This is a genomic window from Prochlorococcus marinus str. MIT 9401, from assembly GCF_000760095.1.
Classification (GTDB): Bacteria; Cyanobacteriota; Cyanobacteriia; order PCC-6307; family Cyanobiaceae; genus Prochlorococcus_A; species Prochlorococcus_A marinus_I.
Genome location: NZ_JNAR01000016.1, coordinates 229466 through 460151 on the forward strand (window position 1 = coordinate 229466; position 230686 = coordinate 460151).

Consider the following 230686-nt stretch of genomic DNA (forward strand, 5'->3'; position numbering starts at 1 on the left):
CACAAGTATTGTTAAAAAATATAAGTTAGATTTAAGACTCACTCCTAATCAAGATATTTTACTTTGTAATATCGCCAATAAAAATAAAGGTGAGATTCAAAAATCTCTATCAAAAATTGGATACGAAAATTTAGAAAATATTAATGAAATACAAAGACATGCATTAGCTTGTCCTGCTTTACCACTTTGTGGTCTTGCGATGACTGAAGCTGAAAGAATATTACCTGATGTATTAAAAAGGATTGAAAATTTACTATTAGATTTAAAAATACAAAAGACAATATTATTCAGAATGACAGGATGTCCGAACGGATGTACCAGGCCTTATATGGCCGAATTAGCACTTGTTGGAAGTGGGCAAAACAAATACCAATTATGGTTGGGGGGAAGTAAAAATCTTCAAAGGCTGGCTAAACCATTCTTACAAAGAATGGAACTTAACGATTTAGAAAAAACTCTTCAACCATTATTTGTTAATTGGAAGAGTAATTTGGATTTGGATTTCGGAGATTTTATAGATTCTCAAGATGAAAATTACGTACTTGATTTGCTAAATAAAATCAATAGAATTTAAATTTTTCCATAAAGGGCATTTGCTTTTTTATTTTTCCAAGCCCATAATTGATCACCATAACTAAAATGCCACCATTCATTAGGATGTTGAGCGAATCCGAATTTTGTCATAATTTCTTTTAATAAATTTCTTCTATTATTCCAAATAATTGATTCTTCATTCTTTTTATTTGCATAAAAATAAGGATTTGAGGTCTCATCCATTTGATCAACCAAGCTTCCCATTTCAACAAGATTTCCGTCTTTATCTGATAAACAAACATCTAATGCACCCCCAGTTGAATGAGGGGGAGGACACCTAGTGTCATAAGAAGGATATGCCCAAAATTTTTCAACTTTTTTTAAAATGGATGGATAAGATTTTATGTTTTCAAAAGAAATATTAATATCGGATTTTTCACACTCTAATAAAAATGCTCTTTTAAACATAAATTCCTGGACTTCTAACGGTCGCCAACTGTCATAAATTAAAAGGTTAAAGCTACTGTTTAAAATCAAATAATCATTTACTTTTACTAATCTATTTACGACCTCCTCTCTTAATTTCCAAATAGAAGTTTTATCTTTGTAAGGTGCTCCTAAATGAGAGTAAGGGTGGGGATCTAAAAACTTTAGGCAGCTAGGTATAGCTATTAATTTATCTCCATTATCTTTAATTGGTATTTTATTCCAAATTTTCAATTGAAATTTGCTATTGATTTATAGTGGCATATATATCAAAAATTACAATGATAGTTTTCAATTTAAGAAATCATGAATGAATTTATTATCAGAGTTATCAATAAGTATCTTCCTTAAAACAATATTTTCTTTTAAATCAGGATCATCGCTAACAATCTTAATAGCCTCTTCACGAGCCTTATCAATAAGAAATTTATTATTAGGTAAATTGTCCAGTACAAAATCAGGCAATCCGGATTGTCTATATCCTAAAATCTGACCTGGTCCTCTAAGCTCCAAGTCTTTTTCAGCGATATAAAAGCCATCATTAGATTTTTGCAAAACACAAAGTCGTTTATTTTCTAATCCATTTTTATCAGGGGTTACAAGATAACAAAAAGATTTTGTTGATCCTCTACCAACTCTTCCCCTTAATTGATGTAGCTGGGACAATCCAAATCTGTCTGAATTATAAATAATCATAATTGTGGCGTTAGGTACATCAATGCCAACCTCAATTACTGTGGTTGAAACCAATATATTAATTTCATTCTTTAAAAAAGAATTAATCACTTCATTCTTTTCTTGTGAACTTAATTTGCCATGTAATAATCCAACTTTTTTGTTAAAAAAGACCTCTTCTGATAAATGTTTGAATGTTTTCTTTGCGGAGCTTAAATTCATTTTTTCTGAATCTTCTATAAGTGGCAAAATAACATAAGCTTGCTTTCCCTTATTGATCTCATCTTCAACAATCTTGAACAAATTAGTTAAATCGTCTTCTGAAATTATTTTTGTTGTTATGGGAACTCTCCCAGGAGGGAGTTCTGTAATTTGACTCACATCTAAATCACCATAAATAGAAAGCGCAAGAGTTCTTGGAATTGGCGTTGCTGTCATTGATAACAAGTTAGTATTTTCTCCTTTATTTAGTAATCTATTTCTTTGAGTAACTCCAAATCTATGTTGTTCATCAATTACGACCATGCCTAATGCATTAAAGATGACTTTATCCTCAAATAATGCATGAGTACCTACGAGGATATCAACTAATCCATTGTTCAAATTAGAGAAAATTTCTTTTCTCTTTTTTTGAGGAGTATTCCCAGTAAGTAGTTCAACAGAAACAAAAAGGGGGTTCAAATATTTTAATAAATTTTTATAATGCTGTTCTGCCAATACCTCAGTTGGGACCATAAATGCACCTTGCAGGTTTTTTTCAATGACAAGCAAAAGAGACGCTATTGCAATTATTGTTTTACCGCTTCCCACATCGCCCTGAAGCAATCTAGACATTGGTACGGGATTAGATAAATCTTTCTTAATTTCAGTCAAAACATTTTCTTGAGATTTTGTTAATTCAAAAGGAAAAGTATTTAAAAATTCTTTTAACAAAGATTTCTTTTGAGGTAATTGTTGGGAAGTTACATTTTTATTCGTCTTTCTTTTTCTAAGTAGGAACTTTATTTGAAGTAGGAATAACTCATCAAAAACCAAACGTTTTTTTGACTCAATAAGTGCCTGTTGAGTTGGTGGAAAATGAATATTAATCAACGACTCGCCTTTTGATAATAAAGATAATGAATCAAGTTGCTTTTTATTTAAAATTTCTGGATATTGCTTTGCATAAATTAGTACCTTTTTCATAAGTTTTATAAAACTCATATTTGATAATGCTTCACCTAATGAATATAAGGGTAATATTTTGCCTGAGAAATTAAAATTATCATTGTTGTCCTTTAGAATTTCAATCTGCGGATCTACAAAAGTTTTGCCATACTCTGTCAATTTAACTTTACCGGAAATTGCTAATTTAGTTCCAGGAGTATACAAAGATTTTTGAGATGTGAAGAAGGAGTAAGATCTAAATCTTCTTCCTAAAAAAAATTTTGTAACCTTTATTGAAGACGTTTCATCAAAAACCACAATATTCATTATTGATAAATTACTATTTTTTTTACTCTTATGAATATAAAATCTTTTAACGTTTGCAATGCACGTGTATAAATTATCTGGTTTTAAATTTATTATCTTAACTCTATTCGTATAGTCTAGATATGTTCTTGGGAAATAATTAATTAGATCTTTTATATGAAATATCCCTAATTCATTTAGCTTATTTTTATAAACTTTTCCTACATTTTTTATTAATGAAATATCTGAATCAAAAGACAAACTTGAATCAGCTTTATTCAGAAAAATATTATTAGAAATATTACTAGAACTTTCTATTTCTAGAGTTTTTCCTAGTTTATAAAGATTTTTTCTTGTATCTATAACTAACCTTTTTCTTTGATTCTCATCTAATTTATTATACTCATTATATTTTTTTGAAAATTCACAAAATATTCTTAAATATTCGTCTGAGAGATTTAGGTTATCTAGTTGTTTTAGTGATTCATGCAAATAATCATTAAAATATTTTTCTCTTCCTAAAGTATTAATAAATTTGTTTTCAGTCTCAATAGTAAGAGATTTTTGAAGAGGTCTTATCCAATCTTTAATTAATTTATTATCATTATTTCCGCTAATAGTCACATTTGAAAAAAGAGTTATTTTTTCAACGTATCTTATTCAAAGTTATTTCTTTTTGCCTCCAATATGTCTCTTTTTTAATCAAACCCTGAAATTGATTTTTTAGCTCATTTATTTTCTGCCTTTGAATAGAAAGATTTAAGTTTTTAAACTCTAACTCAACAGTAGATATATTGAAGAAAATAATGCTTGGAAAATTATTGCCGGTTAATGATGTACGATTTAATTCTAATTCGAAATTAATAACAAAAGGATATGGATGTTTTATCATAAAATTTTTGCCTACTAAGTAATCAAAGGAATCTTTGGATATCATCTTTTTTATTAGATTTGCTTTGAATAATTGTTGGTTAATACTATATGAAAGATTTAATAGTAAATTTTCCAATGACTTGTCTATTAAATCAAAATTATTAAGAATCTGATTTTTTGGTAAATTATCTAATTGATTGATATTTTCTTTTTCTTGATATATTTGTTTTTCCACCTTTTCTTCTCCTGTTAATTCAATTAAGGAAGAAATAAATTGTTTTTCAACTCCTAAATTTTCAAAAATAATGTTTTTAGATAAATAATTATTATGGTGGTTATTATCTAAGTCAAGTGATATGAATTTCCCATCATTATCAGTTTGATAATATTCAGAAGCATTTGAAATGTCTTTACTAATCTTGAACTGAATGGGTTCTTCTAGTTGAAAATCATCTTCATGTTGAATTTTTTCTTTTTGATTATCCTTTGTTTTTGTAAAACTATCTAAGCTATGAAAATTAATTTGTTTTTTTATATTTTTTTTAATTTCATTTATTTTTAATTGTTCTACTGTTAATAAGGGCAAATTCGAATAAATAAGCCTTCTTATTTTTTTTTCAAAAAGACTATAGAATTCATTTTCATATAAGAAATTATCATTAATTTTTGGATAACTATATATATGGTTAAGCCCCTTTTCTGCAGAGATATAAAGTACATCTCTTACATGATTAAGATAAAGTTCATATTCCCTATAGATATTTCTAATTAATATTCTTTTTTGTATCTCTGCTCTCTTTAATTGAGAATTAATTTTATCTATATCTAAGTAACTATTAAAATTATTCAAATCATTCAAGTGACTAGTTTGATTGCATTGATGCAACCTCTTCAGCGAAGTCCATCTGATTTTTTTCTATACCTTCACCTAGTGTATATCTTGTAAAGCGTCTTACTTTGATATTTTCCCCAATTTTTGCAGCTGCTTGTTTAACGAGATCCTCAACTGTAAGAGAACTATCTTTAATATAAGGTTGTGAAAGTAAAACCAGCTCATTAAGTCTTTTCGTTATTCTCCCTTCAACTATTTTTTCTTTAATCTGTTCTGGTTTTCCAGATAAATCATCTCGCCCCATTTCAATCTGCTTTTCTTTTTCCACTACATCTTCTGGTATTTGATCAATTGAGACATATTCAACATTTGGGCAGGCTGCTACTTGCATTGAGACATCCTTCAAAAGAGATTGGAAAATATCACCTCTAGCGACAAAATCAGTTTCACAATTTAACTCAAGTAAAACGCCCACTCTTGATCCAGTATGTATGTAACTACCAATTGAGCCTTCAGCCGCAACTCTTCCTGATTTCTTTTCAGCACTAGCTATGCCTTTCTTTCTTAACCATTCCAAAGCTTTATCAACATTTCCATCAGTTTCTTTAAGTGCTTTTTTGCAATCCATCATTCCTGCGCCAGTCTTGTCTCTAAGATCTTTAACAAGTTTTGCTGTAATGTTTCCCATTTGAAGTAATAAAGTAATTAGTAAATTTTAAAGTGTAATTTAATTTTTTCTTTCAGCATTAGAACCCTTTCTGCCCTCATTAATAGCATCTGCAAGCCTTCCTAAAATAAGTTGAACAGATCTAACGGCATCATCGTTACATGGAATGGGAACCTCACACAAATCCGGATCGCAGTTTGTATCCAACATTGATACCAATGAGATATCTAATTTTCTGGCTTCTAGTACTGCATTAGATTCTCTTCTCTGATCAACTAAAACAACTACATCAGGTAATCTTCTCATACCCTTAAGTCCGCCTAAATATTTTTGTAATCTTTCAAGTTCTCTCCTTAAAACTGCAGCTTCTTTTTTAGGCCTCATTGCTATTGAACCACTACTTTCCATTCTTTCTAGATCTTTTAATCTTTCAATCCTAGCTTTCATTGTTGTCCAATTAGTCAACATCCCTCCAAGCCATCTTTGATTTACATATGCAGCTCCACATCGAGTAGCTTCCTGAGCTACTACATCTGATGCTTGTTTTTTTGTACCGACGAATAAGAAACGTTTACCACTTTTTGCTGCGTTTCTTGTCCATTTATACGCATTGTTCATACACAATGCTGTTTTCACAAGATCAATAATATGAACTCCGTTTCTTGCGCAATAAATATACTTAGACATCTTGGGATTCCAACGTCTAGTTTGATGCCCAAAATGAGCACCAGCTTCCATCATTTCCGATAGTGATACAACAGCCATAATTTAAAAGGGTTTCGGGTTAGCCTCCATCTGACGGGGAATTTATATTACTAAATCACCCGAAACTGTCAGATGTGTGAATTTGGATTTCATTGATTCTAGCAAGTGATGCGTATTTATAAAAGCTTTTACCTTGATTTACTTAATTGTTTAATGTAAATCATATTTAGAGGGATCCTAAGTATTTCAAGTGCAAGTCTATTTCTTCTTATATTTACTAGTAATTTTAATAAAGGTAGAATTCTATCAATACTGATTAATCCCCCCAAACAAAGAATTTTCCAAAACAAATTATGAAGAGGAGTTAATTGAATCATAAATCTAACCCTTAAATTTGGATGTTTATTATAAAAAACCAAAGCCATTTTTGCCCTTTCTTTTTCTTGAGCTATTAATGAATCTATTTGTTCGCAATTAAATGGTGGATGCCAATGAAAACCAACTGCATTAGGACATTTAATTAATTTTGTCCCAATTTTTTTTAATCTTTCTCCAAGTTCTAAATCCTCCCAGCCATAAAGACTAAAAGAGGTATCAAATAAACCTGCCCTTAAAATCAATTCTTTTGATATCGCAACATTCCCAGTAGCGAAGTAAGCAAAAGAAGTGTCCATTATTTTATGTTTTTCACTCTGGGGATTTAGAAAATTAGATGTATTGACCACAGAGCCATAGGTAAAACATTTCTTATCATTTTTTTTCCAATAGGAAAGTAATTTATCAACGTGGCAATTTATAAAATTATCTAAAACAATAAGATCACTATCAATAAATATAATGATTTCATATTTTGATTTAATTACACCAAGATTTCTTCCCAGCGCAGGTCCTCCATGTTCTTGCTGAAAGAGAATCACGTGTGGGAGATTAGCTTTATTTTTATTTATCCATGAGCTTGTTCCATCAGTAGATCCATCATCAACTACTAAAACTTCATAATTACTTAAATTTGGATTTAATTTTTGATTCTCAAGCGCAGCGAGACATTTCTTTAATATAGGTAATCGATTGTAAGTCGGTATAATAATACTTACATTCATGATCAGGACTTAAATATGCATAGTATATTGAACTCAAAAAAGATAAAAATAAAAAATATCCCCTAATCAGCTGCACCGCCATTATTAAGTGTACCTGTAACGTTTCCACCCTCAGGTCTTCCATCAGTTCTTAATTTCCTTTTTTTGAATTTTCTAGCATACGCTCTATTACGATCCTGCTTTTCTTTTTTTAGATTCCTTCTCTTAGACATGAAATTTTTAACTTTAGATTATATTAGCTCACTATGAGCACTAATATATTTTACCATCCTCCATATTTAATATCCTATCCGCCATATCAGAAATTCTCGGATCGTGGGTCACCATAAGTACAGAACAATTTTGCTCTTTTGCTAGTTTTCTTAAAAGGGTTACTATTTCTCTTCCTGTGACGCTATCTAAAGCAGAAGTGGGCTCATCAGCCAATAAAAGTTTTGGGTTAGCAGATAAAGCTCGAGCAATTGCTACTCTTTGTTTCTGCCCACCAGATAAGTCATTTGGCAACTTTTTATGATGTTCTTCTAGTCCTACTGCTGACAACCAATTACGAGCTATTTCACGTCTCTGCAAATATGTTAAACCTTTTATTAAATCGGCACCCATTTGAACATTTTGTTCTGCTGTTAAACATCTCAGAAGATTGTGCCCTTGAAAGATCATTCCAATACTTCTTCTAAGAATCTGACGCGTTTTCCTTGATGCACCATTTAATTGATTACTTAATACAGTTAAATCTCCACTTTGACAAGTTCTCAAGGCCCCAATTAAGGTTAAGAGAGTTGTTTTACCGCATCCAGAAGGTCCTTTTAAGAGAACCAACTCTCCTTTATCAATATTTAAATTAACGTCATTAAGAACTTGTTTTTTATTCTCATTTTTTCCATAAAAATGACTCAAATTATTTATTGAAACTGTTTTAAAGTTTTTAACATTGGTTTTTAATTTATTAGCTTTAACCATTTATGTTTAATTATTAGAAAATTTCAGCAGGATCAGCGTCAACTAGTTTACGCATCGCAACAGCAGCAGATCCCATACACATTACTAAAACTAATACGAAAATTAAAATCGTTTTGTCTGCATCCATTATTATTGGGAGTTTGGTAGATTTCCTTATTACTGAGTAAAGAACTTGACCAGAGAAATAAGCAGGTAAATAACCAAATAATGCCAACAAAAAACCCTCTCTAGCTACTACAAAGAAAAGCGATTTAAGTCTATACCCCATTGCCAACAAGGTGGCGTACTCTGGGAGATGGTCTGTAACGTCACTATAAAGTATTTGATAAACGACAACACACCCTACAACGAAACCCATCAATGCTCCCAAACTAAATATAAAACCTATTGCAGTACTATTTTTCCAATAATCCTTCTCAAAATCTATAAATTGATTTTTTGTAAGAACTCGAACATCATTTGGAAGTGAGTTATTTAATATTCTTGAAATCAATTCAGGATCAGATCCTTTTTTTAGCTTTACCAAACCAATCTCTATACTTCCAGGAGGATTAGCAGGAAAAAGTCTTAAGAAGGTTTCTCGGCTAGTTATCAAATTACCATCTGCTCCAAAAGATGGTCCCAACTCTACAAGGTCTTCAACAATTACTCTTTTCCCAGCGACCTCAGTCTCAACTTTTTTTTCTGATAAAAACCATTCTTCAATTGGTCCAAATTCAGGTCTAGATAGTTTGTCAAAAAGAACTCTTGATGGATTTCTCAATTTATAAGCTTTCCTTGCGAATCCATCATCCAAAAGAAGTGAATCGGAGGGATTAAAACCTAATGCAAGTATCGATCTAGTCTTAAGACTTTCGGGATTCCTCCAAAGTAAATAATTTAGATTAACGGGAGCAGTTTTTTCAACATCTTCTAATGCCAAAGTTTGTATCAACCTTCTTTTTGGGAATCCACTCATACTTATAGAACTTTTTGATCTAGGACTTATTAAAACAAGATCAGCATCTAAAAGTTTATGGATAGTTACGCTCGTGTCAAATAAACCATCTCTAAAACCTAATTGCATAAACATCAAAATCCCTGCAAAACTTATTCCTGCTATGGCAACTGCAAGCCTCAATGGTTGCCTAGTTAATAACAACCAAGCTAAAGGTATTTTTCTGAATTTTAAAAAAGAAAAACTCATTAGGGAATAAATTTTGCAATCACTTTCATTCCTGCATAATTTTGCACGATATCTATTGAATCTTGATCTAGTTTTACTAGTACCTCAATAATTCTCGAATCAGCATCCCCTGTTGGGTCAGTCGACAAGACTTTTCTTTGTTTTACTTGAGGACTAATCCTAATTACCTTTCCTTTAAGACTTTTTTGGAAACCACCATTCTCACTGATCAATTCAACATTCTGAGAAATAAAGACTCTGTCGATATCAGATTCATAAACCTCTATCAAGGCTTCCATTTTTTGACTAGAACCAATTTCCAAGATCCCTTCATTTTTTGGCCTCTCGCCAACTCTCGTGTTTATTCCAAGGATAAAACCATCAATTGGACTCCTTAGTTTTGAATTAAATAAATCTATCTTGATATTTTTTTGATCTCCCATGAGGTTTATTTTTTGTTTTTGTAATTTTAGTAATTCATCTTTTCTCTGCGAAAACTGTACAAAAGAATATGCATCCTTGCTCAAAGCTGACTCATACCTTTGAATTTGATCTTTCTTTAGGGTAATTTCATCGTTAATGTTATTAATTAAATTTTCATTTCTTTCAAGATCAGAAATTAACTTTTCTCTATTTTCAAAAATTGCGAGAATATCTCCTTTTTTCACAAAATCACCCTCATTTACCAAAATCTGTACAACTCGAGGGGATGAGCCAAACTGAGTTATTGGAGCAGCCAATTGCCTTACCTCTCCCGAAGGGGAAAGTTGACCGAGTGCGGCGACAGCTGCAATAGTAGGAATAATATCTGAATTTATTTCCTCTTTAAATGTTGAATCTGAATTTTTGCTAGTACAGGAAATGATCCCAAGAGTTAATGGTGAAAATAATAATAAATAAATAAATAAATTTTTAAATGTTTTTAATTTCATTAAAAATCGAAGAGCACTGTTTTTATATATTTCTTGACCCATTTTTCATCAAAATATTTTAAAAGAACCATGCTTGTCTTTTCATTTTTCATCTGTTGCACACAATAATTTTTTTGATAATCCATTCTCTCTTTAATAATATCCTCCTTAAAATCAGGTTTAGTTTCTTTACTTAATTTGATCAAAATAGTAAGGTATTCTTTAACAACTCTGCAAAAATCATTTTTTTCAGATGTGCTTTTTAAAGAAGCAAAAAATACATTTTTAGAAAAAATTTCCCCCCAGTTAGGAATTTCTCTCAATGAAGTGAAAGAACTTTTATCAACTTCAGAAAGAGATTTTTCATATTTAACACCTTGATTTCGAGATGCTGGTGACAAATCAACAATAGCAGCAGAGACAATATCATTTATTTTTACTAAATCCATCCCAAAAATCGGAATATCAAATTTTGGATCAGGGAAAAAAACGCAGTGTAAAATCTTAAGGTTCTTTGAAAATTCTGCTACTTCGATATGTAACTTTCTAAATCCTTTTGCTTTATGAAATTCATTTTCAATATAAAGTTCTCTACCTATTTCGTTAGATATTATATTAGTAAAATTTGGATCGATTTTTATACTCTCAAGCTCCTCAAGCATGGATCTATGATCTCTGATATTTTGTAACAAGTCCAAAATAAGAGGGTCTTTTAATTTTGTTTTAGTAAAAGATTCAGACAACAAGGCTAAAAAGTACCAAAATAGAGTTTAAAGAGAGGTTTTAAATGAATGTAGGAGTCGTTAACTACTATACCCATTCAAGCAAAACTAAATGTGTGTTTGTGGATAATAAAGAATTACCGCTTATAAGCATTGATATTTGGTGCAAAGCAGGTTCATCATTTGAGGAAGTTGATAAAAACGGCACTGCTCATTTTCTAGAGCATATGATTTTTAAAGGATCTAACAAAATAATGCCAGGCGAATTTGATTATAAAATTGAATCACTTGGCGGATTAAGCAACGCTTCAACAGGTTATGATGATGTACATTACCACGTCCTAGTTCCACCATGTAACTTTAGAGAATCACTTGCTCTTTTGACAAATATTGTCGTTTCTCCAAATTTTAATCCTGATGAATTTATAAAAGAAAAAGGGGTTGTTATTGATGAAATAAAACAACAAAATGATCAGCCTGAGGAAAGATTATTTAATTATTTTTTGAAAAGGGTTTGGCTAATTCCAAATTATGCAAATTCGATTCTGGGAAGTGAAAATAGTATTAAAAACTTAGAGATAAGTGACCTTGAGAAATTTCATAGAAAACATTACACTACCGATAAAATTTGTATTGCAATAGCTGGTTGTCTTTCAAAGGAAATTTATAAAACTTTTGAAAAAAGTGACCTATCTGACATATATAAAAATTTCAATTATCAAGATTCAAATCCAATAAATCTAAAAAAAAATAATCCTATTTCAAAAATCAGGAATGGTAGAGAGTTAATTAAGTTTGACAATTTAGAATTTTCAAGAATTTTTATGGCATGGTTAATCCCAAACCTAAATGATCAAAAAAATATTATTGGACTTGAGATATTAGCATCAATACTCTCTGTAGGAAGAAACAGCAGGTTAGTAAAATCTTTAAAAGAAGATAGTAATCTTGTTGAGTCAGTATATGTTGATGTGAACGCTGGGGAATTAGCTGGATTATTTATAGTGGAAGCAAGTTGTGAATCCAAAGATATTTTCTTAGTAGAAAAACAAATCAATAGAATATTAGATGAAGTTTCAAATTTTAATGACTTAACTTTGGATGAAATAAATAAAGCAATAAATATTGTAAAAAGTAATTATATTTTTAATTTAGAGACATCCACACAGCTTTCTTCATTCTTTGGTAATGAATTGCTTTGGGGTAGAGAATCTTCAATCGATAATTTAGAAAATAATTTAAAATATTGGAATGAATTGGATAATTTCAAAGAGATAACAAAATATATAGATGGAGACAAATTCACCTTACTTGCCTCTCCTAGTTAATGTTAAAAAAATATTTTATAGATAACAAAAAGAGAAATTTTTCAATAGCTTCTATTTGGATTAAAGGGGGCAGTGACATGGATAGCACCAACAAAAAAGGGGTAAATAAGATTCTTTGTTCATTACTTACCAGAGGATGCGAAGGTTTTAATAATTTCACTTTCGCCGATTATATTGAATCCTATGGAGCAGAATTAAATCAAGAAGTATTTGAAGATGGTATATCAATTAGCATTAAATGCCTAAATGAATATTTCTGCAAATTATCTCCCTTATTAGATTTAGTGATTAATAAGCCAATTCTTTCAGAAACTGAATTTAAAAAAGTAAAAAAATCTTCTATTGATAACATTAAAAGAAATAAAGAGAATCCGTTCAATATCTGTTTTGAAAAATGGAGAAAAATTGTTTACTCAAATCATCCCTATGCTTTCAACACAATTGGCGTTGAAAATGATGTCTTAAAGATTACATATGAAGATGTCCTACTTGAGTTTAAAAATTTCAAAAATAGAGAAAAGTATTTAATTTCAAATAATCACGAAATAAATGGAGAAGATATTGGAACATTAGGAAAAATAATCCTAAAAGAGAAATCAGTACGTGTAAATAATAATTTAAGTCCTATAAATAGATTTGATTACATCAATAATAATTCAAATCAAACAATAATAATGATGGGGGACCAAACTTGCTCTCGAAGAAGTAATGAGTATTTGCCTCTTAAAGTTTTGGAGTCATATTTATCTTATGGAATGAGCGCTGCTTTATTTAAACTTTTTAGAGAAAAACATGGTATTACTTACGATTTAGGTGTTTATTATCCTATCAGGAGTGGAAATGCCCCATTTTTAATTTATTTATCAGTATCCAATAAACAAGCCCTTTTTGCTTTTGAACTTTTAACAAATCTATGGAAAAATTTAATCTCTAATCCATTGACTGATGCTGAAATATTTTTAGCAAAAGAAAAACTAAAAGGTTCTTTTCTCTTGGGAAATCAATCACTAGATGAAATTTTACAGAGAGATATACAATTAATTAGTTATGGAATATTACCTAATTCCGAAGTTGATTTACATACAAAAATAGAGGAAATATCATCGCTAGATATTTTTAAAATAGTAAATAAGTATTTTTCAAAACCATTTTTAAGCATTTCTGGCAATGAAGAAATATGTTTAGAAATTTCTAAAAGGTGGAAAAAAAACTTTTGAGTTAATTTTTTTCAATCTTATTAATGTCGATTAAAAACGAACCTCTTCTAAACTTTACTTCAACAGTATCTGGGGATTTGATTGATAGGATTTCTCCAACTTCATCGATTGCAACAAGATCAGGTGGTCTTAACATAGGCATATTATCTGAAGTCTTTAAGTAAGAGACTGGAGCAATCAACTTAACCTTATCGTTGATCTCAAATTTCATTTATAATTTTGGATACATTCAACAGTAGTATAAGCATAAAGTTAGAGAAAATATCAACGAAATGCACTGATTCATTCTAGAATCTCTGCATTGATTATCGACAAATTAATGAATCAAAAATTTAAAACATTAATATTATGGGCTTTACCTATACTTTTAGTAATAGCACTTTCCTACCAATTTTTATCTTCAAGCAATGTTGATTCACTAAAATCTAATGGGACTACTGTCGCACCAAGAAACTCTGCGGTAGCAAGAGTTAGTTACGGCAGATTTTTAGATTACATTAATTCCGGTAGAGTTACCTCTGTTGATATTTTTGAAGGTGGTAGAAATGCGGTTATAGAGACAGTAGATTCAGATTTAGATAATAAAGTTCAAAGGTTGCGTGTAGACCTTCCCGGCTTAACCCCAGAACTTATAAATACATTAAAAAATGAGGGAATTAGTTTTGATGTTCATCCTGTTAAAACAGCCCCTCCTGCCTTGGGAATTTTGGGTAATTTACTTTTCCCAGCTATTTTGATTGGAGGTTTAATTTTATTAGCTCGTAGATCGAATGGTATGCCTGGAGGTCCTGGTCAAGCAATGCAATTTGGTAAAACAAAGGCCAGATTTGCAATGGAAGCTGAAACAGGAGTTGTTTTCGATGATGTTGCAGGGGTTAATGAAGCCAAACAGGATCTACAAGAGGTTGTTACTTTTTTAAAAAAGCCAGAAAAATTTACTTCTGTAGGAGCAAGGATTCCAAAAGGCGTTTTATTGGTTGGTCCTCCTGGTACTGGTAAAACTCTTCTAGCAAAAGCAATTGCAGGTGAAGCGGGTGTACCATTTTTCTCATTATCAGGTTCTGAATTTGTTGAAATGTTTGTTGGTGTTGGTGCAAGTAGAGTAAGAGATCTTTTCAAAAGAGCTAAAGAAAATAGTCCTTGCTTAATTTTTATTGATGAAATCGATGCTGTCGGAAGACAAAGAGGAGCTGGTATTGGTGGAGGTAATGATGAGAGAGAACAAACTCTCAACCAATTACTTACTGAAATGGATGGCTTTGAAGGTAATAGTGGGATAATTATAATAGCAGCCACAAATAGACCCGATGTTCTAGACTCAGCTTTAATGAGACCTGGGAGATTTGATAGACAGGTAACAGTAGATGCACCTGATATTAAGGGCAGACTATCAATATTAGAGGTTCATGCTAGGAATAAGAAACTTCAAGAAGATTTAACACTTGAAAGCATTGCGAGACGAACACCAGGTTTTACTGGAGCAGATTTAGCAAATTTATTAAATGAGGCTGCTATATTAACCGCCAGGAGAAGAAAAGATTCTATCAGCATCTCAGAAATAGACGATTCTGTAGATAGGATTGTTGCAGGAATGGAAGGTTCTCCACTAACAGATGGTAGAAGCAAGAGATTAATTGCTTATCATGAAGTCGGTCATGCCCTAATAGGTTCACTAGTAAAAGCACATGATCCTGTTCAAAAAGTGACCGTCATTCCAAGGGGTCAGGCTAAAGGATTAACTTGGTTTACTCCAGACGATGAACAAACCCTTATTAGCAGGGCTCAGCTAAAAGCCAGAATAATGGGCGCTTTAGGAGGAAGAGCTGCTGAGGATGTAGTTTTTGGAAAAGGTGAGATTACAACAGGAGCGGGAGGTGATTTCCAACAAGTTGCTTCTATGGCTCGTCAAATGGTAACTAGATTTGGAATGAGTAATTTAGGTCCGATAGCTTTAGAAAGTGGTAACCAAGAAGTTTTTGTTGGTAGAGATTTAATGACTAGAAGTGAAGTTTCCGACTCAATTTCTAAACAAATAGATGAAAGTGTAAGAGTAATGGTCAAGGAATGTTATAAAGAAACCTACGCTATAGTCAGCAACAATAGAGAAGCAATGGATAAAATAGTAGATTTATTAATAGAAAAGGAAACTTTAGACGGCGAAGAATTTGTGAGTATTCTTTCCAAGTTCACCAAAATTCCCAATAAAGAAAGAACTCCTCAATTATTAAGCTAGACTTTAACAGGTTTCTTATCTAATACCGAATCAATTAATCCATACTCAACTGCTTCGTTTGGAGACATGTAAAAATCTCTATCAGTATCTTGTTTAATTGTGTCATAATCCTTTCCAGTTCTTTCAGACAATTCAGTATTAAGTCTCTCTTTTAAGAACAAAATTTCATCTGCTTGAATTCTTATGTCACTAGCTTGACCTCTAGCACCTCCAAGAGGCTGATGAATCATAATTCTTGAATGTCTTAGACTGCTTCTTTTACCTTTAGTGCCTGCAGCGAGCAAAAATGCACCCATACTTGCTGCCAATCCTACACAAACTGTATGGATGTCAGGCTTAACATGCTGCATTGTGTCAAAGATGCCCAACCCATCATAGACAGATCCTCCTGGAGAATTTATATACATATATATATCTTTGTCTGGGTCCTCTGCTTCAAGGAATAATAATTGAGCAACAATTCTATTAGCAGTTTCACTAGTAACTTGTTCTCCTAAGAAGATTATTCTTTCTCTTAATAATCTCGAATAAATATCAAAGACTCTTTCACTGCCGCCAGATTCTTCTAAAACTAAAGGGATCATAATAATATTTATCTGTTTATTAGATACTAACGATATTGAGTCAACATACGCTAACCTTATTAAGGTTTACATATAAAAAAATTGAAAGAAAATTTGACTGTTTCCGATAGCAAAAAGTTATTTCATGAACAATTCCCATACGTTATTCCTGGTTTATATAAAAGGATAATTGATGAAATGCTTGTCGAACTTAATCTTTTAAATCATCAAAATGAATTTACACAAGATTATCTTTTTTGTGTTGGTCTCGAAGAAACATTCAAAGAATTAACAAAAGGATATAAACCTGAAAAACATTTGGATCTCCTTTTTGAATCCCTATGTAGTTCTACAAATTTTGAAGCGAAGGAAATTAAGGAAATATCTCAAAAAACTCAAAAGGAATTTAAGGATAAATCATCTAAAGATATATTGAAATTAATTAAAGAAAAAGGTAATTCCAAACTTTATCCTTCCAGGATATTGAATCTAGGAATTTATTTAATAATAATTAACTCGCAAGATATTAAAGAGAAAAAAGAATCAGATACAAATAAGATCGTTTCAGATTTTTTTCAAAAGTTAAACTTATCTACCATTAAAGCTGAAAAAGATATAGGGATCTACAAAAGTACCATATCAAGAATGGAACAAGCAAAAGAATTAATTGAAGAACTAAAAATAAAAGATAAGAAAAAAGATTAAAAAGAATATTATTTATTTCTTCAATCTTCTTTTATCTTTCCAAGAGACATAAGATATATAAATTACAGCTAATGTTATAAATATCAGTAAAACGAAAGAGATTAATATTAGAAAGTTACTTAAATAGATTTCATCAGTTAAAAATGAGATCATATATCAATCGAACCGTCACCATTTCTCCCCCAAACAACCATTGCAATTGAAAAAGTAAAAATTGCGGCTAACGCAGCCCATCCTATCTGAAAGATCATTTGATATAAATCACTTATTTAAATATAACAGAACTTCAAAAATATTTAATCATTCCTAAGCAAAAGTTAACTTCTCGGAAACAAAAAAATTTAAATATAATAAAAAAAAAATTTAAATTGGGTAGGTTAGTTTTAAACCACAGTTCAAATATCGAGGGTTTAATTCCTATTCTTCAGAAGTTAGCTTTAAACATAAATATCAAGACAATAACCCCCGCTGTGATCTCAAGGGTAAAAGGAAGATCTTCTAAATTAATAATAAGGATATCAGTTAAAACTATAAACGGATACAAAGCTATAGCGAGAAAGGGTAAAACAGCACAAGAAGTTTTTATTTCAACAGACTTAAGTAAAGATCAATTAAAACAAATAATAGATATTTACAATAGAAATTAATTTCAAAATAGGTTATTAAAATTCATATAAAAATAAACAAATGAAATTAGCAATAAATATCTCTTTATTTATATTTACTTTATTATTAATTGATAATAAATCATTCTCACTCACTGATAACAAAATAAAAAAAATCTGCGAAACACAAAAGAGGAAAACAATTTGTATAAAAATTCTAAAAGAGAAAAGGTACAATCTACAAAAAGGTAATTTAATTGAGATCCCAGTAATACCATATAAAAGGTAATTTCAATTTAAATTTCAAATTCTGATTCAAAAAGTTTAAAGGCACTATCATAATCTTTCAGAAGTTGTTCTGAATCATCCTTAAATCCTTGCTGTTCGTAATCTTCTTTTAAATGCTCGTATATGCAAACCACCCCGTTGAATGCGCTAAAATATTCTTTTTGTATATCTTCATCATCAATATCATAGATTTTTGCTAAAACTAATTCGACATTTTTTTTTGATGAATGTAATTTTTTCTCAAAATCTTTATTTAACTTCCTTCTTTTTTTTGGCATTAACAACAACTTTTATTTTCAGTACAAATTTACAATACTCAAATTCATAGATAAATTAAATTAAAACTTATAAAATAAAAATATAGTTTCCATATCAAAATAAAACTTCTAGATTCCAAATAAATTATTCGATGATATGAATAAAAAAGGAAAAAGTAATCTCAAAGAGGTTAAAAACCAAAACTATGAATTTAATAAAATGAGTACTTCAGAAAGCTCAAAGAGAAAAAAAAGAAAAGACCTTCCATGGTGGGTAGAGTTATTATTTGTTCAAATAGGATTGCCAGACAAGTTATTAATAAAAATCCTAAAAACCAGAAAGGAAACCAAAGAGTTAATTAAAACTGAAAAAAAATCATTAATGATCATCTTTTTTGCATTTATTATTTTGGCATATTTTTATCCAGTTATTAAACATACAAAAAACAAATTGGATTGCGAAGCTATAGCTAAGAGCTATATTATTAAAAATAAAAATATAATGGAAATTAACAAACGAGAATTAAAAATGTTAGCTACAAATTTTTGTTATGGCGGCGAAGAGATTTATGAAATTGAAAATTTAAAAATTTAATTTTTAATACTATGACTGATAAAAGAGAAAAGAAAGAATATGTAAAAATGCATTTAAAGGATTTGAGGCAAAACTTAAAGAAAATGCATTTAGAAGTTACTAAAGAATTGATATTACCTCAGCCAAATGATATAAAAAAATTGATTAATAAAATGGATCAACTATTAATATTAATAGAATCAAAATAAACTATACTTTAAATAATTTATAATTATCAAAAGATAAAAGAATGAAAAGAATTAAGCAATTATCACAAATAATTTTAATTTCAATTTTCCTAAGTTCATGTAAAACATCCATCAATAAAGAATCTCAAATAATTAATTCTGGAGAAAATATTAACGATAATAATTATTCTGAAAAGAAAAGAATGGAAATAAAGTTTTCTTGTGGAAATGATGGGATTTCAGATTATTTAGATGATGGATGGATAATCTTAAAAGAAGATTCTCAAGAAAAAATTTGCACTTGGAAATCTGTTCCTGCTTCAAAAGATTGTGATATGGAAAAAGATAAAGGATGTAAAATAACGCAGCCAGATAAAATTGGTGAAGAGAAAATTTATTTATTAGAAAAGTAATTAAGTATAATGAATACAAAAGCAGTATATTTAGTTGATTCAATTTTTGAGAAACTAAAGGAATATAAGACTAAAGAAATCTATTTAGAAAAAGAAGATTTAAAGAAATTTGTTTTGTCACTTTTTAAAGAAATTTAATCAATAGTAAATATCAATTGAAATGTTATAGTTGAAATGATCAAGTAGGGATAATTATGTATAATTTCTCTTCTATAACAATTATTTTGATAATTATTTTTATCTTAAGCCTTTATTTTTTATTTAGGGTTACTTCTAATGCTAAAGATTAAAAATAGTTCTTAGATCAACATTAGATAATTGGGTCCTCTCTAAGCAATAAAACTGTATGCATTGTTAAACCGTCATTGATCCATTCCCTATATTCTTCTAAAACACATTTTTTATCAGAGTTATCTAAGAGAGTAATTCTTTTTTTTGCATTATCTAAAGCTAAATTAATACAGAATTCATAATCTTTGGAATCTTTTTGCATTAGTTTTTTTAAAATTTTAGTAAAAAAAATTATTTATTATGTATTGTTAATTACAAAAAAATGCTTTTATTTGATAAGAGTATCAAGCAATACTGAACATTTTTTTTTATATTTGTGATAATAAATTCAATTATAGAAATCTATGTCATACGAAGCAGGTAGTAAAGAATGTAGACATTTAATAGAAGCTAAGGAAAGTCTTCTATCAGCAATGGATGCTTTAAGCAACATTAGCTCAACTGATCTAATACAAATACAAATTAAAGAAATTTACGTAAAATTAGAACAAATGCATGATAATCGCAAAAAGATTGAATCTGCATCTAATTATCTATAGTTAATTCGTATAATTTAAAATTTATTAAATTAAGTTTCTATCTTCTTTACTCTTTTATCAGTCAATAAATCCAACAAAGCATCAAGTTGAGCTAGTACTTCCTTTGCATGATTTAGATCTGGTAATAAATCTTCTTTTATAAGCATTTGATGCATCTCCCTAAGCTCTAACCTTATATATCTAAGATGAGAACTTACTTCCTCTCTTTTAGTTGCACTCATATTTGCTTTTCGTTACTTATATTATACAATATCGATATTTTGTGATTACGAGAAAAATTTATTTATATCAAAGAAATATATGAGTTTTAAAAATTATGAAAGTTTTGATGTAGTAATATAACTTACATGAAAAAGAAAAAATCTAAAAAAATTCAACCCAAATCAAATAAAAACAATCAAGAATTAGGTCAAACAAAAAATTCTGCAAAATTAGTTCTTTTTATATTTGGATTAGGGCCAATAATTGGTATAACGATATTTTTGTACAGCAAGGGTTTTTTTAATTCGCCAAATATGTAAATCTCAAATAATGATGATTAAATGTTAATAATCAATTCCAAAAAAATAAAATAATTATTGAAATTTTTTTAATGAAAATATTCTAAATTCTGCCATTCTTCTTGCATTTTCTGGATTAGAAACTAGAAAAGGATGATTAGATAAATGTTCAAATACTCTATCTATTTTTAATTTCAAATCCTCACAATCAATTTTCTTCCATTCCTCATCAAATGACATCGCAAAGCTGTCAGCATTGTCATAAAGTTTATCTTTCATAAGTTTTGCAATTTAGAATAAAAAGATTTTAAAATCTTGAAATAACTACAAAAAAAGTAATGGGAGAAAGCATGTAAAACTATCCCAATATCTTTTAAAGAAATAACTTTCTTTAAAGATTCCTTAAAATTATACTTTTATTCATACCAAATTTTAAAACTTTTTTAAATAAAAGAGAATCTAAAGCTATTTGACAGAAATGTTACAATAATGACATATGTAAAATCTTATGGAAAATAAAGTTAAAAGAATAGGATATCTTCCCAGAAAAAGGGTACTAGAAATTATTGATGAAATATCTACAAGCGAATCAATTAGCAGATCTAAAGTTGTTGGAATATTGGTCGAGGAAGCATTAGATGCCAGAGGAATTGCAAATTTTGGATATAGTAATACAAATAAATCAAATTTATACAAACCTGATATTTATAGAGAAACTCAAAATGAGAATATTCATTTAAAAGATGGAGAAGATGAATTTGTTGATGATAGTGGTTACACTATTTCTTCCAACAAAAAATTAGATCGCTCGATATCATCTGCAGATATTGAATTAGCTAACAAGATTAATATTCTTAAAAAATCTGGATTAATATAACCTCCATTAAGTATTTATTTTATTTTTTAATGCATAAAACTGAATCATTGTTTATTCTTAGTCAAGAATAATATTCCTTTTAAATAATTAGAATATTAAATCATTTCAAATATTAATTTTGTAATTAAAAAATGAAAGATATTAAATGTCCTTCATGTGGCAAAACTTTCCGAATTGATCCCAGCAGCTTTGAAGAAATACTTCTTCAGATAAAAGACGAAGAATTTAACAAACAAATAAAAGAAAGACTTACCTTGGCTGAAGAAGATAATAAAAAAGCTTTGGAAATTTTAAAACGTGAGTTAAAAATACAATTAATAGAGCAAAATCGCATTAAAGAGTCTGAGATCCAAACTCTTGAATCTAAATTAAAAATAGCTGATGAAAAGAAAACAAATGCCCTCAATGATTTAAAAAATCAAGCAACAAATAAAATCAATTCATTGAATAATGAATTAGTCAAGCTGAAGGATGAAATCAAAACCCAGTCAATGATTTCAGAATTATCATTAAAAAACAAAGTAAGTGAAGCTGTTAATAATTTAGAAAAAGAAAACTCTTCATTAACAAATTGCATTGAAAAGATGAAACTTGAACATTCAATTAATGAAAAATTAATTGAAGAAAAGTTTAAAAGCAAAATTAGTGAAAGGGACCTGACTATTCAGGAATTAAGAGAGATGAAGTCTAGATTATCTACAAAGATGGTAGGGGAAACCTTAGAAATCCATTGCGAAACTCAATTTAATCTTAATCGTGCGTCTGCGTTTAAAAACTCATATTTCGAAAAGGATAATGATGCCTCTACTGGAAGTAAAGGGGACTATATATTTAGAGAATTTGATGATAATAAAACAGAAGTAGTATCAATAATGTTTGAAATGAAGAATGAAAGTTTAAATGGAACTAATAAAAGAAAAAACGAAGATTTTTTAAAAGAATTAGATAAAGATAGAAGGCAAAAATCTTGTGAATACGCAGTGCTCGTATCGCTTCTAGAACCAGATAGTGAACTTTATAATGCAGGAATAGTAGACGTGTCTTATAGATTTCCAAAGATGTATGTCATAAGACCGCAATTTTTCTTACCCATCATTTCTCTGCTAAGAAATGCATCTATGGAAACCTTAAAATACAAATCGCAAATTGATTTAATGAGACGAGAGAATTACGACATAACTAATTTTGAAAGTACTCTTGAGCAATTCAAAAATGCAGTTGGTAAAAATGTTTCACTTGCCCAGGATAGATTTAATGATGCAATTTCAGAAATTGATAAATCAATAACCCATTTACAAAAAACCAAAGAAGCTTTAATTCTTTCGAAAAAACATCTTTTGTCTGCTGACAGCAAATCTCAAGATTTGACAGTAAAAAAATTAACTAGAAATAATCCAACCATGAAGAAGAAGTTTAATGATTTAAATAATTTCGAAGATGAAGTAGCCTAATTTAAAAAAAATTTTGAAATTAATAATAGTTAAAAATATATTTAATTTCTAACTTATAAATATAGTATAAATAATAAATTACATGGTAAAAAAATAATGTCTATCAACACTCCTATTTTTAGTATTGCCAAAGATCTCAATGTCGGAAGTAATAGAATATTATTAGCCTGCAAGAAACTTGGAATCAACGCAAAAGGGGCGACAAAAAGATTAAATGAAGAAGAATTAAAAAAAATTAAAAGTTATTTTGAAACGGGCAAAAATGTGTCCGATGAAGTGATCAACTTAAATAAAGTTAAAACCAAAAGCAGTTCTAAAAAAATTTTAGAAGAGGTGAAGATAAAATATTTTGCAAACAGACTTATTCGCAAATCTTAAATAATAATAATTTTTTCTAATTACTTAAAGAAGTAAGCCACAGAAGAAAAAAATAATAATTTATTATAAGTAAAAATACTTAAAATGAGTATAATCAAAATTTTAAATTCTCTTGAAAAATCCTGGGAAAGAGATGATATTCTTTTAAATTTAAAGAAAGGATTAGGAACAGATGAGATCGTTAATGAATTTCTTGTGAAAAACGAAAAGCAAATTAAAGAATTAAATTCTTTATTAAGACCTGAAGATATTGATTTATTAAATCAAGTAGAACAACTCTCAACTTGCGAATCTAAATTAATAAATGAGATTAAAAATTTAAATTACTTAAAAAACAATGAGAATCGTCACATTCTGAATCAGCAAAATATTGTGCCATCTAATAGAGTTTCTTTAAAAAAAATCAGTTCATTCATGATTAATTGGAGTAATAAATTTGTAGTTATTGCTTTACTAACAATTTCAGCCATAGCTTTATCAAAACAAGCCTGGGCATAATTAGCTAAATTAACTTCATTGTAAGAGATCTAGTTTTGAGAACTCAACAAGAATATTTAATTAGATATAAAGATGGAAATCTTTATTGTGAACTTGCTGATATTTGGATTGATCCAAGCAAGCCAGTAAAAAAGGCGTTAATAACTCATGCTCATTTTGATCACTTTACATTTGGCTGTGAAGAATACATTTCTACAAAAGAAACCGCGATACTTCTTAAAGAAAGAGTTGGAGATAATATCAAAATTAAGTCTTATGAATATGGAGAAGAATTTAAGATAAATGGCATTAATATTTCTTTTCATCCATCTGGTCACATCCTTGGATCTAGTCAAATAAGATTTATTTTTGCTGAAGAAAAATGGCTAATTTCAGGTGACTATAAGCTGCAAAAAGATGAGACTTGCAAACAATGTGAAATAGTAAAAACTGATTATTTAATAAGTGAATGTACTTTTGGTTTACCTATATTTAAGTGGGATGAAACAAATAAAATAGCAAATGATATTTCAAAATGGATAACTAATTCACCAGAAAAAACTTCTTTACTTTTCTGCTATTCACTAGGAAAAGCTCAGAGATTGTTAAACGAAATAAGTCAAACAAATTTTAAAGGCAATATTTATTCCCATGACAGTATTCATAAAATGAACAATATTTATAAAAAACTTGGAATTAATATTAAAGATACTATAAAAATCGAAAATAAAAAAAAGATTGATGAACTCAAAGGAAGTTTAATATTATTACCGCCATCTCTGAGTAAGGGCTCTTATCTGAAAAATTTCAAAAATATTCAAACAGCTTTCGCGAGTGGATGGATGTCAATAAGGGCTCTAAGAAAAAGATCAGGATATGACAAAGGGTTCGCAATATCTGATCATGCAGATTGGGATGGAATTCTGGAAGTAGTAAAAAAGTCCGGAGCAAAAAATGTATTTTTTCATCATGGAGATAGTGAAGCCATAAGTAAATATTTAGTTGAAAAGGAATCAATAAATGTTCTTTTCTTCGGTAAATAAATATGAGCTTAAAAAAGTTTTCAGAATTATTTGTAGATTTAGATTCAAGTAACAGTACAAATAATAAAATTGAAGTTTTAAAGAATTATTTTTTTTCTAATGATCCAATAGATAATTCATGGGCAATATATTTACTTACTGGCAAAAGTAATAAGAGATTTATTAGTGGAAGATATTTAAAAAATCTTTTTTCACAAATATATGAATATCCTGTATGGCTAATTGATACATGCTATTTAAAAGTTGGTGATTCTGCTGAGGTAATAACGTTATTACTTAAAAATAAAAATACTTCCAGAAAAAAGGAATTATCAAATATAAGTCTCAATGAATTACTAAGCAAAACAATACCTGATTTATCAAAACTTAATGAGGAGGAAAAAAATTTACAAATTAAAAATATTTGGGAAAGATTACCTGAAGATTACCATTTAATTTTCAACAAAATTCTTACAGGCACTTTTAGAGTAGGAGTCTCTACAGGATTAATTACAAAATCAATATCAAAACTAATTAATATTGATGAGGAAATTATTTCTCATAGATTGATGGGTAATTTCAAGCCTTCAATTGATTCATATGAATTTTTAATTAATAGGAAAATCAATCTTGAAGAATTAAATTCCAAACCATTTCCATTTCTTCTAGCGAATACTATTGAAGATAAAATCTTCAAAAATTCAATAAATGATTTTCAATTTGAATGGAAATACGACGGTATAAGGCTGCAATTAATTAAAAGGTCAGGCAATGTTTCGTTATGGACAAGAGGACAAGAATTAGTCAATGAATCTTTTCCAGAATTAGTAGAGAAAATGTCCCATATAAAAGATGATTTTGTTCTTGATGGGGAATTATTAGTTTGGAATTTTAAAGAACAAATTGCCTCTGATTTTTCTTTACTTCAAAAAAGAATAAATAGAAAATCTCCTACTAGATCAATCCAAATTAAATATCCAATTATTTTTATTGCTTATGATCTTTTAGAGATCAATGGAAGGGATATAAGAGAAATTAAACTAGAAAACAGAAGAATTGAGTTAGAAAAATATTTTTCAAAATGGCAAAATAAAATTGAGAATAATATCTCTGATATTTTTAAAATATGTGATTTAATCTTTCCTAATGATTGGCCTGATGCTTTAACTTATAAAGAAAAATCTAGAGAAAATAATACTGAAGGATTAATAATTAAAAAAAAGACTTCTATATACTCCTCTGGTAGAAAAAAAGGTATTTGGTGGAAATATAAAGTTGATCCTATGCAACTGGATGCTGTTCTAATTTACGCTAAGGGCGGTAGCGGTAGAAGAGCTGGTCTCTACACAGATTACAGTTTTGCGTTATGGAAAGACGAAGAATTAATTAAATTTGCAAGTGCATATTCTGGTTTAACGAATATTGAGATTAAAGAGCTAGATAAATGGATAAGGAAAAATACAATAGAAAAATTTGGTCCTGTTCGATCATTAAAACCAGAAATGGTTTTCGAAATATCTTTTGAGAAAATACAAATTTCAAAACGTCATAAGTCTGGCATAGCAGTGAGATTTCCAAGAATAACAAAATGGAGAAAAGATAAAAAAATCAATGATGCAGATAGTCTAGAGAATGCTTATGAACTGATGAAAAAAATATCATGAAAAATATTACGCAAAATAGTAAACAAAATAGTAAGCAAAATAATTTAATTTCTAAAATTAAACGGTTTTTCTACTCAAATGGATGGGAGCCATTACCCTACCAGATCGAATCTTGGGAAGCATTTTTAAATGGAGAGAATGGAATAATACAAGTTCCTACTGGATGCGGCAAAACTTATGCTGCATTAATGGGACCTTTATCACAAATAGAAGATCCCAAAAATAATAAAAGTGTGAATATATTATTAATAACACCTTTAAAAGCTCTAACTAGAGATTTAAAAAATTCCATTCAATTAGCAGCTTTACATTTTAATAAAGAAATCACTGTTGAAATTAGGAATGGGGATACAACCCCATATGAAAAGAAAAAGCAACTAGCTAAACCACCTAATATTCTTATTACCACACCAGAGTCTTTATCTCTTTTACTTTCTAGTAAGGAATCTAATAATTTGTTCAAAGAGTTGTCATCAATAATTATTGACGAATGGCATGAATTAATGGGTAGTAAAAGAGGAAACCAGTGCGAGTTATCTTTAAGTTGGCTAAGAGGTAATATAAAAAATTTACAAATTTGGGCAATGTCAGCAACTATTGGAAATATTGAAGAAGCAGCAAGAGCAATAGTTGGGATGGGCTCTATTAAACCCAAAATTATAAGTACAAATATTCAAAAAGAGATAGAAATTATAAGTGTTTTGCCAGAGGAGGAAACGACCTTTCCATGGAGTGGTCATCTTGGTATTAGAAGTCATTCTTCACTTTTAAAAATCCTAGATAAGAATAAAAGCACCTTATTATTCACCAATACAAGAAATCAATCTGAAAGATGGTATCAATGTCTTAAATTTTTTCTCCCAGAGATGGAAGACAAAATAGCACTTCATCACGGCTCACTAGATAAAGATGATAGAAAAAGAGTTGAAGAAGGGGTTAAAGACGGATTAATAAAATTGGTGGTTTGCACCAGCTCATTAGATTTAGGGGTTGACTTCCAACCTGTAGATCAAATTGTTCAAATTGGTAGTGCAAAAAATTTAGCTAGACTTATCCAAAGAGCGGGAAGAAGTGCTCATAGACCAGGCGGAAAATCAAAAATAATTTTTATGCCTACTAATTCTTTGGAGTTATTAGAAATTAGTGCAATGAGAAGAATAATAAAAAGTGGTATATCTGAAGAAATTAGACTTCCTGAATTATCTTATGATGTTCTTCTACAACATCTAATAAGTTTGGCATGCGGAAATGGCTTTGATCCAAAAATTGAGAAAGAAAGAATTAAAAATTGCTGGAGTTATAGAAACCTAAAAGATCAAGATTGGAATTGGTGTCTTGACTTTTTAGAATATGGAGGAAAATGTCTTAAAGCATACCCAAAATATAAAAAGATAGTTAAAGAAGAATCACCAAATAATAATGAAAACTTTAAATATTATGTAAAAGACAAATCTTTAATAAGAATGCATAAGTTTAATATTGGGACAATTACAAGTGACAAATTTGTAAATGTTAAATATATGAAAGGTAAATCCTTAGGTAATTTAGAGGAGAATTTTGCTTCAAAATTAAATCCTGGCGATACATTTTACTTTGCCGGTAAAATGCTCCAATTTGTAAGAATTAGAGATATGATTTTATACGTTAAAAAATCAACAAAAAAAAGTTCTCTTATTCCTGCATGGGTTGGGGGTCAAATGGCAATTTCTGATCTACTTTGTGAGAGTTTGAGAAAAGAAATAGATATATGCAATGAATTAGAAAATTCTGATTACTTAAATCCTGAACTAAATTCATTACGCCCAATATTGAAGAAACAAAAAGTTCTTTCAAATATTCCAAAGAAAGATGAATTTCTTATAGAAATATATAAAACCAAAGATTTATCAAATCTTTTTGTTTTTACACTTGATGGAAAATTTGTAAATGAAGGAATTGCATTTCTATGGGCATTAAGATTTGCAAAATTAAAACAATCTACATTTAGTATTACTACTAATGATTTTGGATTCGGCTTAACTACATCAGAAGATTATGATTTTTCAATACTAAAAAAAGAAGCTGACTACTTTTTGGATAACAAAAAATTAGAAGAGGATCTAGAAAATGCAATTAATTTTTCAGAATTAACAAAACGTAGATTTAAAAATATTGCCCAAATAAGTGGACTTGTAAATCAAAATAATCCAACCAAAACAAAAAACTCCTCTCAACTTCAAATAAGTTCAAGTCTTTTCTACGATGTCTTTACTAAATATGAAGAAGACCATCTTTTGATAAAACAATCACATCAAGAAGTTAAAGAATATCAATTAGAAAATAAAAGAATATCTAGATCATTAGAACGATTAAAAAATTTAAAAATGCTAATTAACGAGATACAAGCTCCAACGCCTTTCGCTTTCCCTTTGTTAGTTGAAAGACTTAAAAATACTTTAAGCAATGAACCAATAGAAAAAAGAGTAGAAAAACTTATAAAAAAATATAGTGATTAAATGATAAAAAGTTCTTTTAAATTTTGTTGGGAAGATACATTGTTAGAGATGCTTCCTTCTAGAGCATTATTTCTACCGGAAACAAAAGAGTTGTTAATATGCGATATTCATCTTGGAAAAGCTGAGTATTTTCAGAAAAATGGTCTACCTCTTACTAATAATTCAGATGAAAACAATTTCGCAAGAATAAAAAAAATAGTAAAAAAATATACTCCTGAAAAGTTAGTAATATTGGGAGATTTATTCCACAGCAAATATTCAATAGATACAACTCTTCAAAAAAAAGTTGAGGATCTTCCTGAACTTCTAAAAACTAATGTTGAACTCGTCCTCGGTAATCACGATATAGGTTGTGATATTAAAAATATAAAAAAATTTGATACAAGAAAAACTAAAAATATTACTTTTAGCCATGAACCAGTTAATTTAGAAAATGATAAAACCTTGAATATTTGTGGACATTATCATCCAAAAATCTATTTAAAAAGCAAAGGAGATAAATTATCTTTTAGGTGTTTTGCAATGGATATAAAAAAAAAAGTTTTATATCTTCCTGCATTTGGAGACTTAACAGGGGGATATCCCTGTAAAAAGTCATTTAAAAAATGGGCAATTGTTTCTGAAGAAGAAATTATTGAAATAAAATCTCAATAAAAAACCTATTGAATTGACTTAAATTTTTCATTTAAATATACCAATTTATACTTAACTGTCTCGTTTAGTTTTTTTATCAATTATTTTGTAATCATTAGTCTATTTTTTTGTAAAAGAAATAGAAACTTAAAAAATTTATAAAGCTAATGACCCTTCCTTTAGCAAGCAATCTACGTTATAAAAAAAATAAACACATTTTATAGAAATGAAGAAATTAATACCCTTGATTTTATTTCCATTTCTTGTAATTCCATTTGGGGCTAAAGCAAATGATAATTTCTCTGTTGAGATAGAGGCACTCACACTAGTAATGGAGCAATATAAGGAAGATACTGAATCAAGTGTTGAACCAAATATAGAAGATAAAAAGCCAAGTTATATGGCTCTTAAACAGGATGAATGTAATGCAACTGTTGAAGTTACAGAAAAAACAGGATTAGAGGTTATCAATACTGAATTTTTCGATGTAAATGTCTGCTTGAAAGAAATCTATAAAGTAATCAACTAAATAAGCAGGTTATAAAAATATAATAAAAACAAATTAAAGAGGTCTTTTACTTAAAGAAGGTAAGACCTCGAGACCTAACAGAAAACTTTGGAACGGGTTCTGCATACCCAATTAATAACCAAAACGAAATTGTAGAGGTGTAATTAAAAGTACAAAACCTAAAATTTTTCTTTTAAATAATTATTTTTTCTTTGATAAAGTTTGTGATTCTTCTCTAGACATTAATGCTTCAATTTGAGCAAGAACTTTTTGAAGTTCATCCGTTTTTGTAAGAGATGCTTCGGCAACTTCTCTTAATTTTTCTAACTGTTCTTTAGTTTTATCCATGATAAATAAATTAGAAATTAACCACTTTTAAAAATGGTTTTAATACAGATTTTTACTCCCACACAGATTCATATTCTCTCTTTTTTTTATAAAGTCAAATAAATTTGCCCTTATTAGAGTTTTATGAGGACTTCCAATTAATTCTTTATTTATAATAGAAATCATAAGATAAGCTGAAATACAAAAACTTTTAAATTATGAGGTAAATACAGGTAAACCTATTGTTGCAGTAGTTATAAGAGCCCCTGCAAAAATTAAAAAAGGTAGAAAAGGATAGTTTTTCAAAGATAAACTCACTGATTCGAGATAACTATATAGGTATTTATACTGTTTGTCTACCCTTTGCCTGTCTTAAAAGTAAAAATTTTTCTTTTAAAGGTAAAAATTTAACATCAACCAAATTTACCAGATATATATTCTTGAGTGGTTTTTTCTTTGGGAGAGTTGAAAATTTTCTTAGTAGAATTAAATTCTGCAAGATAACCGACCTTCCCCCCATCCCCATCTTCATATTCAATTGCATTAAAAAACGCAGTCATATCACTAACTCTTAATGCCTGTTGCATATTATGAGTAACGATTATTATTGTGTAATTCTTCTTAAGTTCATGCATGGTCTCCTCTATTTTCAAAGTAGAGATTGGGTCTAAAGCTGAGCATGGCTCATCCATTAGAATTATTTCAGGCTCAATTGCGATGGTTCTTGCTATACATAGTCTTTGTTGTTGTCCGCCAGATAAAGAGTAGCCACTATCATTTAATTTATCCTTACATTCGTCCCACAAGGCAGCTTTTCTAAGTGAACTTTCCACTAATTCATCCATATCTCCATTAAAGCCATTGATTCTTGCCCCAAATGCAATATTTTCATAGATAGATTTTGGGAAAGGATTTGGCTGTTGAAAAACCATCCCAATTCTTCTTCTTACTTCAACTGGATCTACTCTTTTATCGTAAATATTAGTTCCATCAAAAAGGACAGTACCCTTTAGTGAGCAATTAGGAATTAAATCGTTCATCCTATTTAATGATCTAAGAACAGTTGATTTACCACAACCAGAAGGTCCAATTAGTGAGGTTATATTTCCTTTTTTAAAATTACAAAAAACATTTCTTACTGCTTCAAAAGTTCCATAACTAATAGAAACATTCTCAAGAGATAGAATTATATTCTTTGGTGTTTTTTTATTAGTTTTAATCATTTATACTCTCTTAGTTTTCTCAGTAAAAGCGGCTAATACCCTTGAAAATATATTTACTGATAGTATCGATAAAACAAGAATAAAGGAAGCTGCCCAGGCAAGTTTATTCTGTGCATCGTATGGTTCTAGAGCAAAGTTATATATCAATACGGCCAATGAACCCATCTCATAAAACAAGTCTCCAAAGCCTGTTATGTAGTAATAAGAGAATAAAGCCGTAAATATCAATGGTGCTGTTTCCCCTGCAGCTCTTGCAATTCCAAGTACAACGCCAGTAGCAATAGACCTAAAGGCAGAGGGCAAAGTAACTTTCAATATAGTTGTATACATACTTGCGCCAACACCAAGAGAGGCATATCTCAATTCATTTGGCACTAACTTTAAACCTTCATCAGTCGTCTTTATCACAGTAGGCAACATCAATATTGAGAGCGCCATTCCACCAGCCAAACCACTGTACATACTTCCAAATAAGATCTTTGTAGAAACAACTAAGGCATAAATAAAGACACCGGCAATTATTGAGGGGACTCCCGCCAGAACATTAACTCCGAATCTAATAAACCTTGAAAAAACACCACCTTTAGAGTATTCCGCCAGATATATTCCTCCGCCAACACCTACCGGTATTGCAATAATTGAAGCAATGGTAGTTATTATTAATGTGCCTATTAAGGCAGGGTTAATACCTCCTGCATCTAAATCATCTCCAGGAGGATTTGGCTCTAGAGTAAATAATTCTGGTGTGATTTGAGATCCACCTTTAATAAGGATATAAGTCACTAGAAAAATCAAAGGAAGTATTGCTATCAACGCACAAATTACTGATAAAGAAGTAAAGAATTTATCTCCTATATTTCTTGATAATCTTTTCTGGTAATAAAGAGAATTCATAATTATCTAATATTTGAGACTAAATTTCTTAACTAGCCATTGCGCAAAGATATTAACCACTAAAGAAAGGATCATCAGGACAAAAGCTGCATAAAAAAGTGATGAAACCTGACTTCCATCAGCTTCACCAAACTGGTTTGCAAGCATGGATGAAATGGTATATCCAGGAGATAATAGAGACCAACTAAATGCATTGGAATTACCAATAATCATTGTGACAGCCATTGTTTCTCCCATTGCTCTTCCTAAAGCAAGAAGAACACCTGCCATAATTCCTGATAACGCTGCTGGCAAGATTACTGAAAATATTGTTTTCCATCTACTTGCCCCAATTCCATATGCTGCATTTCTTAGCTTTTTAGGAACCTGATTAAGTGAATCCCTTGAAATGGAGGTCACTATTGGCAAAAGCATTACTACTAAAATCAATATTGCTAAAAAAGAATTCCTACCTGTTGGTTCTGTACTGAATAAAGGTATCCAACCAAAGAAATTATGTAAAAAGACAAAAAAGGCTCTAAAAGAAGGTTCCATAACAAATATTGCCCAAAGTCCCAGTACAACTGATGGAATTGCTGCTAATAATTCAACAAAAGAACCTATTATTTCTCTAAAAACTTTCGGGACAAAGTCCTCTGTAATAAATATTGCAGTTCCAACGCCCAAAGGGATAGTTATTAATAAAGAAAGAAATGAGGTTACTAATGTGCCATATATTGCGGTAAAAGCTCCGTATTCATCTTTTACAGGATTCCATTCAGAGGTTACTAGAAACTTCAATCCATACCTTGAAAAGGATTCAAATGACTGAAAAAAGACTACTAAAATTATTCCTAAAAGTATTATTGCTACGAAACTAGACAAAACTAGAGCAGTATTCTTGAAGATAATATCTATATTTTTTTCGATACCGAATCTTTTACGATTCTTGAAAAGAGTTAATTTCTCTTCCATTAAAAAAACAATATCTCTATAAATCTACTACTAAATGAGCAAAAAGACTTTCAGAAAATTCAAAAAATTTTGATATTTGATTATTTACAATTCCTCTTATTCTTGGATGACTGAATTAAGTTACCCATCCAATTTTGAATATCTGATAATACTTCTAAATTTAATTTGTAGTAGACCCACCTTCCTTCTTGTCTGTCACTGATTAGGCCTGAATCTTTAAGAATTTTTATATGATAAGAAATTTTCGATTGGGACAATCCAGTAACTTTTACTATGTCGCAAACACATATCTCTCCATTCATCATTAATTCAAGAATATTTATTCTAATTGGATCAGAAAGAGATTCCATTATCCCAACAAACTGCGCACTATTAATCTTTTTAAGTTGCTCTAACAAGGCCTAGAGATAATTTATTTTTAATATTAACCTAAAAAATAGAATTCCACATATCAAGTGTTATTGATATATCAAATATTTTTGATATATAATTAGTCAGGTTTAAGATGTTTCATGAAAATTGGAATTAACGGATTTGGGCGAATTGGGAGGCTGGCTTTAAGAATCTTGTGGCAAAGGAAAGATATAGAAATAACTCATATAAATGAAACAGGAGGAGACTCCTTAGCCGCATCTCACTTATTAGAATTTGATTCTGTTCATGGCAGATGGAACAAAAATATTATTTCGAAAAAAGACGAAATAATAATTGAAGGAAAAAAAATTTCATTTACATCAAAGAAGGGCTATCAACGATGGTTGTAAATTCAAATTTATTAAAGATTTATGCTTGGTATGACAATGAGTGGGGATATAGTTACAGACTTGCAGATTTGACTTCTTTTGTAATTGAAAAAGAAAAAAAATTTTAGTTTTTATGAAAATATCTAGTCTTCAACAATATAGTGTCGTCACAGCAAACTATTGGGCATTTACGCTTACTGATGGAGCATTAAGAATATTAGTTGTTGGCCACTTTCATGCACTAGGTTATTCAACCCTGCAAATTGCTTTACTGTTTCTTTTCTACGAGTTTTTTGGAATAATTACAAACCTTTATGGTGGCTGGATAGGAGCAAGATATGGTTTAAGGCTTACTTTATGGATAGGAACAATTCTCCAAATTATTGCTCTTTTCATGTTGATTCCTGTCAAAGATAATTGGCCAGTAATCCTTAGCGTCGCATACGTTATGTTGGCTCAAGCGCTCAGCGGAGTAGCAAAAGATCTAAATAAAATGAGTGCAAAATGTGCAGTTAAATCAATAGTTACAAGTTCAGAAGAAAAAAATCAAAATAGTCAAAAACAATTATTTAAGTGGGTTTCAATTTTAACAGGATCTAAAAATGCGCTCAAGGGGGTTGGTTTCTTCTTAGGTGGACTTTTATATAAGATATTAGGCTTTAATAATGCTTTAAAAATAATGGGTTTGGGTCTTTGTGTCGCATTCTTTTTAACTTTGTGTCTTCCTAAAGATTCAGGGAAAATGAAAAGAAAACCTGTTTTTAAAGACCTTTTTTCCAAGTCTGAAGGTATAAATATTCTCTCAAGTGCTAGATTTTTCTTGTTTGGAGCAAGAGATGTCTGGTTTGTAGTTGCACTTCCTGTGTTTTTAGATATTTCTTTTGGATGGGATTATTTAAAAATAGGTCTTTTCTTGGGTGGATGGATAATAATCTACGGTTTCTTTCAAGTATTAGCTCCATTACTAAGAAAAGTATGGAGAAAAAAAACTAGTCCAACAAAAACAACCGTTCAATTTTGGGGACTTATCTTGACAGTCATTCCATTATTTATTGCTTTAGCTTTAAACGGTGATAAATCATTAGGGCCTGTAATTGTAATTGGATTAATAATATTTGGCTTTATTTTTGCAATGAATTCTTCTACTCATTCGTACTTAATTTTGGCTTATTCAGATAATGAAAAAGTAAGTTTAAATGTTGGTTATTACTATATGGCTAATGCAGCTGGAAGATTATTAGGAACCTTACTATCTGGCTTATTATTTATGCTAGGCAGAAATGCCACTCTTGGTCTTCAATATTGTTTATATGCTTCAACTGCCTTGATTTTTATTGCATGGCTTACCAGTTCTAAATTACCTTCCTATTCTTCCAACAGCATCGATTGATTTTTTTAGAATTTCCCCTTTTAAAGGAACGAAGCCTAAAGCAGGAGCTTTTGATTGGTATTCATCACTTAGCAATTTATAGAACGTATCTTGAATTGCCTTAGTATTCCTGCCGTTACCTTTTTCATAAGCGAGTATCCAAGTCAAGGTTGCTATTGGATAAGCTCCTTTAGCAGTAGGATTCGGATTTTTACCAGCCAAGTTTTCATCAAGATTTATTCCATTTAAAGCTATTGCTCCTGACTCAGTATTGGGAGTAACGAATTCACCAGAAAGATTTTGAAGTGCAGCAGCTTTAACATTACCTTTAATATATGACTGGTTTACATAACCAATTGCACCTGGAGTATTTTGTATAACACCGGCCACACCAGAATTGCCTTTAGCTCCTACTCCTGCAGGCCATTTAACAGATTTACCAGTACCAAGATTCCAAGTTTTAGAAAAAGCCTCCATAGAATTTGTAAAAGCTTTAGTAGTTCCTGAACCATCAGAACGATGAGCCCAAGTTAATTTACCTGACTTGCATCCTAATTCCTTCCAATTTTTTATCATTCCCAACGCAACTTGAACAGCTTGTTCTTGTGTTAGTTTCAGGTCGCAGTCATAGTTATATCCGAATGCAATTGTGCCTCCTACCATAGGTATTTGAACAAGCCCTCTTGTAACTTTCTCTATATCAGAATCTTTCATAGGATCATCTGATGCACCAAAATTTACAGTTTCATCTATAAAGGCTTTTCTGCCAGACCCAGAACCTACTGCCTGATAATTAACTCTTGGTCCTCCAGATTTAGCTAAGTCAAAAAACCACCTAGTATAAATTTTTGATGGAAATGAAGCACCAGCTCCGCTCAATCTTTTTGAAGCAATCGCTGCTGGAGAGAAAACTAATGAGATAGCAGAAGAAATAATGAGAGCTTTCTTAAAAATGCTCATAACATCGTTATGGTTGAAGATAATTCATTTATAACATCAAACATAAAGCCAAAAGCAAAGATTAAGAAATACATCAAAATATTTTGATATAATCAATAATTCTTGATATATCTATTTTATTAGCTCAGCTAGCAATTTAAATTTCAATTAAATATCGACTCTTTATTTAAAATTTAATTTTTGTTGTTACTCTATTTTTATTTTGAGATTTGAATTCAAAAATTCCCGTATCAGTAAATATGGTCAACTCATCTCCAGATGTTTCTTCAATTGCAATTCCCTCAGACTCTAAATTTTTTACATATACATTACCAATAAGTTTTAGGGATTTATCGTCCTTATCATAAGAAAGCTTGTCCGAATAAGCCTCAAAATTACCATTACTACTCTTAATAACTACATTTCCCTTGGCCTCTAAATTACCTTCTAAAGTATTTGTTTGAGAATCAGATGTAATTGTGTAATTAATTAATTCCTCAGCAAAAGAATATTCAGCTAATAGAAATAAAAACAATGCAAGAAGTATGCTTTTCATCTAATCCCAACCTTTTTCTGCATTTTGAATGATCCATTGGGCAAGAACCTTATCCTCACCAACCTTTAATTTATTTTTATAACCTTTCATAAAACCAATCCCATCATTAGCAATTTTTGTTAGTGAATTTACATCTGCTATTCCTCTTTTTTCAAGGTCGTAAAGTCTTAATGATTTGGATCCTTTAAGAACGACTGATCCACCCCTTACATGGCAGCCTGCACAAACATTTCTAAAAATTGTTTCTCCATCTTTAATATCAGAAGCCATTAGATATCCGTTTTGCGAAGAGGCTTGAAAAATAATTATTAAAGTTATTACAGGAATAACGAATAGAAATTTAAATATTTTCATTTGATTTGTTCCACCAAGAATCAATTTAGCAATTAATTCTGAATCTTGATCTATCTACTTTAATAGCTCTACTGCTACAACAAGATTTCCTAATAATCCGTTCAAAATATTTAGTTGTTCTTTACTACCAAATGCTATTAATACCTGACCTGGTTGAAGTATGAAATTACCTCCAGGATTAGTAAACAACTTTTCATTTTCTTTAATGGCTAATATTTTTGCACCACTCTTTTTGCCTATTCCAAGTTCAGAAAGTGATCTTTTCTCTGCTGTTTCAAAAAGACTAATATCATTACTTAATTCAAATTCCTCAATCTCACATTCACTTCCTGCAAGTAGATCAAGAAAATCAATAGCAATAGGTCTTAAAGCCATAGATGCCATTGCTCTTCCTGCAGCTATATAAGGACTCACAACTATACTTGCTCCAGCTAATCTCAACTTACTTGCAGCTTCTTCAGTTCCAGCTCTTGCAATTACTCTCATAGAACTTCTTATCCCTTTAGCACTTAAAACAACATATAAATTAGCAGCATCATTAGGTAAGGTAACGACCAAACTTTTGCATTTTTCTAATCCTGCCAGTTTTAAGGTCTCATCAAGAGTTGCATCAGCACAAAGAACTTCTAAACCATTTTCTTCAGCAATCTTTTTTCTATCTTCGTCGCTCTCAACCACAATAATTGGAATATTTTGTGTTTTTATTTGGTTAGATATTTCCTGACCAACCCTCCCATATCCGCACAAAATTACATGATTTTCCATTTTTCTAAGAAGTCTTTTAAAACGTAATTCGTTTACTCTTTGAAAATAGCCGGATTCGAATAATCTAACAGCTTTTTGAAAAGTAAATTGAATAAAGATCAATCCGCCAACGATTACCAAAACAGTTACGATCCTGCCCTCAGGGCTTAAAGGTTGAACTTCTCCAAAACCAATAGTGGTTATTGTGATTAGAACCATCCATAAGCAATCACTCCATTCCCATCCTTCTGTTATTCGATAGCCAATTGCACCTAAAAAAAACAGAAAGAATAAAGAATAAATAAGACCAAACCAAGGCCTTAAATAGTCTTTAATAAAATAGAACTCAAATAATCTAAGCTTCATATCCCTTATTATCGTTAACTATTCAAAAATTTCAAAAAAATTTTCTATTATGTTTCTAAAACTATTTATTTGTTTAAGTGAAATATATACAAAGCAGAATAATAATATTTATTTTCGTAGCTCTATGCATTAAACAAATGATTACTGTCTCAGGTCTTATTTAATGCTTCATTAAAAGTTAGTTTAGGGTTTTACTTGTACTGATTCAATAAGAAAATCAGAAGCTACTTTTAACCAATCCGCGACTGTAAGACGGAGATCAGGTTGAGAATATACAAGCGCGACAATGATTCCAACTAAGATTATCTTTACCATGACAATTCAAATATTATTATGAATTAAAGCACAACTACTTAGTAAAAAGAACCTTAAATTTATAAAAAATAGATTAATTAAAATTTCTCTAATTGATTAAACAAGTATTCCACTCTTCTTAGGTTTACGCCTAAATCAGATTGCCCTAATCTTGCTGCAGATCTTATCTGAATAATTCCTTTTGATCTATCTACATAACTTCTTACATCAAGCTTTAAAATTTCGAGGTCATCTGGAAATCTAAAAATTAAGCTTCTACAAACACCTCTCCAATAATTTCTACCACTTTCAATAACTTCTGTACGAGGTAACCCTTCTGCCAGAGAAACAAGTTGAATAAACTTTTGATCTACATTTATTAGTTTCTTTTCAACTAAGACACTATTTAATGGATTAGTTATTGGAGCAAGACCTTGAATAGAGGAAACCATATTTTTTAAGAAATATATAGACGTTCTAACCGATTTCACATACAAAGTGAGAGAAAAAAAGTAAATAAATTCCTCATAAATTTAATCTCTTTATAAAGATTTCTTATTTTTTGATCAAAATTCTAAAATTTGAGATTTTTAATTGTTCTTTTTGATAGAGATGGTTGTCTACCTTTATTAATAGTTAGTTTCCTAACCCATAAAAAAACTCCAAGAAGCAAAAAAATTTCAACAATAATTCCAACCTTTATTAGACTCAACTTCTATCCTCTTTCTTCTTGTTGGTGCCTTCAATGTATGGCACAAGAATATTTAATAACCACTTTTTAAATGTATTTAACACTTTCATAATCTTTTTACTTGCCTTTTCTCCACAAACTCCTCCCTTTAATGAGATCCTCTATATTTGGCCAAGCTGCTATTAATTCTTTAAGTGCCTTTCTGTTAGGAGTATAGAAAACACATGACAATGCACTTAATACATAAAGTATGAACCATAACTTACTTTCTGAATAAGCTAAAACCAAAGAGAAAATAAAACTTCCAATAAAGAAAAAGAAAAATGACCTATTTAGTATTTCTAATGGAGTTCTTTTAAGTCTGTAAAATTTAATCTTTTTACCATCTTCTTTAGTACCTTTCTGAAATTTACTTTCGTACGAATTAATTATTTCTTCTTCGAGAACTTTTTCATACTCTAAATTATCAATTGGATCGCTTTGATCCTTTTTATTTATCATTGGTTTCTATACAGTACAAATATGGTAACTAATTTAAGGTATTTTAAAAAGTATCAAATTTTATCTGTTAACTGGAGCTATACGAACAGATCATGGTTTTGAAAATACTTCAAGATTGCCCTATTTATGAAAGATAAATTAGTCAAAATATTCTTTTTGATTTTCCCAAATCTTTCAGACATTTAAAACAATCACTTCTATAAACTTGATAGCATTGATTAAATTAGGAAGCAATATCTAAATCTAGAGTTAAAATAGTTTAAAGATTTTAATAATAATCTATATGCAAAGGTATTTGATTTCCTACGAATTTACAGATGGCGAAGATCAAGAAGAAGGAGCAGAAATGCTAATTAATTGGTACGAATCAGGTGGTCCTCAAAACAGACCTGAAAACTATGAGGTTCATTCTTGGATTTTTATGGTTCAAAATGGGATTGGACATTCTGTAGTAAGTGCAGATTCTCTTGAGACAATTTGGAAGCAATGGCATCCCTGGAGAAGGTTAATGGATATAAGTATTCAGCCGTGTATGGATCTTGATGAGACAGTCGGATTATTCAAAAAACAAAAAATGAATACACGAATAGTCTAAAAGTATTTGACTTACAAATATAAATTTCTTTTTAGTAGCACCTAATACTACATACACATAACACTGCGTTAAAAAGGATAAGATTAGTTTTCTATGATGAATGATTCTTATCACATTTACTTCAAAGGAGAAATTCTTTTCAAGAATTTAAGTAAAGATGAATTTGAATTTGTTTGGGGAAAACTCTATACATCCTATATAAATGCCCTAAATAAAGAGCTGACCTATGAATTAATTAGCGAAAACAATGTTATAGAGCCGGCCTTTAACCTTGAGCCATCTTACTAAATCAAGAACTAATTCCTAGATTATGAATAAAACAAGAAAAGCTGTCTCTCTTTTATTTTGAGGTACTCTTTCTCTTCTTTAGTTATATCTAAAGCAATTTTATTTGCCTCCAATTCTACATTCGAACTATAAGTTTCAAAGTTTTCCTCTCTTTTAAATAGGGCAACAATACCAATATCTGTTATGAACCAAATAAAATGATCAGTTTCTCCAATTGGCTCCTCTTTTAAGGAATCCAAAATCAAATCACAAGTTGAATCCATTTAATTAATCTTAGAGGGATTTTAATTGCCCCCATTGCAATACCTTACGGCCTCAGAATTGGTGCCACCATCTTCAATAATTTCTGCAACACATTTATTAAAAAGTTTAGATTCCTTTTTTACTGAACAGAATCCAAAAGCAATTGCAGTTAATGCTATTGCCGATACGAAACTAGAACTCAGTTGTATAAAACCATAAGCAAACATAATATTTTTCTTTCCAGAACATTTTTTTGAATCCTTTTTTTCTTCTGTCATTTTGAGTGATTAACTTATTCAAATTTATTTGATTAATTTTAGGTTTAAGAAATATTTGCATAGAGAAAACCGTATTAAACAACTTTTAATCATCTATGACAAAAATTAAAAATTTCAAGTTTAGATTGATTTTTCTTCACTTTAATTTTCAATTTGACACATGATAAAGAAAAAACTTTTTAAATTTTTTATCAACATAAGCTTCAAGTATAGATATTTTAACTTATTTAAAAAATAATGATCCCACAGTTATAACAAGAGATTATGCTATTTTTTAAAGTATATTTTATTTTTTTTGATAAAGCATTAATACTTAAAAATTTTTCCAGAAAAGCTTGTTTTGATAATGCTCCCGAAGAGTTATCCACTTTTTAAGCGTTTTTCAACAGGTTTTTCCACAATATGTTGATTAAATTTGAATTTCTATGTGCAAAATAAAATATTATCTTCTTTTAAGAAAAAAATATCCACAATTTTTTTTTGGGATCACTATCATTTTTTTGTCTTTAAATAATTTCAAGTAATAATCTTATGAATCTAAAAGAGACAAAAAAGGATTTAAATTCCGAAATCAAAAAAGAGTTAGGAAAATCTAGGCTTAAAGTTCTTACTAATGAAAATGATTTTTTAGTTAAAAACCTCAAGAAGGCTGGATGAACTACTAGAACTTAAAAAATTATTTTTTAAACAATAAATTTATAAACTTACTTCCTGAGACAAATAATATTCTTGAATGATCACCCCAAAAAATTTAATTTTAAGAAATATAAAATTTCTATTAAATATACAATTTAATACTCTTTATACCAAACATATAAAATAAATCCTAGTTATATTATTCAAATCTCAGTAAGAGATCAGATTAGAAATATAAACGGGAAACTCAAATTTTTAATTCATTAAAAAATTCCCTTTTCAAGTATTCGCATCATAGTTTCAATAAAAAATGAATATTCAAGAACTTAAATTCAACTACAAAAAGCTTTTAAACAAAGCTGCAAAAGCAAACGGCCGTAAAGAAACTGTTTCTTACTTAAAAGGTGCTGCTAAAATTAAATCAAAAATCTATTCGAAGACTAAAGTAAATTGCTTTAGATGTAATGGAGCAGGTTTTCTAAGAATTTCATTAGATGAGACTAAAACATGTCTATCTTGCTACGGAAAGGGTTTTTTAATTAAAGAAATTCAGCAAGTTTAAAAATTGTTTATGAAAGATCTCATTCAAGCGCACAAAAAATTAATTAAAACAGTAAAAGAACAAATGGGATTTTCTGATTATGGGATGTATTGGTTAGCTTTCCTGGAAGGGGGTCTAACTATATGGCTGCTGGATAGAATATTTTTCCACTGGTTAAAGTTTTAATTTTTATTGAGGTAAAAAACATCTCTCTGCAGGTATTAAATAAATTAGTTTATCGAAACCATAAGAAAAGTTGTAGGATGGTAAAAAACTAATATGCAATTACTCGGATTAATTCTTCTTCTAGCTAGTAGCTGGTATCTATGGAAATTAACATCAAACTTTCTTGATGAACCAACAAAAAAAGAACTGGCTAATAGTTTAAATAACCTCAAAAATAAATTCTCTGAGGGGAAACAAAATTTCTCTAAAGCAAAAATAAGCGATGCTTGGGAAAAATACAAAGAAGAAGGTGGTGCCTTATCTAATAAAGAAAAAAGCTAGTGGACTTTTTTATTATTACAAGTCTCACTAAAGATATTTCTAGAATTGATCTAATTGGTATTTTGTTTGGTCATTTAATTTTTGGTGTTGCATTGACACAACTTTTAGATTGGACGTGGTTAAAGAACCTTATGAGTGAAGAAGATAAAAGAAGGATGCTTAAAAGCTATACATGGAAAGACTTATTAGTAGATGGAGCAATTGTTACGGTAGTTCTAGGAATAATCTTTTTGATAATTAGCATTTTTCTATAATGAACGTAACTTACATCCTTTTAGTTTTTTTAATGATATCAATTGTGATTTTCACTCAAATAATCAATTCCTCCTATAAATCAAAATAAATGACCGAAGTGACTAGTAACTCCTCAACTGGATGGTACTTAATCGCTTTGGTAAGCACTTTATCTTTTTTAGCCTTAATTTACTTTGGCCAAAAAAAATAGAATAAATTTTGAAAGACTCTTTAAATTCATAAAAAAAGCTCTACAACTTCATGAGATGCAGAGCTTTTAATTATTAAGTAACTGATTTATATAAATCTGTTGAGTATAAAACCTTTTTTCTTAATCAAAGAAAAAGAGACCGATGAATGTGATGAAGATACTGAATTCACGGCCCCTTTGATAACCGCATTTTTCGGTAGATACGACAATGAATCACCTCCTTTACTAATGTTTTTTTAAAGATAACTAAAAATAATGAAACAAGGAATGAAATTCGTTAAAAATTTAAAAGTTTTTTAACAAATTAACAATATACATCTCTTAAAAATAAAAAAATAGATATCACCAAGGCAATACTTCTCCGTTGGCATGCCAAAAAGTACCCGAGTTATTTTTATTTAAAGAATCAATTCGTTTTAAAAGGCCATTTGCTGATTCTTCAGGACTAATTCCATTTCTTGTAAAGCCAGTCATTCTTGTACTCACTAACCCAGGATGTAAAATAGCTACATAAATATCATCCCTTGATAAATCTATAGAAAGTGATTTTGCTGCCATAGACAAGGCTACCTTAGACATCCTGTAACCATAAGAACTTCCAGATGAATTATCTTCAATAGATCCCATCCTACTTGTGATAAAAGCAACTTTAGAAGATCTTTTTAAAAGGTGTTTAAGTGATTGGGTCATACATATTGGGCTCAATGCATTAACTTCAAATTGCCGTAAAATACTTTTTTTATCAAAGTTTTCTAAAGAATTAAATTCATAAATTCCTGCATTATGAATTAAGCAATCTAAATTAACTCCAGATAGTTTTTTACACAAATTTGTTATCGACTCATCAGAAGATATTTCTATATTCTCTTCAATTCTCACTCCTAAATCTTTAAGTTCTTTTGAAGCTTTCCTACATGTTGCAATTACGTTATCTCCCCTCTTATGAATTTGCCTGCATAGTTCTAATCCAATACCCCTATTTGATCCTGTAATTAGATAAGTCGACATCTCTAAGCTAAAAAATAAAAATCAATCTAAATCAAATATAAAAGAAAACGAACTAGAAAAAGAAAAAATTCCTTATTAGATTTTTTAAGGTTATGATGGGTTATGAAATTTAAATGATTTTATAAAAGAAAGCAAAGATATTTTTATCATCAAAATTTAATGTATGGAAATTTACAATCAAGAATTTATTCAAGAGATTATTAGGATAACGTGGAGAAATCCTGCTTTCATGGCTATAGCTATTGCATTAGTTTGGCTTATCCCACAATTATTTATCAGAAAAATAATGGCAAAAAAATATGAAAGAAGAAAAATAGAAATTCAGAAAAATAAAATTCAGAAGCTTTACCCAACTAATACTCCTAAATAAAAATTTTTATTTATAAAATGATCTATCGTATAAAAAAAATACTTCTTGCATCTAATTAATATATGACTTACAAAATAATCAGAATTGATGGGAAAGATGACGAAATAACAGCTCAAAGTTTTGATAAGTATTCAGATGCGTTCGATTTGTTAGAGAAGCTTTATGGAGATTCATGTTGTTCAGATGCTGATTATGGAGAGATGACCTATTACGATATTGTTGAAAATAATTTAAAAAATATTAATGGAAAATAAAAAATGGGCTCCCTCCCAAGAAGAAAATTTAGGGGTAATAACGAGTGTATATGAATTCATTAAAGAAGAACTTTCAGACCTTCAAAAAAAAACTGGATGTCCCGATTCATTTATTTATGATTTTATTGGCAAGATTCAGAATGAATGGCATCCTGAATCTTGCCACACGATAGTTAGAAATCAAAAAAAGAAAAATTAGAAAATATTAAATCTTCAACGCAAATTTATAAAATTTCTCTAATATAATTTGAATTTAAAAATAATAAATCATGATTATTAGAATACTAGGAATCGTACTTATCCTTGGAACGATTGCATATTATGGTTTAGTTTTAACTGGTCAGAGCAACCTTTAGTTTTTTTAACTTTTAAAATTTCTCATGAAATGGCCTCCTACTTTGTGTTGGACAGCACCAAAAACTATTAATGGTAATAGACATTTTCAAGTTAAAGCTTTTGGTGGGAAAAGTGAAAATAGATGGGTTGATATTTTTCCTACCAAAAATAAAAAAGATATTAAAAGGATCTCATGGGCAAAACTAAAATCAGAATGGACTACTGGATGGTTAAGGCTTCCAAAAGATAAAGATTAATTTTCTATGTAAACAAATATTATTAACCAGAAAACTGTAAAAAATAATACCTAACTCAAAAAAAATAACTTCTAAAATTTTTTAAACTGCTGTTTAATATGAAGTCAGAACCGAAGAAAAAACTTCCTAATAAAAAAGTTATAAGTTCAGCAAAATTTGAGGCTAAAGAACAATTCACTAAATCTGCATTAGAAAATTTAAAAACAGAAAATGAAAGACTTGTTAATTCACTAAAAAAATCTGGGGAGATTAAAGAATCAAAAGGAAAATAGAATTACAGTATTTAAAATTTTTTATTATTATATATTTTTACAGATTGAGAAATGATTGAAAAAATCTCTCTAGCAAATTCTCATTTACCTCAACTTATTGGGTTTGTATTGATGTCAATTGGTTACACATTAGGCAATAAATTCTACCTTCCGGAAATCAAACAAAAATAATAATTTTTAGTTATTAAAAAATTTTTTAAAAATTAATAACATTGAAAATATTTCTTATAAAAATTTTCAGCATTTTATCTGATTTAAAATAAAACTTTGAAGCTAATTCTGAAATTCAATTAAGACTAGTCTTAGGATGTTCGTGTCACATAAATGTAACATAAAAGTCCTTAAAAAATGTGAAATCAAAAGAAAAAGTAAGGATTCATACTAATTTTATTTAAATATGTTACATTCTTTAATAATTGAATCTCTCCTGTAAACAAAGAAGAAATGAGGAAATGTTTGATATTTACAAATGTCAATTACTCTTTGGCTTACTTATTGATCACATATGAAATCTAAAAATGGATGCACTTACTAGTTTTATAGTTGTTATCATCGCAATTACGATTCAATTCTCTTTATACGCAATCAAAAGGTTGCAGGAACCCTTAGAACCAAATTATTTGATAGATAAAAATTCGAAAAAGAATAAAAACTACATGGGTAAATATTGGAAAAATGCTGAAATAACAAACGGGAGATTAGCTATGATTGGTTTTTTAGCTTTGATAATAAACTACGGCTTTTTTGGGTGGATAATACCTGGTTTTATTTAAACTATCAATACATTAAGGTCTTAAAGAAAAAAAAATCTCACCCTCAAAACAAACTCTCCTTTTAAAAAAAAAATTTTTATTATAAGAAAAAAAAAACAATTGAATAATTCTGATTTTGATAAAAATGGATTGGACAGCTATGGAATACATTGGCTTCAATATGCTGCCTTTGCTGTCTCTAGTTTTGCTATATTTACAACCTGGGCATTTTTTTATGATGAAAGATTCCACAACGTTGTAATGAATATTTTCAGGATTATTAACTGCAGTGGGTTTAACTGTAATGGAGCATTTTAAAATTCTATGGCTAATCCAGATCAAAAAATAATATTAATTGATAACGCTTTTGAGGAAATAAAAAACATTTGTTTAAATCTTCAACAAGATACTGATGTTTCGAATTCAGAAATTAAAAGTTTACTAAAACTAATTATTAATGAATGGGAAGAAAAAGAAGAACAAAAAACTGGTTTTGGATTCAGGTAAATTTACCCACTATCTATAAAGAGACTTAGGCCTCAAATCATATTAATATGAATAAATTTTTTACTTTTAAAAATTAATATTTAGAATTTACATTTTTTAGAAAGAAATCAAAAAGGAATGAATCTCAAATAGAAGATTCATTCCAGATTTAGCATTAGTTTTATCTAGATTTAAATTTTATAATTTAACTTCTTTGGTGGACTGTCAATCATTAGATCCCTCCTATTCAACAAGTTAAACCTAAGCCTTACTTATTAAGAAAGTAAATCAGTAAAAATGCTGATTTATTATTTTCAAAATGTTTGAATTAAAGATGCCAATTCTGGTGCATCTAATAAAAGTGCAAAAAATGTAAGCACAACTAATAAAAATAAGGAAAAGTAGAATTGAATCATTCTTCAAAATTACTTAAAAAGAATTTTTTAAGTTGTATAAAATAATGCTTTATTTACATAATTAAATATCTATACCAAGAGAAGTTTAATTAGAGAATAATTAAGATACTTCAGGGGTAAATATCGTCCTATTTTTTTGCCAATACTCACAGCCTTTAAGTAAATGATCACCCTGTGGTATGCGTTTTTCGTATCTTGGACATATCAAGACAGTAGCAAAAGTTTCTGTAGTGCTGTAGCGAAAATGATTGCAAGTAATACAAATCTTTGTACGTTTTCGTTTTAGGATAGATTCTTTTAGATATTCCCATTTTGAAGGATTTACCTTAGACATGATTAGTGGAATTTACTAGTAACATTTTGCCAACCTCCTGCAACTAATTCATTCCATGTTTCGCAAGCACAATCAACAGAATGTAGTCTCGAGTTTTTAAGTTGGGCTGGTTCACCTAATTCATTTGCATAGAAAAGGTGAGTATAAACTTTTAAATTATTAGATAGAGATTTCTTATAACTCTCAAAAAGAATTAATAAACCACTTTTTTTGTTAAACAACCAGCCAGTTGGGGTGTCAATAAGGCTGCCAATATGAAAATTAGTCCGAACATTCGCCACTCCTGATGTCATCGAGATAATACAGTTGTACTATTAATATAAATGTACTACTCTTGAACGTCAAGTATTAATCTAAAAAATTATTTAAATATGAAAATTACTTCTCAGAAATAATCAGCCTTATACTTCTTATTTGGTAATAGTGTATACAAGTAATACCTTGAAAAAGAAAATAACATTAAAGAGTATATTCGGAAGAATGCAATGTATCGAAATCCCTTCTATTTAGGATGGAATAAAGGTTGGTCTTTTTTATTTTTTTTAGAGGGTGGCATTGCAAAAATTGAAGCAAAAGGTTTTGGTATATCTATTACCACGAAAGTTGAGAAAGGAGAATCACCTCTAGAATCTGCGGATAGATTAGTTTCGAAAGAGCAAAGGATTCGAAAATCAAGATATTATTCTTGGGTTAAATCTATTAATGAAAAATCAATAAATTAAGCAATCCTTCAATTACTAAAGTAATTTGTTGACAATCAATTTAAAATAGAAATTAATTATTTTTTTCTCGTGTCCAACAAATTTTATGAATGGTGGAAAAACCACAGAAAAGTTGTAACCTATGGAGCTTTTATCATCTTGTTTGGTTTTTATTTATCTCCTGTTGTAAAAGAAGCAAAATACAAAAACCAATGTATTAAGAATTCTACTAAAGGAGCCTTAACTAAATTTAATAAGGACGATATAGGACAACCTTTACTAGAGGAAACAGGTTTGAGCATTGATGAACTAGCAAAAATTGAAGGTTATAAGAATTGCATTAATTAAAAAGTTTGAAAATTCGCTTAATTTTTAAATGATTAAAGATCTGTTTAAACTTTTTTTCTTAATATTATTACTTGGATTTATATCAATAAGTCCAAAAACAAGATATTTGGTTGGCATAACTCTAAAAGAAATTTCTTCATTTCTTTTATGGACTGTTAAATATGAAGATAGAGAGAAATGGATCATAGATAAACCAAGTTGGATACCTAGCCAAAAACTTAAGCCATCGTATTAAATGAAGACTTATTTAGAAGAACGCATTGAATGGTATGACGATAATTATAGAAATGGTAATGCTTTAATCTCTGATAAGCAATTTGACCAACTTGAAAAAAATTTATTAAGAACAAACCCTGATTGTGATTACTTTAAAAAGAAAAATAAACTAGTTTTACCTTCATTAGAAAAGGATTCAATAGATGAATTTTTGAAAGGATTATTAGCAGATACCAGATTATTAGTTGAACCAAAAATTGATGGTTGTGCTGTTGCCTTGCAATATAGGGATGGAACCTTGGAGAAAGCAATTTCAAGAAAAGGGACAGACGTTACTAGTAAACTTATTAAAGTCCAAGACATTCCAAATAATCTCCCTTTAAGAGGAGTTCTTCAAGTTAGAGGTGAATTATATGCACCCAACCAAAGTCCAAATATCTCCCAGAGAATCGCTTCTGGATTTCTAAGAGCTAAAGAAGGATTTTCTGAAAGTCTTAGCTTCTGCGCATTTCAAATACTTAATTCAACACTTAACCAATATGAGGCCAAAAAGAGTCTTTCAAAGCTTGGCTTCACGATCCCTCAGGATATTTCATGCAACTTTACGAGCCAAGTTGAAGTATTTAGAAAACAATGGCTAGAAGGGAAGCTTTTTAGTAAATATCCAACAGATGGAATAGTAGTAAAAATAAATTCTAGAAAATTACAATTGATTAGAGAAAAATCAAATTTAGATTATCCTTATTGGCAAGTGGCAATAAAACGTTAATGGAATTAATACACCAAATTTTTCCTACTTGGCATATTTATTTGGATATGTTTTTGGTTGGCTTTGCAACTTACGGTTTTATGAGAATTAAGAAAAAAATAAAAACTAAATAAAGTTTTTAAATCATCCCTGGTCCTTAAGCATGGATTTAAGTTGTTCCGTATCTAGTTGTTCAAGATAATTTCTCATTGCCAACCAAGATCTTCTGCTTTCTAACTTTCCACTTTGTTTAAATAAATTTGCGGAAACTTGATCTATCAATTCTTTATGAGTCATATTTATATTCTTCATCAAGTTCAATGACAACACCATTAAAAAATTCTGCTAATAATTTTGATGGGTCTTGCATAGATATCTTTCTATCTACTTTTGATAATTTTTTTTTGATTGGATTTAAGTTAGTCATACAGATTCAGGTAATTCAAGTTCTTCAAAAGTCCAACCTTCTAATTGAAGGTCATGCCATTTATCCCAAGCATTATCCAAATACATTTGTGTGGATGATTTAATTGCCATTGGCTCACCAAGATCATTTGCATAATATGTATGAGCAAAAATTCTCATACTATTTCTTGGAGATTTTTTATTCCTTACAAATAAAATTAATCTGCTGCGGTCTGGGCTAAGCAACCAACCACTTGGGGACTCATTACGATAACCGTAAGAAAAATTAGTCCAAACATTAGCTCCTCCTAAAGTCATTACTTAGTAATACATGTGTACTACTAATATAAATACATTAGAAATGGATCGTCAAGTATTTTGGTAAATAATTTTTTACACTGATAAAGAAAAAAACAGCTCAGTTATTCCAAAAAAATAAAATACCCACCAAAAACCTGCTTTAGCAAGCATTTTGATAGGTAACACCGGATCCCCGTCAGTTCTCTGCTGCATCGACCTGGAAATGCCAGAAGAGGATTCAAAGTGGGCTTTCGTTTCCGATTACAAGATCGGTTTACTACCGCATCACGACAGTCTCCTCATGTCGAAAGAGAGTCAGATCAGAGCACATAAAGAAGAACTTAACCAAAGATCCAGTAATTTAACTCTAACTTATTTTTTTATGCATTTGGAGATGGCCAAATGTCTCTTACCATAGTTAATAAAATTTGAGCTTCATCATATCTTTCTGAATGCGTTTTACCATTTAATAAAAATGTGATGTGAGCCATTTTTCTTCCCAGAATTTCGCGAGATTTGCCATAACAATGAATATTAGAACCCTCAATTTCAGATAACATTTTAATTCTGGTTTCCATTGAGATTGGGAAATTCTTTTTTAACCCCAGTAGATTTACCATAATTGCACCTTCACAGTTCATTTTAATTTCAGGTGGCATTATCCCAGAAGAAATGCAAACATATTGATCAAACTGACTTGAAGTGCAAGCTTCAATAGAGAAATGAGCTGAGTTATGTGTTCTAGGAGCTATTTCATTAATTAAAAGACCGTTATCTCCATAGAAGAATTCAATAGCTAAAACTCCAACGTAATTAAGTTCATTGACTATTGAAGAGAAGATATTTATTGCAAATAAGTTCAAATCATATTCATTTGTTCCAGGTGCAAGAACCCAATCACAAACATGGTTTGATTGGAACGTCTCAACTATTGGAAAGAATCTTATCTTACCGGTCCTATCTCTCGAACCAACAAGAGCCAATTCTTTTTCATACTCTATCCATTCTTCTATTAACCATTCATTAGAATTATTCTCTGTTAAAAAGGAATCTAAATCTTCTTTTGTCTTTATTTTTCTGTTCCCTTTGCCGTCATATCCCCCTTTATTTGATTTTGCCATTAGAGGAAAAGTCCAATTATTGATTTCCTCATCCGAGAGATTTTTAAAATCTTCAATACTTATCCATTTTGGGCAGGGAATATTCATTCTTTCTATCAATTTTTTTTGAGAAAACCTATCAACTAAGGGCTTTATTGCATTAAGGCTTGGAACAAAAATATCTTTATTGTCAATTAAATTTAATTTATCAATTTTTATCCATTCGTTTTCAAAAATTATTTTTTTACACTCATTAATTAATGATTTATTACCTCTTATCTTTAAAGGATCAGCTTCTATCACATGATCTGCTTTTAACCCAGCAGGATCATCACAAGATTTTGTTTGCACACATACGTCTAAATCTCTTTTTTTTGCTGCCTCAGTTAACATCAAAGCAAGTTGACCACCTCCAATTATTCCTAGGGAATAATTTTTCTTAATATCGTTTATATTTTTTTTAAAACTCATAGCATGATTTTATTACCATTTCTAATTCTTAACAACTGAATTTTTAAGTATCTAGAGCTTAGATTTTGCTAATATATAAAGTATTTAATACCAAATATTTATAAATTTTAACTAGGTAATCAATTGTGAATAAGAGAAAAATATTAGTCCCATTAGGTGATAAGTCATACGAAGTAACTCTAGAAGCAGGAATACTGAATAATATCAGCGAAGAACTTTTAAAAATTGGAATAAAAAATAATAGAAAGATACTTGTGATTTCAAATGAAGAAATATCAAATTTGTATGGAGAAAAATTCTTAAATAATTTAAAAGAGAATCAATTTCAGGCCAAAATGTTCCTTATTAAGGCTGGAGAATCATATAAAAACTTAAAAACCTTAAGTGAAATATATGATATCGCATTTGAATTTGGCTTAGATAGAAATTCAATAATTATTGCCCTTGGAGGAGGAATTGTCGGAGACGTAAGTGGTTTTGCAGCTGCTACTTGGCTGAGAGGTATCGAATATATTCAGATTCCAACAACATTATTATCAATGGTTGATTCATCTGTGGGAGGAAAAACAGGAGTAAATCATCCAAAAGGTAAAAATTTAATTGGAGCTTTCAATCAACCTAAAGCAGTTTTTATTGATCCAGAAACTTTAAAAAGTTTGCCCAAAAGAGAATTTAATGCAGGCATGGCCGAAGTAATAAAATACGGAGTAATAAGAGATAAAGAACTTTTCGAATACTTAGAAATTGAAAAAAACAAGAATGAACTTATAAATCTCAAGAATGATTATCTAATTAAAATAATTGATAGTTCAATAAAAACAAAGTCTCAAATTGTTTCTCAAGACGAACATGAAAATGGTGTTAGAGCAATATTGAATTATGGTCATTCTTTTGGTCACGTTATTGAAAATTTATGTGGATACGGCAAATTTCTTCATGGTGAGGCGATATCAATTGGCATGAATATTGCGGGGAAAATAGCAATTGAGAAAGGGTTATGGTCTAAAGAAGAATTAGAAAGACAGAATAATCTTTTGAAGAGTTACGATCTCCCTACCAAGATCCCCGCAATAAATAAAGAAGACATTCTTACAATACTTAGAGGTGATAAAAAAGTTCGTAATGGCAAAATTAGATTTATATTACCTCAAGAAATAGGTGCAGTAGGTATTTATGATGACGTAGAGGATTCATTATTTTTAAAGTTTTTTTCTTAACGCAAACAGGTTGAATTTATATTCATTTCCTTCTCCTTAAACTTATTAAAAACAAACCACTTAAAATCACCTAGGCATACAGGATCTACGAGTCTAAGTAATGCCTCTCTTCTTAAAAGAGCATTTGACAAATTCTCTTTAAATTCCTTCTGAATTCCATAAAGTCTCTCTGCCAATCCAAGTGCCAACAAAGCCTCTCCTTGTTTAGTTATTCCAACAGTATTAAATCCAAGAGTCTCAGCATCATTAATTAAAGTTTCTATGCACACATGAGATGTTAAATCGCAATTTCCGGGAGAATCTAGGACATTATTCATCATTTTTTGATTTTCATAAGAAACTATCATCCCATCGGAATTCTTAAAGTCATAGTATTTTTTAGCTTCTTTAGCGTAATCAATTATCAATAAAATACCATTATTGATTTTCCCATAAATAGCTTCTAACCATTTTGAATTATCTACATGCCATTCGGTTGCCCATCCTTCAAGAGCATCTTTAGGCGGAATAGTTATTCCCAACTCACTTTTGGCAAATTCAATACTTTTTCCCAATTCTCTTGTAATTGGCATTTCATCAAAAAATAATTTATGAGATTTTTTGTCTATAGAAACTGCTTGTCGAAGTAATTTCCCTTTTGAAAAGATTATTCTCTCTACTGGCAGAGCATCCAATACCTCATTTGCTAGAACTATACCATTTATATTATTTTCCTCTACTTCTCTCAAATCTTTCCATAAAATATCAATACCTAAGTTCAAAAATTCCTCCAATTTATTTTTTTGTTTTTCTACCATTCCTTCATTAGGTTCAATAATCACAAAAGAAACTCCTTCTAAAGAATTTTTGCTGTTTTCTAAAAAGTATTTAATTAATCCCCTCATAAAGCTTCCATCTCCAGCTCCAAATTCAATTACAGCTAATTTCTGATTAGATAAAAAACTACTTTTGAACTGAATCAACCAATCTTCAATTTGTTTACCAACCAAAAAAGCAAAATCATCAGATAAAGAAGGGGATGTGACAAAATCTCCATGAGCACCTAACTGAGCTTTACCGCTGCCGTAATAACCATTTATAGGATCATTTAAAGCAAAATTCATAAAGTCATAAAAACTTATAGTCCCACCCATTTTTATTATTTTTTTTGCTAACCAATCTGGATTGTTCGCGGGTAAGCTATTCATCGGCGAAAATATAAAGAGACAAAACTTATTTATGCCTTCAAAGATTAACTATTTATTAGGAATATTTCTATCTATATTAGTTTTAATTTCACATAAACCCGTTTTAGCTATAAATAATCCAAATCTATTACCAGAAGAAAAAACACCAGTAATTGATTTAGCTAAAACATTAAGCCCTAATCAGAAAAAATCTTTAGAGGAAAAGCTCAACAATCTTGAGATTGAAAGTGGGTGGAAAATTAAATATTTATCTCAGTTTGAGAGTTCTCCTGGCAGCGCAATAAAGGACTATTGGGATTTAGATGAGACCAGTTTGTTAATAGTTGCAGATCCTAGAGGGGGAAATTTGCTGAACTTTAACGTTGGAGAAGCTTATTTTAATTTTATGCCAAGGTTATTTTGGGTTGAACTTCAAACAAGATTTGGTAACCAATATTATGTTAAAGATCACGGTGAGGATGGTGCAGTATTAGATGCAATTGATTCAGTAAAGATTTGCCTTGAAAGAGGAGGATGTCAAGTTGTCCCTGGCCTACCCAAAGAGCAATATATATGGACTTTATGTACATCTATTCTGGGAGGTTTAGTAGCAGGTTTCTCATCTGCTCCAAGAAAAGAAGGTCAAGTCATATCAATTGGATTTTTAGCTCTTCTTTCTCCTTTATGGGGAATGTTATTTGGAATCTTTGGTTTGGCACCGATAATATCCAGAACAAATGATTTATTACCTTTATTTAAAAATAGTTTAGCTTTTACAGCTGCAGGAATTGCGGGTTATATCTTATCTCAAACATTATTTTCAAGGTATGAAAAGCCCAACAATACTTAAAATATGATCAGAAATATTTAATCTTAAAAAAATTTATCTTCTTCACGAATTTCACCAGACTCTGAATACCATCGATGAGAAACATGTTTTAATTCCTTTTTTTCAAACTCAATCCATGAAAAGTTAATTAACAATTTCCCATTTTCATCAGATTTATATCTTGGCACAACAGCAGTGTTGAAATAAATTGTTCCTTTGCTATCCATTTTAAACATCTCTCTTAAACCAAGATTTCTTTTGAGACGATTGTGCATATGACCAAAAATCACAAGATCAACTTTTCTACTCTTTTGTATTTGAGAAATAGCCACAGACAAATCTCTATCTCCCCAATCTAAAGAGGGCAATTTCCAGTCTTTTCCACAAATACTTTTAGGTTCTGAGCCTAAACCCGAAGGGCCAGCATGAGACATAATTATTAAAGGTATATCTTCAACCGTCTCTTCTGAACATTTGATGATTTTATTTATTGAATCTTGTTCGGTGATAGGTCCATAAACGCCTTTAACTTCTTTTGAAAGATAATAACCGCCGCCAGAACTACATGGTCTTGCAGACAGTAAATTTATTTGATTGTTAAAAACTTTCAAATCCCATGCACAATATTTCCCACCAAGAACACGTATCTGCTTTAGAAGAGTTTCGCCTGTAGAATCCTTCCCTCTATCATGATTTCCTAAAATCACAAAAGTAGGAATTTTGATCTGATTGATTTTTCTAATTATTTTGATACTCCCATCAGAAATATCACCAACAAATAAAACAATATTTGGTTTAATAATCGATAAAACTTTCAAGTCTAATTCAGACCATTGACCATGACAGTCACCAACAATAGCAATTTTTAAATTTGTCAGAATTTTTTCTGTTTAAAGGCATATAATCTATTTAGAGATATTCTAAATCCTGACCAGTATAACTTCTACTGCAAAACAGAAATCCGTTCAAAACGAAGAGGTTTTGATTTCTGAAATAAAGGAGCGTTGCAAAAAAGCTAATGCAATTATTCTTGCGCACTATTATCAAGCTCCAGAAATTCAAGAAATTGCAGATTTTATTGGAGATTCATTAGATCTATCTAGGAAAGCTGCAAATAATGATGCAGATATAATAATTTTTTGCGGTGTACACTTTATGGCCGAAACTGCAAAAATACTTAGCCCAAATAAAACAGTCCTATTACCAGATATTGACGCAGGATGCTCATTAGCAGATGATTGCCCCTCAGATAAATTTCAAAAATTTAGAGAAGAAAATCCAGATCACTATGTCGTAAGTTATATAAATTGTACTGCAGAAGTAAAAGCGCAAAGCGATCTGATATGTACAAGCAGTAATGCAGTTTCATTAGTTAGAAAGATACCTGAAGATAAAAAGATAATATTTGCGCCAGATCAGAACCTTGGGAGATGGGTACAGAAAAATTCAGGAAGAGATCTTAAATTATGGCCTGGCAGCTGCATTGTTCATGAATCATTTAGTGAAGAAGCGCTTCTAAAATTAAAATATCAAAATCCTGGATCAAAAGTCATTGCTCATCCTGAATGTAGTCAAAATTTGTTAACTCTATCAGACTTTATTGGTTCAACAAGTAAACTGCTTGATTTCGTAAGTAAAGATTCATCTAAGACTTATATGGTATTAACTGAACCTGGAATAATCCACCAAATGAAGAAGAAAGAACCTAACAAAATTTTTATTGAAGTCCCCGACATCGAAGGTTGTAAATGTAACGAGTGTCCATATATGAAATTAAATACTTTAGAAAAAATTCTTGAATGTTTAAAAAATAATTCCCCCTCTATCGAACTTGACCCAGAAATAATAAGAAGGGCCTATTCACCAATAAAGAGAATGTTAGATATGAGTAATTAATTTAATAAAAATACTATATTTTCCTTATAAATATTTTGGAGTGCATTAAGGTTTGTAGTGTTTGGATTAAATTCACTTATCTGATTATTTCTTTTAATTATATTAACTAGCTCTTTTTCACCCGCTCTATATTGTTTATCTTTTCTAGTTCCAATTTCTTTTTGAAGAATAGGGTTTATATTCATTTTTACTTCTATGTCTGGAATAATTCCAGATTTATTTATATCAGTGCCGTTCGGAGTTAAATACTTAGCTACTGTAACAGTTAAACCCGAACCATCAACTAATGTTCTCATAGATTGAACTAGACCTTTTCCAAACGTTTTCTTCCCAACTAATTTTCCTCTTTTGTTATCTTTTATTGCTCCAGAGACTATTTCACTAGCACTAGCAGAACCCTCATTAACTAAAACAACTAAAGGTTTTTTTGTTAGGGCTTGACCGTTTCCTCTTTTTGTTTCTTTTAATCCATCTTTACTTACTGTACTTACTATTACTCCTTTATTAATGAAGTGCCTTGAGATATCAATGCTTGATTCTAATAAACCTCCTGGATTACTTCTCAAGTCAAGAACATATCCTTCGACTTTTTTTGTTTCTAAATCCTTAATAGCATCTCTAGTTTCTTTTGAGGCATTTGCGTTAAATTGTTTAATTCTTATGTAGCCAATTAATAAGCCGTTTTTGGTTTGATTGACTTTACTTGATACAGATTTTATTTCAATTTTTTCTCTTGATAAAATCTTAAAAAAGGATTTAGAACCTCTAAGAATTTCAAGCTTAACTTTAGTACCCTTTTGTCCTCTTATTAATTTCACGGCATCCTCAATGTTCATGCCTTCAGTAGAAATATCATCTATAGAAAGTATTTTATCTCTAGCTTTTATTCCAGCATCAAATGCAGGGGTGCCCTCTATAGGAGAAATAATTATTAAATCATCAGATTCTTTATCTTTAACTATTTGAATACCAACTCCAGTTAATTCACCAGAGGTATCGATTCTCATTTGATTAAATTCCTTAGGTTCTAAAAATCTTGTATAAGAATCATCTAAGTTAGAAAGCATATCTCTAATCGCATCATATGCTTCATTGCTGTCTGAATATGTTTTTGATAAAACTTCTTTTCTTAAATTAATCCAGTTAGACTTCTGAAATTTACCACTTGAATCAAGAAAATCCCTATAAACAATTTGCCAAACATGATCAATTACTTCTTTGTAACTATTATTTAAAACTGTTGCTTCTGCAAAATTATTTAAAAATAGCCCAGAAAAGGTTGTCGCAAACAGTATTATAAATTTTTTTTTGAACAATTTTCTTATCTTCAAGGGGATTCGATATTTTTAATTATAAAAAGATTTTATTTATAATTTCAAAAATTTGACAAATCCTTAAGGATCAATCCACTTTCCATCATCCTTAATGAGTTGGATTAAAGCATTAACTCCCTCATCTTCGGGTACTCTTTTTATCTCTTCTTTCCTTCTATATAAAGCAATAGTTCCTTTGCCTTTACCAACATAACCATAATCAGCATCTGCCATTTCTCCTGGCCCATTAACAATACATCCCATTATTGCTATATCTAGACCTGTCAAATGTGAAGTGGCGTTTCTAACTTTGTCTACAACTTCTTCTAGATTGAAAAGTGTTCTTCCACAACTAGGGCAACTAATGTATTCAACCATTGTTTTTCTTAATCCTAAAGATTGCAAAATTGAATAGCAAACTGGTATTTCTTTCTCCGGTGCTTCTGTTAAAGAAACCCTGATGGTATCTCCTAATCCCTCTGCTAAAAGCGTTCCAATTCCAGCAGTGCTTTTAATCCTTCCATAATCACCATCTCCAGCTTCGGTCACTCCTAAATGTAAGGGATAGTTATATCCTTCAGAGTCAAGCCTATCTGCGATCATTCTGTAAGCTGCCATCATTACAGGGGCCCTGGAAGCTTTCATAGAAATAATTATGTTATGAAAATCAAGCTCATCACAAATTTTTACGAACTCCATTGCAGATTCTGTCATTCCCAATGGAGTATCTCCATAAGTAAAAAGCATCCTTTCAGATAAAGACCCATGATTAACTCCAATCCTTAGAGCTTTGTTTTCAGCCTTTAAAACTTCAACTAAAGGGGTAAATCTTTTAAGTATTGTTTGTTTAATAGTTTCAAATTCCTCATCTGTATATTCAGTTCTTGTAGGGTCTGATTTTTCAAACACAAACAATCCGGGATTAATTCTTACTTTATCAACATGTTTTGCAACCTCCATTGCAATTTTCATACCATTATGGTGAACATCAGCTACCAAGGGGGTGTTGATATTATTTTCTAATAATTTTGCTTTAATATCTCCTACTGCTTTTGCGTGCGCTAAGGAAGGGACAGTTAATCTTACTATTTCACAACCTACATCATGAAGTCTTTTTATAGCTAAGTAAGCATTTTCGACATCCATAGTATCTTCATTTATCATCGATTGAACTCTTACTGGATAATCACTTCCAATAGCTACATCACCAACCATTACTGTTCTAGTTATCCTTCTCTCAATATGAGTTGAATATCTTTTGGAGAGACTATTAACCTCTTTTGATTGAGTTAATGACATTAAAATTCTTGATATTCAAAAAGGGTTCATTAAATTATACGGCATATAGTTTACCACTTACATTCTCTAAGTCTTTCAAAGTTAGATGGTAAGGTTTATTGATTTCTTTTGAAGAAAATCTCAACAAGTAAGATGGATGAAAAATTACCATAATTTCTCTGCCATCTTTTTTAATCCATTGACCTCTCAAATTACTTATAGGATCTTTAACTTCTAAAATAGCTCTCATAGCAGTCGAACCAGTAAGTAGTATAAATTTTGGATCAACTAGCTTTATTTGCTGTAATAACCATGGTTTATGAGTATTAATTTCTCTAGTAGTGGGTTTTCTATTATTTGGTGGACGACATTTAATTACATTGCAGAAATAAACATCCTTTACATAGTCAATCCCCGCTTTTGTCAATAATTCGTTTAATAATTTACCGGATTTACCTACATATGGTTTTCCTTCTAAGTCTTCCTGTGCTCCAGGCGCCTCACCAATTATTAACAAATCTGCAAATACACTTCCTCTCCCAATAACTAACCTTTTCACCGAAAATAAATTTTAAATAATTTTATCTTAAGAACTCAAAACATGAAAATAAAATAGATTAAGAAAATGAACTAAATTAAACCATTATGTGATACTTTTACTTATTCTTAACTTATGCAATTGTCATTATTAAAAGTCATATTTGAAAAGTTATAAGTCAATGAGTCAAGTTAATTTATCTGAACGGGCACTTTCAATTGAGCCTTCTCTTACACTACAGATAAGTGCTAAAGCTAATCAATTAGCTGCAGAAGGAGTAGATATTTGCAATTTAAGTGCAGGAGAACCCGATTTTGATGCTCCAAAAGAAGTTATAGAGGCTACAAGTAAAGCTATATTTGATGGATTTACAAAGTATGGGCCCGCAGCAGGCAATTTAGATCTCCGAAAAGCAATTGCGAATAAACTTCAAATTCAAAACAATTTAAATTATGAATTTGAAAATGTAATGGTCACAAATGGTGCTAAGCAAGCAATATATAATCTTTTCCAAGTTTTATTAAATGCTGGAGATGAAGTTATTATTCCTTCTCCATACTGGTTAAGTTATCCCCAGATGGTTAGGTTAGCGGGAGGGAGGCCAATCTTTACAAATTCTTCTGCAGAAGAGGGATTTAAAATAAATATAAAAGATTTGAAGTCTAAAATCTCTTCAAAAACTAAATTTATAATTATCAATTCTCCAAATAACCCTACTGGAAGAGTTATGTCAAAGGAAGAATTATTACAAATTGCTGAATTAGTCAGAGAAAATCCAAATATCAATATTCTATCTGATGAAATTTACGAACTAATCCTTAAAAAAGAATTTAAACACTACAGTTTATCTTCATTAGCAAATGACTTAAAAGATAGGATTTTTATAATAAATGGATTTGCGAAAGGATGGGCTATGACTGGCTGGAGGATAGGTTATTTAGTAGGTCCCAAAGATGTAATCAAAGCATCCTCAGCATTACAAAGTCAAAGTACAAGTAATGTTTGCTCTTTTGTTCAAAAAGGTGCTTTAGAGGCTTTAAAAATTAATAATGAATTTTTCTCAATAATAAATAGCCATTATGATCAAAGAAGAAGTCTTCTTTATGAGGGCCTTAAGAATATAAAAGGTATTTATATTGAAGAACCAAATGGAGCATTTTACGCATTTCCAAAATTAACTAACTCTTCAATTCATTCCGTTGATTTCTGCAACAAAGCTCTTCAAGATTATGGATTAGTTGTTGTACCTGGAAAAGCTTTTGGGGCTGACGAATGTATAAGAATCTCTTGTGCCGCTTCCGAGATTAAAATAAAAGATGGACTAGAAAGGCTTGAAAAAGCAATTTCGAAATTTTTTTAATTAAAGTCACTTATGATTAATTTAAAATCTTTCCTAATAAGTTTATCTCTGTTATTTTCTATTTTTTCATCTCCTGTATTTTCAAATCCCAAAGTTTTAAAAGTTGGAGCAATACCTGATCAAAACCAAGATGTTTTAGACAAAAGATTTAATTTATTTTCAAAAGAATTATCCAAACAACTTGATCTAGAAGTTAAGTACATTCCTGTTATTAATTATGTCGCAGCAGTAACTGGATTTAGAACTAAAGATTTAGATTTGGTTTGGTTTGGCGGTTTATCAGGAGTTCAAGCAAGATTACAAACTCCTAATTCAATTGTCATAGCTCAAAGAGATATCGATAAGGTATTTAAAAGTGTTTTTATAGTAAACAAAAATTTAGAACTTAACTCAATTTCAAACATTAAAGGACTTAAAAAACTAAAAAATTTAAGATTTACTTTTGGCTCTGAAAACTCAACTTCTGGAAGATTAATGCCAGAATATTTTTTAAATCGAGCAGGGATAGAAATTAAACACTTTAAAGGGAAAAAAGCAGGTTTTAGTGGGAGTCATGATGCCACTATAGCTCTAGTTAATAGTGGGGCATTTGATGCTGGAGCTTTAAATAAACAAGTTTGGGAAAACAATCTTAAAAATAATCCCAAAAGAACCAGTAATTTAGAATTATTCTGGATCACCCCAGAATATGTTGACTATCATTGGCTAGCTCAAGGGGATCTTGAAAATAGATTCGGGGAAGGGTTTACAAAAAAACTTAAATCAGTAATTCTAAATTTAGATATAAATCAAAAATCACATAAAAAGATTTTAGATATGTTCAATGCAAAAAGATTTATAAATGCAGAAGCAAAACAGTACAAAAACATAGAAGAAATCGGGAGGAAATTAAATAAAATAAGATGAATAATACTCTCTTAGAATTAAAAAATATATCTTATAAGTACAAAAATAATCTGATTCTAAATCAAGTAAATTTAAAAATAAATTCAGGGGAGAAAATTGCACTTTTAGGTAAAAGCGGTTCAGGAAAAACTACACTTATATCAGTTCTTAATGGCACTATCAAGCCAACTCATGGTGAGGTTAAATTATTCAATAAAAGTTTCGAGGAATTAGATAGAAAACAGAAAAGTAAGATAACAACTATTTGGCAAGATTTAAGATTAATAGAAGATCTCTCTGCAGAACAAAATGTTAATTGTGGACTATTAGCGGAAAACAATTTTTATTTCGCTTTTAAAAATTTACTAAATATAAGTTCTTTTAAGAAGGCGCATAAATATATGAAACTATGTAGACTTCATAACTCTGTTTACGCAAAAAAAATAAGAAAACTATCTGGCGGACAAAAACAAAGAGTGGCTATAGCTAGATCATTAATTCAAGGATCAGATATATTACTTGCAGATGAGCCTTTTAATAATTTAGATCCCAAATTAATAACAACAATTAAAAACCTACTGCTAGAAAATGTAGATAAAAATAATACAAAAAAATCCCCAAAGACCTCATTAGTTGCATTACATAGATTAGATTTGCTGAACGATTTCGATAAAGTTATTGGAATAAGGGATGGTAAAATTTTTTTCAATATAAAAAGAAATAACTTAAAGAAGTTTCATTTAGACAAAATATATTAATTAGTTGAATAAATTAAAATTAAACTATACCTCATTATCTTTTCTTCCAATTTTGGTATGCATACCTCTAGGGTATCAATTAATAAACAATATTCATTTTGGAGGATTTAAATTATTCCAAGAATTCTTAATTTCTGCATTTAATCCCAAGATCGATAATGAAATTATTATTACCGTAATTAATCGAATAAATGAAACTATCTTAATTGGTTTTTTTAGTTGGTTATTAAGTATTATTTTTGGAGTAATTTTTGGAATAATATCCTCAAATATTTTTTATGAAATCTTTAATATTCCAAATTTTTTCTACCGCATAATAAGGTTTTTTCTAACAATAATTAGATCTATTCATGAAGTGGTTTGGGGAATAATATTAATGCAAATATATGGAATAAATTTTTCAATAGGAATAATAGCTATTTGTATACCTTATATTGCTGTAAATTCAAAAGTTTTTGCTGAACAATTAGAAACTATTGACTACAAAAGTTTTGAATCTATAAATCAAATAAATGCACCTAAATTTTCTTCTTTATTAACTTTAATATGGAAACCAATAATAAATACATTTAAAAACTTTGGTTTATATCGATTAGAGTGTTCAATAAGAAGTACTGTTATTTTAGGACTTTTTGGGATTGGAGGAATAGGTACTAGTATTTTTTTATCTTTCCAAACTTTGAATTTTAGAGAGTTATGGACTTATTTATGGTCCTTAGCAATTTTGATAATTCTTTCTGGATTAATATTCAAAAAAATAAAATTTAATACTACAAATAAAATCCTATCTATTTTTTTTATTGCAGTTTTTTTCATAGTAATTCTATTTTCTTTTTCATATTTTCTTTATTTTATTTTTAATTATAATTTTGAAAATTTTAATTCCGTTAGTCCTTTATTTAAATCAATCTCAAATTTAGGATTATTTAATTTCTTGAAACTTATATTAGAAACAATAATTTTAAGTCTTTTATCAGCAGGAATCGCAATTAGTTTACCTCCATTATTAATGGTAATTTTTAACAATAATACTTCTAAAATTTTTATAAAAACTTTTGCCTTTTTATTACGTTTAATACCTACACCTGTAATACTTCTAATTCTTTTAACTTTTAATAATCCTTCTTTATCTTTAGCAGCTTTAACATTAGGTCTTCACAACGCTGGCATTACAAGCAAATTACTTTTTACAAATCTTGATAACCAAGACAGGAGAAATTACATTGCAATGAAATCTCTAGGAATCTCAAAAAAGACTAGTTGGCTTTTAGGTTTATTTTCTCAACAAGCAAAAAGTTACTTAGCATATTGCGCTTATAGATCAGACATCATTATTAGAGAAACTGCAATTGTTGGGGTCATTGGAAGTGTTGGTCTAGGTTGGCAATTGCAAGAATCACTAAGTTCCTTCGCATGGCAAGAAGTTACCATAGTTTTGATAGCTTATAGCTCCATCGCAATAGTTGGCGAATTAATAAATGGTAAAATCAAAGATAGTTTAACTTGATTTGTAAGAATAATTTGTTGAATCAAGTAATTATTTTTTTCCGGTTATAGTGATTAGTTTACCAAAACAGCTAGTTGTAATTGGAGATAGTTCAGTTTATGGATGGGGAGATAATGAAGGTGGTGGATGGTGTGAGAGGCTTAGAAAAGATTGGTGCAAAAACCAAAATGGTCCAATAATTTATCAACTTGGAGTAAGGGGAGATGGGATAGAAAAAGTTTCATCTAGATGGGAAAAAGAATGGTCATCTAGAGGAGAAACGCGGAGAAATAAACCTAAAGCAATTCTGCTTAATGTTGGTTTTAACGACACCGCAGCAATTGGTCAGAAAAACGGAAGACATCAATTAGATATAGATGGATTTGAATATGGATTAGGGAGACTTATTAATGAAATGAACTCTCAAACTAATGTCTTTGTTATTGGTCTGACACCTGTTGACGAAAGCAAAATGCCATTCGCAGGTTGTTTATGGTACTCAAATAGTTTTTGTAATTCTTATGAAAGGAGGATGGAGGAAGTATGCCTCAATCAGAATGTTCCATTTCTACCTACTTTTAGGGAAATGTACTCTGATAAAAGGAGTAAAAATTGGATTACTCATGATGGAATTCATCTAAATTCAGAAGGTCATTTCTGGCTTTTCCAAAGACTTAAGAGCTGGGAGGTTCTTACAAAATGGAAGGAATCCTAAGTCTTTTCAAGTATTTTTAATTTAAAAAATATGAATATAAAAAAAGAGCAAATATAGCAAAAACAGAAGCAATACTTGTCTGAATAGCATTTACTAATTCATTACTTAATTTATATTTGTTTTGAAATTTAGCACCAATAATACTCTCAGAAAGTGTGGCTAAAAAACCCGAAACTGCAACAACTATGAAATGGTATTTTGAAAAAATAATTGATAGACGAAACATTACAAAGGTCATTAATATTGATCCCAAAAAACTAGCTAATGTCCCTTCTAAACTGACTCCTCCTTCAGTTCCTCTATCAACCTTTTTAAGTGAAGTAATTAAATATGTATCCTTTCCAAACCTTTTCCCAATTTCGCTGCCAAAAGTATCCGCCAACTTTGCAGCAAAACTTGCAGCAAATCCTATTTTAAACATCACTACATTGGCAGGATTAAATTTAGTCATAATTGCAAGAAATAATCCTGTAGCTGCCGAGCCCCATACATTTTCAGGCCCCCTTCTCCCACCTCTTTTTTCAGCTATTCCTTGTTCTTTTTTAAATTTAAAACCTATTTTGGTAACTAGAGATCCAAATATTAAATAAATTACAACTGACATCCATCCCTGCCAAGATAAACATCCCCACAAAATTGTTCCTAAAATACCTGCACTAATCCAACCACCTTTTGTCATCAAAGGAATCTTGCAAAATATATAAATCAAAATGAAATTTATTAAAAAACCCATAAAAAATTGATTTCTAATTAAATCCATATTTATCTAATTCCTTAATTTCAAATCAATTCTCCACTGATTTAGGATTGATGATGCATTAATACTAGCCGTCGAAGTTCTTAAGATAGTGTCGGAAAGTTTCACAAAGGTAATATTACTTTTATTAAAAAAATCAATTTCTTTAGAGGACCAACCCCCTTCAGGACCAATTACATTCCAAAATATACCTCCTTTTTTATTTGCAAATTCTTGATGTTTTCTTAACCATTTATTTAAGTCATATCGCGTTTCCTCTCTCGTTATAGAGATTGAAACTCTTTCTTGATTATCTCTACTTTTTAGCCATTCAATAATATCCATACCATTTAAAATAGATGGTTTCCATAATCTCTCACTTTGCTCAACTGCTTCTTTGATAATTGAATTCCATCTAAAAAGCTTTCTCGAAAAATTTAAATTTTTGTTTACCTGTCTTTCTGAAAATAATGGCTGTATATAATCAATTCCTATTTCAGTACACATTTTTAAAATATCCTCAAAACCACTTTTTGGTATAACAACAGCTATTCCTAATAAGTAAATTTCTTGTTCTTGAAATAAGTAAGGTTTTTTTAATTTAATTATTTCTAAACAATCATTTTTAACTTTTATAGCTTTCCATAATGAACCCTCTCCATTAGTTATAAATATTTCTTTACCATTTTTTATCCTCATTACTTTATTTAAATAATGAGCCTCTTCTTTAGAAAGTTCTAAATTATTGTTCTTAATATTTTCAATTCTTTCATGGGAAATAATTAATCTTGTTAAGTCTTCCATTTAAAACACTTAATCTTTGAAAACCAAATCTTCATGTTCTTCAATTGCCCAATCATTATTTTCACCCCCAATAATTAACTCTTCAATTTTTACATAATTATTTGATATCTCATTCAAAGAATTAATTAATATATCTATTGAAATGGAGTCTGAAGTTCCAAAATCAACCCAACATCTTCCCCAAAGATTTTGATATTCCATAATTCCTAAATTATGCATTAAGGCTGGAAGAGATGCATTTTTTTGATCGTTATCGTAGGACATCCAACTTAGATCGGAACCCTCTTCATGAGTTTGCAAATTTTCAGAATTAAATCCACCTAACCTTCCTAAAACGTACCAACTATCAAAAACACCATCTAAATAATTTTTTTCGTCTTGAGTTGGTGATTCTGAAAACCTGATCCATATCCAACAATTAAAAGGATCAACTTCCCTAAAAATAATATTCATATTGACTAATAACTTTTTAGATCTACAGCTATTATAAGTAAGTTATTACTAGATTAAAATTCATACCTATAACTTAATTAATAATGCTTGACTTAAAAGAAATATCTTATCAACCCCAAACTGGTGAAAGAAAAATAATAAACAATTTAAATTTAAAAGTTCATGAAAATGAAATCATTTTAATTTGCGGCAATAGTGGTTCTGGGAAAACAACACTACTCGAACTAATAAGCGGATTAACAAATCCACAGAAAGGAAAAATTACTTGGAAGAATAAAATTTTATCTTCCAGGCAAAGAAGATGGTTTTGTGGAGTAGTATTCCAATTTCCTGAAAGATACTTTATAGGTACAACCATTGGGAAAGAATTAAAAATAGGACATAAATCTTTAAGAGAAAAAAATATAGAAATAGTTTTAAATAAAGTTGGTTTGAAAAAAATTAATCTGGCCCAACCACCAGAACAACTAAGTGGAGGACAACAAAGGCGATTAGCTGTAGCAGTTCAACTACTTAGAAACCCCTCAATTCTTTTACTTGATGAACCAACTGCTGGATTAGACTATTCAATGAGAAATGATGTAAAGAATTTAATTCTTGATTTAAAAAATAAAAATACAATTATTATTGTTACTCATGAACCTGCCTTATTTGAGGGAATTCCTTCTAGGATATTATTCTTGGAAAAAGGGAAAATCAAAAATTTTATAAAAGAAAATCATGCAGGATAGGATAGTTCGAGCTACTGCAGCTAATGGAGGAATAAGATTAGTTGCGGTCTTAACAACAGAATCTTCTTTAGAAGCAAAAAAAAGACACGGTCTTTCTTATTTAACAACCTCTATCTTAGGAAGAGCATTTAGTGCTTCACTACTTTTAGCAAGCTCGATGAAGATAATGCACGGGAGAGTTACTTTAAGAGTTAGATCTGACGGACCTTTAAAAGGATTACTAGTTGATGCAGGTAGAGACGGAAAAGTTAGGGGTTATGTAGGGAATCCTAATTTAGAATTAGACCTAGTCAAAAAAGGCAATAATAAATATTCTTTTGATTTTACAAAAGCATTAGGTAGAGGATATTTAAATGTAATTAGAGATAGTGGATTTGGAGAACCATTTACAAGCACTGTTGAATTAGTAAATGGAAATATTGCTGAAGACTTAGCTTCATATTTATATCATTCAGAGCAAACTCCCTCTGCTGTATTTATTGGAGAAAAAATTCAAAATAAAAGTGTTATTTGTAGTGGTGGCTTATTAGCTCAAGTTCTACCTAAAAAAGATACTGACCCACTACTAATCTCACTACTTGAAGAAAGATGTAAAGAAATTAATTCTTTCAGCGAAGACTTATTTAAGTCAAAAGACAATCTTCTTTCGTTAATTAGAAATATATTTCCCGATATTGACGATAAATCAATCTCTGAAAAAGCCCGTTCCCAAGAAGTGAGTTTTAAATGCAAGTGTTCCAAGCAAAGAAGTTTAAATGCGATGAAAATGCTAGATAAGAACGAGCTAGAGGACATCATCAAGAAAGATGGCAAAGCAGAGTTGGTTTGTGAATTTTGTAAAAATAAATATCTTATAAATTATGAAGAAATCAAATCGATGATAGAAAATCAATCATAAAAAAATTACGCCTAGCCATAAAATAACCATGGCCGGAATACTTTGAATTTTTTGTATTGATAAAGAGTTGTTTGATACTTCCTGAATGAAAGAATTATTTTCAAGTAGTCCACCAAATATTAATCCTATCGAAAGAAAGGTAACACTCCATCCTAGAGAACCTATAAATCTTTTCCCCGATTTAATTTGAGTATAGGTAAGTATTAATGTTGAGACAGAAAGCAAAAGTCTATTATTAGAGTCTGGACTGATAAATAACAAAATTAAAAATAATAACCCAACAGAAATTTTTATTGAAAGATTATCAAATGAGGGGGGCGTTATTTTTGGCAAACTATACTGACTTGAATTTTTAGAGTTATTATTTAAATTTTTTATTTTAGAAAGCAGTGGAAAATTATTATTAGTAAATTGATTAATTTGTTTTTCTTTTTTTGAAGCACTTACAGCTTCGTAGCTTACATTTCCTGATTGTCTTGCTTTCAAACTACCCATAAGTAATTGATCGAAGGAGGATTCAATTTTCGCTTTTAAAATCAAATCTTCACCAGCCTCTTTAACTTTAAGATCCCTAGCCTTCTGAATATCCTCAAAAGCAGCACCTTCTTTTACACCTAAAATTTCATAAGGTGATTTTTCATTATCGTTTTTACTACTGTTTGAATCCAAAATTTTTAACCAATACTAATAGATTAACCAATTTTATTATCCATTAAGGCTTTATAAAACAATTGGTTCGACTCCACTAACAACGGGAGCAACTTTGTTTAAATTTAATTGATTATTGTCTTCAACAAATTGATTTAAGTTCCACTCATTTTTAAAGAGAATAACTGGCCTATTCCAACAATCTTTAACTATTTTGCAGTTGAATATTCTGCCAAGTTTTTCAATAGCTGGCCATCCATCAGAAACCCATCTAGCCATTTGATATGGCATTGATTCAAGGTTTGCATCTACACCATATTCGCTTTTTAACCTGTGGGTTACTACTTCCAACTGCAATTGACCAACAGCTGCGAGTATAGGGTCTCTTTTACTCTCGTCAAAGTCATAAAGAATCTGAACAGCACCTTCCTCGCGAAGTTCATTCACACCCTTTCTAAAGTTCTTGAATGCTGAGGGATTTGGATTTCTCAGCCAGCTGAATATTTCAGGACTAAAGGATGGTATACCTTCGTACTCCAGATGAGTACCAGTATAAAGAGTATCTCCAATAGAAAACATACCTGGATTATTCAAGCCAATAACATCTCCAGGATAAGCATCATCAACTACTTCTCTATCTTGCCCAAATATTTTTTGTGGTCTTGATAATCTGATTGTTTTCCCTGTTCTGGAATGTTTTACTGACATATCCTTTTCAAATTTTCCACTACAAACTCTTATAAAAGCAACTCTATCTCTGTGCTTTGGATCCATATTTGCCTGAAGCTTAAAAACAAACCCACTAAAATCATCCCTTGCAGGTTCAATATCCCCTTGATTACTATTTCTAGAAGTTGGCTTTTGAGCCATTTTTAAAAAACTATCTAAAAATGGTCTTACACCAAAATTCGTCATTGCAGATCCAAAGAAAACTGGGGTTAAAGAGCCATTAAAAACTTTTTCTTTTTCAAATTTTGATCCCGCCTCATCAAGAACCTCCAATTCTTCAAGTGAGATTTCAAGTAAATCTCTCTCTACATATTTTGATAGTTCTTTATCTTCAAGACTTAATCTTTTCTCATTCGATTGTTTCCCTCTAACTGCTTTATCAAATAAAATCACCTCTTTCGAAAATCTATCAATAACTCCTCTAAATTCCTCGCCACTACCAATTGGCCAGTTAATAGGTAAAGTATTTAATCCAAGTTCTGATTCAATTTCATCAAGTAAAGAAAATGGCTCTCTTCCTGGTCTATCCATTTTATTTATAAAAGTAAATATTGGTATTTTTCGCATCTTGCAAACTTCAAACAATTTTCTAGTTTGAGGTTCTAGTCCTTTAGCAGCATCTTCCAACATAACTGCATTATCAGCAGCAGCTAATGTTCTATAAGTATCTTCGGAGAAATCTTGATGTCCTGGTGTATCTAATAGATTGATTACTGATCTTTCATATTCAAATTGCAATACAGTTGATGTAATAGAAATTCCTCTTTGTTTCTCAAGTTCCATCCAGTCAGACGTAGCTTTTCTCTGATTACCCCTGGCCTTTACTGCTCCTGCTTGTTGAATGGCACCTCCATACAAAAGAAGCTTCTCAGTAAGAGTCGTTTTCCCAGCGTCTGGATGTGAAATAATGGCAAAATTTCTTCTTTTATTTACCGCATCCAGTATGTCTTTATTGTTTTGAATTTTAGTACCCAAGCTCATCTATATAATACAAAGGCCTCTCACTTAGTTCTTAAACATTACCATAGACTATTAAATATTTATCACCGTCCTCAAACACATCTAAAGAAAGTAGATCGTTCTCTAAAGTGAAATTTTTTAACTCTTTAAAAGTATAAGAAGCCCTTAAAGAAGCATAATAATCATTAGTCAAAATCTCATTATATTCCTTTGAACACTGTGTTTTGAGTTGTAGAGCAGACTTTTCATCTAATGGTCTTTTTAAGTCCTTGTGAAAATTTACGGTAATTTTACTGGACAAACTTCTTATCGTGTTGAAGAAATCTTCAAGATTGGTAATGTGATGAATCAAACTGTTACTTACAAGTAAGCTTACATCTCTATTAATTAAAAGATTAATTGATTTAATATCTCTGATATCAGAACAAATGTAACGTAAATTTTTTAATTTTTTTTGATTATTAGAAATATTTTTATTATATTCTGCTCTCAAAATCATCTCTTTAGAACCATCTATTCCAACTACTTCAGTATTAGGCCATTTTATTGCTAACTTCTCAGAAATATTTCCTGGACCGCATCCTAAATCAACTATTAAATCTTTTTCACCTAAAGAAATATTTTTTCTCGAAAGATAATGATTTATTTGATTAATTAGATTAACTTCCCCTTCTGAAAAATCAGCTTCATCATAAGAAATGACTTGCTCTTTTTCTTCCATTAATTCAGGTTCAGGGATCCTTTCCATTTCCTTCCTTGAAATAAAGATTTCATAATAAACATAATTCTACACAAACCGTTAAATAGTGGTAAGAATAGTTGCAGACGCCACAGGTAGAGTTATTCTTCCAGTACGGGTTATTTTCATACATTTTTTATCGTGACTGTTGCACCAAATAAAGCTTCTTCAGAGAGCAATTCCAATAATCTTAAAAAAGATGATTTTCCAAAGACTGCGCCAGCTGCTTATCCTGTTTTCTTCAGATCTTACAGTAGGAAAACTACCTCAGGTAAAAGGGAGAACTGGAGTGAAGTAGGCGAAAGAAATTTATCAGGCTTAAGAGAATTAGGAAAACTTTCTGATGAAGAATTGATCCTAATGAGAGAGATGCAAAGCAATCAAAAAGCTCAACCTTCAGGGAGATGGTTATGGATTGGAGGAACTCCTTGGATTAATAAAAACCAAAATTTCTCTGGGGCATACAACTGTACTTCAACAAACTTAATTGATTGGGAAGCCTTTGCTTTGATGATGGACTTAGCAATGATGGGATGTGGGACAGGTGCAATAATTGAGCCTCATTTTATAAATAATCTACCTACGGTAATAAACAAAATAAATATTAAATCAGTTAGTGAAGTTGGAATCACTCCTAAAGATCAAAGGGAAGAAAAATCATCATTAGAAATCAAAGGGAAAGACCTTCATATCAAAGTTGGAGATAGCAGAAGAGGATGGGTAGATAGCTATAAATATCTTCTTGAGGCATCAAGTAACGAGAGTCTGGAAAGAGAAATTGATGTTTATATTGATTTGGAAGATATTAGGCCTGCTGGAGAATCATTAAAAGGTTTTGGTGGTATGGCAAATCCTATCAAGTTGAAAGATCTTTACTCTAGAGTCGCATCACTTCTTGGAAAGGCAATTGGCAGGAAATTAAGTACAGTAGAGTGTTGTTTGTTAATTGATGAGGCTGCAGTAACCATAGTTGCTGGGAATATAAGAAGAAGTGCTGGGATGAGACAATTTGCTTCAGATGATAAGGAAGCAGCATCAGCAAAAGAAAATTTATGGAGTCAAGACGAGAATGGTAATTGGAGAATAGATCCTGAAAAAGATGCCCTCAGGATGGCTAATCATACTAGGGTTTACCATACAAAACCTACTTACCAAACTGTTTTGGATGCAGTAACAAAACAATTCCATTCGGGTGAGGGAGCCATTCAATTTGCACCAGAAGCAATCGCAAGGTCAAATGCAGATATTCTCAAAGATGATGAATTGAGAAAGGAATTCATTGAAATCTACTCAGAACAAGGCAAGGATGAAGCGAGAAATTGGATAAATAGTAGTTATGGTCCTTTTTCAGTAGAAGAGTTAGACCACAGGATGAGCCGATATGGACTTAACCCTTGTGGGGAGATCTTGGGAAACGATTTCCACTGCAATTTGGCTGAAGTTCATTTAAATCAGATTGATCCAGGAAATTTTGAAGAGCAAAAAAAAGCTTTTAAAGCAGCCGCTCTTTCTGTAGCGTGCTTGCTTAATCATGAATTTGAAGTTGAGCGTTACAGAAAAAGTAGAGAATATGACCCTATTGTAGGAGTAAGTTTCACTGGATTATTTGATTTTTGTGTACATGCCTTTGGGACACCATGGCTGAAGTGGTGGGAAGCAGGAAGACCAAATAACAAAGAAGGAAAGGCTTTCAAGGAGAAGGAAGCTAAATTCCTAGATTCCTGGAGAAAAATAGTAAAAGAAACTGTTTGGGAATATTGTGATAAACATAATCTAAGAAGACCAAATCGATGTACAACTGTCCAGCCAGCTGGGACTAAAAGTCTTCTAACTGGAGCAGCTCCAGGATGGCATCCTCCAAAAGCTCAAAGATTCATTAGAAGAATAACTTTCAGGAAAAATGATCCAATTGCTTTAGCATGCATGGATTATGGTTACTCAGTTGTTCCATCTCAATCTGATAAAGATGAGAATGGCTGCTTACTTGATAATCCATTTGATCCAAGATGTACAGAATGGTTAGTTGAAATCCCTACAGAAGTTAGCTGGGCAAATATAGAGGGCGCAGACCAAATAGACATCAATAACTTCTCAGCATTAGCTCAATTTGATTTTTATATGCAGGTTCAGAAATTTTATACAGAGCATAATACCTCTGCGACAGTAGAATTCAGAGAAAATGAAATAGAGGGCCTTGCGAAAGCCATTCATAATGCAATACAAAATAATGAAGGATATATTTCGGCAGCATTACTAGCTCGATTTAGTGCCAACGCAACTTTCCCGAGATTGCCTTTTGAACCAATAAGTAAAGACGAATATATATCATTGCAAAATAAAGTAATAGAGAGGAAAGTTAATAACGATTTCTTTGACGCTCTCAATAAATATGATGTTGGAGAACTATCTGAAGCTGGGCCAGCTGGGTGTGATTCAGATAAGTGCCTGCTTCCTCTGGCCAAACCAAAAGACTAAATTTAAATAATTTGTAAATAAAAAATATAAATTAGTTTTTAAAAATTTAATTTATGGCTACCTCTTAAATAGGGACATAAATTATTTATGACATTAAGCTTAAATATTGGGAACTTATTTAATGATTCTTCTAGTCATGCCTTGGTTGATGAGCTAAGAAAAAGGACCTCAGAAGAAGAAATACTAGAGTTTGAGGAAAAATTTAACTCCAAAAATGAAAAAAATCTACACATTTATATATGTAGATTTCTAAAAAATAGATCAATATCCAGGGGACTTGCCTCTAAATGGTTAGTAACAATAATCAAAAACAAAGAATCAAAAATTAATGCTTTGCAAAAATTAAATAATTAAGTAAGTGCTGAAAGTCTCCACAGAGCAATTCCAAAAATTGAGAATCCCATAATAAAAGTAAAAGCTAATGCATTTACCAATTGAACCTTATCATTCATTCTGTTTGCAAATGGTAGTAATTGAGCAAATAATGGAGTCTCTTCAACTATTGCAGATTTTTTTACTGTAGGTTTTTTGCTTCTAGAAAACATAAAACAAATTTTATAATCTTAAGAATTTTACATTTAAAAGTTCATTAAATAAAAAATACTTCTCAAAAACGTACAAAATGTAACCTGTAAGAAAATACATAAAGATAAACATAATTATTTTTGGTAGAAGCCTAATTTAATAATTGAAATATTAAGTTAATTTATTAAAAGCTAGACAAATAATTTTTTAAGATGTTAATATAAATTTGTAGCAACCGCTACCAAAACGTTCAACTTGTGTTCAGCAAGCCGCAAATCGACTTAAGCCAGGGAACGGGGACTTAAGCGAAACCGGAGCTTAAAAAATGACTCTAACTTACAGAGGACAAAAGTACGTCCAGAACAAAGAAACAGCTAAGAAGCAACATCTCGAACTTACTTACAGAGGTAAATCCTATACAAGTTAGTTAATTAATTTGTCCAACAAATAAAAAAAGGCCCCTAAAAGTGGCCTTTTTTTATTATCTAATCTTAAACTTAAAAATTTACTTAATACTTCACACAACCATTTAACTAATATGATTTAATTGCATTTATAAATTAGATAACTATGGCAGACCAGAAACCTTTATTTAAATCGCCTTATGACATAAAAGATGTAAGTGCTCTTTTCGCCATAGTAGCCTTTGTTTTAATTATAGCTGCCATAGTTGGCAACAACTTATTTGGTTTATTTCAACAAAATGTCAATTTTGGATAAATTAATTATTATCTAAATTTATGAAAGCATTATCAATGAAAGGATCTCCAAAAAATTATTTTTAAAGATGCTGATATGCAATTAATCTTGGTAAATTATTTTAATTTAAGAATAAAACGAAATCTACCTACACCCCTTAATTCTTAAAAGCCCTTTTTGTTTTAGTTTTATTATTTGTTTAGGAGATAACTTATATTACAATTCAAAATTAGTTTCTAAAAAGTTAATTTTGAAAAACTTTTTAGCTTAAGATTAAACATGTTTGTGATTATATGTTTTGAAGGGCTATTAAATAAACTTGTCCCTATTTAAAAGAGAGAATAAAATAATTAAATTGATAAAAAATTACCTAAGTGCTATCCCTTCTTAAAAAACTCTATCTAATTTTTGGTATTTTACTTTTTTGCCATTTAAAATTTCCTGAAAAGTTGTCTGCGAACATAAAAAGTTTTGAATGGCATCCAGTTGGCGTTGATAATTATAGGAATATTACACAATGGATAAATCTATTAAGTTATGAGCCTCTAAACAACAATTCGTTCAGAATGCAAATGAAGTTAATAGAGGGGAATAAACAAATACTTGGTCGGTTAGATATAAATTGTCGAAATAAGGATTACTATCTAAGAAAAAAAAGAGAAATGTCTCAAAGAGGTACTTGGAATACTATCGAGAAGGGATCAAGCTATGAAGAAATAGCACAAATTTATTGTAAAAGAACTAGTGCAGCCTCCAGTTGGGGATATACTGCAGGAACGAAATATTTATGGGATATAGAAAAGCCTCAGTATAGTGCTTCTAAACATGAAGGTGATTGGATTACTTTATATAAAAATAATTCTCGAGAATTTAAATATAATTCAAATACACAAAAGATATATGACTATATATTAGCTGCATATTTCTATCAAAAAAAGGAATCCTATCAATATGATCCATACATTTCACGAAAATCAGATTACGGATGGATTGCTGTAAGTTGTAAAGATAATCTTTATTCCGTCTTTAGGAAATTAAGCAATTCTTCAAAAGGAGAATGGATGGCTCCAAAACCTGGGCCAATCGGTGGTGGAGCAAGCTTGATTAGAAAAGCAAAATGTTATGAATAATAGATTTTTATTAATTACATTTCTAAACAGAGTAACTAATCAAAAATTATTTTTATCAGAAAGAATTAAACTGCATCTAATACTATGATGCAAAATTCTCAGTTTCATCACCTTTTATTTCTTCTGGTGCTAGTAATTCAGCAGGAATAGGATCTGTAATTCCACAATATAATGTCTCTCGCAAATCAGAAACTTGTTCTATGAGATCTGTGGCATTGATTGCTAAAACAATCTTTTGTGCTTTTGATAGTTTATCGCATGCCCATTTTTGTTTTGATGCAACAATTTTGCCACCTCTGAAAGCAATTTTGCCAACATCCTTCAAAATAGTCTTAGCAGCTTTTGTTTTCGCTTTGGTAGTAATAGCATTAGTACCTCCGCCTCCACCTCCAAGTCCAGGGACTTTAGGAACGCCAAAAGCATAAACATCTGCTACACCTAATGTACTTGCAAGAAATAAGGCTGATGTAGCTGTAAACAATGAACGTGTCATAAACCTTATATATATTATTGAAGTATAATTGCCTATTTTATGGCTCTCGGTCAAGTTAATTTAAAAGATCCCTAAACAAAAAGTAATTTATCCAAGATCAAATATATTCAAAGTATTATTCTCAACAACCTAAAGCGTCTGTAAAGGGTTTCATTCGCTTCTTTTGCTGTTTGTAATCCTTTGCAAATGAGCCTTGACTTCCTTGTCTAGTAATTCCTTCATTTATAAGATTTTTAGCCCTCTTAAAATCTTCGCATGCTTTTATATATTCTTTATTTTCTACTAGAATAAATCCCATATCTATAAATATACTTGGGTCTTTAGGCGCTAACTTTGAAGCCTTGATAAGAGATGCGTATGCATTTCCTAATTCTTTTGCATAAAAATGATAATTAGCTTTATCTTTCCATGACTCTACATCATTCGGTTTTAAAGATAATCTTGCATCGATATTTTTTATTGCATAACGATATGAAAGGATAGAATCTTGATTATTTATATGTTGGCCATATAAAAAATGTACATAAGCTCTTATCGCCTCGAAACTGCCATCATATGAAGCCTTTGGACCCAACCAATTAGGCTTTTGAAGTAAAATCGCCTTATTAATATTCTTAAGAGCATTTGTTAAATATACTTTTTGTTTAGATCCATCTTCATATCTACGGATATAAATCTGAGCCAAAAGTGCTGGAACTAAAGGTTGTTTACTATCTATTTTCTCAGCTCTTTTTAAATCTTCTAATATGGAAGTAGAAGCTTCCTCAATAATAAAATTTGGATTATTGTTAATTTTCTCTGACCTAGCTACATTTATAAACGCCTTGGCTTTGCTTATTATTCCATATACATCATCTTTACCATCTTTTTTTTCAAAATCTTCTGTAAATCCTTTAGAAGGATTTAATGGATCAATCATTTCTTTCCAATATGGAACATGGATTCCACTCCCATAGCTTCCTCGGTTTAATGCGATGTCATCTTCTCTACTTACTTCACGGTAACCATGAATGCCCACTAATCTTCCATTCTTTGACCAGACACCTCCACCATCCATCCCAACTTCAGTTTGAGCAATATATCTCAAGCCATATCCTTTACAAGTTTGATTAATGGAAGATGGAGGGACATCAACAGTTCCCTGACTTTCCCTGATCACAAGTTTTCCATCCTTAGATATGGGATAGCCAGAAATATAAACATCTTTACCAAGTTTTTTAATTGAACTAGACTTTTTTGCGACCTCATACTCTTTATTTGATTTAAATTCTAAAATAGCAATATCTATTGGCCAAGGATAAGCCTTACTTACTGCTGCACTACAAAATTTACTGCTCATCTTTTCCTGCCCCGTCAAAATGGGAGGACACTTAACATTCAAATTTGAATTATCGTATGAATCATGCCAAACACCGTCAAAAGTTTTAACAGCATATTCTTCAGTATCAACAGATTGATTACGCCTACTACAAACAACATGAGCAGATGTCAAAATACTATATAAATTATTTTCTTTATTAATAATTACACCGGATCCAGGGTTCCCATTACCTTCTATTAAAACAGTTACTTTTTCAATTAATTCTTTGGGATTAATTATAGGTTCAACATTTGATTTGCTTCTACATATTGCTTTATTTTTGTGAACTGGCGATCCACAATTTATAGCATATGTCTTTAAAGAATACAAATTAAGGATACTAAAAAATAATATAAAAAAATTTTTAATTAAACAATTTATGTTCATACTCGTTTTATTTTTAAATTTAAAAGATTTGTAATTAAGAATTTTTAACTGCAGGCTAATGTTTCATACATAGTATTAACCTGAAATTAATCCAAATTTCATACTACTATTTTATTTATATTTTGATTTTAAATATATCTGAAACTTCAATTATTTTGAAATATATTCCCGAAAAATCTTTTTACTCTTTGAAAATTATTTAAACTCTCTAAATTTTCTACTCTTTGAGCATAAGAAATCTTATATGTACCATTATTATTAAAGCAAGAATAAATTCTATAAACTCCAATCTTTTCTTCATAGTAATTTGGGGAATTTAGTTTGATATGTTTATGCAAGGACGCCATTGCAAATAAATCATTTTTTCTTTTGTTAAAAACTATTTTTCTATTATTTTTACTTTTGATAAATGCAGATTGTGTATAAATATATTGTTTTTGATTGTTGGATTTAATTTTATAATAAATACCTTCCGGATATGGGTAATTCGAGCAATTTCTCTCTTTCCCAAAAACAGAAGTATTAAATGAATTAATTATCAAAAAAACAAAAATATATTTTTTACAGAGTAGAAATTTATTCATTTATGATATCTTTGACTTCAACACTTGAAATATTCCTTGCTTGATATTGATTAATATCAATTAATAAATAATAATTTCTACTTAAAAAAATCTTTTGAAAACTAACATAATCTTTTATTAGTGAATGAGGAGGTGATAATTCTTCGGTTATATAGCCCCATTTCGTATCTTTTACAATGTTAGGAGAATGGATTTTATGATGAAATTCCAGTAAGTGAATATTATTTAAAAGGCAGTTTTTTGAATGATTAAAACAGTGTTTTTTATTCTCTCCAAATGAAACTCCACCAAATACTTGACCTTTTCTGTCAATCAAATTAATTACAAGATCATAAGAACTATTTTTTGCGGATAATTTACTGAAATTAGTATTTTGTTTTATTCCCAAGTCATTAATTTCATATAACAACATCAATTTTTTGGTGTGATCTACAATTCCAAATAATTGATCTTGACCAAACTTAAAATCTGGTCCTGCAAGTTTCATTGGATTATGTTCATGGCCTTTTATAACTCCTATATAATCTGCTTCAAGACCATCCAACAATGTATCTATTAGATTTTTTTTAAACCCTGATTTTAATTCAATTGTTAAAGGAAGTATAAATGCACTTTCAGGGTTAGTAATAAGACTAAAAGGACCACTATCTTCGTGGCACCATGAAACATATGGCACTGTTCCAATAATTGAATATTTCCCAATCTCTTTACAATAATCTTCTCTGAAAAACCTTTTTCCAATAATATATCTACCTATTTTATATTCATTCGACCTACCTTCTTTTACTTTATCGATAATTCCTTTCTCGTAAATATTTTTTCGATCTTTTAAATTTTTGATATTCTGATCTATCCCAAACGACTCTCCAAAGTTAATTTCAACTTTAGTTCCTTCGGAAGCTAAAATTTGAAAAAAAGAATTATTATTTTTAATAATCCCTAAGGATGAACTTGCAAAAATTAAAATAAATAAATTCTTAATAAAATTCTTCATATCTATTTTTTAACTTTATTATTTGCCATGAATTATTTTTATCCTTGAGGGCATTAATTTTTCATCTATATAAGAAGAAAAAGTTTTATTTCTAACTAATATATCTGCCTCTACCTTAAACAAACCATCTTCTTCATAAGAATTTAATTTCTTAAATGATTCAATATAACCCTCACTATATCCACTAGTTAGATCACCTAATGTTTCTTTTGTGTATAAATCATTTTCTTCAAGTTCTTTATCTACAAGAGAGGTTAGCTGTGCCAAAACATCTAAGTTAGTCTCGACATTAATTTTTTCTCCTGCAATAAATATTAACGCCTGCTCTATAGCATCATTTATGGCATCCTCTTCTGTAAAACCAACGCCTATTTTAAAAATTTTTTGAATACCTAATTCTTTGGTGCTTACTTTTGATGGTTTAAACAAGGGATGAAATTCTTGCTCATTCAATCCATAACTTACTTTTGCTTTAGCAACTACCGAGTATAAATTATCTCTCATAGAACTTTTGATTATCTTAAACGCTAAAATTGAACCTTGATTAAATCCGTAACTACTTTCTCTATAGCTATCCTGGCTCTCCTCTTTAATCAAATTGTCATTAATTACAGTCTCTTTATAAAGACTTACTCTTCTTTTTTTTATATATCTTGGTGATGCCATTAATAATGCATTTTTAGCTGCATTCATTGCGGCTTGTTCCTCTGATTTACCTCTCCCAGAAATGGTAATTTCTTTAATATTTTCATCACTCTGGACTAGTAATGTCCTGTTCAGAGAATAGTTGGTTTTATGTATTAAATCGTAAATATTTTTTTTATGATCAGATGATGCAAGACAAACTTTACTACCTAAAATCAAAAATAAAATAAAATATAATAATCTAAAAATATTCATCTATCAAACCTTTTTTTCTAATATCAAATTTATATTTGAAAATAACTTCATTTTATTCTAAATTTATCATATTAAAAATTAATAAATAAAATATGAGAAATCTTATAATTGCTGCTTTAGTTCTTTTTCTACTTTATACAAACTCCACATTTAGGTCATATACAATAGAAGGACTTCAATCAATTACAAATTTCATAAAAGAACTTCCTAAAGAAAAAGTTGAAGAAAAAAATAAAGAAATTGAGGAAAATATTGAAGACGAATCAGGATATTCTACTTATTAAATAAGTAATTATTCTTTTTAAAAATCATCAAGATTATTGCCATATCCTGAATAACCTTTTGTATCTTTTCTATAAGCTTTTATAGAATTATTGTCATTGTCAATAGTGTTAGATTTGGTATTAGATATCATTTTTTGAGTTTCTGAATTAATACCTCTTGTTAGGATAACCATCTCTCCAGGTTCGTGACATCGACCTAATTCTTGCGATCCACGAAGAAGTTCTTCTGCTGAAGCACTAATTCCACTAATTATTTCTTCGGCCTCTATTAACATTTCTTCTGTTGTATCTTCTCCATTGGCACCAGTGATAATTTCTGCTTTAGCAGATTTATCAAGGTCATCATATGATTTTACTTTAGATTCTACAAATTCAGCTAGTTTTTTTTGGGCTTCAAGTTCTAACTTTTTAAAAGCAAATGCAACTTTCCTTTCATTATTTGAAGTGAGAGGCAAATAAACTGTTGATCTAATTCTATATTCACCGAGACCCATTGGAATAAATTCATCACCTGCTCGAGGGGCATTATCACATGCGCCTGCCTTAACAGGGGGTACTAGATTAGATGTTGCTAATAGAGAAGTCCCTGCAAATAAACCTATTAGGAATCCTTTAAGTTTCACGTTATTAATAAGAATAGATACAATTCTCTGATTTTTAATCTATTTTGTCAAATCCTTTGGTGATCGTTAATACATCAGTTGATAAAATTATCTAGATAATTAAATAAAATATTGGTGAAACTAACCAGTTACTTAACTAAATATGAAAAATAAATTATTCCTAAAGTTTTTTACCCTAATCAATTGCTTTAATCTCACCAGCTCTTTTGCGCATAAATTACCTTCCCATTTTGCTGATCATAATCATGAAAGTGACCCAAAGTTTGAGAGGCCTTATATCAGAGTAAAAAATAAAAATTAAAGTTAGATTTCAATAAAATTTCCAAATCTTATTTTTTATATGCAAGCAATATTGAAATCTATTTTCTATATGCCTGGGGTAATTATCCATGAATTATCTCATCATTTTTTTTGCATTATTTTTAATGCAAAGGTAATAAATTATTGCTATTACAATTTCAGAGATTCATCAGGATATGTACTACATGAACAACCTAAGAATCTATATCAAAATATACTTATTTCAACTGCTCCTTTTTTTATCAATTCATTAATAGGAGGGATAATTTCTTACACAACAATAGTAAATAAATTATCCACATTAGGCTTAGTGAGTTTAAATTGGCAGGACATTTTTAGAATAATTATTTCTGTTTCAATTGGAATGAATGCAATACCTAGTAAAGGTGATGGATTAAGTATTTGGACATCTATAAGTGACAGTAATATAAATTTTTTATTTAAGCTATTAGCTCATTTAATAATAAGTCCACTAGTTTTAATAATATTATTAATTAATTTTGGGTCTTCTTATCTAAAAATTGATTTAATCTACGGTATTTGTGTTTGTTTTATTGGACCTAAATTAATTGAAAATGTTTTAAATTTCGATATCAGTCAAAATTTATTAAATAGTTTAGGATATATCAACTTCTAAAAATATTGAATTAAAAAAGTAATATGCCTAATTAAAAATTCTTTTATTTTTCTTTTATGATAATTATTTAATAAAACCATTTTTTTTATAGTATTTATTTAAAAAGATCTATCTTTTTAAAAAGTCGTTAAATTTTCCAGACCAGATATTTCAAAAATACTAAATACTAAGTTCATTTTTTTTTCAACTAGATAAATACATAAATTGATTTTGAAAAATATTTAAATACTTATATTAATAACTATTATTGACAATAGATATTTTATCTAGCCAAAAAATCAATAACTTAATATGCTTTAGGATGGATGGTCGAGTGGTTTAAGGCTACAGTCTTGAAATCTAGATTGCATTTTTGTTATACCAATAATTTGGAAGAAAGCTTGACTTGCAGTTCCAGATCAGTTCCTAAAAATTTAACCATCTTTTGATATAATTAAAAAGCTTAAAATTAAATATTTTTTGCCTGGAGGGGTGGTCGAGTGGTTTAAGGCTCTAGTCTTGAAAACTAGCGTATCTGCAAGGGTACCGTGGGTTCGAATCCCACCCCCTCCGTTTTATAAACAAGTAGGAAAATCAATTTCGGATCATTCATTATGAGACCACTCTTTATGGCATATAAACTAATAAAATTACCTAATCACTCAGGTTCATTTTATATATTTGGTGTTAATGATGCATTGATGTTTTGTATATAATTCGTTAATTTTCTCTTTTCACTTAGGATCACATCAGATCATTCTGAACCGACACTAATGTTACCTCCTCCATCCTAAAGATTAATTTCATAAATGTTAAATTGAATTTAAGAACTTTTTATAATATATGTCTCAATTTAAATTCTTTAATAATTACTAAGTTAAAAAAATGTCAAATAAAGGTGAGATTATTACAGAAGATAGAATTGGCTTCGAAAAGTCAAATAAAGCATTAGGTTTTCTTTATAACGAGTGGTATGAAATTATTTCAAAGTCTCTCTCTGAAATAGATGGAATAGATATTGAACTGGGATGCGGTGCAAGTTTTATAGATCAGATAATTAAGAGCATTAAAAAAACAGATGTTTTCTTGAATTCAAATACTGATTTCAAACTTGATGCAATGGATATAGGAAAAAAATTTGAACAAAAAATATCAAATTTAATCTTAGTTAATGTTTTTCATCACATAAGTGATCCAGAATTATTTTTGAAATCAGCAGAAAAATCTCTTTTGGCTGGAGGTAGAATAATAATGATTGAACCAAGCAATAATTTCTGGAGTAGATTTATCTATAAACTTATAGGACACGAACCATTTAATACAAGACAACTTGAGTGGAAATTTGAATCTAAAGATCCACTATTAGACTCAAATCAAGCGCTCTCATGGATAATTTTTGAGAGGGATTATGTAAAATTCAAAAATTTATTCCCTAATTTTTATTTAATTCACAAAAGGAATATTATGCCGTTTTCTTATTTATTAAGTGGAGGCCACTCTTTCAACACAAGAATTGGTAGGTTGATTAAAATAGCAAGAATTTTTGAGAGATTGTTCTTCGATAAATATTTTGGAATGTTTAATTTAATATGTCTAGAAAAAATTTAAATTTCAAATCAACAATATTTAAAATCTTTATTTTTTATATTGTCATTTATTTATTTGCTCTCTTTCTACGATATAGCAATGGCTTTGATAATTTAATAATTGAGATTGAATATAAATATTTGGCATCTATAAATATTTTTTCTATATTACTTGGCCTACCATTATCCATAGTATTTGACTTGATATTGATAAAGTTTTTCGGTTTAAAATATATTATTTTTTTTGCACCAATCTTAACTATTTTAGGGATGGCCCAAATCATATTTCTTAGAAAAACAAATTTAAGATTTTCAAAAAACATCTCTCTCATAAAAAATATAAGAAATCATCGACTAAAGTATATATTTGAAAATATTACTTTCAAACCAATTTTCATATTGATAATACGAACATTCCCAATAATACCTTTCTCTTTAGGAAGCTATTTCATTGCATCATCTACAATTAAAAAGAGATTGATTATGATTTATTCACTTTTTGGATCGTACTTTTACTACTTTTCGCTCTTCTTAATTATCAGAAGTGCATAGTTAAAAGATATTTTTTTATTAATTAATTTTTGCATTTAGAAAAATATTTATTATTTTCACCTTTCAAGTTTGTTATAGAATATCCTAAGAAGTATTAATTAAATTTTGAAATCAATTAAAACCCCCTGGGGTGAGATCTCTCCGGAAGTTAATCTATTTCCCATTTATTACATCCTTTTTATTTATGGTTTTGTTTATATTCTTCCATATGGGGAAAATATTTTTGGTTTAACATGGTTTAATTTATTAAAAATTGAAGATGGTCCTTTAGAGTGGCTTCAGTTTTCTGAATACTTAATTTCATCAATACTTGGTATTTTTATCTATTTCAAAAGTAAAAATAAAAATACAATAAATTCATTTATATGGTTATTTCTGAGCGCTTTTTGCTTCTTCGTTGCAGCTGAGGAAATAAGTTGGGGAGAGAGGATAACAGGTTTTTCTCTTAATTCTCTAACGGAAATAAGTATTCAAAGTGAAACTAATTTACATAATCTGCCATTTTTTCATGATTTCTTTCTTGATCCTATTTTGATAACAATTTGCATTTTATTTGGTTGGATAGGTTGGAAAAAATGGCCATATTTGAATTCAATCCCAAATAAAAAACTAAGTTTATTTTTCTTGATAACAGCTTTATACATTTTCTATTATGAAATTTCATGGGCCTCCACAGTTGAACATATAAGAAATGATTTAGAAATTTATGAATTTTTACTTTCCACCGGGATATTTTTACATTTTTGGAATAACTTCAAATTATTTATTAAAGGAAATTCCTGATACTTTAAATAAAGTAACTTAGATTAATTCAAAAACACTTCTAAAAGAACCAAGTGTTGCCGTATTTATTTTTGTTAATTAAATTTTTTCATTTTTTAAAATCCTAATAAAAAATTAATTCGCATTTTTACGCTCTTCTTTTTTCTTCTTGTTATTATTAGTTTTTATTCAGTAAATAATGAACAAGGGATTCGCTGATAATAATTATAAATCATTAAAAACAAAAAAAATTTCATCTAATGAGCCCCAAGGGAGATTAATATCTTGGTCTCCATGGCCTCCTGCTAATTTTCAAACAAGATATCCTGCATTCCCATTTGTTCTTACAGTATTAATTATAGTAATTGGGCAATGGTATTTCTCTCTTCTAAAATAATTTGGGAATAGCTTTTGTTTAAATTTAAGAGGAATACTAATTAAAAGATTATTTTGTTTTTTTCAATATTATTAATAGCCCATTTTCAAGCAGCAATCATTCCAATATTGATGGGAATTAAATCTAACAATAAATTCAAACACATAAAATATCACAAGTTCATACCATACGGTTTTATTTTTTTAGGATTAGCCTCAGTTTCTGAAATCTTAGATCATACTCAAACCGACTGGATTTACGTTGATCATTCTTCTTTATTTAATTGGTTATTTTATTCTTTCCTTTCTTTAGGTCTCACATTTTTATCAATTTCAGTTATAAAAAATAAATTTATTCAAATAACTAACTTATGCATTTCTTTATGTTCCATAATCTCATATGTTTCATTTAGTAAAACTATTGCTCTTCTTTTTCAAGTAATTTTAAGTATTTTTCTAATAATTAATTGGCAAAGGACTTTTAAAGATTGGCTTCTTATCCTTTACCCAATATTTGGGATTTTTTTTACAACTTTCTTTGGAACAAATCTCTCTACAAGTGGAGATCAATTTTGGCATCTTTTAATAGGCCCATCTGGAACAATAAGCGTTCTTAGCTTTTATTTAGTATTAAAGAGATCGAAAAAAAAATTCACCTAAGATTCTTATGAAAATATTTATATTAACAAGTTTTATAGTGTGCTTAGTTACAATCATCTCTCCAATTCAAATCCTTGCTGATACTGCACTTGATGTTTATATGAATGACTTTTATTCTAAATCTAATCAAGCAAGCCAGATACTTAAAGAAATTGAAAATAGCTTAAAAGATGGATCAAGAAAAAAAGTATGCTCAAGGCAAAGAGAGGCGGCAAGATTAGGCTTATTAGCTAATAAATCTTTGATTAAAGCCTTTGAAATAGAAGGAGCTAATCCACCAATGCAAGCAATAAAAGCAAGTCAACAAAGATGGGAATCTATTCTGAATGAGTGCTGAAAAAGTTAACAACTATATAAATCTTTTTTAAATTTGCATTCTTACAGATCTACTAATTAAGGGTATTTCAGGTTCTACTCCGTAAAGACATTGAGAAATAGAATAAATAAAAATAGATAATGTAAAAATAAAAATAATTGACCCTAATTCAAGAATGGGAGCTATTCTCAAAAGATATGAAACTATTATCAAAGCAACATTAATAAGTAAGGCCTGGCATGCGTTATATCTAACGAAATAAGGTACTTTTGGATTTTTTGCTAATCCAGCAAACAAAATTATAAATAATAATAATCCACCAAAAGGCAATGATTTTTCAATTGTTGCTATTGGAAAAGTTATTAAAAATAATATTTTTAAAAAAGAATATTTATAGAACAAAAAATATCCAAAAGGTATTGAAGCCTTCAGGGGTATTGTATACAGAAATATTGATGAGAGTCTCTGGAATATCTGATTCAATATATTGGAAATTCAATATCTATATATTAACCTAATTTTCTCAACTTAATTAAATACTTAGCCTTTAAAAATTCAACTTTGGCAGATGTTTATTAAATATTAGATAATTAATTTAGATTAATAATTAAAAATGCGTATACTTCATACAATGTTGAGAGTGGGAGATTTAGATAAATCTATTGATTTCTACGTTAATAGATTAGGAATGAATTTATTAAGAAAAAAGGATTATCCTCATGGGAAATTCACTTTGGCATTTGTTGGCTATGGTTCAGAAAAAGAAAATACAGTAATTGAATTAACTCATAACTGGCACAAAAAGTCGGACGACTATGAGCTTGGAGACAAATATGGTCACATAGCAATTGGAGTGAAAGATATTCACGTTATTTGCCAAGGATTAGAAAATAATGGATGTAAAGTAACAACCAAACCTAAAACAATGAAAAACAGTTCAACTGTCTTGGCTTTTGTTGAGGATCCTGATGGATATAAAATTGAACTTATTGAAAGAGATTAAAAACTCAGAAACTTTTTTAATTTAATTAACCAATAACTAATAAAAAAGAAGAACAAATTATTTAATAAATCGGCAAAAGCACTGGAATAATAAGAAAAAGTTTCCACAACAAATGACCTATTCATTCATAATTCATAGATTTTTTAAAGTCTTAATTGTTCAATAACATCATTTCTATTTCTAATAATAGAGACTCTAAGAAAATCGGCTCAATTTTAAGATTTATACATTCAATATTAATTCTATTTAGAATATATAGACAATCTATTCAGATTGAACTATTCTATAGTTATTGCATAAAGTTTATGCCTAATAATTGGTCAAAAATAAGAGATGAATGGCTTGATAGCACAGCTATTGCAAAAGATGATGCTAAATGGGCATTAGAAGCTTTAATTAATTCTGAAGAAGATTTTTTTGAAATAGAAAAAAAATTCAAGAATAAAGAGGACGCAACAAGACAAGTTAAATTTTTGAAGAAAAAAGTAAAAGAAACTATTTCCTCTAAAGAAATTAGTCTCGATGATATTGCATTAAATACTTCAAATTCAAACAAAGTGCAAATCTCAGTACCATCAAATCTCACTTATCTTTTAAAGGTTTGGGCCGCCGCAGAGGGTCGGGATCTATCGAGTGTTGCTTTTCAGTGTTTAGAAACTGGTTTAAGGGAAATGAAAAGCAAAGGTTCAATACCTTCAATAGCAGTAAATAGATATGATTCGGCCTGTCAAAAAAGAATTGCACTTGCAGAAGTAAACAATCTATTGGAGAAATACGAAATAGCTCAGAACGAAATCAAATAATAATGAATAACAGAAAAATCATAAAAGGACACAAAGCATTAATATCATCAAGTTTTAATGTCCATAATTCTTCAGATAAATTCAAGGATGGAATAATTTATACTTTTTATTCTGATGAATTTAATTTACTTAAAGTTGGTTTTGCTGAAAATGATAAGGCTCTTGAAAATAAATTATCCGTTAAGGGATTTATTTTATTAGATAAAAAAAAAGGCACTAAAAAAGAATTATTTTTATTAACAAATACTCTCAAAGAGCTTGGTATTACAAATTCAGACAGACTTTATTTCAAGCACTCAATTTCTTTAATGAGACATTTATCAACTTTAGGTTGGCCTGTTGGAAGATCACTTTATAAACAAAGAATGATTAAAAAAGAACTTATATGTGCATAAATTTAAATGTAATCGCATTCTAAAGTTTCTCTGGTTTCCCTATTTGTAATTGGATTGATGCCAGAGGCACTTTCACAAAATTTCCTAACAATATCTTTTGGCAAAAAAACATTTGTGAAGTCTGCGCCTTGGATTTTTACATTTTCAAACTGTGTACTATAAGCAAAAGAATCCTCCAAGTTAGTGTTTGATAAATCTGTTCCATCTAAGACAGCTGAGTCTAAAGTTACTTCTCTTAAATTGGAGTTACTTAAATTAGTATCTTTCAATTTTGCTCCATAAAGAGTTGCATTCTGGAGCTCACAACCTGATAAATTTGCGTCTTGTAAATCAGTCAAGTAGAAAGTTGCTCCTTTTAAATCAGATCCAGAAAAATCAGCCCCTATCAAGGATTGTTTACCATAGTCCAACGCAGCAAAGCTTCTAAAAGGTAAGGTTAAAACAATTATTAAAACAAATAAAATTATAAATCTCATTTTTTTGAGTATTATTTTAATAAATTCTAACTTCTTAAGCTGAAATCTAAAAATTAATTATTTACTGAATGCTATATTTATTGAAATAACAAATCACGTGCTAGGTTTTGGATATAAGTCCGTATGATGCAATTGTTGTTGGTTCTGGAGCTACAGGAGGAGTAGCAGCACTTACATTGGCAGAACAGGGGATAAAAGTTTTAGTAATAGAAGCAGGGCCTCAAATTAAAAGGTCTGAAGCAAGTAATAATGAGCCAAAAAGTACATTTAAAAGATTATCAGGAGTAATAACAAAAAAACATGCTAATCAATGCCAACATCCCGGTTATTGGAAAAATAATCCTGATTTATATACAAATGAATTAAAGCATCCTTATGACTCCCCAAAAAAAAAGCCCTTCCTTTGGACTCAAGGTAAACAATATGGTGGGAGATCATTAACGTGGGGAGGAATAACATTAAGACTCTCTTCAGAAGATTTTCAACCAGCTAACAAAGACGGATTTGGACCAAACTGGCCTATTTCATACGATGAACTCTCCCCTCACTATGATTTCATTGAAAGTTTCTGTGGAATCTATGGACGAAAAGATGATATTAAAGAAGTCCCAAACGGTAAATATATTAGTGAAATCCCTCTTACAGAAAACGAGAAAGTTTTTGGCAGAAAAGTTAAATCAAAATTAAACTATCCATTTATCCAATCAAGAGGATTTGACCGAAATTCATCAGTAAAAGATAAAAAATGGCCTCAGTCCTCCAGTGTAGGAAGTACTTTAAAAAAGGCTCTAGATACTGGAAATGTACAAATAATCTCAAATCACCTAGTGGAGTCTTTTGAGGTTAACAAGATGACAGAAATTGCATCAAAACTTACGATCGTAAACCTAGAAAATGGATGTAAAAAAGAATTAAATTGTGATTTAATCCTCCTTTGCGCATCTACAATTTCAACTCTAAGAATACTACTGAACTCAGAATATAAATCAAATTCCTCAGGTTTCAAAGATACTTCTGGGAAATTAGGTAAATACCTTATGGACCATATCTCTATCTGCAGATTTTTTTCAGTGCCAAAAACAAAAAACTCAGTAAAACTACTAGATAATCTTCCCTATCTTTCTGGAGCAGGCAGCTTCTTTATTCCATTTGGTTCAAATTTACCAAAAATTGACGACATAAATTTCAATAGAGGTTATGGAATCTGGGGGGCAATTGATAGATTAGGGATACCTAAATTTTTGCAAAAAGATAAAAGTACATCTATTGGCTTTCTCATCGCCCATGGTGAAGTACTTCCCAGAGAAAAAAACTCAGTTTCTCTCTCAAGAAAAACAGATAAATGGGGTATCCCAATTCCCTACATCGAATTCGAATGGAGCGATAATGAGTTAAGAATGGCTAAACATATGGAAAAGACAATACAAAAATCAATAGAAGCTGCAGATGGAGAAATAAAAAATATTGATGAACTAATTAATATACCTTTTGGTAGTTTACTAACAAAAAACTTAATCCCGCTTTCAGATAATCCTCCTCCGCCAGGATATTACATACATGAAGTAGGAGGTGCACCAATGGGAACAAACGAAGAAAATAGCGTAGTTGATAAATTTAATAGACTTTGGAGATGCAAGAATGTACTTGTGCTAGATGGAGCATGCTGGCCAACTTCATCTTGGCAAAGCCCCACACTTACAATGATGGCTTTGAGTAGGAGGGCCTGCCTAAATATTAAAAAGATTTAGAGGGAGTAAATAATTGATTTAGATAAATTTCAGAAACAGAATTATCAGTACATCCGTTTTGAACCAGAAAAGTGGCTAATGCTGAATTTATAAGCTTATATTGATCCCAAGTTGGGTTACTTAAAACAAAATCTTTCATAGTGTTATAGAGAGATTCTGAAAGTTCTGTTTCTAAAGAGACTTTATTTGAAGAGAGTTCCTTGTTGTTCACGTCGGACAAATTTGATTGGCTGAATTGATCCATAAATAATATTTTCTACACAACTATAATTATGTTTTTTTTTCTAAATGTCAAAAAGAGTTAGCCAGATAATTTTTCAATTATCATATAAGACTCATGTTATAAGTTAGTTTTTAAAAAACTTACTTTTTAAAAAAGGAAATTGAATAAATCTTAAAGAAAAGTCAATAATAATGTTGATGTCCTGTTTTTTTTGAAAAATACTGGCATTTCTAATCCAATGTGGATTTGGACGTGGAAAACAACCTTTAAATTGTGGAAAATCTAGTCCAAAATACTTTCAAGAATTTATATTAAGAATACTTATATATACTGAGTCTATTAAGACTAAGTCGAGAAAGAGACAGGTGATTAATTGGTTTTCAACGGATTTTCTTAAGATTTAGTCTTTATTAGGCAAGCGAAGCGTGACAGGTCCTAAAGGATGTTTTGAGTTTGGATAAATACTATGGTGATGGTGATGGTGATTATGTTCATGCTGATGAGCCTCCACATGTTCATTTTCCAAGTAATCTCCTCCTCCTGAGTTTGATTTTTCTTGGTTATGAGTTGGTATTTGATTTTGTATTTCACAAGCACCATTACATTCAGGATCACATAAATCACAACTGATGCCCAAGCCCTCTACATGGTCATGATGACTTTCTTGTACCATTCCAACTTCTTTTTCAAAGCCAAATAAATTTGACCTATATTTACAGGTTGAGCAATTCATAAAATTATTACCTTCGTTATTAAGAATCTCTTCAATCCTTTCTACAAAAGTGTCGACCACATAAGACTGTGACGAAAGATATTTTGCATGTATAAATGAAATATTTGGATTATTAATAGCAACTAAATCACTTTGCCTTTTTATTCTTGTGACAAGGACACCTGAGAAAAGGAAATAAGGGAAAATAATTATATTTTTATAACCAAGTCTCGCAACATTTTTCAAGCCAGGTTCAACTAGAGGGAAAGTTACCCCAGAAAAAACTGTTTCCCCCCACCCTAAACCAATACCTTCTACGATCATTCTCGTAATTTTTGAAACATTGGAATTAGCATCTGGGTCAGAAGAGCCTCTACCAACAACAACTAATAATGATTCTTCAGGTTTGAGTGTATTATTTTGTTTAAATACATCTTTAACTCTTTCACAAGCTGCACTAATCATTAAATTATTAATACCTAATTCTCTTCCGTAAATTATTTCAATACCTGTTTTACTTGAATAATTCATAAGCAAGCTAGGTATATCATTTTTCACATGGCCAGCAGCGAAAAGCATTGCGGGTATTGCAATTACTTTTTTTATAGAAAGATCTCTTAATTTGTCTAGAGCATCAACAAGTGAAGGTTTGGCGAATTCCAAGAAACCATATTCAACCAAAAAGTTTGGGTATCTTTTTTGGATAAACTGAGTTAATTCTTGAAATTCAGTAATGGCTAGTTTATTTCTACTGCCGTGTCCACAGATAAGTATCGCGACTTGATTATTTAACTTCGAATCTAAATTATCCAAAATCAAGTTATTACTTATACCATAATAGTAAAGAACAATATCATGTAGTGAAAAATAATAGTTTGCTTGAAGTTCCAAATATCAACTCAAGAGATGCAAAATTAAAGAAATTAATTTATGACGTTGATGAGTCCTTATTTTATGAGGATAACTATTCTAATGAAGAATTCGAGCACCTTTGCGTATGCAGTGGAGGTACAACCTCTAGCTGTGCAAAAAATGGTTTTACAACTCTTGATCTAAGAAAAAATTACAACAAAATTCACCTAGATAGAAAAACCAATTTAGTGACAATTGGAGGTGGAGTAATAATGGGGGATCTAGTAAATCATTTACAAAAACATAATCGAAGTTTTCCAATCGGACTTTCTAAACTTCCTGGAGCAGGCTATATACTCACTGGTGGAGTAAGCCCGCTCAGTAGAGCCTACGGATTAGCTATTGATAATATTGAATCAATAAAAGGTTTCTTGGGAAATGGCACATTTATCTCTTTAAAAAAAAATCAAATAAATCCAGAAGAACAATTGATTTGGGAAGCAATTAAAGGCGCAGCACCCTTCTTTTCAATTATTACTGAAATAGAACTTAAGACTATCCAATCTAATCCAATAAAGGTTATTGAAGGATTTGTAAATCTAAATGAACTTTCAGAAATAATAAAACTATCAGAGGAATTTCCAGAAAATATTAGTCTTCAATGGATTTATGCCCAAAAAATTTATATATATATTTTTGCTGAGCTTAATAATTTAAAAGATAAAAGAACAGAAGAAAACTTAATGCTTCTAGACAAATTTCCTGCTCTAGAAAAAAAATTTTATGAAAACTTTAACAAAATTAATTTTTTCCCAAAGGAATTGAATTTATATGAGCTAAATGCAAATAACCATTCTGAGGTAATTAGTCTTCTTGGAGAAGATTTAAAAAATGATATCCCAATTTTTATAAAATGTTTGAGTGAAATAATGGAAAATAAACCTAATAATTCCTGTTATATTGCTTCTCAACAATTAGGTGGCAAAACTAAAAAGTTAAATCATGGAGCAAGCTTTTTTGTTCATAGAAAAAGTACTTGGAAACCATGGATATATGCATCATGGAAAAAAAATGATCTTCAAGAAAAAGAAGTCGCTCTGGAATGGATTTATAAATCATGGAGCAAGCTAAAAAGGTTTTATCCAAATATTCACTTAGCCCAATTGCACAATCATTTGAATTCTCATGAAGAAGAAATTACTTTAGCCTTTGGAAATAGAATGAACGAATTAAAAACTTTAAAGAATATTTTTGACCCACAAGGTATTTTGCCTCCTCTATGAGGTAACTTCTTAATTATAAAGAAACTTAAAATGTCAAATTTCTCAAGATATTTATCTAAAAATTGGTTAGATGATCCAAAGTCAAATATTCTCTCTGGCTTAGTTGTAGCTTTTGCAATGATCCCAGAAGCAATTGCTTTTTCAGGAATAGCTGGTGTAGATCCTAAAGTTGGCCTTTTTGGTGCATTTTGCCTATCTATAACGATTGCCATTGTTGGAGGTAGAAGGGGGATGATCACTTCAGCCACAGGTTCAACAGCTCTTTTAATGACTGGACTTGTTGCTTATGGAGAATCACAAGCTCCTGGATTAGGAGTCCCATATCTCATTGCAGCTGGAATATTAACTGGAATTTTCCAAATTCTTTGGGGATACTTAAGGCTTGCCTACCAAATGCGATTCGTTCCAACAGGAGTATTAAGTGGATTTGTAAATGCATTGGCACTTTTAATATTTCAAGCACAACTACCTCAGTTAGGAATAGGGATTAAAGAATCAAAAGAATTAGTTGAACAAACTATCAGTCAATATCCAATTAACTCTCAGATTCCAGTAGTTTGGATTCTTGTAATCCTAGGATTAGTAATTATCTATGGACTTCCAAAAATCACAAAAGTAGTCCCATCTCAACTTATCGCAATAGTAGTGATTACTCTTATAAGCATATTTTTTAATCTAGATGTCCCAACAGTTAGCGATTTGGGAAAATTACCTGATGGATTGCCAAGTATTTCTCTTCCTTTTGGATCAATAGAAAATGGGAAAGTACCTTTTAGTCTTGAAACATTAGGGATAATTTTACCGACTTCACTTGCAATATCTCTCGTAGGTTTAATGGAAACCTTTTTAACTCAAGACATTTTAGACGATGTAACTGATACAAGTTCTAATAAAAATAAAGAAGCAAGAGGACAGGGAATCGCAAATATTGTGGCATCCTTATTTGGTGGAATGGCAGGATGTGCCTTAGTTGGGCAATCTGTTATGAATACTGAGAATGGTGGTAAATCTAGATTATCAACCCTCTCCTCAGGTATATCTCTACTAATTATGATTATCCTATTGAAGTCTTGGATTGGAGCAATCCCAATGGCTGCTTTAGTAGCAATCATGATAACGATCGCAATAAGTACAGCGGATATAAATGGATTAAAAAATATTAGAAAGATACCTAAAAGCGATACTGCAGTCATGCTTATGACTTTCTCAGTTACTATGCTTACAAAGCCTCATAATCTTGCGCTTGGAGTTATTGCAGGAGTTGCATTAGCTGCAATTCTTTTCAGCAGAAAAGTTGCAAAAGTTATAACTGTCTCAAGAGCAAAAGAAAATAATTTAACTACCTATAAAGTAAAAGGACAATTATTTTTTGTAAGTAAAATTTATTTTTTACAAGGATTTGATATTCATGAACATCCAGAAAATATTGTAATTGACATGTCTTTAGCCCATATTTGGGATCAAAGTGGCGTTGTTGCTCTTGAGCAAATTATTAGAAAATTCCAGAATGGTGGATCTAAAGTTGAAATTGTAGGATTAAATAAAGAAAGTCTTAACCTATTTGAAAGACTAGGTGGTATTGAAAGCGCTCATTGAAAAAAGTTAATTAAGACTAACTTGTTGATAACAAAACCAAAGCCATTGCTGAAAAAGTAAATTCCTATGAGATCTCCAAGCGGTTTTTGAACTATTTAGATCAAAATTTTCAGGAGGAGGAACATCTCCCTTTTCTTTGTCTCTTTCAATTTCACTAATAATTCTATGCACCGTATACTCAGGATGACCTAAATGCATAAGTTGTTTTTGATCATTAGATTCAAATATCGTATATCCAACGTTTTCTCCATATGCCAACAAATTCAATTTCCCTTCTTTTTGGGCCTTCTCCATTTCCAAATCTGGTAATCCAGCAAATCTACTTTGAGGACAAATAAATTCATCATCTTGTGTACCCATCAAAGGGTGTCCAGGAACAAGACTTTTTAAAGGGAATACCCCAAATAATTTCCTATCAAAAACTTGCTTATCAACCCCTGCCAAATAAGCCAGAGCAAAGCCAGCCCAACATAATCCAAGAGTACTCGCACAAGAATTTCTGGCTTCATTTACAATTTTCACAAATTCATCCCAATACTTAACCTCCTCAAAGGCTAGGTGCTCAATAGGTGCTCCAGTAATAATGATTCCATCTAACGGTTCTGGATTATTTGCTTCTTCCCAAGTTATGTATAGATTATTTAGATGATTAAGATCCCATGTTTTATAAGAGTGAGTTTTAAGCTTTATCCAAACTGGCTCAATTTGAAGAGGAGATAAACCAAGTGGATGTAGTAGGTTAAATTCATACTGCTTACCAAGAGGCATGATATTCAAAATACCAATCCTTAGAGGACGTATATCCTGTCTTTTTGCCAATTCTGGTTCGATCCAAGATATGTGATTTTTCTCAACATCACTAATCTTGTGATAGTTACTAGGAATTATTAAAGCCAATAAATCTCCTTTCCTATGTGATTTGTGAAAGTGCTTGTTCGAAATCTGCTTTTATGTCATCAATATGCTCAATCCCGACAGAAACTCTTACCATCGTGGGAGTAACACCTGCAGATAATTGTTCTTCTTCAGATAATTGCTGATGAGTTGTTGAAGCAGGATGAATTACTAAAGTTTTTGAATCACCAACATTAGCAAGGTGACTGGCTAATTTTAAGGAATCAATAAATTTTACTGCATTTTCATAACCTCCATTAAGAGAGAACATAAGCATGCAACCCATTCCCCTTCCGGTAGTATATTTTTTGGCACTTGAATAATATGGATCAGATTCCAGGCCAGGATAATTAACACTACTTACATTAGAATTAGAATCTAACCATTTTGCTAATTCAAGAGCATTAGAAGTTTGTCTTTCTATCCTTAAACTTAAAGTTTCCAAACCCTGCAATAACAAAAACGAATTAAAAGGACTTTGAGCTGATCCCCAGTCTCTTAGGCATTCTAGTCTTGCTCTTAATGCAAAAGCTATATTTCTATTATCAGGTACTCCCAAAGATTTGCAGATATCGCTACCGAAACCAAAAGCATCCCAATGAACGAGCCCATGATAAGCATCGCTTGGCTCACTCATTAGTGGGAATTTACCATTTCCCCAATCAAAGGTTCCGGCATCAACAATAACCCCTCCGATACTTGTTCCATGTCCACCAATCCATTTTGTCGCACTTTCCACAACAACATCGGCTCCAAAATCAATTGGTCTTATTAAGGCACCACCAGCACCAAGAGTATTATCCACTATTAAGGGAATTCCATTTTCCTTCGCCAATGCAGAGAGTCCCTCAAAATCAGGAATATTGAACCTAGGATTTCCCATTGATTCGACATATATTGCTTTGGTTTTATCATCAATTTTATTTCTAAAACTATCGATACTATCACCATCAGCAAATTTAACCTCTATTCCTAATCTTGGAAATTGTACTTTAAATTGATTGTAGGTCCCACCATAAAGAAAAGATGTAGAGACAAAATTATCTCCTGCTGTCATACAGTTCACGATTGACAAGAATTGAGCAGCTTGACCTGAAGATGTTGCAAGAGCTGCCACACCTCCCTCCAAAGCTGCCATCCTTTTTTCGAAGACATCAGTGGTCGGGTTCATAAGTCGAGTATAAATATTTCCAAATTCTTTTAATCCAAAAAGATTAGCTCCATGCTCTGCATTATCAAAAACATAAGAACTAGTTTGATAAATAGGTACTGCTCTTGAATTAGTAGTTGGGTCAGGCACTTGGCCTGCATGTAACTGAAGAGTCTCGAACTTTTGGTTGCTCAAAATTTTTAAATAATCCTATTATCTATTTAACTTAAAAAAGTCCAAAAAAAAAACAAAAAAAAGATAAATATTTATAAATCCTTTTTTAATGAAGGGTAATTATTTTTCATATAAAAACTCAAATCCTCTTTTATAGCAGATCTGAGTTTCTCAATATTTGCAGAATCAATTATTGGAAAAGTTTTATTGGCCTCAGGATCTTTTTCAGTAATTGATTTCCAATTCTTACCAACATCTTTTTCAGAGTTGTTTAGAACCTCATCAAAATTGAAACTCTTATTATTATTTTCAGCGTCAAATTCTCTGAAAGCTTTATTTATAAGTTCTTTTCTAATTTCGAATATATTCTTGGCTTTTAAAGTATCTGGGAGACCCATTACTGGTTGTAATTCCTTAAGAAGTCTAATTTCCTCTTCAATTAATAGTGTCCAAACACCATATTTATTTTTTGGAATATTAGAGTTACTAAAAATTTTAATTTCATCGATGTAAAAATTTAACCATAAATAATATGATTTTTCTTCAATAGTTTTTTTAATGGATATCTTTTTATTTTGAATTTTTGGTAGTAACTTTTCTGCTTTCTTCAAAAACTGTCTGTCTTCTCTTTCTAAATTTATTAATCCCCATCTTTGGCTGTAGTCCCATAAATCTTCGTATCTTATTAAGTCTTCTTGATTCCATCCAAGAGCTTTCAGTTCATGAGAACGATGTGATAATTCCTTTTTCAAAAAAAACCTTTTAAAACCATAATAATTCTAACCCTGCAATCAAAATTAGTAAATAAATGTACAACTTAGCTTTTTAGTTAAATAAATAAATAATCAATTATAAAAATAATGATTAATAATTTTCAATACATTGATATAACTAGGATTTTTTTTTGAAATTAGATTACTAGATTCTTTTTCTTTAAGATCATTTTCCTCTTTGTCAGAAAACAATTTCTTGTGAAGGATTTCAATATCATTAAAAAGATATTCTCCTTTTAATTTTTCAATTAGTTCTAAAGATAATTCAGATTTCACAGATTCTTGACAAAAATTAGTTATTTCTTCTGAACTAATTAAAACCTTATAAATTTCTTTTTTTTCTTCTGGATTAGCATTAAAGCATAAATAAATCAGATTAATCATTGAACATGTATTATTTTTGATTTTGAATTCTTTATAAATATCCGGCCAAAATTTTAAGGATTTTAGACCTTCTAAACCTCCTTGACTGAGAGAATATTTATTACACCAATTTACAAATTCTGAGATATCTTTTGGACATCTGTTGAGTTGCAACAGCATATCTGATAAAACCTGTCCTGCCTGAAAATTCCTTGTTGGTTTTCCTTCAGTTGGTAAAGTCATGCTCCCCAAGACATCAGCCTTAACAGCATTTAATTGAGAAAAAGTATAATCTCCTTTTTCACAAAATTTATCATTAATTATTTCCCTTGCACTAATTTTTTCTTCACCATAACCAAGTTCTTTTAATGAAAGATATTTATTCTCTAATTTATTTTCTTTTCTAACTTGTAATGATACTGATGCAGCCTGATCTAAACATTGAGTTAACAAAATCGTATTAATGCTTGGTAGCATTCCTGGCTTATCGGAATGAAAGTTATTTACAAAACCTGCGAATATGGATGAGATATTTTTTATTGATTTTATATATTGACATTCAATATTATGTACTCCAGGAGAAACTTGTATTTTCGGTGACAATTGATTCAAAATACGAGCTCCTATTAAAGCAGTTAGAGCATCAGGATGGCAGAAATTTGCAGTAAAGCTATCATTAGGATTTCGTAAAGCTCCGTGACGGTGAAATCCTGTAAAAAAAGCTAAATTTGGATATTTATTACAGAGAATAAAAGGTTTTTTATTTTTATTATCAATACAAAAAGAACCGACTAAACAGCCAAGAACCACATTTTCTCTTTTTAAATTTTTTCTGAGTTCTAAAGCATATTTAACATCATCTTGAATGTGATTACTGTTTGAAGCAAGAATAACTATCTCACATTCCAAAAGAAGATCTTTTAGGTCAAAAGAGTTTCTTTTCCCCTCTAAACAATATTGTCCCATTATCTTAATCTTTTCAATAGTCTCATTATCCATATCAGAAATAACATCATTTGAGAAAGCGCCCAATAAATCTCTATCTTTCCTAGGAGCTAAGAGAATATTATTTGATTTTCCATGCATAGCACAGTTGTATGCTAATGATGCAGGATATAAGCCAACACTGTAAAATCCAACTTTGCTATTCTCTATATCTTCAATCAATGAATAAAAATATTTTTTATCATTTATGTTTTCTATGAAATTATTCTTCATTTTTGGAAATTCTTGATAATTTTTTTAATTACTTACCCATACCAATATTTTTCTACATTAAAGCAATTCTTGACCATAGCAAATTATTTATTGTAAATATTGAATTTTTTAATTTATAATTTTTATGAAAAATGAAAAACTAAATCAAACGATAAATAATTATAAATATGGAATATATGGCAAGTAATTTAAAGGCACAAGAACAATTAATTTCTTCTAAAAATATCTTAATTATTCAAGACATTGATGGGGTTTGTATCCCTTTAGTTAAAGATCCAATGACTAGAAAGTTAGAATCAGAATATATCTATGCAGTAAAAGAATTTGCCGAGGAATTCTTTGTATTAACTTGCGGGGAACATGAAGGTCCAAGAGGGGTTAACAGAATAATAGAAAGGAGTTTAAAGAGCACTACGGAGCCTAAAAACAAAGAACTATATTTAAGAGGTCTTGCAGCCTGTGGAGTAGAGTATCAAGACAACAACGGTGAAATAAGTTTTGAAGGAATCTCAGAAAAAGAACTAAATTTTTTATCTAAAGTACCTAGTTTAATAAGACCAAAATTTAATTTAATTGTTAAGAATATTTTTCCTGAACTTAGCCAAGAAGAAATCAATTTTCACGCAGTAAAATCAATATGTGAAACACGCTTCTCGCCAACGATTAATTTCAATAGTCTATTTGATTTAGTTCACAAAGATTCTGATAAAAGAAAGCTTATTCAAATTAGTTTTGAAAAAATGATGAATGAAATCATCTTAAAATCTGAATCAGAAGGTCTCAGAAACTCATTTTTCCTTCATATTTCGCCAAATTTAGGTAATAAAAATGGTAGAGAAATAATTAAACTTTCTTCTCAAGATGATATAGGATCAACAGACATACAATTACTTATTAAAGGAGCAGTTAAAGATTCTGGAGTTTTATTTCTTTTAAATAAATTTATTGCGGATAAAACTGGTAAAGCTCCTTTTGGAAGAAATTTTAATTTTAGAAACTCTCCAAATTCTGTTACGGAAAAAATTGATTTATGCAAAAGAACTATTCAAAAAGTAGATATGCCTTTGATTGTAGGAGTTGGTGACACAGTTACATCAAAAAAAAATAATGATGAAAAAAGTTATTTAAGAGGAGGAAGTGACAGGTCTTTTCTAGAATTAATACAAATATTAGGTAATGAATTTGGGATTAAAAATAAAATAATTTTTGTTGATAGTAGTGCTGGTGAAGTTGAAAGACCCTCTATAAAAAAAACTGGTTTATTAGGCATCAGTGATCTTAATGACAACTTAAAGTTTGACATGGTTTTTAAAAATGGTCCCCAAGAATACATAAGTTGGTTTATTGAACTTGCAAGTAAGAGATCAAACTTTAAAAAAAATAGTTGACTTTTTAATTTTCTAATGACAGTTTATAAATAGTAGATTTATGAAAGAAAAATTTCCCTCAATACATAAAGAACCTATAGAAACTTTGCAAATTAACATAGGTTATAAATGCAATCAGGCTTGTAAGCATTGTCATGTCAATTCGAGTCCCCTAAGGACTGAAAAGATGTCCAATGAAATGATATCTCTTATTCCAAAGATAATTGAAAAATACAAAATCAAGACTTTAGATATTACAGGTGGTGCCCCAGAACTTCACCCACAATTTAAAAACCTTATAACGAGTTTAAGTACAAAACAAGTTGATATTATTGATAGGTGCAATTTGACAATTTTCTTTGAAGATGGTTATCAAGATCTTCCTCAATTTCTTGCAAAGAATAAAGTAATAATTACTGCTTCGCTTCCGTGTTATGAAAAAAATAATGTTGATTTTCAAAGGGGTTTTGGGGTTTTTGAAAAAAGTATTAATGCCATAAAAATTCTTAATGATTTAGGTTATGGAAAGAAAGAAAATGGATTGCAATTAAATCTTGTTTACAATCCTGTAAGCCCAATTCTTCCTCCTTCTCAGGAAATATTGGAGAAGGATTATAAAAAAATACTATTTGAAAAATACAATATCGTTTTTAATAACTTATACACAATAACTAATATGCCAATAAATAGATATGAAGAATCTCTAAGAAGAGAAGGGAAACTAAATACTTATTACAAATTACTAAAGGAAAATTTTAATGAAAAAAATTTAGAAAATCTTATGTGCAAAAAAACAATTAGCGTAAATTGGCTAGGAGAAATTTATGATTGCGACTTTAACCAACAGATAAATTTCCGAGAGAATAAAGGACCAAAGACACTTTTTGATCTATTGGATGAATCATTTGCTTTTAACTATGGGGTGGCTGTAAAAGAACATTGTTTTGCTTGCACTGCAGGTGCAGGGTCAAGTTGTACAGGAACTTTAAGTTAAAACTGCTAAATGCAATTAGGACAAATAGCTCTTACATTTAAAGAGGATTCAATTAGTTTAAAACCATTAATTTTTGCTGCAACTTTGCCTGCCTCTAAAACTTCGTCATTTTCGAATTCTTCTGTTCTTCCACACCTAATACAAATTAAATGATGATGGTCCGGTGTGTCGTTACTAAGCAATTCATATCTGTGTCCACCCTCACTGAGTTCTAATTCATGAAGCAAACCCATTTGTACTAAAAGTCTTAAAGTTCTATAAATGGTTGCTAGTGAAACTTTAGAGCTTGATTTAACTAACTTTTCATGAACTTCTTCAGCACTAAGATGCTTTCCAGAGCCAATATTTTCAAATAAATTAAGAACCTTTAGCCTCTGAGGAGTTAACCTCTTGCCATCTTTATGTAAACCATCACCAAGAGGAGATGTAATGACATTGTATTGCGAGGATAATGACAAAATTAACCCATGGCTATTCTCAATAATAACTCTTGATGAGAGTAAAACAACTTATTGATTTAAAATGTTTACTAAAGTTCTTCAAAATATTATGTTAAGTGTATCTTTATTTATAAATAATGAATGATCAAGAAATCTCTTCTGATAAATTATCATCGAGAGTAAACTCCCTTATAATTATTGATATTCAGGAAAAAATAATAAGACCAATTTTTAATAAGGATTTAATAATCAAAAACATCAAAAAGCTTATAAATGCTTACCAAATTTTAGAAGAAAACATATTTATATCTGAACAGAACCCACTCAAATTAGGGGTAACGATACGTGAATTAACACCCAAAGCAGGATTTAGAAAATTTGAAAAAATGGAATTTAGCCTAGCTAAATTAGAAGAATTTTCAAAAGAACTTAAAGATAAGAAAATAAGTAATTTGATAGTTTGTGGAATCGAAACGCATATTTGTATTCAACAAACAGTCTTGGATTGTTTACAAAAAGGATTTGAAGTTATTCTCATATCAGATGCCATGGGGAGTCGAAATAAGGTAGATCATGAAATAGCATTACAAAGAATGACTCAGAGTGGGGCAATTTTAACAACAACTGAATCAATAATTTTTGAATTATGCAAAACTGCTGATAGAGAAGAATTTAAAGAAATTAGAAATATAATAATGAGTTAAAGAAAAATAAAGACTGGATTGTTGTTTAGAGATAATTTAAGATTTTATTAGAGATAAATTTTTAGGGTTTATTTGAATATGAAATTAGTTACTGAAAACTTCCTTCTGGCAATATCTATTTTTTTTATTGGAACTTTTTTGTCGATAATAATTTCTAAACTTTCAAAAATATTTTTTAAAAAAATTTCCAAAAGAACAAAAACAAATTTCGATGATTTTATTTTTGAGGTGATCTCTGGAATTATAAAACCTATAGGTTTCCTCCTTTCATTTTATTTTTCAATTGACTATTTTTTTGATGATGAAATAACTTTCATCTCTGTATTATTGAATATTTTGAAATTATTTATATTAATAATCATCATAAAAGCTCTCAACAAAGTTTTAATAAGATCTTTAACAGAATCGACCTCGAAAATTAATGATTCCTCAATTAGTTCAATGGTATCTTCACTAACTCCATTGATAAAAGCATTAACATGGACTATTGGCTCAATATTTTTCTTACAAAATATAGGTGTTCAAATGACTGCTATTTGGGCTTTACTAAGTGCAGGAGGTATTGGAGCAGGATTAGCTTTGAAAGATCCAGTTCAGGAGTTTTTTGAATATGTAACAATTTTGCTTGATAAACCTTTTCAAAAAGGTGAGTTTATAAAATCTGATGGGGTTCTCGGAATGGTTGAGAGAGTGGGAGTAAGATCCTCAAGGATAAGAAGCATTAATGGAGAAGTAATAGTAATGAGTAACAGCGCCTTAACAAATGGAATAATTTCAAATTACGCACAAATGGAAAAAAGGAGGTTAGTTCATAAATTAGGAGTTGTTTATGAAACCTCTCCAAAACTTATGAAATTGATTCCAATAATAATTAAAAAAATAGTTGAAGAGACAAAAGATGCGTCTTTTGATAGATGTCATTTCACAGATTTCGGCGACTTCAGTCTTAATTTTGAACTTGTTTATTACATCCCAACAAATAATTATCTCGCTGCAATGGAAGCTCAACAATCTATAAATTTAAGAATTATTGAGGAATTTGCGGTTAATAATATAGAGTTTGCATTCCCAACACAAACCTTAAATATTGAAAGTAACAAAGCCAAATGAACTACAAATCTCTTCACTTAAAATCCAGAGTTTTGAAGCTAACTCAGAATTATTTGCCTCATCACTAACCTTACTTTCAACTAATTTATGTTTTTTAAAAGATATAAGTTTATTACTTAAATGAATGTAACCAATATTATTTAAATTTGAATCAAAAACAATTTCAGAAAGTAACTTACCAGCATTTTCTATACTTTCAGAGATTCCTAAAATGTTTTTTGCAGCTTTAGAAAAAATTAAATATCCAATGAGATTAAAACGTTTACTATATCTAAAAAAGCCGGAATCATCATTTGGTATTACTAGACCAGGAGCCCAAGTAATTACAGATATTTTACTAGAGGACATTTTTAATTTTTTTTCAAGTTCTTTAGCAAACAAAATATTACATAACTTACTATTCTTATAAGCTTCATCAGCATTAAAATTTAAAAATTGCCCAGTAACTTTTTTTCTAAAATCAACTAGGTTATTAAGTCCTGCTTTCTTTCCTATATTGCCACCTGAACTTTTGGGGTCGTGAACATCTGATGATGTGACAATGATTCTAGATTCGTCTTTATCTTTAACAAAATCTATTATGCTATTTACTAAGTAAAAATGTGCAAGATGATTTACCGCAAAAGTTAATTCTATGCATTGTTTTGATACTTTAGGGTAAAAAGAGCCTGTATATTGCAATCCTGCATTTAAAACAACTACATCTAAAAATATCTTTTTACTAATAAAGTAATCTTTAATTTTTTTTATATTCTCTAGATCTGAAAGATCACAATTTTCAATAATATTTAAATATTTACTGAGGTAATTTTTATCAAAATATTTCTCAATTTTTTTGAGAAATTCATTCTTTCTTAATTCAGATTTTATTACAACGTATAAATTATTTTTCGACTTTAGTAAATTAATGATGGCAAAAAGACCTATACCCGAATTACCTCCAGTAATTAAAATATTTTTATTTTTAATCATTTAACTTGCTATATTTTTTTCATAATAAAAAATTTTATTATAAGTATTTTTTATTTTGTAATCTTATAAATTATTGTTAAAACACTGAAAACTTAGTCACTAGTAATTGAGTAATTTGATTATTATAAATCTACTCTCATTACAAGTATTGGATGAAATATATAATACTAAATTCAGAAGTAATAATTTGTTCCATAAATTCCCTTAATCATAAAATTTATATTTAATGTCAAAAGAAAACATGCCAGATGTTCTTGTTTTGGGTGCAGGGCCTGCAGGTATGGCAATTGCCTCAGCTTTAGGGAAGGAAAAATTAAATGTTGAAGTGCTCTCTCCAAATGGACCAGATGAACCTTGGCCAAACACATATGGTATTTGGGGGAAAGAAGTTGATCAACTTGGACTTCAGGATTTACTTGAATATAGATGGAAGAATACTGTAAGTTTTTTTGGGCATGGAGCTTTAGAAGAAAAGGACGACGAGAATAAAGCCACGGAACATTCACTAGATTATGGATTATTTGATAAGAAGAAACTCCACAATTATTGGTTCAATGAATGCAATGAGTCTCTTATTAAATGGCATCAAGGCTTTGCAAACAAAATAGATTTTGAAAAATACAAAAGTACAGTAACTACAAAAGATGGCAAGACTTACTCTGCAAGATTAGTTGTAGATGCAACAGGATATGATCCTGTTTTTCTAAAATTAAAATCTTGTGGTCCCCTAGCAGTCCAAACTTGTTACGGGATAGTAGGTAATTTTAGTAAACCTCCACTTAAGAAAGGGCAGTTTGTATTAATGGACTATAGGAATGACCATCTTAACGATGAGCAAAAAAAAGAACCCCCTACTTTTCTTTATGCAATGGATATGGGCGATGGAAAATATTTTCTTGAAGAGACATCTCTTGGTTTAGTAAATCCTCTAACAATGGAAAATTTAAAAGAGAGACTAGAGAAGAGGCTCACATATAGAAATATATCAATCACAAGTATGCAACATGAAGAGCTTGGCTTATTTCTCCCTATGAATATGCCGATCCCAGATTTCAAACAACAAATACTTGGATATGGTGGTGCTGCGTCGATGGTACATCCTGCATCTGGATATTTAATTGGTAATGTTTTAAGAAGAGCTCCATTAGTCGCCAAGGCAGTCTCAGAAGCAATTAAAAACAAAAAACTAAGTACTTATCATATTGCTAGAAAAGGTTGGGAAACTTTATGGTCAAAAGAATTAATTAGAAAGAAATCACTTTACCAATTTGGATTAGAAAAACTCATGAGGTTTGACGAGAAACTATTGAGAGAATTTTTTGGCAGTTTTTTCCAACTACCTAAAAATCAATGGTATGGTTTTCTAACTGATACTCTTTCTTTAAAAGAGATTGTATATGCGATGTGCGTAATGTTTATAAAGGCTCCATGGAGTGTAAAGAAAGGTCTTATGATTATGCATGGAAGAGAATTTAAAATGTTACTAAGGATAATATTTCCAAACATATAGTTAAAAAATGAGAACCATATTAATAAGTGGAGCTAATAGAGGTATTGGATTAAATATTGCACATAAAGAATTAAAACAAGGCAATAGAATTAGTGTTGGCATAAGAGATTTAGAATCATTAAAAGGAAGCGCTATTGATCCCCAAAAATGGCCAAAAGGAAAAATTATAATCAACCACTATGATGCTTTAAAAAAAATTACAGCCGAAAATTGGATAAAGAATACCGTAGATGAATTTGGAGGATTTGATTCAGTAATAAATTGTTCTGGAGTATTATCGAAAGTTCCTTTCTTATACAAAGATGGTGATGAAGAAGATATTTTAAATACATTAAATATCAATTTTTTGGCAATTTGGCATTTATGTAGGCTTTCTTGGGATCATTTATGTACCTCTGGAAGAGGAAGAATTATTGTTTTAGTTTCAATGAGTGGGAAAAGATCCAAAGGTGATTTAGCCGCTTATTCTTCTTCAAAGTTTGCTTTGATGGGATTATGCCAAACTATGAAAAATAAAGGTTGGGATAAAAATATAAGGATTTCTGCAATTTGCCCAAGCTGGGTTAATACAAAAATGGCCCAAAATATCTCTTCACTTGACAAATCAAGCATGACACAACCTGAAGATATTGCTGAAATATGCTCAACTATTCTTAAGTTACCTACCCAATCAGTTCCATTTGAAATCGCCTTAAATTGTAACTATGAAATTTAACCTAAATTAGAAATTAAGTACGCCATTGAAAGCATTGCAATTGCAATAAATAAACCTTTTATTCGATTAGTTAACAAAGAAAAAAGAGATAAATCTTCAGAAAAGTATCCGCCAAAACTACCTGTAATAAATAATATAACCATTGGTAGAGATGCAATTCCGAAAGAATAAGATATAGATCTTACAAATCCAAAATTTAAATAATTAAAAATTAAAGAACCTAATGAAAACAATAAAAAAGATGCAAATAGAGTTATAGAAACTTCAGCATCTAAAGTATGAGGTAAGCTACCCTTTAATTCAAATTGCTTTTTACATTCTCTAATTTGTCTTTCAGAAAGCTTTAAATAACCAGTTTCAGGAATTCTTTGCGACTTATATTTTCTTAGTAATCTTGCTTCAAGAGTTTCTGGCTCCTTTGTCATAATTGATGTTAATAATTCATCTGGCTTTAATTTTTTAATTTTCTTTTCAAGATTATCAGTTTTCCCAATTCTATAAAGGTCTCCTACTCTAATAAGGTAAACATATCCCGACATTTGCGTTGTAAAATTAATACTGTTCCTACTTAGATAATACTAAAAGAATTAGGGAAATTAAAAGTTTTTACAATATGAAAAACGATATTTTATATTCATTTCGAAGATGTCCATATGCAATTCGTGCAAGATGGGCCCTGTTAATTTGCGAAATAAAAGTAGAGATAAGAGAAATTGATTTAAAAAATAAACCTCTAGATTTTTTAAATAATTCAAAGACGAAAACGGTTCCAATTCTTATAAAAAAAAATAGTGAAGTTATTGAAGAAAGTCTTGAAATCATCCTGTGGGCTCTCTCAGAGTCGAAAAAGGACAACATCAAAATAATTTATTTACCTGAGAACAAAAAGGAAGATATTTTTGAAATGATTAATGAAAACGATAAATTATTCAAATATCATTTAGATCGATTTAAATATGCCACAAGATATAAAAATAGTGATGAAGAATTTCATTTCACAAATGCGATTAAATTTATAAAGAGATGGAACGAACTTCTTTCCGAAAAAAAATACTTTTTTGGAGATAGCCCAACAATCGCTGATTGGTCTATTTGGCCTTTTGTAAGACAATTTAGAATCGCTTGTGAAAGTCAAAAAAGAACAAATTATTTTGAATCCTCAATAAAAAACTGGTTAGATTCGTTTGAGAAAAATAGTGAATTTAAGTCGTTAATGTATAAGTACGAATTATGGGAACCAAATTCTAGAAAGAATTATTTCCCATCTAATTAACTTTCTAACAACTTCCTTTTCTCAATTATTCTTGCTAACTCCAAAAAATATCCTGCGGTCCTAAATTTGCCTATATTTTTTTCCTTAAAATCAAGATCGCTTCTGATTTCTGCGGTCTCCGCCATAAGCAAATCTAAATCATTTGATCCAAGACTATACAATTCACCAAGTTCGATTTCCCTGCCAAGTAAATGACTCCTAAACCACTTCCCTTTATTTTCTTGGGCTGGAATATCGTAGGAAGAAAATGACATTTAACTAAAATTAAACCTAAAAGTATTCTAGGGTTATTATTGAAACTTTTTCATCTCTACTTTATTAAAAATCAATGCAATAAAAAGAATTGCGAACGTAATTAGAGCACAAATTTCTGTCCAATAGTCCAACCCAATTTTAGAAATCATTAATGGTGCAAGAACTGTGAACAATCCCCCAGAAAGAATTAACTGAGCGAATAACTGTTTTGAAGTGAAAATAGGTAAGGTTTTAGAAATATTTTTAGGATCTGCAAGCCTTAAAAGAAGCAACCCAGAAGCTACTACACCTGTAGAATTCCCAAACTCTATCAAACTTTTTTCAAACCAATAATCATCAAAAATAAAGTATGCGAAATAAGCAATGCAGATTAAATTCCAAAATAAACCGAAAATAGTAAATTCTAAAATAAGTACCCAATTATCAAAAACAACTGCAATATCTAAACTCGCCATAGCTGTAAAAATCAATAAGTCTGTGGATAAAATGCCAATCTCCCTTTGCAGAATATTTGAAATGAATTCTGTATTTTTGGTTTTCTCTAAAATATATCTAATAAGGAGGGAACCTATAAGGATAAAAGGGAATACTGGTAGTGAAAAAATAATTTCCTTTGAAAAATCACCAAAAGAACTTGAAACATACCTTAAATATTTAAGTAGTAAAACACCAAAAGAAATTGCCAAGCCGGATAATCCAAGGTTTATTATAAAAATTCTTAAATCCGCAAGAATTTCTATCTTTTTATCCTTTACATTTTCTTTTTGTTCAAGGATTTCCTCTTTATCTGATAGACCAACAGTTCTCCCAAGAAAAATAAATATGCTACCCAATATTGAAGATGATAAAAGACCCATTGTTGCCATAGCCAAACCAAGGTCTAAACCATTTTGGAAACCAAGTTTATTAAAACTTTCACCGATGATTGATGCAGCTCCATGACCACCCTCGAAACCTACCTCTATTAAACATCCCATTAAAGGATTTGTATCCATAGATGGAGGCAAAAAATATTTAACCACTAGACCGCCAACGAAAAATTGTCCGAAACCTAGGGCAAGAGCAAGCAGAAATTGATTAAAAATTGGTTTAACTAAACCATTTATATTTGGGATAGGTCGCCCCATCATTAAAGTTGCAAAGACTAGCGATAAAAGAGGAGTAGGAAAATTACTCCAAACATTGATCGTTTCTTTTGGTAAAAAATGTATTGCTCCAAATGGACCGATAAATATACCTATAATCCCAGATATAACTGCTATGGGTAATCCAAATCTCTCAAGTTGAACAGCTAGTTTAAATTTCCTACCAAAAATCAACAAAAAAAATATAATTAATAATCCAAAAAAACTTATTAATAGAGAATTTGAAAAAATATCTTTATTCTGTAGAGAAAAAATATTCAATGATTTCTAAAACATATTCTCCTAAATCTAAATTAATTAACAAAATTTTTCAAATAAAAAAGGCCCTTTATAGGGCCTTTAATGTAAAAGATTAAATTGAGAATTTAATCCTTGAGAGTAATTGTGGCACTATCAATATTACTAATAGCATTAGTAACTCTCTTGAAATCAAAGCCTAATGCTCTTAGTGCGTGCCAAAGGTGACCTTGAATAAAGAAGAAACCAAAGTAGTAGTGAACATTTGCTAACCATGCCCTTGATGTAAACTCACCATCAGGAAGATCAACAGTATCTATCCAATATGGGGAAATACTAAACTTCAACTCTAGAGGTTCACCAAAATATTCAACAGGATAAACAGTTGTATTTGCTGCACTCCAGAAAGCTGCAATAATAGCCATCCAGCCTATACCTGCTAATGACCAAGATAGAACAGCTTCAGCTGATAGAAGCCCTTTACCTTTGAACTTAGTAAATTCTCCTACCTGCTTAGTAGCAATATGCCATGCACCACCTGTAATCTCGACAAAAGCTAAGAATGCATGACCACCCATAACCTCTTCTAGACTATCGATAGTCAAAAAGTCTGTTTGATGATTCCAAATTTTTGCTAAGTTTAATTCGTATTCAACTTGTCTTACAGCACCAATAGCTGGATCATAAATCCCATGGACTCTGGCCCATTCAACGAAGGCAATAACTGCAAATCCTAAGAAGAGAAGATGATGTCCAAGAATAAATGTCAATTTGTCAGGATTATCCCATTCAATATTGAATTTTCTTGCTCTAGCAATATCTGAATCTTCTAAATTTCCTGGAAGAAGTAGAGAGTGTAAAAGTCCACCAGCAGCTAAAACCATAGAAGAAACTAAGTGCACGATTGCTATTGCAAGTACAGGTTTAGTATCTCCCATAGCCACGCCATTAGCGTCAAACCCTATTCCTAGAGTTGCCAAGTGTGGAAGAACAATTAAAGGTTGATGACCCATAGGAACACTAGGATCAAATCGTGAAAGTTCAAAAAGGGTGAAAGCACCAGCCCAGAAAACAATTAATCCTGCATGAGCTACATGAGCAGCGATAAATTTTCCTGAGCGATTAGCTACACCTGAATTTCCAGCCCACCACCCGTAAGTGGTATCTGGATTACCGTAGGTTTGCATTTAGGAAATGATTAGCTTAAACGTTTCGAGAATACTTTAATTTTCATCAAACAGTTGAATTCACAACAAAATTGTAAAAATTAGTAATCCTAAGAAAAAAAAATTAATTAATTTCTAAAAACTATTAAATACAAAATAAGTTAGATTTCAACAGTAAAGTTATTGCTAGAGAGTAGATTACATATCAAATTAAAAGAGTTTTAAGTTTAATTTTTTTTTATTAAATTTCTTTTTGCTGACATTAAACGATGTTTTGTTTCATAAAAACATCCTATTTATTGCCTGATTCCCAAACAATTATTAAATATGGGATAAGACATATAATTTTATGACTACTTCTCAAGAGTCTTCTAGAAAATTTTCACTAGAAATGAAATCCGAAGTTCATTACAAAAAGGCTGCAAAATCATACAGAAAATCAAAACAATATATAAATATGATTAACTTATATCCAACTTTGCAAAATACTCTAGTTGAGTGTAAGGATGAGAATCTAATAGAATAGAGATCTATATTTTTTTCGAAATTAAAAAAAATTTATTAGTTTTAGGCTGCAACATCATAGTTTTCTTCAGAAAAGAATTTATTAATTATTTTTCTGCACATTTTTACGTTGTAAAGCGCTTTGGGTTTCCAAGGTTTTCTTTGACCTAATGGAGAGCTTTTCCAATGAATCCCAGGTTTGAGTATCCCATTTTCACGTAAAAATGAAAGTTTAATTTCAGTTATCCCTAGTTTTTCCGCGGCCAACTCAGATGAGCTCCATATTTCCCCTAACATTGAATTAAGTAAATATTATTAATCCTTGATAACGTTAATTTTAGTTTTTTTAAAGGGGTAAAACTTTTAAATAATTATTAAGTAACAAAAAACCTTGTATTTATACATAAAATAGCTCTGAAAGATTTATGTCAAATTTAAGAAATATAAAATAAAGAATCATCATTAATAAATATCTCATCAATATCTTCTCCTTTATTGATGGATTTATATTTGACGTATTCTTCTGTAATAGATTGAAGTTTTGGAAGATTGATCCAACCCTTGTGCCAATTTCCACTATTTATTAGTTCTTCGTAAGTAGTTTTTAAGTAAATTTCAGAATCAAGGACAGAAACCATTAAAAAACTAATATTTCCTTTTTCCTTAGTCTCATTTACTAAAACAAAATGTCTTAATCCATTTATGCTTTTATTAGAAGTCCAGTAATTTTCCATAATTATTTTTTCTTAATGTTCCCCTCAGAATTTTTTCTAGATATTTTCTTATATTCATTTCTAATTTCGTCTAATAAAAGTTTTCTTTTATCCATGTAGTTAAGAGAATCTTGTTTTGTTAAGTTATATCTTTCTTTTTTAGTTAAATTCATCCAATTATTAAGATTCTTTTTATTGAAAGTTGTTATTTTTTTAGAATTAAAATCTTTTTGTTTTCTATTTAATTTAAGAAAATTTCTTAAATTAAAAAAAATAAATATAAAAAGAAAAATTAACATTATCTTCAAGAAAATCACTTTACAAGTAAGTTATTGTTTATCCAATTTTCTAATTTAGTATTATTCTCAAAAGATATAACCTCCTCTTCATTCCCATTACCTGATTGATCAAAGAGCCTTATAATAAATTCCCCATTAACTGCCTCATCATCACCAATAACAATAATACTTTTAGATTTAAGTTTATTTGCCTTTTTAAATTGCTTAGAGAAAGAGGCTCCGCTTAAATCTAACTCAACTAACAAATCGTAATTCCTTAATTTTCTAGATAAATCCATTGCTAATGATTCAGCATTTAAGCCTTGATTAATGATATAGATATCAGTATTTCTTGGAATTTCAAGCTCTTTTCCTGCGAGTAAAATTAATCTTTCTAAACCAATAGCGAAACCAATTGCAGGAGTGTTTGGCCCTCCCATTTGTTTTATTAAATCGTCGTATCTCCCTCCTCCGCAAACTGTAGCTTGGGAGCCCAGAGCCCCACTAGTAATTTCAAAAGCTGTATGAGTGTAGTAATCTAAACCTCTCACAAGATTAAAATTTTCTACATAAGGTATTTTTAAAGCCTCTAATTGTCTTTTTAAGTCTAAGTATCTGTTATGACTTTTTTCAGATAAAAAATTAAATAATCTTGGTGCATTTTCAAGAACTTTTTTTGTTTGAATATTCTTTGAGTCCAAAATCCTCAAAGGGTTTTTAGAAATTCTATTCTGAGAATCTAAATCTAGAGAATCTTTATTTGTTTCTAACCATTTTAAAAAATATTTTTGAAAATTTGATCTGTCATTAGTATCACCTAACGTATTTATTTCAAGATTAAGTTCTTTAATTCCTAATTTGCCTAAGATATCCCAAGCTAAAGCAATAATTTCAACATCACTTCTAACTGAATCATGTCCTATAAACTCAACACCTAATTGATGAAACTGTCTTTGCCTGCCTGCTTGAGGTCTTTCGTATCGAAACATAGGACCCATGTACCAAAGTTTTTGAAGTGGATTAGACGATATTCCATTTTGTATTAACGCTCTTGCGACTGAGGCTGTCCCTTCAGGTCTTAGAGTGCAAGATCTCTGCCCCCTATCAAGAAATGTATACATTTCCTTACTGACAACATCTGTTCCTTCACCAATTCCTCTTATAAATAATTCGGTCATTTCCAATATTGGTGTTCTTATTTCTTTGATGGATGCTCTAGAAAGCTGTTCTAATAAAATTTTTTCAACGTTTTGCCACTTTATTAATTGATCAGGAAATAGGTCTACTGTTCCTCTTAGGTTTTTTAAGTTATTCAAAGTTCTAAAAAATAATTCAAAATTTTTAATTCATCTAGAAATTAATCTTTGATTGGTTATTTTGTGAGACAATTTTAATTTAACATTTAGAAAAACTATTGGGAATTAATAAAAGTAAAGAGAATCAACATTGCGGTACAAAACCAAAAAAAATTGCTTTTGGAATAGCACCTCTTGGTATAGTTTCAATAGGCATAGTGCCAATGGGAGTAATAAGTATAGGGGTAGTCCCAATGGGTGTATTTTCTTTTGGTGCTGTCGCAATGGGAATAGTCAATTTATCAGTAGTCGGGATGGGAATTATCTCTGCCGGTATTACAACTATGGGGATATGGGAGTATTCTCCTAATTCTCATAAAAATCATCATAATCTTTCCAAACAAATTTCAAATTCAAATAAGGAAAATATGATGCCAGATCTGTTTAACACTAAACAAGAGGCTGAAAAGGCTGCTTCAAAATACGGATGTATTGGAGCACATAAAATGGGTAATAAATGGATGCCTTGTAAGATGCACTAAATATTTTCTTAGTCAAAAATTAAATAAATATTAATTCAAAATCTCAACTCTAAAATCAAGATTTTTTGCCTCATCAGTAGTTAATTTTCTTGACCAAGCTCCTTGCACAGGACTATTCCATCTGAACCCAGCATTTTTAGCTAAAGACCTATCTTCATAACTAACCAAGGCCTTGTATAAAAACCTCGGTTCAGTAGCTTTAAGTAAAAGTTCCTCTAAGTTGTCGCATTTTTTGAAGACCTCAGAAATGTAAAAGCAATCAGATAAAGCTCTATGTAAATTCCAAACTGGTATTGAAAAAGATAAGGCTAGATCAGTTACTGAAGGTCTTGTTTTTAGTGATTTTTGAAAAGACCAATTAATATCCTCTAAACTACATATCCATTTCTTATTAAGCTTAGGCAATCTTCCTTTCCCAAACCATTTCTTATCAAACTCCACATTATGAGCAACGATGAAATCTGAAGAATCAACAAGTTTTAGAAAGAAATTCAATCCATCTTCCCATGGTTGAGAGATATTAGTTACTTCTGCAGATATACCATTTACATGTTCGGCTTCATTTTTATTAACTGGAAATAAAAAAGAAACTTGTGAAAGTACACATTTAAAGGATACATCAAATAAAATACAACCTATTTCTATCACTTCATCTTTATTTTCGTCTAAACCTGTTGTTTCAGTATCAAGAATTAAAATTTTTTCAATTTTTTTATTTTTATTCATTACTCTCACTTCAGAGGGATTGGTGTTAATTTGATCATGAAGAAAATCCAATTGATTTAATTCTTTTTTGTTAAATAGTTCCAATTAACTCAAAATACTTTCATTTATCTTGACGCATTAAATAAATATTTCTTTTAAATTAATATAAATTAAAAAAACAGGCTGGGAATATTTTTAAAAACATTTTTAGTTTATGAGAGATGACTTTTACAAAATTTCAATTTAATAATTTCTGTTATTGGCCTTCAAATCCAAAAAAAATTGTTGAATTTATTGGTGGAAGTTATTTAGCTTCTAAGCCAGATTTAACTTATAGAAGATTCATAGAGAGTTTAATTAATAAAAATTATGCAGTACATGCATATAAATACACACCACAATTTGATCACCAACAACTTGCTGTCAAAGCATGGAGGGATTTCAAGAATTGCCGAATATCATTATCCAAGAGAATAGGGGCATCAATACCTTCAATAAGAATTGGCCATAGCCTAGGCTGTAAACTTCATTTAATTTCTCCTGATGGCGGAAGAAATTGCGAAAAATTCATATCAATAAGTTTTAATAACTTTAGTGCTAACAAATCTATTCCATTATTGAAACAAATTTCTCAAAAATTAGAATTCAACAGTGAATTCAGCCCAAGCCCTGAAAGAACTTTGCGATTAATTGAAAAAACATATAATCAAAAAAATAACTTCCTAATAAAATTCAACTCAGACGATTTAGATCAAACAGACAAATTATTTTCTTGTCTGAAAGCGAGAAAAGAAGATAATTCTAAGGGGGTAATGTTAAAAGGTACGCACACTATAATTGCAAGCGCAGGACTAAGAGAAAATTTTTTGGGAGACTGGGCCGATGATGAATTCAAAAGAAATACTATAAAAAAAATTTCCAATTTAATTGATGAATCTGATTAGGATAATTCTTTCAGCTTGTCCAAAACAGAACTATCTTCAAGAGTGCTTATATCACCGCTAATTTTTTCTCCAGCAGCCAAAGATCTTAAAATTCGCCTCATAATTTTTCCACTACGTGTTTTGGGAAGAGAGTCAGAAATTATAATTTTTTCAGGCTTTGCGATAATACCAATTTCATTAACAACATGTTTCTTTAAATTCTCCACTAATTCTGAAGAATTGTTCACGTCTTTCTCTAGAGATACAAAAGCAACTATAACTTCGCCTTTCAAATCATCTTTTCTGCCAACGACTGCTGACTCTGCAACTGATTTATGACTTACCAAAGCAGATTCTATTTCCATTGTTCCTAAGCGATGTCCTGAAACACTTATAACATCATCAACTCTTCCCATAATCCAAATATATCCATCTTCATCAATGCGTGCCCCATCTCCGGCAAAATAGACATTTTTTTCTCCTTTAAAGGAAATATATTCCCAATAACTATCCAAATATCTTTGTGGATTAGCATGAATTGTTCTCATCATTCCTGGCCATGGTTTCTTGATAATTAAATAACCACCCTCGTTCTCCTTAACCTTATTTCCATTCTTATCAACAACTTCAACTTCAATTCCTGGTAAAGGGTAAGTAGCTGAACCTGGCTTTGTAGCGACGACTCCAGGCAATGGACTTATCATCACACCACCAGTCTCAGTTTGCCACCAAGTATCCACAATAGGGCATTTATTTTTACCAATAACATCTTTATACCAAATCCATGCTTCAGGGTTAATTGGTTCTCCAACTGTTCCCAAAAGTCTAAGACTCTTCAGATTATATTTATCAGGGATTTCTCGACCAGACTTCATAAATGCTCTTATTGCAGTTGGCGCAGTATAAAAAATAGAAACCTTATATTTTTGAACAATTTCCCAAAAAGCTCCTAAATTAGAGGGTCTTGGCACTCCCTCAAACATTAAGGTTGTAGCACCATTAGATAAGGGCCCATAAACTATGTAACTATGACCAGTAATCCAACCAACATCAGCAGTACACCAATAAATATCGTCATCTTTTAAATCAAAAATCCATTTAAATGTCAAATGAGACCAAAGATTATAACCACCTGTAGTGTGAACCACACCCTTTGGCTTTCCAGTAGAGCCTGAAGTATAAAGAATAAACAGTCTATCTTCGCTATTCATTATTTCTGGTTCGCACTGATCTTTTTGATCTTTTAATAATTCGTGCCACCATAAATCTCTATCGTCAACCATTGAAATATTTTTTTTAGTTCGTTGAACAACAACTACTTTTTCAACAACTTTATCTGCCCCACTTTCAATTGCCGTATCAACTGCTTGCTTAAGTTCAACCACCTTATCTTTTCTAAAGCCACCATCGGCAGTAATAACAAATCTGGCGTTTCCATCAATTAATCTATCCTTTAAAGCTTCTGAAGAAAATCCTCCAAAGACAACTGAATGAGGAGCTCCAATTCTTGCACAAGCTAACATTGCAAACATCGCTTCAGGAATCATAGGCATATAAATACATACCAAATCTCCTTTTTTTACACCAATTGCTTTTAATGCATTAGCGGCTTTACATACCTCCTTTAGAAGTTCTTCATAAGTATATTCTTTGCTATCTCCAGGTTCACCTTCCCATATAAGTGCAGTCTTTCCTCCAAGCCCTCTCTTAATGTGTCTATCTAAGCAGTTGTAAGTAATATTAAGTTTCCCCTCTTTAAACCATTTAAAAAAAGGAGCTTTTTCACTATCTAATACAGTCTGAAATGGCTCAAACCAATCTAATTCGGATTTTGCAAAAGATTCCCAAAATTGAATAGGATTTTCTGATGCTTGTTTTTTAAGACTTAGTAATTCTTTTTGAGAACTAATATTTGAGTTTTCTGAAAATTCTTTTGATGGAGGGAAAATTCTCTTTTCTTCAAGTATGTTATTGATTGAATTTTTTTTATCTAATGACATTAAATAAATCTATGCATAATAAATTTAGTCGAAAAATTATTGGTTTTCAAAAAATTTAATATTAATTTAGCTCGAATAATTAATTTTAAAATATCTAATAAATACGGCTTAAAACAAATTCCGGAAGAGCCATTAAAGCCCTTTTATATTCTGAATCTGGTAGCCAGACTATTGCTTCTTTAGAGAGAATTGCAAAATCCTCGGCTAGTTTTCTTGAACTTTCGATAGCTTTTGAATTCATGATGATACTTAGAGCATCATCTAAATCATCTTTTTCAGCAAGTTCTCTATTGATAAGAACAGACAATTTCTTATTTTCTTCTAAGGCATATAAAACAGGTGCCGTAAGATAACCACTTGCAAGATCGCTTACTGCAGGTTTTCCAAGTTGTTTATCATTACCAGTAAAATCAAGTATGTCATCTACAACTTGAAAAGCCAAGCCAATATTTTTGCCAAAATCATACAAAGAGGATAATTTTGAACCATTAAGTTCACTCAAAACTCCAGCAGCTTTAGAGCTATTAGCTATTAATGATGCCGTTTTACAATAGCTTTTATTAATGTATTTTGAAAAAGATTGAGCAGAGTCAAATCTATTTAAATTTTGTTTGATTTCTCCTTCTGCTAAATCCATTATTACTCTACTTAGTAATTTAACTACATTTACATTATCGAGATTTGCCAAGTGCCAACTTGCTTGAGCGAATAAAAAATCCCCAGCCAAAACAGCTACTCTGGTATTAAACCTGCTGTGAACTGTATCTACTCCTCTTCTTGTAGAGGCCTCATCCACAACATCATCATGGACTAATGATGCGGTGTGAATCATTTCAGTTATTTCAGCAAGCCTTTTATGTTTATCTGTTAAATTAAAATCAGGTGATATTGCTTTTGAAATCAATAAAACTATACCGGGTCTGAGTCTTTTCCCCCCAGCACTAAAAAGATGCTCAGCTGCTGCTTGAAGAATTGGATGACCCGCTCCTATTAATTTTTTCAGTTCAAGAATAAGATCATCAAGATCATTTTCAACTGGTTGTAGTAGCTCTGTAACTGTTTTCATGATTGACCTCTTATATATATTAAGGAATCAAACATTACTTCGGAGGTTAACCAACCTTATTTCTTTATTAATTCCAAGCCAAAATTTTGCTTTTTTGGAAAATCCTTCTCTTTCTGAAGTAACATAAAATTTTACATTTTCGAATGAAAGACTTTCATAGCCGTCAGTTTTTGGAATAGTAAAAGATTCATTAAATTTTTTTATTACCGCTTCCGATGGATCAATAATTTTTATATCTGAGTTTATTTTTTTTCTTAAAAAGTCATAAATCAGAGGATAATGACTACATCCCAGTATTAGTTCTTCAATATTTTTATTTAATAGCGGTTTTAAATACAAATCTGAAAGATAATTTAACTTATTGAAATCAAGCTTTTCTTTTTCAATTTCTAATACAAATTCTGGACATTCTTTTTGAAATATTTCTAGATTATCCTTTTTAGAGTTTAAAGCGTTTTTATAAAATGATGATCTAACTGTTGTTTGCGTTGCCAAGATACCAATTATTTGCTTATTAACCATCTCTGATACTGAATTTATAAGATCAAAACATGGGATTCTTAAGTTATCCTCAAGAATATCAAGCGCACATGCGTTTGTAGTGTTACAAGCTATTAAAAGGGCATCCAAACCTTTATCTTCAAAAAAAGTACAAATCTCTCTTGCAATTAATCTGATCTCTTCAAAACTTCTATTCCCAAAAGGCATTCTTTTTGTATCAGCCAAATAAAAAACTTCAACATCATTACGTGTTTTTAGCAAAGAATTCAGGATAGTAAAACCACCTATTCCACTATCAAATAAACCTATTTTAATTTTCACCCTATTATGTATAAATATTCAAGAATGCCTTTTGCAATTGCATAAGCTAATCTTTTTCGATGAGTTATTTTTTCTAATCTTCTTGCATCTAATCTTCCCGTTAAAAATCCAATTTCTACAAGAACTGCGGGCATCCTTGTATTTTTAATTACATAAAATCGACCTTGTTTAACTCCTCTATCAGGACTCCCAGGGGAAACTTTTAGAATTTGTTTTTGAATTTTTTTTGCAAGTAATCTACCTCTCCACCCTCTGTAGTAAAAGGTTTCCAACCCATTAATATCCCGCCTTTTACCTCTTGAGGCATTTGCATGAATACTTACAAAGATATCTGAATCTATATTGTTAGCAATAGAAACTCTTGGAGGTAAATCCAAATCAACTTCATTTGTTCTAGTCAACCTTACTCTGACACCTTTCTCAGAAAGCAAATTTTTAACTATTTTTGAAACCTCCAATACGACATCTGTTTCTCTAATACCACCAATACCTATTGCTCCTGGATCAGGCCCTCCATGCCCTGGATCGATTACAACCCAAAACTTGTTTCGTTTTACCTCTGGTAATTTCAAATATTCATAATCGTTTTTCCTTTTATAAATTGAATTTTGATTTGCTTTGATATTTACTCTTTTCTTTTCAACTAAACCTTCACCAATCCTCTCGAATGGATATTTTGGATTAAATAGTTTAATTCTCCACCTATTTTGATCTAAGCCAACCAATTGCCAAGTCAAAGGTTTCAAGTAAGTTTCTTCCTTAAATTCAATAACTAGTCTTGTTTTACCCTTATTTGGTTTACCTAATCTAATTTCTTTTATTGGGCCATTACCTTTTATTTTTCTAGGATTTTTTAATTCCCCTGGAAAATCTATCCAGAATCTATCGCCAGATATTTGGTTAGCCTTCTGAAAGTATGCTCTTAAATTTGTATTTGATTTAGTTCTTAATTCTAAAACACCATTTTTTTTAATAGCCCATGCCGCGAGAGCACTTGAAGATTTAACTGGGAGGATTAAAGAATTTAAAAATAAAAAAACCGATAAATAACGAAAAAGTTTATTATCTAAAAACTTTATCATTAGTTTGAAAACAATTTATTTTTTCTATGTTTAAGGCTTGGCATCTGTTCACGAATTTTCTTTACTCTTTCTTTATCAGCAGGTGCTATTGCAGCTCCCTGAGTTTTTCCAGCATCAGATAAAACAGTACCCCATGGATCAATTACCATTGCATGACCATGACTTTGCCTTCTCCCATAATGAATCCCAGTTTGAGCTGGGGCAACTACATATGCTGTATTCTCAATTGCTCTTGCTTGTAATAGGATTTGCCAATGATCTTTTCCAGTAAACGCTGTAAAAGCTGCCGGAATCATAATTAACTCTGCACCTTTCGAAGACAAATATCTATAAAGTTCTGGGAATCTAACGTCGTAACAAATCGATAATCCTATTTTGCATAAACCCGGAACATCTATAACAGGTGGATACTCCTCCCCAGATAAAATAGTTGATGATTCTTTATATAAATTTCCATCTGGCAAATCAACATCAAATAAGTGGATCTTATCGTATTTTGCCAAAATTTGTCCGTCCTTCCCAAATAGTGCTGACCTATTAAAAGTATGACTGTCATCACCCGCAGGAACCGGATAACCTCCTCCCAAAAGAAATACTTGATATCTTTGTGACATGGTTTTGAGGAAATTTGCACACTTTACTGATAATTCAGAAGCTAATTTAAGTTTTTCATCATCTCCTCCTAAAAAAGCAAAATTCTCAGGCAATCCAATTAACTCAGCACCCCTTCTAGCAGCTAATTCAATCTGTTCTTCCGCTTCAATAAAGTTTGCATCAACATTTGAAGTACTCGTAATTTGTAATGCAGCTACCAAAAAATCAGTCAAGACTTTACTCCTAGTGAACCAATTCGTAAATCATGAGGCACGAATCACACCCCTTTCAACTTGAGCTGGAACAATATCTAAGCAATCAAGTTCAGAGCAACATTTAAAATCATCCTCGTAATCTCCAAGACTTGTCAATCTTTTGCCATGGGTTGCTGTTTTTAGACATTTCAAAATATCATTTTTCCAAAATTCCCAAAGTGCTAAAGCAGCGTTTAATTCGTCATTCAGAATATTAATTTCGAAATCATAGTTCTGTTTTAGGTATGAGGCTAAAGCACCAGCAGCTAAAGAATCCTCAAGTGAATAAGAACCTTCCCAACCACTTCCAAGTATTAAAACATTTTCACTTTTTAATGAAATAATTTTTTCTGCAACTGCTTTCCTATTTGGGAGCCCCATAGCAAATAAATGTTTAGCATTCTGTACTTTTTGCAATGATTTAGTACCATTAGTCGTGCTCATAAATAATCTTTTACCATTAACTACTTTTTTTGTAACTGATAAAGGAGAATTTCCTAAATCAAATCCGTCAATCTTCTTTCCGCCTCTTTCTCCAAGCATTAGTCTCTTTTCAGCTTGCCACTTAATTGCAGATTTTTTTAATAAATCTAAATTTGCAAAAACTTGTATTGAATCAGCTCCGTTTTTTAAAGCCCAGGAAATTGTGGTTGTAGCTCTTAAAACATCAATGACCACCGCAATCTCTGGATTTATTTCTGGAACATCCTTTGCAACGTGATAATAAGTAAGATTAATAATCAATTCCTCATCTTAATTTGATTATAGAAAACAGTTACTTATTTTGATTATTTTTTTTTTAAAAACAAACTTATTGATATTATATAGCTAACTTGTTTTTACAGAATTTTTATCAAGTATTTAATTTGAAAATGAATAATATCCGCACAATAAAAGGTGGAGTTAATTTAAAAGGAAAAGTAAAAGTACCTGGAGATAAATCTATTTCTCATAGAGCTTTAATAATAGGAAGTATTGCAAAGGGTGAGACTACAATTGAGGGGTTTTTATATTCTGAAGATCCACTTTCAACTGCTGATTGTCTTAGAAAATTAGGTGTAAAAATACCAGAAATAAAAAAAAATGAGCCTTTTACGATTTCTGGATTGGGTCTTGATGGATTAAAAGAGCCCAAAGAAATTCTAAATTGTGGAAATTCGGGGACCACCATGAGATTATTAATGGGGTTACTAGCCGGCCAAGAAGGCAAGAATTTTATCTTAACAGGTGACATTTCTCTTAATGAAAGGCCAATGAGAAGAGTGGGCAAACCATTATCGTTGATGGGTGGCAAAATATTTGGGAGAGAAAAAGGAAACAAAGCTCCAATCTCAATTGATGGGAATAAACTAAAAGGGTGTGTTATAGGGACCCCTGTAGCGAGTGCTCAAGTAAAATCCGCAATCTTATTGGCAGGCCTCAAAGCTTCTGGAACCACTACTGTTATTGAACCAGCATCTTCTAGGGATCATACTGAAAGAATGTTAAAAGCATTTGGAGCAGACATAAGTATCAGAGGAGAATTAGGAAGGAATGTAGTTATCAAGTCCGGGGGTAACTTAATCGGCCAGAGAATATTGATTCCTGGAGACATAAGCTCTGCTTCTTTTTGGATGATTGCTGCATCTATTGTTCCAAATTCAGAGGTTTTAATTCAGAATGTCGGATTAAATCCAACTAGAACAGGGATTTTAAATGTAATGGATTCAATGGGGTGTAATTATGAGATTTTAGATAAATCGACTATTGCAGGTGAACCTATTGGATCTATTAAAGTCAAGACTTCAAATAATTTAAGATCATTCACTATTGAAGGAGATATTCTCCCAAAACTTATAGATGAAATTCCTATCCTTACTGTGGCTGCCTGTTTTTGTAATGGAGTATCTGAAATTAAGGATGCACAAGAATTAAGAGTTAAGGAGACAGATCGATTAAAGGTCATGGCACGACAGTTGCGCAAATTCGGCGCTGAGATAACAGAAAAAGAAGATGGGTTAACTATTTATGGGCAATCAAAATTCCATTCTGCTGAGGTAGACAGTGAGACAGATCATCGAGTAGCAATGAGTCTTGCTATTGCTTCACTTCTTGCCAAAGGCACCTCAAAAATCATGAGAGCAGATGCAGCTAGCGTCTCGTATCCCACTTTTTGGGAAGAGCTTGCCAAACTAATTAACTAGCCTTAAAAGTTTTTGTCTGAATTAATAGAGGTTTTAACTAAAGATGGTAGTTACTCTTTAAGAAGTGTGTTTTTTCAAGAGAATTTCCATAGTTTATTGGGCGCATTGGAGGAAACAAAGTTAAAGTTTACTTCTACTTCTAATTTGCAAAGATTCAAGGGTAAATCTCTTAATGTTTTAGATATATGTTTTGGCTTAGGATACAATTCCGCTTCTCTATTAGATGAATTAATTAAACAAAAATCGTATTTAAATTTATATGCATTAGAAATTGATAAAAAGCCTCTTGAATATTCCCTTAGAAATGAATCTTTCTTTAAATTATGGGCTCCAAAAGTCAAAACAATATTTGAATCACTCTATAGAAAAGATTACTTTGAGGATCAATTTTTTAAATGTAGTATTTTGTGGGGTGATGCCAGAGAAAAAATCAACATCATTCCTTCATCTATTAAATTCGATCTGATTTATTTAGATGGTTTTTCTCCTCAAAAATGCCCACAATTATGGACAATTGAATTTCTATCTAAAGTAACAGAAAAACTTAATTCTCAGGGTTATTTAATAACTTATTCTTCTTCAGCGGCAGTAAGAAAGACCTTAAGAAATCTTGGCTTAGAAATTTTTAGTATTAAGCCAAGTTTTAAAAACAGAACTTTTTGGAGTCAGGGAACTGTCGCAATTTCAAAATTTGACAAGAATCAATTTAAACCTAATTTCAATTTTGAAAAGTTATCTTTAATGGAAGAGGAACATCTTTTAACTAAAGCTAGTATTCCATATAGAGATCAAGATTTAAACGCAAGTAAAGAAGATATAATCAAGAGAAGATTAGATGATCAATTATTCTCAAATCTGTTATCTACAAATAAATGGAGAGAGAAGTGGGGAATGACGAAGTTATCCGTTAAGAGTTAGATTTAAATAAGTATTCCAAATAAACATGTTAAGTGTTGCGATATTAGCGGCAGGCAAGGGCACTAGGATGGCAAGCTCATTACCAAAAGTTTTACATAAAATTTCTGGCAAAAGTCTTCTAAAAAGAGTTATTGATTCATGTGTCGAATTAAAACCTGATCAAATTTACGTAATTACTGGACATAAATCAAAAGAGGTACAAAAGTCAATCCCAAACGATAAAAAAATCCATGCTGTTTTTCAAGAACCGCAATCAGGAACTGGTCATGCTATCCAGGTACTTTGTAGAGAAGTAAAAAAACATGAAGGAAAACTTTTGATACTCAACGGCGATGTACCACTCATTAAGTCTAGTACTTTAAATAGACTTTTATATTTACACGATTCAAAAAATGCTGATGTTTCTTTAATTACTACAAAGAAAACTAATCCTCATGGATATGGCAGAGTTTTTTTGAAGGGAGATTTTATAGAGAGAATTGTTGAAGAGAAAGATTGTAATGATTTAGAAAGAGAAAATCCATTGATAAATGCAGGTGTTTACTGTTTTAACTGGGGTAACTTATCAGAAATAATTAATACCTTGCAAAGCAATAACAATCAAAAAGAGATTTACTTAACAGATACAATTTCTTTGCTAAAAAATGCCCTAAGCCTCGAGGTAGAGGATGATGGAGAGCTTCAAGGAATTAATAACAGAATTCAACTATCTGAGTGCGAGGAAAGTATTCAGAATTCAATTAAAGAAAAGCATATGCTTAATGGTGTAACTTTTATCAATAAAGCAAGTTGTTCAATTAGTGAAGAAGCTGAAATTGGTAAGGATGTGATCATAGAGGCTAATACACATATAAGAGGTAATACCAAAATAAAAAGTCATTGCATTATCGGACCAAATACTTTTATTGAGAATTCTAATATCGGATTAAATTGTGAAATCTCAAATTCCTCTGTTTATGATTCGCAGATAATGGATTATGTAAAAATTGGACCCTACAGTCATATAAGGCCACAATCCAAAATATCTTCTCAAAGTAAGATTGGTAATTTTGTTGAAATAAAAAATAGTCAATTAGAGGAAGAATCTAAAGTAAACCATTTAAGTTATATTGGCGATTCAATTATTGGAAGATCTACAAATATTGGAGCAGGTACTATTACAGCAAATTTTGATGGGAAGAAAAAACATCAAACAAAAATTGGTAAAAATTCCAGTATTGGTGCAAATACAGTTCTTGTAGCGCCTATAAATCTTGGGGAATCAGTTACAACTGGAGCTGGTTCAGTGATCACAAAAGACTCCAAAGATAATTCATTAGCAATCTCAAGAACTAAGCAAGTAAATATAGAAAATTGGGAAAGAAAGAAACCTTGATCTAATTAATTAATTCAATAATTTTTTCAAGTTGCCAACATCTGCTCCCTTTTATAAGAATAGAATCACCTTTTTTTGTAGATTTGTTTATCTCTTTCGGTACATCTTTTATATTATTTAAAACTAAAAATTTTTTCTTATCTTTTAGATAATGGGTATAATTTTTTTCATTTTTTTTATCACAAATAAATAAACACTTTTCTATGTCTGAATTATTTATTACGTTGAATATTTCTTTATGATATTTTTCAGATTCTTCTCCCAATTCTTGCATACTTCCAAATATAAAAAATTTATTTCTCGGTTTTTCAAGCAAGTTTTTAATACATGCTTTTACTGACTCTGGCGAAGCATTATATGATTCATCATATATTGTTGTTTTTACTGATCTAAGAATTTTATTTCTTCCACCTAGACTCTCGAAATCAAATCTATTAAAACTTTCAAAATCAATGCCTAGCTCTTTAGCAACTGCATAAGCAAATAAGAAATTTGAAGCATTGTGAAATCCCTCAAATGAAATTTCAAAGATTTTTTCTTCAATTAAGATTGTTTTATTCGAGGGATTATAAAATCCTCGCAAATTATCATCTTTTCTAAAACTCTCCTTTTGATTTTCTATATTTAGAAGTTCTACTTTTATTACTCTACCTTTCCAGTATTCTTTTAAAGTTTCTTCAAGTATTAAATCATTTGCTGGTATTATTACAACTCCTTTGGGATTTAAAAATTTACTAATTTCACACTTTGCATAAGTAATATTTTTTTTAGAGCCTAATAATCCAATATGGGCTGTCCCAATGTTAGTAATTACTGCAATATCGGGTTTACTATATTTAGATAAATTTTCGATCTGTCCAAGACCCCTCATTCCCATCTCAAGGACCAACACTTTATCTTCTTTATCTGTTGCAAGAATAGTAAGACCAACACCAATCTCATTATTGAAATTTGCATGGGATAATTTAATTTTTCCAAGTTTATTTAATACTTCACCAATCATTTCTTTTGTAGTTGTTTTACCGACTGAACCAGTTATCGCAACCACAGGGATACTTAATTTTTTTCTTTTAAGCAAGGTTAATTTTTGAAATGCCTCTAAAGTATCATTTACAACCCAACAAGGAAAATTAGCAGGAAGTAATTTCTGCATACCTTCTTTAATGACTACTGATTTAACCCCTTTATTTAAAACCTCTGGAAGAAAACTATGTCCGTCAAAATTTTTACCCTTGATAGCTATAAAAAGATCATTTTTTTTACAAGTTCTACTATCAATACTTATAGTCTTAAAATTTAAAGAATCTATTCCCCCCTCGCCCAGATTTTTAATATCACCCAAAACATCTTTTAACTCTAAAAAAGAAAGCTCCATTAAGAATTTAAGTCATAGTTTTTTTTAAAGATGGATCAGCTGATTGTCCATAAGAAAATTTCTCAACTTCAGCAACATCTGGTGATGGTTCCTTTATTCCGCAAACATCCTTATACATAATTTCGTATTCAAGAGCTGATCTTTGCCAACTAAACTCTTGGCTCATGGCTCTTTTTTGTAGTAGTTCCCAACTATCTTTATGTCTAAAGGCTTCCCAAGATCTTACTAAAGAAGTATAGAAATCTATAGGTTCAAAACGATCAAAGCAGAAACCTGTACCACTATTATTTTCTGGATCATGAGGTAAAACTGTATCGACTAAACCTCCAACTCGCCTTACTATTGGAATAGAGCCATATCTCATCGCCAGGAGTTGACTAATACCACAAGGTTCAAATCTACTGGGCATTAAGAATGCATCAGATCCGCCATATATAAGCCTTGATAAAGAATCATCATATGTAAGAAATACTGAAAATCTTCCTGGGTAATCTAATGCCAGTTGCCATAATCCAGACTCTAAATATCTATCTCCAGTCCCTAAAACAGCTATTTGAGAATCTGTATAGGCTAAAAGTCTTCTTGAAACCTGTAGAAGTAGGTCAACCCCTTTCTGATCAACTAACCTACTGACCATACCTAAGAGATATTTTTTAGGATTAACTTCAAGACCCATTTCTCTTTGCAGAATTTTCTTATTTTCTAGCCTATTTTCTAAGTTCTTAATACTAAATTTTGCGGGCAAAACTTGATCTTTAGCTGGATTCCATTCATCAAGATCTATGCCATTAAGAATTCCCCTTAATTTACCTGAAATATAATTAAGTAATCCTTCAAGACTTTCCCCGTATTCATGGGTTTTAATTTCATCTGCATAAGTCGGAGAAACAGCATTTACTCTATCTGCATACAACATTGCCGCAGCCATTGTGTGGTCTCCATGCATGTACCAAGGGCACCAAGTCATTTTTTCTAGTTTCCATCTCCAAGGGCCTTGATATTTTAAATTATGAATTGTGAAGACAGTGCTAATTTCAGGATCCTGATGCATCCACACAGGAATCATCCCAGTGTGCCAATCATGGCAATGAAGAACTTGGGGTTTCCAACAATTCCAGGCAAATTCTGCAGTGGCACTAGCAAAAAATGTAAAACGCCAGTCCTCATTTTCGCCTCCGTATATTTGGTCAGAGTCAAATGTTGGATGACCCACTAAGTAAATCACATAATTATGAATTGGATGTTTTGCTTCATATACAGAGAAATCAGTGCCCATTGTATTTGCTCTAAAGACTGGTTCATTCGATACCTCTAAAAGTCTCCACAATTTCCCATATCCTGGAATTATTACCCTTACATCGTGACCAAGTTTTATCAAAGATGGAGGCAATGATCCAACCACATCTCCCATACCTCCAACTTTGATCATTGGAGCACATTCAGCAGCGGCAAGAAGAATTCTCATTGATAATTATTTTAAAAGGTCTTTTGAAAAATAAACTAGGGTGTCCACTTATAGCCAGAAAAGTCTGGTGGACGCTTTTGGAGAAAGGCATCTCTACCTTCTTGAGCTTCTTCAGTAGAATAGAATAATTGAGTTGTGTATCCAGATAATTCTTGAATACCTGCAATCCCATCATTCTCTGCATTGAATGAAGCTTTAAGAATACGAATAGCAGTTGGACTATTTCGTAAAATCTCTCTTGCCCAGATTACACCCTCAGCTTCTAATTCTTCAATCTTTGTAATTGCATTTATCAAGCCCATCTCCAGAGCTTCCTTGGAATTATATTTTCGACACAAAAACCAAATTTCTTTTGCTTTTCTTTGACCAACAAGTCTTGCTAGATAACTAGATCCAAAACCCGCATCAAAACTACCAACTCTTGGACCTGTTTGACCAAATATTGCATTTTCGGAGGCGATACTGAGATCACAAATTAGATGAAGTACCTGCCCTCCTCCAATTGCGAAACCAGGAACTAAAGCAATAACCACTTTAGGCAAACTTCTTATTAATCTTTGAAGTTCAAGTACATTTAATCTCTGCTTCCCTTCATCATTTTTATATCCATTTTTACCCCTCACACTCTGATCACCTCCAGAGCAAAAAGAGTAAATGCCTTTCTTGTCAGGTCCCGCACCTGTAAAGAGAACTACGCCAATAGTTTCATCATTTCTTACGATATCAAATGCGTCAATGAGTTCATCTACAGTTTGAGGCCTAAATGCATTTCTTTTTTCAGGCCGATTAATTGCAATTCTCGCGATTCCCTCATCTGATTTGTGAAACAATATATCCTCATAAGATTTGCATTCTGACCAATTTAAAGTTGTTTTTCCAGGTAATACTTTCATGAAATCTAATTATTCAAAGATAGAAAATGATAAATTTAACTGCCAATTATTTTTTCTAGCAAGGCATTTTTTTCACAAATTTCATTTTCTGGATCAACATCAACTTTAATTATTACAGATTTCTGGATAGAAATGCTCCAAACTAATGCCTCTCGTAATTTTTTAAAATTTGCCACACTTTTAAAGTTTACTTGATAGCCCTCTGCGAGTTTTGGCCAGTTTATTTCTTTTGGCATAAGAAATAGTTTTTTTAATTCATCTTCTTTTAAATTTTTTTTATAAATACGATTAAATATATTTCCGCCATTATTATTTATTAAAAGAATTGTTAAATTCATGTCGATTGAATTTTCAATCAGCCAACCATTTATATCATGAATAAAAGCCAAATCTCCAGTCACAAGAAGTAGAGGATTTTTAATTCTAGAAATACCCAATGCAAGAGATAAAGTACCGTCTATGCCAGAAGCGCCCCTAAAGCTGAAACAATTTCTTGTTAAAGTACCATTTTCTGAAAATGTGAGCCAATCTCTAATCGGGCTACTCGCGGAGAGCATTATAGGATTTTCAGTTGGCCAAAGTTTTGGAACAAGATTTGCAAGCTTATACTCAGTAATTTGATTATCTTGAGTGATTTTCTCTTTTAAAATTTCTTTAATCTGCTCGCCTTCCTCTATTAGATTTAAAGCCATCGGAGTAAGAGACTTTTTGTTTTTTTCGTTGATTGATAATTCTTCTAACAATAGAGTAGTGAAATTTGATAGCCCAAAATCATATTCAAATGATTTTTTTATAGGGTCCAATTTTCTATTGTTTTTTTCTTTTATAAGAATTTGTATCCCTTTGAAGTTTATTAAAAACTTCTCCAAATCAATTGAGGATGACATAGGGCCAAGCCTCAAAAGTTGATGACAATTTATTGAATTTTTATTTTTTCTTAAGACTAATTCCCAATTCACGACTAGTCCTCTCAAACCAGAATAAACACCTGAAACAGGATCAGCAAATACTGGCCAACCAGTAATCTCTTGTAATCGTTCTAAAGACTTATTGAAAGAAGTTAAATCATTTATGGAACCTTGATAGGGACCCACCAAAATAATGCCGGATTCATCTAAATTTAAATTTTCTAAAATTTCGAAGAATTTGTTTTTATCAGACTTTATTTCAACTTCCTGAAATATATATTTTTTCTTTAAACAAATTCTCTCAAAAACCTCTAAAACATTTTTTTTATTTAAAAATGAAATACCTAAAGGCTTATCTATAGGAATATTTAAATGAATAGGACCAGGGAAGGTTGATATTTGTTTCTCAATAGTTCGAACTAAATTCAAGATTTCATTTTCTTGTGTTTCATGAAGTCCATTTAGATTTGTACTTAAAACTCTTCTGCAGACTGAACTCAAAAAATCTTCTTGATTTACTGTTTGATTTGCGCCACAATCTTTTAATTTTAAGGGTCTATCAGCAGTAAGAAATATAATGCCTTTACAAGATCGGTCTGCTTCAACTGCTGCTGGCAATAAGTTACTTACAGCAGTTCCAGAAGTCGTTATAACTAAAGAGAGATTACCTGATGCAGCAGAAATCCCAAGAGAGTGGAATCCCGCAGATCTCTCATCTATTGAATTAAAAATATTTACCAATCCTAATTTATTTAATTCTCCAGCAGCTATTGCTAAAGGTGCTGATCTACTTCCAGGACATATTATTAAATTTTGAACTCCTATTTTTATAAGAAGATTCAAAAGTTGTAAACTTCTAAGAAAATTTTTGCATTCAATAGATGATGTCATAATTTATATAAATGCTTTGCGATTTTCCTTATAACTGAATTAAATAAAACATGTCTACAACTCAAGAGAAAAGAAATTCAATAATAAAGGATTTAAAAAATCTTTTAATCTGGATATCAATAGCTTTAATTATACGATGGCAGGTTATAGAGCCAAGATGGATCCCATCCGGTTCAATGCTTCCAACTCTTCAAATACAAGATAAAATTCTTGTTGAGAAACTTACCCCCAAAATCACATCCAAATCAAATCTTTCAAAATTAAAAAATAAAATAGTTGTTTTTAATGTCCCGGAACAATTAATTAATGCTGGTTATAAAGCAGATACTGCACTAATAAAAAGAGTAATTGGAATACCTGGAGACAAGGTAGAAGTAAGAGATGGTAACCTTTACTTAAATGATATCGCTCAAAACAATTACGTTTTTGACAAAAATATTAATTATTCAATGGGGCCTTTTATTGTCCCAGAAGAATCATTATGGGTGATGGGAGATAATAGAAATAACAGTATGGACTCACATATTTGGGGATTTTTACCCTATGAAAAGGTTATTGGTAAAGCTATTTTTAGATATTGGCCGTTCAATAAAATTGGACCTATTCGGTTCCCTGCCCTTAATAATTTAGATTAATGGGTACATGATGTTGTAGGGTTTTTATATCTTGAAGTTGTAGAAATGTTTAATCCAGAATTTCTTGCTACAGAAAATAATGATCCAAACGATGAGAATGATTTAATCCAATATTTACAAAAACAATCTCCAGAAGTTTTGCAAAGAGTAGCAAAATCAGCTAGTGAAGATATTCAAGAAATTATTAGACATAATGTCCAAGGTCTTCTTGGAATGCTTCCTTCAGATCAATTTGATGTAAAAATAACATCTTCAAAAGACAACATTGCTAATTTATTATCTTCTGCAATGATGACAGGATATTTCTTAAGACAAATGGAGCAAAGAAAAGAGCTGGAACAAACTCTTAAAAATGATGAAAACATGTCTATTTAAGACTAATAGTTTTAAAGATTTACTTCTTCAGGAATTATTCCTAGTTCAAACAACTTTTTATATAAACCCATTAAAAATTTATTATCCTCAGGAAGTTTGTCCCACTTTTGGGAATTAATTTCATTAATTAATTTCTGACAATCTTCTATTGTAAATTTTATAGGGGCCGTAAAATGAGCTGGAATTAAATATTCCATATCTTCAAAAGACTTGATATTTTCTAACCATTTAAGTAAAACTTCTTTTGATCGCGGAAAAATTAATTTTTGTAAAACTGGTGCAATTTGAATCTTAGGAGTATCTTTACCCATTATTTCAATAAGAGAGGATTCCCAATCTTCATCCCATAAAAAGGGATAAATACCGAAATGAGATCTCCAATTTCTAAGATCTTTTTTGAATGAATACTTAAATATTTTTTTTAAAGGTGGAATATTTAATCTACCTGGTTTCAAAAAAGAAGAAAACAAGACTAACCTTTTCCATCCTTTTTTTCTTTGTTCGATGGAGTCAATCAAAGGTTCATCTCCTCTCTCTCTAGCATGAAAAAGAAGTGGTGTTGGATCAAAATTAAATATCTCAGGTGGTGTGGAGTCTATTCCAACTATTGCGTCTGTTACATGAAGAGTTTTTGTAGGATAATGGAAACAGCTTATCTCCTGATATCTTCCAAGACCTAAATTCAGTGGACCTAATGAAGACCATTTAAAAGAGTTTGAATGTGGAGTACCATCCTCAAAAAGTATTCTTGATCTTTTTGATGGAATTCCTAAAAAATCTTGTGGGAGATTTATGGGGAAACTCCATTGTCCAGGACAAAGCCAAATTTCTGCATTTTTAAAAATTCTTGAAAGAGCTGGCAGTCCGATTTTATGTTCTAGTCCAGATGCACTCGGTAGAATTATTGTTTTTACGTTGCCGTGAATCGCAATTAGTTTTTCTAACTCATTGATTAATTCTTTTGTCGGAGGAAGTGGATTTATTAGCATCAATCCATCATCAACCTTTATTACCGTCATTCTTATTGGAACCGCAACATAATAAAGTCCCTGTATTTGTTCCAAGGACCATATTTGATCAGGAATTAATTCTCTGAAAATTGTTTTCTTTTTTCCATAAGGATATAAAGGGAATAATGGCCACCAATTCCATTTTTTATTTAAAGTTTCTTCCACCACTATCATTTATACCCAGTAAATAATTTCTTTAACTTAAATATTCCGTATCTTGGAGCGAATAAAAAGGCAAATAAAAATATAAAAGTTTGTGCTAAGACAATTGATCCACCTGTTTCAAGATCAAACCAAAAACTAACATAAATTCCTATTAAGCTTGAGATAATTGCACTTAATACTGAAATTACTGTCATATTATCGAACTTATCAGTCAGTAAATATGCTGTAGCCCCTGGTGTAATCAACATTGCAACTACTAAAATAATTCCAACAGACTGTAAGCCCACAACAGCTGCCAAAGATAAACATGTGAGCAGTAAATAATGAAGAAAAAACACGTTAATCCCAACTGTTTTTGCATGCCTAGGATCAAAACAATAAAGCATTAAATCTTTTCTAAAAATTGATAAAAGGATTACTACCAATAAAGAAATGAATATGGTTTGTTTTACATCTGAAAGTGATATTCCTAATGGACTACCAAAAAGAATAGAATGCAGATCAATATTACTTTTAATCTTAGAAACCAATACGATTCCAAGAGCGAAAAATCCAGTAAATACCAACCCAATAACAGTATCTTCCTTAACTCTAGATTTCTGCTTAATAAATCCTATCAATGCTACAGAACCAACCCCGAAAATAAATGCCCCTAATGAGAACGGAAGACCTAATGCATAAGCAACCACAACACCAGGCATTACCGAATGTGACACTGCATCTCCCATTAAAGCCCATCCTTTAAGAGTCAAAAAACTTGATAAAAAACCACAAACAGCTGCAACTAATGAACTCATAAGAAGTGCTTTTCTCATGAAATCATGAGTTAAAGGATCTTTGATGAATGAATCTAAAGTTAAAAAAGAACAGAACTCCATACAATTTAAAGTTTAGGATTCAGGTCCAAACAAAGAATCAGGTGAGATCCCTCCAAAAGTGGTTGTAATATTTTCAGGGGTAAACACTTCAGAGGTTTCGCCATAAGCTACAACGGTCTTATTTATTAAAAGAACCAAATCACAAAATTCACGGACATGAATCATATCGTGCGTTGATAATAATATGGTTTTCCCCTCATTTTTAAATTGAATAAATAATTCCGAGATAAGTTTCTCAGTTCTTATATCAACTCCTGAAAAAGGCTCATCAAGAAGTAATATTGATGCTCTTTGCGCAATTGCTCTAGCCAAAAAAGTTCGTTTTCTCTGACCTCCAGATAAGTTTCCAATAGGTGTAGATAAATGATCAGTAAGATCAACTCTCTCAATAGCATCTTTAACCGCCTGAACATCAGACTCTCTAGGAGACCTAAAAATATTCATCGAACCATATCTTCCCATCATCACAACATCCCAAACACTTATTGGAAATTGACTATCAATTCCCTCATTTTGAGGAACATAAGCAATTGTCTGATCTTTTTGAGCAGATCTTACTGACTCTCCATTTATTCTAATTTTTCCCTTTGAAATATTTACAAAGCCAGTTAAAGCATTAAAAAAAGTTGTTTTACCAGCCCCGTTCATCCCTACTAATCCACAAATCTGGCCAGGTTTCAATCTTAAATTGGCATCATATAAAGCCACCTTACCGTTGTAATCTACGCAAATATTCTCTGCCTCAATCCTAAAGTTTCGATAATTGATTGTTTCCATAATTCAAAAAAGCCCTTTTTTTATCAAATCCAAATTATGCTCAAGCATTTTTATATAGGAACTAGCAGGCCCACTATCATCAGATAATGAATCAACAAAAAGATTTCCTCCAAAATTAGCCCCAGTTTCGTTTGCAACAACCATTTGAGATTCGTTACTTACAGTACTTTCGCAAAATACAGAAGGAACATTTTTTTGTTTAACAAGAGAGATTGTTCTTGCCATTCTTTTAGGAGTAATTTGACTCTCAGCGTTAACTGGCCACAAATAAACTTCCTCTAATCCATAATCGTTTGTTAAATATGAAAAAGCACCTTCACAACTTACTAGATACCTCCTGTCTTTATCTAAGTTATTAATAAAAAGTGAGAATTCTTTATCTATTTTAAATAGTTTATCTTTATAAATTTTTCCATTTTCTTCAAATAATGTCTTTTTGGATGGCCTCAATTCTGATAAAGAATCCACGAGAATATCTACGTATAGGATTCCTCTTTTTGGAGAAATCCAGGCATGAGGGTTGGGTTTCCCTTTATAAAAATCTTCACTGATAAAAATAGGATCTAAATCTTCCGCGATAGTAATTCTTTTAACTTTTAAATTAGAAACAAATTTTTCAGCCCATAATTCAAATCCAAATCCATTATCAATAAAAACAAAAGCATTAGAGGCATTTACCAAATCGCTTGGAGTTGGTTGGTAGCCATGAACCTCAACTCCAGGTTTTGTTATTGATCTAACAATAAATTCATCTTTAGCGACATTGCTAATTATGTCAGCCAAAACGGTGAAACTTGCCAGTATTACTTCTTTAGTTTCATTTTTATTTGATATTCTCTTACATGATCCTGAAGCAAGAGAAAGCAGAAGTATCAAACTTAAAAAAAGAATATTTTTTTTCATATTTAACATTCATCCTTAGATTATGAACTAAAAGATAGTTTCATAAGTGGTTTTCTAAGATCAGAAATAAAACCTTTCCAATTTATTTTTTCTTTTTCAAAAGCTTTTTCAACAATTTTTTCAGAATTTTTCTTGATAAAATCCAAATCAGGTTCTTCTACACCTTTTGTTATTGCCATAAAATCAGCCAAAGAACTTGATACTACTCTTGTTAAATAAGCAGCACTGACAGCCTGAAATGTTCCAGAAACAAGCCAATTTGGGCCATGTAATTTTGTTATGCCAATTAGAGTCTGTCCACTCCATTCAAGAACTCCCTGAGCAATTGCAGTCTTTAAAATCTCTTTAGATACTTTATCTAAAATTTCAGGAGACCAATTACAACCCCATATAGACTTAATTTCTTTAATCATTAAAGAATTTAGTACTGTCATTGCCATAACATCAATTGATGGGATAGGAGATAAGAAAACAGTTGTTGCTACAAGAATTTGATTTTTTCTTTGTATCCCTTTTAACTGCATTCTTCTAATCCCTTCAATTTCAGATTGCCAGTGAACATGAAGTTCTTTCAAGAGCCTTTTTTTTGTGTTTTCAATATTTTTAGATGAACTTATGAAAAACTTCCTCAATGAAAAAGGTATGTTGGTTATTTCATTTTTATTCACATCAAAAGTAATAATTTTATTTAAAAAGTCACTTGAGATTTGAGACTTTAAGTCTTCTATCTGATTTTTGGCTTCTATTTGGTTGGAAGTTAAAGCTACCAACCAGATTGGCATATTTTTAGGAAACTTTTCCATCCACAAAAAATCATTTGCCGACAGAGGCAAGTTTATAAAATACAAGATTGCATCACTCTTCAAAGCTTCTTCTGGAATAACTTGAGAAGAATTGTATTTAGGTAGTTTTTCGTATAAATCAAAGTCAAACTTATCTGCTTTAAAATTACTTTTCAAAACAGATTGAAAACTTTGGTAATCTTTTTGTCCAATGCAACTTATTTTTTCTTTTTCACATCTATTAAGAATCGATTCAAGTAGTTTTTGTCTTTTTGAATTCTGTTTTTCTAATTCATTTGTTGCTTCAAGTTCTTCAAAAAAATTTAAATCTTCGTTGCATAAATTTATCCAACCATCTAAATCATTTGGCTCATTAAATTTAGGCTTATCATTCTTCAAGTAAAAATATCCCCCCAAACACAACGCAAAAAATCCTATTGAACCTCCAGCAAAATGAATTAAGTCACTTACAAACCATTCCCCAAAGCCTAAAAATAATAAGATAAAAAGAAGATTTTTTTTTGGAAACTTTATGAAATCCTTTAAAAGGTTGTCTTTACTAATATCAAACACAGTACTTTATTTTTCTAATTTTATTTTAATGCAAGTTGTGAATGAGAAAAGCAAAATTTCATAAGTCGTTAATCAAAAGATAAAAATTTAAGTCTTTTAAAAAGACTTATTGCATAACAAGATGCTAAGTTAATAGACTATTTAAATAACTTAAGAAACATCACGATGTCTAATTCAAATTTCAGCAATAATCCTGGACAAGAAAATTACAGAGGTCGTTCTAACAATGAAAGATCTAATTTCAGAGATAGATCGGGCGGCAGAAGAGATGGAGGAGGATTCCGAATAAGATTGAGTGATAACGAAATGAAAGCTGTTAAATCAATACAAGAAACCTTTCAATTAAGATCTACCGTTGCAGTTTTGGGTTTCTCTGTTAGAACACTTAGCGAAATGATCAAAGACGAAAAATTGATTGAATCAATCACAGAATATGCAAAAAATAATAAAAACTCTTCTCCAAGTAGACAATCTCAAAATCCTTATGAAGAAAAGACAAAAACAGCTCCTGACCCTTTTGCAAGGCCTGTTAAAAGTACATCAAATGAAGAGATCCTATCTAGCGAAGTAGAAGAGGATGGCAAATAAAAAAAGAATTCTTTCCGGAGTTCAACCAACTGGTGATTTACATATTGGAAATTGGCTTGGGGCCATAAATAATTGGGTAACGCTTCAAGATCAATATGAAACATTTTTATGTGTAGTTGATTTGCACGCAATAACAGCCTCATATAATCCCACAGAATTATCCAAGAACACTATCTCTACTGCGGCTTTATACGTCGCTTGTGGAATAGATCCCAAAATATGCTCAATCTTTGTCCAAAGTCAGATCTCAGCACATTCAGAACTTTGTTGGATATTAAATTGCATGACCCCAATAAATTGGATGGAAAGAATGATTCAATTCAAAGAAAAATCCATACAACAAGGAAATAATGTATCTATTGGATTATTTGACTATCCAATACTGATGGCTGCAGACATTCTTCTTTATGATGCTGACTTCGTACCAGTAGGTGAGGACCAAAAACAACATCTTGAACTTGCTAGAGATATTGCACAACAGAGAATTAATGCCAGATTTAGTAAGGATAAAAATATTTTAAAAATCCCTCAACCAATCATCATGAAGAATGGTTCAAAAATAATGAGTTTAATTGATGGTTCAAAAAAGATGAGCAAAAGTGATCCTAATGAGGGCAGTCGCATTAACTTATTAGATCCTCCTGAAATAATCACAAAAAAAATAAAAAGAGCAAAAAGTGACAGTCATATTGGAATTGAATATAACAACCCTGAGAGACCAGAGTCTAAAAATCTTTTGATGATTTATTCAATATTATCTGGCAAAGAAATTTCTCAATGTGAAAATGAATTCTCAGAGACTGGATGGGGGACATTTAAAAAATTAATTACCGAACAACTTATTGAATCATTAGAACCTATTCAGAAAAAATATAAATTACTAATTAATGATCCCTATCAATTAAATAAAATCCTATATGAAGGGAAGGAAAAAGCTGAAGGTTTAGCAAATCAGACTTTAAAAAGAGTTAAATCAAAATTGGGATTCTTTGCAATGGAGAAATAAATTATGCCAATAATTACTTTGCCTGATGGTTCAAAAAAGGTTTTCGAAAAATCTGTAACTATTCTAGAAATTGCCCAGAGTATAGGCGCTGGATTAGCTAAAGCAACAATTGCTGGGAAAGTAAATGATGTTCTTCTTGATGCAACAATTCCAATAAATAAAGATTCCAAAGTTGTAATCATCACATCAAAAGATAAAGAAGGAATTGAAATAATAAGACATTCCTTTGCTCACCTTATTGGTCATGCAGTTAAACAAATTTACTCTGATATTAAAATGGCGATAGGGCCTGTAATTGACGACGGTTTTTATTACGACATTTTTTCTGAATACAGATTTACTCCTGAAGATTTAATAAAAATAGAAAATAGGATTAATAAATTAATAAAAACAAACTATAACGTAGAAATTTTACAGGTTTCTAAAGAAGAGGCTATTAAAACTTTTAAAGAAAGAGATGAGACTTTTAAATTACGAATACTTGAAGAAATTCCTGAAGAAGGTCTCATCAATTTATACAAACATGAAGAATATATCGACATGTGTAGAGGGCCTCACGTACCAAATACTAGACATTTGAGACACTTTAAATTACTTAAATTATCAGGTTCATATTGGAGAGGTAATAATGAGAATGAATCATTACAGAGAATATATGGAACTGCATGGGCAAAAGAAAAAGAACTAAATGACTACCTTACAAGAATTGAAGAGGCGGAAAAAAGAGACCATAGAAAACTTGGTAAAAAACATTCACTATTTCATATACAAGAAGAATCTCCAGGAATGATTTTTTGGCATCCAAATGGATGGACAATTTACCAAGTACTGGAAAATTACATAAGAGAAATACTCAAAAAAAACGATTATTTAGAAATTAAAACCCCACAAGCTGTTGATAAATCTCTTTGGGAAAAATCTGGTCATTGGGAAAAATTTAGAGACGATATGTTCACTACTGCATCAGAAAATCGAACTTATGCAATTAAACCAATGAATTGTCCATGCCACATACAAGTATTTAATCAAGGTTTAAAAAGTTATAAGGATTTACCTATTCGTCTTGCCGAATTTGGTTCTTGTCACAGAAATGAGCCCTCTGGGGCGCTGCACGGCTTAATGAGAGTAAGAAACTTTACTCAAGATGATGCACACATATTCTGCACAGAAGAGCAAATTCAAGAAGAGGTATCAACTTTTATAGATCTTGTTTTCGAGGTTTATAAAACTTTTGGTTTTGATGAAATCATTATCAAATTATCAACCCGTCCTGAAAAAAGGGTAGGTAGTGAAGAGATTTGGGATAAATCAGAGAAGGCTCTTACTAAAGCACTCGATAATAAGAACATGAAATGGGAACTCCAACCTGGAGAAGGGGCTTTTTATGGTCCAAAAATAGAATTCTCCTTAAAAGATTGTCTTAATAGGGTCTGGCAATGCGGCACTATTCAGGTTGATTTCTCAATGCCTATTAGATTGGATGCAACTTATGTAGATATTGATAATGAGAAAAGAAATCCCGTTATGCTTCACAGAGCAATTTTAGGATCCTTTGAGAGATTTATCGGAATCTTAATTGAACAATATGAGGCAAAATTCCCAATATGGCTTGCACCTTATCAAATAATTTTATTAAGCATTACTGATAGAAATATTGAAAAGTGTTTTAAGTTTAATGAATTAATAAATAATAATGGTTACAGATCAAAAGTTGATGTTAGGAATGAAAAAATAGGATATAAAATAAGAGAGGCAACTCTCGGAAGAGTTCCCTTAATTGCAGTCATTGGAGATAAAGAAGAGGAAATTGATTCAGTCGCTTTAAGAGCTTTAGATGGAACAAATTTAGGAATTTTTGACCTACCTAATCTATATAAACTAATGGATGAATTAATAGAAAAAAAAGGGAGAACAGAATAATTTCGAATAGATGAATTTTCTGGCTTGTGATTTAGGAGGTACCAAGGTTCTATTGGGAATATTCGAAAGAGTAATAAATGATGATTCGCCTAAATTGTTATTCAAAAAGAAATATGTATCTTCTGATTGGGATTCTTTTGAACTGATTCTAGAAGATTTTCTTAAAAATGAATGCAAAAATATTACCCATCCTTCTTCTGCATGTTTCGCTGTCGCTGGTCCTTTATCTAAGAATTACGCAAAAATCATGAACTTGTCATGGAACATTTCAGGAAATGAATTAAAAAATAAATTTAAATTTGAACAATGCGAGCTTATTAATGATTTTGCAGTACAAATTTATGGAATACCTTTTTTAAAAAAAAATCAATATTCAACTATCCAAAATGGATCCCATTCTGAAGGTCCTAACAATGATTTGCATGCCATTGTTGGAGCCGGTACTGGTTTGGGCATAGCAAGAGGTTTAATATCAGGAAATAAAGTAAAAGTTCTAGCCAGCGAAGGAGGACACGTTGAATACTCTCCAAAGTCAAAATTAGAATGGGAATTAAAAATTTGGCTTAAAAATTACCTAAAAGTTGAAAGGATATCTTGTGAAAGAATTATTAGCGGCACTGGTTTATCAAGAATAGCCGAATGGAGACTAAGCAAACCTGATGCGCAAAACCATCCTCTGCAAGAGTATTTAAAAAAAATTAAAATTTTTGATACTGCGAGAAAAGAACTACCTGAAAAAATTTGTAAACTGTCAAAAGAAGGGGATCAGATAATGATTGAAGTTGAGAGGATTTGGTTAGGCGCTTATGCCTCTTTATTGGGAGATGTTGCTCTTCAAGAATTATGCTTTGGCGGGTTATGGATTTCTGGAGGAACCTCATCAAAACATTTCAAAAACTTTAAATCAGATTTATTTTTAAAACAATTTTTCGACAAAGGAAGATTAAAAGATATTCTTAAAACAATACCTATGAAAGTAATTTTAGATGAAGAGTTTGGACTTTTTAGTGCAGCCTGCAGAGCAAAAATGCTTTTGAAAACTTAAAAACAAAAAATGTCTATTCCTGAAGTAGGTAAAAAAATAAGGGTAACAGTGCCCTCCACAACTGCCAATTTAGGGCCTGGATTCGATTGTCTTGGGGCAGCCTTAGATTTGTATAATGAGTTTATTTTTACAAGAATTGAAGGTGGTGGAGATAGATTTGATTTAATAATGGAAAGTACAGATGGTAATCACTTAAGAGGAGGACCTGAAAACTTAGTTTTTAGAGCAGCTCAGAAAGTATGGCAGAGCGCAAATATGGATCCTTTTGCACTTGAAGCAAGAGTTAAGTTGGCAGTGCCGCCAGCACGCGGGCTAGGGAGTAGTGCTACAGCCATAGTTGCCGGACTAATCGGAGCAAATGCAATAATGAACTCTCCATTGTCCAAAGAAAAACTCCTTGAACTTGCCATTGATATAGAAGGTCATCCTGATAATGTAGTTCCCTCTCTTTTGGGTGGGCTTTGCCTGACAGCCAGGTCTTCTTCTCAGAGATGGAGAATCATTAGATGTGATTGGCACGATTCAATTAAAGCTGTTGTAGCAATTCCTGCAATTCGTCTAAGCACGAGTGAAGCAAGAAAGGTTATGCCCAAGAATGTACCTATATCTGATGCAGTGACAAATATGGGGGCACTTACTTTGTTACTAAACGGCTTAAAAGCAGGAAATGCAGAACTTATAAAAGAGGGTATGTTTGATAAGCTACATGAACCCTACAGATGGAAACTTATTAAGGGTGGATTAGAAGTTAAAGATGCAGCACTAGATGCTGGTGCTCTAGGATGCGCAATTAGTGGGGCTGGGCCAAGTATCTTAGCTTTGTGTAAAAAAGAAAATGGTAAAAACGTTAGTCAAGCCATGGTTAAAGCATGGGAGAAGTCAGGTGTAGCTAGCAGAGCCCCGTTCTTAAACGTTCAAACAATCGGCAGCCAATCTAGCACTATCTCTAGTAAGTAGTTTTACTTATGCATTTTTAATGTTATAGTCTCAAGCTAGTACAACTTCAACTAGAATAAAAAAATTATTCATTATATAAATGAATTTAGAATCTTTTCCTTGGCTATCATCTATTGTTTTACTGCCTTTAATTGGGGCATTAATAATGCCTTTCTTGAGTTCAAAAGAAGGAGAAGATAATACACTCCCTAGAAATATCTCATTAAGTTTTTTATTTATAGATTTTTTACTAATAATTGGCGTCCTTTTTCAAAAATTCAATACCTCAGATAGCTCTTTGCAACTGGTAGAAAGAACTTCCTGGTTACCATCAATAGGATTAGAGTGGTCTCTTGGCGTAGATGGGTTATCTGCTCCTTTAATAGCATTAAGTGGGTTAATTACATTTTTATCAGCTGCGGCTAGTTGGAAAATTAAGAAAAAATCTAATTTATATTTTGCTCTTTTATTAGTCCAAGCATCAGCACAGGCACTAGTTTTCCTTTCTCAAGATTTTCTATTATTTTTCTTAGCATGGGAACTTGAATTAGTTCCTGTATATCTTCTTATTGCGATTTGGGGAGGGAAAAAGAAATTATATGCGGCCACTAAATTCATACTTTATACAGCTTTAGCTTCTTTATTAATACTCATAAGTGGGTTAGCGCTTGCCTTGAGTGGTGATACCTTTACTTTAAACATTACGGATTTAACCAATAAACATGCAACGGGTAGCCTAGCTTTATTATCGTATTTAGGATTCTTAATTGGTTTTGGAGTAAAACTTCCTATCTTTCCATTACATACTTGGTTACCCGATGCACATGGAGAGGCTAATGCTCCTGTTTCAATGTTACTCGCCGGAATACTTTTAAAAATGGGAGGTTATGCCCTCTTAAGATTCAATGTTCAAATACTGCCTGAAGTACATCTTCAAATTGCACCTGCGTTAATTATTCTTGGAATCATTAATATTATTTATGGAGCTCTTAATGCATTTGCACAAGATAATGTTAAAAGGAGAATTGCATGTAGCTCTGTAAGTCATATGGGTTTTGTTCTATTAGGGATTGGTGCTGTAGATGCTTTAGGTATAAGCGGAGCAATGCTCCAAATGATAAGCCACGGACTTATAGCTGCAGCTATGTTTTTTGTTACGGGCTCATTCTATGAAAGAACAAATACTCTTTCAATACCAAATATGGGTGGTTTAGCAAAGGTCCTGCCAATAACTTTTGCTTTTTTCTTGGCAAGTTCTTTAGCCTCTCTAGCACTACCTGGGATGAGCGGATTTATAAGTGAAATTACTGTATTTTTAGGAATCACTAGTCAAGAAGGTTTCAGTTCTATCTTTAGATCAATCACTATTCTTATTGCAGCCATAGGTTTAGTTTTAACACCAATTTACCTCCTATCAATGTGTAGAAGAGTTTTCTTTGGCCCTAGAATTCCTGCACTAGCTCAAGTTAAAGAGATGAATGGTCGAGAATTGACTATTGGGTTCAGCTTATTGTTGCCTACTTTAGTGATAGGTTTTTGGCCAAAAATCGCAATAAATTTATATGAATCTTCAACGAATGCTCTCAGTCAGCAACTCACTTTAGCTAAATTAATAGGGCTAATACCAACTTTAGTTAATTAGATTCTTTTAATAAATGGATACCTCAATTTTTAAATATGGAGAATTACCTGAATTTAAGAAATTTACTCCCGAAAGCATAAGTAAACAATTTCCAGTAGTACTAGAAAAGATAGCTGAAGATTTTAAAAACATAGAGAGAAATTTATCTAACTATTTGATTCACAATGATTTAAATTGGGATAATGTAATAAACCCCTTAAATGAACTCAATGAAATTCTTAGATGGAGTTGGGGAGTAATAAGTCACCTAAATGCAGTAAAAAATTCTGAAAGTCTAAGAGAAATTTATTCAAAATTTCTTCCAGAGATTATTAGCTTGAGTAATAAATTCGGACAAAGTAAAATAATTTACAATTCCTTAGTCAAGCTTAAAGAGACAAATAATTTTGATCAAATCAAAAACAGAATTTTGGATAAAGAAATTCTTGAGATGCAACATAGAGGAATTTCACTACCAAAGAATAATCAAGAAGAATTCAACAACATTTCAGAAAAGCTTGGAAAGCTTTCAACAGACTTCAGCAATAATGTTCTTGATGCTACTAATAAATGGTTTTTAATATTAAATAAAAAATCTGAAGTCGATGGTCTTCCTGAACGAGTACTTGAGTTGATGGCAATTTCTGCACACAACCACTTAAAAAAAGATGAAGAAGTCGATATGAAAAATGGTCCTTGGAAATTAAGTCTAGATATTCCAACTTATACTTCATTTATGACATATGCCACCGACCGTAACCTTAGAGAGAAGCTATATAAGGCATTCGTTGGTAGGGCATCTCAAGGAGAAAAAAATAATTCTCAAATCATTGAAGAGATATTATCTCTTAGAACACAACAGGCTAATCTTCTCGGTTATGAAAGTTGGGCGGAACTAAGTTTGTCAACGAAAATGGCGAAAGAAATTAAAAATGTTGAAAACCTTTTAGAAGAATTGAGAGAGCCTGCATTCAAAACCGCAAAAATTGAATTAGAAAATCTCGATAAGTTTTCTAAAGCTAATGGATTTCCAAAATCACAGAATATGGAGCCATGGGATATTAGCTATTGGTCTGAACTTCTTAGAAAGGAAAAGCTCAATTTGGATCAAGAATCTTTGAGACCTTGGTTCCCACTAAATGATGTTTTAAAAGGTTTATTTAAATTAAGTGAAAAGCTTTTTGAAATTAAAGTAGTCGAGGCTACTAGTGAGGCACCTCTGTGGAATGATGACGTTTTATTTTTTAATATCCTCAATAAAGACAATGACAAAATAGCATCATTTTACCTAGATCCATATTCGAGACCTGAATCAAAGAGGGGAGGGGCTTGGATGGATGAATGTTTGAATAAAAATAATATTGGCAAAAAGACCCTACCGGTAGCTTATCTCGTTTGTAATCAGACTCCACCATCAAAAGACAAACCTAGTTTGATGAGTTTTGAAGAAGTTCAGACACTTTTCCATGAATTTGGCCATGGTCTTCAACACATGCTTACTACTGTAAATCTTCCTCAAGCAGCTGGCATCAACAACGTTGAGTGGGATGCAGTCGAGCTTCCAAGTCAATTTATGGAAAACTGGTGTTTTCACAAAAATACACTTATGAATATTGCTAAGCACTATAAAACAGGAGAAAAATTATCCGATGAGAATTTTGAAAAGCTCCTAAAGAATAGAACTTTTAATTGTGGTATGTCTACTCTTAGACAACTACATTTTGCAATAACAGACCTCAGATTGCACAGTAATATTGATAAAAACGAAGGAAAAACAGCGAATGAAATAAGAAGAGAAATTGCAAAACAAACTACTGTTATTGAACCGATTCAAGAAGATCACTTCCTTTGTTGTTTTAGTCATATATTTGCTGGCGGATATTCTGCAGGATATTACTCATATAAATGGGCTGAAGTTCTTAGTGCTGATGCATTTTCAATGTTTGAAGAAGCTGATCTAGAAAGCTCTGAAGATTTAAAGTTAATAGGAAAGAAATTCAAAGATACAATACTTAGCTTAGGAGGAAGCCTACCTCCATTAGAAATATTTAAACTATTTAGGGGAAGAGCGCCACAAACCGATTCCTTAATAAGGCACTTAGGTCTATCTGGAACTACTTAATAATTTCATCGATTACTTTGTCAACCACGGATTTATTTCTTACAAGGTTTCTATGTTTATATACTTTTACTGATATTTTTTTTCCAAAATTTAAATTTGTCCACCAGCCAGGGAAAACCATCATATCCCAATAAGTAAAAAAATTTATACACTCAATTTCATCAAGAAAAAAATCATTATTTGCGAGTTCTCTTAAAAACTTACTATTTATTTTCATTTCAGATATACCTCTAAAGGGGTATTTAGGTATTAATTGAGCCATCAAAGTTCCTTTGTGAGGGGAACCTATAGATATTAATCTTCTTGTTCTTTTATACCCATAAAATTTTTGAAGCCAGTGCCTACCAATTATTCCTCCCATAGAAAATCCCAAAATATCTATTTCTTTTTCTAAACCATATTTATCTAAAATTAATTCGTTTAATTTATTAGTCAAATCCAGAATTGAAGTCATTCCAAATGAATGCTCAAGAGTTGGGGCAAAATATTCAATGCCAATAGCATCAAGTTTTGATGTAATAGAAGAAAAAATACTTGAAGTATTCCAAAGACCATGAATCAATATAATGGGATTTCTTTTTTCCAATACTTTAATTATTTTCAAGAATTCTTACTATTGAAACCTTCCCATCGAAACCTGTGATTGGAGGATTGCATTTTGTCAGAATAATTTTAATTTTAGAAAGCTTAAATTCCTGATCAATGATTTCTAAAATTGAGTTTGAATATTTTTCGATTGTGAAACAATATATTTTCTTTGATTGTTCCTTTAAAATTTGAACTAATTTTGAATAGTCAACTGTTTTTTTTATATCATCACTTACTGTACATTTTTCAAAATCAGTCCACAAAAATATATCTAAAATAAAAAGTTGTCCTAATTCTCTCTCTTTATCAAGAACGCCAACCCTTGCCCAAAGTTTAATATTCTCAATTTTTAAAAAAGTTTCCATCTTAAAAAGTTTTAAAAATCATTATGTGTATAGATAGCTTTTCCTGATGAAAAATCATCAACTATATTACCATCACCTTTCAGGAAATATTTATAAGTTACCAAACCTTCTAGACCTACAGGTCCCCTTGGTGGAAGAGTTTGAGTAGATATACCAACTTCAGCTCCGAATCCATATCTAAACCCATCTGCAAATCTAGTAGAGCAATTATGAAAAACACCTGCACTATCTACTACATTCATAAATCTATTAGCAGTATTTGAATTTTCAGTAATTATTCCATCTGTATGTTTTGAACTATATTTTTGAATATGTGTGATTGCTTCCTCAAGATCATCAACAATTTTTATCGATAAAATTAAATCCAGATATTCAGTTTCCCAATCTTCTAGACTAGCCTCATACTTTAACCCTAATTCAACTGATCTCTTATCTCCAATTAATTTAACATCATTAGAATTAAATAAAGGTATAGCTTTTTCTAAAAAAGCTGGTGCGATATCTTTATGGACTAATAGAGTTTCGATAGCATTGCATGCTGCAGGATATTGAATTTTGCTGTCCAAAGCGACTGATAAAGCCATCTCTAGATTTGCATCAATATCTATAAACAAGTGACAAATTCCATCAGCATGGCCTAGCACAGGAATTCTTGTATTCTCCTGAATAAATTTAACTAATTCATTACTTCCTCTTGGAATTATTAAATTAATATATTTCTCAAGATTTAACATCGCCATGCTATCTTTTCTGCTTGTTAGTAAACATATTGCATTTTCATCAAGGCCTGATTCATTTAAACCTTCTTTCAATGCTTTCACTATTGAAGTATTTGTTAAATTGGCTTCACTGCCGCCTTTTAGCATTACTCCATTACCTGATCTTATTGCTAAAGAACTTATCTGCATCACAGCATCTGGCCTTGATTCAAAAATAACCCCTAAAACTCCAATTGGTACGGTTTTTCTCTCTAAGATCAACCCCTTCGAAAGCTCTCTTTTTATTTGAACTTGATTTACAGGATCAGCTAAGTCTCCAACTTTTCTTATTCCTTCAATTCCTGAATTTAATTTTGATTTTGATAACTTTAACCTAGAAAGTAAAGCCTTAGAAATACCTTTTTTTTCTGCACTTGAATAATCAGCATTATTAGCCTCTAATATTTCTTTAGAATTTTTTTCTAGATAATCAGCCATAGAATTTAAGGCTTTAATTCGATTTTGATTTTCAGTCTGACTTATTTTTATTGATGCCAAACGAACTTTCTCAGCTTTTTCTAAAAGATCATTACCTGGTTGAGGAACTTCAAAAATATTAGCCATAGCATTTTTTATTTAGTTTAATAATAATTCAAATTAACGATTCTTAAAAGTAAATTTCTTTCTGAGTCAATATCTAAAAAATAATTGAACCTGACTTTTCCAATCCCCATTGGAATCATAAGAACCTAATAATTCAAGGTTTGGATTTGCCTGAAAAGTCAAAATTCCTAAAGGTGAAATATCATCTCTACCTGGAACCGTTTGAAAGGCAAAATTTATCGCATCAGTAATATCTAGTCCTAGTTCGGCTACCCAAGCTTGAGAAGAAAATTCCTCATTAGAAGATGACTGCCCATCATTTTCTAAATCTAAATTTTCATTGGAAAATATATTATTTAATGAGTCATTATTTTCTATTAATGCTGGATATAAAGATAATTGAAATCTTTCACTAAAAGCATCAGCATTATTAAGTTGAGAAATAAATGCTCTATTTATTAAATTTGCAGAGTTACCTCCAATTAAACCAATTATTTGTGATCTGTTATAACTTGGCGTACTCCTTAATTGGATTCTTTTATTTTCATCTTCAAAAGATAATTGATCCAAAAATCCTTCGTAAGATGCTTCGATTTTTATAAGCCTCGAATTGCCAATCCCAAATGATCCAAAACCACTCGAAGCCGCATTTACGTCAAGATCATCTGAGATGTTTGAATCCTGATTATTTTCACTTATTGGTATTATAGAATCTGGAACTTTACTAACCAGAGAAAAATTAATATAAGGAACAACACCACTTCTTGATGCAAATAAAATATAATTATCTTTATTTTTATCAAGTTTAAATGGAGTAGTGTATAGATTAGCTCTACCTTTTTTAAGGTAAATCAGCCCCCTAGCATTTAAATCTTTTCCTACCTTTCCATTTATATTAAGGTCTAATTTAGTATCTAAATAAGCTTGAACTATTTCTGAATATTGAAGTTTAAAATCTGGACCAAGTTTTAATTTAAGATTATTAAAACTCAAATTATCCAAATAATTTGGTAATGTTTCTCCTAAAAGAACAGAATTTAAAATTGTTTCATTTGAAATTATTTCAATATTCTTTTTAGTATTCCAGTTAAGTTCTGGCCAGTCCTTTTTTTCTTCCTTTTTTATATTATTTTTATCTGATTTATTATTTTGATTATTGCTATTGAAGTTAATAAATCCGTTATTAAGAGATAAATTACCTCCTAAAACAGGATTTTCGAATGATCCACTTAAATCTATATCGGAATCTACTAAGAAATTGTAATTTTCTGATTTTAAAGTAAATTTATTTGTTATCAAATTAATCTCTTCCTTCCGAGAATCATTTTTAATATAAAAAGGCAAAGATCCTTTTATGAAAATATTCCCAGAATCTTCTGTCTTAGCTTGAAAATTTTTAATCTCTAAAGAATCAAAATCAAAAATTATCAAACTATTTATATCTTTTATTAATGTGTTGTAAAAATCGATTTCAGAATCCTTAATTACGACAAATCCATTTAATACGGGTTTTTTTATAGTCCCTTTTACTATCATTCTGAAATTAAAATCACCATTTTTAAAAGTGAAATAGTCCGCGGCAAAAATATCTATTAAATCAATAAATCTTTCATTTCCTACCAATCTTAGGTCTAAGTTATCTGATTTATTTATGGGTATTGATCCTTTTATAAGGATGGGGATTTCGGAATCATCTATCAGCAATGAAAACTCAACATCAAAAATAGAATTATTAAGTTCAATTAGACCTTCATCAAATAGTATTTGTTTATTTTTTATGAATGAATTATTAGAAAAAATTCTACTCGAGAAAGATTGTGTATCAAGATTATAAAATAAATTCATATCTAATCCTCCAAGAAAATCTTTTGGTTTATTTAAGAATATATTTGCAGAACTTATTGGTAGATTTTTGATATTTAAGGCGCCTTTACCGCTTAATAATCCTCCTTCCAAATCAATAGAAAATTCCTCTTTATCATTTTTGTGATCATCTCTAGAAACATCAAGATATCCATTCAATTTTACATTTATTTTATAGTTGAGTGCTTTATCGCCTTTAATAGCTATATTTGCGTTATATCTACTTTTGAATTTATTAAAATATTTTTGTAAATCAAATTTATCCTCTCGCAAATTATTATTTGCAATAATGTTATTTATAAAATCTATCTTTTCTTTAAAAGGATTATTATCTTTATTTATTTCCAGATCTTCTAAAATATTAGATTTTCTTGTTGGGATAACTTTTTTATTATCAAAATTAAAAATATCAATAGCAGTTAGTATTGTCCAACTGGTACTTATATTTTTGAATTCTGAATTTATTAAATTATTTTTATCTTGATCATATTCAACTTCTATTACTCCTCCATCGATTGGATACAATGAAGAATTTACATAAAAAGAATTATTTTTTAATCTGAAATTAAATAATGAATTCGCTAATTTTATATTTCTATATTCAGCTAAACTCCAAGCAAGTCGACCATCCAAATATGACTGGTCTGAAGATATTAATCCAGCACCATTAATAATTCCACTAATCCTATCGAATTGATTTTTGTTTATAGATAATTCAAGTTCATCAAGAGGAAAATTATCAGCTCTCCAATTATAACTTTCATTCTCTTTGACTATACTTATGCTCCCTTTATTTGAGTTGAAAACTCTAACAAAATTTGCATTATCTATTTTAAGTTCAGAATTAAACTTGACTGATAGAAATGAAGGGATTGGAGAATATCTATTTTTCATATTTAGGAGAAATTCTTTATTATCATTTTTAATATCTCCCTCCCATGTCTCTCTAATACGAATACCTTTATAGTGCGGATAATCAAGATTAAAGTTTATTGAAATATCAGGATCTCTAATTTTTCCTTTTAATTCGCCTTTAGCAGTAATGAACCCCCTAATATCATTTTTTCGAAAAATATTTAAATTTGATAATTGAGTTCTATTTATCTTAAAGTTAGACTCAATATCACCAAAATTAATACCCCTTCTATCAAACCAATAAGGAATTTTACCGGATAATTTAATATCTGGATTAAGACTATCAATATATCCAATACTGCCTTTTAGATTAATATTATTAGAACTTTTATTTAATGGTACATTTAGATTAAAATTTGAATTTAAAGTTCCATAATTTAAGTTTTGTGAATTTCCAATTAAATTCTTATCTTCACAAACAAACCTAGTTAAATCTGAATTTATACTCTCTGAGAAAGCTTCAGGTTTTATTTTTAAATTAGTAAAAGAGAATTTTCCTTTGCAAGATGTTTGATTTGATAATTTATTAAATCTAAAGTTAGATTCAAAATTTCCTTTTCTAAAACTAATTTTTTTGTTACCAATAATATATTCAGAGTTTTCAAGATCTAAACCCCTTGAGAATAAAACCAGTTTTAAAAAGTCTTGATTTAACTTTGTATTGAATTTTATCTTTAAAAAACCTTTCCCATCAAAATTAGACTTTACATTTGCAATGATTTGTCTATTAATTGACTTATAGATAAAATTACCCTTTACTTTTGTTTTTAATCCTGAATATTTAAGATTTAGAATTGAATATTTATTCAAATTAAAATTTAATTCATACTTTGATTTTGATTTTTTTTTGCTTCGAGATATTTTATAAGATTGATCCCTTTTAAAAAATTCTTTATCAATATTAATTTCAGCTTGCTCAGGCGTTATTTTTAATATCCATTTTTGTTTTAAAAAAGATCTAAAAGGCATAATACCTATATATAAATTCTTAGCTGTAATTCCAGAATCAATATTTCTTTTATCCACAATTTTTGAATTCCCCAGAGAGAAACCTAGAAATCTAATCCCAGAATAATCACCTAAAGAAACCTTTTTATTTAAAAAATTCTCAACACTTTCTTCAAGATCTGATTTCCTAGAGTTAAAATTATCCCTCAAAAAATTATTTAATAAAAAAGTGCCTAAAAATCCTGCGGACAAAAACATCCCTACTAATAGAATTTTTATATTAAAATTTAGAGATCTAATATTTTTCAAGTTAGAGCCCAAAAATAGAGTAGGCTTACAAAATATAAGAAATTAATCAGGGCAAAGCCACTAAATGTCTTTTTTTGAACTATTAGAGAACACACCAAAAATTTTTGGATTCTTAGGAATATTTCTTTTTATCAGCACCATAACAGCTTTTATATTTAATTTTGGCTTTAAATTTAGAATTATTGGAGCAACTATCTTTTCATTATTGCTTTCTTTGAGTAGTTGGGCATTTATACAAAGTTACTCAGAAAAAGTTTTAATAGAAGGTGCAAAATATGTACCAATTGTTTATGACAACGGGTTCGATTTGATTATTGCTAAAGCAGATGATGACTTCCCAGAAGAATCTATTGAACCAACTTTAAAACAATTATCGGAGAACCTCATGAAAGGAAGCCGGTCGGGTGCGAATATAAATATAAAGATAAGGAAACTTGAAAAAATTTCGGATGATGTAAGTAAGCCAGTCATAATAGGAGAAGTGCAAAAAAATATCAAAATGAATTTATCTCTTAAAAATGAAAATTAAAAAATTTTTAGACTTTTTGCCAAGTAACTTTAGACATGAGAAATCTTTTTTTATCCAAAATAATTTTACTGATTTTGAAAAGTTAAGTAATCTTTCAGACCTAGACATAAATGAGATTCAAAGAAAATCATCACTTTGTACATTGAATAATCTTAAGAAAATTAGAGCCATTGCTATTTTTAAAAAAGAAATTGGAATTTCTCCACCGCAAGCATATCTACTTTTACATTGTGGTATATCTTCTATCAAATCATTATCAGCATCTACTCCTTACGAATTAGAACGCAAAATTGGTAGATTAGAAAGAACTCTTAAGGTAAAAAGCATGTCAGATACAACTTTTACTCTCTTAAAAGAATGGATTAAAAAAGCTAGTCAAATCTACAAATCCATTTGAAATCTTGGTTAAAAAAATTTTTTAATGTAGAATTTAGAAAAAGTTAGTAATAATGAAATCTTTTTTATTTTTGTTATTTTTGTTTTCCAACTCTTTATACCCTGTTTTTAGTCAATCTAACTTATTAGAAAGTGTAAAAAAGAATCCAAACGAAGCTAGAAATTTATGTAATAAATTTAGAGATTTTAATTCAAAAGGTATTTCAGCTAGTTCAGATAAAGCTATAGAGTATGTATCAAACAAAAAAAAGTTAACTCCTGTTAATGCAGAGATCTTTTCTATTTACGTCATCGGGCTGCATTGTCCAGATATTATCTAAATCCTAAATGTCTGGTTCGATATGGTTTGACAAGTCTTTAGTACTTAGAGATGGAGTAAGGCTTATATCAAGGATTTGGCTACCTAATAGTAATGGAACATGGCCTGCATTATTAATGAGACAACCTTATGGCAGGGAAATAGGTTCAACTATTACCTATTCTCATCCTGAATGGTGGGCTTCCAAAGGGTATATGGTAATCATTCAGGATGTTAGAGGAATGGGCGCTTCTGAAGGAGTTTTTAATGGCTTCACACAAGAAGCTAGCGATACTTCAGAAACACATGAGTGGGTAAGGTCTCTAAAAGAATGCAATGGAAAACTTGGCTTATATGGTTTTTCATATCACGGATTTACTCAACTAACTGGTGAATTAAATTCAAAACCACCCGATTGTTTATCCCCAGCAATGACTGGGATGAATATGAAAGATCATTGGTGCTCAGATGGAGGAGCATATTGGTGGCACAACAATATTGCATGGGGACTTCAAATTGCAGCATTAAAAATGAAAAAAGAAAATAATTTGTATGAGTGGGAAAAGATAAGATCAGCCTTAGAAAATAAAAGATATTTGAGGGAAGGAGTTGATATTTTAAAAAAATATGATCCTAATAGTTTTGTTTTGGAATGGCTTAAAAATTTAAATAATTCTTGTCCCTTTGAAGAATTTAAGCCAATTTCAACATGGATTAAACAACCAATGTTAATTATTGGAGGACTTTGGGATCCACATTTAAAAGGTGCCTTTGATCTTTATAAAAAATCTAAAGAAGCTGGCGGAAATCCAGAGATGATTATTGGAAATGCTACTCATCTAAATTGGTGGGAGGGATCACAAGAGTCTTTATTAAAATTTTTTGATAAACATTTAAAATCAGATGAAAAATTACATTCTAAGAATTTAAAAAGCGAGAAAAAAATATGGAATATCTCATTAAATAAATGGGAAGAATTAGATAATAAATTTCACCCTGAATTTATTTTTGGGCTCAAAAGCGATGGGACAGCAAATGTAGATCTTGAAGATGGAAGTCTGACTATAAATTCAAAAGGATCAGGATGGTTCACAATAGTTAATGACCCTTGGAGGCCTACTCCATCTGACGGTGGTCATTTAGGTCCAAATCCAGGAAAGTTTAATAGAAATATTATTGATAAACGACTGGATGTAGGTGTTTTTCAAACCAATTATTTTGAGGAAGATCAATATTTCAGGGGAGTTCCTAGATTAGAAATCTCCGTAAAAAGTGATCAGCCCAATTTCGATATCTGCCTCGCTTTATCTCTAGTTGAAGATAATGATGAGAATGTAAATCAATTTTCAACTGGATTCTTAAGAGTTAAAAACTCCAAAATTTCTGAAGAATCCATTTATCAAATAAATATGCAACCAACAAATATTTGTTTTATTAAAGGTAGTAAGCTTCGCTTATCTATATCTGCAGCAGCTTATCCCGCTATTGGTGTTAATCCTGGATTTGGGGATGGAAATATTGGGGCCCCTTCAGCAAATCATAGAATTATTACTCTAAGTTTTAACCTTAATGAAACATTTATGAAAATGACCCCTTTTTTTTAATAAATAATTATTTATTTGGTTAATCATTTGATATTATTAATCCTTAATATCTACCAGTCATGATCGAGACAATTCAAGCAGACTGGATTAAATCAGAAGCTATCAACCTAGAAAATTGTTGCAATGATAATCCATTAAAAATATTAGGTCCTCATTTTTATGAAAAGCAATGGGTAATTAGGGTATGGATGCCTGAAGCGGACGAAGTTAAAATATACTTTAAAAATAATACCTACAAGGCTGAAAGCATAAACCATAAATGGCTATTTGAAGCAATCCTGCCTGAAAATCCAAACTCTAATTACGAAATAAATATTTCACGAGGAGGGATCACACACACACAACATGACCCTTGGTCATATAGAGAAGAGTGGATGGGAGAAGTTGATAGGCATCTTTTTGCAGAAGGTAATCATCATCATATTTGGGAAAAAATGGGGGCGCATCTCATTGAAGAAAAGAATCAAAAAGGTGTAATGTTCTGCATCTGGGCTCCAAATGCTAAATCAATCTCGATAATTGGAGATATAAATTCTTGGGATGGAAGACATCATCCAATGCAAAAAAGATTAGGGGGAATTTGGGAACTATTCATGCCAATAATGGAAGAAGGAGACAAATATAAATATGAGATAAGAACAACACAAGGTCATATTTATGAGAAAGCTGATCCATATGGTTTCCTTCATGAAATCAGACCTCAAAATGGTTCAATAGTTTCAAAATTAAAAAACTTTAATTGGAAAGATAGTTCTTGGATTTCAAATAGAGATTCTTCTAGTCAAATTAACAAGCCAATTTCAGTTTATGAAATGCACTTAGGAAGCTGGCTCCATGAATCAATAGATAACAGATATCTTGAAAAAAATGGTGAACCAAGAGATCCAGTGCCAGCAGCCGATTTAAAACCTGGAACAAGATTATTAACTTATCCAGAATTAACTGAAAAACTCATCCCATACGTTAAAGAGAGAGGATTTACTCATATTGAACTAATGCCAATATCTGAACATCCTTTCGATGGATCATGGGGATACCAGGTTACAGGTTGGTATGCACCAACAAGTAGATTTGGTACCCCAAATGAATTTAGAGAGTTTGTTAATAAGTGTCATGAAGAAGGCATAGGCGTAATTCTTGATTGGGTACCAGGTCATTTCCCAAAAGATAAGCATGGTTTAGCATTTTTTGATGGTTGTCATCTTTATGAACATGGAGATTCACGCATAGGTGAACACAAGGAGTGGGGAACCCTAATATTTAATTACAGCCGAAACGAAGTAAGAAATTTCTTAGTAGCCAATCTCGTTTATTGGTTTGAAGAGTTTCATATTGATGGCATTAGAGTAGATGCTGTAGCTTCAATGCTTTACAGAGATTATCTACGCCCGGATGGAGAATGGATACCAAATGAAAATGGTGGGAATGAAAATATAGAGGCCGTTAAATTTCTTCAACAGGCTAATCATGTACTTTTCCAACATTTTCCAGGCGCACTTTCTATCGCTGAAGAATCAACAACTTGGCCAATGGTAACCAAACCAACTGACATGGGAGGGTTAGGGTTTAATTTGAAATGGAATATGGGATGGATGCACGATATGCTCGATTACTTCGAAATAGATCCTTGGTTTAGGCAATTCCATCAAAATAGTGTAACTTTCTCAATAACATATAACTATACAGAGAACTTTATGCTTGCTCTTAGTCATGATGAGGTTGTCCATGGGAAAAGTCATCTTTTGCATAAAATGCCTGGCGATGACTGGAAGAAATATGCCAATACTCGAGCATTACTAACTTATATGTGGACCCACCCTGGTAAAAAAACGATATTTATGGGAATGGAATTTGGGCAAAGACAAGAATGGAATGTTTGGGATGATCTGCAATGGGAGTTACTAGAATTTGAGCCTCATAAAGGTATCAGAAACTTGATTGATGACCTAAACGTTCTTTATAAAAATGAACCTGCTTTATGGAAAAATGACTTTGATCCTTATGGATTCCAGTGGATAGATTGCAATGACAAATCTAATTCAGTTATAAGTTTCATGAGAAGGGAAAGTGATACCAATGAGTGGCTTGTTGTTGTTGCTAACTTTACACCTAATACTCATGGGTCATACAAAGTAGGTGTTCCTGTGGAAGGATTCTATAAAGAAATATTTAATTCAGATGGTTCTAGATACGGGGGCAGTAACAAAGGAAATATGGGGGGTAAAGAAACTATAAACTATAATATTCATGATTATCAAAATGCTCTAGAACTTGCTTTGCCACCATTAAGCGTGAGTATCTTCAAACATCAACCAAAAAAATAAGAAGGCTCATTTAACTTAGTGCTTCATATAAATGTTCATATAACGCTTTTGCTTTGCTTTGCATTGTAAGATTTTTAAGTTGCAATTTTTATTTTTTTTAAACATATCTAATTGAAAAATGGGTCAAGATTTACCACTACTACTTTCTGCCGCATTAGGTAAAAAAGTAAATAGGCCTCCAGTATGGATGATGAGGCAAGCAGGAAGATATATGAAAATCTATAGAGATTTAAGAGAACGTTATCCAAGCTTTAGAGAGAGGTCTGAAAATCCAGAACTATCATACGAGATTTCAATGCAACCTTTTCATGCTTTCAAACCGGATGGTGTGATCCTTTTTTCAGATATTCTCACACCTCTTCCAGGAATGGGTATAAATTTTGAAATAATAGAAAGTAAAGGTCCAATAATTGAGGACCCAATAAGAACTCTTAACCAGATAGAAGACTTAAAAGAATTAAATCCAAGTGAGAGTTTAAGTTTTGTTGGGCAAGTTCTTTCTTCCCTGAAAAAAGATGTAAATAATGAAGCAACAGTTTTAGGTTTTGTTGGTGCACCTTGGACTCTTGCTGCATATGTAGTTGAAGGTAAAAGTAGTAAAAATTATTCTTTAATAAAATCAATGGCTTTTAATGAACCAGATTTACTTCATAAACTTCTTGATCATTTTGCAAAATCTATTGGTGAATATCTTAAATATCAAATAAAATCTGGAGCACAAGTTGTGCAAATTTTTGATTCATGGGCGGGCCAACTAAGCCCAGAAGATTACGATATCTTTGCTGGGCCGTATCAAAAAAAAGTTGTTGAAATTGTAAAAGCAAAATATCCCGAAACACCAATAATCATTTACATTTCAGGCAGTGCAGGTGTTTTAGAAAGAATGGCAAAAACTGGAGTTGATATCATCTCATTAGACTGGACAGTAGATATTGAAGAGGCTTGTAAAAGAATCCCCAGAGGAATTGGAATTCAAGGTAATGTTGACCCTGGCATTTTATTCGGAAACAAAGAATCAATAAAAGAAAGGATAGATAATACTTTCAATAAAATTAAAGACAGAAAATATATTCTTAATTTAGGTCATGGGATTTTACCTGGGACTCCAGAAGAAAATGCTCAAACATTTTTTGAACATGGGAAAAAACTCACTTACTAGTCAAAGTCTTGGCAAATAAAAAATTATTAATAACAGGTGCGAATGGATGTGTTGGCCAATATTTAATTGATTGGTTTTTGAAAAACACAAAATTCAGTCTTTATCTCATGGTAAGAGACAAAAGAAAGTTGCCAATCGCTGTTCAAGAAAATAAAAAAGTCAAGTTAATGGTGTGCGATATTAGGGAATCAAATAGGTATAAAAAGGAAATTAGTCAAATTAATTACCTAATACATACTGCTACAGCTTGGGGAGATCCAAAAAGAGCCTACGAAGTAAATATTAAAGCTTTTGAAGAATTACTAGAAATGTTTGATATTGAAAAGTTAGAAAAGATTATTTATTTTTCAACAGCTAGTATTCTTGATACCCAAACAGAATTAATGAGGGAATCATTGATTTATGGAACAGAGTACATTCAAACAAAATATAAATGTTTCCAGAGACTTAGAGAAAGCTCATTTGCAGAAAAAACATTCGCTGTTTTCCCTACTTTGGTTTTTGGAGGGAATCTTGGAAAAAAAAGTAAATATCCTGTAAGTTATTTAACTAGTGGATTAAAAGAAATTGGACAATGGCTTTGGTTAGCAAGATTTTTAAAACTCGATTCTAAATTTCACTTTATACACGCAAATGATATCGCCCAGATTTGCGGGTTTCTAATTATAAATCACAAACAAGAGCAATACAAAGGCTTTAGAAAATTTGTTCTAGGTCAGAAATTCATTTCAATTGATGATGCCATAATTACACTTTTAAAAAGACATAATATGAGGAGATTTTTTGCGATACCGCTTACAAAAAAAATTCTAAAAATATTATTAAGAATTCTTCCCATCCAAACTACTCCTTGGGATAGCTTCAGTATCAAAAAATATGACTTTAATCATGTCCCCATCACTAATCCTGAGACTTTCAAACTTAAAAGTTATGCCAAGTCACTGAATGATATTTTAAGGTTATCAAAGTTACCAAGCTGTAATAACAATTAAAATACTCACAGTTAGGTTACCAAAGCCTTGTAATATATATATAAATAAGCAAATTTAATTATGTTTCGTTCAATCTTTGCAGGGTTATTTGCAATAGTTTTAACTCTAGGTCTAGGTATTTCGTCAGTTTCAGCTAAGACTGTTGAAGTAAAACTTGGAACAGATGCTGGAATGCTTGCATTTGAACCAAGTACAGTAACTATTAGTGCTGGTGATACAGTTAAATTCGTCAATAATAAACTTGCCCCTCACAATGCTGTTTTCGATGGGCATGAGGAATTAAGTCATGCAGACCTAGCTTTTGCTCCAGGAGAGTCTTGGGAAGAAACTTTCGATACTGCTGGAACTTATGATTACTATTGCGAGCCACATAGAGGTGCTGGAATGGTAGGTAAAGTTATTGTTGAATAAATTTTCTTAATAGTTAAATCCTTTGATCTAAAATTTATAACGATCATTCCTAAATTTTGATTGATGAAAATAGTTCCAAGCGAATTTTCAAATTTTGCTTGGAACTGTTTTATTTTTGCTAAAGAAAATGCTTATAAAAATTATCAACAGAACGTAGACTCTGATAATTTATTATTTGCTCTTATAAAAGAGGACAATGTTACAAAAAAGATCTTAAGTGAAAATAATGTAAATCTAAAAGATCTTGAGAGGCAAATAATTTCTTCATTAAATGCGAAGGCAAAAATGAAAAATAAACAAGATAATTTATATATTGGTGATACTCTTCACAAAATATTTTTGAGGGCGAATGATATTAAAAATACTTTAAATGATGTAGTGATATCAACAGAACACTTAGTTTACGGTTTCACTTATGATAATAAATATGGATTTCAAATTTTAAATCAAAAAGGTATTCCAGAATTTCTTGAAATCATAAAGAAAATGAAGTCTGATCCAGCAGTAAAAAATGAATTTAATAGTTCTAATGAGTCTTTGGAAAAATATGGTATTGATTTAACTCAATCTGCACGAGATGGGATTTTAGATCCAGTTATTGGTAGGGATGAAGAAATTAGAAGAACAATTCAAATATTGAGCAGAAGAACAAAAAATAATCCTGTTCTTATTGGAGAACCTGGGGTTGGCAAAACAGCCATTGTAGAAGGTTTAGCCCAAAGAATAATTAATGGCGATGTACCTTCTGCGCTACAAGATAGGAAACTAATTTCATTAGATATGGGTTCACTTTTAGCTGGAGCAAAATATCGTGGAGAATTTGAAGAAAGAATAAAAAATATTCTAAAGAAAGTGAAAGAATCAGACGGTAAGATTATTCTTTTTATTGATGAAATTCATACGGTAGTTGGTGCAGGCGCTAGTGGAGGTTCTTTAGATGCTAGCAACCTATTAAAACCAATGCTTGCAAGAGGAGAACTTAGATGTATTGGTGCTACAACTATTAATGAACATAAACAAAATATAGAAAAGGATCCTGCTTTAGAACGAAGATTTCAAAAGATAAAAGTTGATGCTCCTTCAATAGATGATACTGTATCAATCTTAAGAGGATTGAGAGAAAGGTACGAAGTTCATCATAGTGTGAGGATTTCTGATAATGCTCTAGTTGCTGCTGCAACCCTTAGCGAAAGATATATTAACGATAGATTTCTTCCTGACAAAGCAATAGATCTTGTCGATGAAGCAGCCTCAAGATTAAATATGGTCATAACTTCAAAACCCGAAGAAATTGATGAGATTGATCGAAAAGTTCTACAGTTTGAGATGGAAAAATTATCTTTAAAAAGAGAAACAGATGATTTTTCTATAGAAAGATTAAAAAAAATCAATAATGAACTTATATCCCTTAAAGATAAACAGTCAGAATTAGGCGCTCAATGGAAAAAAGAAAAAGATGAAATTGATGAGATTAGCACCATTAAAGAAGAAATTGAATCTGTTCAATTGCAAATAGATCAAGCCAAGAGGAGTTTTGACCTCAACAAAGCAGCAGAATTAGAATTTGGAACTTTAAATTCTTTACAAAAAAAATTGAAAGAAAAAAGTGAGTCCCTAGTTAATTACCAAAAAAATGGAGATACAAGTCTTTTAAGACAAGAGGTAACTTTTGATGATATTGCAGAAGTTGTCTCGAAGTGGACCTCTATTCCAGTACAGAACTTAAACCAGTCAGAAAAAGATAAACTCTTGAGTCTCGAATCAATCCTTAAAGAAAAAATTATTGGTCAAGATAATGCAATTAGGGCTGTTGCAGATTCCATTAAGAGATCAAGGACTGGTCTAAATGATCCAAGCAAGCCATTAGCGAGTTTCCTCTTTTTAGGTCCAACTGGTGTTGGAAAAACAGAGCTAAGTAAAGTAACAGCCAAAATTATATTCGATTCAAATTCTTCAATTACAAGACTGGATATGTCCGAATATATGGAAAAGCATTCAGTGAGCAAAATTATAGGTGCGCCTCCTGGATATTTAGGTTTCGAATCAGGCGGTCAACTAACTGAAGCTGTACGCAAAAATCCTTATTCATTGATACTTCTTGATGAAATAGAGAAAGCTCACAAAGATATTTTAGATATTCTCTTACAGGTTCTTGATGATGGAATCATTACTGATGGTCAAGGTCGTACAATAAATTTCAAAAATTCAATCATCGTTCTCACAAGTAATTTAGGAAGTCAATCAATAAATGATTTATCAGTTAGAAAAGAAGATACAAATGAAATTAAAAAAGTTGTAGATAATGAAATTAAAAAATTTTTCAAGCCTGAGTTTTTAAATCGACTTGATGAAATAGTTATTTTTAATAATTTAGAATTAAATGACATAAAAGAAATTGCAAAAATCCAGCTTCAACATTTAGAAAAAAGACTTAACAAAAAAAACTTAAAATTCAAAATTACGGATGAGGCAATTAACCAACTCGTCGAAAATAGTTTCGATCATGCCTATGGTGCAAGGCCTTTAAAAAGAATTATTCAAAAACAAATTGAGACAAAAATTTCCAATAATATATTGAATAATCATTATCTTAATAAAGACGAGATTAATATTCATCTGGTTAATGGAGAGATAATTGTTGATTAAAGATCTAAATTAAAGAATCCTATATATATGACTTTAGATTTACTAACCTTAATCTAAGATTTGAACCAATCAGGAATTTCCTCATAACTTGCTTTATTCGATTTATTTTCTTTCGATTCTGTTTTCCAACAACATGTTCTGCCCTTATCCTTATCCTGTAAGTATTCATTAGCCCATCTCCAAATTAATTCAGAGGTGAACTCCATTCCCACGTTATCCATAATTCTCAGATCTAAAGCATCTAAATCATGTAAATTTTCCCAGTAATTCAGCAAAGGGTCATCTTTATTTATTAAAAAAGTATGGTCAAATTGCTCCTTTAGTCTATTTTCTAGGGGCTTTAGACTTGAAAAATCAACAACAAAACCATTTAGGTCTAATTTTTTTGCAGTGAACCAAAAGGTGAATGATCTTGAATATCCATGCACAAATCGGCAGTGGCCTTCATGTCGCCATTGCCGATGTGAACAGGGAAAATCCTCGTAACTTTTGCTGCATGAAAATTTTAGAGAATGAATATACATCAATTAACTGTTAGGATAATTTTTAATAAAACACATTGAGCAGGATTTAACATAACGAACATAATGACTTATTCAACCAATTTTTCGATAGAGGATCTACGCTTTGATAATTATGGATTAATCCCTGCAATAGCACAAGATTGGCTTGACGGATCAATTCTTATGCTTGCTTGGATGAACAAAGAATCTTTAACAATGACACTTGAGACCAAAAACGTACATTATTGGAGTAGATCAAGATCCGAAATTTGGAGAAAAGGAGCTACAAGTGGAAGTACCCAAATACTTAAGGAGATAAGATTCGACTGCGATAATGATGCACTAATCCTTTTGATTGAACAAAATGGTTCAGGTGCATGTCATACTGGGGAAAAAAGTTGTTTTTTCAACGAAATACAAATTAATCAAATTGATAAAAAAGAGAAAAAAACAACTCCCTTCTCAAATATTTGCTCTGAATTATTCAATACAATTAACGAAAGATCAATAAATCCATCAGAAAAAAGTTACACAAATCATTTATTAACAAAAGGCAGTAATACTATTTTGAAAAAAATAGGAGAGGAATCTGCAGAATTTATAATGGCTTGCAAGGATAATGATAAAAATTCAATCTCAAATGAAGCTGCTGATTTAATTTTTCATCTACAAGTAGCCCTTATGCATAAAGGCGTTGACTGGAGAGATGTACTTGCTGTTCTAGAATCAAGAAGAAAAAAATAAAATTTAAAATTTAAACTCCATAACCTAAAAATTTTAAAAAAGTTGTTTTAACTAACTAATTAATAATTATTAATTAATTATTAATTAATTATTACATGTATGGCTTATTACTGAATTGATTATAAGTTAAATATATCAACAATGAGGTAAATCGTGAGTTCATTAAGCGATTTTCTTGGTGAAATAGGGCGTCATCAACTTTTGACTCCCGAAAGAGAACTCACAATGGGCAGAAAAGTCCAAGAAATGGTTGTGCTTGTTAATAGATGTCAAGAGGCGGGGGGAAAAGGCCCTGCTTGTGAATATTCCGAAGCTGAAAGAAAAAAGATCAAAATTGGTGAAAAAGCTAAAAACGAGATGATAACAGCCAACTTAAGACTAGTTGTCAACCTTGCTAAGAGATACCAAGGGAAGGGATTAGAATTACTGGACTTGATTCAGGAGGGAACATTAGGTCTTACAAGGGCCGTAGAGAAATATGATCCCTCTAGAGGACATAGATTTTCTACCTATGCTTATTGGTGGATTAGGCAAGGTTTAAATAGAGCATTGTCAACTCAAAGTAGAACGATAAGGATACCTGTTAACATTAATGAAAAACTTACAAAACTAAGATCAGCAAAATCAAAGCTTATGCAACTTAAAGGTATTCCACCTAATAGTGATGAGCTAGCTGAAGAAATGAAAATAACCAAAGAGGAAATTGACGAACTCCTTTCTTGTGAATTGAGAAGCATTACTGTAAGTCTCCAAGGTACTGTTAAATCAAAATCAGATCCGTCCGAGTTAGTTGATATTCTTCCAAGTGATCAGACCCCTCCAATGGAATTAGCCGAATTAGCCGAAAGGACAGCCTCGGCTTGGAAGTTATTAGATAAAGCAAATTTAACTGAGAAAGAGAGAAAGATAGTAAGCCTAAGATTTGGTTTAGACGGCTCGAATGAATGGAGAACTTTAGCTGAAGTTGCAAGACATATGAGTTGTAGCAGGGAATATTGCCGACAAGTTGTTCAACGTGCTTTAAGAAAACTTAGAAAAGCAGGAATACAAAATGGATTAGTTGATAGTATTAGCTAAAAATTCCATTAAAAATATTTAAATTTCATTTATAGGGATGAAAGAGAATTACAAAAACCAAGAAAAAATCTATGATGCTGAAGTTTTAGAGAGTTCAACATTTGATGAAAATATCATTATCAAGATTCTTATTAAAGCTGGAAGAACAATTGCAAAGCCTGCGTTAGAAGTTTTGGAGATGGCTTTAGATCCTTATACTCCAGCACAAGTAAGAGTTTCATTAATGGCTGCGCTAGCCTATTTAATTATGCCATTTGATCTTTTCCCTGACTTCATGCCTTTAGTTGGTTTTAGTGATGATTTTGTGGCCCTCACAGCAGTACTCAGTATATGGGGTAAATACATGACACCCTCAATAAGAGCAAGAGCAGAGAATAAGCTTAATAAGATATTTCCTTTTTATTGAATGAGTAAATTATCTATACAGGAAGAAAAAGAACTCGTCTCCTTCATGAAAGATTGGTTAAAATCTCATGGATTTACCCAGAAAGACTTAGCAAATGAATTAGGTGTTAAATCGAGCAGAACCTCTGAGATAATTCTCAAAATTAAAGAACTATATAAAAAAGGCGGCATGTTCAATATTGCAAAAAATCTTATAAAGATTGAGCAAAAATGGTTAAAAAATATCAAAAACGATTATCAAGAAACGAAACAAGCACCACCATATAATCAACTAGATATCGATTCATTAGTAAACCAGATTAATCTAGATACGAGTGAATAAATATTATTTAAAATTTCGTATTTTTAATTAAAAATAATATATCTTCTTAAAACTAAGCTTTAAATAAATAATTTTTAAACTCTTAAATATAATAAATAATTAAATTATTAAAGCAAAAAAAATATTTATTTTCATTTAAATTAATTCTTTTTCAATTAATAGTTATTAATTAATAAATTTACCGCAAATCATATTTAAAAAGCCTGAATCCAGGGATATATCTCATAATTAATCCATATACCTTTTTCCCAATATATATCTTTCTCAATAAGATCTTGCAACTCGTTTAAATCATTAGCATTAAAAATTCCAAACAAATATTTGGTACATTTTGTGGGCCCTAATGTAACTAAAATATCGCGTTCTTTTAAGTTTTTAAGTCTATTAAGATGTTGTTCACGAAATGGTTCCCTTTTATTAATTGCATCTTCACAGTATCTTCCAAAAACTACAAACTTTTCCATTTTTAAATATAAATAATAGAATAAATATATACTAAATAATTGCATGTATTACACGCAAATTGCTATGTTATTTAATACAACTTCCTTTTAATTAATTATGCTAACTGGTAGCGATCTCCTAGCAAAAGTTAAAGAACTTGGTGAGGTTAGCAAATCTGACCTAGTTCGCGCCTGTGGATATGTTTCCACGAAGAAAAATGGAGGTGAACGCTTAAACTTTACCGCATTTTATGAAGCACTTTTAGAAGCAAAAGGGGTTAATCTTGGTGATTCTAGAGTTGCAGGTATTGGGAAAGGTGGAAGAAAACTTAGTTATATAGCTACAGTTCAAGGCAACGGAAATCTTCTAATTGGGAAAGCATATACAGCACTTCTTGATTTAAAAGCAGGTGATGAATTCGAAATTAAGCTGGGAAGAAAACAAATCAGATTATTACCTACAGAAGAATCTTAAGGACAACAAAAATAAATTAGTTATACCGTTTTTAATTATTTTTTTATAATTGATTCTTTTTATTTATGAATTATCTTTGTACTTATTTTTTTTGATCAGCAGCTAAACGCATTTCTCTACAAAATTTACCGACATGATCGACAACATCTTTTTCACTTGAACTAGATATTCGTTTTACAAATGCACTCCCAATAATTACTCCATCTGCTCCCCACTCACGAACTTTATTAACATGTTCTGGAGTGGATATGCCAAAACCAACTGCAATTGGATTGCTATTTAAATCTTTTAATTTCGCAATAAGATTTTCTACTCTATTTTCCATTTTGTTTCTCTCACCAGTTACACCTGTAACACTTACTAAATAAGTAAAGCCTTTTGTATGATTTGATATTTGTTTCATCCTCTCAAAAGGAGTAGTTGGAGCTACCAATAAAATTAAGTCCAGAGAATGGTTACTAACTACTTTAGAAAATTTATAAGCTTCCTCTAAAGGGAGATCAGGAACTATTAGGCCAGAAACTCCAGCATTAGATACCATCTCACAAAACTTTTCAAAGCCAAAACATAGTAGTGGATTTAAGTAAGAGAAAAGGATGATGGGAATATTTAATTTACCTTTTAAAGACTCTAAAAGTTTAACTACTTTTCTTAGGCTAGTACCTGACTTTAAGGCGCGAGAGGCCGCCAATTGAATAACAGGTCCGTCTGCAAGTGGGTCACTGTAAGGGATACCTAATTCAATAAGGTCAGCTCCATTTTCTTGTAATTTTAATAAGATCTCAGACGTCATTTCAATATTCGGATCCCCAGCCATTATGAAAGGCATCAAAGCTAATTTTTTATTATTTTTTAACTCACAAAAAATCTGATCTATCTTAGATAAAGATTCGTTTTTAGTAATTTTCATTTTGTTATCTTTCATGATTTTTAGATATTTTTCTATGAAAAATTTATGGATTTTTCTCTAAATCTTCCATTAGTTTCTGCTGTTCTTCCTTTGACAATGAGTTGAATTTGATTTCTAGTTTATCATTAACAACTTTTTCATACTCTTTTCTATAACGCTTCCTTTGTTCCATAAAAGTCATTTTTCCATTTACAACTCTATAAACGTAAGATGCTACCCAAGTAAAAACAATCAAAATCAAGATAAAACTTGAAAGAGTATTGGCTGTAAAATTGTCAATACCAATTTGTGGTGCAAATTTATAACTAATTAATCCTATTAATGAAACAAATAAACCTATCTGTATAACTTTACCTTTAGTCAATTATTTACCCTTTTTCACTTCCTTTTAGTCTGAGATTTAAAAATGGAGAAAATAAAATTAAGCCTGGAAAGAAAAGAAATACAAGACCATAAATTCCTAATCTTTCAAATTTGCCCATAATATTCCATCTATTGTTCATCCAGTAAAATAGTAATAATGGGATAACCAATAAATAAGTAGAAATAATTCCAATATAAGCAATTAAAGTAGCGAATGAATTATTAAAAAAACTTTCCATTTTGATTTATGGTTGCTTAGTTAAAACATAACAACTATTGGAAGTTATCGTCAGAACTTAAAACAAATAATTAAATAATGGGAGTGGGGGGACTTGAACCCCCACGAGCTAAATCGCTCGACGGATTTTAAGTCCGGCGCGTCTACCAATTCCGCCACACTCCCTTTGGAATTTGCGCTATTTTATCGTAGCCGAAAGCAACCCATTTAACCAAGAAAAATTGGAATATTTACACTTTTAATTGTCAGATTAAATATGATTTTTTAATTTACATTCCCTTCTATTTGCCATTGTAAAGTTTCACCTGCATGAAATGGTTTTATTTGTCCGACAATATTTTTTTCTTCAACAACATCAATAAATTCTTTAATTTTATTAGGTCTAGACACTAATTTTAATTTTTCTTTATTTGGGGGCAAATTATAAAAATTAGGGCCATTCAAACTTGCAAACTTTTCAAAATTATCTAGAGCATCCTCTTCTTCGAATACCGTTAAATAGCTCTCTATTGCTACTGGCGAATTAAAAATACCTGCACATCCACAAAAAGCCTTCCACTTCCTAAGATGTGGAGCAGAGTCAGTGCCTAAGAAAAAACATTTTTCACCACTTGTCGCAGCTTTCCTTAAAGCGAGTCTATTATTTTCCCTCTTAGCAACTGGTAAGCAATAAAAATCACTATTTAAGCCTCCAAAAAACATTGCATTTCTATTTATATGCAAATGATGCGGAGTGATAGTAGCTCCAATATTATTTTCTTGAACAAAATGCACTGCATAAGAGGTAGTTATATGTTCTAAAACAATTTTTAACTTTGGAAATCTTTTAGTTATTTGAGAAAGTTCTTTATCTATAAATACTTCTTCTCTATCAAATACATCTACTTCAGAATCAGTCACTTCCCCATGAATTAAAAGAGGCATTCCAGAATCTTGCATTAATTCAAAGATATTATATAGATTTTCTATTTTCCTAACTCCATGACTGGAATTTGTTGTGGCATTAGCAGGATATAATTTTGCTGCGAAAAAAACATTATTTTTAAAACCATTTTTTAATTCCCCTTTATTAGTTTCATCTGTAAGATAAATTGTCATTAGTGGTTCAAACTTAGAGCCTCCTGGTAACGCTTCAACAATAGATTTCTTATAAGAAATGGCCCTATTAATTGACGTTATGGGACTTTTAGTATTTGGCATTACAATGGCTCTTCCAAAATGTTCTGATGTAAAATGAATAATATTTTTTAATACAAGCCCTTCTCTTAAATGCAAATGCCAATCATCAGGTTTTATTATAGTTAAAGACTTCAAAATTTTTACTATTTAATCAATTTTAACAGCAAATTAAAATTGACAATAAATTATAGATAATCAAGGATAGTTATTAACCAATTATGAAAATTTTTATTATCTAAATTAAAGCCTAAATATGAGTGATTTTTTATTTCCAATAATAGAAATAGTTTTAGGGGTAGTTCTTCTTTTTGCTGGAGGAGAATTCTTTGTTCAAGGAGCCATATTTTTATCTTTAACTTTAGGAATACCTCAAATAGTAATTGGTTTGACTGTTGTTTCTCTTGGAACAAGCTCTCCTGAGTTGTTGGTAAGTTTGAGTTCAATTTTAAAAGGCAGTGATTCTCTTGCGGCAAGTAATGTAATTGGAAGCAATATTTTTAATGTTCTCGTTGTTTTGGGCATAAGCTCATTGATAACACCTCTAAAGGTAAAAAGCAGAATAGTCAGAAGAGATGTGCCTCTTTTAATGGCTATTTCTTGTGCAGTTTGGGCTATGTCATCAACAGGCTTATTAACATTGCAAGCAGGGGTATTTCTAATATTTTGTTTAATCTTAAATACAATATGGGAAATCAATACAATCAATGAGAAAGGAGCGGAGACAAAAGATGCTGAACCAGAGATAGAAGAATTAAATGTTAACTATAAAGGGAAGATGAATATTTTACTAAAGTTAATTTTGGGAATATTTCTTTTAAGCTTTGGTTCAAATATTTTAGTAAATGGTTCTCAAACGCTAGCTACTCTTTTGGGTGTAAATGAAATTGTTATTGGTTTAACTATCCTCGCAACTGGGACATCTTTACCAGAATTAGTAACTTCAATAATTGCTGCATTTAAAGGCAAAACAGATCTTGCAATTGGGAATGTAATAGGAAGCAATTTACTAAATCAACTTTTAATCCTTGGAAGTTGCAGTATTTTTTCAGGATTTAAAGGTTTAGTAATTGAAAAGAGTCTAATAAAAGTTGACTTGCCTTTTATGGTTTTAACTACCTTTGCATGCTTACCAATTTTCTGGAGCAAAGGGAAAATCACAAGAATTGAAGGATTTATTTTGCTTAATCTTTATATTTTCTACATTCTCGATAAGATACTTTTCCTAAATGGATTTAACTTCCTTTCTGAATTAAGGATAGGTTTATTTTTTTACTTTGCGTTACTTATAGTGTTTCTGATTTTTCAAGAAAAATTAAAATTTATTAATTCATAATTTTATCCATACATAGTTACAAATTCCTCTGAGATAGTTGGGTGCAAAGCCATAGTAATATCAAAGTCTTTTTTTGTTATTCCTGCATTTAATGCAATTGATACCATTTGAATAATCTCAGACGATGTTTCTCCAAACATATGGCATCCTAGGACTTTGTCAGTTAGCTTATGAACTACAATCTTCAACATACATTTTGATTTATTCTTTTTAAAGGTATTAGACATAGGGGTAAATTTGCATTTGAAAATTTTTATATTTGTTTCAGAGTATACCTCTTTAGCTGTTTTCTCACTCAAGCCAACTGTTGAAATTTCTGGAATAGTAAAAACTGCCTTAGGGATATATTCATAATTTACTCTTCTTTTTTGGTCATTAAAAAAATTATCCGAAAAAACTCTCCCTTGTTCTATTGCTACTGGAGTTAAATTTGGTTTATTTATGATATCGCCAACTGCAAAAATATTTGGGTTGCTTGTTTGATTAAGTTCATCAACATCTAAATATTGGCCATCCATCTTTAGATTTAAAAAATCTAAATCTAAAGGCAAAAGATTTGGTTCTCTTCCCGTAGCAATAAGAATATTATTAGTTAGTAGTTTATCCCCCGAGTCAAGGGTAGATTCAAGATTTCCATTTACTCTGTTGATAGACTTTAATTGAGCATTGGAGATTATATTGATTTCAGTAAAAGTAGGTGATTCCTCTAGGCATAAAGAAAGATCCTCATCAAAACCATTAAGTAAATGTGAACCTCTAATTATTTGAGTTACTTCAGTACCTAAATTTCTGAAAACAGAAGCAAATTCACAAGCAATATATCCTCCGCCTACTATTAATATTGATCTGGGAAACTTTTCTAATTCAAAAATATCATCACTAGTCCATGCCAAATCTTCCCCAGGAATATTTAATTTCTTTGGTTTACCTCCAACTGAAATAAGAATTTTTTTTGAACTTATTTTATTTATAACTTTCTTCGTTTTTGGACAAATAATTTCTAATTCATTTTGAGTCGTAAATCTTCCTAAGCCCTCAAAAACAGTTACATTCAATTTATTTAAAGAATTTCTATGTAAATTACTTAATCTAGAAACCTCCTCTCTAACATTCGCCAATAAAATATTTGATTCAAAATTAATACCTTTATTTTTTAATCCATATCCTTCAGATGAATCCATATTTTTTTTACTTTTTGCTGCATAAACCATCAATTTTTTAGGAACACATCCTCTTATTACGCAAGTTCCTCCTATTTGATTTACTTCTATGATTGCAACTTTTGCACCATAACTTGCCGCACGTTTAGCCGCCGCGAGTCCTCCAGATCCAGCGCCAACAACAATTAAATCAAATTCAAATTCCAAGACTTTTTTTAATCAATTATTATAACGTTAGTTTATAGCTTTAATTCAAATAATGAATGGGATTTTGACATGGGATGATTTAAATAAATTTGAAATTGAAGATCTTGATAGAGTCCATGGTATAAATAATTCCTACGCAAATTTAAGATTATTTGGACATAGCGAAAATGATGTATTAGTTACCCTCTATAGAGATAGGCATTCTTGGTGTCCTTACTGTCAGAAGATATGGTTATGGCTTGAATTTAAGAAAATTCCATACAGAGTCAAGAAAATAAATATGTTTTGCTACGGCCAAAAAGAAAGTTGGTTCCTTGAAAAAGTCAGATCAGGGAAATTACCTGCAATTGAATTTAAAGGACAAGTTATAACTGAAAGCGACGATATCATAGCTTTTTTAGAAAATGAATTTGGAGCACTTGGATCTTTTATAACATCTAGTCACCTCATCAAAATTCGAGAGTTAGAAAGAGAAATTTTCAGATCCTGGTGTAATTGGCTCTGCCGAGAAAGCTTTAATTTTATAGATAACTCTTTTAGAAAAAAAAGATTTAAAGAATCCATTTCTAAACTCGATGAAATCTTAAGTAGCTCAAAATCAGGGTTTGTTGATCCATCAGTTTCTAACACGGGTGATATAGAGCCTGGTGTTGGAGATATAATTTTTATTCCCTATATGGAGAGAATGAATGCATCACTTATTTATTATAAAGGGTTTAATTTAAGATCTAATTATCGTCATGTAGATAACTGGCTTACCCTTTTTGAGGGGACAAGTGCTTATAGAGGCACTCAAGGAGATTTTCATACTCATTCTCATGATTTACCCCCACAAATGGGAGGATGCTATAAAGAAAGCAATGAACAACAGATTACTTTCTCTAAGCTAATAGATACCGGGGAGGGTTTAGGTAATTATGAATTAAACCAAAATTATGAGTCAAAATATTATGCAAAAATTGCTCTTAAAAGAGTGATAAAGCATAAAGACAATTTACTAAAGGTAAACCCATACAATAAAGAATCCTTTGACGAATCATTGAGATCAGCTTTGAGCCATATGATCACAGGTGAAGTATTAATCCCTAAAAAACTTTCAGGAATCTCTCTTAGTTACTTAAAAAATAGAATCTCAGTCCCTAGAGATATGCCAATTATTTCCGCAAGGTTATTAAGGCAATCATTAAACAAAATTGAATCGCTTAGTGAAATCCATGAAATAGATAAGATACCTTTCAGACATAGATATGATCAAGATCCTATAAATTTTATTTCTAGTTATTAAGACAGTAAACTATAAATTTTTTCTTGAATCTATTTGAAGTAAATCCCTTATTTTTTGAACTTGACTGGCAATATTAGGATCAATAGACAATTTTTTTTCAACTTGTTCAATAGCATACATAACTGTTGTATGGTCTTTGCCCCCAAACTCATCTCCAATTCTTGGTAGGCTTAGATCCGTTCCATGTCGCATAAGATACATACCTATTTGCCTAGCTTGACTAACTGGTTTTCTCCTACTTGAACTAATCAATTCATCAGAAGAAACTTTAAAGAAGTCTGACACTTTATTAATAACTTGTTTTGGAGTAACAACAACTCCAACACTATTTGGATCAAGCATTGGAGCAATTGATTGGACTGTCATTGGCAAGCCTGTTATTGAGGCGAATGCAACAGCTCTAGTAAATGCTCCTTCCAATTCTCTAATATTCGAAGTAAATCTTCCTGCTATAAATTGAATTAAATCTCTGGGAAGATTCATCCTCTCTTGTTCTGCCTTTTTTTGAAGAATAGCTGTCCTCGTCTCGAGGTCAGGTGGTTGAATATCGGCAGTCATACCCATTGAGAACCTAGAAATTAATCTCTCTTGAATTCCTGACAATTGATTTGGGGGTCTATCACTTGCAATGACTATTTGACTTCCCGATTCGTGAAGAGCGTTAAAAGTATGGAAGAATTCTTCCTGTGTATACTCTTTGCCTTCTAAGAACTGTATATCGTCTATTAAAATCAAATCTACATTTCTATATTTATCTCGAATAGCAGTCATTCCATCTCTACGGATGCCACTAATAACATCGTTAGTAAAAGTCTCAGTGGATACATACTTAACTTTTGCTTCTGGATCTATTTCTACTCGATAATGGCCTATTGCTTGCATTAAATGAGTCTTACCAAGACCTACTCCACCACAAATAAATAATGGATTGAATTCTCTCCCAGGAGATTCAGCAACTGCTAAAGCTGCGGCGTGAGCCAACCTACTATTTGGACCTACAACAAATCTTTTAAATACATAACGTAAATTTAAACCATTAGGATTTTTGAATTGATTTTTTGAAGGATTATTTTGGTTAATACTAGAAAAAGATCTTTTTTTATGATTACCGTTATTTTCGTTAGGTTTATCTTCATTTGTTAAATCGCTGGTGGTATTTGTTTCAGATTTAAAAACAACTTTTACATCATGGCCGCAGATTTCTGTTGCAGCTTTTTCAATAGTTTCACAATAATTCTTTCTTAACCAATCACTGGAAAATGTATTTGGAGCGATTAAGGTCAATAGGCCATTCTCAAAACAGTTAAATTTAGCAGGCCTTATCCATGTCTCAAATGAAGGCTTACTTAAAGTTTTTTGGAGTGATTGTTGAACTTCCGCCCAAATAGGATTTGTTGCTTGCAAAGTTTTATTCTGTAGATTATTAATCTAATTGGAATTTAATAATTGGCCATTATCAGATCACAAGATCACGACAAATTTAAAATTACTTAACAAAGCATCCACTAAATTTATCAAGATTAATTTTATATTTTTTAATAGGCATATAATTATTTTAAATCTCACTAAAGAATTGGATAAAGCATTACTTGTCATAATGGCAAAATGGCATGGTTTTGGAAGATGCAAAACAAGATTATCAAAAGATATAGGTAAAAGTAATTCTGCAAAAATACAAAGTGTGATGACCAAGCACACTATTTCAGTCGCAAAATTTCTCCAAGAAACTAAACCAATTGATATTTCTATTGCTATAGCTGGTTTGGGGACAAGTAATTGTAGAAGATGGTCTAGAGAATTAGGTATCAAAAAATTTAATTTACAGGGGAAAGGCTGCTTGGGAGAAAAAATGAAAAGGCAAATAATTATCAACAAAAAATTTTGTGCTAGAAATAAGATCAAAAATATTATTTTTATTGGTACTGACCTCCCAGATTTATGCCATCAGGATTTATTGAATACTCTAAAAGAGCTTCAAGAAAATGATCTTATTTTAGGACCATCTAATGATGGAGGATATTGGCTTATTGGTTTATCAGAAAAAATATTGTCATCGCATATATATTTACCTTTCATTAACATAAAGTGGGGGAGAGAAAATGTTCTTCAAAATACAATTGATAATTTTTCATCTGCAAAATTGAAATGCAAGTTTTTAGATAAAAAAATAGATATAGATACAATTGTTGATATTGAAAATAGAGAGTAATTGATTTGTCTAAAATCTCAATTATCATTCCAACTATCAATGAAGCCAATAATTTGCCATTATTGCTTTCAGATTTGTCGACTATTCATAAAGAGGGAGAAATTATTATTATTGACTGTGGTAGTGAAGATAAAACTATCGACATAGCAAATATTTATGGAGCGAAAGTATGTATTTCCAATGAGAGGAATCGAGGTTTACAATTAGATATTGGAGCTAAGAAGTCAAAAGGAGAGTGGCTCATATTTTTGCATGCAGACACAAGATTAACTCATGATTGGTTTAGAAAAACATCTCCATTTTTAAAAAGAAACAAGAGTAATGTTTACTATTTTAAATTTAAAATTAATCACAAAAAGATAATTTATAGACTACTCGAAGTTCTTGTAAATTTTAGAAGTAAATATTTTAAACAGCCTTATGGTGATCAAGGTTTAATAATTCATAGATCTGTTTATCTTAAGAATAATGGTTTCAGAAGTATTCCCTTAATGGAAGACGTAGATTTTTTAAGAAGATTAAACAATAAAAAAGATTTAAAACAATTAAATTCACCTATATTTATAAGTTCAAGGAAATGGGAAAGAACTAATATTTTTCTCCAGGCACTCAAGAACTGGCACTTTAGAAGAAGGTGGTTAAAAGGCGAATCATTAAAATCTATATATTATGACTACTACAAAAAATGATTAATTTGCATACCAAAAAGCACATTTAGAGCCTCTAGGTTCTAAAATCCAACCTTGTCTTTTGTAAAATGAAACCACTTCAGCATCGGCAAAAAGGGTTACTTTAGAAATTCCAATATTTTTTAATTCTTTTAGGATATATTTCATTAACTCTTTCCCCAATCCGATTCCTTGATAGATTGGGTTAATAGCAACATCCCAAACGGTTGCCTCTAGAATTCCATCACCAGTGCATCTTGCAAATCCTACTAGTCTGGGGAATTTATCATCATGACACCATAACCCAACCACCAAAATACTGAAATCCAAAGCTCTTTTCACTCTCCTTATAGGTCTTCTGCTCCAACCAACAGTTTGCAAAAGTTGATCGAGCTCTATTAAATCTAAATCTTTATTTTTACTACATACAAATATTTCTTCTTTATTTGTTTGAGTGAACTCATAAGAATTTAAACCATAGAGAGCTATCAGCTTATCCCTAGAAATACTGTTTGATTTCTTTATTGACGATCCTTGTTTTCTAAAAATCATTAAAAATTAACGAATCCTTTTTGTTGAAGCTCAGAGAGCTGAAAATATAAACCCTTTTTCAGTCTCAATTCACTATGTGTTCCCTCCTCAACTAATTCCCCCCCTTTTAAAACTAAAATCTTATCAGAACTTTCTATAGTCGCTAGTCTGTGTGCTATGACTAATGCTGTTCTTTTTGAGAGAATTCTTTCAAGATCTTTTTGCAAAGTAGCTTCTGTAGTGGGATCCATAAACGCTGTAGCTTCATCCATTATTAAAACAATTGGATTTCTAATCGCCACTCGAGCAACTGAAAGAAGTTGTCTCTCTCCAGAAGAAAGATTTCCACCTCTTTCTCTTAGAGAAGTATTCAAACCTTCAGGTAATTTTTTTAATAAACCGCTTAATCCTAGTTCATTACAAAGATTTTCTAATTCATGATTATCTATATTGGCACTTAGTTTTAAATTATCAGCAACATTTCCACTAAATATGAATGTATCTTGTAGAACTACTCCCAACATATTTCTAAGGGTTGCTAAGGGAATATTTTTTATATCAATGTCATCTATTAAAATTTGTCCTGATTGAGGTTCATACAATCTACATAACAACCTAATAATGGTTGTTTTGCCAGAACCAGTTGGTCCTACGAAAGCTACATGTTCTCCTGGATTGATCAAGAAAGATAAATCTTTGAGGATATGTTCGTCTTCATTATAAAAGAAATTAACATTCTTGAATTCAATCTTTCCCTTAAATTGCTTATTAGCAGTTTGAACATCCTTTGAAAAATTCTTTGCCGAAATAGAATCTTGAATCTGTATTTCTTCATCCAATAATTCATTGATTCTCTCAACCGCAGTAAGGCCTCCTTGAATCTGAGTAAATCTCTCTGCAAGCTGTCTTAAAGGTTCAAAGAGTCTTTGAGAATATAAAATGAATGTTGTCAGTGTCCCTAAACCAATATTTCCAGAGGTAACAAAATACCCTCCAACCGCTAAAACCAAGGAAACTGCTGCAAGCGAAATCCACTCTATAAATGCTGAAATACTACTGTCATAAAAAATAGTTCCATTTACTGCTTTCTTATATGCAACTCCAGTATTAGAAAATTTCTTACTATTAAAAGTTTCTCTTCTAAACATCTGCACAACTTCTAGACCTTGAAGATTCTCTTGAAAATCAGAGTTAAGTTGAGATAACTCTTCTCTTACTTGATAATTAGCCTTTCTATAACGTTTTTGAAGCCAAATAATAAAATATGAAACTGGAATCTGAGTTAGTAACAATAAAATGGCAAGACCTCGATCAATTGAAAGCATTGTCAAAGAAATTACTATGAGACTTACAAAGTCAGCAATAACTCCAACTGCCCCACTACCAAAAACCTCGGCTAAAGCATCAACATCATTTGTTAGTCTCGTTAATAATTTCCCTACAGGCATTTTATCGTGATATTTAAGAGATAAAGATATTGAATGATCAAAAAGTTCTCTTCTTATCCTTGCTGTCAAACGTTGACCCACTGCTTGAATATTGTAAGTTTGGTATCCTTGCAAAACCAATCTAAATAGTACAGTTATAAATAAAGTTAAGATTATGGCATTTATTGACTGCCCAAAGAAAGTTTTACTTAGCCAAACATCAGTAGTTTCGTTCTTGAGAATGGTAATTGCTTGACCAACTAATAATGGTTGAATAGCTCCAGAGAAAGAAACAGGTAACAAAAATATCAAGATTAGATAGATTGTTTTTTTGTCTTTAGTTAAATATTTACCTAACTTTTTAATCCTTCTAAAATCATTAAACATTAAATTATTCTTTTATAAAACATTAGTAGATTCTATTGATAAAATTGTATCTCTGAGATGATTATCATCTAGCCTCATAGATAAAGGATTTCCAATAAGCCTTGCAGTTGAGTAGAAAAGATCATCTATTTTAATTAAACCATTCTCTTTAAGAGTTTTACCGGTTGCCACCAAATCAACTATTGCTTCTGCCATACCTGTAATAGGGCCAAGTTCGACTGATCCTGTCAAATGAACAATCTCTACAGGAATGTTTAATTCTTCAAAATAAGATCTTGCTGTTTTTATAAATTTACTTGCTACTTTACAATTCGCTGGAAGATCAGTTGGTTTTGAATAATTGCTATTTTCCTTGACCGCCAACGACATATGACACCCCCCAAAACCTAAATCTAATAGCTTTGCGACTTTTAATTCAGATTCTCGTAAAACGTCATAACCAACAATTCCCAAATCAGCTTGACCATAACTAACGTAAACAGGGACATCTCCATTTCTTACTAATAAAGCTTTTGCCCGTTTGCAATTTGATTCAAAGGTTAATGATCTATTGTTTTTATCTAACGCATCAGAAAAATCTAATCCAGCTCTTTTAAAAGTTGAAATTGAATCTTTTAACAGAGCTCCTTTTGGTAAAGCTATAGTAAACATAGATCAATTTCTTCCAAGGATTATTCATTCTAATTTAACAATGGAATTAAATAAAGCTCGAATTATAATCGGACTTAGAGTTTTAAGTGATAACGTCATTTGGCTATGGGTAAAAGATAAATCGGTTGTGGTTGTAGATCCATCTGTTCACGAACCAGTAATTAGATATATTGATAAAAATAATTTTCACTTAAAAGCCATTTTCCAAACTCATCATCACTCGGACCATATTGGAGGGACGAAGTCTCTTATTGAAAGATGGCCAAATGTAAAAGTGATTGCTTCCTCCAAAGAAAAAAAGCGAATACCTTTTCAAAATGTATCTGTAGAGGATGGAGAAATTTTGAATATTTTAGATGAAGAAGTAAAAATAATTGAAGTATTAGGGCACACAAGCTCTCATATTGCATTCTTTTTGAATGGGGAAAATCCTGTCCTTTTTATTGGTGATACATTATTTTCTGGTGGCTGTGGAAGAATTTTTGAAGGAACTAATAAACAAATGTATTCTTCACTAGAAAGAATCAAATCTTTACCAAAAAATACTCTCATATATTGTGCACATGAATATACTAAGTCAAATATATTGTGGGCATTGAATCTCAAGCCGAAAGATCAAGATATAAAAAATAAACTTTCAGAAGTTGAAAAAAAAATTTCTCTTAATGAATTGACAATTCCATTTTTACTTGATGAAGAAATGAAAATAAACCTTTTCTTAAGAGCAAAAAATTTAGAGGAATTTACTTTTTTAAGAGCAAATAAAGATTTATGGGTTTAAATAGATAGGTATCTTCTTAAGCAAATGTCCCCCAAACAAGTAATTAAAACATCAAATGCTCCAGATCCTGTCGGTCCCTATAATCAAGCAATAAAAGCAGGGGATTTTATCTATTGTTCTGGTCAAATTGCTATAGACCCAGCTTTAAACGAAATAACATGTTTAGGAGATATAGAGAAGGAAACTATCCAAGTTTTAAAAAATCTTGCAGCAGTTCTTAAAGCTGGTGGAGCAAAGATAGAGGATGTAATAAAAACAACTATTTACTTAACCGACTTAAGTAATTTTCAAGTTGTCAATAAAATATATAGTGATTTTTTTAATGTAGAAAATCCTCCAGCAAGGGCCTGCGTGGAAGTGTCATCTCTACCTAAAGGAGTTTTAGTTGAAATAGATTGCGTCGCATTTCTAGATTAATTTCTAATTATTTAGAAATTTGAAATATGCCCCAATTGTGCACCATAGTTGTATAGATTATTAGTTGATAATTCATCTTTGATCTATGTCAGCAGCAAAGCTTAATATAGATGAACTAGAAGCAGGTTATCCTTTATTTTGCAAAGCTCTTAGACTATTAATTCTAAAAGGTAACTCAGTCAAAGATATACAAAAGACCGTGTGTTGGGGACATCTTGAAACTTTAAATAGATGTCTACCTGGTAGATATAAAGCACCAACATATCTAATGGCTTTAATCAAAAGAGATATTGCAAAGCCAAATAATTATTAAAAAGAACTAATCTTCTAAATAAAATTTATCAATATCCATTGAAAAGTCTTTTTCCTTATCTGATATTTCTTTGTTATCTAAAAATATTGAAAGACTTACAAAATTCTTACCGAAGCTGATATTTGGATAGATATCCCTTTCTTTGCATAATTTCTCAATTTCCTCCATGAATTTACTAATTTTTGAGTATTGATCAAATTCAAATCTTTTTTCAATCCTCAAAGGTGATTCTCTTTCATTCCACATTACATTCTTTATTCAAGACTAATTACACTATACATTCAACAAAATTTCTCAATAAATTTTTGAAGTTAAAATTTTTAGTCACTCTCCCAATAATCAATAATACCTCCAATTGTTAAATCCGTTTGAACTTCTGGGTTAGGGCATGCAAATCTCGCAGCAGAGCCACTGGCAGTAAAAACCCAGTTACCTTCTCTAGCACCAACAGGATCAACAGCAACTAATTTCTTGCCCTTATTATTTTCCAAAATTCTTAAATTCATATGTCCTAAGCCAGCGACTCTTTGAGTACATACCATTCTTCCTAAAACCTTCATAATTTCCATAATTTATATCCTCCTTTTTTATGACTTGTCAGGATCCCAATGATCAATTATTCCAACAATCGTTAGATCGCTTGGATAAGATTTGCTTCCAGCTGCTTCCCTAGCAGCAGAACTTCCAACACAAATAACCCAATCTCCTGGCTTACAGCCAACAGCATCAACTGCAACTTTTTTAGAAGAACCATCTAATACAACCTGCAGATGTTTATGTTCAAAACCAGGAATCCTATTGGTAGAAACAAGTGGTTTTACAACCTTGCAAATCAACATAATTAGTGAGCCTCCTCTGTTTTTTTATCTAAAGACATTCCAATAATTTTGGCGGAATGAATTTTGTCCCTATCTCTAATAGTAGAGCAAGTATGTAACAAACCTTGATCAACTAAATTTTTATATCTAATTGATATCGCATTATTAACTCTTTCACAATCTTTTATTGCCCTCTCTTTTGCACCAGGCACTTTTCCAGAGTAATCAAATCTTATTACTACTGGAATAGGTAGATCTTGAGAAACATTTAATCCAGAAAAAATCTTCACTCCTACATCTAAATCTGGAGCCCCTTCTTCGACTGTATCTAAATGAGCAAAATAAGTTAAATTTCTGAGATGTACTTCTTTAAAACCTATACCTACTCCAATAAACCTCTCTGCATGTCCAATATCTTCATAGGAACCATTATGAAAACTCTTAACATAATCAATTTGAGAAATATTATTGACGATTAATTTATACATAAATTTTTCCAGTCCACTGAGTTTATCTTTTGAAGATTGTTTAGAAATTATTTGACAAATTTCTCTCTCTGCATCCTCTTGTGAAAAGTTTATTGTTGAATTATAAATTTCCAAAGTAGAAATAGTTTTTTCTAAATCAATCCCTCCATCCCTTGTTGACAAATGTATTTTTAATGAATCAGTGTCTGTATCAAGTCCAATTAACATTAAATCCACAGAAGCACCACAGCAAAAGCTATTCTCTACAGCCTCTTTGAAAGCATATAGTTTACTTCTACCTTCTTCTGCTGCCAACTCGTCATTACTTCCATGAGCTGCACATCCCTGATGCAAAGGATCTACAGAACTAAAATGATAAGTTACAACTTTCAAATACCTGGTATCTTTATGCGCTTCATTAGGGATATTCTCTCTATATCTTTTATGTTCAGTTTTTACCCATCGATTAACGGTATTTTCAATATCAAATAGTGCTCCAGCATGGGATCTTCTTCTTACTGAACTAAAAGGTATTCTCATTACATAAGCAATTGAATGAGCTAATCTTCCATCTGAACAAGGAGTTATATCAAGTAAATGTATTCCACAATCTAAGAGAAATTTTTCAAAGTCTTCCGCATCCCTACTTCCAGCAGCACCGTCAAGTGGATCATTGTTAAAAAAATTGTCGCTGAGTTTCTCATGCTGTTTGAAAGCACACCATGCATATAAAGCCCTCATATCAAGAGGTTTAACCCAGGATTTATCTAATACATGTAGGGGTAAATCTATTCCCAAATTTTTTCTTGATATTTTCTGAGCCTTATTTATAAAATCTTCGTGATGTTGAATTCGAGCAATTTCCTTGAGAGTTGGAACAATTTCGTCAAAACCACCTTTTATTTTACTTTCATACCTAAATAGATTTTCATTTTGGATATTGTTGGTTAATTTATGAGACTTTCCAGAATTTGGGGAATTATTTGATTCTTTAGTTTGTATATGGATATTTTCAGTAAAAGTTTTCATTGGAGCTGTTGGCCCCAATGTGAAGTTCTTGGCTTTAGCCAGTCCTCTTAAAGGCATTATTTACTTAACCTCTTGCACCACCTGAAAAGGTAACAAGTTGTCCTTCACGAGTATTGCCACTAGATCCAGTTATCAAGAAATCTGGTTTTTCTGTTTCCTCATTTCTTTTAACTTCCATAGGGGGCATTGCGCTCATAAATCCTGCTCTTGATGGATTTCGCTTTCTAGAGGAAGCTCCTTCTGTACCTGTTACCTTATCACCGCGATCCCAATCATCTCCAGTTACGTTTCCTACTGATTGTCCTTCACCAGTAATCCTTGATGCGACTCTTTTTTCAGGTGTCTTTGCAGCCCGGTCTACCTCTTCAATTTCCATTTTTTGTTTATAAGTTATATTTTTATTAGGTTCAAATCTAAATTTTTCAGTCCCAGTGACCTTATCAACTGCCATATCAAAAGGTCCTGTTACCTTTGAACCATTTTCATATTCATTACCTGTAACTCCTTGAGTATTTTTTTCAGAATACTTATCTCTTGATGGTGATTTAACAGAGAATTCATTCCAAGAGTTACCTGCTGACTTTTCCTGGTTCGCATAAGCAGTATCATTTGGCGGATTATCACAAGCTTGTGAGATCTGATCTCCACCAACATAAGGAGTCCCTGTTAGATTTTTGCACGCACCTTTCTTAGCACCAGTCATTACTCCGCCAATTCCTGGTTGTTGTCCTGTAAGTCTGGCATTTGAATTATTTCCAGAATTAACTGTTGCTCGTGATTTCATATCTTCAGAAGTTTCATTATTACAATTCTCATTAATCTGATCTAAGCCTGCGTATGGTGTTCCCGTTAACACTTTGCATGAACCTGGTTCATCTCCAGTTACTATTTTTGATCTTCCTGTCATAGTCCCGCTTATTAAATTTGACTTTGAAGAAAGGCTTAAACCTACTTTTCTAGCTTCTGGTTTTGGTTTTGAACCGCAAAACTTCTCATATTGTTGAGATCCTATGTACTCATCACCAGTTACATTCTTGCAACTCCCATGTTCATTACCTGTCATATGGTCTGATCTACCTACCCCTGTACCAGTTACATTATTCCCATTAAGAGTGTTGTAACTGCCAACTTTTTCAAATGCTTTACCTTTTGGATTTGGCTCTGAGCCAAGATATTGATCTCCAGTTAACTGATGTCCAGAACCTGATTCATCTCCAGTAACCAGGGTTGATCTACCAGGAAGTGATCCAGATACTTTTAATCCATCAGTTGTAGTACTATGTTTAACCTTTGAAGGATTTTTGGGAACATCACCACAATACTTCTGTGATTGATTAGCAGATACATATTCAGTTCCTGTAAGATTTTTACAAGTCCCAGGCTCATCGCCTGTGACCCTCTCAGATCTACCAACTTCATTTCCAGTTACTTTATTACCTGATGTTGTAGAGGTAACAGTAGATCTAAGTGGCTGTTTATAACTTGGTCTATCTTGACAAAATTGATCAACGACTTCTGATCCCATATATTGAGTACCAGTTACAGTCCTGCATGTACTTGCTTCATTACCTGTGGTTTTCACAGATCTATTAGCTTGTGTTCCAGTAACTATTTGACCTGAATCAGTTTCACTTTTACCAACTTTCCAGCTAGCATCTGCAATATTTTGTTTGGCTCCATTCTTATTTGGACCACATGGTCTACATTTACCATTACCTTTTTTGCCTGTGGCACCAGTTTTACTTCTTAGCTCTCTCACTCTCTGAGAAATCTCTCTACTACTTAAATCTGGGTCTCCCCTTCTAGCTAAAGAAGCTGCACTGGTATTTTGTTTAGTTGCTGATTTACCATGCTTAGATTGAGCTTCTCTTCTAGCCAAAACAATATCTCTACTTGTATTAGTAATAGGCTTTCTCTTTTGTTTAATTCTTCTTTTAACGTTTGGTTTTGATGTTTGAATTTCTGTATTATGTGAGCTTTGAACTTCCTGATTTTTGCTTATGGAAGTTTTAACTGTGTTTACAGGACTTTCTTTTTTAACATCAGTACGAGTTCTATCGGATGAAGTTATTGCTGATTTCCCATGAGTAGACATTGCTTTTCTTCTCTCTATTACTAACTCTTTACTAGATAAAGTTGTTGAAGAAGACTTTCTACTTACCTGGTTTTTTGGAATATGTTTTGTAACTGGTTTAGTAATATTTTGATTATTTGAAGAAGACTGAGTACCAGAAATTTGTATATCTTGTGAAGATCGAACTCTATCTTTAGTAGTCGAAGAATAGGCAGCAGCTTTTTTACCGCTATCACTCATCGCCTTTCTTCTTTCTAATGCAATCTCTCTACTGGTTTTTTTTGACATAATCTTCAAATGTGAAACTCTTTTGAAAAAACTTTCTCCAAAAATATTTTTTGGAGAAAGATATTTACTACATAAAAGTAGATTTAACGTCCTTGGAAAACTACAAAAGCTGTTCCTTGGCTTTGAGTGTAAGCATCGTATCCGATGATTCTTACATGATGATCAGGGTATGCTCTATGACATGCCTCTAATTCACTTACAACCAAGTTAAGGTCTTTTTCCCCAAAGAATGGGAGCTTCCAATAAGACCAATAAGTTTGCATACTTCCACTAGGATGAACATGCTCAATAACAGGACTCCAGCCTTGAGCAATTATGTATGCAATTTGATCGTATATTTCCTCCTGGGTCATCGGTGGTAAGAAACCGAATGTTTCCAGGGTTGCAACTGTTTGATAGTCGCCTACTGTGCTCTGGAAAGGCATAATTAATTTAAATGTGAATGAAATTACTCGTAATAGAACGAGATTTGTAGAAGTTTGAGGAGAAGAATCTCCTCAATTTTGAAATCTGGTTTAACCCTGAACGTCTAGTTTGTCGACGGTATCAAATTCAAACTTAATTTCCTTCCAAGTTTCAAGAGCGATAGCTAATTCAGGACTGTGTTTAGCAGCTTCCATAAGAATGTCTCTACTCTCTTTTTCGATTTCGCGACCAGCATTACGTGCTTTTACGCAAGCTTCTAAAGCAACTCTGTTGGCTGCAGCTCCAGCAGCTGAACCCCATGGATGACCATGTGTTCCTCCACCAAACTGAAGACAAGAATCATCTCCAAAAATCGCTAGGAGTGCAGGCATATGCCATACGTGAATACCACCTGATGCGACAGCAAATACTCCTGGCATTGAACCCCAATCTTGATCAAAGAAGTTACCTCTTGATCTATCTTCGGGAACAAATGACTCTCTTAAGTTGTCAATGTAACCAAGAGTTGTTTGACGATCACCTTCTAGTTTTCCAACAACAGTTCCAGTATGTAGTTGATCGCCTCCGGAGAGTCTCAAACATTTTGCTAGAACCCTGAAATGGATACCGTGTTTTGGATGTCTATCAATAACAGCATGCATCGCTCTATGAATATGTAGAAGCATGCCATTTTTACGACACCAGTTTGCTAATCCAGTATTTGCAGTGAAACCGCCAGTTATATAATCATGCATGATGATTGGCATATCTAGCTCTTTTGCAAATTCAGCTCTTTCGTAAAGTTCTTCAGGAGTGTTGGCAGTACAGTTTAGGTAGTGACCCTTAACTTCACCAGTTTCCTGCTGAGCAAGCTTAACTGCTTCTGCAACAAACTCAAACCTTTCTCTCCAACGTTGGAATGGCTGAGAGTTTATATTCTCGTCATCCTTCGTTAAATCGAGACCACCTCTAAGGCACTCATATACAACTCGACCATAGTTTTTACCAGATAATCCCAATTTAGGTTTAATGGTACAACCAAGAAGAGGTCTTCCATATTTGTTTAAACGATCTCTTTCAACTACGATTCCATTTGGTGGACCACCGCAAGTTTTGATGAAAGCGATTGGGAATCTAATATCTTCTAGACGTAGGTGTCTTAGAGCTTTAAATCCAAAAACGTTTCCTACAAGAGATGTTAATACGTTTGTAATAGAACCTTCTTCAAAAAGATCTAAAGGATATGCAATAAATGCATAAAAAGCTTCAGGGTCTCCAGGAACGTCTTCAATTCGATAACAACGTCCTTTATAAAATTCTAAATCTGTAAGTAACTCGGACCAAACTGTTGACCAAGTACCTGTTGAAGATTCAGCGGCAACAGCTGCTGCAACTTCTTCTCTGGGAACACCTTCTTGACCTGTACATTTGAAACAGGCTAGTAAATCGGTGTCTAGGGGTACATATTCTGGAGTCCAGTAGGTATCTCTGTACTCCTTTACCCCTGCATCATACTTCTTACTCATAAGGATAAATTTAGGTCTGTGTAGGGAAAATAATTATTGTGCAAAATTTATAAATTTGCTTTATTTATTAGTCCTTTTGACCAAGAAATTCACCGTTACCAAGAGCTGGTTCAACTTCTCTATGAGGACGAGCAATAATGTGAGCTGCAACTAAACCGTCACCAACTCTTTCACAAGCATCAGCACCAGCTCTTACAGCTGCGTTAACTGCACCTGTTTCTCCTCTAACTAATACTGTGACATACCCGCCACCTACGAATTCACGACCAATAAGGCGAACTTCTGCAGCCTTTGTCATTGCGTCAGCTGCTTCGATTGCAGGTACAAGTCCGCGTGTCTCGATCATGCCGAGAGCGATACCCATTGTTTCTGTAGCCATTGTCTACTAATTACTAAATGTGGAATGTTCAATCCGAAGAATGCTTCATTAAGTACTTATAAGTCAAGCGTTTTCGATAAAATCTCCATTAATGTTTTTTCTATCATTCATAAGTTAAACTTATCACCCTTGGTACTATTGATATGTCAATACTTATGCAAATTAGTTAGTGCATCAAAACATACTGTTGTGTTAAGAAAAAATTTACATTATGTTATTTCCGTACGAGGCAGGCCCTGTCTACACAGGTGTGGAATGTTCAACCTTTCCTGTCTCCGTATCTAGCTTTGAAGTAAGATAATATCCTCAATAAATTTTTTTATTATTTTGAACCATCCAGTCCTTACTATTGCGAGTGGCAACAAAACTAAAGTTTCTGAAATTTCGGCAATGCTGGATGTTTTGTCTTTAAGGGTTCAGAAGCAACCAGAATATTTAAATGTCGAAGAGACAGGAGACACATATTTTGAGAATGCACTTTTAAAAGCAAAAGCAGCTGCTTTAGAGACAAAAACCTGGGCATTAGCTGACGATTCGGGACTTGAAGTAGATGTTTTAGATGGTCGACCAGGCATATATTCTGCCCGATATGCCAAAAACAACTCTGAAAAAATTAAAAAATTAATTAATGAACTTTCTGATAGTCCTTACAGGAGCGCGAGATTTATAAGTTGTATGGTTTTATGTGATCCCTCAGGAAACTTAGTGAAGGATTCAACTGGAATATGCTGGGGAGAAATTCTTAAGACTCCAAAATATCCTAATGGGGAGTTCGAATCTGTTTTTTGGGTAAAAGAAGCTAACTGTGTTTACGGTGAGCTATCACAATCACAACTAAGTAAGCTAGGAAGCAGGGGTAAAGCCGCCAGAATTATGTCACCTTACCTCAAAAAAGAAATTGGTTTAAATTAAAAAATTCTCAATAATTTGAAATTTCATCAATTGCTCTTATAGCAGCAGCTGCTGCTTCTTCTACATCTCCTTCTTTCCCAGCGAGAGTTAATCTACCAAAAGCGCCAACTGCCTTTACATCTACAACAGTTATATTTGATGCTTTTTCTGCTTCATTTGCTGCTTTTAAGACATACCCAGCTGGTTCAGTTTCTAATATAAACATGCTCATTCCAGATTGAATCATTGATCCACTTCTGTTTTGTCTATTTATTAAAACAGCATGGTCTGGAGTAATAGCTCGAATAACTTCTGTCCAACTTGTTGAAGGTTTGGTTCTTTTTCTAACTTCACTTCCAATAGCATCTAGAACAACATCCCCAGAATGTAAAACAGTACTTTGATCTTTGTGATAAAGAGCAAGAGAGCCAAATGCTCTTTCAACAATCATCTGACCAAGTCTTACATTACTTGCTTTTAGGGCAATATCAGTGACTCTATGAACGGCCATCCCTGGTGAAACTTCCATCCACAGGCATGAATCTCCAGGTATGGGTAAAAAACCCCTACTAACCGTCCCCATATATGCAGCTAATTGAGGTTGAAGAGAATCTAAAAAAACATATGTTCTCAACTCAATTTGCTCAACTTGACTTGCTTGTCTGGACACCAAAGACTTTTCTGAATCAGTTGTAATAAAACAGCTTGCACCACTGGCCTGAGATTGCACCTCAGATCCCGTGACTAGGGAACTTCCTTTTTTTCGTTCCCCTCTGTTTAAACTAGAAGTTGGTTCCATTCACGCGACTATAACGGATAATGGTTCATTTTTTCTATTAAATTTACTTGCATGCTTCCAACAAAACGATAACTTCAAGTAAAAGATATGCATTTTTATGGGAACTTCTCAAAAAAAAGAACCAAATGTTTCTGGTACTGAAAAAGAATTAACTCCTGATCAAACTCTTGGATTAGTTAGCCTTAGCTTGATGCAAAAACTATCTCAGAAAGATCCATCTTTTAGTTGGTTAGAAGAAGATAAAATTGAAAAAGTAAATCTTAAGAACCTTAGAGATAGATTGGAGTTAACCCAATTAGCTATAAATACTGGAGCACCTTTAACCACTTCAGAAGTGACAGCTTTAATTGGGGCAAAGCCCGGCAAATCTAAGTTAGAAAGAGCAGGATTATTAGCAACTAAAATAGCTAGAAATGTGTGGAAGATTTCGAAAATAAGTCAAGGAAATTCCTTCTACAGAAATTAAAATACGCCCCAAAAGTTTTTTTCATAATTCCCATTTAAGTATTTAAACATTCATATAAGTTTTTTAAATGTGTTCATTTTGTAAGAGAACTTATTAATTACTTTCTTAAATTAAAAAGTGTATGCAAGCTTGAACTATAAGCTCTTGAAAATTTTTAATGAGTAAAGTTGAATTTAATAAGGAAACTGGGCCCAGGGAAGTTTTTTGTGGGCTAACTTCAATAGTTTGGCTCCACAGAAGAATGCCGGATGCTTTTTTTCTAGTTGTAGGCTCAAGGACATGTGCTCATTTAATTCAAAGCGCTGCAGGAGTTATGATTTTTGCTGAGCCAAGATTTGGGACAGCTATTCTCGAAGAAAAAGATCTTGCTGGTCTTGCTGACGCTCATGAAGAATTAGATCGAGTTGTAAATGAGCTTATTGCGAGAAGACCAGAAATAAAAACTCTTTTTCTAGTTGGATCTTGTCCAAGTGAGGTAATCAAATTAGATCTTGCCACTGTCGCAGAGAAATTAAATAAAAGATTTTTAGGTCAAGTGAGATTCGTTAATTACTCTGGCAGTGGGATAGAAACAACTTTTACCCAAGGTGAGGATGGCGCCTTAAAAGCTTTAATTCCATTAATGGAGTCATCAAATGAGGAGAAATTATTATTAGTTGGTACTCTTGCAAATAATGTAGAGGATAGGTTTAAAAAGATTTTTAAAAATTTAGGAATTTCAAATATTGAGAGCTTCCCACCCCGTCAATCAACAGAATTACCAAAGATTGGCAAAAATACAAAAGTTTTATTAACTCAGCCTTATTTAAGTGATACCGTTCGAGACCTAAAACATCGTGGTTGTGAAATAATTTCGGCTCCATTTCCTCTTGGTATCGAAGGAAGTACTGAATGGTTTTTAGCTGCAGCGAAAGCTTTCAAAATTAATGAACTTAAAGTTCATGAAATTATTTCGCCTTTAATTAGTAGAGCAAAACTTGCTCTTGAATCTCATAAAGAAATACTTAAGGGGAAAAGATTATTTCTTCTTCCTGAATCGCAACTGGAGATATCTTTGGCAAGATTTTTGCATAATGAATGCGAAATGGATCTTGTAGAGGTGGGCACTCCTTACCTAAATAAAGATTTAATGAAAGAGGAGATTAATTTATTACCTGATAATACAAAAATTGTCGAAGGACAACATGTAGAAAAACAATTAGATCGTGTAAGGGAATCTAATCCAGACTTAGTAGTTTGTGGAATGGGTTTAGCTAACCCACTGGAGGCCGAAGGCATTAGTACTAAGTGGTCCATAGAAATGGTATTCAGCCCAATTCATGGAATTGATCAAGCCGCAGACTTAGCAGGTCTCTTCTCTAAACCTTTAAGAAGGAATCAAATACTGACTAAGAAAACTTTAGTAACTCATTAAAAACTATGGAATTAACTCTTTGGACTTATGAAGGACCGCCACATGTTGGTGCGATGAGAATTGCTTCTTCAATGAAAGATCTTCATTATGTTCTTCATGCCCCTCAAGGAGATACATATGCAGATCTTCTTTTTACAATGATTGAAAGGAGGGGGCAAAGACCTCCAGTAACTTATACAACTTTCCAAGCTAGAGACCTTGGAGGCGATACAGCTGAATTAGTGAAGAAAAATATTAAGGAAGCTGTCGAACGATTTAAACCCAAAACTCTTTTAGTTGGAGAAAGTTGTACTGCAGAATTAATCCAAGACCAACCTGGGGCTCTTGCAAAAGGAATGGGTTTTGATATGCCAATTGTTAATCTTGAATTACCTGCCTATAGCAAGAAAGAAAATTGGGGAGCTTCAGAAACTTTTTATCAATTAACAAGAACTCTTTTGAAAGAGAAAGTAAGTTCTTCAGAAAAAATAAGTCCTCTAAGGTGGAAGAAGTTAGGTCGCAGACCAAAAGTCAATATGCTGGGTCCTTCATTACTGGGATTTAGATGCAGAGATGATGTAATTGAAATCCAACGCATACTTTCAGAGCAAGGAATAGATACAAACGTAGTTGCTCCATTAGGTGCTAGTCCAGATGATATTGAAAGACTAATTGATGCTGAAATAAATATTTGTCTTTATCCAGAAATTGCGGAAGCATCATGCGAATGGCTTAAACGGAACTTTGGAATGGAATATACAAACACTATTCCAATTGGAATAAAAAATACAATTGAATTTATAAGTGAAGTTCATATCAAGTTGGATCTCCCCTTGACTAATAAAGAAGAATTAGAAAATAAATCAAAACTTCCTTGGTACTCAAAATCAGTTGACTCTAATTACTTAACTGGCAAAAGGGTTTTTATTTTTGGTGATGGAACACATGCAATCGCAGCCGCAAAAATTGCCAAAGAGGAATTAGGTTTTGAAGTAGTTGGTCTTGGGACATACAGCAGGGAGATGGCAAGACAGGTAAGAGCAACAGCAAAAGAACTTAATGTGGAAGCTTTAATTACTAATAATTACTTAGAAGTAGAAGATGCAATGAAAAAAGCCGCACCTGAACTAGTTTTAGGGACTCAAATGGAAAGGCATAGTGCCAAGAGACTTGGCATTCCATGTTCAGTAATAAGTACACCAATGCATGTTCAAGATGTTCCTGCAAGGTATAGCCCACAAATGGGATGGGAAGGAGCAAATGTGATTTTTGATGATTGGGTACATCCCTTAATGATGGGATTAGAAGAGCATCTTATCGATATGTTTAAACATGACTTTGAGTTTGTCGATGGTCATCAAAGCCATTTAGGACATACAGCGACAAACACAAAGGACATTTTAAATTCTGACGAAAAAGAAGAGAATAATCCTAAAGAGGACATTATTTGGACTGAATCAGGTAGAGCTGAATTAACAAAAGTTCCATTTTTTGTAAGAGGTAAAGTTAAAACAAATACCGAAAAATATGCAATCTTGAGAGGAATTCCAGAAATAAGCGATGAAACTCTTTACGATGCCAAGGCATATTTTAGTTAATTTTTTACTAATAAATTCTAAATTAGCCATGAGTATTTTCACTCATAACTTAACAGATTAAATTCTAAAAATGCAGTTATTACAACATATTTCCCGCTTTTAATACAATTGAATACATATTTGTTTAGAAACATATTTCATGTGTATATACGCTGCAAGAATATAAATAATAATGTGTTTTAAAGCTTTAAATGACAAGTACTATAAAAAAACCTCTTGATGGGGAAGGGAGTGTTCAAGTAAAGCAAGATCCTAAAATAAATATTGAAGAAGGGGCTTTAGTTATTGCCGTATACGGAAAGGGCGGCATCGGGAAATCAACTACATCATCAAACCTATCTGCAGCATTCTCAAAATTAGGGAAAAAGGTTCTTCAAATTGGATGTGATCCAAAGCACGATAGCACCTTTACTTTGACTCACAAAATGGTGCCTACAGTTATCGACATTCTCGAAGAGGTAGATTTTCATAGCGAAGAATTAAGACCAAACGATTTTATGTTTGAAGGCTTTAATGGCGTAATGTGTGTTGAAAGTGGAGGTCCTCCTGCTGGGACAGGATGCGGGGGATATGTAACCGGTCAGACAGTTAAACTATTAAAAGAACATCATTTATTAGAAGATACTGACGTTGTTATTTTTGATGTCCTAGGAGACGTCGTTTGCGGAGGATTTGCAGCTCCATTGCAACATGCAAATTATTGTCTAATTGTTACTGCTAATGATTTCGATTCAATATTCGCTATGAATAGAATTGTTTCTGCAATTAAAGCAAAAGCAAAAAATTATAAAGTCAGATTAGGTGGAGTAGTCGCAAATAGATCGAAAGACACAGATCAAATTGATAAATTCAATGAAAGAACAGGTTTAAAAACTATGGCCCACTTTAAAGATGTCGACGCAATTAGAAGATCAAGACTTAAAAAATGCACCATTTTTGAAATGGAACCAACTGAAGATGTTATTGAAGTTCAAAATGAATATTTATCTCTTGCCAAAAATATGCTTGAAAACGTAGAACCTTTAGAAGGTAATCCACTTAAAGATAGAGAAATTTTTGATTTATTAGGATTTGATTAGTCTAAATTAATCTAATCCAATCAATTGGCTTGTTAAATCATATGTTTGTTGAGAGGTCTTCGTATCAATTATTCTTTTTGACAACTTTTGAGAAAAAGCTTTTCTTCCAGTTTTCTGACGATTTCCCCAGCTCCAATGAACTGATGGTTTAGCAAATTCTTTATTAGTTGCCACTTGAGCGACTCTCTCTCCTGCCAGTCTTTGTGAAACATATCCTTTTGTTATGAATTTTTGAAATATCGGGAAAAGGAATCTAAATAACCAAGGTGTATCTCTAAAAAGTTTTGTATCAGCAACACATCCGGGATATAGAGAATTTACAATAATCTTCTCTGCAGGATATCTTTTTGATAATTCCTGAACGGTCACCATATTGCAAAGTTTACTATCCTTATAAGCCTTACCAGGTTTAAATTTCTTTCCATTCGCCATACTTATTGGAAATAAAAAACCATTTTTGAATCCAGATAAATCTCCCAAATCAGCTGGGGCAGGAATGGGAATCCTTCCTCCAAGTTCTGAATAATTAGCCGTAACAGTCCCTAACACAGTAATTCTTGGCTTGAATACAGTTGATTTGCCATTTAAAACAATTTCTCTTTCAGAAGATAAAATATTTTCCATAAGTAGGTTTATCATAAGAAAATGCCCAAAATGATTTACTGCCATAGAGTTTTCAAACCCCTGAGCAGACCTTTCAGGTCTCTTTAGTCTTGGTTTATAAACTGCTGCATTACAAATAAGAGAATTTATTGGTTTCTTAAATCTTTCTAATATTTCATCGCAACCTTTTCTTACGTCATCCAAGTCAGAGAGATCTATTTCTATAAAGTGAATATTTTTAACTTCCTCTTTTGTCAAGGATTCCTCAGCTATTTTTATAGCTCTTTTATTTGATCGATTAACTGCTATAATTTCCCATCCAAATCTTAATAGAGGTTTTAGAGTATTTAATCCAACTCCTGAAGTTGTTCCTGTTATTAGGACTAAACCCTTAATGTTCTTACTCACTAGCAAAAAAAGTTAATTGAAAAATAAAAAGTAGAATGATTCAAGATCATCCTTATCAACGCCATATTACTCTGATAATGTCCCTAGAAATTATTTGATCCTGATCCTTCATAAATCTTTGCTCACCTTCAGAAGAGAATAAATCATCAAACTTATCTGTCAAGAAATTAAATCTATATTTTTCGTATAAAAATGAGTCTTCAATTTCCCTTAGCCTGGTCAACCTTACTTTAGAACTATAGCCAAGTTTAATAAGGCTTATTATTGCTAATAGGGAAAAACTAATTTTTATAATTAAAAAAATCGAGGATACAAAATTATCCTGTTTCTGTTGACTTTTTATAGATATAGGAACTAAATATTTTTTGTGGAAAATACTATTTTTATTAAAAGATTTTGGCAAATTGAGTACTTGATATATTTACTGAATAAATCAATTCAGTTTTACTTTATTATTACCTTATAAATTTTAAATTTTCTAATAGAATTTAGTTCCTACCTAAACTAATTCCTAGTCTTAATGCTAAAACTCCTGCATGCATAACAACTATGAGGCTTAATGCAATAAGGTTTATTGTTTGAGTTGTCTCCATGGTAAAAAAAATATTTTCTATATTCTCCACCGAAAAGAGAAGATTTGAAACACTATTACAAAATGATGTTACGTAATTAACAAATTGAAAGAAAAAATTTTTTGAAAATTATCATAAATTAACCTATAAAGTTAATTTTGGGAATTGAAAATCAGGCTTTAATTTTTTCAACAAATAATTTACCTGGATTTGATCAAATGGCTCTAGATTTAAATTCTTTAGATCAGACAATTTCGAATCCTGAAATAATTCTCACACTGAGGTTTTACTATTGGACTGGGGATTGGCTTTCAATTGGCTATCACCAAAAGGAAATTCCTCTTCATTGGAAAAATTTATTATCAAATGGTGAAATTAATATTGTTAGACGTCCCTCTGGAGGGGGTGCTGTTCTTCACTCAGGAGGCATAACATATGCATTAACATTTAAAAAAACTTACTATAAATTCTTAAGTTATGAGATGGTTAATAATTGGTTAATTAAAAGTTTTAGAGAATTAGGTCTAAATTTACAATATGGTAATTCACGAAAATCAAACATTAAAACAAATTGTTTTGGGACTTCATTAATTTCCGATTTAGTTGATCAGGATGGGTTCAAGAGAATAGGTAGTGCTCAATTTCGTAAAAAAGGGGCATTCCTTCAACATGGAGAAATTCAAACAAATCCTTCAAGAGATTTGTGGTTCAAATTATTCAAAGAAGAAGCTCCTCCAAAAATAAATTTAAAACTAACAAATGACGAAATAGTTCGACATTTGAGAAATTCATTCCTAAAAAATAAATCAAATATAAATTTCAAAAATATTGCTTTAGATAATAAAAAATAAAAAATTTAATGACAAGAATTATTAAATATCTCCTTTCTGCTTCATTGAATTAACTATTCTAGGCAATTCAATTCCTAAGGGATAATGATTTTTAAAGTTTAATTTGTTAACAATATCTGAAGGTAAATTAAAACCTAATTTATTCAATACAAAGTTTCCAATTTTTGACCTATCAATTATCCCCAAAGGGATATTCGCAGCATTGAGAACCAATAAAAAACCTTCATTTGTTTCTTCAATCCTTTCTATAATTCTCCATAATTTATCGTTATAAGATACACTTTCAAAACTATTGATAGGTTTCTTAAAATCTCCAACAAAGTTCCTTTCCCATTTTTTTAAGGAAACATTTTTTAAAATATTCTCATCAATAAAACCGGTCCATCTACCATTGTTCGTAACGAAAAAATATTTATCCGATGCATCCTTCTTATTTTTTATTAATTTATTAAATTCTGAGAAATTTAAATCGTATTCAATTTTCCTCAAAGGCTTTAGTTTGATCTCAGAAACTTTACTAAATTTAAGTATGTTTTCAATTTTAAAAAATTGACTTTCTGATTTTGAAGAATTAACTCCAAACAACCCCAAAAAAGAGAGAATAAAACCAAAGTAAAAGTTTAATCTAAATAAACAAACTATCCCAAAAAATAAAACAAATAAAGATAATAATAAATTAACTTTATTGAGAAAATTTCTTCCTTTATTTTTACTTCCTGAAAAATGCCAAATAATACTTTTTAATAAATTCCCCCCATCTAGAGAACCAATTGGAATCAAATTTAAGAAGCCTAAGAATAAATTAAATATACCTACTCTAGAAATTACATTAACTGCTATTTGTTCTTGAGATGCACTGTTGTTACTAATTAAAAGTAGGGTAGATGCAGTAGCGAAACATAAAAGAGGTCTAACAATTGCAATTTTTATATTACCTAAAGCAGTTTGACAATACTTGTCTATTTGTAGAATTGCTCCTAAAAAATAAAAAGTAATTTTTTTTATTTTTACACCCTGATTAAGTGAAACAAAAGTATGAAGAACTTCGTGAAAAATAATTGAAGATAATAAGAAAAAAGAAGTTAAAAATCCTATAATCCAAGATTCTCTTATATTAAATATATCCCCTGAAGTTAAATTAACCTGATTACTTATACTCCATGAGAATAAAAATAGAATAGCAAACCAATAAGGATGAACTTTAAAGGGAATTCCCCATATTTTAAAAATTTGCCAACTTCTCAAAAATAATCTCCGCTATATTTAGCAATAATATTAATTTTACATAAAGGCTAATTATATGACCAAGAGTAATCCTTTAATTAAAATTTGTGGCATAACGTCAGAAGAACAAGCTCTTCAAGTAGCAAAATTAGGAGCGCATGCTATTGGCATTATTTCCGTGGAAGAGTCACCAAGATATATATCAGCTGAAATCAAGAAAAATATTTTTACAACCTTAGAAAGGTTGTATCCAAAAATCGAGAGGGTATCAGTTGTACAAAATTGTCCAATAGACTTAATTATTAAAAATTTCTTAGGAAACCCAAGTGAAACTATCATTCAATTACATGGTGATGAAGATATTGATTATTGCAAAAAAATAAGGAAAAAAATTCCCAATATTGGCCTTTGGAAGGCTTTCAGAATAAAAACGGAAAAGGACATAGATAAAATTAAACCTTTTGAGGATTTTGTAGATGCGATACTACTTGATTCTTGGAATGAAGAAACTTATGGAGGTTCAGGGAAAAAAATAAATTCTATTTATTTAAAGAATTTGCAATTTAGCAAACCATGGTGGTTGGCAGGTGGAATATCAATTGAATGGATTGATAAAATCCTCACTGAATTAAAACCAGATGGATTAGATATTTCAAGTAGTATTGAAATATCTCCGGGTTTAAAAGATATAAAAAAAACAGAAGATCTTTTTAATTATTTAAAAAGAAATTAGTAATTATTAGTAGCGGACTGCTGTTTTACAAGCTCAAAGAATTCTTGTTTTAAACTTAAATCGTGTCTAAAATCTCCTCTAACCACAGAATTAATCATACTTGTATTTGGTTCTTTGACTCCCCTCCACTTCATACAATAATGTTGGGCCTTTACAATAATGCCTAGACCTTTAGGTTCACAAAGTTTTTCAATTTCATCTGCAAGAATCATTACAGCTTCTTCCTGAATATGAGGTCTTGAAAAAACCCAATCAGCAACTCTCGCAAATTTTGAAAGTCCTATGACTTTTTTCCCAGGTTTAATACCGATCCAACACTCTCCGAGAATTGGAACTAAGTGATGTGAACATGCAGATCTGACTGAAATTGGACCAACTGTATAAATTTCATCCAGATTTTTGTCATTAGGGAAACTTGTAACTTTAGGTTGTTCATGATATCTTCCTTTAAAAACTTCATTTAGATACATTTTTGAAACTCTTTCAGCAGTTTCTTGAGTATTATGATCATTTTCAACATCAATTACGAGGGACTTTAATAAGTCTTTGACTCTTGAGGCTACTTCTTTTTCTAAAATTTCTAATTCACCGGGATTTATAAAATCAGCAATGTTATCGTTAGCACTAAACCTTGTACCAGAATTCTTAATTCTGTCTCTTATAATTTCAGAAATTAGTTTATTAGTAATCTGATCGTCAAAGTTTCTAATATTATCGTTGGGTAATGTAGAGGTCATAAAATTTTAAACAGAAAATTGTATGCAACTTAATTAACTGTATCTTCCAAAAGCTTAATTGCTCATATACTATATCACATTCTCTTGTTCAATCGGGTTCAAATAGCACTAAAAAAAATCACTGTTTTAAGATTAAGCAGATAAACAAAATGTTTAAAAGGCTCCGCCAGAAGGCATCAAAATCAAGTCTTCGATCAATTGCGATTCAGGTTTTTGAGCCATGTAGAGAATAGTTTCTGATACCTCGCTTGAAGAGAGCATAGAAGTTCTATCAAAATCAGAATTGATTGATTCGGAGTCCCAAAGAGGAGTATTTACTGAACCAAGAGTTATTGTGCACGCTCTTATTGAATTAGATCTCTCCTCCTCCCTCAAGCATTTAGTAAACATAGCTATTGCAGATTTTGAAACACAATAAGCTCCCCATTGGGGGAACGCATTATAAGAGGCATGACTACTAACATTAATAACTAAACCTCCATTTTTTCTCATTTGAGGAATTATTGAACTACAAATTTGAAAAACACTTGTGAGATTTATTTGAATAGTTTGTTCCCATTGACCTAATTCCATTTCAACTAAAGAGCCATTAAATGCGCAACCGGCATTATTTATCAATACTGAAGGGCACCCATACTTCTCAATTGCCTCTTTAACACAATGCTCTATTTCGATAGGACTAGATAAATCACATTTTACTAGGTTAATTTTTGATTTAGTAGTCAAAAGTTCGCTCTTTAGTTTCTCCATTAAATCCATATTCCTGGAGAGTAAAATTAAATCCCAGCCAGCATTGGCAAAAGTAATTGCGGTAGATCTACCAATACCTTTCGTAGCACCAGTTATAAAAGCTAGTTTCAAGTTATTCAGTTTTTTGGGGGATTTCACTATAAATCTCTTCAATATTATTTGCTTCTATAAACTTACCTAAAACCCTAAACTTTTTGTATCTTTCCTCAATTAATTCGTCTTCAGGCATTTGCAGTAAAGCATTAAGGTGTTTTTCAATAGCATTTTTTAGGGTGTTACCAGCATCTAAAGGAGCCCAATTATTCCCACCAGAAGGTTCTAGTAATACCTCATCTATTATACCTAATTTAAGTAAATCTTTACCTGTAATCTTAAGTGCTGATGCAGCTTCTGGTGCCTTCGCAGCATCTCTCCACAAAATTGATGCACATGCTTCTGGACTAGCAACTGTGTAAACACTGTGTTCAAACATTAGTAACCTATCGGCAACACCTATTCCAAGTGCGCCTCCTGAACCTCCTTCTCCAATGACAGTAGCCACAATAGGTACTTTCAATCCAAACATCTCTCGAAGGTTTCTTGCAATCGCTTCACCTTGACCTTGTTCTTCAGCTTTTAAACCAGCATAAGCTCCAGGAGTATCAATAAATGTAAGAATTGGCAAAGAGAATCTATTTGCATGCTGCATTAATCTAAGAGCTTTTCTGTAACCTCCTGGTTTTGCCATTCCAAAGTTTCTTACTACATTTTCTTTTGTATCTCTTCCTTTCTGATGACCTAACATCAACACTGGTCTATTATTTATCGAACCTATCCCCCCAATTAGTGCCATATCATCGCTACCATTTCTGTCTCCATGTAATTCGATCCAGTCATCACAAAACATTTGAACAAAATCCAAAGTACTAGGTCTTTGAGGATGTCTAGCTACCTGAATCTTTTGAGCAGGGGTGAGAGATTTAAATATTTCTTCTCTTCTCCTAGCAGCTAAGGTTTCAAGCTGCAGAAGCTGTTGACTAACATCTACTTCTGAATCTCTAGCTAATTCTTTAATCTGCTCTATCTGCTTCTCAAGTTCAACAAGAGGCTTTTCAAAATCAAGGAGGTAACGTTTAGCCATAATTTATACAGTTAATACTTTAGGCTGCTTATCAAGTCCAATCGCAGAAAAACCATGCTTTAAAGAGGCTGCTCCAATAAATTCCATCTTTTCAAGGGAAATGTTATTTCTTCCCCAACTAAAGTTTGTATGACACTTTTCAAATTCTAAAATCATAGCTTCTGCAAAACAAGCAAACATTTCTCGCTGAGGGTTTTGCATTTCCGCAAGTTCCATCATTTTCCAACCAATATCGTTGAAAAACTCTACTATACCTCCTTTTAAAACATGAATATTTTCACCCTGAAATTTCGCGCCAAGATTTTTGGGGTATCCGCCATCAATCATTAAACATGGTTTTTTTAAGTTATCTGTATCAATTTCAATAGTTTTAGGCATACTTGCAACCCATACAACGATATCCGCCTGAGGCAATGCCTCACTTAAGCTTGTAATGGTGCCACCATCTAATTCTTTTTGTAATAGCGCTAGTGGTTCTTGTTGTCTTGCCACCATAAGAAGTTCTGAAATCCCAGTTTTATTGATAAGCCATCTACAAACAGCACTACCAATATCACCAGTAGCACCAATCACAGCAACAGTCGCTTTTTTAAGGTCTATACCAATGCGAGGCGCGTTTGTTTCTAGTTGTTTACAAATAACCCAGGCGGTATGAGTATTGCCAGTAGTGAACCTTTCCCACTCTAATGAAGTATTTCTAATTTGTTTATGCTGTAGAAGATTAAAATTCTCAAAAATAATAGAAGTAAATCCTCCTAAAGCGGTAATGTTAATCCCTTTTTTCTGAGCTAGTTCCATAGCATTTAGTACTTTTCTTCTAGCCGTTTTAAACCTAGAAAGCATTTCAGGAACAAAGCACGAATCTATATAAGAACCTTCAATAGATATTCCAGTAGCACTCTTAACTTCTACATTTTCAACAAGCTGAGGAGGAGCAGTACACCAAACATCCAAGTCGCCATCAGCAATATGATCAAAGCCTAGCATCGAAGCTTTTCTTTTCGCATCTTCAAAACTAGTTGAGTGGCCTATTAACCCAAACATTTAAAATTTATAAATGGTTTCTATACGATGATATGAACAATAGCACAAAGGTAACTCCTAAAATAGGATTAATAAATTATTAAAATCCTTAATTAATTAGAAATGTAATTAGACGATAGCTGCCATAGCCATTCTTGCAATTTCTCTATTATCTAATCCTATTTCCATCAATGTATCTTGATAAGCAATCATAAATTCTTCCATTAATTCTTCTCTGTCCATAGCTAAAACGGATGCGTCATCTGCTACTTCATCTAACATCTTTTTAATTAATGGTAGATTAACCTTATTAGCTTCCATTAATTCCTCCTTACAAGTAGATAGATTCTCTTTGAGCCACTCTTGACCGTAATTTAAATGAAGATATTCATCTTTAACCACTCCCTCAGTTATTTTTTTTGCAAAAGGATCCGCAACCCTTATGTAGACGTTATAAGCAGAGATAGCAAACGCTTCAATTAAGATAGCTTGTATTAAAAGACATGTCGTTAAATTTCCTTTTTCAAGAGCAATTTGAAAATTACCATGTAATTTAGAGAAGAATTTTTTGGCAAATTCCATATCAGCAACTACACCTAAATTTCTTCCACATGCAGTGAAGCCTTTTTTATGTTTCATTTCCATTCTCGCCAATTTAGTTAACTCCTCTAACTCATTTGGAATTAAAGTTGCTATTGAAATGTAATTATCATGAGCCTCTTGCTCTCCCTCTATAACAATTGCATTTATCCTGCTATATGCATCCTTATAAGAATCTGTAGTGAAGTCGGGTAAATCTAAAGAAATCGGATTAGTCGATTCTTCAATAGTTTTTTTATTTGATTCTAGAGTTTGCATGTCAGTAATCTTTAGCTCATTATGCATGAATATTACATGATTATAGAGAGTTTATTTAAATATCATGAAAATAGTTTCAATTGTTAAGTCACATTTTTTACTTCAACATATTTAAGAAATGTTTGGCCAATCTGATTGCATCAGATTCATAATCAATTTGAACCAATGATTAATCAATAATTCCTTTAAATTTTTCCCTAAAGACTCATTTGCTCCTCTACTATCTCCTATGACTCCTGATTTACTGAGGTCGTCAGTAAGCCAAGCAGTAGGCGCATTGCCCTCTAGACTCCAACCTTCAGGGATCTCTGCTTTATTACTCTCATTTGGGCGTTCATCACCTACTAATTCTGGTTTTAAAGCCAGCATCAAACTTGTTTCAGCTAAAGAAGCATGAAGCCCATCCTCGATCTCAGTTTTTGTTAACAATTCACTTAATCCATTAATACCACTCCACAAGAAACAAGGAAAAACTGCCATCCCTGGAGAGAAACTTCTTAGCTCTCTTGCAGCTGTATTTAATAGTGAGATTTGACCTCCATGTCCATTAATCAGTATCAATCTTTTAAAACCCATTTCAGATAATTGACTTCCTACTTCCTTAATCATCGAGGTTATTAAATTTGAAGAAAGTGAAATTGTCCCCGCAAAACCCTTATGCTCTGGAGAAAAACCAATATATTGAGTTGGAAGTTTTTTTAATGGAATGTCGGCGGAGAATAATTTTAAAACTTCATTAATAATTTCATCAACAAAAATACTATCTGTGGCAAGAGGCAAATGCGGGCCATGTTGCTCAATTGCACCGAATGGCCAAATCACTGTAGATCTTTTGTGTTTTGCAACACTCTCAATTTCTTGCCAATTTAAATGTTCAAATTTATTAGGTATTGGTTTAAAGTTCATTAATTTTAATTTTGAGTACTAATATTTAGAGTATGTTAATAATTAATTATTCTTATTTTACCTACGATGGGAGTCAATAATAAAAATGCCCAAGAAAATATCCCACTAAAGGGCAATAAAAAACCTCTTCAGGTACTTCACATAAGCAAGAAAGATACTCAAAAAAAATCTCGAGACATAAACAATGATCAAACCAATTCGCAAGAAGAAACCAAAAAAGAAAATATCGCTATCAAACCTCAAATAATTAAAGATGATTCAGTAAAAGAAATTGATAACAGTAATGAAAACACTAATGATTTTGATATTTCTCAGCAAGATTTAACTCAACAGGACTTAAATAGACCCCTTAATTTTTCAGAGCAAAACACAGATTTCCAATTTGAAAGAACTGTTGATGAATTCGATTTTGATGAAAGTGCTTTTTTGGAGGCCTTAAATGCAAATGAGCCTATTGGGGCTACAGGAGAAATAATTTCAGGTAAAGTCATAGCAATCGAAAGTGATGGACTGTACGTGGACATTGGTGGGAAAGCACCTGGTTATATGCCCAAAAAAGAATGTGGTTTGGGTGTTATAACTAACTTTAAAGAAAAATTTTCCATAGGCCTTGAAATGGAGGTTTTGGTTATCAAAGAACAAAATGCTGATGGGATGGTAACAGTGAGCGCTCGAGCATTAATTCTTAGGCAAAGTTGGGAAAAAGTATCAGGTTCAGCAAAAAATGGAGAATTAATTAACGTTTTAATTAATGGATTTAACAGAGGTGGTCTTACTTGTGATGTAGATGGATTGAGAGGATTCATCCCAAGATCCCAACTTGAAAATGGTCAAGACTATCAATCTTTTGTTGGCAAAACTCTAAAAGTAGCATTTCTTGAGGTGAATCCAGAATCCAGAAAATTAGTGCTCTCTGAAAAGAAAGCTTCATTAGTCTCTAAACTTACAAGTTTAGAATTAGGACAATTAATTGAAGGAGAAGTTTTAGCAGTAAAACCATATGGCTTCTTTATAGATTTAGATGGAGCTAGTGGACTTCTTCATCAATCCTCACTAACAAATGGATCGATTCGTTCTTTAAGAGAAGTTTTTAGAGAAGGGGAAATAATAAAAGCTTTAATATCTGAAATTGACCTCGAAAAAGGGCGTATTGGTCTCAATACAGCACTCCTAGAAAACTCTGCGGGAGAATTAATTATTGATAAGCAAAAAGTTATGCAAGAAGCCACAGAGAGAGCACTAAAAACCAAAGCACTCTTCGATAAAAAAGAACAAGATAAATGAACATTAATAAAACAATGGAGTCAAGTCTTAAATTAAAAATTTCAGATTGGGAATTAGATTTTTACTCAAGACCAATCATCGAATCAAATGGAAAAAAAAGGTGGGAGTTAATTATTTGCTCTACAAGGAGTTATAAGACAGAAGATATTTTTTATTGGAATAAAAAGTGCCCTGCTAATGAAGTTAATTCACTATGGCTTACAAAGGCAATAAAGGAAGCAATAAGTGAAGCAAAAAAACAAGGGTGGGAAAAACCTTCAATAGTTCGATTCTGGAGGTCGTCAATGAAATCGATCATTAAGAAATCTCTGGAGGCCGTAAATATTGAGGCTCTTGTAAGTAGGAGAACTTACGATTTATTAGATAGAATCGAATTTCTTGAAAAAGAGATTTATCCAAAGGAAAAAGGGTATGTAAGAGGTGTATTAGCTCCTTCTTTTACTTCTAAAATGGAAAACCCTCCTACACCTTTACCAGAAGAAGTAAGGGGTGATGCTTTAAGTATCTCTGAAATATCAATTGGAGAATTAAAATCAGCAGAAAATTGGCCTATTGAATTTGGACAAATTTTCCCAATTCAGCAAGATTTAGATAATCATAGCTTAGTTCCAGGATTAAGACTTTTTAGCAAAGATAGATCTTTAGCACTTTCTGCATGGTTCAGTTGTTTAGAACCTGTTAAATTAGTCATCAATAAGAACCAACTCATACTTGAAGCTTCAGAAGACGATAAGTGGCTGGTAACAGATTTGCCAGAAAAAGATGCAAACTTTTTGAGTACAAAGTTTTTAGAGAATAAAAAAAATTCTTTTGATTATCAATTTATTTCCATACAGTCAACTCCATACATCGAAAAATTTGCAGGATTCTGGATCTTGAGAGATATTGAATTAATTTCATAAATTCAGCTTAGGAGCAGGAACTATTGCATACAAAGAAATATATTTCTCAAAAACTGAAATTTTTGTTCAAAACAAAAAATTTGAGTATTATTCATCACCTATCCTTAGTCAAAATAATTTCAAACATGCATATTTTACGAAGTCAAGCTCTGAGAAATTTCTAAAATTATTAGGGAATCACTTTAATGAAAATTATATAAATTGTGTTTCCAATCAAATTCACAGTAATGTGATAGTTTTTGGATCCAATCTGAAAAAAGGAACTAAGACTGACGCAGATGGTATTGTTGGTAATAAATGCAATCAAAACTTATGGGTTTACACAGCTGATTGTATGCCAATATTTTTTGCAGACAAAAGGACAAGAAATGTAGCAACCTTGCATTGTGGAAGAAAAGGTTTAGAAAAAAAAATAATAAAAAATCTTGTTAAAATTTTTGATAATTTAGGGACATCTAGAGATAACTTACTTGTTGCAATAGGACCAGCAATTTCGAAGGAGCATTATCTAGTTGATAAAATGACACTCAAAGAATTTTATAGAAAGGCCGAAAACAAAAACATAACTGTCAATTTAACTAAAGCTGAAAAAGATCTTTATTTTAGTGATTCAAATCGCTTCAAAGAGAACAACTTAAATAAACTTGATCTCAAAAGAACTGCTTTTAGACAACTTTTAAATGAGAACATTCCCAATACAAATATAGAAATCTCAAATTTATGTACATACAAATTAAAAAATGAATTTAATTCCTGGAGAAGGAGCAAAACATACTCGAGACAATGGAACTTTATCTGCTCATAGAGATAATTAACTTGGACAAATTTCACTAGTTAAATCTTTGGCGACTAATAATTCAGTCATCTCCTTATTACCTTTAATATTAAAAACTTTGGCTAACAAAACATTCTCTTTGAAACCAAAAGGTTTTATTTTCACTTTACTTCCCCGTGGAAATTCACTCTTAAGTAAATTAGTTGCTTCAAGCTCATCATTTTCATTTACATCTACACAAAATAATCCAATCGTTAAATTCCTATTTTGATCCCCCACCAAAATAGTATTTGAACTTTTAATTTGAAGAATTTCAGCCGAGTTAACTATTACAGGATTAAGAAGAATCAAGCTGACTATAATTATAATTTTTGATAATTTTTTCAATTCAGAAATATCTAAGTTTTTAAATTATTCTAAAGTTAATTTTTTAAAATGACGAATTAAAAAATTTAGTCTTCACAATTAACATAGCCAACCATTTGAGCATTACTTTTACCAGGAGGAACCATTGGATAACAATTTTCACCTCTTCTGACAAGGATATTAATTAGGGCAGGGCCATCATAATCAAGCGCATTTTTTAATTCATTCTGTAATTGTTTTCTATCAGAAATTAAATATCCTTTAACTCCAAAAGACTCAGCAAGTTTTACAAAATCAGGTTCACCACAACTCATATCAGATGAGGAATATCTTTCATCGTAGAAACTTTCCTGCCATTGTCTTACCATCCCTTGCCAGCGATTATTAATAATAATCACTTTCACCTTTAGACCATATTGAGATAAAGTTCCTAATTCTTGAATATTCATTAAGATACTTGCATCTCCTGCAATACAAATCACATCTGAATTAGGTAAGGCTGCTTTTACTCCAATTGCAGCTGGTAATCCAAAACCCATAGTTCCTAAGCCTGCACTACTAATCCATTTTCTTGGAGAATTCCTAAGGTATTGAGCAGCCCACATCTGATGTTGTCCTACATCTGTAGTTACATAAGCTTCTGGTGAAAGTTCCCTCAATTTTAAAAGAACCTCTTGAGGATAAATCTCTCCTTCTTTGGGCGGGTCATATAAAGGATGTTTATTTTTCCAGAAATCAATTTTTTCTAACCAGTTTTTCGTCTGACAAGTAAATTTGTTTTTAAGAGATTGTTCATTGATTTTTAGAACAGCTTTTGAAACATCAGAAACAATTGCAACATCTACACGTCTATTTTTATTAACTTCTGCTGGGTCAATATCTATATGAATTACCTTTGCATTAGGTGCAAAAGTATCTAGTTTTCCTGTCACCCTATCATCGAATCTAGCTCCAATAGCAATTAAAAGATCACATTCTGTAACAGCGAAATTTGCGTAAGCAGTTCCATGCATTCCTAACATCCCTACTGATAAATTATCTTTTTCATCAAAAGCTCCCTTCCCCATTAAGGTTGTGGTAACTGGTATTTGATAATTCTTTGCTAAAGTTTTTATTTCATCATGAGCACCTGAAGATATTGCCCCTCCTCCTACGTATAGAAGAGGTCTTTCAGAGTCTTCTATTAATTTAATTGCTTTATTGATATCGCAATCATTAATTTCTCCATTCCTTTTAAATCCTTTAGGAATAATCTCACTAGGCAAAACTCTTTGGTAATTAAAAAACTCCTGACCTACATCTTTGGGTATATCAATTAAAACAGGGCCAGGCCTTCCAGAAGAGGCTATAAAAAAAGCTTCAGAAACTACTTTCGCGATATCTGAAGGATCCCTTATTACCCATGAATGTTTCACTATTGGAAGAGTTATACCAAAAATATCAGTTTCTTGAAAAGCGTCTGTTCCTATAGCAGGTCTTGGGACTTGACCTGTAACTACAACTAGGGGGACTGAATCCATTTGCGCGGTGGCAATTCCAGTTACCAAATTTGTTGCACCTGGGCCTGAGGTCCCAAAACATACTCCTACTTCACCAGTAGATCTTGCATATCCATCAGCCGCATGAGAACCACCTTGTTCATGCCTAACCATATAGTGCTTTAACCAACCTTCTTGTTCCGCCTTATGAACAGCGTCATATATTGGTAGTATAGCTCCCCCAGGATATCCAAATATAACTTTTACTCCATGAATTTTTAAAGAATCCATTAGTGCATCTGCTCCAGTTATCCAAACTGGATTTTCATGTTTTGATATACCCTTTGAAAAGGATCTCGAAGTAAGGGTCACAAAATAAATTCAATATTTACTATAAATATTAAACTTAATTAAATACTTTTGCCTCATTTAGAAATGTAATGTCAGAAAAGTATTCAAAGTACTCTTTTAATAAATAAAAATTATCAAATAAATTTTAATTATTCTTTATAAAATACCTAATTTATGAAGGGGGCCAGACCCTGAAATAAGTTCAATAAAAAGCACAAGAAAAATAATCATTGCAACTCTTCCGTTCCACACTTCTGAACTATTATTCCAACCCCATTGCCACTTCTCTTGGGGATAAAGTTTAACTTTTTCAGGCAACTGTGAAGCCTCCTCTATATTAACAAGTGGGCCTTCCAAGCAGGAAATGACTAGATCACTAAGGCCTTCAATAAAAGTAGGATGAGTATTTAAAGCCTTAACTCTTCGAAAGTTTTTAATACCGGCCTTTTCAGCAATTTCTTTATATTCAATATCAATTTCTTGCAATGTTTCGATATGCTCTCCAACGAAACTTATAGGGACCACAATTAGATCATTAACATTTGACCTTCCAAGATCAGCTAAGACTTCTTCCGTGTAAGGCTTTAACCATTCAACGGGACCAACTCTACTTTGATAAGAGAGTGTATGAGGGTTACTATGCCCTAAATATTTTTCCAGCTCATTTATAATTAATAAAGAACAATCTTCAATTTGTTGCTTGTAAGGGTCTCCCGCTTCCTCTACGTAACTCTTAGGAACTCCATGAGCAGTGAAAAATATATGGGCTTTTGAAGGTAATTCGCAAAGCGAAATTTGTTCAGAAATTAATTCAACCATAGACTTTAAATAACCTGATTGACTGAACCAACTCCTTACGCATCTCATTGGAATCTTCTTAAATTCATCATCAGAATCACGCAATTTTTTTAATTCCCTAAAGCTGGAACCACTGGTACTTATCGAAAAATGTGGATACAAGGGTATTACAACAACTTGATCTATTCCATCTGCTTTCATATCAGCAATTGCTGATTCGGTAAAAGGATGCCAATACCTCATAGCAATATAGGTAGTAGCATTAAATCCCTTGTCCCTTAATTTAGATTGTAATTCTCTTGCTTGTTGTTCCGTTATCCTTCTGATAGGCGAACCTCCACCTATGGAAAGGTAGGCCTGTTGTGAAGTAGTACTCCTAAGAGTACTAATTAACCAAGCTAGGGGCTTTTGAAAAACAGGGAAAGGGGTCCTAATTATTTCTGGATCAGAAAAAAGATTATATAAGAATGGACCTACATCGTTAATGCGTTCAGGCCCCCCTAAATTCATTAGTAAGACGCCTATTTTATCCATCTAAAATTTACGAAGATTGAAAATAAACATTAAAAACGTCATTATAAGGTCAATTATATAAGTAAATGAACGTAATTCAGGAAATTAATAATGTCAATGATAAATTTGCTACTCAAGGAAGCAAGCTTAAAATTGAGAAAAGAGGAGAGAAATTAAATATTCGTGGTTCACTACCCTCCAAAGAAGATAAAAATAACTTCAAGATTCAAAGAATATCTCTTGGTTTAAAGGCTAATATTTCTGGATTAGAGGAAGCCAAAAAAAAATTACAATTAATCAATTTGCAATTGGAATTGAATCAATTTGATTGGATTAATTGGATAGGCAATCCCTATAAAAAGGGAATAAAAGATAGTTTTGAATTCCCAAATAGATTAAATCAATTTGAGGAATTTTTTTTTAAAGACAAAAAAGGTGATTTTAGAACAAGCACTAGGAAAACTACTTGGAGAAGTTCTTATAAACCATATATGAAAAGAATCCTAGATATTTATAATGATCACGAAAATGAAGCTTTAGAGAAAATATTTCAAAAGACACTTGAAAGTTACAAAGAAGGAAGTAGAAGTAGAAAACAATGCGCTACTTCTCTAAGTGTTTTGGCTAAGTTTTTGGATATTAAACTACCAGAAGATTGGAAATTAAATTCTAGAGGATATGGTCTAAACAAAGCAGGATTTAGAGAACTCCCGACAGATGAGTTAATAGAAAAACTTTGGGAGAAGATACCAAACAAATCTTGGAAATTTGTTTTTGGTTTAATGGCTACATATGGATTAAGAAATCATGAAGTATTTTTTTGTGATTTAAGTTCTCTAACTAATTTTGGGGACAAAATTATTAGAGTTTTACCTACAACTAAAACTGGGGAGCATCAAGTTTGGCCATTTCATCCTGAATGGGTGGAAAAGTTCGAATTATCAAAACTTGGCGAAAATCCAGAACTACTACCAAATATTAAAAGAGACCTTAAAATAACAACCTTACAGAATATCGGAAAAAAAATTACAGATCAGTTTAAGCGTTACTCTTTACAAATAAAACCTTATGATCTAAGGCATGCATGGGCAGTGAGAACTATTTTTTATGATTTACCTGATACTGTGGCAGCTAGAATGATGGGACATTCGGTTAGTTTACATACACAAACTTATCATCACTGGATTACAAAAAGAGATCAACAACAAGCAGTAAATAATGCACTATTAAAAGTAAAAAAAGCTAAAAATATTTAAAGATTTATAATCATTAAATAAAAAATTAGGTTCATATGCAAGAAAAACCTTCATCTTCCGAGAAAATATTTAATCTCGATAATCAAGCAAAAAAACTTGGAATGGGAGGAAAACTATCCCCTGATAGCAATGAGAGCTCATATAAAAAGAGAATGCAGAAGAGAAAAGATATTCAAGCCGAAAGACTACAAATTAGAAAAACAAAAAAAGGATTATTGATTGTTTTTACAGGAAATGGCAAGGGCAAGACAACTGCATCTTTAGGTATGGCTTTAAGGACAATAGGGCATGGCTATAAAGTGGCAATAATTCAATTTATCAAAGGAGGCTGGACCACTGGAGAAGAAAAAGCACTTAAAAATTTGTCTTCAAGCATATCTTGGCATTCATTAGGAGAAGGATTTACTTGGGAAACACAAGACAGAATAAGAGATGAAAAATTAGTTCAAGAAGCATGGCAACTGGCCAAAGAATATATAAAAGACAAATCTTATAAACTTATCATTCTTGATGAAATTAATATTGCTACAAAACTTGGTTATCTTGCACCAGAAGAAATTATCACTTTTTTAAATAGCTTAAATAATAGAAAAAATCATATTGTTTTAACTGGAAGGGGAGCATCTGATTCAATTATCGATTACGCTGATCTAGTTACAGAAATGAAACTAATAAGACATCCTTTTAAAGAACAAGGAATAAAAGCACAAAAGTGTGTTGAGTTTTAGTTGCACCAAATTATTATTTACATTTTCTTCAGGCAGGTTTAGAAATGTTTAAAGACGCAAGCAATATCTGAACAAAAAATAAATTTGGTGCATTTACTTGCTAAGGTCTTAAAAGTACAATTATTGAATGACTTACAAAAGAGTTCTCTTAAAACTTAGTGGTGAGGCACTAATGGGTGACAAGCCATATGGTATTGATCCTGCTATAGTTCAGTCAATTGCAGAGGATGTTTCAAAAGTAGTCGAAAATAATGTACAACTTGCAATAGTTGTTGGGGGTGGAAATATTTTTAGGGGGCTTAAAGGGTCTGCAGATGGCATGGATAGAGCTACGGCGGATTATGTTGGGATGCTCGCAACAGTAATGAATGCGATTTCACTTCAAGATGGTTTAGAAAGAGTAGGAGTTGCAACCAGAGTGCAAACAGCAATCGAAATGCAGGAAATTGCAGAACCTTATATAAGAAGAAGAGCCATGAGACACCTTGAGAAAGGTAGAGTTGTAGTCTTCGGAGGTGGATGCGGAAATCCATTTTTTACAACTGACACTACAGCGGCTCTTAGGGCAGCAGAGATAAATGCTGAAGTTGTTATGAAGGCTACCAAAGTTGATGGAGTATATAATTGTGATCCTAATAAATTTAAAGATGCAAAAAAATATTCCACTCTTAGTTATCAACAAGTTCTTAGTGATGAAATCGCAGTAATGGATAGTACTGCAATTGCACTATGCAAAGATAACAATATCCCTATTATGGTTTTTGATATATTCAAGAAAGGGAACATTTCCAAAGCTGTTGCTGGGGATCCTATAGGTTCATTAATTAGTTAAAGCTTATTTAAATTTTTTATTATGAAAGAAAAAGAAATTCAAGAAAATATGAATAAAAGTATTGAAGCAACTCAAAGAAACTTTAATACAATTAGGACAGGTAGAGCTAATGCTTCATTGTTAGACAGAGTAAGTGTTGAGTACTACGGAGCAGAAACGCCAATCAAATCACTTGCTACAATAAGTACTGTTGATTCACAAACGATTTCAATACAACCCTTTGATATTTCATGTTTACAAGCGATAGAAAAATCTATTTCTATGAGTGATTTAGGGGTTACTCCAAATAATGATGGGAAAGTTATAAGAATAAATGTTCCACCTTTAACAGAGGAAAGAAGAAAAGAATTTTGTAAATTAGCCTCTAAATATGCAGAGGAAGGGAAAGTAGCTTTGAGAAATATTAGAAGAGATGCTGTTGATAAAGAAAAAAAAGACGAAAAAGATGGCCTCATTTCTATTGACGAATCGAGAGACAATCAATCTGAAATTCAGAAAATTACTGATAAATATATTGCTTTAATAGAAACTAAATTGTCTGAGAAAGAGAAGGAAATTCTAAAAGTTTGAAAGGATTTGACGTAGTAATAATTGGTGGAGGTTTATCAGGTTCTTCCACTGCTCTTAACCTATCAAAGAAAGGATATTCAGTTTTAATTATTGAAAAAGAAAAATCCCAAGATTACAAACCATGTGCAGGCGGGATGGCATCTTCAATGCAAAAATTTCTTCCTTTTAATATAGAAGATTGCATAGAATCAAAAATTAAGAATGTTGAATTCAGATGGAAAGCTGCGGATAATGTAACTGCTGATCTTACTGGTGAATCTCCATTTTGGATTGTTAAAAGAGAAAAACTTGATCAATTATTACTTGATGGATCCTTAAGTAATGGAGTTCAGTTAATGAGACAGTTATTAATTAAAAAAATCATAAAAAAAAATGATAAATGGGAAATTACTTGTAATAACAAAATAAAATATATTACAGAATTTCTTGTAATTGCAGATGGGTCCCAATCAAAATGGGCTAGTTATTTCAATTTAGGGCCCAAAAAACCGAAATTTGCTAACACAATATCATTAAGACTGAAAGGGTTAGGTGAAATACCTAGAGATGCAGTTAGATTTGAGTTTGGATTTATAAAATTTGGTTTTGCTTGGGCATTTCCCTTAAGAGAAAGCTTAAATATTGGTTTAGGTACTTTTATAAATAATGGTCTCTTAGAAAATCAGGCTATAAATCAACAAGTTATCAGAAGCTTCGGTTTTGATGATTTTCCTCATAAAACAACTAGTAAGAAACTGAGAATATGGAATGGCTTCCACTCAATTAATGGTGACAAAGTTTTAGCAGTTGGAGATGCAGCATCTCTATGTGATCCTTTTTTAGCTGAAGGAATTAGACCTTCTTTAATTAGCAGTTTTTATGCTGCAGAATACATAGATCAGTGCCTGGCAGGAAAAGTAGATGATTTAAATCTTTATACGAAAAAAATTAACAACATTTGGGGGAAATCAATGGCTTGGGGACGGAGAATAGCCCAAGTATTTTATAGATTTCCAAGAACTGGATACCAATTAGGTGTCAAAAGGAAAACAGCACCTAAACGTATTGCTCAAATACTATCAGGAGAAATGAGTTATGAAGATATTGCAAAAAGAGTTATTAGAAGACTTTTAACACAAAGTAGAACTTAATCCTTTTTCAATTCAAACTTAAATTTAGTTAGCAGAAATCAATTTATGATTTTTAATCTCTGAATATCTCTTTAGCAACAGCTCTTCCAATTCTTCTATCGCCTTACTAAATCCAGTGATACCTTCACTAAGCTTTTCACTTGCCATTTGATCATCTAACATACTTAATCTGAAATCTTTTTCTTCAAATTCGTAATCAATAGAATTATTTATTGGGGTACTTACATCTAATTTTCTAACTAACTCTCCTTTTTCTTTTTTCAGTTCCTCAAGAAATTTTGGTGCGATTGTTAAAAGATCGCAACCTGCTAATTCTTTTATTTCATCAAGATTTCTAAAACTAGCTCCCATTACTTCTGTCTTTAATCCCTTTTCTTTAAAGTACTTGTATATTTGCGTAACCGAAATAACACCAGGATCTTCAGCACCAACAAAACTAGTTTTACCAGTTTTTGCTTTATGCCAATCCAAGATACGGCCAACGAACGGGGAAATTAGAGTTACCTTTGCATTTGCACAAGTTACCGCTTGGCAGAAGTTAAAAAGTAAAGTTAAATTGCACTTAATACCCTCTTTTTCCAAAATTTCAGCTGCCTTAATTCCCTCCCAAGTTGCAGCAATCTTAATCAAAATTCTTTCTTTTTCAATTCCAAAATTTTTATAAAGATTGATCAATTTTCTCGCTTTTTCTACCGTAGCTTCAGTATCAAAGCTCAGTCTTGCATCAACTTCTGTAGATACGCGCCCTGAAATAACTTTCAATATTTCTTTTCCAAAAAATACTGAAACTTGATCAACAGTTTCTTTGATTAATTCAATTTCGGAGAACCCTTGGGGCAAAGCATTTTCTGAACTTTCTAAAGCTTTATCAATTAATTTCACATAATCAGGGTTCTTAGCAGCAGCAAGTATTAGCGATGGATTGGTGGTGGCGTCCCTTGGTTGAAATCTTTTTATCGAATCTAAATCTCCAGTATCAGCAACAACAACGGTCATTGAGGACAATTGTTCTAAAATTGATTTCATATCTAAATAATCATATATATATAAACTAGCTTTTATTCCAGATGAAATCATCAGATAATGAACCAAATATTTATAAAATTGGAAAATTTTAGGGTTTTTTAACAATCATTTCATGATCTTTAATCTTAGGAGGTATCTTTTCAATTACTATCAAACTCTCGATAATTTCTTTAGCAACTGGTACGGCAACAGTTGAACCATATGCATAAGATTTAGATGGCTCATCAATAACTACTAGTACAGCATATTTCGGATCATTAACTGGTAAGGTCGCCACAAAACTGCAAACTTTTTTACTTGTATAGGAACCATTTAAAGCTTTTTGGGAAGTGCCCGTTTTCCCTGCTATCCTATAACCCTCGATTTTCACTCCAGATCCACTACCTTTATCAACTACGCTCTCCATCCATTCAAGAACAGTTTTAGAGACTTCGTGTGAAAAAAATTGTTTTTTTGGATTTTTATTAACTCTTTCTTTGAAAGTTGAAGTTACATGAGGAGTCACTTCAAAACCACCATTTGCTAAAGCCGCATGAAGTTGCACCAATTTAAGTGGCGAGATTGAAAACCCTTTACCAAAAGAAGTTACAGCAGGCTCAATTGATTGATTGACAAATAAATCTTTTTTCTTTAGTTGGCCAGGAGTTGATTCAAATAAGTCAGTCTCTAAATTTTGATTTATACCTATTTTTTTTAGCCTATCCCAGTAAATTGTAGGGTCTAAATTTTGCATTATTTTTACCATCCCAACATTACTTGAAACCTGCAATACTTTTGGATAGTCAATGTATCCATTACCTTTTTTATCCCAATTAGAAAGTGTCCATCCTCCAACATTAATTTTCCCAATATCTTCAACAAATCCATCTTTCTGAATTACTTTTTCTTCTAACGCTAAGGCAAGATTAATAGGTTTAAAAGTTGAACCAGGCTCAAATAAATCTTGAGAATACCAACCCCTAAAGAGTTCAGAATCATACTGCCAAAATTTATTTGGATCATATGAGGGAGCTGAAACCAAGGAGAGAATCCGACCATTATTAACATCCATAACAATGGCAAATCCCTTCTTTGCTTTCCATTTGCTTACTTGCTTTGATAATGCATTGAATGACGCTTTCTGTAATTTTGAATCTATAGTTAGGCCTAAACTTTTGTAATCAGAAATAAAATCACCTGGCGCCGAATTATCCGGTAGAGGAGTTCCATCTCCTCCCCGTTTTATTAAATTACTTTTATTAAAAACTTTAATTTGATTATCTAAATGAAGCTCTAAACCTGCTGAAGCTATATTCTCATCATTAACAAAACCGACAAGATTAGAGTAAAGCTCTCCTTGTGGATAATATCTCTGCGAATATCTAAACAAATCAAGTCCGCTTATTTGAAGATTCTTAATCTTTTCTGCTTTTTCTTCGGAAATCTTATCCAAAAGCTTGATACCGCTCATTTTATTATTAAATTTACTCAAGAGTATTTCATCATTAATATCCAATATATCTGACAATTTTTCTGCAACTTCTTCAATACTCCGAACTCTGTTAATTGAATCACCAGGAAAATTAAAATATTTTGGATGGGCCCATAATTTATAGAGCGTTTTATCGTAAGCAATTAGTCTATTATTTCTATCAACAATCGCTCTCCTTTTTTTTAAGGCGTTAGTTTTAGAAGACTGTATTAATCTAGCTTTCCTTTGCAAATCAGAGGCGTTAAAGACTTGCAATTTAACTAACCTACCAAACAAACAAAATATTAATAGTAAGCTAAAAATATAGAGAAATTTAAATCTTCTTTGATCAAGAGGTAATAGACGTACAATTTTCTTGTATTTTTTCATCAATATCCTCTTTGATATTTGCTATCACTAAAACCTTCAATGAAACTACTTAAATTTTCTTTAAATAAACTTTCTTTTTTTTCTGGAAGTTTATCTAGATAGATTAAATCTTTAGGTTTAGTTTTTCTATAGGTATTAATAGACTCAAGTTCACTAATATAAAATTCCTCTATTTTAGAAATATAATCGATGAGATTATTATTGATAGCTGTTGTTTTAGATAAGTTTTTATATGTATTTGACCATTTTCTTTGACTATTAAAAGACAAGAAAAATAAGGTGAAAATTAATACCAAAAGAGAGATATTAATAGTGTCGAAAATTTTATGTATTAATTTGGTATTAATTATGGATATTTTTTCAAAATTTTTTTTACTTTCATATGAAACTTTTTTTTCAAAATTAAGTTGATTCCCATAAGGTTTCATCTATGACTTTTTATTTAAATACAAATAAGTGTTATTAATTAAATAAACATCTTTTTGTTTGATTCGCAAGTAAAAATTTAAATTCTTTATGTCCTCAATAAGAATAAATTTAAGAAAGTCAATCCATTCCATAAAGAATGCATAATTACTGAGGAAAACAAACTCCCTGAAGCGATTCTTGTAATTGCTAATCCAATCCCTAGAACAAATAATGGAGGCATTTCTCCCAAACTTAAATGGGCCAATGCAAAGATAAAAGCTGAAACAATAATTCCCGCAATTACACCAAAATCTCTTGCAAGAGTTGGTAGTAGAATACCGCGAAATATAATCTCCTCAAATAGAGGAGCTAGTAGAGTTGTTGTTATAAATAATAGAAAAAATGATAAGTAATTATTATTATTTAGAACAATTTCTAGCAAAGGATTGCTACCATTCTGGTTATCTATCAGATAATCCATAATTAGAGAAATCAATAAAACAAAAGGAACTATTGTTAACCAACCTTTAATTCCCTGAATAATTGCATATTTTATTGGTAAGAAATTGAACTGTATATAATCCTTTTTAAAAGTAAATACACCATTCAAAGATTTAATTTGATAATAAACTATCACTAATGGGGGAATAGCCATAAAAAGATATCCAAAGAATATTTTTAAAGATTGAGACAATTCATTAGACATATTTTTAGAAAAAAGTTCAACCAAACTGATAGAAAACAAAGGTGATACCACTTCTCCTAAAACAACAAATCCACCTGCAATTAATAAAACCATATCTATTAATTCTAAATCTAAGTATTTCATTTCTTGCCAACCAAACTTTTTCAAAGATATGGTGTTCCATAAAATTTTTAAAGCCAGAATAGAGCCAATAAGTATTGTTAAAAGTGGTATTAATCTTATGGCTAATATTTTTAAAAACATTCTGCTGGAAAATGATTTTGTTATTAATGAACTATCGTCAAAATCAAATTTCCGGCTTAAAAGGTGATATAAAAATCTATCGCCTTTAAATAAATCAAATTTATCGGAATTTGGTTTATATAAATTATTATTGGATTTTTTTTCTATCTCATCGATCAGAAATTTAAAGTTTTTATTTTCAAAATCTTTTGATAGATTTTTATAGATTATAAGATCATTTGATTCTGAAGAAATTACTCGAATTAATTTATTTCTTTCTGTTAGCTCTTCAAATGGGACCTCAGAGAGTGACTTATTTATTTGATCAACAGGATCATTTATTATAAAAAACTTTTTAAGATCTAAAGGTATTGATTGGGCCGATAGTTCAGCAATTTCTTGCTCTTTTTGACTTATATCAAATGAAACAGATGGTCTATTTAAACTATCTCTTAAGCCTTGCTGCCATACAAAAAAGGTTATGACTATAGAAATAAACGCTAAAGTGAGTTTTGACTTAGAAATATTTTTAAAGGTCATAGCTTATTATATTGTTGAAAACTATACTTAGTTATCATGTAGTTCCTTATATTTTGTATCTATTTTAATCACGCCATGAGATGATTAAATAATCTTAATTTCAAATTTATATAATGGCTATAAGATTGGTTTTAGTTAGGCATGGGCTAAGCAGTTTCAATGCAAGAGGATTAATTCAAGGAAGAACAGATGATTCATTATTAACTGATGAAGGATACGAACAAGCCCGAAAAGCAGGAAAAGCATTATCAAAAATAAACTTCGATAAAATCTATTCCTCCCCACTTGTGAGAGCGGCAGAGACTGCTAAAACAATTAAAAAGACTTTTAATAAAGAACAAAATATTGTATTTGATGATAATTTACTAGAGGTAGATCTTAGTGGATGGTCTGGTCTAAAAATTGATGAAATAAAAAATAAATTTCCAGAAATTTACCCTATATGGAAAAATGATCCAGAAAATCTTATTTTAAAAAGAAATAATAATAAAACCTATAAACCAATTCAAGAGTTATTTTCCCAAGCAACAAATTTTGTAGAAGACATTTTAAAAATTTATCTAGACAAAAATGACGTAAATATTTTAGTTGTAGGACATAATGCGATTCTCAGATGTTTAATCCTTTTATTATTAGGGAAGCCTAAGCAAGGTTTTAGGAAAATAAGATTAGAAAATGCTTCTTTCTCGATACTCAATATTTCAAGGAAAGATAACTCATTTAAGACCCAAATTGAATGTTTAAATCAAACTTCCCATCTGAATAAAAATATTCCAAATCAAATTGGAGATTCCAGAATATTTCTAATAAGGCATGGTGAAACTAATTGGAACAAAGAGGGTAGATTTCAAGGCCAAATTGATATCCCTTTAAATGAAAACGGAAAAGATCAAGCTAGAAAGACTTTTGAATATTTGAGAAATATTTCTTTCAATAAGGCATTTTCAAGTTCAATGCATAGGCCTTATGAGACTGCACAAATAATCCTTCAAAATAGCAAAGATTTAAAAATAGAAAAAATAGATTCACTAGTAGAAATTAGTCACGGATTATGGGAGGGTAAACTGGAAGCAGAAATCAGAGAACAGTGGCCTGATTTACTAAAAAATTGGCATGATAAACCTGAAGAAGTAATAATGCCCGAAGGCGAATCTATAAAAGATGTATCAGAAAGATCCGTAGAAGCTTTTGACAAAATTTGTTCATCTCAAAAGGATAATGATCTAAGCCTTCTAGTGGCTCATGATGCAGTAAATAAAACTTTAATTTGCAACATCCTTGGCATTAATTATTCAAATATTTGGATGATAAAACAAGGTAATGGTGGGATAACTATAATTGATCTCTTTAATGATCCCAATAAGCCGCCTGTTATTAGCGCTCTAAACATAACAACCCACCTAGGAGGAATAATTGATTCAACTGCTTCAGGAGCACTTTAAATTAAAAATTCTTACAAAATTATTCTCATAAAGTTTTAGTAAGGAGTAATAGTTTATCTATTGAAAAAAACCAAGTTGACTAAGAGGCCAAAATCTGAAATATGCTTTACCAATTATCTCCTTTTTATGAAGAAATTTACTTCCTGGCCAATATCTACCATCCCAGCTATTTGACCTGTTATCACCTAATACTAAAAAATGATCTTTAGGAACTTTTATATTTTCAAATTCACCACATCTATTAAAGAGGGATAATGAGCACTTGTAAGAGACATATGGTTCAGCAATTAATTTATCATTAATTATTAATTCACCCTTCGTGTTTACACTCACAATTTCTCCTGGAAGTGCCACCACTCTCTTAATATATGCATCGCAAGCTTGATCCCTCAAACCAGGAATAAAAGACATCGGAGGAAAACTCATGAAAAAACAATATCTTTTTTTTGGTAGAGGCTTAGATCTTGATGAGATTAATTTGTCGTCAAAGGAGTAAGGTGAGTTAAAAACAACGATATCTCCTCTTTTTGGTAAAGAGTTTCGTAGCGAAAATTTTTCAATAATCAGCCTATCGTTTATTTGTAATTCTGGGAGCATTGAACCAGAGGGGATATAACGTGGTTCTGCTAAAAAAGATCTACAAGAAGAAACAAAAAAAGTTAATAAAATTAGTAGACCCCATTCTTTTAAAAAACTTTTAATAGCAGCATTCATAAGATTAATAAAGTTTTGATTTTTTAAACTTATGTAAATTGTTTAGCATATTCAATTTCGTTAAAACCTAATAATACTTTTTTACCTTCATAAATCAAAAATGGTCTTTTTATTAATTTGCCATCACTTAAAAGAAGTTGAATAATTTCTTCCCTTGATAAACAATAAATATCAAGATTAAGCGTTTTAAAGGCTTTACCTCTTGTATTAAAAAGTCTTTTCTTATCATCAGAGTTTTGTTCTAAAGCTAAATCTAAATAATTAACAAATGGTGGTTCTTTTACAATATCAATTAATTGGAATTCTAAATCTTTACTTTCAAGCCATTTAGCAGCTTTTCTGCAAGTAGAGCATTTTAAATAACTATAAAAAATTATTTTTTTCAATTTAATTTGCTAATTTTTGATTTCTTAAGTACTTTAAAGTTTTTCTTTTTTATGGGTATACAACTTTTCAATAAATTTTCAACCACATCAAAATCCCTCCAACCGTCAATTTGAACTGTTCTTCCATCAAGTCCTTTACTTGTCCTAAAGAATTCAGCAACATCCTCAAGCTGATTAGGAGCAATTTGATTAATACTCACTATATTTGCCTGTCTAGGATTAGCCATAGGGACACATAAAAGTTTTCCATCATATGAACCACAATCATGCATATCCAAAACTCCTATAGGTCTAGCTTTTATTAAACAACCAGCAAAAGTAGGCTCATCCATTATCACCATTGCATCAAGAGGAGCACCATCATCAGCGAGGGTATTTGGAATAAAACCATAATCAAAAGGGTACCTCACTGAAGAATGCAATACTCTGTCTAAAGCCATTATTCCTGCATCAGAGCAATATTCATATTTGTTCCTACTACCTGCAGGTATTTCAACAATGATATTTACTATTCCCTTCATTGGAGATGGAGGTATTGAACTAAGGTCCATCTTTTTTAAAATCGTGATTATGAATTATCTCGTTTCCTTGTGATAAAGGTCTTCCAATTAAAATGCTTATGGTAGGTAAAAGAATTGTCAAAATGGCAAAAATAATACCTAGAGATGTTATTGATAAACTCCTTATACTTAAAGGGTCATCATCATCTCTTTCGAAATCACTTCGTGCAGAACCATAAGAAGATTCTTCGCTTGATTTACTTTGAATAAACTGCTTTGATTTCGTGTAACTCAAGAACTCTTAATTGGTAAAGATTAAGGAGATAATTAAACACCATTATCCTACATTCAAAATGTCAATAAATCAAAACATTGATTAGTAACTTTTTAATTAATCTTTTTCCAGCAAAGACCTAATGGATTTTAGTTCATCTAATATTTGCACTAGTATATTCTGGGCAGCGGAGGAAGGCGTATTAAAGACCTCTACAGTAACTTCCTTAATTCTTAAAATATCTTTTGCAAATCTTGCTACTTCATTAGGATGAAATTTTAAAGGATCTTTTTGATCAGTTCTAAATTCGGGGTTTAATTTTCTTGGATTAAAATTAGGGTTTAGATTTCTTAAATCTGTATTTGTATACCTATAGACAGAAGCCCTTGATCTGTTTAAGAATTTTTGAACTTCATCAATACCTACTAATTCCTCTTCGCTTGAAATATTGGAATCTATATTTTCCATAAACTTAAGAAAATGTTTTAGTAATAGTTAACTTTTAAAAGATTTTGAACTTCATTACTGAAAAAGTTAGCAGAAACAATATTTTTAGACTAGCAGCGTTGAGGGACTCAAGACACTTTAAATTATTTTTTCATCTTAATTGATAAAATTAAGTATTATTAAGGATTTTTTTGTATGCGCGTGACAACCTCATTTCCTCTGGGGACACTTCGTGACACACCTTCTGAAGCTGAGATTATTTCACATCAATTACTTTTAAAAGCTGGGTTTATTCGCAGAGTTAACAGCGGTATTTATGCATATATGCCATTAATGCTTAGAGTTATTGAAAAAATATCCTCAATAATAGAAAGAGAACTTAATAGTATTGGTTGTACAAAATTACTATTACCCCAACTTCATCCTGCAGATTTGTGGAGAAAAAGTGAAAGGTGGGAAGGATATACTGAAGGGGAAGGAATAATGTTTAATCTCAAAGATAGGCAAGGTAAAGAATTTGGTTTAGCTCCAACTCACGAAGAAGTGATCACGAGTATCGCATCAGAAACCATCAACTCCTATAAGCAATTGCCTCAATGTTTTTATCAAATTCAGACGAAATTTAGAGATGAAATAAGGCCAAGATTTGGATTGATGAGAAGTAGAGAATTTATAATGAAAGATGGTTATTCTTTTCATTCTTCAGAAAACGATCTGGCTTCTTTCTATGAAAAGGTGGGCAATGCTTATGAAAATATTTTTAAATCTTGTGGTCTGCAGACAGTAGGGGTTGAAGCTGATAGTGGGGCGATTGGCGGGGCCTCCTCTAAAGAATTTATGGTCACTGCTGATGCTGGGGAAGATTCCATTTTGTTTACTCAAAGTGGTTCTTATGCTGCAAATATTGAAAAAGCTGTTTCTCTACCCTCTCAACCTATTCCATTAAAAGATAATATTGCAGAATGGTTAGAGACACCTCAACAAAAAACAATCCTAGAGGTTTGCGATAATAATAATTTAGACCCTAGTCAGATTGTTAAAGTAATAGTATTTCTTGCACAGTTCGAAGGTGAATTTGAGGTCCCAATTCTTGCATGCATAAGAGGCGATCAACACATTAATGAAGTAAAGCTCTTTAACTTAATCAATAAACGACATAATCTCAATCTCCTTAATCTTAAAAAGATTGAAGACAAAAATAATATCGAAAAAAATCTAATTGATTTTCCCTTAGGTTTTATCGGGCCAGATTTAGATAATAAAACTATTAAAGCAACTTCAAATTGGGATAAAAAATGGACAAGAATAATTGACCATTCTGCAAGTTGCCTTACAAAGTTTATAAGTGGTGGTAATAAAGTTAATTTCCATAAAGTTTTTCAAGAATTTTCTTTTGATTCAAAAGACTATCTAATTGAGGATATCAGGAATGCAAAAAAAGGAGATAAAATAAGCATTGATGATGATGAAGAACTTAAAGAAAAAAAAGGTATCGAGATTGGACATATTTTCCAATTAGGTCAGAAATATAGTGAAAAATTAAATGCAAAGTTCTCTGATAAGGATGGTCAGTTAAAAAATTTATGGATGGGTTGTTATGGAATAGGAGTCACAAGAATAGCTCAAGCAGCTATCGAACAGAATCATGATCAAAAAGGAATTTGTTGGCCTATCAAGATTTCTCCTTTTGAAGTTATTATTATTCCAACAAACCTAAAAGATCCTATTCAAAGTGATCTTACTGAGCAAATCTATAACATTTTTTTAATTAATAAAATTGATGTCCTTCTTGATGATAGAAACGATAGAGCTGGAGTGAAATTTAAAGATGCGGATTTAATTGGTATTCCTTTTCAGATAATTATTGGCAGAGATTCTATTAATAAAGAAGTAGAACTTTTATGCAGATCAAATAATACTAAGCTTAAAATTAGTGCTGATAAATTGTTGGAAACATTTATTTCCGAATCTGAAATAATGTACAATAAAAATTCTTAAAGCTTATTTTTTTTGGGAGCTAAAGTTATGTTAATGAAATGTACATCAAAACTATTTTCAAATTATCTTACCAAAGCTATATCTTTTGCATTATCCATAATTGTTGTTTTTACACTATTTAGTTCACCTTCCGTAGCTGCAAAAACATCTATGACAGGTGACTATACAAAGGACACAATTTCAGTTGTTAAAACATTACAAACAGCTGTTGATACTCCAAAAGATTCTCCAAATAAAGATGAAGTAAGAAATGAGGCTCTCACACTCATAACTGACTATATTTCTAGATATAGAAATAGAGGGATGGTTAATAAAACGCAATCATTCACAACTATGCAAACAGCATTAAACGCTATGGCAGGTCATTACAAAAACTTTGCAAGTAGACCTTTACCAGATAAACTTAAGGAGCGTTTAACCAAAGAATTTTCTCTTGCTGAAAAAATGGTTCTAAGAGAAAGTTGATACAATTCATTTACTTTTTAAAAGTAAACCAAGATTTTTGAATATATTAAATATTCGCACAAAAATAATGCTCTTCTAAAATTGGCCAACGTTGTTGTAATCGGAGCCCAATGGGGTGACGAAGGAAAAGGAAAAATAACTGATTTACTTAGTCGTTCGGCAGATGTTGTCGTTCGCTACCAAGGGGGAGTAAATGCAGGTCACACTATAGTAGTAGATGATAAAGTCCTAAAATTACATTTAATTCCATCAGGAATACTTTATAAAAATACTTCTTGTCTAATTGGTTCGGGAACTGTCGTAGATCCAAAAGTTTTGCTTAAAGAAATTGACATGTTAATTGATAGTGGAATTGATATCTCAGGATTAAAAATTTCATCAACATCACATGTAACAATGCCCTACCACCGAATACTAGATGAAGCGATGGAGGCTGATAGAGGCTCAAACAAAATAGGTACAACAGGTCGGGGGATTGGCCCAACCTATGCAGATAAATCACAAAGAAATGGCATTAGGATTAGAGACTTGCTCAATAAAGAAAGGCTAAGTGATGTGATCGAAATACCGTTGAGAGAAAAAAATGGTCTTTTAGAAAAAATCTATGGGATTAAGCCACTTAAATTAGAAGACATTGTTGAAGAATATCTTGACTATGGGAATAGATTATCGAAACATGTAGTTGATTGTACTAGGACTATCCATTCAGCCTCAAAAGAAAAGAAAAATATTCTATTTGAAGGTGCTCAAGGAACTCTACTTGACTTAGATCATGGGACTTATCCTTTTGTTACCTCTTCAAACCCGATATCAGGAGGGGCATGTATTGGTGCTGGAGTTGGTCCCACTTTAATTGACAGAGTCATAGGAGTAGCCAAAGCATATACCACAAGAGTAGGTGAGGGGCCATTCCCAACGGAATTACAAGGTAGTATTAATGATCAACTCTGTGATAGGGGAAGTGAATTTGGAACCACTACAGGAAGGAGGAGGAGATGTGGTTGGTTTGATGGAGTTATTGGAAAATATGCCGTATCTGTAAATGGTCTTGATTGTTTAGCCGTTACGAAACTAGATGT

Annotated in this window: 268 protein-coding genes, 2 tRNA genes and 1 other RNA gene (2 of these 271 cut by a window edge); 131 read left to right on the plus strand and 140 right to left on the minus strand. The window is 31.2% G+C overall.

The annotated features are described in order from the left end of the window. On the plus strand, positions 1-574 hold the 3' portion of the coding sequence (locus EV01_RS02115; RefSeq protein ID WP_032516967.1) for an NADPH-dependent assimilatory sulfite reductase hemoprotein subunit. 1220 nt of this gene lie to the left of the window's left edge; only the last 574 of its 1794 coding nucleotides appear in the window; its start codon lies beyond the left edge, outside the window; the stop codon is at positions 572-574. Here the strand turns inward: EV01_RS02115 and EV01_RS02110 are convergent. From EV01_RS02110 to EV01_RS02065, 11 genes are all read right to left on the minus strand, one after another. After that, positions 571-1254 (minus strand): M15 family metallopeptidase, encoded by a 684-nt coding sequence (locus EV01_RS02110; protein WP_032516966.1) that lies wholly within the window; start codon positions 1252-1254, stop codon positions 571-573. The two genes, EV01_RS02115 and EV01_RS02110, sit on opposite strands and share 4 nt — an antisense overlap. 57 nt (positions 1255-1311) lie before the next feature. Further along, positions 1312-3771 carry an ATP-dependent DNA helicase RecG gene (recG, locus tag EV01_RS02105; RefSeq protein WP_080725752.1) on the minus strand — a complete coding sequence of 820 codons (2460 nt, stop codon included), beginning with the start codon at positions 3769-3771 and terminating at the stop codon, positions 1312-1314. Between the two features lie 22 nt (positions 3772-3793). Further along, a complete protein-coding gene (locus EV01_RS02100) occupies positions 3794-4906 on the minus strand; it encodes an adenylate cyclase (RefSeq protein WP_241433424.1) in 1113 nt (370 codons plus the stop codon). Beyond that, positions 4884-5540, minus strand: a complete 657-nt coding sequence (gene tsf / locus EV01_RS02095) for a translation elongation factor Ts (RefSeq protein ID WP_032516965.1) — start codon at positions 5538-5540, stop codon at positions 4884-4886. Before tsf ends, EV01_RS02100 begins: the two co-directional genes overlap by 23 nt. 39 nt (positions 5541-5579) lie before the next feature. Then, positions 5580-6284: a 30S ribosomal protein S2 gene (gene rpsB, locus EV01_RS02090; RefSeq protein WP_011818259.1), complete on the minus strand. Its 705-nt coding sequence runs from the start codon at positions 6282-6284 to the stop codon at positions 5580-5582. Positions 6285-6412: 128 nt separating this feature from the next. After that, positions 6413-7324, minus strand: a complete 912-nt coding sequence (locus EV01_RS02085; protein ID WP_032516964.1) for a glycosyltransferase family 2 protein — start codon at positions 7322-7324, stop codon at positions 6413-6415. Positions 7325-7386: 62 nt separating this feature from the next. Beyond that, on the minus strand, positions 7387-7536 hold the full coding sequence (locus tag EV01_RS09540) for a hypothetical protein (protein ID WP_152556187.1): 150 nt from the start codon (positions 7534-7536) through the stop codon (positions 7387-7389). Positions 7537-7576: 40 nt separating this feature from the next. Next, on the minus strand, positions 7577-8284 hold the full coding sequence (locus EV01_RS02080; RefSeq protein ID WP_032516963.1) for a DevA family ABC transporter ATP-binding protein: 708 nt from the start codon (positions 8282-8284) through the stop codon (positions 7577-7579). Positions 8285-8297: 13 nt separating this feature from the next. Further along, entirely contained in the window at positions 8298-9470 is a 1173-nt protein-coding gene (devC, locus tag EV01_RS02075; protein WP_032516962.1) for an ABC transporter permease DevC, read from the minus strand. Beyond that, positions 9470-10381 (minus strand): HlyD family efflux transporter periplasmic adaptor subunit, encoded by a 912-nt coding sequence (locus EV01_RS02070; RefSeq protein WP_032517116.1) that lies wholly within the window; start codon positions 10379-10381, stop codon positions 9470-9472. Before EV01_RS02070 ends, devC begins: the two co-directional genes overlap by 1 nt. Continuing rightward, positions 10381-11106: a phycocyanobilin:ferredoxin oxidoreductase gene (locus EV01_RS02065; RefSeq protein ID WP_032516961.1), complete on the minus strand. Its 726-nt coding sequence runs from the start codon at positions 11104-11106 to the stop codon at positions 10381-10383. The genes EV01_RS02070 and EV01_RS02065 overlap by 1 nt, the downstream gene beginning before the upstream one ends. Positions 11107-11147: 41 nt before the next feature. On the opposite strand from EV01_RS02065, the gene EV01_RS0109140 reads away from it, so the two are divergent. Continuing rightward, complete coding sequence (locus tag EV01_RS0109140; protein WP_032516960.1) at positions 11148-12410, plus strand: M16 family metallopeptidase; 1263 nt, start codon at positions 11148-11150, stop codon at positions 12408-12410. Next, entirely contained in the window at positions 12410-13627 is a 1218-nt protein-coding gene (locus EV01_RS02060; RefSeq protein WP_032518593.1) for a M16 family metallopeptidase, read from the plus strand. Before EV01_RS0109140 ends, EV01_RS02060 begins: the two co-directional genes overlap by 1 nt. Position 13628: 1 nt before the next feature. Here EV01_RS02060 and EV01_RS0109145 read toward each other — a convergent pair whose 3' ends face one another. Further along, positions 13629-13838, minus strand: a complete 210-nt coding sequence (locus EV01_RS0109145; protein WP_032516958.1) for an NAD(P)H dehydrogenase assembly family protein — start codon at positions 13836-13838, stop codon at positions 13629-13631. Positions 13839-13946: 108 nt separating this feature from the next. Between EV01_RS0109145 and ftsH the strand changes: the two genes are divergently transcribed. Then, positions 13947-15860 carry an ATP-dependent zinc metalloprotease FtsH gene (gene ftsH, locus EV01_RS02055; RefSeq protein ID WP_032516957.1) on the plus strand — a complete coding sequence of 638 codons (1914 nt, stop codon included), beginning with the start codon at positions 13947-13949 and terminating at the stop codon, positions 15858-15860. Here ftsH and clpP read toward each other — a convergent pair. Next, complete coding sequence (clpP, locus tag EV01_RS02050; protein ID WP_275040847.1) at positions 15857-16447, minus strand: ATP-dependent Clp endopeptidase proteolytic subunit ClpP; 591 nt, start codon at positions 16445-16447, stop codon at positions 15857-15859. The two genes, ftsH and clpP, sit on opposite strands and share 4 nt — an antisense overlap. Positions 16448-16525: 78 nt before the next feature. On the opposite strand from clpP, the gene psb29 reads away from it, so the two are divergent. Then, complete coding sequence (gene psb29 / locus EV01_RS02045) at positions 16526-17128, plus strand: photosystem II biogenesis protein Psp29 (protein ID WP_032516955.1); 603 nt, start codon at positions 16526-16528, stop codon at positions 17126-17128. A gap of 149 nt (positions 17129-17277) precedes the next feature. On the opposite strand, the gene petN is transcribed toward psb29, so the two are convergent. Next, complete coding sequence (gene petN, locus EV01_RS0109150; RefSeq protein ID WP_011376303.1) at positions 17278-17379, minus strand: cytochrome b6-f complex subunit PetN; 102 nt, start codon at positions 17377-17379, stop codon at positions 17278-17280. A gap of 117 nt (positions 17380-17496) precedes the next feature. Between petN and EV01_RS02040 the strand changes: the two genes are divergently transcribed. Then, entirely contained in the window at positions 17497-17775 is a 279-nt protein-coding gene (locus tag EV01_RS02040) for a DUF2103 domain-containing protein (protein WP_032516954.1), read from the plus strand. Between the two features lie 254 nt (positions 17776-18029). On the opposite strand, the gene EV01_RS02030 is transcribed toward EV01_RS02040, so the two are convergent. Then, positions 18030-18299 (minus strand): hypothetical protein, encoded by a 270-nt coding sequence (locus EV01_RS02030; RefSeq protein ID WP_032516952.1) that lies wholly within the window; start codon positions 18297-18299, stop codon positions 18030-18032. 136 nt (positions 18300-18435) lie between these two features. Between EV01_RS02030 and EV01_RS02025 the strand changes: the two genes are divergently transcribed. From EV01_RS02025 to EV01_RS10050, 4 genes are read left to right on the plus strand one after another with little or no spacing between them, the layout of a single operon-like run. Then, the gene (locus EV01_RS02025) at positions 18436-18873 is read left to right on the plus strand and encodes a hypothetical protein (protein ID WP_032516951.1); all 438 of its coding nucleotides are present in this window, start codon (positions 18436-18438) and stop codon (positions 18871-18873) included. Between the two features lie 11 nt (positions 18874-18884). Further along, positions 18885-19061 (plus strand): hypothetical protein, encoded by a 177-nt coding sequence (locus EV01_RS09890; protein WP_193741451.1) that lies wholly within the window; start codon positions 18885-18887, stop codon positions 19059-19061. Positions 19062-19102: 41 nt separating this feature from the next. Next, positions 19103-19453 carry a hypothetical protein gene (locus EV01_RS02020; protein WP_032516950.1) on the plus strand — a complete coding sequence of 117 codons (351 nt, stop codon included), beginning with the start codon at positions 19103-19105 and terminating at the stop codon, positions 19451-19453. Positions 19454-19462: 9 nt separating this feature from the next. Then, positions 19463-19591, plus strand: coding sequence for a hypothetical protein (locus EV01_RS10050; RefSeq protein ID WP_275040844.1), 129 nt, complete (start codon positions 19463-19465; stop codon positions 19589-19591). A gap of 172 nt (positions 19592-19763) precedes the next feature. Here EV01_RS10050 and EV01_RS02015 read toward each other — a convergent pair whose 3' ends face one another. Continuing rightward, complete coding sequence (locus EV01_RS02015) at positions 19764-19946, minus strand: hypothetical protein (RefSeq protein ID WP_032516949.1); 183 nt, start codon at positions 19944-19946, stop codon at positions 19764-19766. 142 nt (positions 19947-20088) lie between these two features. Here EV01_RS02015 and EV01_RS02010 point away from each other — a divergent pair, with 142 nt between their 5' ends. After that, positions 20089-20283 carry a hypothetical protein gene (locus tag EV01_RS02010; RefSeq protein ID WP_032516948.1) on the plus strand — a complete coding sequence of 65 codons (195 nt, stop codon included), beginning with the start codon at positions 20089-20091 and terminating at the stop codon, positions 20281-20283. A gap of 29 nt (positions 20284-20312) precedes the next feature. Here EV01_RS02010 and EV01_RS0109155 read toward each other — a convergent pair whose 3' ends face one another. After that, positions 20313-20504, minus strand: coding sequence for a hypothetical protein (locus EV01_RS0109155; RefSeq protein WP_032516947.1), 192 nt, complete (start codon positions 20502-20504; stop codon positions 20313-20315). A 126-nt stretch (positions 20505-20630) separates the two neighbouring features. Between EV01_RS0109155 and EV01_RS09895 the strand changes: the two genes are divergently transcribed. Next, positions 20631-20804 (plus strand): hypothetical protein, encoded by a 174-nt coding sequence (locus tag EV01_RS09895; RefSeq protein ID WP_193741452.1) that lies wholly within the window; start codon positions 20631-20633, stop codon positions 20802-20804. Between the two features lie 54 nt (positions 20805-20858). On the opposite strand, the gene EV01_RS02005 is transcribed toward EV01_RS09895, so the two are convergent. Next, complete coding sequence (locus tag EV01_RS02005; RefSeq protein WP_032516946.1) at positions 20859-21062, minus strand: hypothetical protein; 204 nt, start codon at positions 21060-21062, stop codon at positions 20859-20861. Positions 21063-21291: 229 nt separating this feature from the next. Between EV01_RS02005 and EV01_RS02000 the strand changes: the two genes are divergently transcribed. The 9 genes from EV01_RS02000 (at position 21292) to EV01_RS01960 (ending at position 30309) form a co-directional block, all read left to right on the plus strand. Then, on the plus strand, positions 21292-21660 hold the full coding sequence (locus tag EV01_RS02000; protein WP_032516945.1) for a hypothetical protein: 369 nt from the start codon (positions 21292-21294) through the stop codon (positions 21658-21660). Between the two features lie 131 nt (positions 21661-21791). Further along, complete coding sequence (locus EV01_RS01995) at positions 21792-23111, plus strand: DUF2130 domain-containing protein (protein ID WP_032516944.1); 1320 nt, start codon at positions 21792-21794, stop codon at positions 23109-23111. A gap of 96 nt (positions 23112-23207) precedes the next feature. Next, positions 23208-23489, plus strand: a complete 282-nt coding sequence (locus EV01_RS01990; RefSeq protein WP_032516943.1) for a translation initiation factor IF-2 N-terminal domain-containing protein — start codon at positions 23208-23210, stop codon at positions 23487-23489. An 84-nt stretch (positions 23490-23573) separates the two neighbouring features. Beyond that, positions 23574-23987: a hypothetical protein gene (locus EV01_RS01985; RefSeq protein ID WP_032516942.1), complete on the plus strand. Its 414-nt coding sequence runs from the start codon at positions 23574-23576 to the stop codon at positions 23985-23987. Between the two features lie 35 nt (positions 23988-24022). Then, a complete protein-coding gene (locus EV01_RS01980) occupies positions 24023-25009 on the plus strand; it encodes a ligase-associated DNA damage response exonuclease (protein WP_032516941.1) in 987 nt (328 codons plus the stop codon). Positions 25010-25011: 2 nt separating this feature from the next. Then, entirely contained in the window at positions 25012-26652 is a 1641-nt protein-coding gene (locus tag EV01_RS01975) for an ATP-dependent DNA ligase (RefSeq protein ID WP_032516940.1), read from the plus strand. Next, positions 26649-29147 (plus strand): ligase-associated DNA damage response DEXH box helicase, encoded by a 2499-nt coding sequence (locus EV01_RS01970; RefSeq protein ID WP_032516939.1) that lies wholly within the window; start codon positions 26649-26651, stop codon positions 29145-29147. Before EV01_RS01975 ends, EV01_RS01970 begins: the two co-directional genes overlap by 4 nt. Further along, a complete protein-coding gene (pdeM, locus tag EV01_RS01965; protein ID WP_032516938.1) occupies positions 29148-29801 on the plus strand; it encodes a ligase-associated DNA damage response endonuclease PdeM in 654 nt (217 codons plus the stop codon). A gap of 205 nt (positions 29802-30006) precedes the next feature. Beyond that, positions 30007-30309 carry a hypothetical protein gene (locus EV01_RS01960; protein WP_032516937.1) on the plus strand — a complete coding sequence of 101 codons (303 nt, stop codon included), beginning with the start codon at positions 30007-30009 and terminating at the stop codon, positions 30307-30309. A gap of 180 nt (positions 30310-30489) precedes the next feature. Here EV01_RS01960 and EV01_RS09900 read toward each other — a convergent pair whose 3' ends face one another. The 5 genes from EV01_RS09900 to EV01_RS01945 form a co-directional block, all read right to left on the minus strand. After that, a complete protein-coding gene (locus EV01_RS09900) occupies positions 30490-30636 on the minus strand; it encodes a hypothetical protein (protein ID WP_002808068.1) in 147 nt (48 codons plus the stop codon). 392 nt (positions 30637-31028) lie between these two features. After that, positions 31029-31838 (minus strand): phosphate ABC transporter ATP-binding protein PstB, encoded by an 810-nt coding sequence (gene pstB, locus EV01_RS01955; protein WP_032516936.1) that lies wholly within the window; start codon positions 31836-31838, stop codon positions 31029-31031. Continuing rightward, the gene (gene pstA / locus EV01_RS01950; protein WP_032516935.1) at positions 31839-32732 is read right to left on the minus strand and encodes a phosphate ABC transporter permease PstA; all 894 of its coding nucleotides are present in this window, start codon (positions 32730-32732) and stop codon (positions 31839-31841) included. A gap of 6 nt (positions 32733-32738) precedes the next feature. After that, positions 32739-33686: a phosphate ABC transporter permease subunit PstC gene (pstC, locus tag EV01_RS0109160; protein ID WP_032516934.1), complete on the minus strand. Its 948-nt coding sequence runs from the start codon at positions 33684-33686 to the stop codon at positions 32739-32741. An 80-nt stretch (positions 33687-33766) separates the two neighbouring features. Then, positions 33767-34036: an ArsR/SmtB family transcription factor gene (locus tag EV01_RS01945; RefSeq protein ID WP_050496420.1), complete on the minus strand. Its 270-nt coding sequence runs from the start codon at positions 34034-34036 to the stop codon at positions 33767-33769. A gap of 162 nt (positions 34037-34198) precedes the next feature. Here EV01_RS01945 and EV01_RS01940 point away from each other — a divergent pair, with 162 nt between their 5' ends. Next, positions 34199-34450 carry a glyceraldehyde 3-phosphate dehydrogenase NAD-binding domain-containing protein gene (locus EV01_RS01940; RefSeq protein ID WP_032516933.1) on the plus strand — a complete coding sequence of 84 codons (252 nt, stop codon included), beginning with the start codon at positions 34199-34201 and terminating at the stop codon, positions 34448-34450. Between the two features lie 112 nt (positions 34451-34562). Next, on the plus strand, positions 34563-35819 hold the full coding sequence (gene arsJ, locus EV01_RS01935; protein WP_032516932.1) for an organoarsenical effux MFS transporter ArsJ: 1257 nt from the start codon (positions 34563-34565) through the stop codon (positions 35817-35819). Here arsJ and pstS read toward each other — a convergent pair. The 8 genes from pstS to EV01_RS01905 form a co-directional block, all read right to left on the minus strand. Further along, entirely contained in the window at positions 35787-36758 is a 972-nt protein-coding gene (gene pstS, locus EV01_RS01930) for a phosphate ABC transporter substrate-binding protein PstS (protein ID WP_032516931.1), read from the minus strand. The two genes, arsJ and pstS, sit on opposite strands and share 33 nt — an antisense overlap. Before the next feature lie 166 nt (positions 36759-36924). Further along, a complete protein-coding gene (locus tag EV01_RS01925; RefSeq protein ID WP_032516930.1) occupies positions 36925-37293 on the minus strand; it encodes an LptA/OstA family protein in 369 nt (122 codons plus the stop codon). Beyond that, on the minus strand, positions 37294-37647 hold the full coding sequence (locus EV01_RS01920; protein ID WP_032517114.1) for a c-type cytochrome: 354 nt from the start codon (positions 37645-37647) through the stop codon (positions 37294-37296). Positions 37648-37701: 54 nt separating this feature from the next. Further along, positions 37702-38757, minus strand: a complete 1056-nt coding sequence (locus tag EV01_RS01915; RefSeq protein ID WP_032516929.1) for a potassium channel family protein — start codon at positions 38755-38757, stop codon at positions 37702-37704. Between the two features lie 183 nt (positions 38758-38940). Continuing rightward, entirely contained in the window at positions 38941-39072 is a 132-nt protein-coding gene (locus tag EV01_RS10055; protein WP_275040845.1) for a hypothetical protein, read from the minus strand. Between the two features lie 77 nt (positions 39073-39149). After that, the gene (locus EV01_RS01910; RefSeq protein WP_025890629.1) at positions 39150-39503 is read right to left on the minus strand and encodes a DUF1499 domain-containing protein; all 354 of its coding nucleotides are present in this window, start codon (positions 39501-39503) and stop codon (positions 39150-39152) included. Positions 39504-39625: 122 nt separating this feature from the next. Then, positions 39626-39763 (minus strand): hypothetical protein, encoded by a 138-nt coding sequence (locus EV01_RS09905; protein ID WP_193741453.1) that lies wholly within the window; start codon positions 39761-39763, stop codon positions 39626-39628. Between the two features lie 96 nt (positions 39764-39859). Beyond that, the gene (locus EV01_RS01905; protein WP_032516928.1) at positions 39860-40243 is read right to left on the minus strand and encodes a hypothetical protein; all 384 of its coding nucleotides are present in this window, start codon (positions 40241-40243) and stop codon (positions 39860-39862) included. A 283-nt stretch (positions 40244-40526) separates the two neighbouring features. On the opposite strand from EV01_RS01905, the gene EV01_RS01900 reads away from it, so the two are divergent. After that, complete coding sequence (locus EV01_RS01900) at positions 40527-40838, plus strand: DUF3303 domain-containing protein (RefSeq protein WP_011818215.1); 312 nt, start codon at positions 40527-40529, stop codon at positions 40836-40838. Positions 40839-41146: 308 nt separating this feature from the next. Here EV01_RS01900 and EV01_RS01890 read toward each other — a convergent pair whose 3' ends face one another. Continuing rightward, complete coding sequence (locus EV01_RS01890; protein WP_032516926.1) at positions 41147-41389, minus strand: hypothetical protein; 243 nt, start codon at positions 41387-41389, stop codon at positions 41147-41149. Between the two features lie 21 nt (positions 41390-41410). Continuing rightward, positions 41411-41647 carry a hypothetical protein gene (locus tag EV01_RS0109165; RefSeq protein ID WP_032516925.1) on the minus strand — a complete coding sequence of 79 codons (237 nt, stop codon included), beginning with the start codon at positions 41645-41647 and terminating at the stop codon, positions 41411-41413. Positions 41648-42178: 531 nt separating this feature from the next. On the opposite strand from EV01_RS0109165, the gene EV01_RS10060 reads away from it, so the two are divergent. The 4 genes from EV01_RS10060 to EV01_RS01875 all read left to right on the plus strand — a co-directional run bounded on the left by EV01_RS10060 (position 42179) and on the right by EV01_RS01875 (position 43585). Further along, a complete protein-coding gene (locus EV01_RS10060; protein ID WP_275040846.1) occupies positions 42179-42304 on the plus strand; it encodes a hypothetical protein in 126 nt (41 codons plus the stop codon). Between the two features lie 289 nt (positions 42305-42593). After that, on the plus strand, positions 42594-42845 hold the full coding sequence (locus EV01_RS01885; RefSeq protein WP_032516924.1) for a hypothetical protein: 252 nt from the start codon (positions 42594-42596) through the stop codon (positions 42843-42845). Between the two features lie 258 nt (positions 42846-43103). Then, positions 43104-43331 (plus strand): hypothetical protein, encoded by a 228-nt coding sequence (locus EV01_RS01880; RefSeq protein WP_032516923.1) that lies wholly within the window; start codon positions 43104-43106, stop codon positions 43329-43331. Then, positions 43331-43585, plus strand: coding sequence for a hypothetical protein (locus tag EV01_RS01875; protein ID WP_032516922.1), 255 nt, complete (start codon positions 43331-43333; stop codon positions 43583-43585). The genes EV01_RS01880 and EV01_RS01875 overlap by 1 nt, the downstream gene beginning before the upstream one ends. A gap of 533 nt (positions 43586-44118) precedes the next feature. On the opposite strand, the gene EV01_RS01870 is transcribed toward EV01_RS01875, so the two are convergent. Continuing rightward, positions 44119-44784: an SDR family oxidoreductase gene (locus tag EV01_RS01870; RefSeq protein ID WP_032516921.1), complete on the minus strand. Its 666-nt coding sequence runs from the start codon at positions 44782-44784 to the stop codon at positions 44119-44121. A gap of 163 nt (positions 44785-44947) precedes the next feature. Here EV01_RS01870 and EV01_RS0109170 point away from each other — a divergent pair, with 163 nt between their 5' ends. The 8 genes from EV01_RS0109170 to EV01_RS01845 all read left to right on the plus strand — a co-directional run bounded on the left by EV01_RS0109170 (position 44948) and on the right by EV01_RS01845 (position 47532). Further along, the gene (locus EV01_RS0109170; protein ID WP_032516920.1) at positions 44948-45154 is read left to right on the plus strand and encodes a hypothetical protein; all 207 of its coding nucleotides are present in this window, start codon (positions 44948-44950) and stop codon (positions 45152-45154) included. Positions 45155-45216: 62 nt separating this feature from the next. Further along, positions 45217-45408: a hypothetical protein gene (locus EV01_RS01865; protein WP_032516919.1), complete on the plus strand. Its 192-nt coding sequence runs from the start codon at positions 45217-45219 to the stop codon at positions 45406-45408. Further along, the gene (locus tag EV01_RS01860; RefSeq protein ID WP_032518594.1) at positions 45398-45607 is read left to right on the plus strand and encodes a hypothetical protein; all 210 of its coding nucleotides are present in this window, start codon (positions 45398-45400) and stop codon (positions 45605-45607) included. The genes EV01_RS01865 and EV01_RS01860 overlap by 11 nt, the downstream gene beginning before the upstream one ends. A 181-nt stretch (positions 45608-45788) precedes the next feature. Further along, positions 45789-46001, plus strand: a complete 213-nt coding sequence (locus EV01_RS01855; protein WP_032516917.1) for a TIGR02450 family Trp-rich protein — start codon at positions 45789-45791, stop codon at positions 45999-46001. A gap of 98 nt (positions 46002-46099) precedes the next feature. Beyond that, entirely contained in the window at positions 46100-46273 is a 174-nt protein-coding gene (locus EV01_RS09915) for a hypothetical protein (RefSeq protein WP_193741455.1), read from the plus strand. A 518-nt stretch (positions 46274-46791) separates the two neighbouring features. After that, positions 46792-47046, plus strand: a complete 255-nt coding sequence (locus EV01_RS01850; RefSeq protein ID WP_032516916.1) for a chlorophyll a/b-binding protein — start codon at positions 46792-46794, stop codon at positions 47044-47046. Positions 47047-47145: 99 nt separating this feature from the next. After that, positions 47146-47343 carry a hypothetical protein gene (locus tag EV01_RS09400; RefSeq protein ID WP_032516915.1) on the plus strand — a complete coding sequence of 66 codons (198 nt, stop codon included), beginning with the start codon at positions 47146-47148 and terminating at the stop codon, positions 47341-47343. Between the two features lie 6 nt (positions 47344-47349). Further along, positions 47350-47532 (plus strand): hypothetical protein, encoded by a 183-nt coding sequence (locus EV01_RS01845; RefSeq protein ID WP_032516914.1) that lies wholly within the window; start codon positions 47350-47352, stop codon positions 47530-47532. A gap of 495 nt (positions 47533-48027) precedes the next feature. Here the strand turns inward: EV01_RS01845 and EV01_RS09405 are convergent, their stop codons facing one another. Both EV01_RS09405 and EV01_RS01840 read right to left on the minus strand, forming a co-directional pair. Then, positions 48028-48261: a hypothetical protein gene (locus EV01_RS09405; protein WP_072013458.1), complete on the minus strand. Its 234-nt coding sequence runs from the start codon at positions 48259-48261 to the stop codon at positions 48028-48030. Positions 48262-48263: 2 nt separating this feature from the next. Continuing rightward, a complete protein-coding gene (locus EV01_RS01840) occupies positions 48264-48554 on the minus strand; it encodes a DUF1651 domain-containing protein (RefSeq protein WP_032516913.1) in 291 nt (96 codons plus the stop codon). Between the two features lie 192 nt (positions 48555-48746). On the opposite strand from EV01_RS01840, the gene EV01_RS01835 reads away from it, so the two are divergent. The 4 genes from EV01_RS01835 (at position 48747) to EV01_RS01830 (ending at position 50295) form a co-directional block, all read left to right on the plus strand. Continuing rightward, entirely contained in the window at positions 48747-48983 is a 237-nt protein-coding gene (locus EV01_RS01835; RefSeq protein ID WP_032516912.1) for a hypothetical protein, read from the plus strand. Between the two features lie 69 nt (positions 48984-49052). Further along, positions 49053-49310, plus strand: a complete 258-nt coding sequence (locus tag EV01_RS0109180) for a hypothetical protein (RefSeq protein ID WP_032516911.1) — start codon at positions 49053-49055, stop codon at positions 49308-49310. A 28-nt stretch (positions 49311-49338) separates the two neighbouring features. Then, a complete protein-coding gene (locus EV01_RS0109185; RefSeq protein WP_032516910.1) occupies positions 49339-49545 on the plus strand; it encodes a hypothetical protein in 207 nt (68 codons plus the stop codon). Beyond that, on the plus strand, positions 49546-50295 hold the full coding sequence (locus tag EV01_RS01830) for an NAD-dependent DNA ligase (protein WP_032516909.1): 750 nt from the start codon (positions 49546-49548) through the stop codon (positions 50293-50295). Between the two features lie 123 nt (positions 50296-50418). On the opposite strand, the gene EV01_RS09920 is transcribed toward EV01_RS01830, so the two are convergent. The 5 genes from EV01_RS09920 to EV01_RS01820 all read right to left on the minus strand — a co-directional run bounded on the left by EV01_RS09920 (position 50419) and on the right by EV01_RS01820 (position 52550). Next, a complete protein-coding gene (locus EV01_RS09920; protein WP_206537811.1) occupies positions 50419-50586 on the minus strand; it encodes a hypothetical protein in 168 nt (55 codons plus the stop codon). Beyond that, positions 50561-50701 carry a hypothetical protein gene (locus EV01_RS09925; RefSeq protein ID WP_011862726.1) on the minus strand — a complete coding sequence of 47 codons (141 nt, stop codon included), beginning with the start codon at positions 50699-50701 and terminating at the stop codon, positions 50561-50563. Before EV01_RS09925 ends, EV01_RS09920 begins: the two co-directional genes overlap by 26 nt. Next, positions 50698-50997, minus strand: a complete 300-nt coding sequence (locus EV01_RS01825) for a DUF1651 domain-containing protein (RefSeq protein ID WP_025943327.1) — start codon at positions 50995-50997, stop codon at positions 50698-50700. The genes EV01_RS09925 and EV01_RS01825 overlap by 4 nt, the downstream gene beginning before the upstream one ends. A gap of 160 nt (positions 50998-51157) precedes the next feature. After that, positions 51158-51342: non-coding RNA, 6S RNA (gene ssrS, locus EV01_RS09410), on the minus strand. Between the two features lie 17 nt (positions 51343-51359). Then, a complete protein-coding gene (locus EV01_RS01820; protein WP_032516908.1) occupies positions 51360-52550 on the minus strand; it encodes a 5-(carboxyamino)imidazole ribonucleotide synthase in 1191 nt (396 codons plus the stop codon). Positions 52551-52675: 125 nt separating this feature from the next. On the opposite strand from EV01_RS01820, the gene aroB reads away from it, so the two are divergent. Then, the gene (gene aroB / locus EV01_RS01815; RefSeq protein WP_032516907.1) at positions 52676-53767 is read left to right on the plus strand and encodes a 3-dehydroquinate synthase; all 1092 of its coding nucleotides are present in this window, start codon (positions 52676-52678) and stop codon (positions 53765-53767) included. Here the strand turns inward: aroB and EV01_RS01810 are convergent. Next, the gene (locus EV01_RS01810) at positions 53764-54954 is read right to left on the minus strand and encodes an SAM-dependent methyltransferase (RefSeq protein ID WP_032516906.1); all 1191 of its coding nucleotides are present in this window, start codon (positions 54952-54954) and stop codon (positions 53764-53766) included. The genes aroB and EV01_RS01810 overlap by 4 nt on opposite strands. 31 nt (positions 54955-54985) lie before the next feature. On the opposite strand from EV01_RS01810, the gene EV01_RS01805 reads away from it, so the two are divergent. Beyond that, a complete protein-coding gene (locus tag EV01_RS01805; protein WP_032516905.1) occupies positions 54986-55783 on the plus strand; it encodes a methanol dehydrogenase in 798 nt (265 codons plus the stop codon). A gap of 23 nt (positions 55784-55806) precedes the next feature. Here the strand turns inward: EV01_RS01805 and EV01_RS01800 are convergent, their stop codons facing one another. Next, positions 55807-56580, minus strand: coding sequence for a TIGR04168 family protein (locus tag EV01_RS01800; protein WP_032516904.1), 774 nt, complete (start codon positions 56578-56580; stop codon positions 55807-55809). A 118-nt stretch (positions 56581-56698) separates the two neighbouring features. Here EV01_RS01800 and nadA point away from each other — a divergent pair, with 118 nt between their 5' ends. After that, positions 56699-57658, plus strand: coding sequence for a quinolinate synthase NadA (gene nadA / locus EV01_RS01795; protein ID WP_072013483.1), 960 nt, complete (start codon positions 56699-56701; stop codon positions 57656-57658). Here nadA and EV01_RS01790 read toward each other — a convergent pair. From EV01_RS01790 to EV01_RS01780, 3 genes are all read right to left on the minus strand, one after another. After that, positions 57655-58989: a S41 family peptidase gene (locus EV01_RS01790; protein ID WP_032516902.1), complete on the minus strand. Its 1335-nt coding sequence runs from the start codon at positions 58987-58989 to the stop codon at positions 57655-57657. The genes nadA and EV01_RS01790 overlap by 4 nt on opposite strands. Positions 58990-59052: 63 nt before the next feature. After that, positions 59053-60270, minus strand: a complete 1218-nt coding sequence (gene ispG / locus EV01_RS01785; protein ID WP_025890605.1) for a (E)-4-hydroxy-3-methylbut-2-enyl-diphosphate synthase — start codon at positions 60268-60270, stop codon at positions 59053-59055. Positions 60271-60304: 34 nt separating this feature from the next. Continuing rightward, positions 60305-60808: a uracil-DNA glycosylase gene (locus EV01_RS01780; RefSeq protein ID WP_032517631.1), complete on the minus strand. Its 504-nt coding sequence runs from the start codon at positions 60806-60808 to the stop codon at positions 60305-60307. Between the two features lie 160 nt (positions 60809-60968). Here EV01_RS01780 and EV01_RS01775 point away from each other — a divergent pair, with 160 nt between their 5' ends. The 5 genes from EV01_RS01775 to EV01_RS01755 are packed head-to-tail and all read left to right on the plus strand — an operon-like array spanning position 60969 to position 65991. Further along, complete coding sequence (locus EV01_RS01775) at positions 60969-62147, plus strand: pyridoxal phosphate-dependent aminotransferase (protein WP_032517632.1); 1179 nt, start codon at positions 60969-60971, stop codon at positions 62145-62147. Between the two features lie 12 nt (positions 62148-62159). Next, positions 62160-63053 (plus strand): putative selenate ABC transporter substrate-binding protein, encoded by an 894-nt coding sequence (locus EV01_RS01770; protein ID WP_032517633.1) that lies wholly within the window; start codon positions 62160-62162, stop codon positions 63051-63053. Then, positions 63050-63790 (plus strand): ATP-binding cassette domain-containing protein, encoded by a 741-nt coding sequence (locus tag EV01_RS01765; RefSeq protein WP_032517634.1) that lies wholly within the window; start codon positions 63050-63052, stop codon positions 63788-63790. Before EV01_RS01770 ends, EV01_RS01765 begins: the two co-directional genes overlap by 4 nt. A gap of 4 nt (positions 63791-63794) precedes the next feature. Next, complete coding sequence (locus EV01_RS01760; RefSeq protein WP_032517635.1) at positions 63795-65297, plus strand: PhnE/PtxC family ABC transporter permease; 1503 nt, start codon at positions 63795-63797, stop codon at positions 65295-65297. Positions 65298-65346: 49 nt separating this feature from the next. Then, positions 65347-65991, plus strand: coding sequence for a GDSL-type esterase/lipase family protein (locus tag EV01_RS01755; RefSeq protein ID WP_032517636.1), 645 nt, complete (start codon positions 65347-65349; stop codon positions 65989-65991). A gap of 16 nt (positions 65992-66007) precedes the next feature. Here the strand turns inward: EV01_RS01755 and EV01_RS01750 are convergent, their stop codons facing one another. The 3 genes from EV01_RS01750 to EV01_RS01740 are packed head-to-tail and all read right to left on the minus strand — an operon-like array spanning position 66008 to position 67984. Then, positions 66008-66751, minus strand: coding sequence for a TIGR00297 family protein (locus EV01_RS01750; protein WP_032517637.1), 744 nt, complete (start codon positions 66749-66751; stop codon positions 66008-66010). A gap of 6 nt (positions 66752-66757) precedes the next feature. After that, positions 66758-67531, minus strand: coding sequence for a 16S rRNA (uracil(1498)-N(3))-methyltransferase (locus EV01_RS01745; protein WP_032517638.1), 774 nt, complete (start codon positions 67529-67531; stop codon positions 66758-66760). A gap of 9 nt (positions 67532-67540) precedes the next feature. Then, entirely contained in the window at positions 67541-67984 is a 444-nt protein-coding gene (locus tag EV01_RS01740; RefSeq protein ID WP_002806034.1) for a DUF3531 family protein, read from the minus strand. Positions 67985-68067: 83 nt separating this feature from the next. Between EV01_RS01740 and EV01_RS01735 the strand changes: the two genes are divergently transcribed. Together EV01_RS01735 and hslO are read left to right on the plus strand one after the other, a co-directional pair. Next, positions 68068-68715: an ABC transporter ATP-binding protein gene (locus EV01_RS01735; RefSeq protein WP_032517639.1), complete on the plus strand. Its 648-nt coding sequence runs from the start codon at positions 68068-68070 to the stop codon at positions 68713-68715. Next, positions 68705-69613, plus strand: coding sequence for an Hsp33 family molecular chaperone HslO (gene hslO / locus EV01_RS01730; RefSeq protein WP_032517640.1), 909 nt, complete (start codon positions 68705-68707; stop codon positions 69611-69613). The genes EV01_RS01735 and hslO overlap by 11 nt, the downstream gene beginning before the upstream one ends. On the opposite strand, the gene EV01_RS01725 is transcribed toward hslO, so the two are convergent. The 3 genes from EV01_RS01725 to EV01_RS01715 are packed head-to-tail and all read right to left on the minus strand — an operon-like array spanning position 69608 to position 72698. Next, positions 69608-70282: a CPP1-like family protein gene (locus EV01_RS01725; RefSeq protein WP_032517641.1), complete on the minus strand. Its 675-nt coding sequence runs from the start codon at positions 70280-70282 to the stop codon at positions 69608-69610. The genes hslO and EV01_RS01725 overlap by 6 nt on opposite strands. A 51-nt stretch (positions 70283-70333) precedes the next feature. Further along, complete coding sequence (locus tag EV01_RS01720) at positions 70334-71971, minus strand: peptide chain release factor 3 (protein WP_032517642.1); 1638 nt, start codon at positions 71969-71971, stop codon at positions 70334-70336. Positions 71972-72002: 31 nt separating this feature from the next. Next, positions 72003-72698: a class I SAM-dependent methyltransferase gene (locus tag EV01_RS01715; protein ID WP_032517643.1), complete on the minus strand. Its 696-nt coding sequence runs from the start codon at positions 72696-72698 to the stop codon at positions 72003-72005. Positions 72699-72830: 132 nt separating this feature from the next. Between EV01_RS01715 and nrdJ the strand changes: the two genes are divergently transcribed. Further along, positions 72831-75164, plus strand: a complete 2334-nt coding sequence (gene nrdJ, locus EV01_RS01710) for a ribonucleoside-triphosphate reductase, adenosylcobalamin-dependent (RefSeq protein ID WP_032517644.1) — start codon at positions 72831-72833, stop codon at positions 75162-75164. Positions 75165-75251: 87 nt separating this feature from the next. After that, positions 75252-75518 (plus strand): RNA recognition motif-containing protein, encoded by a 267-nt coding sequence (locus tag EV01_RS01705; RefSeq protein WP_032517645.1) that lies wholly within the window; start codon positions 75252-75254, stop codon positions 75516-75518. Here EV01_RS01705 and EV01_RS01700 read toward each other — a convergent pair. After that, complete coding sequence (locus tag EV01_RS01700) at positions 75515-75709, minus strand: hypothetical protein (protein ID WP_012007475.1); 195 nt, start codon at positions 75707-75709, stop codon at positions 75515-75517. The two genes, EV01_RS01705 and EV01_RS01700, sit on opposite strands and share 4 nt — an antisense overlap. A 305-nt stretch (positions 75710-76014) precedes the next feature. Between EV01_RS01700 and EV01_RS09415 the strand changes: the two genes are divergently transcribed. The 3 genes from EV01_RS09415 (at position 76015) to EV01_RS01695 (ending at position 77518) form a co-directional block, all read left to right on the plus strand. Further along, entirely contained in the window at positions 76015-76116 is a 102-nt protein-coding gene (locus EV01_RS09415; protein ID WP_072013464.1) for a DUF4278 domain-containing protein, read from the plus strand. Positions 76117-76259: 143 nt separating this feature from the next. Beyond that, positions 76260-76409 (plus strand): hypothetical protein, encoded by a 150-nt coding sequence (locus EV01_RS09930; RefSeq protein ID WP_179853270.1) that lies wholly within the window; start codon positions 76260-76262, stop codon positions 76407-76409. A gap of 428 nt (positions 76410-76837) precedes the next feature. Then, a complete protein-coding gene (locus EV01_RS01695; RefSeq protein ID WP_152556196.1) occupies positions 76838-77518 on the plus strand; it encodes a hypothetical protein in 681 nt (226 codons plus the stop codon). Between the two features lie 82 nt (positions 77519-77600). On the opposite strand, the gene EV01_RS01690 is transcribed toward EV01_RS01695, so the two are convergent. From EV01_RS01690 to EV01_RS01670, 5 genes are all read right to left on the minus strand, one after another. Further along, on the minus strand, positions 77601-78011 hold the full coding sequence (locus tag EV01_RS01690) for a hypothetical protein (RefSeq protein WP_152556197.1): 411 nt from the start codon (positions 78009-78011) through the stop codon (positions 77601-77603). Between the two features lie 121 nt (positions 78012-78132). After that, positions 78133-79701, minus strand: a complete 1569-nt coding sequence (locus EV01_RS01685) for a trypsin-like peptidase domain-containing protein (protein ID WP_193741456.1) — start codon at positions 79699-79701, stop codon at positions 78133-78135. Between the two features lie 203 nt (positions 79702-79904). After that, positions 79905-80342, minus strand: coding sequence for a hypothetical protein (locus EV01_RS01680; RefSeq protein WP_032517649.1), 438 nt, complete (start codon positions 80340-80342; stop codon positions 79905-79907). Next, positions 80335-81336, minus strand: a complete 1002-nt coding sequence (locus EV01_RS01675) for a hypothetical protein (protein WP_032518595.1) — start codon at positions 81334-81336, stop codon at positions 80335-80337. The genes EV01_RS01680 and EV01_RS01675 overlap by 8 nt, the downstream gene beginning before the upstream one ends. An 18-nt stretch (positions 81337-81354) precedes the next feature. Then, positions 81355-82236 carry a hypothetical protein gene (locus EV01_RS01670; protein WP_032517651.1) on the minus strand — a complete coding sequence of 294 codons (882 nt, stop codon included), beginning with the start codon at positions 82234-82236 and terminating at the stop codon, positions 81355-81357. 92 nt (positions 82237-82328) lie between these two features. Between EV01_RS01670 and EV01_RS01665 the strand changes: the two genes are divergently transcribed. Continuing rightward, the gene (locus EV01_RS01665) at positions 82329-82520 is read left to right on the plus strand and encodes a hypothetical protein (RefSeq protein ID WP_032517652.1); all 192 of its coding nucleotides are present in this window, start codon (positions 82329-82331) and stop codon (positions 82518-82520) included. 17 nt (positions 82521-82537) lie between these two features. Here the strand turns inward: EV01_RS01665 and EV01_RS01660 are convergent, their stop codons facing one another. After that, positions 82538-83143, minus strand: a complete 606-nt coding sequence (locus tag EV01_RS01660; RefSeq protein WP_032517653.1) for a hypothetical protein — start codon at positions 83141-83143, stop codon at positions 82538-82540. 340 nt (positions 83144-83483) lie between these two features. Here EV01_RS01660 and EV01_RS01655 point away from each other — a divergent pair, with 340 nt between their 5' ends. The 7 genes from EV01_RS01655 to EV01_RS01625 all read left to right on the plus strand — a co-directional run bounded on the left by EV01_RS01655 (position 83484) and on the right by EV01_RS01625 (position 88331). Further along, positions 83484-84080 carry a metalloprotease family protein gene (locus EV01_RS01655; RefSeq protein ID WP_032517654.1) on the plus strand — a complete coding sequence of 199 codons (597 nt, stop codon included), beginning with the start codon at positions 83484-83486 and terminating at the stop codon, positions 84078-84080. Between the two features lie 465 nt (positions 84081-84545). Further along, a tRNA-Ser gene (locus tag EV01_RS01650) sits at positions 84546-84632 on the plus strand. Positions 84633-84944: 312 nt separating this feature from the next. Next, positions 84945-85667: a hypothetical protein gene (locus EV01_RS01645; RefSeq protein WP_032517655.1), complete on the plus strand. Its 723-nt coding sequence runs from the start codon at positions 84945-84947 to the stop codon at positions 85665-85667. A gap of 635 nt (positions 85668-86302) precedes the next feature. After that, positions 86303-86980, plus strand: coding sequence for a hypothetical protein (locus EV01_RS01640; protein WP_032517657.1), 678 nt, complete (start codon positions 86303-86305; stop codon positions 86978-86980). A gap of 178 nt (positions 86981-87158) precedes the next feature. Further along, positions 87159-87356: a hypothetical protein gene (locus EV01_RS01635; RefSeq protein ID WP_032517658.1), complete on the plus strand. Its 198-nt coding sequence runs from the start codon at positions 87159-87161 to the stop codon at positions 87354-87356. A gap of 53 nt (positions 87357-87409) precedes the next feature. Further along, positions 87410-87994 carry a hypothetical protein gene (locus EV01_RS01630; protein ID WP_032517659.1) on the plus strand — a complete coding sequence of 195 codons (585 nt, stop codon included), beginning with the start codon at positions 87410-87412 and terminating at the stop codon, positions 87992-87994. Between the two features lie 7 nt (positions 87995-88001). After that, positions 88002-88331 carry a hypothetical protein gene (locus EV01_RS01625; RefSeq protein WP_032517660.1) on the plus strand — a complete coding sequence of 110 codons (330 nt, stop codon included), beginning with the start codon at positions 88002-88004 and terminating at the stop codon, positions 88329-88331. 27 nt (positions 88332-88358) lie between these two features. On the opposite strand, the gene EV01_RS0109195 is transcribed toward EV01_RS01625, so the two are convergent. Beyond that, positions 88359-88793, minus strand: a complete 435-nt coding sequence (locus tag EV01_RS0109195) for a Tic20 family protein (protein ID WP_032517661.1) — start codon at positions 88791-88793, stop codon at positions 88359-88361. A 130-nt stretch (positions 88794-88923) separates the two neighbouring features. Between EV01_RS0109195 and gloA the strand changes: the two genes are divergently transcribed. The 3 genes from gloA (at position 88924) to EV01_RS01610 (ending at position 90511) form a co-directional block, all read left to right on the plus strand. Beyond that, positions 88924-89313, plus strand: a complete 390-nt coding sequence (gloA, locus tag EV01_RS01620) for a lactoylglutathione lyase (RefSeq protein ID WP_032517662.1) — start codon at positions 88924-88926, stop codon at positions 89311-89313. Positions 89314-89618: 305 nt separating this feature from the next. Then, on the plus strand, positions 89619-90116 hold the full coding sequence (locus EV01_RS01615; protein ID WP_032517663.1) for a VHS domain-containing protein: 498 nt from the start codon (positions 89619-89621) through the stop codon (positions 90114-90116). 2 nt (positions 90117-90118) lie between these two features. Then, positions 90119-90511, plus strand: a complete 393-nt coding sequence (locus EV01_RS01610; RefSeq protein ID WP_032517664.1) for an LEM domain-containing protein — start codon at positions 90119-90121, stop codon at positions 90509-90511. A 2-nt stretch (positions 90512-90513) separates the two neighbouring features. Here the strand turns inward: EV01_RS01610 and EV01_RS01605 are convergent, their stop codons facing one another. Beyond that, positions 90514-90987, minus strand: coding sequence for a pentapeptide repeat-containing protein (locus EV01_RS01605; protein WP_032517665.1), 474 nt, complete (start codon positions 90985-90987; stop codon positions 90514-90516). Between the two features lie 107 nt (positions 90988-91094). Between EV01_RS01605 and EV01_RS01600 the strand changes: the two genes are divergently transcribed. Then, on the plus strand, positions 91095-92735 hold the full coding sequence (locus EV01_RS01600) for a GMC oxidoreductase (RefSeq protein WP_032518596.1): 1641 nt from the start codon (positions 91095-91097) through the stop codon (positions 92733-92735). Here the strand turns inward: EV01_RS01600 and EV01_RS01595 are convergent. Continuing rightward, a complete protein-coding gene (locus EV01_RS01595) occupies positions 92722-92979 on the minus strand; it encodes a DUF2811 domain-containing protein (protein ID WP_032517667.1) in 258 nt (85 codons plus the stop codon). The genes EV01_RS01600 and EV01_RS01595 overlap by 14 nt on opposite strands. Positions 92980-93358: 379 nt before the next feature. Further along, complete coding sequence (locus EV01_RS01590; RefSeq protein WP_413680952.1) at positions 93359-94489, minus strand: sirohydrochlorin chelatase; 1131 nt, start codon at positions 94487-94489, stop codon at positions 93359-93361. A 41-nt stretch (positions 94490-94530) separates the two neighbouring features. Between EV01_RS01590 and EV01_RS01585 the strand changes: the two genes are divergently transcribed. Together EV01_RS01585 and EV01_RS01580 are read left to right on the plus strand one after the other, a co-directional pair. Further along, the gene (locus EV01_RS01585) at positions 94531-95805 is read left to right on the plus strand and encodes an FAD-binding protein (protein WP_032517669.1); all 1275 of its coding nucleotides are present in this window, start codon (positions 94531-94533) and stop codon (positions 95803-95805) included. A gap of 30 nt (positions 95806-95835) precedes the next feature. Beyond that, positions 95836-97401, plus strand: a complete 1566-nt coding sequence (locus tag EV01_RS01580) for a SulP family inorganic anion transporter (protein WP_032517670.1) — start codon at positions 95836-95838, stop codon at positions 97399-97401. 6 nt (positions 97402-97407) lie between these two features. On the opposite strand, the gene EV01_RS01575 is transcribed toward EV01_RS01580, so the two are convergent. From EV01_RS01575 to EV01_RS01560, 4 genes are all read right to left on the minus strand, one after another. Further along, positions 97408-98298, minus strand: a complete 891-nt coding sequence (locus EV01_RS01575) for a homoserine O-succinyltransferase (RefSeq protein WP_025888005.1) — start codon at positions 98296-98298, stop codon at positions 97408-97410. Positions 98299-98311: 13 nt separating this feature from the next. Continuing rightward, entirely contained in the window at positions 98312-99640 is a 1329-nt protein-coding gene (locus EV01_RS01570) for an O-acetylhomoserine aminocarboxypropyltransferase/cysteine synthase family protein (RefSeq protein WP_032517671.1), read from the minus strand. A 71-nt stretch (positions 99641-99711) separates the two neighbouring features. Then, entirely contained in the window at positions 99712-100371 is a 660-nt protein-coding gene (locus tag EV01_RS01565; protein WP_032517672.1) for a hypothetical protein, read from the minus strand. A gap of 93 nt (positions 100372-100464) precedes the next feature. Beyond that, positions 100465-101973: a hypothetical protein gene (locus EV01_RS01560; protein ID WP_032517673.1), complete on the minus strand. Its 1509-nt coding sequence runs from the start codon at positions 101971-101973 to the stop codon at positions 100465-100467. 167 nt (positions 101974-102140) lie between these two features. On the opposite strand from EV01_RS01560, the gene stpA reads away from it, so the two are divergent. Beyond that, complete coding sequence (gene stpA, locus EV01_RS01555) at positions 102141-103361, plus strand: glucosylglycerol 3-phosphatase (protein WP_032517674.1); 1221 nt, start codon at positions 102141-102143, stop codon at positions 103359-103361. 40 nt (positions 103362-103401) lie between these two features. Further along, entirely contained in the window at positions 103402-104334 is a 933-nt protein-coding gene (gene arsS / locus EV01_RS01550; protein WP_032517675.1) for an arsenosugar biosynthesis radical SAM (seleno)protein ArsS, read from the plus strand. Positions 104335-104339: 5 nt separating this feature from the next. Here the strand turns inward: arsS and EV01_RS01545 are convergent, their stop codons facing one another. Next, positions 104340-104792 carry a Fur family transcriptional regulator gene (locus tag EV01_RS01545; RefSeq protein WP_032517676.1) on the minus strand — a complete coding sequence of 151 codons (453 nt, stop codon included), beginning with the start codon at positions 104790-104792 and terminating at the stop codon, positions 104340-104342. Positions 104793-104911: 119 nt separating this feature from the next. Between EV01_RS01545 and EV01_RS01540 the strand changes: the two genes are divergently transcribed. Both EV01_RS01540 and EV01_RS01535 read left to right on the plus strand, forming a co-directional pair. Further along, positions 104912-105478: an isochorismatase family protein gene (locus EV01_RS01540; protein WP_032517677.1), complete on the plus strand. Its 567-nt coding sequence runs from the start codon at positions 104912-104914 to the stop codon at positions 105476-105478. Between the two features lie 78 nt (positions 105479-105556). Beyond that, positions 105557-106588 (plus strand): mechanosensitive ion channel family protein, encoded by a 1032-nt coding sequence (locus EV01_RS01535; RefSeq protein WP_032517678.1) that lies wholly within the window; start codon positions 105557-105559, stop codon positions 106586-106588. On the opposite strand, the gene EV01_RS01530 is transcribed toward EV01_RS01535, so the two are convergent. Further along, positions 106559-107560, minus strand: coding sequence for an SDR family NAD(P)-dependent oxidoreductase (locus EV01_RS01530; protein WP_032517679.1), 1002 nt, complete (start codon positions 107558-107560; stop codon positions 106559-106561). The two genes, EV01_RS01535 and EV01_RS01530, sit on opposite strands and share 30 nt — an antisense overlap. A 226-nt stretch (positions 107561-107786) precedes the next feature. On the opposite strand from EV01_RS01530, the gene crtL reads away from it, so the two are divergent. Next, positions 107787-109070, plus strand: coding sequence for a lycopene beta cyclase (gene crtL / locus EV01_RS01525; protein WP_032517680.1), 1284 nt, complete (start codon positions 107787-107789; stop codon positions 109068-109070). Positions 109071-109077: 7 nt separating this feature from the next. Next, on the plus strand, positions 109078-109785 hold the full coding sequence (locus EV01_RS01520; RefSeq protein ID WP_032517681.1) for an SDR family NAD(P)-dependent oxidoreductase: 708 nt from the start codon (positions 109078-109080) through the stop codon (positions 109783-109785). Here the strand turns inward: EV01_RS01520 and EV01_RS01515 are convergent. Then, positions 109782-110324, minus strand: a complete 543-nt coding sequence (locus tag EV01_RS01515) for a GIY-YIG nuclease family protein (protein WP_032517682.1) — start codon at positions 110322-110324, stop codon at positions 109782-109784. The two genes, EV01_RS01520 and EV01_RS01515, sit on opposite strands and share 4 nt — an antisense overlap. Before the next feature lie 74 nt (positions 110325-110398). Here EV01_RS01515 and EV01_RS01510 point away from each other — a divergent pair, with 74 nt between their 5' ends. Beyond that, positions 110399-111058: a glutathione S-transferase N-terminal domain-containing protein gene (locus EV01_RS01510; RefSeq protein ID WP_032517683.1), complete on the plus strand. Its 660-nt coding sequence runs from the start codon at positions 110399-110401 to the stop codon at positions 111056-111058. On the opposite strand, the gene EV01_RS01505 is transcribed toward EV01_RS01510, so the two are convergent. The 3 genes from EV01_RS01505 to EV01_RS01495 all read right to left on the minus strand — a co-directional run bounded on the left by EV01_RS01505 (position 111055) and on the right by EV01_RS01495 (position 113882). Then, a complete protein-coding gene (locus tag EV01_RS01505) occupies positions 111055-111312 on the minus strand; it encodes a hypothetical protein (RefSeq protein WP_032517684.1) in 258 nt (85 codons plus the stop codon). The two genes, EV01_RS01510 and EV01_RS01505, sit on opposite strands and share 4 nt — an antisense overlap. 36 nt (positions 111313-111348) lie before the next feature. After that, positions 111349-112719 carry a sodium:solute symporter gene (locus EV01_RS01500; RefSeq protein ID WP_032517685.1) on the minus strand — a complete coding sequence of 457 codons (1371 nt, stop codon included), beginning with the start codon at positions 112717-112719 and terminating at the stop codon, positions 111349-111351. Positions 112720-112823: 104 nt separating this feature from the next. Continuing rightward, the gene (locus EV01_RS01495; protein ID WP_025924339.1) at positions 112824-113882 is read right to left on the minus strand and encodes a chlorophyll a/b binding light-harvesting protein; all 1059 of its coding nucleotides are present in this window, start codon (positions 113880-113882) and stop codon (positions 112824-112826) included. Between the two features lie 328 nt (positions 113883-114210). Between EV01_RS01495 and EV01_RS09935 the strand changes: the two genes are divergently transcribed. After that, positions 114211-114387: a hypothetical protein gene (locus tag EV01_RS09935; protein ID WP_193741457.1), complete on the plus strand. Its 177-nt coding sequence runs from the start codon at positions 114211-114213 to the stop codon at positions 114385-114387. A 41-nt stretch (positions 114388-114428) separates the two neighbouring features. Here the strand turns inward: EV01_RS09935 and EV01_RS01490 are convergent, their stop codons facing one another. From EV01_RS01490 to hisS, 4 genes are all read right to left on the minus strand, one after another. Next, positions 114429-114662, minus strand: coding sequence for a hypothetical protein (locus EV01_RS01490; RefSeq protein ID WP_032517686.1), 234 nt, complete (start codon positions 114660-114662; stop codon positions 114429-114431). 137 nt (positions 114663-114799) lie between these two features. After that, complete coding sequence (locus EV01_RS01485; protein WP_032517687.1) at positions 114800-115099, minus strand: TIGR02450 family Trp-rich protein; 300 nt, start codon at positions 115097-115099, stop codon at positions 114800-114802. Positions 115100-115101: 2 nt separating this feature from the next. Continuing rightward, entirely contained in the window at positions 115102-115377 is a 276-nt protein-coding gene (locus tag EV01_RS01480) for a glycoprotein (protein ID WP_241433451.1), read from the minus strand. Between the two features lie 14 nt (positions 115378-115391). Further along, positions 115392-116672, minus strand: coding sequence for a histidine--tRNA ligase (gene hisS / locus EV01_RS01475; RefSeq protein WP_032517689.1), 1281 nt, complete (start codon positions 116670-116672; stop codon positions 115392-115394). A gap of 98 nt (positions 116673-116770) precedes the next feature. On the opposite strand from hisS, the gene EV01_RS01470 reads away from it, so the two are divergent. Continuing rightward, positions 116771-117193, plus strand: a complete 423-nt coding sequence (locus tag EV01_RS01470; RefSeq protein ID WP_032517690.1) for a GLTT repeat protein — start codon at positions 116771-116773, stop codon at positions 117191-117193. Between the two features lie 30 nt (positions 117194-117223). On the opposite strand, the gene EV01_RS0109200 is transcribed toward EV01_RS01470, so the two are convergent. Beyond that, the gene (locus EV01_RS0109200; protein WP_032517691.1) at positions 117224-118003 is read right to left on the minus strand and encodes a 3'-5' exonuclease; all 780 of its coding nucleotides are present in this window, start codon (positions 118001-118003) and stop codon (positions 117224-117226) included. A 116-nt stretch (positions 118004-118119) separates the two neighbouring features. On the opposite strand from EV01_RS0109200, the gene EV01_RS01465 reads away from it, so the two are divergent. Then, complete coding sequence (locus EV01_RS01465; protein WP_032517692.1) at positions 118120-118842, plus strand: DUF1350 family protein; 723 nt, start codon at positions 118120-118122, stop codon at positions 118840-118842. Here the strand turns inward: EV01_RS01465 and acs are convergent. The 6 genes from acs to EV01_RS01435 all read right to left on the minus strand — a co-directional run bounded on the left by acs (position 118839) and on the right by EV01_RS01435 (position 125377). Next, the gene (gene acs, locus EV01_RS01460) at positions 118839-120821 is read right to left on the minus strand and encodes an acetate--CoA ligase (RefSeq protein WP_032517693.1); all 1983 of its coding nucleotides are present in this window, start codon (positions 120819-120821) and stop codon (positions 118839-118841) included. The two genes, EV01_RS01465 and acs, sit on opposite strands and share 4 nt — an antisense overlap. A gap of 94 nt (positions 120822-120915) precedes the next feature. Then, positions 120916-121887: a solanesyl diphosphate synthase gene (gene sds, locus EV01_RS01455; RefSeq protein ID WP_032517694.1), complete on the minus strand. Its 972-nt coding sequence runs from the start codon at positions 121885-121887 to the stop codon at positions 120916-120918. 27 nt (positions 121888-121914) lie between these two features. After that, positions 121915-122709 (minus strand): glutamate racemase, encoded by a 795-nt coding sequence (murI, locus tag EV01_RS01450; protein WP_032517695.1) that lies wholly within the window; start codon positions 122707-122709, stop codon positions 121915-121917. After that, complete coding sequence (locus tag EV01_RS01445; protein ID WP_032517696.1) at positions 122706-123791, minus strand: N-acetylmuramoyl-L-alanine amidase; 1086 nt, start codon at positions 123789-123791, stop codon at positions 122706-122708. The genes murI and EV01_RS01445 overlap by 4 nt, the downstream gene beginning before the upstream one ends. Beyond that, complete coding sequence (locus EV01_RS01440; protein ID WP_032517697.1) at positions 123791-124618, minus strand: carbon-nitrogen hydrolase family protein; 828 nt, start codon at positions 124616-124618, stop codon at positions 123791-123793. Before EV01_RS01440 ends, EV01_RS01445 begins: the two co-directional genes overlap by 1 nt. 30 nt (positions 124619-124648) lie before the next feature. Beyond that, positions 124649-125377: a 2-phosphosulfolactate phosphatase family protein gene (locus tag EV01_RS01435; RefSeq protein ID WP_032517818.1), complete on the minus strand. Its 729-nt coding sequence runs from the start codon at positions 125375-125377 to the stop codon at positions 124649-124651. Positions 125378-125505: 128 nt separating this feature from the next. Between EV01_RS01435 and aroA the strand changes: the two genes are divergently transcribed. The 3 genes from aroA to glmU are packed head-to-tail and all read left to right on the plus strand — an operon-like array spanning position 125506 to position 129115. Continuing rightward, positions 125506-126822, plus strand: a complete 1317-nt coding sequence (aroA, locus tag EV01_RS01430) for a 3-phosphoshikimate 1-carboxyvinyltransferase (protein ID WP_193741458.1) — start codon at positions 125506-125508, stop codon at positions 126820-126822. A gap of 12 nt (positions 126823-126834) precedes the next feature. Beyond that, positions 126835-127740, plus strand: a complete 906-nt coding sequence (locus tag EV01_RS01425) for a tRNA (5-methylaminomethyl-2-thiouridine)(34)-methyltransferase MnmD (RefSeq protein WP_032517699.1) — start codon at positions 126835-126837, stop codon at positions 127738-127740. Between the two features lie 25 nt (positions 127741-127765). Next, positions 127766-129115, plus strand: coding sequence for a bifunctional UDP-N-acetylglucosamine diphosphorylase/glucosamine-1-phosphate N-acetyltransferase GlmU (glmU, locus tag EV01_RS01420; protein WP_032517700.1), 1350 nt, complete (start codon positions 127766-127768; stop codon positions 129113-129115). Between the two features lies 1 nt (position 129116). Here glmU and EV01_RS01415 read toward each other — a convergent pair whose 3' ends face one another. The 4 genes from EV01_RS01415 to menD are packed head-to-tail and all read right to left on the minus strand — an operon-like array spanning position 129117 to position 134647. Further along, positions 129117-130490, minus strand: coding sequence for a UDP-N-acetylmuramoyl-tripeptide--D-alanyl-D-alanine ligase (locus EV01_RS01415; protein ID WP_032517701.1), 1374 nt, complete (start codon positions 130488-130490; stop codon positions 129117-129119). Positions 130491-130497: 7 nt separating this feature from the next. Beyond that, positions 130498-131955: a glycogen synthase GlgA gene (glgA, locus tag EV01_RS01410; protein ID WP_032517702.1), complete on the minus strand. Its 1458-nt coding sequence runs from the start codon at positions 131953-131955 to the stop codon at positions 130498-130500. A gap of 35 nt (positions 131956-131990) precedes the next feature. Then, on the minus strand, positions 131991-132848 hold the full coding sequence (gene menB, locus EV01_RS01405) for a 1,4-dihydroxy-2-naphthoyl-CoA synthase (protein ID WP_032517703.1): 858 nt from the start codon (positions 132846-132848) through the stop codon (positions 131991-131993). Positions 132849-132883: 35 nt separating this feature from the next. Then, complete coding sequence (menD, locus tag EV01_RS01400; protein WP_032517704.1) at positions 132884-134647, minus strand: 2-succinyl-5-enolpyruvyl-6-hydroxy-3-cyclohexene-1-carboxylic-acid synthase; 1764 nt, start codon at positions 134645-134647, stop codon at positions 132884-132886. 50 nt (positions 134648-134697) lie between these two features. On the opposite strand from menD, the gene lepB (EV01_RS01395) reads away from it, so the two are divergent. Together lepB (EV01_RS01395) and EV01_RS01390 are read left to right on the plus strand one after the other, a co-directional pair. Continuing rightward, the gene (lepB, locus tag EV01_RS01395; RefSeq protein WP_032517705.1) at positions 134698-135282 is read left to right on the plus strand and encodes a signal peptidase I; all 585 of its coding nucleotides are present in this window, start codon (positions 134698-134700) and stop codon (positions 135280-135282) included. Between the two features lie 45 nt (positions 135283-135327). Further along, entirely contained in the window at positions 135328-135657 is a 330-nt protein-coding gene (locus EV01_RS01390) for a DUF760 domain-containing protein (RefSeq protein WP_029977677.1), read from the plus strand. A gap of 11 nt (positions 135658-135668) precedes the next feature. On the opposite strand, the gene EV01_RS01385 is transcribed toward EV01_RS01390, so the two are convergent. From EV01_RS01385 to EV01_RS01365, 5 genes are read right to left on the minus strand one after another with little or no spacing between them, the layout of a single operon-like run. Further along, positions 135669-136841, minus strand: a complete 1173-nt coding sequence (locus EV01_RS01385) for a DUF4336 domain-containing protein (protein WP_032517706.1) — start codon at positions 136839-136841, stop codon at positions 135669-135671. Continuing rightward, a complete protein-coding gene (locus EV01_RS01380; protein ID WP_032517707.1) occupies positions 136838-137710 on the minus strand; it encodes a metal ABC transporter permease in 873 nt (290 codons plus the stop codon). The genes EV01_RS01385 and EV01_RS01380 overlap by 4 nt, the downstream gene beginning before the upstream one ends. A 12-nt stretch (positions 137711-137722) precedes the next feature. Further along, a complete protein-coding gene (locus tag EV01_RS01375) occupies positions 137723-138487 on the minus strand; it encodes a metal ABC transporter ATP-binding protein (RefSeq protein WP_032517708.1) in 765 nt (254 codons plus the stop codon). Positions 138488-138490: 3 nt separating this feature from the next. Continuing rightward, entirely contained in the window at positions 138491-139390 is a 900-nt protein-coding gene (locus EV01_RS01370) for a metal ABC transporter substrate-binding protein (RefSeq protein ID WP_032517709.1), read from the minus strand. A 20-nt stretch (positions 139391-139410) separates the two neighbouring features. Continuing rightward, a complete protein-coding gene (locus EV01_RS01365) occupies positions 139411-140745 on the minus strand; it encodes a YcjF family protein (RefSeq protein WP_032517710.1) in 1335 nt (444 codons plus the stop codon). Positions 140746-140910: 165 nt separating this feature from the next. Here EV01_RS01365 and EV01_RS01360 point away from each other — a divergent pair, with 165 nt between their 5' ends. From EV01_RS01360 to EV01_RS01330, 7 genes are all read left to right on the plus strand, one after another. Continuing rightward, the gene (locus tag EV01_RS01360) at positions 140911-141333 is read left to right on the plus strand and encodes a hypothetical protein (RefSeq protein WP_032517711.1); all 423 of its coding nucleotides are present in this window, start codon (positions 140911-140913) and stop codon (positions 141331-141333) included. After that, complete coding sequence (trpS, locus tag EV01_RS01355; protein ID WP_032517712.1) at positions 141323-142339, plus strand: tryptophan--tRNA ligase; 1017 nt, start codon at positions 141323-141325, stop codon at positions 142337-142339. The genes EV01_RS01360 and trpS overlap by 11 nt, the downstream gene beginning before the upstream one ends. Before the next feature lie 3 nt (positions 142340-142342). Further along, complete coding sequence (gene thrS / locus EV01_RS01350; protein ID WP_032517713.1) at positions 142343-144259, plus strand: threonine--tRNA ligase; 1917 nt, start codon at positions 142343-142345, stop codon at positions 144257-144259. A gap of 10 nt (positions 144260-144269) precedes the next feature. Further along, complete coding sequence (locus EV01_RS01345; RefSeq protein WP_032517714.1) at positions 144270-145304, plus strand: glucokinase; 1035 nt, start codon at positions 144270-144272, stop codon at positions 145302-145304. 9 nt (positions 145305-145313) lie between these two features. Then, positions 145314-146261: a homoserine kinase gene (gene thrB, locus EV01_RS01340; RefSeq protein ID WP_032517715.1), complete on the plus strand. Its 948-nt coding sequence runs from the start codon at positions 145314-145316 to the stop codon at positions 146259-146261. 79 nt (positions 146262-146340) lie between these two features. Continuing rightward, complete coding sequence (locus tag EV01_RS01335) at positions 146341-147882, plus strand: NAD(P)H-quinone oxidoreductase subunit 4 (RefSeq protein WP_032517716.1); 1542 nt, start codon at positions 146341-146343, stop codon at positions 147880-147882. A 13-nt stretch (positions 147883-147895) separates the two neighbouring features. After that, complete coding sequence (locus EV01_RS01330) at positions 147896-149983, plus strand: M3 family metallopeptidase (protein ID WP_032517717.1); 2088 nt, start codon at positions 147896-147898, stop codon at positions 149981-149983. Here the strand turns inward: EV01_RS01330 and EV01_RS01325 are convergent. The 4 genes from EV01_RS01325 to EV01_RS01310 form a co-directional block, all read right to left on the minus strand. Continuing rightward, complete coding sequence (locus EV01_RS01325) at positions 149976-150569, minus strand: esterase/lipase family protein (RefSeq protein ID WP_032517819.1); 594 nt, start codon at positions 150567-150569, stop codon at positions 149976-149978. The genes EV01_RS01330 and EV01_RS01325 overlap by 8 nt on opposite strands. A 4-nt stretch (positions 150570-150573) precedes the next feature. Further along, positions 150574-150936, minus strand: coding sequence for a dihydroneopterin aldolase (gene folB, locus EV01_RS01320; protein WP_032517718.1), 363 nt, complete (start codon positions 150934-150936; stop codon positions 150574-150576). Between the two features lie 11 nt (positions 150937-150947). Continuing rightward, complete coding sequence (locus EV01_RS01315) at positions 150948-152258, minus strand: glutamate-5-semialdehyde dehydrogenase (protein ID WP_032517719.1); 1311 nt, start codon at positions 152256-152258, stop codon at positions 150948-150950. Positions 152259-152324: 66 nt separating this feature from the next. Next, positions 152325-156221 carry a translocation/assembly module TamB domain-containing protein gene (locus EV01_RS01310; protein ID WP_032517820.1) on the minus strand — a complete coding sequence of 1299 codons (3897 nt, stop codon included), beginning with the start codon at positions 156219-156221 and terminating at the stop codon, positions 152325-152327. Positions 156222-156336: 115 nt separating this feature from the next. Here EV01_RS01310 and EV01_RS01305 point away from each other — a divergent pair, with 115 nt between their 5' ends. From EV01_RS01305 to EV01_RS01265, 9 genes are all read left to right on the plus strand, one after another. After that, positions 156337-156801, plus strand: a complete 465-nt coding sequence (locus EV01_RS01305) for a DUF2518 family protein (protein ID WP_032517720.1) — start codon at positions 156337-156339, stop codon at positions 156799-156801. Next, positions 156791-157198: a DUF4332 domain-containing protein gene (locus EV01_RS01300; RefSeq protein WP_032517721.1), complete on the plus strand. Its 408-nt coding sequence runs from the start codon at positions 156791-156793 to the stop codon at positions 157196-157198. The genes EV01_RS01305 and EV01_RS01300 overlap by 11 nt, the downstream gene beginning before the upstream one ends. Before the next feature lie 52 nt (positions 157199-157250). Beyond that, positions 157251-157517 carry a hypothetical protein gene (locus EV01_RS01295; protein ID WP_032517722.1) on the plus strand — a complete coding sequence of 89 codons (267 nt, stop codon included), beginning with the start codon at positions 157251-157253 and terminating at the stop codon, positions 157515-157517. A 7-nt stretch (positions 157518-157524) separates the two neighbouring features. Beyond that, positions 157525-159099, plus strand: coding sequence for a CocE/NonD family hydrolase (locus tag EV01_RS01290; RefSeq protein ID WP_032517723.1), 1575 nt, complete (start codon positions 157525-157527; stop codon positions 159097-159099). 59 nt (positions 159100-159158) lie between these two features. Beyond that, positions 159159-161423, plus strand: coding sequence for a 1,4-alpha-glucan branching protein GlgB (glgB, locus tag EV01_RS01285; RefSeq protein WP_032518599.1), 2265 nt, complete (start codon positions 159159-159161; stop codon positions 161421-161423). 118 nt (positions 161424-161541) lie between these two features. Then, the gene (gene hemE, locus EV01_RS01280) at positions 161542-162582 is read left to right on the plus strand and encodes a uroporphyrinogen decarboxylase (RefSeq protein WP_032517725.1); all 1041 of its coding nucleotides are present in this window, start codon (positions 161542-161544) and stop codon (positions 162580-162582) included. Positions 162583-162590: 8 nt separating this feature from the next. Further along, positions 162591-163574, plus strand: coding sequence for an NAD-dependent epimerase/dehydratase family protein (locus EV01_RS01275; protein WP_032517726.1), 984 nt, complete (start codon positions 162591-162593; stop codon positions 163572-163574). 60 nt (positions 163575-163634) lie between these two features. Then, a complete protein-coding gene (gene petE, locus EV01_RS01270; protein ID WP_032518600.1) occupies positions 163635-163985 on the plus strand; it encodes a plastocyanin in 351 nt (116 codons plus the stop codon). Positions 163986-164048: 63 nt separating this feature from the next. After that, positions 164049-166631 carry an ATP-dependent Clp protease ATP-binding subunit gene (locus EV01_RS01265; RefSeq protein ID WP_032517728.1) on the plus strand — a complete coding sequence of 861 codons (2583 nt, stop codon included), beginning with the start codon at positions 164049-164051 and terminating at the stop codon, positions 166629-166631. 53 nt (positions 166632-166684) lie between these two features. On the opposite strand, the gene EV01_RS0109205 is transcribed toward EV01_RS01265, so the two are convergent. Then, positions 166685-167155: a 6-carboxytetrahydropterin synthase gene (locus EV01_RS0109205; protein WP_032517729.1), complete on the minus strand. Its 471-nt coding sequence runs from the start codon at positions 167153-167155 to the stop codon at positions 166685-166687. A gap of 63 nt (positions 167156-167218) precedes the next feature. Here EV01_RS0109205 and hisIE point away from each other — a divergent pair, with 63 nt between their 5' ends. The 4 genes from hisIE (at position 167219) to EV01_RS01245 (ending at position 169682) form a co-directional block, all read left to right on the plus strand. Continuing rightward, positions 167219-167878 carry a bifunctional phosphoribosyl-AMP cyclohydrolase/phosphoribosyl-ATP diphosphatase HisIE gene (gene hisIE / locus EV01_RS01260; protein ID WP_032517730.1) on the plus strand — a complete coding sequence of 220 codons (660 nt, stop codon included), beginning with the start codon at positions 167219-167221 and terminating at the stop codon, positions 167876-167878. Positions 167879-168031: 153 nt separating this feature from the next. Continuing rightward, positions 168032-168955, plus strand: coding sequence for a sigma-70 family RNA polymerase sigma factor (locus tag EV01_RS01255; RefSeq protein WP_032517731.1), 924 nt, complete (start codon positions 168032-168034; stop codon positions 168953-168955). 37 nt (positions 168956-168992) lie between these two features. After that, complete coding sequence (locus EV01_RS01250; protein ID WP_032517732.1) at positions 168993-169361, plus strand: YkvA family protein; 369 nt, start codon at positions 168993-168995, stop codon at positions 169359-169361. Then, positions 169362-169682 carry a hypothetical protein gene (locus EV01_RS01245; protein WP_032517733.1) on the plus strand — a complete coding sequence of 107 codons (321 nt, stop codon included), beginning with the start codon at positions 169362-169364 and terminating at the stop codon, positions 169680-169682. Positions 169683-169876: 194 nt separating this feature from the next. On the opposite strand, the gene EV01_RS01240 is transcribed toward EV01_RS01245, so the two are convergent. Continuing rightward, a complete protein-coding gene (locus EV01_RS01240; protein WP_032517734.1) occupies positions 169877-170146 on the minus strand; it encodes a YciI family protein in 270 nt (89 codons plus the stop codon). 97 nt (positions 170147-170243) lie between these two features. Between EV01_RS01240 and EV01_RS01235 the strand changes: the two genes are divergently transcribed. Continuing rightward, positions 170244-170600: an AbrB family transcriptional regulator gene (locus EV01_RS01235; protein ID WP_032517735.1), complete on the plus strand. Its 357-nt coding sequence runs from the start codon at positions 170244-170246 to the stop codon at positions 170598-170600. A gap of 82 nt (positions 170601-170682) precedes the next feature. On the opposite strand, the gene trpA is transcribed toward EV01_RS01235, so the two are convergent. The 5 genes from trpA to pyrC form a co-directional block, all read right to left on the minus strand. Next, positions 170683-171525, minus strand: a complete 843-nt coding sequence (gene trpA, locus EV01_RS01230) for a tryptophan synthase subunit alpha (protein ID WP_032517736.1) — start codon at positions 171523-171525, stop codon at positions 170683-170685. 28 nt (positions 171526-171553) lie between these two features. Then, positions 171554-171874, minus strand: coding sequence for a DUF3007 family protein (locus tag EV01_RS01225; RefSeq protein ID WP_032517737.1), 321 nt, complete (start codon positions 171872-171874; stop codon positions 171554-171556). Positions 171875-171878: 4 nt separating this feature from the next. Continuing rightward, positions 171879-172112, minus strand: a complete 234-nt coding sequence (locus EV01_RS01220; protein WP_032517738.1) for an NAD(P)H-quinone oxidoreductase subunit L — start codon at positions 172110-172112, stop codon at positions 171879-171881. A gap of 78 nt (positions 172113-172190) precedes the next feature. Next, a tRNA-Leu gene (locus EV01_RS01215) sits at positions 172191-172276 on the minus strand. Positions 172277-172375: 99 nt separating this feature from the next. Next, positions 172376-173425: a dihydroorotase gene (gene pyrC / locus EV01_RS01210; RefSeq protein ID WP_080725754.1), complete on the minus strand. Its 1050-nt coding sequence runs from the start codon at positions 173423-173425 to the stop codon at positions 172376-172378. 118 nt (positions 173426-173543) lie between these two features. Here pyrC and EV01_RS01205 point away from each other — a divergent pair, with 118 nt between their 5' ends. Beyond that, a complete protein-coding gene (locus tag EV01_RS01205; protein WP_032517740.1) occupies positions 173544-174623 on the plus strand; it encodes a calcium/sodium antiporter in 1080 nt (359 codons plus the stop codon). A gap of 2 nt (positions 174624-174625) precedes the next feature. Here EV01_RS01205 and gorA read toward each other — a convergent pair whose 3' ends face one another. Then, the gene (gorA, locus tag EV01_RS01200; protein ID WP_032517741.1) at positions 174626-175990 is read right to left on the minus strand and encodes a glutathione-disulfide reductase; all 1365 of its coding nucleotides are present in this window, start codon (positions 175988-175990) and stop codon (positions 174626-174628) included. Between the two features lie 52 nt (positions 175991-176042). Between gorA and EV01_RS01195 the strand changes: the two genes are divergently transcribed. Next, on the plus strand, positions 176043-177275 hold the full coding sequence (locus tag EV01_RS01195) for a glutathione S-transferase (RefSeq protein WP_032517742.1): 1233 nt from the start codon (positions 176043-176045) through the stop codon (positions 177273-177275). Positions 177276-177284: 9 nt separating this feature from the next. Here the strand turns inward: EV01_RS01195 and dnaA are convergent, their stop codons facing one another. Further along, the gene (dnaA, locus tag EV01_RS01190; protein ID WP_032517743.1) at positions 177285-178679 is read right to left on the minus strand and encodes a chromosomal replication initiator protein DnaA; all 1395 of its coding nucleotides are present in this window, start codon (positions 178677-178679) and stop codon (positions 177285-177287) included. 193 nt (positions 178680-178872) lie between these two features. Between dnaA and EV01_RS01185 the strand changes: the two genes are divergently transcribed. Beyond that, positions 178873-179484, plus strand: coding sequence for a TIGR04282 family arsenosugar biosynthesis glycosyltransferase (locus tag EV01_RS01185; protein WP_032517821.1), 612 nt, complete (start codon positions 178873-178875; stop codon positions 179482-179484). 5 nt (positions 179485-179489) lie between these two features. Continuing rightward, positions 179490-180173 carry a TIGR04283 family arsenosugar biosynthesis glycosyltransferase gene (locus EV01_RS01180; protein ID WP_032517744.1) on the plus strand — a complete coding sequence of 228 codons (684 nt, stop codon included), beginning with the start codon at positions 179490-179492 and terminating at the stop codon, positions 180171-180173. Here EV01_RS01180 and EV01_RS01175 read toward each other — a convergent pair whose 3' ends face one another. From EV01_RS01175 to hisG, 3 genes are read right to left on the minus strand one after another with little or no spacing between them, the layout of a single operon-like run. After that, a complete protein-coding gene (locus tag EV01_RS01175; protein ID WP_032517745.1) occupies positions 180174-180704 on the minus strand; it encodes a GNAT family N-acetyltransferase in 531 nt (176 codons plus the stop codon). It abuts the gene before it with no gap. Continuing rightward, positions 180704-182497, minus strand: a complete 1794-nt coding sequence (locus EV01_RS01170) for an ABC transporter ATP-binding protein (protein WP_032517746.1) — start codon at positions 182495-182497, stop codon at positions 180704-180706. The genes EV01_RS01175 and EV01_RS01170 overlap by 1 nt, the downstream gene beginning before the upstream one ends. A gap of 12 nt (positions 182498-182509) precedes the next feature. Beyond that, complete coding sequence (hisG, locus tag EV01_RS01165; RefSeq protein ID WP_032517747.1) at positions 182510-183148, minus strand: ATP phosphoribosyltransferase; 639 nt, start codon at positions 183146-183148, stop codon at positions 182510-182512. A gap of 40 nt (positions 183149-183188) precedes the next feature. Here hisG and gloB point away from each other — a divergent pair, with 40 nt between their 5' ends. The 3 genes from gloB to EV01_RS01150 all read left to right on the plus strand — a co-directional run bounded on the left by gloB (position 183189) and on the right by EV01_RS01150 (position 184659). Further along, complete coding sequence (gloB, locus tag EV01_RS01160) at positions 183189-183929, plus strand: hydroxyacylglutathione hydrolase (protein WP_032517748.1); 741 nt, start codon at positions 183189-183191, stop codon at positions 183927-183929. Between the two features lie 24 nt (positions 183930-183953). After that, positions 183954-184346, plus strand: coding sequence for a Rid family detoxifying hydrolase (locus tag EV01_RS01155; RefSeq protein WP_032517749.1), 393 nt, complete (start codon positions 183954-183956; stop codon positions 184344-184346). Between the two features lie 85 nt (positions 184347-184431). Then, positions 184432-184659, plus strand: a complete 228-nt coding sequence (locus EV01_RS01150; RefSeq protein WP_032513871.1) for a DUF3136 domain-containing protein — start codon at positions 184432-184434, stop codon at positions 184657-184659. 6 nt (positions 184660-184665) lie between these two features. Here EV01_RS01150 and EV01_RS01145 read toward each other — a convergent pair whose 3' ends face one another. The 8 genes from EV01_RS01145 to EV01_RS01110 form a co-directional block, all read right to left on the minus strand. After that, positions 184666-184905 carry a 4a-hydroxytetrahydrobiopterin dehydratase gene (locus EV01_RS01145; protein WP_032517750.1) on the minus strand — a complete coding sequence of 80 codons (240 nt, stop codon included), beginning with the start codon at positions 184903-184905 and terminating at the stop codon, positions 184666-184668. A gap of 74 nt (positions 184906-184979) precedes the next feature. Beyond that, positions 184980-185228, minus strand: a complete 249-nt coding sequence (locus tag EV01_RS01140) for a carboxysome peptide B (protein ID WP_011376112.1) — start codon at positions 185226-185228, stop codon at positions 184980-184982. Positions 185229-185246: 18 nt separating this feature from the next. Further along, positions 185247-185498: a carboxysome peptide A gene (locus EV01_RS01135; RefSeq protein WP_025971882.1), complete on the minus strand. Its 252-nt coding sequence runs from the start codon at positions 185496-185498 to the stop codon at positions 185247-185249. Positions 185499-185500: 2 nt separating this feature from the next. After that, positions 185501-187030, minus strand: coding sequence for a carboxysome shell carbonic anhydrase (locus EV01_RS01130; protein ID WP_032517751.1), 1530 nt, complete (start codon positions 187028-187030; stop codon positions 185501-185503). Positions 187031-187037: 7 nt separating this feature from the next. Beyond that, the gene (locus tag EV01_RS01125) at positions 187038-189335 is read right to left on the minus strand and encodes a CsoS2 family carboxysome shell protein (protein WP_032517752.1); all 2298 of its coding nucleotides are present in this window, start codon (positions 189333-189335) and stop codon (positions 187038-187040) included. Positions 189336-189418: 83 nt separating this feature from the next. Next, positions 189419-189760 carry a ribulose bisphosphate carboxylase small subunit gene (locus tag EV01_RS01120; RefSeq protein WP_011376108.1) on the minus strand — a complete coding sequence of 114 codons (342 nt, stop codon included), beginning with the start codon at positions 189758-189760 and terminating at the stop codon, positions 189419-189421. Between the two features lie 90 nt (positions 189761-189850). Continuing rightward, entirely contained in the window at positions 189851-191266 is a 1416-nt protein-coding gene (locus EV01_RS01115; protein WP_002805854.1) for a form I ribulose bisphosphate carboxylase large subunit, read from the minus strand. A 67-nt stretch (positions 191267-191333) separates the two neighbouring features. Continuing rightward, positions 191334-191645: a BMC domain-containing protein gene (locus EV01_RS01110; protein ID WP_002807869.1), complete on the minus strand. Its 312-nt coding sequence runs from the start codon at positions 191643-191645 to the stop codon at positions 191334-191336. A 327-nt stretch (positions 191646-191972) separates the two neighbouring features. Between EV01_RS01110 and EV01_RS01105 the strand changes: the two genes are divergently transcribed. Beyond that, positions 191973-192557, plus strand: a complete 585-nt coding sequence (locus EV01_RS01105; RefSeq protein WP_032517753.1) for a non-canonical purine NTP pyrophosphatase — start codon at positions 191973-191975, stop codon at positions 192555-192557. Between the two features lie 7 nt (positions 192558-192564). Here the strand turns inward: EV01_RS01105 and EV01_RS01100 are convergent, their stop codons facing one another. Continuing rightward, a complete protein-coding gene (locus EV01_RS01100; RefSeq protein WP_011818055.1) occupies positions 192565-193335 on the minus strand; it encodes a hypothetical protein in 771 nt (256 codons plus the stop codon). 97 nt (positions 193336-193432) lie between these two features. Between EV01_RS01100 and EV01_RS01095 the strand changes: the two genes are divergently transcribed. The 4 genes from EV01_RS01095 to bchL all read left to right on the plus strand — a co-directional run bounded on the left by EV01_RS01095 (position 193433) and on the right by bchL (position 197871). After that, on the plus strand, positions 193433-193801 hold the full coding sequence (locus EV01_RS01095; protein WP_032517754.1) for a hypothetical protein: 369 nt from the start codon (positions 193433-193435) through the stop codon (positions 193799-193801). Between the two features lie 157 nt (positions 193802-193958). Then, positions 193959-195215 (plus strand): ferredoxin:protochlorophyllide reductase (ATP-dependent) subunit N, encoded by a 1257-nt coding sequence (locus EV01_RS01090; protein ID WP_032517755.1) that lies wholly within the window; start codon positions 193959-193961, stop codon positions 195213-195215. 5 nt (positions 195216-195220) lie between these two features. Further along, the gene (locus tag EV01_RS01085) at positions 195221-196792 is read left to right on the plus strand and encodes a ferredoxin:protochlorophyllide reductase (ATP-dependent) subunit B (protein WP_032517756.1); all 1572 of its coding nucleotides are present in this window, start codon (positions 195221-195223) and stop codon (positions 196790-196792) included. Positions 196793-196983: 191 nt separating this feature from the next. Then, positions 196984-197871 (plus strand): ferredoxin:protochlorophyllide reductase (ATP-dependent) iron-sulfur ATP-binding protein, encoded by an 888-nt coding sequence (gene bchL / locus EV01_RS01080; RefSeq protein ID WP_032517757.1) that lies wholly within the window; start codon positions 196984-196986, stop codon positions 197869-197871. Positions 197872-197877: 6 nt separating this feature from the next. Here bchL and EV01_RS01075 read toward each other — a convergent pair whose 3' ends face one another. The 3 genes from EV01_RS01075 to psaM form a co-directional block, all read right to left on the minus strand. Further along, complete coding sequence (locus tag EV01_RS01075; RefSeq protein WP_032517758.1) at positions 197878-198882, minus strand: protochlorophyllide reductase; 1005 nt, start codon at positions 198880-198882, stop codon at positions 197878-197880. Positions 198883-198937: 55 nt separating this feature from the next. Then, complete coding sequence (locus EV01_RS10085; protein WP_032517759.1) at positions 198938-199285, minus strand: hypothetical protein; 348 nt, start codon at positions 199283-199285, stop codon at positions 198938-198940. 85 nt (positions 199286-199370) lie between these two features. Then, positions 199371-199475: a photosystem I reaction center subunit XII gene (gene psaM / locus EV01_RS01065; RefSeq protein WP_241433427.1), complete on the minus strand. Its 105-nt coding sequence runs from the start codon at positions 199473-199475 to the stop codon at positions 199371-199373. 137 nt (positions 199476-199612) lie between these two features. Between psaM and EV01_RS01060 the strand changes: the two genes are divergently transcribed. Further along, positions 199613-200305 carry a lipoyl protein ligase domain-containing protein gene (locus EV01_RS01060; RefSeq protein WP_050496417.1) on the plus strand — a complete coding sequence of 231 codons (693 nt, stop codon included), beginning with the start codon at positions 199613-199615 and terminating at the stop codon, positions 200303-200305. A 21-nt stretch (positions 200306-200326) separates the two neighbouring features. Here EV01_RS01060 and EV01_RS01055 read toward each other — a convergent pair whose 3' ends face one another. After that, on the minus strand, positions 200327-201550 hold the full coding sequence (locus tag EV01_RS01055; protein WP_032517762.1) for a site-2 protease family protein: 1224 nt from the start codon (positions 201548-201550) through the stop codon (positions 200327-200329). Positions 201551-201605: 55 nt separating this feature from the next. On the opposite strand from EV01_RS01055, the gene EV01_RS01050 reads away from it, so the two are divergent. Continuing rightward, on the plus strand, positions 201606-202262 hold the full coding sequence (locus EV01_RS01050) for a phosphoribosylanthranilate isomerase (protein ID WP_032517763.1): 657 nt from the start codon (positions 201606-201608) through the stop codon (positions 202260-202262). Here the strand turns inward: EV01_RS01050 and folE are convergent. The 6 genes from folE to EV01_RS01020 form a co-directional block, all read right to left on the minus strand. Further along, positions 202259-202999 (minus strand): GTP cyclohydrolase I, encoded by a 741-nt coding sequence (gene folE / locus EV01_RS01045; RefSeq protein WP_032517764.1) that lies wholly within the window; start codon positions 202997-202999, stop codon positions 202259-202261. The genes EV01_RS01050 and folE overlap by 4 nt on opposite strands. A 153-nt stretch (positions 203000-203152) precedes the next feature. Next, positions 203153-203887, minus strand: a complete 735-nt coding sequence (locus EV01_RS01040; RefSeq protein WP_032517765.1) for an SDR family oxidoreductase — start codon at positions 203885-203887, stop codon at positions 203153-203155. Then, complete coding sequence (locus EV01_RS01035; RefSeq protein ID WP_032517766.1) at positions 203862-204869, minus strand: acetyl-CoA carboxylase carboxyltransferase subunit alpha; 1008 nt, start codon at positions 204867-204869, stop codon at positions 203862-203864. The genes EV01_RS01040 and EV01_RS01035 overlap by 26 nt, the downstream gene beginning before the upstream one ends. A 3-nt stretch (positions 204870-204872) precedes the next feature. After that, positions 204873-205913 (minus strand): long-chain acyl-[acyl-carrier-protein] reductase, encoded by a 1041-nt coding sequence (locus tag EV01_RS01030; RefSeq protein ID WP_032517767.1) that lies wholly within the window; start codon positions 205911-205913, stop codon positions 204873-204875. A 108-nt stretch (positions 205914-206021) separates the two neighbouring features. Beyond that, entirely contained in the window at positions 206022-206750 is a 729-nt protein-coding gene (locus tag EV01_RS01025; RefSeq protein ID WP_032517822.1) for an aldehyde oxygenase (deformylating), read from the minus strand. Positions 206751-206861: 111 nt separating this feature from the next. After that, positions 206862-207656, minus strand: coding sequence for a creatininase family protein (locus EV01_RS01020; protein ID WP_032517768.1), 795 nt, complete (start codon positions 207654-207656; stop codon positions 206862-206864). Positions 207657-207722: 66 nt separating this feature from the next. Between EV01_RS01020 and EV01_RS01015 the strand changes: the two genes are divergently transcribed. The 3 genes from EV01_RS01015 to pgeF all read left to right on the plus strand — a co-directional run bounded on the left by EV01_RS01015 (position 207723) and on the right by pgeF (position 210647). Then, positions 207723-208940 (plus strand): S1 RNA-binding domain-containing protein, encoded by a 1218-nt coding sequence (locus EV01_RS01015; protein WP_032517769.1) that lies wholly within the window; start codon positions 207723-207725, stop codon positions 208938-208940. Beyond that, a complete protein-coding gene (locus EV01_RS01010; protein WP_032517770.1) occupies positions 208937-209842 on the plus strand; it encodes a Tab2 family RNA-binding protein in 906 nt (301 codons plus the stop codon). The genes EV01_RS01015 and EV01_RS01010 overlap by 4 nt, the downstream gene beginning before the upstream one ends. Positions 209843-209942: 100 nt before the next feature. After that, entirely contained in the window at positions 209943-210647 is a 705-nt protein-coding gene (pgeF, locus tag EV01_RS09425; protein ID WP_241433432.1) for a peptidoglycan editing factor PgeF, read from the plus strand. Between the two features lie 6 nt (positions 210648-210653). On the opposite strand, the gene EV01_RS01000 is transcribed toward pgeF, so the two are convergent. From EV01_RS01000 to hemH, 3 genes are all read right to left on the minus strand, one after another. Further along, positions 210654-211004, minus strand: coding sequence for a hypothetical protein (locus EV01_RS01000; protein WP_032517772.1), 351 nt, complete (start codon positions 211002-211004; stop codon positions 210654-210656). A 65-nt stretch (positions 211005-211069) separates the two neighbouring features. Beyond that, positions 211070-212833, minus strand: a complete 1764-nt coding sequence (gene ilvB / locus EV01_RS00995) for a biosynthetic-type acetolactate synthase large subunit (protein ID WP_032517773.1) — start codon at positions 212831-212833, stop codon at positions 211070-211072. Positions 212834-212968: 135 nt separating this feature from the next. Next, positions 212969-214144 (minus strand): ferrochelatase, encoded by a 1176-nt coding sequence (gene hemH, locus EV01_RS00990; protein WP_032517774.1) that lies wholly within the window; start codon positions 214142-214144, stop codon positions 212969-212971. Positions 214145-214209: 65 nt separating this feature from the next. Between hemH and EV01_RS00985 the strand changes: the two genes are divergently transcribed. From EV01_RS00985 to EV01_RS00965, 5 genes are all read left to right on the plus strand, one after another. Next, on the plus strand, positions 214210-215379 hold the full coding sequence (locus EV01_RS00985) for a site-specific integrase (protein WP_032518601.1): 1170 nt from the start codon (positions 214210-214212) through the stop codon (positions 215377-215379). Positions 215380-215414: 35 nt separating this feature from the next. Then, positions 215415-216107 (plus strand): cob(I)yrinic acid a,c-diamide adenosyltransferase, encoded by a 693-nt coding sequence (gene cobO, locus EV01_RS00980; RefSeq protein ID WP_032517776.1) that lies wholly within the window; start codon positions 215415-215417, stop codon positions 216105-216107. Between the two features lie 127 nt (positions 216108-216234). After that, positions 216235-216939, plus strand: coding sequence for a UMP kinase (gene pyrH, locus EV01_RS00975; RefSeq protein WP_032517777.1), 705 nt, complete (start codon positions 216235-216237; stop codon positions 216937-216939). Between the two features lie 21 nt (positions 216940-216960). Further along, a complete protein-coding gene (gene frr / locus EV01_RS00970) occupies positions 216961-217509 on the plus strand; it encodes a ribosome recycling factor (RefSeq protein WP_032517778.1) in 549 nt (182 codons plus the stop codon). Beyond that, positions 217506-218639, plus strand: a complete 1134-nt coding sequence (locus EV01_RS00965) for an NAD(P)/FAD-dependent oxidoreductase (protein WP_032517780.1) — start codon at positions 217506-217508, stop codon at positions 218637-218639. The genes frr and EV01_RS00965 overlap by 4 nt, the downstream gene beginning before the upstream one ends. Before the next feature lie 24 nt (positions 218640-218663). Here the strand turns inward: EV01_RS00965 and tal are convergent, their stop codons facing one another. From tal to EV01_RS00945, 4 genes are all read right to left on the minus strand, one after another. Beyond that, positions 218664-219665 carry a transaldolase gene (tal, locus tag EV01_RS00960; RefSeq protein WP_032517824.1) on the minus strand — a complete coding sequence of 334 codons (1002 nt, stop codon included), beginning with the start codon at positions 219663-219665 and terminating at the stop codon, positions 218664-218666. Positions 219666-219753: 88 nt separating this feature from the next. Further along, entirely contained in the window at positions 219754-221505 is a 1752-nt protein-coding gene (locus tag EV01_RS00955) for a peptidoglycan D,D-transpeptidase FtsI family protein (RefSeq protein ID WP_032517781.1), read from the minus strand. Beyond that, complete coding sequence (locus tag EV01_RS00950; protein WP_032517782.1) at positions 221505-221933, minus strand: hypothetical protein; 429 nt, start codon at positions 221931-221933, stop codon at positions 221505-221507. Before EV01_RS00950 ends, EV01_RS00955 begins: the two co-directional genes overlap by 1 nt. Positions 221934-222019: 86 nt before the next feature. Then, on the minus strand, positions 222020-223381 hold the full coding sequence (locus tag EV01_RS00945) for a CPBP family intramembrane glutamic endopeptidase (protein ID WP_032517783.1): 1362 nt from the start codon (positions 223379-223381) through the stop codon (positions 222020-222022). 113 nt (positions 223382-223494) lie between these two features. Between EV01_RS00945 and EV01_RS00940 the strand changes: the two genes are divergently transcribed. Further along, complete coding sequence (locus EV01_RS00940) at positions 223495-224823, plus strand: histidine phosphatase family protein (RefSeq protein WP_032517784.1); 1329 nt, start codon at positions 223495-223497, stop codon at positions 224821-224823. 57 nt (positions 224824-224880) lie between these two features. Here EV01_RS00940 and lepB (EV01_RS00935) read toward each other — a convergent pair whose 3' ends face one another. The 5 genes from lepB (EV01_RS00935) to EV01_RS00915 form a co-directional block, all read right to left on the minus strand. After that, positions 224881-225537 carry a signal peptidase I gene (lepB, locus tag EV01_RS00935; protein WP_032517785.1) on the minus strand — a complete coding sequence of 219 codons (657 nt, stop codon included), beginning with the start codon at positions 225535-225537 and terminating at the stop codon, positions 224881-224883. A gap of 29 nt (positions 225538-225566) precedes the next feature. After that, the gene (locus EV01_RS00930) at positions 225567-225923 is read right to left on the minus strand and encodes a Spx/MgsR family RNA polymerase-binding regulatory protein (RefSeq protein ID WP_032517786.1); all 357 of its coding nucleotides are present in this window, start codon (positions 225921-225923) and stop codon (positions 225567-225569) included. Further along, positions 225920-226474, minus strand: a complete 555-nt coding sequence (locus EV01_RS00925) for an inorganic diphosphatase (RefSeq protein WP_032517787.1) — start codon at positions 226472-226474, stop codon at positions 225920-225922. The genes EV01_RS00930 and EV01_RS00925 overlap by 4 nt, the downstream gene beginning before the upstream one ends. After that, the gene (locus tag EV01_RS00920) at positions 226464-226718 is read right to left on the minus strand and encodes a hypothetical protein (RefSeq protein ID WP_032517788.1); all 255 of its coding nucleotides are present in this window, start codon (positions 226716-226718) and stop codon (positions 226464-226466) included. The genes EV01_RS00925 and EV01_RS00920 overlap by 11 nt, the downstream gene beginning before the upstream one ends. A gap of 96 nt (positions 226719-226814) precedes the next feature. Continuing rightward, positions 226815-227165, minus strand: coding sequence for a hypothetical protein (locus tag EV01_RS00915; protein WP_032517789.1), 351 nt, complete (start codon positions 227163-227165; stop codon positions 226815-226817). Positions 227166-227339: 174 nt separating this feature from the next. On the opposite strand from EV01_RS00915, the gene EV01_RS00910 reads away from it, so the two are divergent. From EV01_RS00910 to EV01_RS00900, 3 genes are all read left to right on the plus strand, one after another. Further along, entirely contained in the window at positions 227340-229142 is a 1803-nt protein-coding gene (locus tag EV01_RS00910) for a proline--tRNA ligase (RefSeq protein ID WP_032517790.1), read from the plus strand. Between the two features lie 27 nt (positions 229143-229169). Then, positions 229170-229607 carry a photosystem II protein Psb27 gene (gene psb27, locus EV01_RS00905; protein ID WP_032517825.1) on the plus strand — a complete coding sequence of 146 codons (438 nt, stop codon included), beginning with the start codon at positions 229170-229172 and terminating at the stop codon, positions 229605-229607. An 81-nt stretch (positions 229608-229688) separates the two neighbouring features. Beyond that, a protein-coding gene (locus EV01_RS00900; protein ID WP_032517791.1) for an adenylosuccinate synthase crosses the window boundary here: on the plus strand, positions 229689-230686 show its 5' portion. Its footprint extends 313 nt past the window's final position; the window shows 998 of its 1311 coding nt (coding positions 1-998); the start codon lies at positions 229689-229691; its stop codon lies off the right edge, out of view.

Excerpts from the sequence above, each read along its gene's own strand:
- tsf (WP_032516965.1), bottom strand. The coding sequence starts at position 5,540 with ATGGGAAACATTACAGCAAAACTTGTTAAAGATCTTAGAGACAAGACT.
- rpsB (WP_011818259.1), bottom strand. The coding sequence starts at position 6,284 with ATGGCTGTTGTATCACTATCGGAAATGATGGAAGCTGGTGCTCATTTT.
- EV01_RS02085 (WP_032516964.1), bottom strand. The coding sequence starts at position 7,324 with ATGAATGTAAGTATTATTATACCGACTTACAATCGATTACCTATATTA.
- EV01_RS09540 (WP_152556187.1), bottom strand. The coding sequence starts at position 7,536 with ATGTCTAAGAGAAGGAATCTAAAAAAAGAAAAGCAGGATCGTAATAGA.
- EV01_RS02080 (WP_032516963.1), bottom strand. The coding sequence starts at position 8,284 with ATGGTTAAAGCTAATAAATTAAAAACCAATGTTAAAAACTTTAAAACA.
- devC (WP_032516962.1), bottom strand. The coding sequence starts at position 9,470 with ATGAGTTTTTCTTTTTTAAAATTCAGAAAAATACCTTTAGCTTGGTTG.
- EV01_RS02070 (WP_032517116.1), bottom strand. The coding sequence starts at position 10,381 with ATGAAATTAAAAACATTTAAAAATTTATTTATTTATTTATTATTATTT.
- EV01_RS0109140 (WP_032516960.1), top strand. The coding sequence starts at position 11,148 with ATGAATGTAGGAGTCGTTAACTACTATACCCATTCAAGCAAAACTAAA.
- EV01_RS02060 (WP_032518593.1), top strand. The coding sequence starts at position 12,410 with ATGTTAAAAAAATATTTTATAGATAACAAAAAGAGAAATTTTTCAATA.
- EV01_RS0109145 (WP_032516958.1), bottom strand. The coding sequence starts at position 13,838 with ATGAAATTTGAGATCAACGATAAGGTTAAGTTGATTGCTCCAGTCTCT.
- ftsH (WP_032516957.1), top strand. The coding sequence starts at position 13,947 with ATGAATCAAAAATTTAAAACATTAATATTATGGGCTTTACCTATACTT.
- petN (WP_011376303.1), bottom strand. The coding sequence starts at position 17,379 with ATGATCTTTCAGATAGGATGGGCTGCGTTAGCCGCAATTTTTACTTTT.
- EV01_RS02030 (WP_032516952.1), bottom strand. The coding sequence starts at position 18,299 with ATGCCAAAAAAAAGAAGGAAGTTAAATAAAGATTTTGAGAAAAAATTA.
- EV01_RS02025 (WP_032516951.1), top strand. The coding sequence starts at position 18,436 with ATGAATAAAAAAGGAAAAAGTAATCTCAAAGAGGTTAAAAACCAAAAC.
- EV01_RS09890 (WP_193741451.1), top strand. The coding sequence starts at position 18,885 with ATGACTGATAAAAGAGAAAAGAAAGAATATGTAAAAATGCATTTAAAG.
- EV01_RS02020 (WP_032516950.1), top strand. The coding sequence starts at position 19,103 with ATGAAAAGAATTAAGCAATTATCACAAATAATTTTAATTTCAATTTTC.
- EV01_RS10050 (WP_275040844.1), top strand. The coding sequence starts at position 19,463 with ATGAATACAAAAGCAGTATATTTAGTTGATTCAATTTTTGAGAAACTA.
- EV01_RS02015 (WP_032516949.1), bottom strand. The coding sequence starts at position 19,946 with ATGCAAAAAGATTCCAAAGATTATGAATTCTGTATTAATTTAGCTTTA.
- EV01_RS02010 (WP_032516948.1), top strand. The coding sequence starts at position 20,089 with ATGTCATACGAAGCAGGTAGTAAAGAATGTAGACATTTAATAGAAGCT.
- EV01_RS0109155 (WP_032516947.1), bottom strand. The coding sequence starts at position 20,504 with ATGAGTGCAACTAAAAGAGAGGAAGTAAGTTCTCATCTTAGATATATA.
- EV01_RS09895 (WP_193741452.1), top strand. The coding sequence starts at position 20,631 with ATGAAAAAGAAAAAATCTAAAAAAATTCAACCCAAATCAAATAAAAAC.
- EV01_RS02005 (WP_032516946.1), bottom strand. The coding sequence starts at position 21,062 with ATGAAAGATAAACTTTATGACAATGCTGACAGCTTTGCGATGTCATTT.
- EV01_RS02000 (WP_032516945.1), top strand. The coding sequence starts at position 21,292 with ATGGAAAATAAAGTTAAAAGAATAGGATATCTTCCCAGAAAAAGGGTA.
- EV01_RS01995 (WP_032516944.1), top strand. The coding sequence starts at position 21,792 with ATGAAAGATATTAAATGTCCTTCATGTGGCAAAACTTTCCGAATTGAT.
- EV01_RS01990 (WP_032516943.1), top strand. The coding sequence starts at position 23,208 with ATGTCTATCAACACTCCTATTTTTAGTATTGCCAAAGATCTCAATGTC.
- EV01_RS01985 (WP_032516942.1), top strand. The coding sequence starts at position 23,574 with ATGAGTATAATCAAAATTTTAAATTCTCTTGAAAAATCCTGGGAAAGA.
- EV01_RS01975 (WP_032516940.1), top strand. The coding sequence starts at position 25,012 with ATGAGCTTAAAAAAGTTTTCAGAATTATTTGTAGATTTAGATTCAAGT.
- EV01_RS01970 (WP_032516939.1), top strand. The coding sequence starts at position 26,649 with ATGAAAAATATTACGCAAAATAGTAAACAAAATAGTAAGCAAAATAAT.
- pdeM (WP_032516938.1), top strand. The coding sequence starts at position 29,148 with ATGATAAAAAGTTCTTTTAAATTTTGTTGGGAAGATACATTGTTAGAG.
- EV01_RS01960 (WP_032516937.1), top strand. The coding sequence starts at position 30,007 with ATGAAGAAATTAATACCCTTGATTTTATTTCCATTTCTTGTAATTCCA.
- EV01_RS09900 (WP_002808068.1), bottom strand. The coding sequence starts at position 30,636 with ATGGATAAAACTAAAGAACAGTTAGAAAAATTAAGAGAAGTTGCCGAA.
- pstB (WP_032516936.1), bottom strand. The coding sequence starts at position 31,838 with ATGATTAAAACTAATAAAAAAACACCAAAGAATATAATTCTATCTCTT.
- pstA (WP_032516935.1), bottom strand. The coding sequence starts at position 32,732 with ATGAATTCTCTTTATTACCAGAAAAGATTATCAAGAAATATAGGAGAT.
- pstC (WP_032516934.1), bottom strand. The coding sequence starts at position 33,686 with ATGGAAGAGAAATTAACTCTTTTCAAGAATCGTAAAAGATTCGGTATC.
- EV01_RS01945 (WP_050496420.1), bottom strand. The coding sequence starts at position 34,036 with ATGGAATCTCTTTCTGATCCAATTAGAATAAATATTCTTGAATTAATG.
- EV01_RS01940 (WP_032516933.1), top strand. The coding sequence starts at position 34,199 with ATGAAAATTGGAATTAACGGATTTGGGCGAATTGGGAGGCTGGCTTTA.
- arsJ (WP_032516932.1), top strand. The coding sequence starts at position 34,563 with ATGAAAATATCTAGTCTTCAACAATATAGTGTCGTCACAGCAAACTAT.
- pstS (WP_032516931.1), bottom strand. The coding sequence starts at position 36,758 with ATGAGCATTTTTAAGAAAGCTCTCATTATTTCTTCTGCTATCTCATTA.
- EV01_RS01925 (WP_032516930.1), bottom strand. The coding sequence starts at position 37,293 with ATGAAAAGCATACTTCTTGCATTGTTTTTATTTCTATTAGCTGAATAT.
- EV01_RS01920 (WP_032517114.1), bottom strand. The coding sequence starts at position 37,647 with ATGAAAATATTTAAATTTCTATTCGTTATTCCTGTAATAACTTTAATA.
- EV01_RS01915 (WP_032516929.1), bottom strand. The coding sequence starts at position 38,757 with ATGAAGCTTAGATTATTTGAGTTCTATTTTATTAAAGACTATTTAAGG.
- EV01_RS10055 (WP_275040845.1), bottom strand. The coding sequence starts at position 39,072 with ATGGTAAAGATAATCTTAGTTGGAATCATTGTCGCGCTTGTATATTCT.
- EV01_RS01910 (WP_025890629.1), bottom strand. The coding sequence starts at position 39,503 with ATGGTTTCCTCTATTCAAGGTCTTGCTCCAATAACTAATCCATTAAAT.
- EV01_RS01905 (WP_032516928.1), bottom strand. The coding sequence starts at position 40,243 with ATGATAAATAAAAAGGATCAAAGCGATCCAATTGATAATTTAGAGTAT.
- EV01_RS01900 (WP_011818215.1), top strand. The coding sequence starts at position 40,527 with ATGCAAAGGTATTTGATTTCCTACGAATTTACAGATGGCGAAGATCAA.
- EV01_RS01890 (WP_032516926.1), bottom strand. The coding sequence starts at position 41,389 with ATGGATTCAACTTGTGATTTGATTTTGGATTCCTTAAAAGAGGAGCCA.
- EV01_RS0109165 (WP_032516925.1), bottom strand. The coding sequence starts at position 41,647 with ATGACAGAAGAAAAAAAGGATTCAAAAAAATGTTCTGGAAAGAAAAAT.
- EV01_RS10060 (WP_275040846.1), top strand. The coding sequence starts at position 42,179 with ATGAATCTAAAAGAGACAAAAAAGGATTTAAATTCCGAAATCAAAAAA.
- EV01_RS01885 (WP_032516924.1), top strand. The coding sequence starts at position 42,594 with ATGAATATTCAAGAACTTAAATTCAACTACAAAAAGCTTTTAAACAAA.
- EV01_RS01880 (WP_032516923.1), top strand. The coding sequence starts at position 43,104 with ATGCAATTACTCGGATTAATTCTTCTTCTAGCTAGTAGCTGGTATCTA.
- EV01_RS01870 (WP_032516921.1), bottom strand. The coding sequence starts at position 44,784 with ATGTCGACTTATCTAATTACAGGATCAAATAGGGGTATTGGATTAGAA.
- EV01_RS0109170 (WP_032516920.1), top strand. The coding sequence starts at position 44,948 with ATGGAAATTTACAATCAAGAATTTATTCAAGAGATTATTAGGATAACG.
- EV01_RS01865 (WP_032516919.1), top strand. The coding sequence starts at position 45,217 with ATGACTTACAAAATAATCAGAATTGATGGGAAAGATGACGAAATAACA.
- EV01_RS01860 (WP_032518594.1), top strand. The coding sequence starts at position 45,398 with ATGGAAAATAAAAAATGGGCTCCCTCCCAAGAAGAAAATTTAGGGGTA.
- EV01_RS01855 (WP_032516917.1), top strand. The coding sequence starts at position 45,789 with ATGAAATGGCCTCCTACTTTGTGTTGGACAGCACCAAAAACTATTAAT.
- EV01_RS09915 (WP_193741455.1), top strand. The coding sequence starts at position 46,100 with ATGAAGTCAGAACCGAAGAAAAAACTTCCTAATAAAAAAGTTATAAGT.
- EV01_RS01850 (WP_032516916.1), top strand. The coding sequence starts at position 46,792 with ATGGATGCACTTACTAGTTTTATAGTTGTTATCATCGCAATTACGATT.
- EV01_RS01845 (WP_032516914.1), top strand. The coding sequence starts at position 47,350 with ATGGCTAATCCAGATCAAAAAATAATATTAATTGATAACGCTTTTGAG.
- EV01_RS09405 (WP_072013458.1), bottom strand. The coding sequence starts at position 48,261 with ATGTCTAAGGTAAATCCTTCAAAATGGGAATATCTAAAAGAATCTATC.
- EV01_RS01840 (WP_032516913.1), bottom strand. The coding sequence starts at position 48,554 with ATGACATCAGGAGTGGCGAATGTTCGGACTAATTTTCATATTGGCAGC.
- EV01_RS01835 (WP_032516912.1), top strand. The coding sequence starts at position 48,747 with ATGTATCGAAATCCCTTCTATTTAGGATGGAATAAAGGTTGGTCTTTT.
- EV01_RS0109185 (WP_032516910.1), top strand. The coding sequence starts at position 49,339 with ATGATTAAAGATCTGTTTAAACTTTTTTTCTTAATATTATTACTTGGA.
- EV01_RS01830 (WP_032516909.1), top strand. The coding sequence starts at position 49,546 with ATGAAGACTTATTTAGAAGAACGCATTGAATGGTATGACGATAATTAT.
- EV01_RS09920 (WP_206537811.1), bottom strand. The coding sequence starts at position 50,586 with ATGAAGAATATAAATATGACTCATAAAGAATTGATAGATCAAGTTTCC.
- EV01_RS09925 (WP_011862726.1), bottom strand. The coding sequence starts at position 50,701 with ATGACTAACTTAAATCCAATCAAAAAAAAATTATCAAAAGTAGATAGA.
- EV01_RS01825 (WP_025943327.1), bottom strand. The coding sequence starts at position 50,997 with ATGACTTTAGGAGGAGCTAATGTTTGGACTAATTTTTCTTACGGTTAT.
- EV01_RS01820 (WP_032516908.1), bottom strand. The coding sequence starts at position 52,550 with ATGAGTTTTAAAAAAAATATAAACGATATTAAGAAAAATTATTCCCTA.
- EV01_RS01810 (WP_032516906.1), bottom strand. The coding sequence starts at position 54,954 with ATGAATAGCTTACCCGCGAACAATCCAGATTGGTTAGCAAAAAAAATA.
- EV01_RS01805 (WP_032516905.1), top strand. The coding sequence starts at position 54,986 with ATGCCTTCAAAGATTAACTATTTATTAGGAATATTTCTATCTATATTA.
- ispG (WP_025890605.1), bottom strand. The coding sequence starts at position 60,270 with ATGTCATTAACTCAATCAAAAGAGGTTAATAGTCTCTCCAAAAGATAT.
- EV01_RS01775 (WP_032517632.1), top strand. The coding sequence starts at position 60,969 with ATGAGTCAAGTTAATTTATCTGAACGGGCACTTTCAATTGAGCCTTCT.
- EV01_RS01770 (WP_032517633.1), top strand. The coding sequence starts at position 62,160 with ATGATTAATTTAAAATCTTTCCTAATAAGTTTATCTCTGTTATTTTCT.
- EV01_RS01765 (WP_032517634.1), top strand. The coding sequence starts at position 63,050 with ATGAATAATACTCTCTTAGAATTAAAAAATATATCTTATAAGTACAAA.
- EV01_RS01750 (WP_032517637.1), bottom strand. The coding sequence starts at position 66,751 with ATGGATTTAATTAGAAATCAATTTTTTATGGGTTTTTTAATAAATTTC.
- EV01_RS01745 (WP_032517638.1), bottom strand. The coding sequence starts at position 67,531 with ATGGAAGACTTAACAAGATTAATTATTTCCCATGAAAGAATTGAAAAT.
- EV01_RS01740 (WP_002806034.1), bottom strand. The coding sequence starts at position 67,984 with ATGAATATTATTTTTAGGGAAGTTGATCCTTTTAATTGTTGGATATGG.
- EV01_RS01735 (WP_032517639.1), top strand. The coding sequence starts at position 68,068 with ATGCTTGACTTAAAAGAAATATCTTATCAACCCCAAACTGGTGAAAGA.
- hslO (WP_032517640.1), top strand. The coding sequence starts at position 68,705 with ATGCAGGATAGGATAGTTCGAGCTACTGCAGCTAATGGAGGAATAAGA.
- EV01_RS01720 (WP_032517642.1), bottom strand. The coding sequence starts at position 71,971 with ATGAGCTTGGGTACTAAAATTCAAAACAATAAAGACATACTGGATGCG.
- EV01_RS01715 (WP_032517643.1), bottom strand. The coding sequence starts at position 72,698 with ATGGAAAGGATCCCTGAACCTGAATTAATGGAAGAAAAAGAGCAAGTC.
- EV01_RS01705 (WP_032517645.1), top strand. The coding sequence starts at position 75,252 with ATGACATTAAGCTTAAATATTGGGAACTTATTTAATGATTCTTCTAGT.
- EV01_RS01700 (WP_012007475.1), bottom strand. The coding sequence starts at position 75,709 with ATGTTTTCTAGAAGCAAAAAACCTACAGTAAAAAAATCTGCAATAGTT.
- EV01_RS09415 (WP_072013464.1), top strand. The coding sequence starts at position 76,015 with ATGACTCTAACTTACAGAGGACAAAAGTACGTCCAGAACAAAGAAACA.
- EV01_RS09930 (WP_179853270.1), top strand. The coding sequence starts at position 76,260 with ATGGCAGACCAGAAACCTTTATTTAAATCGCCTTATGACATAAAAGAT.
- EV01_RS01690 (WP_152556197.1), bottom strand. The coding sequence starts at position 78,011 with ATGACACGTTCATTGTTTACAGCTACATCAGCCTTATTTCTTGCAAGT.
- EV01_RS01680 (WP_032517649.1), bottom strand. The coding sequence starts at position 80,342 with ATGAATAAATTTCTACTCTGTAAAAAATATATTTTTGTTTTTTTGATA.
- EV01_RS01675 (WP_032518595.1), bottom strand. The coding sequence starts at position 81,336 with ATGAAGAATTTTATTAAGAATTTATTTATTTTAATTTTTGCAAGTTCA.
- EV01_RS01670 (WP_032517651.1), bottom strand. The coding sequence starts at position 82,236 with ATGAATATTTTTAGATTATTATATTTTATTTTATTTTTGATTTTAGGT.
- EV01_RS01665 (WP_032517652.1), top strand. The coding sequence starts at position 82,329 with ATGAGAAATCTTATAATTGCTGCTTTAGTTCTTTTTCTACTTTATACA.
- EV01_RS01655 (WP_032517654.1), top strand. The coding sequence starts at position 83,484 with ATGCAAGCAATATTGAAATCTATTTTCTATATGCCTGGGGTAATTATC.
- EV01_RS01645 (WP_032517655.1), top strand. The coding sequence starts at position 84,945 with ATGTCAAATAAAGGTGAGATTATTACAGAAGATAGAATTGGCTTCGAA.
- EV01_RS01635 (WP_032517658.1), top strand. The coding sequence starts at position 87,159 with ATGAACAAGGGATTCGCTGATAATAATTATAAATCATTAAAAACAAAA.
- EV01_RS01625 (WP_032517660.1), top strand. The coding sequence starts at position 88,002 with ATGAAAATATTTATATTAACAAGTTTTATAGTGTGCTTAGTTACAATC.
- gloA (WP_032517662.1), top strand. The coding sequence starts at position 88,924 with ATGCGTATACTTCATACAATGTTGAGAGTGGGAGATTTAGATAAATCT.
- EV01_RS01615 (WP_032517663.1), top strand. The coding sequence starts at position 89,619 with ATGCCTAATAATTGGTCAAAAATAAGAGATGAATGGCTTGATAGCACA.
- EV01_RS01610 (WP_032517664.1), top strand. The coding sequence starts at position 90,119 with ATGAATAACAGAAAAATCATAAAAGGACACAAAGCATTAATATCATCA.
- EV01_RS01605 (WP_032517665.1), bottom strand. The coding sequence starts at position 90,987 with ATGAGATTTATAATTTTATTTGTTTTAATAATTGTTTTAACCTTACCT.
- EV01_RS01595 (WP_032517667.1), bottom strand. The coding sequence starts at position 92,979 with ATGGATCAATTCAGCCAATCAAATTTGTCCGACGTGAACAACAAGGAA.
- EV01_RS01580 (WP_032517670.1), top strand. The coding sequence starts at position 95,836 with ATGTCAAATTTCTCAAGATATTTATCTAAAAATTGGTTAGATGATCCA.
- EV01_RS01560 (WP_032517673.1), bottom strand. The coding sequence starts at position 101,973 with ATGAAGAATAATTTCATAGAAAACATAAATGATAAAAAATATTTTTAT.
- stpA (WP_032517674.1), top strand. The coding sequence starts at position 102,141 with ATGGAATATATGGCAAGTAATTTAAAGGCACAAGAACAATTAATTTCT.
- arsS (WP_032517675.1), top strand. The coding sequence starts at position 103,402 with ATGAAAGAAAAATTTCCCTCAATACATAAAGAACCTATAGAAACTTTG.
- EV01_RS01540 (WP_032517677.1), top strand. The coding sequence starts at position 104,912 with ATGAATGATCAAGAAATCTCTTCTGATAAATTATCATCGAGAGTAAAC.
- EV01_RS01535 (WP_032517678.1), top strand. The coding sequence starts at position 105,557 with ATGAAATTAGTTACTGAAAACTTCCTTCTGGCAATATCTATTTTTTTT.
- EV01_RS01530 (WP_032517679.1), bottom strand. The coding sequence starts at position 107,560 with ATGATTAAAAATAAAAATATTTTAATTACTGGAGGTAATTCGGGTATA.
- crtL (WP_032517680.1), top strand. The coding sequence starts at position 107,787 with ATGTCAAAAGAAAACATGCCAGATGTTCTTGTTTTGGGTGCAGGGCCT.
- EV01_RS01520 (WP_032517681.1), top strand. The coding sequence starts at position 109,078 with ATGAGAACCATATTAATAAGTGGAGCTAATAGAGGTATTGGATTAAAT.
- EV01_RS01515 (WP_032517682.1), bottom strand. The coding sequence starts at position 110,324 with ATGTCGGGATATGTTTACCTTATTAGAGTAGGAGACCTTTATAGAATT.
- EV01_RS01510 (WP_032517683.1), top strand. The coding sequence starts at position 110,399 with ATGAAAAACGATATTTTATATTCATTTCGAAGATGTCCATATGCAATT.
- EV01_RS01505 (WP_032517684.1), bottom strand. The coding sequence starts at position 111,312 with ATGTCATTTTCTTCCTACGATATTCCAGCCCAAGAAAATAAAGGGAAG.
- EV01_RS01495 (WP_025924339.1), bottom strand. The coding sequence starts at position 113,882 with ATGCAAACCTACGGTAATCCAGATACCACTTACGGGTGGTGGGCTGGA.
- EV01_RS09935 (WP_193741457.1), top strand. The coding sequence starts at position 114,211 with ATGACTACTTCTCAAGAGTCTTCTAGAAAATTTTCACTAGAAATGAAA.
- EV01_RS01490 (WP_032517686.1), bottom strand. The coding sequence starts at position 114,662 with ATGTTAGGGGAAATATGGAGCTCATCTGAGTTGGCCGCGGAAAAACTA.
- EV01_RS01485 (WP_032517687.1), bottom strand. The coding sequence starts at position 115,099 with ATGGAAAATTACTGGACTTCTAATAAAAGCATAAATGGATTAAGACAT.
- EV01_RS01480 (WP_241433451.1), bottom strand. The coding sequence starts at position 115,377 with ATGTTAATTTTTCTTTTTATATTTATTTTTTTTAATTTAAGAAATTTT.
- EV01_RS01465 (WP_032517692.1), top strand. The coding sequence starts at position 118,120 with ATGACTTTTACAAAATTTCAATTTAATAATTTCTGTTATTGGCCTTCA.
- acs (WP_032517693.1), bottom strand. The coding sequence starts at position 120,821 with ATGTCATTAGATAAAAAAAATTCAATCAATAACATACTTGAAGAAAAG.
- sds (WP_032517694.1), bottom strand. The coding sequence starts at position 121,887 with ATGAAAACAGTTACAGAGCTACTACAACCAGTTGAAAATGATCTTGAT.
- EV01_RS01445 (WP_032517696.1), bottom strand. The coding sequence starts at position 123,791 with ATGATAAAGTTTTTAGATAATAAACTTTTTCGTTATTTATCGGTTTTT.
- glmU (WP_032517700.1), top strand. The coding sequence starts at position 127,766 with ATGTTAAGTGTTGCGATATTAGCGGCAGGCAAGGGCACTAGGATGGCA.
- EV01_RS01415 (WP_032517701.1), bottom strand. The coding sequence starts at position 130,490 with ATGGAGCTTTCTTTTTTAGAGTTAAAAGATGTTTTGGGTGATATTAAA.
- glgA (WP_032517702.1), bottom strand. The coding sequence starts at position 131,955 with ATGAGAATTCTTCTTGCCGCTGCTGAATGTGCTCCAATGATCAAAGTT.
- menB (WP_032517703.1), bottom strand. The coding sequence starts at position 132,848 with ATGAAAGTATTACCTGGAAAAACAACTTTAAATTGGTCAGAATGCAAA.
- menD (WP_032517704.1), bottom strand. The coding sequence starts at position 134,647 with ATGACATCATCTATTGAATGCAAAAATTTTCTTAGAAGTTTACAACTT.
- lepB (WP_032517705.1), top strand. The coding sequence starts at position 134,698 with ATGTCTACAACTCAAGAGAAAAGAAATTCAATAATAAAGGATTTAAAA.
- EV01_RS01390 (WP_029977677.1), top strand. The coding sequence starts at position 135,328 with ATGTTTAATCCAGAATTTCTTGCTACAGAAAATAATGATCCAAACGAT.
- EV01_RS01385 (WP_032517706.1), bottom strand. The coding sequence starts at position 136,841 with ATGATAGTGGTGGAAGAAACTTTAAATAAAAAATGGAATTGGTGGCCA.
- EV01_RS01380 (WP_032517707.1), bottom strand. The coding sequence starts at position 137,710 with ATGGAGTTCTGTTCTTTTTTAACTTTAGATTCATTCATCAAAGATCCT.
- EV01_RS01375 (WP_032517708.1), bottom strand. The coding sequence starts at position 138,487 with ATGGAAACAATCAATTATCGAAACTTTAGGATTGAGGCAGAGAATATT.
- EV01_RS01370 (WP_032517709.1), bottom strand. The coding sequence starts at position 139,390 with ATGAAAAAAAATATTCTTTTTTTAAGTTTGATACTTCTGCTTTCTCTT.
- EV01_RS01360 (WP_032517711.1), top strand. The coding sequence starts at position 140,911 with ATGTCTAATTCAAATTTCAGCAATAATCCTGGACAAGAAAATTACAGA.
- trpS (WP_032517712.1), top strand. The coding sequence starts at position 141,323 with ATGGCAAATAAAAAAAGAATTCTTTCCGGAGTTCAACCAACTGGTGAT.
- thrS (WP_032517713.1), top strand. The coding sequence starts at position 142,343 with ATGCCAATAATTACTTTGCCTGATGGTTCAAAAAAGGTTTTCGAAAAA.
- EV01_RS01345 (WP_032517714.1), top strand. The coding sequence starts at position 144,270 with ATGAATTTTCTGGCTTGTGATTTAGGAGGTACCAAGGTTCTATTGGGA.
- thrB (WP_032517715.1), top strand. The coding sequence starts at position 145,314 with ATGTCTATTCCTGAAGTAGGTAAAAAAATAAGGGTAACAGTGCCCTCC.
- EV01_RS01335 (WP_032517716.1), top strand. The coding sequence starts at position 146,341 with ATGAATTTAGAATCTTTTCCTTGGCTATCATCTATTGTTTTACTGCCT.
- EV01_RS01330 (WP_032517717.1), top strand. The coding sequence starts at position 147,896 with ATGGATACCTCAATTTTTAAATATGGAGAATTACCTGAATTTAAGAAA.
- folB (WP_032517718.1), bottom strand. The coding sequence starts at position 150,936 with ATGGAAACTTTTTTAAAAATTGAGAATATTAAACTTTGGGCAAGGGTT.
- EV01_RS01315 (WP_032517719.1), bottom strand. The coding sequence starts at position 152,258 with ATGGCTAATATTTTTGAAGTTCCTCAACCAGGTAATGATCTTTTAGAA.
- EV01_RS01310 (WP_032517820.1), bottom strand. The coding sequence starts at position 156,221 with ATGTTTTTGTCCGCAGGATTTTTAGGCACTTTTTTATTAAATAATTTT.
- EV01_RS01305 (WP_032517720.1), top strand. The coding sequence starts at position 156,337 with ATGTCTTTTTTTGAACTATTAGAGAACACACCAAAAATTTTTGGATTC.
- EV01_RS01300 (WP_032517721.1), top strand. The coding sequence starts at position 156,791 with ATGAAAATTAAAAAATTTTTAGACTTTTTGCCAAGTAACTTTAGACAT.
- EV01_RS01295 (WP_032517722.1), top strand. The coding sequence starts at position 157,251 with ATGAAATCTTTTTTATTTTTGTTATTTTTGTTTTCCAACTCTTTATAC.
- EV01_RS01290 (WP_032517723.1), top strand. The coding sequence starts at position 157,525 with ATGTCTGGTTCGATATGGTTTGACAAGTCTTTAGTACTTAGAGATGGA.
- glgB (WP_032518599.1), top strand. The coding sequence starts at position 159,159 with ATGATCGAGACAATTCAAGCAGACTGGATTAAATCAGAAGCTATCAAC.
- hemE (WP_032517725.1), top strand. The coding sequence starts at position 161,542 with ATGGGTCAAGATTTACCACTACTACTTTCTGCCGCATTAGGTAAAAAA.
- petE (WP_032518600.1), top strand. The coding sequence starts at position 163,635 with ATGTTTCGTTCAATCTTTGCAGGGTTATTTGCAATAGTTTTAACTCTA.
- EV01_RS01265 (WP_032517728.1), top strand. The coding sequence starts at position 164,049 with ATGAAAATAGTTCCAAGCGAATTTTCAAATTTTGCTTGGAACTGTTTT.
- EV01_RS0109205 (WP_032517729.1), bottom strand. The coding sequence starts at position 167,155 with ATGTATATTCATTCTCTAAAATTTTCATGCAGCAAAAGTTACGAGGAT.
- hisIE (WP_032517730.1), top strand. The coding sequence starts at position 167,219 with ATGACTTATTCAACCAATTTTTCGATAGAGGATCTACGCTTTGATAAT.
- EV01_RS01250 (WP_032517732.1), top strand. The coding sequence starts at position 168,993 with ATGAAAGAGAATTACAAAAACCAAGAAAAAATCTATGATGCTGAAGTT.
- EV01_RS01245 (WP_032517733.1), top strand. The coding sequence starts at position 169,362 with ATGAGTAAATTATCTATACAGGAAGAAAAAGAACTCGTCTCCTTCATG.
- EV01_RS01240 (WP_032517734.1), bottom strand. The coding sequence starts at position 170,146 with ATGGAAAAGTTTGTAGTTTTTGGAAGATACTGTGAAGATGCAATTAAT.
- EV01_RS01235 (WP_032517735.1), top strand. The coding sequence starts at position 170,244 with ATGCTAACTGGTAGCGATCTCCTAGCAAAAGTTAAAGAACTTGGTGAG.
- trpA (WP_032517736.1), bottom strand. The coding sequence starts at position 171,525 with ATGAAAGATAACAAAATGAAAATTACTAAAAACGAATCTTTATCTAAG.
- EV01_RS01220 (WP_032517738.1), bottom strand. The coding sequence starts at position 172,112 with ATGGAAAGTTTTTTTAATAATTCATTCGCTACTTTAATTGCTTATATT.
- EV01_RS01205 (WP_032517740.1), top strand. The coding sequence starts at position 173,544 with ATGAGTGATTTTTTATTTCCAATAATAGAAATAGTTTTAGGGGTAGTT.
- EV01_RS01195 (WP_032517742.1), top strand. The coding sequence starts at position 176,043 with ATGAATGGGATTTTGACATGGGATGATTTAAATAAATTTGAAATTGAA.
- EV01_RS01185 (WP_032517821.1), top strand. The coding sequence starts at position 178,873 with ATGGCAAAATGGCATGGTTTTGGAAGATGCAAAACAAGATTATCAAAA.
- EV01_RS01175 (WP_032517745.1), bottom strand. The coding sequence starts at position 180,704 with ATGATTTTTAGAAAACAAGGATCGTCAATAAAGAAATCAAACAGTATT.
- EV01_RS01170 (WP_032517746.1), bottom strand. The coding sequence starts at position 182,497 with ATGTTTAATGATTTTAGAAGGATTAAAAAGTTAGGTAAATATTTAACT.
- hisG (WP_032517747.1), bottom strand. The coding sequence starts at position 183,148 with ATGTTTACTATAGCTTTACCAAAAGGAGCTCTGTTAAAAGATTCAATT.
- gloB (WP_032517748.1), top strand. The coding sequence starts at position 183,189 with ATGGAATTAAATAAAGCTCGAATTATAATCGGACTTAGAGTTTTAAGT.
- EV01_RS01155 (WP_032517749.1), top strand. The coding sequence starts at position 183,954 with ATGTCCCCCAAACAAGTAATTAAAACATCAAATGCTCCAGATCCTGTC.
- EV01_RS01150 (WP_032513871.1), top strand. The coding sequence starts at position 184,432 with ATGTCAGCAGCAAAGCTTAATATAGATGAACTAGAAGCAGGTTATCCT.
- EV01_RS01145 (WP_032517750.1), bottom strand. The coding sequence starts at position 184,905 with ATGTGGAATGAAAGAGAATCACCTTTGAGGATTGAAAAAAGATTTGAA.
- EV01_RS01140 (WP_011376112.1), bottom strand. The coding sequence starts at position 185,228 with ATGGAAATTATGAAGGTTTTAGGAAGAATGGTATGTACTCAAAGAGTC.
- EV01_RS01135 (WP_025971882.1), bottom strand. The coding sequence starts at position 185,498 with ATGTTGATTTGCAAGGTTGTAAAACCACTTGTTTCTACCAATAGGATT.
- EV01_RS01130 (WP_032517751.1), bottom strand. The coding sequence starts at position 187,030 with ATGCCTTTAAGAGGACTGGCTAAAGCCAAGAACTTCACATTGGGGCCA.
- EV01_RS01125 (WP_032517752.1), bottom strand. The coding sequence starts at position 189,335 with ATGTCAAAAAAAACCAGTAGAGAGATTGCATTAGAAAGAAGAAAGGCG.
- EV01_RS01120 (WP_011376108.1), bottom strand. The coding sequence starts at position 189,760 with ATGCCTTTCCAGAGCACAGTAGGCGACTATCAAACAGTTGCAACCCTG.
- EV01_RS01115 (WP_002805854.1), bottom strand. The coding sequence starts at position 191,266 with ATGAGTAAGAAGTATGATGCAGGGGTAAAGGAGTACAGAGATACCTAC.
- EV01_RS01110 (WP_002807869.1), bottom strand. The coding sequence starts at position 191,645 with ATGGCTACAGAAACAATGGGTATCGCTCTCGGCATGATCGAGACACGC.
- EV01_RS01100 (WP_011818055.1), bottom strand. The coding sequence starts at position 193,335 with ATGGAACCAACTTCTAGTTTAAACAGAGGGGAACGAAAAAAAGGAAGT.
- EV01_RS01095 (WP_032517754.1), top strand. The coding sequence starts at position 193,433 with ATGGGAACTTCTCAAAAAAAAGAACCAAATGTTTCTGGTACTGAAAAA.
- EV01_RS01090 (WP_032517755.1), top strand. The coding sequence starts at position 193,959 with ATGAGTAAAGTTGAATTTAATAAGGAAACTGGGCCCAGGGAAGTTTTT.
- EV01_RS01085 (WP_032517756.1), top strand. The coding sequence starts at position 195,221 with ATGGAATTAACTCTTTGGACTTATGAAGGACCGCCACATGTTGGTGCG.
- bchL (WP_032517757.1), top strand. The coding sequence starts at position 196,984 with ATGACAAGTACTATAAAAAAACCTCTTGATGGGGAAGGGAGTGTTCAA.
- psaM (WP_241433427.1), bottom strand. The coding sequence starts at position 199,475 with ATGGAGACAACTCAAACAATAAACCTTATTGCATTAAGCCTCATAGTT.
- EV01_RS01050 (WP_032517763.1), top strand. The coding sequence starts at position 201,606 with ATGACCAAGAGTAATCCTTTAATTAAAATTTGTGGCATAACGTCAGAA.
- folE (WP_032517764.1), bottom strand. The coding sequence starts at position 202,999 with ATGACCTCTACATTACCCAACGATAATATTAGAAACTTTGACGATCAG.
- EV01_RS01035 (WP_032517766.1), bottom strand. The coding sequence starts at position 204,869 with ATGGCTAAACGTTACCTCCTTGATTTTGAAAAGCCTCTTGTTGAACTT.
- EV01_RS01030 (WP_032517767.1), bottom strand. The coding sequence starts at position 205,913 with ATGTTTGGGTTAATAGGCCACTCAACTAGTTTTGAAGATGCGAAAAGA.
- EV01_RS01025 (WP_032517822.1), bottom strand. The coding sequence starts at position 206,750 with ATGCAAACTCTAGAATCAAATAAAAAAACTATTGAAGAATCGACTAAT.
- EV01_RS01020 (WP_032517768.1), bottom strand. The coding sequence starts at position 207,656 with ATGAACTTTAAACCAATACCTAATAAATTTGAACATTTAAATTGGCAA.
- EV01_RS01015 (WP_032517769.1), top strand. The coding sequence starts at position 207,723 with ATGGGAGTCAATAATAAAAATGCCCAAGAAAATATCCCACTAAAGGGC.
- EV01_RS01010 (WP_032517770.1), top strand. The coding sequence starts at position 208,937 with ATGAACATTAATAAAACAATGGAGTCAAGTCTTAAATTAAAAATTTCA.
- hemH (WP_032517774.1), bottom strand. The coding sequence starts at position 214,144 with ATGGATAAAATAGGCGTCTTACTAATGAATTTAGGGGGGCCTGAACGC.
- EV01_RS00985 (WP_032518601.1), top strand. The coding sequence starts at position 214,210 with ATGAACGTAATTCAGGAAATTAATAATGTCAATGATAAATTTGCTACT.
- cobO (WP_032517776.1), top strand. The coding sequence starts at position 215,415 with ATGCAAGAAAAACCTTCATCTTCCGAGAAAATATTTAATCTCGATAAT.
- pyrH (WP_032517777.1), top strand. The coding sequence starts at position 216,235 with ATGACTTACAAAAGAGTTCTCTTAAAACTTAGTGGTGAGGCACTAATG.
- frr (WP_032517778.1), top strand. The coding sequence starts at position 216,961 with ATGAAAGAAAAAGAAATTCAAGAAAATATGAATAAAAGTATTGAAGCA.
- tal (WP_032517824.1), bottom strand. The coding sequence starts at position 219,665 with ATGAAATCAATTTTAGAACAATTGTCCTCAATGACCGTTGTTGTTGCT.
- EV01_RS00955 (WP_032517781.1), bottom strand. The coding sequence starts at position 221,505 with ATGAAAAAATACAAGAAAATTGTACGTCTATTACCTCTTGATCAAAGA.
- EV01_RS00950 (WP_032517782.1), bottom strand. The coding sequence starts at position 221,933 with ATGAAACCTTATGGGAATCAACTTAATTTTGAAAAAAAAGTTTCATAT.
- EV01_RS00945 (WP_032517783.1), bottom strand. The coding sequence starts at position 223,381 with ATGACCTTTAAAAATATTTCTAAGTCAAAACTCACTTTAGCGTTTATT.
- EV01_RS00940 (WP_032517784.1), top strand. The coding sequence starts at position 223,495 with ATGGCTATAAGATTGGTTTTAGTTAGGCATGGGCTAAGCAGTTTCAAT.
- lepB (WP_032517785.1), bottom strand. The coding sequence starts at position 225,537 with ATGAATGCTGCTATTAAAAGTTTTTTAAAAGAATGGGGTCTACTAATT.
- EV01_RS00925 (WP_032517787.1), bottom strand. The coding sequence starts at position 226,474 with ATGGACCTTAGTTCAATACCTCCATCTCCAATGAAGGGAATAGTAAAT.
- EV01_RS00915 (WP_032517789.1), bottom strand. The coding sequence starts at position 227,165 with ATGGAAAATATAGATTCCAATATTTCAAGCGAAGAGGAATTAGTAGGT.
- EV01_RS00910 (WP_032517790.1), top strand. The coding sequence starts at position 227,340 with ATGCGCGTGACAACCTCATTTCCTCTGGGGACACTTCGTGACACACCT.
- psb27 (WP_032517825.1), top strand. The coding sequence starts at position 229,170 with ATGTTAATGAAATGTACATCAAAACTATTTTCAAATTATCTTACCAAA.